The 165,551-nt window shown below is 26.6% G+C and carries 142 protein-coding genes, 1 pseudogene, 2 riboswitches and 1 other annotated feature; of the genes and pseudogenes, 63 read left to right on the top strand and 80 right to left on the bottom strand.

Translation table 11 applies throughout. The features are described 5' to 3' along the window. The first annotated feature begins 100 nt into the window (after window positions 1-100). From I2A75_RS04070 to uraA, 7 genes are all read left to right on the top strand, one after another. Window positions 101-862 (top strand): ATP-binding cassette domain-containing protein, encoded by a 762-nt coding sequence (locus I2A75_RS04070; RefSeq protein WP_195263196.1) that lies wholly within the window; start codon window positions 101-103, stop codon window positions 860-862. Beyond that, complete coding sequence (locus I2A75_RS04065) at window positions 863-1,627, top strand: ABC transporter permease (RefSeq protein ID WP_195263195.1); 765 nt, start codon at window positions 863-865, stop codon at window positions 1,625-1,627. A 92-nt stretch (window positions 1,628-1,719) separates the two neighbouring features. Next, the gene (locus I2A75_RS04060; protein WP_195263194.1) at window positions 1,720-1,875 is read left to right on the top strand and encodes a hypothetical protein; all 156 of its coding nucleotides are present in this window, start codon (window positions 1,720-1,722) and stop codon (window positions 1,873-1,875) included. Between the two features lie 231 nt (window positions 1,876-2,106). Then, on the top strand, window positions 2,107-2,811 hold the full coding sequence (locus I2A75_RS04055) for a response regulator transcription factor (protein ID WP_195263193.1): 705 nt from the start codon (window positions 2,107-2,109) through the stop codon (window positions 2,809-2,811). Between the two features lie 106 nt (window positions 2,812-2,917). Next, a complete protein-coding gene (locus I2A75_RS04050) occupies window positions 2,918-4,231 on the top strand; it encodes a HAMP domain-containing sensor histidine kinase (protein WP_195263192.1) in 1,314 nt (437 codons plus the stop codon). 60 nt (window positions 4,232-4,291) lie between these two features. Continuing rightward, window positions 4,292-5,518: a hypothetical protein gene (locus tag I2A75_RS04045; RefSeq protein ID WP_195263191.1), complete on the top strand. Its 1,227-nt coding sequence runs from the start codon at window positions 4,292-4,294 to the stop codon at window positions 5,516-5,518. 368 nt (window positions 5,519-5,886) lie between these two features. Next, window positions 5,887-7,176, top strand: coding sequence for a uracil permease (uraA, locus tag I2A75_RS04040; protein ID WP_195263190.1), 1,290 nt, complete (start codon window positions 5,887-5,889; stop codon window positions 7,174-7,176). Between the two features lie 327 nt (window positions 7,177-7,503). On the opposite strand, the gene I2A75_RS17935 is transcribed toward uraA, so the two are convergent. Then, window positions 7,504-8,115: a DUF4351 domain-containing protein gene (locus tag I2A75_RS17935; protein WP_347707751.1), complete on the bottom strand. Its 612-nt coding sequence runs from the start codon at window positions 8,113-8,115 to the stop codon at window positions 7,504-7,506. A gap of 591 nt (window positions 8,116-8,706) precedes the next feature. Here I2A75_RS17935 and I2A75_RS18170 point away from each other — a divergent pair. The 11 genes from I2A75_RS18170 to I2A75_RS03980 all read left to right on the top strand — a co-directional run bounded on the left by I2A75_RS18170 (window position 8,707) and on the right by I2A75_RS03980 (window position 26,298). Next, window positions 8,707-9,726 carry a Wadjet anti-phage system protein JetD domain-containing protein gene (locus I2A75_RS18170; RefSeq protein ID WP_347707750.1) on the top strand — a complete coding sequence of 340 codons (1,020 nt, stop codon included), beginning with the start codon at window positions 8,707-8,709 and terminating at the stop codon, window positions 9,724-9,726. Further along, on the top strand, window positions 9,716-11,323 hold the full coding sequence (locus tag I2A75_RS04025) for a hypothetical protein (protein ID WP_195263189.1): 1,608 nt from the start codon (window positions 9,716-9,718) through the stop codon (window positions 11,321-11,323). Before I2A75_RS18170 ends, I2A75_RS04025 begins: the two co-directional genes overlap by 11 nt. A gap of 13 nt (window positions 11,324-11,336) precedes the next feature. Further along, window positions 11,337-12,050: a DUF6063 family protein gene (locus I2A75_RS04020; protein ID WP_195263188.1), complete on the top strand. Its 714-nt coding sequence runs from the start codon at window positions 11,337-11,339 to the stop codon at window positions 12,048-12,050. Further along, window positions 12,043-16,431: a hypothetical protein gene (locus I2A75_RS04015; RefSeq protein ID WP_195263187.1), complete on the top strand. Its 4,389-nt coding sequence runs from the start codon at window positions 12,043-12,045 to the stop codon at window positions 16,429-16,431. Before I2A75_RS04020 ends, I2A75_RS04015 begins: the two co-directional genes overlap by 8 nt. 169 nt (window positions 16,432-16,600) lie before the next feature. After that, window positions 16,601-16,921 (top strand): DUF1904 family protein, encoded by a 321-nt coding sequence (locus I2A75_RS04010; protein ID WP_347707749.1) that lies wholly within the window; start codon window positions 16,601-16,603, stop codon window positions 16,919-16,921. Window positions 16,922-17,055: 134 nt separating this feature from the next. After that, on the top strand, window positions 17,056-19,101 hold the full coding sequence (locus I2A75_RS04005) for a right-handed parallel beta-helix repeat-containing protein (protein WP_195263185.1): 2,046 nt from the start codon (window positions 17,056-17,058) through the stop codon (window positions 19,099-19,101). A 120-nt stretch (window positions 19,102-19,221) separates the two neighbouring features. Beyond that, window positions 19,222-20,637: a family 43 glycosylhydrolase gene (locus tag I2A75_RS04000; RefSeq protein WP_195263184.1), complete on the top strand. Its 1,416-nt coding sequence runs from the start codon at window positions 19,222-19,224 to the stop codon at window positions 20,635-20,637. A 224-nt stretch (window positions 20,638-20,861) separates the two neighbouring features. Beyond that, window positions 20,862-21,170 (top strand): nucleoside triphosphate pyrophosphohydrolase, encoded by a 309-nt coding sequence (locus tag I2A75_RS03995; RefSeq protein WP_195263183.1) that lies wholly within the window; start codon window positions 20,862-20,864, stop codon window positions 21,168-21,170. A gap of 37 nt (window positions 21,171-21,207) precedes the next feature. Beyond that, window positions 21,208-22,113 carry a restriction endonuclease gene (locus I2A75_RS03990; RefSeq protein WP_195263182.1) on the top strand — a complete coding sequence of 302 codons (906 nt, stop codon included), beginning with the start codon at window positions 21,208-21,210 and terminating at the stop codon, window positions 22,111-22,113. A 312-nt stretch (window positions 22,114-22,425) separates the two neighbouring features. Continuing rightward, window positions 22,426-24,873 (top strand): transcriptional repressor LexA, encoded by a 2,448-nt coding sequence (gene lexA / locus I2A75_RS03985; RefSeq protein ID WP_195263181.1) that lies wholly within the window; start codon window positions 22,426-22,428, stop codon window positions 24,871-24,873. Window positions 24,874-25,101: 228 nt separating this feature from the next. Next, on the top strand, window positions 25,102-26,298 hold the full coding sequence (locus I2A75_RS03980) for an HNH endonuclease domain-containing protein (protein ID WP_195263180.1): 1,197 nt from the start codon (window positions 25,102-25,104) through the stop codon (window positions 26,296-26,298). 262 nt (window positions 26,299-26,560) lie between these two features. Here the strand turns inward: I2A75_RS03980 and I2A75_RS03975 are convergent, their stop codons facing one another. After that, the gene (locus I2A75_RS03975; protein WP_195263179.1) at window positions 26,561-27,304 is read right to left on the bottom strand and encodes a phage antirepressor KilAC domain-containing protein; all 744 of its coding nucleotides are present in this window, start codon (window positions 27,302-27,304) and stop codon (window positions 26,561-26,563) included. 316 nt (window positions 27,305-27,620) lie between these two features. On the opposite strand from I2A75_RS03975, the gene I2A75_RS03970 reads away from it, so the two are divergent. The 3 genes from I2A75_RS03970 to I2A75_RS03960 all read left to right on the top strand — a co-directional run bounded on the left by I2A75_RS03970 (window position 27,621) and on the right by I2A75_RS03960 (window position 30,606). Next, complete coding sequence (locus I2A75_RS03970; protein ID WP_195263178.1) at window positions 27,621-27,812, top strand: hypothetical protein; 192 nt, start codon at window positions 27,621-27,623, stop codon at window positions 27,810-27,812. A gap of 266 nt (window positions 27,813-28,078) precedes the next feature. After that, complete coding sequence (locus I2A75_RS03965) at window positions 28,079-28,867, top strand: CsxC family protein (protein WP_195263177.1); 789 nt, start codon at window positions 28,079-28,081, stop codon at window positions 28,865-28,867. Window positions 28,868-29,217: 350 nt separating this feature from the next. Next, window positions 29,218-30,606, top strand: coding sequence for a CsxC family protein (locus I2A75_RS03960; RefSeq protein WP_195263176.1), 1,389 nt, complete (start codon window positions 29,218-29,220; stop codon window positions 30,604-30,606). Window positions 30,607-30,738: 132 nt separating this feature from the next. Here I2A75_RS03960 and I2A75_RS03955 read toward each other — a convergent pair whose 3' ends face one another. After that, a complete protein-coding gene (locus tag I2A75_RS03955) occupies window positions 30,739-31,557 on the bottom strand; it encodes a MerR family transcriptional regulator (protein WP_195263175.1) in 819 nt (272 codons plus the stop codon). Between the two features lie 108 nt (window positions 31,558-31,665). Between I2A75_RS03955 and I2A75_RS03950 the strand changes: the two genes are divergently transcribed. The 4 genes from I2A75_RS03950 to I2A75_RS03935 all read left to right on the top strand — a co-directional run bounded on the left by I2A75_RS03950 (window position 31,666) and on the right by I2A75_RS03935 (window position 38,958). Further along, complete coding sequence (locus I2A75_RS03950; RefSeq protein ID WP_195263174.1) at window positions 31,666-33,393, top strand: ABC transporter ATP-binding protein; 1,728 nt, start codon at window positions 31,666-31,668, stop codon at window positions 33,391-33,393. Window positions 33,394-33,397: 4 nt separating this feature from the next. Further along, window positions 33,398-35,239, top strand: coding sequence for an ABC transporter ATP-binding protein (locus tag I2A75_RS03945; protein WP_195263173.1), 1,842 nt, complete (start codon window positions 33,398-33,400; stop codon window positions 35,237-35,239). 179 nt (window positions 35,240-35,418) lie between these two features. Then, complete coding sequence (locus I2A75_RS03940; RefSeq protein ID WP_195263172.1) at window positions 35,419-36,840, top strand: hypothetical protein; 1,422 nt, start codon at window positions 35,419-35,421, stop codon at window positions 36,838-36,840. Window positions 36,841-37,317: 477 nt separating this feature from the next. After that, complete coding sequence (locus tag I2A75_RS03935) at window positions 37,318-38,958, top strand: peptide ABC transporter substrate-binding protein (protein WP_195263171.1); 1,641 nt, start codon at window positions 37,318-37,320, stop codon at window positions 38,956-38,958. A gap of 190 nt (window positions 38,959-39,148) precedes the next feature. Here the strand turns inward: I2A75_RS03935 and I2A75_RS03930 are convergent, their stop codons facing one another. The 4 genes from I2A75_RS03930 to I2A75_RS03915 all read right to left on the bottom strand — a co-directional run bounded on the left by I2A75_RS03930 (window position 39,149) and on the right by I2A75_RS03915 (window position 40,798). Next, window positions 39,149-39,511: a DUF2085 domain-containing protein gene (locus I2A75_RS03930; protein WP_195263170.1), complete on the bottom strand. Its 363-nt coding sequence runs from the start codon at window positions 39,509-39,511 to the stop codon at window positions 39,149-39,151. A 22-nt stretch (window positions 39,512-39,533) separates the two neighbouring features. Next, window positions 39,534-39,827 carry a zinc ribbon domain-containing protein gene (locus tag I2A75_RS03925; protein WP_195263169.1) on the bottom strand — a complete coding sequence of 98 codons (294 nt, stop codon included), beginning with the start codon at window positions 39,825-39,827 and terminating at the stop codon, window positions 39,534-39,536. Window positions 39,828-40,104: 277 nt separating this feature from the next. After that, window positions 40,105-40,425 (bottom strand): hypothetical protein, encoded by a 321-nt coding sequence (locus I2A75_RS03920; RefSeq protein ID WP_195263168.1) that lies wholly within the window; start codon window positions 40,423-40,425, stop codon window positions 40,105-40,107. A gap of 49 nt (window positions 40,426-40,474) precedes the next feature. Beyond that, window positions 40,475-40,798, bottom strand: coding sequence for a hypothetical protein (locus I2A75_RS03915; RefSeq protein ID WP_243241990.1), 324 nt, complete (start codon window positions 40,796-40,798; stop codon window positions 40,475-40,477). 167 nt (window positions 40,799-40,965) lie between these two features. Between I2A75_RS03915 and I2A75_RS03910 the strand changes: the two genes are divergently transcribed. The 6 genes from I2A75_RS03910 (at window position 40,966) to I2A75_RS03885 (ending at window position 45,527) form a co-directional block, all read left to right on the top strand. Further along, entirely contained in the window at window positions 40,966-41,130 is a 165-nt protein-coding gene (locus I2A75_RS03910) for a hypothetical protein (RefSeq protein WP_195263167.1), read from the top strand. A gap of 151 nt (window positions 41,131-41,281) precedes the next feature. Beyond that, window positions 41,282-41,397: riboswitch (FMN riboswitch) on the top strand. Window positions 41,398-41,613: 216 nt separating this feature from the next. Next, complete coding sequence (gene ribD / locus I2A75_RS03905; RefSeq protein ID WP_195263166.1) at window positions 41,614-42,702, top strand: bifunctional diaminohydroxyphosphoribosylaminopyrimidine deaminase/5-amino-6-(5-phosphoribosylamino)uracil reductase RibD; 1,089 nt, start codon at window positions 41,614-41,616, stop codon at window positions 42,700-42,702. Window positions 42,703-42,706: 4 nt separating this feature from the next. Further along, window positions 42,707-43,372 (top strand): riboflavin synthase, encoded by a 666-nt coding sequence (locus tag I2A75_RS03900; protein WP_195263165.1) that lies wholly within the window; start codon window positions 42,707-42,709, stop codon window positions 43,370-43,372. 12 nt (window positions 43,373-43,384) lie between these two features. Further along, complete coding sequence (locus I2A75_RS03895; protein ID WP_195263164.1) at window positions 43,385-44,581, top strand: bifunctional 3,4-dihydroxy-2-butanone-4-phosphate synthase/GTP cyclohydrolase II; 1,197 nt, start codon at window positions 43,385-43,387, stop codon at window positions 44,579-44,581. A 20-nt stretch (window positions 44,582-44,601) separates the two neighbouring features. Further along, window positions 44,602-45,063: a 6,7-dimethyl-8-ribityllumazine synthase gene (gene ribE, locus I2A75_RS03890; RefSeq protein WP_195263163.1), complete on the top strand. Its 462-nt coding sequence runs from the start codon at window positions 44,602-44,604 to the stop codon at window positions 45,061-45,063. Window positions 45,064-45,152: 89 nt separating this feature from the next. Continuing rightward, the gene (locus I2A75_RS03885) at window positions 45,153-45,527 is read left to right on the top strand and encodes a hypothetical protein (RefSeq protein WP_195263162.1); all 375 of its coding nucleotides are present in this window, start codon (window positions 45,153-45,155) and stop codon (window positions 45,525-45,527) included. 93 nt (window positions 45,528-45,620) lie between these two features. Here I2A75_RS03885 and I2A75_RS03880 read toward each other — a convergent pair whose 3' ends face one another. Then, window positions 45,621-46,406 carry a hypothetical protein gene (locus I2A75_RS03880; protein ID WP_195263161.1) on the bottom strand — a complete coding sequence of 262 codons (786 nt, stop codon included), beginning with the start codon at window positions 46,404-46,406 and terminating at the stop codon, window positions 45,621-45,623. A 234-nt stretch (window positions 46,407-46,640) separates the two neighbouring features. Beyond that, window positions 46,641-46,727: riboswitch (cyclic di-GMP riboswitch) on the bottom strand. Between the two features lie 208 nt (window positions 46,728-46,935). Next, window positions 46,936-47,409: a MarR family winged helix-turn-helix transcriptional regulator gene (locus I2A75_RS03875; protein WP_195263160.1), complete on the bottom strand. Its 474-nt coding sequence runs from the start codon at window positions 47,407-47,409 to the stop codon at window positions 46,936-46,938. A gap of 436 nt (window positions 47,410-47,845) precedes the next feature. On the opposite strand from I2A75_RS03875, the gene I2A75_RS03870 reads away from it, so the two are divergent. From I2A75_RS03870 to I2A75_RS03820, 11 genes are all read left to right on the top strand, one after another. Further along, a complete protein-coding gene (locus tag I2A75_RS03870; protein WP_195263159.1) occupies window positions 47,846-48,358 on the top strand; it encodes an AmiS/UreI family transporter in 513 nt (170 codons plus the stop codon). Window positions 48,359-48,433: 75 nt separating this feature from the next. Further along, window positions 48,434-48,736: an urease subunit gamma gene (locus I2A75_RS03865; protein WP_195263158.1), complete on the top strand. Its 303-nt coding sequence runs from the start codon at window positions 48,434-48,436 to the stop codon at window positions 48,734-48,736. Between the two features lie 17 nt (window positions 48,737-48,753). Further along, entirely contained in the window at window positions 48,754-49,062 is a 309-nt protein-coding gene (locus I2A75_RS03860; protein WP_195263157.1) for an urease subunit beta, read from the top strand. A gap of 15 nt (window positions 49,063-49,077) precedes the next feature. After that, window positions 49,078-50,796 (top strand): urease subunit alpha, encoded by a 1,719-nt coding sequence (ureC, locus tag I2A75_RS03855; RefSeq protein WP_195263156.1) that lies wholly within the window; start codon window positions 49,078-49,080, stop codon window positions 50,794-50,796. A gap of 84 nt (window positions 50,797-50,880) precedes the next feature. Continuing rightward, entirely contained in the window at window positions 50,881-51,336 is a 456-nt protein-coding gene (locus I2A75_RS03850; protein WP_195263155.1) for an urease accessory protein UreE, read from the top strand. Further along, window positions 51,311-52,021: an urease accessory protein UreF gene (locus tag I2A75_RS03845; protein ID WP_195263154.1), complete on the top strand. Its 711-nt coding sequence runs from the start codon at window positions 51,311-51,313 to the stop codon at window positions 52,019-52,021. The genes I2A75_RS03850 and I2A75_RS03845 overlap by 26 nt, the downstream gene beginning before the upstream one ends. A gap of 82 nt (window positions 52,022-52,103) precedes the next feature. Next, a complete protein-coding gene (ureG, locus tag I2A75_RS03840; RefSeq protein ID WP_195263153.1) occupies window positions 52,104-52,715 on the top strand; it encodes an urease accessory protein UreG in 612 nt (203 codons plus the stop codon). Between the two features lie 2 nt (window positions 52,716-52,717). Continuing rightward, window positions 52,718-53,545 carry an urease accessory protein UreD gene (locus I2A75_RS03835; RefSeq protein WP_195263152.1) on the top strand — a complete coding sequence of 276 codons (828 nt, stop codon included), beginning with the start codon at window positions 52,718-52,720 and terminating at the stop codon, window positions 53,543-53,545. A 62-nt stretch (window positions 53,546-53,607) separates the two neighbouring features. After that, entirely contained in the window at window positions 53,608-54,582 is a 975-nt protein-coding gene (gene cbiM, locus I2A75_RS03830) for a cobalt transporter CbiM (protein ID WP_195263151.1), read from the top strand. Between the two features lie 59 nt (window positions 54,583-54,641). Next, complete coding sequence (locus tag I2A75_RS03825) at window positions 54,642-55,436, top strand: energy-coupling factor transporter transmembrane component T (protein WP_195263150.1); 795 nt, start codon at window positions 54,642-54,644, stop codon at window positions 55,434-55,436. 20 nt (window positions 55,437-55,456) lie between these two features. Next, window positions 55,457-56,182 (top strand): ABC transporter ATP-binding protein, encoded by a 726-nt coding sequence (locus I2A75_RS03820; RefSeq protein WP_195263149.1) that lies wholly within the window; start codon window positions 55,457-55,459, stop codon window positions 56,180-56,182. 165 nt (window positions 56,183-56,347) lie between these two features. Here the strand turns inward: I2A75_RS03820 and I2A75_RS03815 are convergent, their stop codons facing one another. Both I2A75_RS03815 and I2A75_RS03810 read right to left on the bottom strand, forming a co-directional pair. Further along, window positions 56,348-56,518, bottom strand: a complete 171-nt coding sequence (locus I2A75_RS03815; protein ID WP_195263148.1) for a hypothetical protein — start codon at window positions 56,516-56,518, stop codon at window positions 56,348-56,350. Window positions 56,519-56,917: 399 nt separating this feature from the next. Further along, entirely contained in the window at window positions 56,918-57,112 is a 195-nt protein-coding gene (locus I2A75_RS03810; protein ID WP_195263147.1) for a YvrJ family protein, read from the bottom strand. 187 nt (window positions 57,113-57,299) lie between these two features. Here I2A75_RS03810 and I2A75_RS03805 point away from each other — a divergent pair, with 187 nt between their 5' ends. Both I2A75_RS03805 and I2A75_RS03800 read left to right on the top strand, forming a co-directional pair. Further along, on the top strand, window positions 57,300-59,882 hold the full coding sequence (locus I2A75_RS03805) for a binary toxin-like calcium binding domain-containing protein (protein ID WP_195263146.1): 2,583 nt from the start codon (window positions 57,300-57,302) through the stop codon (window positions 59,880-59,882). 34 nt (window positions 59,883-59,916) lie between these two features. Next, a complete protein-coding gene (locus I2A75_RS03800) occupies window positions 59,917-60,468 on the top strand; it encodes a sigma-70 family RNA polymerase sigma factor (RefSeq protein WP_195263145.1) in 552 nt (183 codons plus the stop codon). Between the two features lie 331 nt (window positions 60,469-60,799). Here I2A75_RS03800 and I2A75_RS03795 read toward each other — a convergent pair whose 3' ends face one another. Beyond that, entirely contained in the window at window positions 60,800-62,056 is a 1,257-nt protein-coding gene (locus I2A75_RS03795; RefSeq protein ID WP_195263144.1) for a helix-turn-helix domain-containing protein, read from the bottom strand. Window positions 62,057-62,247: 191 nt separating this feature from the next. Between I2A75_RS03795 and I2A75_RS03790 the strand changes: the two genes are divergently transcribed. The 8 genes from I2A75_RS03790 (at window position 62,248) to I2A75_RS03755 (ending at window position 73,105) form a co-directional block, all read left to right on the top strand. Then, a complete protein-coding gene (locus I2A75_RS03790; protein ID WP_195263143.1) occupies window positions 62,248-62,985 on the top strand; it encodes an SDR family oxidoreductase in 738 nt (245 codons plus the stop codon). Between the two features lie 307 nt (window positions 62,986-63,292). Then, a complete protein-coding gene (gene fliB, locus I2A75_RS03785; protein WP_195263142.1) occupies window positions 63,293-64,450 on the top strand; it encodes a flagellin lysine-N-methylase in 1,158 nt (385 codons plus the stop codon). A 217-nt stretch (window positions 64,451-64,667) separates the two neighbouring features. After that, window positions 64,668-65,246, top strand: a complete 579-nt coding sequence (locus tag I2A75_RS03780) for a hypothetical protein (protein ID WP_195263141.1) — start codon at window positions 64,668-64,670, stop codon at window positions 65,244-65,246. Between the two features lie 187 nt (window positions 65,247-65,433). Then, entirely contained in the window at window positions 65,434-68,253 is a 2,820-nt protein-coding gene (gene mutS, locus I2A75_RS03775; RefSeq protein WP_195263140.1) for a DNA mismatch repair protein MutS, read from the top strand. 46 nt (window positions 68,254-68,299) lie between these two features. Continuing rightward, window positions 68,300-70,345: a DNA mismatch repair endonuclease MutL gene (gene mutL / locus I2A75_RS03770; protein ID WP_195263139.1), complete on the top strand. Its 2,046-nt coding sequence runs from the start codon at window positions 68,300-68,302 to the stop codon at window positions 70,343-70,345. An 11-nt stretch (window positions 70,346-70,356) separates the two neighbouring features. Beyond that, window positions 70,357-71,283: a tRNA (adenosine(37)-N6)-dimethylallyltransferase MiaA gene (gene miaA / locus I2A75_RS03765; RefSeq protein ID WP_195263138.1), complete on the top strand. Its 927-nt coding sequence runs from the start codon at window positions 70,357-70,359 to the stop codon at window positions 71,281-71,283. Between the two features lie 42 nt (window positions 71,284-71,325). Further along, window positions 71,326-71,559, top strand: coding sequence for an RNA chaperone Hfq (hfq, locus tag I2A75_RS03760; RefSeq protein ID WP_195263137.1), 234 nt, complete (start codon window positions 71,326-71,328; stop codon window positions 71,557-71,559). Window positions 71,560-71,824: 265 nt separating this feature from the next. Then, window positions 71,825-73,105: a methionine gamma-lyase family protein gene (locus I2A75_RS03755; RefSeq protein ID WP_195263201.1), complete on the top strand. Its 1,281-nt coding sequence runs from the start codon at window positions 71,825-71,827 to the stop codon at window positions 73,103-73,105. 58 nt (window positions 73,106-73,163) lie between these two features. Here the strand turns inward: I2A75_RS03755 and I2A75_RS03750 are convergent, their stop codons facing one another. Next, window positions 73,164-73,937 carry a metalloprotease family protein gene (locus tag I2A75_RS03750; RefSeq protein ID WP_347707748.1) on the bottom strand — a complete coding sequence of 258 codons (774 nt, stop codon included), beginning with the start codon at window positions 73,935-73,937 and terminating at the stop codon, window positions 73,164-73,166. Window positions 73,938-73,993: 56 nt separating this feature from the next. Next, window positions 73,994-74,599, bottom strand: coding sequence for a transcriptional repressor LexA (gene lexA, locus I2A75_RS03745; RefSeq protein WP_195263135.1), 606 nt, complete (start codon window positions 74,597-74,599; stop codon window positions 73,994-73,996). 267 nt (window positions 74,600-74,866) lie between these two features. Here lexA (I2A75_RS03745) and I2A75_RS03740 point away from each other — a divergent pair, with 267 nt between their 5' ends. After that, window positions 74,867-75,250, top strand: coding sequence for a hypothetical protein (locus I2A75_RS03740; RefSeq protein ID WP_195263134.1), 384 nt, complete (start codon window positions 74,867-74,869; stop codon window positions 75,248-75,250). 70 nt (window positions 75,251-75,320) lie between these two features. Here the strand turns inward: I2A75_RS03740 and I2A75_RS03735 are convergent, their stop codons facing one another. The 10 genes from I2A75_RS03735 to I2A75_RS03690 form a co-directional block, all read right to left on the bottom strand. Next, window positions 75,321-76,316 (bottom strand): tyrosine recombinase XerC, encoded by a 996-nt coding sequence (locus I2A75_RS03735; RefSeq protein ID WP_195263200.1) that lies wholly within the window; start codon window positions 76,314-76,316, stop codon window positions 75,321-75,323. A gap of 957 nt (window positions 76,317-77,273) precedes the next feature. Beyond that, complete coding sequence (locus I2A75_RS03730; RefSeq protein WP_195263133.1) at window positions 77,274-78,725, bottom strand: DUF2828 family protein; 1,452 nt, start codon at window positions 78,723-78,725, stop codon at window positions 77,274-77,276. Window positions 78,726-78,984: 259 nt separating this feature from the next. After that, a complete protein-coding gene (locus I2A75_RS03725; protein ID WP_195263132.1) occupies window positions 78,985-79,170 on the bottom strand; it encodes a hypothetical protein in 186 nt (61 codons plus the stop codon). 137 nt (window positions 79,171-79,307) lie between these two features. After that, window positions 79,308-79,916, bottom strand: a complete 609-nt coding sequence (locus I2A75_RS03720) for an acetate uptake transporter (RefSeq protein WP_195263131.1) — start codon at window positions 79,914-79,916, stop codon at window positions 79,308-79,310. 87 nt (window positions 79,917-80,003) lie between these two features. Further along, window positions 80,004-81,131, bottom strand: a complete 1,128-nt coding sequence (locus I2A75_RS03715; protein ID WP_195263130.1) for a DHHW family protein — start codon at window positions 81,129-81,131, stop codon at window positions 80,004-80,006. A gap of 12 nt (window positions 81,132-81,143) precedes the next feature. Beyond that, window positions 81,144-82,514, bottom strand: a complete 1,371-nt coding sequence (locus tag I2A75_RS03710; RefSeq protein ID WP_195263129.1) for an MBOAT family protein — start codon at window positions 82,512-82,514, stop codon at window positions 81,144-81,146. A 62-nt stretch (window positions 82,515-82,576) separates the two neighbouring features. Continuing rightward, window positions 82,577-83,047: a DUF4358 domain-containing protein gene (locus tag I2A75_RS03705; RefSeq protein ID WP_195263128.1), complete on the bottom strand. Its 471-nt coding sequence runs from the start codon at window positions 83,045-83,047 to the stop codon at window positions 82,577-82,579. Window positions 83,048-83,139: 92 nt separating this feature from the next. Further along, window positions 83,140-85,047 carry an ABC-F family ATP-binding cassette domain-containing protein gene (locus I2A75_RS03700; RefSeq protein ID WP_195263127.1) on the bottom strand — a complete coding sequence of 636 codons (1,908 nt, stop codon included), beginning with the start codon at window positions 85,045-85,047 and terminating at the stop codon, window positions 83,140-83,142. Window positions 85,048-85,138: 91 nt separating this feature from the next. Next, a complete protein-coding gene (locus I2A75_RS03695) occupies window positions 85,139-85,639 on the bottom strand; it encodes a QueT transporter family protein (RefSeq protein WP_195263126.1) in 501 nt (166 codons plus the stop codon). A 284-nt stretch (window positions 85,640-85,923) separates the two neighbouring features. Further along, a complete protein-coding gene (locus I2A75_RS03690) occupies window positions 85,924-87,990 on the bottom strand; it encodes a hypothetical protein (RefSeq protein ID WP_195263125.1) in 2,067 nt (688 codons plus the stop codon). A 165-nt stretch (window positions 87,991-88,155) separates the two neighbouring features. Between I2A75_RS03690 and I2A75_RS03685 the strand changes: the two genes are divergently transcribed. Then, window positions 88,156-89,136: an alpha/beta hydrolase gene (locus tag I2A75_RS03685; protein WP_195263124.1), complete on the top strand. Its 981-nt coding sequence runs from the start codon at window positions 88,156-88,158 to the stop codon at window positions 89,134-89,136. A 141-nt stretch (window positions 89,137-89,277) separates the two neighbouring features. On the opposite strand, the gene pyrE is transcribed toward I2A75_RS03685, so the two are convergent. From pyrE to miaB, 11 genes are all read right to left on the bottom strand, one after another. Further along, window positions 89,278-89,961 carry an orotate phosphoribosyltransferase gene (gene pyrE, locus I2A75_RS03680; protein WP_195263123.1) on the bottom strand — a complete coding sequence of 228 codons (684 nt, stop codon included), beginning with the start codon at window positions 89,959-89,961 and terminating at the stop codon, window positions 89,278-89,280. Between the two features lie 290 nt (window positions 89,962-90,251). Beyond that, window positions 90,252-90,686, bottom strand: coding sequence for a hypothetical protein (locus I2A75_RS03675; RefSeq protein ID WP_195263122.1), 435 nt, complete (start codon window positions 90,684-90,686; stop codon window positions 90,252-90,254). Between the two features lie 75 nt (window positions 90,687-90,761). Further along, window positions 90,762-91,736, bottom strand: coding sequence for an aspartate--ammonia ligase (gene asnA / locus I2A75_RS03670; protein ID WP_195263121.1), 975 nt, complete (start codon window positions 91,734-91,736; stop codon window positions 90,762-90,764). 24 nt (window positions 91,737-91,760) lie between these two features. Further along, on the bottom strand, window positions 91,761-93,236 hold the full coding sequence (locus I2A75_RS03665) for a glutamate synthase subunit beta (protein WP_195263120.1): 1,476 nt from the start codon (window positions 93,234-93,236) through the stop codon (window positions 91,761-91,763). Further along, entirely contained in the window at window positions 93,236-97,777 is a 4,542-nt protein-coding gene (gene gltB / locus I2A75_RS03660; RefSeq protein ID WP_195263119.1) for a glutamate synthase large subunit, read from the bottom strand. The genes I2A75_RS03665 and gltB overlap by 1 nt, the downstream gene beginning before the upstream one ends. Window positions 97,778-97,875: 98 nt before the next feature. Next, on the bottom strand, window positions 97,876-98,427 hold the full coding sequence (locus I2A75_RS03655) for an ANTAR domain-containing protein (protein ID WP_195263118.1): 552 nt from the start codon (window positions 98,425-98,427) through the stop codon (window positions 97,876-97,878). Between the two features lie 25 nt (window positions 98,428-98,452). Next, window positions 98,453-99,784: a type I glutamate--ammonia ligase gene (gene glnA, locus I2A75_RS03650; RefSeq protein WP_195263117.1), complete on the bottom strand. Its 1,332-nt coding sequence runs from the start codon at window positions 99,782-99,784 to the stop codon at window positions 98,453-98,455. Window positions 99,785-100,004: 220 nt separating this feature from the next. Next, window positions 100,005-101,171 (bottom strand): aminotransferase class I/II-fold pyridoxal phosphate-dependent enzyme, encoded by a 1,167-nt coding sequence (locus I2A75_RS03645; RefSeq protein WP_195263116.1) that lies wholly within the window; start codon window positions 101,169-101,171, stop codon window positions 100,005-100,007. Next, window positions 101,168-101,650: an Lrp/AsnC family transcriptional regulator gene (locus tag I2A75_RS03640; RefSeq protein ID WP_195263115.1), complete on the bottom strand. Its 483-nt coding sequence runs from the start codon at window positions 101,648-101,650 to the stop codon at window positions 101,168-101,170. Before I2A75_RS03640 ends, I2A75_RS03645 begins: the two co-directional genes overlap by 4 nt. A gap of 43 nt (window positions 101,651-101,693) precedes the next feature. Further along, window positions 101,694-101,950 (bottom strand) — a binding site (T-box leader). An 80-nt stretch (window positions 101,951-102,030) separates the two neighbouring features. Continuing rightward, the gene (locus tag I2A75_RS03635; RefSeq protein ID WP_195263114.1) at window positions 102,031-102,876 is read right to left on the bottom strand and encodes a TerC/Alx family metal homeostasis membrane protein; all 846 of its coding nucleotides are present in this window, start codon (window positions 102,874-102,876) and stop codon (window positions 102,031-102,033) included. Window positions 102,877-102,999: 123 nt separating this feature from the next. After that, entirely contained in the window at window positions 103,000-104,334 is a 1,335-nt protein-coding gene (miaB, locus tag I2A75_RS03630) for a tRNA (N6-isopentenyl adenosine(37)-C2)-methylthiotransferase MiaB (protein ID WP_195263113.1), read from the bottom strand. A 225-nt stretch (window positions 104,335-104,559) separates the two neighbouring features. Between miaB and I2A75_RS03625 the strand changes: the two genes are divergently transcribed. Then, on the top strand, window positions 104,560-105,279 hold the full coding sequence (locus tag I2A75_RS03625) for a ferritin-like domain-containing protein (protein WP_195263112.1): 720 nt from the start codon (window positions 104,560-104,562) through the stop codon (window positions 105,277-105,279). A 92-nt stretch (window positions 105,280-105,371) separates the two neighbouring features. Here the strand turns inward: I2A75_RS03625 and I2A75_RS03620 are convergent, their stop codons facing one another. The 11 genes from I2A75_RS03620 to I2A75_RS03570 form a co-directional block, all read right to left on the bottom strand. Next, window positions 105,372-106,283, bottom strand: coding sequence for a GNAT family N-acetyltransferase (locus I2A75_RS03620; protein WP_195263111.1), 912 nt, complete (start codon window positions 106,281-106,283; stop codon window positions 105,372-105,374). A 129-nt stretch (window positions 106,284-106,412) separates the two neighbouring features. Then, window positions 106,413-108,320, bottom strand: a complete 1,908-nt coding sequence (locus tag I2A75_RS03615; RefSeq protein ID WP_195263110.1) for a bifunctional 4-hydroxy-3-methylbut-2-enyl diphosphate reductase/30S ribosomal protein S1 — start codon at window positions 108,318-108,320, stop codon at window positions 106,413-106,415. A 78-nt stretch (window positions 108,321-108,398) separates the two neighbouring features. Next, window positions 108,399-109,052, bottom strand: a complete 654-nt coding sequence (gene cmk / locus I2A75_RS03610) for a (d)CMP kinase (protein ID WP_195263109.1) — start codon at window positions 109,050-109,052, stop codon at window positions 108,399-108,401. A 78-nt stretch (window positions 109,053-109,130) separates the two neighbouring features. Further along, window positions 109,131-110,351: an NAD(P)/FAD-dependent oxidoreductase gene (locus I2A75_RS03605; protein WP_195263108.1), complete on the bottom strand. Its 1,221-nt coding sequence runs from the start codon at window positions 110,349-110,351 to the stop codon at window positions 109,131-109,133. 125 nt (window positions 110,352-110,476) lie between these two features. Then, complete coding sequence (locus I2A75_RS03600) at window positions 110,477-111,373, bottom strand: MurR/RpiR family transcriptional regulator (protein ID WP_195263107.1); 897 nt, start codon at window positions 111,371-111,373, stop codon at window positions 110,477-110,479. A 149-nt stretch (window positions 111,374-111,522) separates the two neighbouring features. Next, entirely contained in the window at window positions 111,523-112,065 is a 543-nt protein-coding gene (locus I2A75_RS03595; RefSeq protein WP_195263106.1) for a class I SAM-dependent methyltransferase, read from the bottom strand. Between the two features lie 8 nt (window positions 112,066-112,073). Continuing rightward, window positions 112,074-112,802 (bottom strand): pseudouridine synthase, encoded by a 729-nt coding sequence (locus I2A75_RS03590; RefSeq protein WP_195263105.1) that lies wholly within the window; start codon window positions 112,800-112,802, stop codon window positions 112,074-112,076. A 128-nt stretch (window positions 112,803-112,930) separates the two neighbouring features. Further along, window positions 112,931-113,362 (bottom strand): MarR family transcriptional regulator, encoded by a 432-nt coding sequence (locus I2A75_RS03585; protein WP_195263104.1) that lies wholly within the window; start codon window positions 113,360-113,362, stop codon window positions 112,931-112,933. A 105-nt stretch (window positions 113,363-113,467) separates the two neighbouring features. Then, window positions 113,468-113,941: a glutathione peroxidase gene (locus I2A75_RS03580; protein ID WP_195263103.1), complete on the bottom strand. Its 474-nt coding sequence runs from the start codon at window positions 113,939-113,941 to the stop codon at window positions 113,468-113,470. 17 nt (window positions 113,942-113,958) lie between these two features. After that, window positions 113,959-114,504: a glutathione peroxidase gene (locus tag I2A75_RS03575; protein WP_195263102.1), complete on the bottom strand. Its 546-nt coding sequence runs from the start codon at window positions 114,502-114,504 to the stop codon at window positions 113,959-113,961. Between the two features lie 223 nt (window positions 114,505-114,727). After that, the gene (locus I2A75_RS03570; protein WP_195263101.1) at window positions 114,728-115,072 is read right to left on the bottom strand and encodes a helix-turn-helix domain-containing protein; all 345 of its coding nucleotides are present in this window, start codon (window positions 115,070-115,072) and stop codon (window positions 114,728-114,730) included. Between the two features lie 146 nt (window positions 115,073-115,218). Here I2A75_RS03570 and I2A75_RS03565 point away from each other — a divergent pair, with 146 nt between their 5' ends. Further along, window positions 115,219-115,875, top strand: a complete 657-nt coding sequence (locus tag I2A75_RS03565; RefSeq protein WP_195263100.1) for an NAD(P)H-dependent oxidoreductase — start codon at window positions 115,219-115,221, stop codon at window positions 115,873-115,875. Between the two features lie 80 nt (window positions 115,876-115,955). Here the strand turns inward: I2A75_RS03565 and I2A75_RS03560 are convergent, their stop codons facing one another. The 3 genes from I2A75_RS03560 to I2A75_RS03550 all read right to left on the bottom strand — a co-directional run bounded on the left by I2A75_RS03560 (window position 115,956) and on the right by I2A75_RS03550 (window position 121,490). Further along, window positions 115,956-118,295 carry a glycoside hydrolase family 31 protein gene (locus tag I2A75_RS03560; RefSeq protein WP_195263099.1) on the bottom strand — a complete coding sequence of 780 codons (2,340 nt, stop codon included), beginning with the start codon at window positions 118,293-118,295 and terminating at the stop codon, window positions 115,956-115,958. A gap of 865 nt (window positions 118,296-119,160) precedes the next feature. Further along, window positions 119,161-119,514, bottom strand: coding sequence for a PqqD family protein (locus I2A75_RS03555; RefSeq protein ID WP_195263098.1), 354 nt, complete (start codon window positions 119,512-119,514; stop codon window positions 119,161-119,163). Between the two features lie 17 nt (window positions 119,515-119,531). After that, window positions 119,532-121,490 (bottom strand): oligopeptide transporter, OPT family, encoded by a 1,959-nt coding sequence (locus tag I2A75_RS03550; RefSeq protein ID WP_195263097.1) that lies wholly within the window; start codon window positions 121,488-121,490, stop codon window positions 119,532-119,534. 339 nt (window positions 121,491-121,829) lie between these two features. Between I2A75_RS03550 and I2A75_RS03545 the strand changes: the two genes are divergently transcribed. After that, entirely contained in the window at window positions 121,830-123,650 is a 1,821-nt protein-coding gene (locus tag I2A75_RS03545; RefSeq protein WP_195263096.1) for an LTA synthase family protein, read from the top strand. 51 nt (window positions 123,651-123,701) lie between these two features. On the opposite strand, the gene I2A75_RS03540 is transcribed toward I2A75_RS03545, so the two are convergent. Then, on the bottom strand, window positions 123,702-123,860 hold the full coding sequence (locus tag I2A75_RS03540; RefSeq protein WP_195263095.1) for a hypothetical protein: 159 nt from the start codon (window positions 123,858-123,860) through the stop codon (window positions 123,702-123,704). A gap of 1,098 nt (window positions 123,861-124,958) precedes the next feature. Continuing rightward, a pseudogene (locus I2A75_RS03535) lies at window positions 124,959-125,375 on the bottom strand (NAD-dependent malic enzyme); the annotation flags it as partial. Window positions 125,376-125,627: 252 nt separating this feature from the next. Between I2A75_RS03535 and I2A75_RS03530 the strand changes: the two are divergent. Continuing rightward, complete coding sequence (locus I2A75_RS03530; protein ID WP_195263199.1) at window positions 125,628-126,014, top strand: VOC family protein; 387 nt, start codon at window positions 125,628-125,630, stop codon at window positions 126,012-126,014. 538 nt (window positions 126,015-126,552) lie between these two features. On the opposite strand, the gene I2A75_RS03525 is transcribed toward I2A75_RS03530, so the two are convergent. From I2A75_RS03525 to I2A75_RS03435, 19 genes are all read right to left on the bottom strand, one after another. After that, window positions 126,553-127,068, bottom strand: coding sequence for a hypothetical protein (locus I2A75_RS03525; protein WP_195263094.1), 516 nt, complete (start codon window positions 127,066-127,068; stop codon window positions 126,553-126,555). 166 nt (window positions 127,069-127,234) lie between these two features. Further along, window positions 127,235-127,582, bottom strand: a complete 348-nt coding sequence (locus I2A75_RS03520; protein ID WP_195263093.1) for a hypothetical protein — start codon at window positions 127,580-127,582, stop codon at window positions 127,235-127,237. A 332-nt stretch (window positions 127,583-127,914) separates the two neighbouring features. Further along, window positions 127,915-129,420 carry a carboxypeptidase M32 gene (locus I2A75_RS03515; protein WP_195263092.1) on the bottom strand — a complete coding sequence of 502 codons (1,506 nt, stop codon included), beginning with the start codon at window positions 129,418-129,420 and terminating at the stop codon, window positions 127,915-127,917. A 184-nt stretch (window positions 129,421-129,604) separates the two neighbouring features. After that, a complete protein-coding gene (locus I2A75_RS03510) occupies window positions 129,605-130,162 on the bottom strand; it encodes a spore coat protein (protein ID WP_195263091.1) in 558 nt (185 codons plus the stop codon). 21 nt (window positions 130,163-130,183) lie between these two features. Beyond that, window positions 130,184-130,855, bottom strand: coding sequence for a manganese catalase family protein (locus tag I2A75_RS03505; protein WP_195263090.1), 672 nt, complete (start codon window positions 130,853-130,855; stop codon window positions 130,184-130,186). Between the two features lie 293 nt (window positions 130,856-131,148). After that, complete coding sequence (locus I2A75_RS03500; RefSeq protein ID WP_195263089.1) at window positions 131,149-134,403, bottom strand: SNF2 helicase associated domain-containing protein; 3,255 nt, start codon at window positions 134,401-134,403, stop codon at window positions 131,149-131,151. Window positions 134,404-134,687: 284 nt separating this feature from the next. Continuing rightward, on the bottom strand, window positions 134,688-135,170 hold the full coding sequence (locus tag I2A75_RS03495; RefSeq protein ID WP_243241986.1) for a hypothetical protein: 483 nt from the start codon (window positions 135,168-135,170) through the stop codon (window positions 134,688-134,690). Window positions 135,171-135,277: 107 nt separating this feature from the next. Beyond that, complete coding sequence (locus I2A75_RS03490) at window positions 135,278-136,123, bottom strand: class I SAM-dependent methyltransferase (protein ID WP_195263087.1); 846 nt, start codon at window positions 136,121-136,123, stop codon at window positions 135,278-135,280. A 116-nt stretch (window positions 136,124-136,239) separates the two neighbouring features. Beyond that, window positions 136,240-139,449, bottom strand: a complete 3,210-nt coding sequence (locus I2A75_RS03485; RefSeq protein ID WP_243241983.1) for an ABC transporter permease — start codon at window positions 139,447-139,449, stop codon at window positions 136,240-136,242. A 17-nt stretch (window positions 139,450-139,466) separates the two neighbouring features. Continuing rightward, window positions 139,467-140,171, bottom strand: coding sequence for an ABC transporter ATP-binding protein (locus I2A75_RS03480; RefSeq protein ID WP_279325023.1), 705 nt, complete (start codon window positions 140,169-140,171; stop codon window positions 139,467-139,469). A gap of 15 nt (window positions 140,172-140,186) precedes the next feature. Next, the gene (locus I2A75_RS03475; protein ID WP_195263085.1) at window positions 140,187-141,131 is read right to left on the bottom strand and encodes a diacylglycerol kinase family protein; all 945 of its coding nucleotides are present in this window, start codon (window positions 141,129-141,131) and stop codon (window positions 140,187-140,189) included. Between the two features lie 176 nt (window positions 141,132-141,307). After that, on the bottom strand, window positions 141,308-142,549 hold the full coding sequence (locus tag I2A75_RS03470; RefSeq protein ID WP_195263084.1) for a 2-hydroxyacyl-CoA dehydratase: 1,242 nt from the start codon (window positions 142,547-142,549) through the stop codon (window positions 141,308-141,310). Window positions 142,550-142,554: 5 nt separating this feature from the next. Continuing rightward, on the bottom strand, window positions 142,555-145,473 hold the full coding sequence (locus tag I2A75_RS03465) for an acyl-CoA dehydratase activase (protein WP_195263083.1): 2,919 nt from the start codon (window positions 145,471-145,473) through the stop codon (window positions 142,555-142,557). A gap of 78 nt (window positions 145,474-145,551) precedes the next feature. Continuing rightward, window positions 145,552-146,565, bottom strand: coding sequence for a LacI family DNA-binding transcriptional regulator (locus I2A75_RS03460; RefSeq protein WP_195263082.1), 1,014 nt, complete (start codon window positions 146,563-146,565; stop codon window positions 145,552-145,554). A gap of 98 nt (window positions 146,566-146,663) precedes the next feature. Then, complete coding sequence (gene galT, locus I2A75_RS03455; RefSeq protein WP_195263081.1) at window positions 146,664-148,181, bottom strand: UDP-glucose--hexose-1-phosphate uridylyltransferase; 1,518 nt, start codon at window positions 148,179-148,181, stop codon at window positions 146,664-146,666. Between the two features lie 8 nt (window positions 148,182-148,189). Continuing rightward, window positions 148,190-149,176 (bottom strand): UDP-glucose 4-epimerase GalE, encoded by a 987-nt coding sequence (gene galE, locus I2A75_RS03450; protein WP_195263080.1) that lies wholly within the window; start codon window positions 149,174-149,176, stop codon window positions 148,190-148,192. A gap of 12 nt (window positions 149,177-149,188) precedes the next feature. Next, window positions 149,189-150,352 (bottom strand): galactokinase, encoded by a 1,164-nt coding sequence (locus tag I2A75_RS03445; protein ID WP_195263079.1) that lies wholly within the window; start codon window positions 150,350-150,352, stop codon window positions 149,189-149,191. 347 nt (window positions 150,353-150,699) lie between these two features. Next, the gene (locus I2A75_RS03440) at window positions 150,700-152,559 is read right to left on the bottom strand and encodes an ABC transporter ATP-binding protein (protein ID WP_195263078.1); all 1,860 of its coding nucleotides are present in this window, start codon (window positions 152,557-152,559) and stop codon (window positions 150,700-150,702) included. After that, window positions 152,556-154,793, bottom strand: a complete 2,238-nt coding sequence (locus I2A75_RS03435) for an ABC transporter ATP-binding protein (RefSeq protein WP_195263077.1) — start codon at window positions 154,791-154,793, stop codon at window positions 152,556-152,558. The genes I2A75_RS03440 and I2A75_RS03435 overlap by 4 nt, the downstream gene beginning before the upstream one ends. 159 nt (window positions 154,794-154,952) lie before the next feature. Here I2A75_RS03435 and I2A75_RS03430 point away from each other — a divergent pair, with 159 nt between their 5' ends. Continuing rightward, window positions 154,953-155,399 (top strand): MarR family transcriptional regulator, encoded by a 447-nt coding sequence (locus tag I2A75_RS03430; protein WP_195263076.1) that lies wholly within the window; start codon window positions 154,953-154,955, stop codon window positions 155,397-155,399. A 32-nt stretch (window positions 155,400-155,431) separates the two neighbouring features. On the opposite strand, the gene I2A75_RS03425 is transcribed toward I2A75_RS03430, so the two are convergent. The 3 genes from I2A75_RS03425 to I2A75_RS03415 form a co-directional block, all read right to left on the bottom strand. Beyond that, window positions 155,432-155,641: a heavy-metal-associated domain-containing protein gene (locus I2A75_RS03425; protein ID WP_195263075.1), complete on the bottom strand. Its 210-nt coding sequence runs from the start codon at window positions 155,639-155,641 to the stop codon at window positions 155,432-155,434. A gap of 23 nt (window positions 155,642-155,664) precedes the next feature. Then, window positions 155,665-155,931 (bottom strand): metal-sensing transcriptional repressor, encoded by a 267-nt coding sequence (locus I2A75_RS03420; RefSeq protein ID WP_195263197.1) that lies wholly within the window; start codon window positions 155,929-155,931, stop codon window positions 155,665-155,667. A 175-nt stretch (window positions 155,932-156,106) separates the two neighbouring features. Next, window positions 156,107-157,249, bottom strand: coding sequence for a glycosyltransferase family 2 protein (locus I2A75_RS03415; protein ID WP_195263074.1), 1,143 nt, complete (start codon window positions 157,247-157,249; stop codon window positions 156,107-156,109). A gap of 230 nt (window positions 157,250-157,479) precedes the next feature. Between I2A75_RS03415 and I2A75_RS03410 the strand changes: the two genes are divergently transcribed. After that, window positions 157,480-158,766 carry an NCS2 family permease gene (locus tag I2A75_RS03410; RefSeq protein ID WP_195263073.1) on the top strand — a complete coding sequence of 429 codons (1,287 nt, stop codon included), beginning with the start codon at window positions 157,480-157,482 and terminating at the stop codon, window positions 158,764-158,766. A gap of 19 nt (window positions 158,767-158,785) precedes the next feature. Here I2A75_RS03410 and I2A75_RS03405 read toward each other — a convergent pair whose 3' ends face one another. Beyond that, on the bottom strand, window positions 158,786-159,412 hold the full coding sequence (locus I2A75_RS03405) for a CoA pyrophosphatase (RefSeq protein WP_195263072.1): 627 nt from the start codon (window positions 159,410-159,412) through the stop codon (window positions 158,786-158,788). Window positions 159,413-159,570: 158 nt separating this feature from the next. On the opposite strand from I2A75_RS03405, the gene I2A75_RS03400 reads away from it, so the two are divergent. Beyond that, complete coding sequence (locus I2A75_RS03400; protein ID WP_195263071.1) at window positions 159,571-159,789, top strand: hypothetical protein; 219 nt, start codon at window positions 159,571-159,573, stop codon at window positions 159,787-159,789. A 47-nt stretch (window positions 159,790-159,836) separates the two neighbouring features. On the opposite strand, the gene I2A75_RS03395 is transcribed toward I2A75_RS03400, so the two are convergent. The 6 genes from I2A75_RS03395 to I2A75_RS03370 form a co-directional block, all read right to left on the bottom strand. Further along, a complete protein-coding gene (locus I2A75_RS03395; RefSeq protein ID WP_195263070.1) occupies window positions 159,837-160,064 on the bottom strand; it encodes a TIGR04540 family protein in 228 nt (75 codons plus the stop codon). 244 nt (window positions 160,065-160,308) lie between these two features. Next, window positions 160,309-160,854, bottom strand: a complete 546-nt coding sequence (locus I2A75_RS03390) for a hypothetical protein (RefSeq protein ID WP_195263069.1) — start codon at window positions 160,852-160,854, stop codon at window positions 160,309-160,311. A 118-nt stretch (window positions 160,855-160,972) separates the two neighbouring features. Beyond that, entirely contained in the window at window positions 160,973-161,659 is a 687-nt protein-coding gene (locus I2A75_RS03385) for a SprT family zinc-dependent metalloprotease (protein ID WP_195263068.1), read from the bottom strand. A gap of 15 nt (window positions 161,660-161,674) precedes the next feature. Next, window positions 161,675-162,826, bottom strand: a complete 1,152-nt coding sequence (locus I2A75_RS03380) for an MFS transporter (RefSeq protein ID WP_195263067.1) — start codon at window positions 162,824-162,826, stop codon at window positions 161,675-161,677. A 141-nt stretch (window positions 162,827-162,967) separates the two neighbouring features. Beyond that, window positions 162,968-163,348: a desulfoferrodoxin gene (locus tag I2A75_RS03375; protein ID WP_195263066.1), complete on the bottom strand. Its 381-nt coding sequence runs from the start codon at window positions 163,346-163,348 to the stop codon at window positions 162,968-162,970. Between the two features lie 77 nt (window positions 163,349-163,425). Continuing rightward, window positions 163,426-163,833 (bottom strand): reverse transcriptase-like protein, encoded by a 408-nt coding sequence (locus tag I2A75_RS03370; RefSeq protein WP_195263065.1) that lies wholly within the window; start codon window positions 163,831-163,833, stop codon window positions 163,426-163,428. 275 nt (window positions 163,834-164,108) lie between these two features. Between I2A75_RS03370 and I2A75_RS03365 the strand changes: the two genes are divergently transcribed. Both I2A75_RS03365 and I2A75_RS03360 read left to right on the top strand, forming a co-directional pair. Continuing rightward, window positions 164,109-164,972: an LD-carboxypeptidase gene (locus tag I2A75_RS03365; protein WP_195263064.1), complete on the top strand. Its 864-nt coding sequence runs from the start codon at window positions 164,109-164,111 to the stop codon at window positions 164,970-164,972. A 107-nt stretch (window positions 164,973-165,079) separates the two neighbouring features. After that, a complete protein-coding gene (locus I2A75_RS03360; protein WP_195263063.1) occupies window positions 165,080-165,517 on the top strand; it encodes a GatB/YqeY domain-containing protein in 438 nt (145 codons plus the stop codon). Window positions 165,518-165,551 lie beyond the last annotated feature (34 nt).

Below are 165,551 nucleotides of genomic sequence, written 5' to 3'. Positions count from 1 at the left end.
TTTATACAAAAAACTTGCGAAACCTTGATATATAAAGATTTTAAAAGAGAAGTAGTGTAAAAAAACTTTACACTAACATATTGTAGAGGAGGAAATGAAAATGAAAAAAAGTATAATTCAAATTAAAGATATAAAAAAATCTTATAAAAATGTAGAAGTTTTAAAAGGAGTAGATTTTGAAGTAGAAGAGGGAGGTATCTTTGCATTACTAGGTTCAAATGGCGCTGGAAAAACAACTATGATTAAAATCATGGCAACTTTACTTAAAGCAGATGCTGGAAGTGTTGTAATTAATGGTTTTGATATTAAAAAAAATCCAGGAGGCATTAGAGCTTCTATTAGTCTTACTGGGCAGTTTGCTGCCATTGATGAAATTTTGACTGGTCGTGAAAATCTTCAAATGATAGCAAAACTTAGACATCTTAAAAATCCAAATGAAGTAGCAGATGAATTAATTAAGAGATTTGGTATGTCAGAGGCAGCAGATCGCAGAGTTGGTACTTACTCTGGAGGTATGAAAAGAAGAATTGATATTGCAATGAGTTTAGTTGGAAATCCAAAGATTATATTCTTAGATGAGCCAACTACAGGCCTAGATCCAGAAGCACGTTTAGAAGTTTGGAAAATTGTAAAAGAGCTAACAGCTTCAGGAACTACAGTATTTTTAACCACTCAATATTTAGAGGAAGCAGAACAACTTGCAGACAAAATTGCTATTCTTCATGGAGGAAAAATCATTGCTTTAGATACACTTGAAGGATTAAAAAAATTATTTCCACCTGCAAAAGTAGAATATGTTGAAAAACAACCTACATTAGAAGAAATATTCCTAACAATTATCGGTAAAAAGGAGGAGAAATAAATGGAGTCTACAAATAAATATTTTTTCAAAGATATGAGTGTTATGTTTGGGCGTTCTATGCGCCATATTTTTAGAAGTATAGATACAATTATTACAGTTTGTATCACACCAATTGCAATGATGTTATTATTTGTTTATGTATTTGGTGGTGCAATTGAGACAGGTACAGAAAATTATGTTAATTACCTACTGCCAGGTATAATGTTAATGGCTATTGGTAGTGGGATTGCATATGTAGCTTATCGTTTGTTTATAGATAAAGAACGTGGTATCTTTGAACGTTTTCACTCAATGCCTATATCTCGCTCTACAGTGTTATGGGGACATGTATTAACCTCATTAATTTCTAATGGAATTTCTGTAGTAGTAATTATACTTGTTGCATTATTAATGGGCTTCCGTTCTTCAGCAGGAATCTTACAATGGTTAGCTGTATTTGGAATCCTTGGGATATTTACACTTGCTTTAACTTGGATTGCTGTAATTGCAGGACTTGCTGCAAAAACACCAGATGGTGCAGGTGCATTTTCTTACCCAATTATCTTTCTACCATTTATAAGTTCTGCCTTTGTGCCAACAGATACTATGCCTTCAGTAGTACGTGTCTTTGCAGAAAATCAACCTGTAACTCCTATAGTAGAAGCTATTCGTAATTTATTAGCAAATAATCCAGTAGAAAATGATATTTGGATTGCTCTTGCTTGGTGCATTGCAATAACAGTTGTTGCTTATATATTTGCAATGAAAGTCTATAAGAAAATATAAATTATGTATTATAATATAATAAACAGACAATCCTACTAAGAATATAATTGAATTTTATCACATTAATTATGAAGTTATGAGGGGTGAATTATATGAGTGAAAATGATGATAAAAAGAAAAACAATTACTACTTTCCACTTTTTACAGGAATGGGACTTGTATTTGGTATGATCTTTGACAAATTAGCAATAGGGTTAAGTTTAGGTGTTGCTATTGGTCTTGTATTGGATAGTAGAAAGAAAAAATAAGTTTAATTTGAATATGAATAGAAAAGTTAAGTTTTTTGATATTGCACAAATTAAAAACTAAAGTGGACAATCAATTGATATCCTCCTAGCAGACAGATTGAATAATAAAATTGTTCAGTAATGGGAGCAGTTCAAATAATGAGAGCTGTTCAAATATGTCCACTTTTAATAACTAGAAAACTAGTAAAAAAGTTACAAAAAATATATAATTGTAATAAAAGGGGTGATATTTTGAGAGAAAATATATTGATAATTGAAGATGATGAAGATATAAGCCAAATATTAATGTTTTCATTAAATAGAGAAGGATATACAGTTAAGATAAATGATAATGGATTAAGAGTAGAAGATGATATACAAACTTTCAAGCCAGATTTAATACTTTTGGATATTATGTTAGGTGATATAGATGGATTTTCTATTTGCAAAGAAATTACAAATTATAAAATACCTATAATTATGCTCACAGCAAGAATTGATATTACAGATAAAATTCTTGGTCTTGAATTAGGTGCAGATGATTATATTACAAAGCCTTTTGATATTAGGGAAGTAATAACAAGAATTAGAGTAGCTTTAAGAAGAAAAAAAGAAATAGCAAATCAAGAAAAACAAGATAATACTAAAAAAGATATTTCTATCGGCAATATCAGTATTTCTGAATACAGTAGAATTGTAAAATGTAACGATGAAGAAATAAAACTTAAGCCAAAGGAATTTGATCTTTTATTATTTTTAACAAAAAACAAAAATAGAGTTTATTCAAGGGATGAGTTATTAAATTTAGTTTGGGGATATGATTTTATTGGAGATGCAAGGACTATAGATGTACATATAACAAGATTACGTCAAAAGCTAAAAAAAGAAGTTAACATAGAAACCATTTTTGGAGTTGGTTATATGTTAAAGGAAAGCAATGCTAACAATAAGACGTAAATATGGAATATTATTAACCATAATCTTCATTGTATCTATAATTATATCCAATATAATATTAAATAAATTTTTTTATAGAAATTTTAAAGAGTATATTACAAATGATATGGAGAAAAATTATGAGGTTTCATTTAGCAGTTTAAATGATTATTTAGCCATAAATAATATTGATAAAAGTGAAATGACAGCAAGTGATTTAAATGATAATGTAATTAACTTTATTTTAAACAGAGTTTATTGCCAAGGAGCATTATATGATTTAAATGGTAATTTATTATTAAAAGGAACGATTGATGAAAACGAATTAGATTTAAATGTATATGGGATATCAGAAGAAACTCTTAATATAGTTAAAGATAATAAGGCTATTATAGATATTGAAAGAAGGTCTAATAGTATTATTGGAAAAGTAAGTTACTTAGTATATGGTAAGAATAAACAAGCTGTAGGGGTTATGATGTTAGCCAACAACTATGAAAAGGAGTATATAAGAAATCAAAATATCAATAAGTTAGTTAATTATATTTTTACTGGACTTTTCTTGATTATATTAATTTCTATATATTTTTTATCATCAAAGATAGTTAATCCTTTAATACTTCTTAAAAATAAAGTTTCAGAAGTAGGAAAAGGTAGTTATCCTTCCAGAATTGATATCACTTCAAATGATGAAGTGGGAATTTTGGTAGATTCTTTTAATTTAATGAGTGAAAAGTTAAGAAGGAAAGATGAACAAGAAAAAAATATATTTAGAAATATAACTCATGAATTAAAGTCACCAATTACTAGCATTTCAGGATATGCACAAATATTAAGTGAAGATAACTTTCAAGATGAGGAATTTAAAGCTCTCGCTATAAAAAGAATTGTTTTTGAGTGTAAAAGAATGAATGAGTTAGTTGGAACACTTTTAGATATTTCAAAGCAAATAAGTGATTTAGAAGATTACTCCTTTGAAAATGTTGATTTAAAATATATTTTAAATGATATAATTCAAGCTAATTTAATAAGTATAAAGGAAAAATCATTACAAATAATTGATGAAACAAATGATATTAGTATAAAAGGTAATAAACAATATTTATATATATTAGTAAATAACTTAGTAGAAAATGCAATAAAGTATTCAAATAATAATAGTAAAATAGTGATTGAATTAAAAAATCTTAACGAACATACGATTTTTTCAATTTTATCAGAAGGAAAGGTTATTCCAATTGAGAAAAAGGAAAGAATATTTGAGCCCTTTGTTAAAGTTGATGATAGTAGGAAAAACAAAAAAAATTCTCATGGATTAGGCTTATATATTTGCAAAAATATCGCAGAAGCACATAATGCAACAATCGAAGTAGAGATAGATGAAAATAAATCTAAATTCATTGTCAAATTTATAAATTTTAATACTTTGGAAACATCTTAATATTATTCCAATAACAACTAAGTATTATACTAAGAATATAAGGTGATTGGAGGGGTTAATATGAAAAAAAAGTATTTAGCATTATTAATTGTTATAGTAACAACAATGATGCCAGTAGGATGTTCAAAGGAAAGTAGTGAAAATGTAGTACTCGGAACAGAAAAAGTTGTTATTGATGATAACACAAAAGACAAGAAAAATGAAGATTTTCAAATTAAAAAGGTGGCAGAAATAGAACTTCCGGATACTGGAGCTATTTATAGAATGCCTTATGTAAAGGAAAATATTATTCAACTTATTTACCAAAACCAAAATGATGTTATTAGAGAAGTAAGTATTGGTAAGTTAGAAAGTGATAATAAAGTAAATTGGACTTATAAAAATGTTGACGGGAAATTATACGCATCTGATTCTTATAATGGAATTTACTCAAATAAGATAAAAAAGGATAACAAAGTGTACACTATTAATAAGGATGGAGAATTAGAAGAATTAGATGTATATACTAAATTAGTTGAAGAGCAAGGTAACTTAATTTATGATGGTCATGATTCCTATAGAAATGGTACTATAGATGTAGTACTCGTTGGAAGTGAGCAAGATCCCAAATCAGTTTTAATAGATATCCAAAATGAAAATTATTATGTTATTCCAAAGGAATTAAGACATAACGATAAAGATGGAGGATTAAGAGAAATATTAGGAATAGAGGGAGATAGAATTTATGTCAACTATCAGTATTTAGAAGGGTATTATTCAGATGATTTCGACCCAACTGAAGAGCATGATACAAAAAATACTATAGGATATATTGAAAATAATAAATTTACTAAGATATTATCAGATTATGATGGTATTGAAATTGATACTAGAGGAGAAATGCTTTATGAAAATGGTAGAATATTATTTTCAGGTTTAGCAGAAGGTAAAAATGGAATTTGGAATTATGATATAGATAATAAGAAGCTTACAAAAATTGTAGATGTAGAAAGTGGTACATTCTTTGAATTTCATATAAGTGAAAATAAAGATAAAGTTATTATAAGTAGTTTGAAACCTGATTTAGAAAAGGATGAAAAACAAAATAATACTTTAAGTATTGCAAATATAAATGATAAATTAGAAATTACAAACATAACTAATATAGTTACTAATACAGAAGAAAGACATCATAAAATATTTGAAGGTTGGGAAAGTGATGGAAAAACATTTTATATAAGATCAATTGTAGCTGATGAAAATTATAATGCAACTAATAAATTAGAGGTTTATAATATAATAGAATAAAAGTAATTAGATACAAACATCTACAATACTAAATAGTATAATTTTTACTTAAATAAAGTGTTATAAAAAATGTGTAAACTAAATAAAGTCAAATAAGCTCCTTATTGGCAATAATTTATAAAATAGATTATTACCAATAAGGAATTTTTCTATTAAAATATAAAATTGTTTTAGTATTATAGATTGTTTTAAATGCTATAAATTGTTTTAATATATACGTGAAAAATCAAATTATAATATATCTAAGCACATTTAAGAAAAAAAACTTGTATTATAATGAAAAAAGTGTAATATATAATGTAGATTTAATATTCAACAAAAAAATACTTTTAATTTAGTTCAGAGAGACTAAGAAGGGAGATAATAATATGAAAAAAAATTCTGAAAATGAAGTATTAATGGTAGATGTCAACGAAAAAGTTCCAATGGGGAGGGCAATTCCATTAAGCATACAACATCTATTTGCAATGTTTGGTTCATCTGTTTTAGTTCCTATCTTATTTAAAATTGATCCCACAACAGTATTGTTTTTCAACGGAATAGGTACTTTGCTTTATGCAATAATAACAAAGAAAAGTATACCAGCCTATTTAGGATCAAGTTTTGCCTTTTTAGCACCAACATTTTTATTATTTAGTGAAGGGTATAGTTTTCAAACTGTACAAGGAGGCTTTGTAGCTTCAGGACTTGTTTTTTCAATAGTAGCAATTATTGTAGGTTATACAGGGACAGGCTGGATTAATAAATTATTTCCACCAGCAGCAATGGGTGCAATAGTTACAATAATAGGATTAGAACTTGCTAGTACAGCAGCTGATATGGCAGGTTTTCCAGTTGGAGGATCAAACTCACCTGAACTTAATACAACTTGGGTTATAGTATCAATGGTTACTCTTGGAACAGTTATATTAAGTAATGTATTATTAAGAGGTTTCTTAAAGGTAATACCTATTTTAATAGGAGTTGTTGTTGGTTATATAACAGCTTGCTTTATAGGACTTGTAGATTTTAATTCAATAAGTAATGCAGCTTTCTTTACAGTACCACAATTTAGGATAGCTAAATTTGATATGACAGCTATATTAACTATAGTTCCTGCCACTTTTGTAGTAATAGCAGAGCACATAGGACACTTAAAGGTTACTAGTAGCATAGTAGGAAAAGATTTATCAAAAAATCCAGGACTTCATAGATCACTTTTAGGAGATGGATTATCAACTATGATTTCAGGTATGTTTGGATCAGTTCCAACTACTACTTATGGTGAAAACATAGGAGTTATGGCATTAACAAAAGTATACAGTGTATATGTAATATGTGGTGCAGGAATAATATCAATTATATTAGGATTTTCAGGTAAGCTTTCAGCTATTATTAATACAATACCAACTCCAGTAGTAGGTGGCGTTAGTCTATTATTATTTGGATCTATAGCAACATCAGGACTTAGAACTTTTATAGAGGAAAAAGTAGACTTTTCAAAATCAAGAAATTTAATACTTACATCAGTTATATTTATGATAGGATTAAGTGGTATAAAACTAAGCATAGGCGTTATAGAGTTAAAAGGAATGGGACTAGCAGCTGTAGTTGGAATTGCTTTAAACTTAACATTCCTTATATTTGATAAACTAGGAATTATGAATGAAGAACCTTAAATAGATATATTTAGAGAAAATTATATAAATAATAATGAGTTTAGTAAAGCTATGTGAAACTGTGATGGTTGAGCATAGCTTTTTTAGTTAAATTGCTAGCTAAAAATGAATATTATTTTTTACATAGAAAGAATTCTTAAAGATATTTGAACTAATGAAAATATTTAAGAGTGGGTAAGTGATGTTTTTGATAAAATTGCAAGGCAGAGAATAATACAAGTAATAAAATAATTAACAATAAAGCGTGTAAATTATACTTATACGCTTTATTGTTAATTCTAAGAACTAATGTTATGGTTACTTTAATTACATTAAACTTAATATAAATTAAAAATACTTTTTCAAATCCTCAATAGTATCAATATCAAATATATCAGTAGCAATATTTTCTATTATATTTTCAGGTAAAGATTTGATTTTTTCTATATATTCGTCAGGTAAGGACTTAAATTTTTTTGAAAGCAATTTAATCAAAATTTCTGTCTTACCTTGAAGCTTACCTTCAATTTTACCTTCGATTTTACCATCTTCTTTTAATTTTTCTAATCCCTTTGAAATATTAGAAGTCATATTAAGAACCTCCTGTCTATCAGCATTAAATATTTTTTCAATATTATCTTTAAAATTATTTTCTTCTGTATTTATATTAACTAGCCAGTGCTTAAGATGCATTTTTTCTTCTATAGATAAGTTATTAAATCCAATTATAATATCTTTAAGTCGATTATAAAACTCAATTCTATTTATATTTTGATCCAGCAAAAATATAGCAGAAGAAATATTTTGTTTATTGTAAAGTTCTTCTTTTTCATAGCTATTAATATCAATAAATTCATATTTAAAATTTAATATATTATCTCCAAAAACATCACTATTACTTATAACATGCTTTAATTCTTTAGCAGCTGTCCACTTCTTCTTGCCATTATAAAGAACAATAGGAACTATAGAAGGCTATGTCAGATTCTTGTTCTTCATAATCAGATAATATATATGACTTATTAACTAATACAAGATTATCCTTGGTTAATTTATTCCCCCAAGTATTACTAACAAAACTCTGTATTAAGTTTAAAAAGGTCTCTTTGTTAGAAAACAGATCTTTATAACTTTTGTCGTGGATGTTGACCCTATTAATTTCATTCATCGTACACCTCTATTTTATCATCTGATATAGATATTTGAAATAATTCTAGTTATAATTATTGATATAAAGGAGAACAAACATTCTTATAATACATTATTTTTATAAAATATTTAAAATAATATACTATTAAACAATATACTCGTAAATGATATAAACAATAAATAAAAATAATCAAAATTCAAAAATATTAATAAATAAAAAAATTTTATAGAAATAAAATGTAAAATAAATTTAGTTTTTATATATTGTAACAATAAGAAGTTTTTAAAATACAAGTTCCTATGTAGTATTTGTCTTAGCTTTAAGTAAAAGAATTGGATTGGCTAATATACATATGCTAACTTTTTTATGTTATATTATTAATATATCTATAAGATAGGTAGGTGATTAAAATTAAAAAACTTTATAATTACAATAAAATAACTTTAGATGAGTTAGCGAATATATATAAAATAGAAAATTATAGTGAATTAAAAGATATTGTTTTAGAGTTAATTAAAGAGGGAAAAATTAAGATAATAAAGTCTAGTGGAACTAATGGCAAAAAGCCAGCTTTATATAATAAATATACTGTAATAAAAGAAAAAGAAGATAATAGTATTTATTTTGAAGAACTAAATTATACGATAATACCAGAAATTGATACATCTTATTTTAAAAATAATATAGAAAAGTATAAAGAAAATAGAAAGTATATTTTAAAACTAAATGAATTTTTACTAAATAATAAAGAAGATTTAAATAATAGGATTTCACAAAAGGAAAGATCTTTTCAAATCTGGCAGGAGGAAAAGTATTTACAAAACAAAGGTAGAGCACTTCTAAAAAAACTTGATATTAGTATAGATAAATTAAACTTCTATGAAACTAATGAGCCATTAGCATACTATTCAATTGGAAATAATGTACCTCATAATATTCTTATAATAGAGAACATGGATACCTTTTATACCTTTAGAAAGCATCTTATGAATAATTCTAATAATTTTTTTGGTATTAATATTGAAACTGTTATTTATGGCAAAGGTAAAGGAATAGAGAAATCTATAAAGGATTTTGATATTGTTGTAGATGAAAAGGTATCAAATATTAGAAATACAATATATTATCTTGGAGATTTAGATTTTGAAGGAATAATAATATATGAAAACTTAGAACTAGCTGTAAGAGAAAAATATTGTATAAAGCCTTTTGTTGAAGGATATAAAAAGATGATAGATAAAGCATTAGAAAATAATTATGAATTGCAACCTACAAAAGAAAATCAAAATAAGAATATCAAAGATATATTTCTAAATAATTTTGATGATGATAATAAAAAGAAAATTTTAAATATATTAAACAATAACCTATACATACCTCAGGAGATTTTAAATATAGGAGATTTACAAGATGGTATTTGATTACTTAAATAATTTTAACCTTAGAATGAAAAAGATAGGATATTATTCATTACTTTTAAGAAGTAGTGTTATGAAAAACAACTGGCAAAAGTACGGCTTTGATGATTATGATGAAAGAGAAAATTTAATTTTTACAATTTTATTATACATAATGGAGCAATCCTTAAAAGAAGAAATATGTACTTTAGATGATATAGCAATCTTTATAGATGAAATTGATAATTTATATTTTAAGAAAAAGCTTACATATGAAGAAGAGAAAGATTTAGCAGAATTTATAATAAATAGTGTTATATGTAATGATGGAAATGTTAGATATTATAATGGTTTTAATTATGAAAAGGGTAAATACGAAGAAATTAATATCAATTATATTTCGACAAAAATAATTGATTTAGATGGAGTCCGTAGAGTTAATTATTCAGTTACTGAAGAAGGTTATAATATGCTTCTTGGAACTTTAGAAATTGAAGAAAATTTAAAAATAAGTATTCAAGAAATGATATTTAAATTGCATTTAGGTAAAGCAGAATATAATAAGGCGGTCAATGATATAAAGAGTATATTTAATCTTTTTAGAATTAGAGTTCAAAGGATGGAAGAGGATATTCAAAAAATAAAAGATAATCCCTTAAGTTATTCAAATTCAGATTATGAAAAAGTAACAAAGGGTAATTTAGAATTAATGCAAGAAAGTAAAGAAAAGTACAAGTTGCATAAAGAAGTAGTTGAAAGTAGAATTAAAGAATTTTTAGAGAAAGAAATTAATTTAAGAGAATTAACAGATCAAGAAGAAAAGAATCTTGAAAGCTTAAGAACTATAAAGAAATATCTAAGTAAAACAATAGATGAAGATCAGAGAATACTTAAAAAGCATTTTGAGCTTAAAGAAATCTATTCAAAGGAATTAGAAGATATATCTAAGATATCTATAATAAAGAGGTTTAATTTAAATAATGAGGTATATGAAAAAATACTTAATGATATAAACAAACTTAATAACATTGAGGTGTTTTTAAGACCTTTATTTAGAAACAATATAAATAAAACATATAATATAAATAAGGCTCTTTCATATCAATCAGCAATAAGAAAAACAAAAGAAGATAATGATATTGAAATTTTAGGTCTTGATGAAAATGACATTGAAAAAGAAAGAGAAAGAAGAAAGCTTGAAAAATTAGAAAAATATAAAAATGTAATAAGAATAATATTAGAAAAAGCAAATATAAATCAAGAACTTTATTTATCAGATTTAAATAACTTAATAGATTCTAATGAAGATATCAAAAAAATACTTATTCCAACAGTAGAGATATTTAGAGAAGTACTTATTGAATTTTTAAAAATAAGAGAAATAGATATACGCTTAATTTCAGAAGAAAGAAAAAATAGTACCGAAATGGGAGAGTTAGATTTTCAACTTAACAAATCTATTATTGAAGTAATTGAAAATGATAAAAGTTTTTCAAATATAAAGAAAATACATATATCAAAAGCGCTAGATAAAGATGACTTAAAAATAAAATCTGTTGTTAATGAGCTTGGAGAGATTAAGAACTTTGTTTGCTCAGAAGTTTACTTTAAAATAAATTAAAGGAGCATTTTACATGTCATATGAAATAAATAATATAAAGATTGCTAATAAAATATTTTATGAATTGTTAAAAAAGGGTGAAATAAAAGAAGACGAAAATGAAGAGTTATATAGGGCTTATTCAGAAAATGAAGATATAATGAATTTAGTTAAGACCCAAGGTGAAGAATGTGAATGTGATATAGAAAAATATATGGGTGTAATATACTTAATTCCAAAGGAAGAAAATGATTTTTTAGGTTATTCTAAAAAAGATTTAAAATCTGAGCTATGTAAATCAGGAGCTACAGATAAAGATTACTATTTATCTCAATTTGTTATTTTAACTTTATTAGTTCAATTCTACAATTCTAATGGGTATTCAAGCCTTAGCAAAAATTTCATAAAAATAGGTGAGTTTATAAACATACTTGAGTCCAAGCTAAAAGAAGGAGCTTCTAGATCAAAAGAAGAGGAAGATAATGGTGGAATAGCTTTTTCAAATATACTAGAAAAATACCAAGCTTTAAAAGTTACAGAAAAACAATCAGCAGCCAAAACAACTAAAGAAGGATTTATAAGAGGTATATTAGACTTTTTAGATAAACAAGGACTAATTTATTATATTAAAGATGATGATATGATAAAAACCACAAAAAAACTTGATAATTTTATGGATTGGAATTTACTTAATAGAAATAATTACTATAGAGTTTTAAAAGCTTTGGGGGAAGAGGTAAATGAGTAAAATAAATAATTTAAGATTTATAAACGTCAATTATAATAACAATAATATGATTATAGATGATGAAATATTTTATTTAGGTGGGAAAAATACATTATTAAACCTAAGAAATGGTGGAGGAAAATCAGTTTTAGTTCAAATGACTATGGCTCCATTTATGGGAAAAAGAAATAGAAGTATTGGAGATAGATCTTTTGATACATATTTTACAACAACTAATCCCACATACATATTAATTGAATGGCTTTTAGATGATAATGCAGGATATCTTCTTACAGGAATGATGGTAAGAAAAAGACAAATTGCTTCTGATGAAGATTCAAAAGATAAGTTAGAAATAATAAATTTTACACACGAATATAAAACAAAGAATAAATATGATATAAAGAGCTTCCCTTTTATAGAAATTCAAGATAGTAAACGTAAATTAAAAACCTTCACAAGTAGCAAAAATCTTTTTGAAGAATTAAAGAAGAGTGATAAATATAAGTTTAATTATTATGATATGAATACACAAGGGAAAAGATATTTTGATAAGCTTAGAGAATATAAAATAGATAATAAAGAGTGGGAAAACATAATAAGAAAAATAAACTTAAAAGAGTCTGGATTATCAGAACTTTTTAATAGTTCTAAAAATGAAAGTGGTCTTTTAAAGGAATGGTTTATTCCAGCTATCGAAGATAAATTAAATAAAGATGAAGACAGAATAAAGAAATATAATGATTTAATTTATAGTTATATAAAGCAATATAAAGGAAATAAAGATAAATTTGATATAAAGAAAAATATAGAAAGCTTTATAGAGTTATCAAAAGGAATAGAAGATAAGGCAAATAATTATAAAAGTTCTTTAGATTATAAAGAAGATATAGAAAATAACATAGCAAATTTAATAAGAAAACTAGAAGATGAATATAAGATAAATGAAGAAAGCTTAGAATTATTAGATTTAAAAGAAGTAAATTTAAAAGAAGCCTTAGATAGACTTGTTTATGAGGAAATATCAAGAGAAATTTATTTAAAAGAAGAAGAAAAACATGAAAAAGATAAACTGTTAAATGAGAAGAAAGAATATTTAAATGAGGAAGAAGAAAAATTATCTTTATTAAAAAGAAAGAAAAAGATATTAGATTGTGCAAAACTTTATATAGATTATACAGAAGCATCTCAAGAAACTCAAGGTATAGAAAATGAACTTGAAGCTTTAAATAAAACTAATGATGAAAAGAAGCCTAGAATAAATGATTTAGGTTATAGTATAAGACAAATATTAGATGAAGAAGAAAAACATAATGAAGAAGATTTATCAATCTATGAGTATGATAAGGAAAATTTAGAAAAAGAAGAAGAAAACCTTGAAAAGTCTATAAAATTTTTAAATAATGATTTAAATGCTTTAAATTTTAAAGTTGCTGCTTTAGAAGAAAGAATTAAAATCTATAATGAGCATGAGGATAAGTATAATAAAAGCTATAAATTTAATATTAGTAGAAATATTGAAGGATATTATAAGGAAGAAGATTTATTATCTTTTGAGGAAAATATAATAAAAGAAATTGATAAAAACTCTAAGGATATTAAAGGAAATACTCAAAAAATAATAGATACAGAAGATAACATAAAAGCTATAGAAAATGAAAAAGAAACTATTTTAATAAAAGAAAATGAAGTATCTATAAATTTGAAAAATAATAAAGCTTTACTACAAAGCTTAGAAGATAAAATAAAGAAAAGAAAAGATATTATAAAGCTTATAGATTTTAGTGAAAATAAATTATTTAATACAAAAGAAATAATAGAAGCTTTTAATAAAAAGATAGATGAGTTAAAAATACATGAAAAGAATAATACTAAAAAATTAGAAGACTTAAATAAAGAGTTAGAAAGATTAGAAAGCGGAAAAGTATTAGAACTTCCCACTGAAATAGAAAGGGCATTTAATAAAAAAGGAATAAACATTGTATATGGAATGCAGTGGTTAAAAAACAATGGTTATAGCGAAGAAAAAAATAAAAACTTAGTTGAAAAAAATACTTTCATCCCATACTCATTAATAATGGATGATAAGGATATAGAAGTATTAAAAAATGAAAGTTTAGAAGTTTTCACTAATTTCCCTATTCCAATAATAAGGAGAAAATCTTTAGAAGATGAAATAAAATCTAATAAATCTCTTATAGATATTGAAAATATAAGTTTTTATATTGATTTTAATATAGGTCTTTTAGATGAAGTACAATTAAAGGAATTAATAAATAATCTTAAAATAAAAATAGAAAATATAAATAAAACAATTAATAATATTCAAGAAGAAATTAATTTATATACAAAAAAGAAAAATGAAATTGAATATTCCAATTTAGATGAAAATGAATATATAAAACTTAAAGAAAAAATAACTTTAGATGAAGAAGATCATAAAAACATTATATCTAAGAAAAATGAAATTCAAGAAGCTTTAATAAATTTGAAATCCCTTAAAGAAAAGTTAGATAAAAAAATAAATACAGTAAAAAGAGATTTTGAAGTTTTAAATTCAAAATACAATGACTTTATAAATCTTAAAGAAGAATATAACAAATATGTAGAAAATAAAAGAGAAATTGAAGCTTCAAATGAGCTAATAAATCAAAAAATATCTAATATACTGAAGGAAGAAAAAGCTTTAAAAGATATAAAACGCAGCATAAGTGATAAAATCCCTGTGATTCAGAACTTGAAAAATACAATAAAAGAAATTAAAAACGAAAAAATATCTTATGAAGAATATAAAGAGGGAAATAGAATTATTAAAGATAAAGAAGACTTAGTTTCAGAATTTAAGGCTTTAATTAAAAATATAAGTGAAAATGAAAAGAATTTAAAAGAAAGATTGAATATAGTAAAGCAAAGATACAGCAAGATAGAAAATGAACTAACAGAAAAAGCAAAGCATTACAAGATAAACGATAATGAATATATGAATGAAACTTATAGTTTTGAAAAAGAACAAGAGCTAGATAATAATGAAAAGCATAAAGAAATAAAAATAAAAGAAATTTCAAAGGAAATAAGCCAGTTAGAAGGAGATATTAAAGTTTTAAATAACAATATCGAATTACTTTATACAGATTTAAAGAAGAAATTAAATGAAGAAGCTCCTTTAAATAAAAATGAAGTTTTTGAAAGAGACTTTGAATTAGAAAAAGCCAAAATAGCTAATGAAACTAAAAGATTAAAAGAAGATAAAAACATTATTATAAAAAATATAAGAATTTTAGAGCGTAATAAGAGTTCTTTAGCAAGTTATACAAATCTTAAAATTAATAAAGAAATAGATATAAAAATAGATTTTAAAACCTTAGACGAAGATAGAGGAAAGTTAGAAAGAGATTTAAGAAATATAAAAGACGAAATAGATAAAAAAAGTAGAAACTTAACTTCTAAAATAAATGATATAGAAAATATAGAGGAATTTAGAGAAGGAAATATGTTTAAAGATCCTTTAAACACAATGAAAAAATTAGTTGATAATCCTTTAGATTTTCTAGAATACTTAAATATGCTTGTACAATCTTATAACATACAATTACAAAAGCTTAGCACAGATATAGCGATAATTGGAGAAGAAGAAAAGAACTTATTAATAAGCATTCTTGAGTATATTGAAGATATCCATAATAATATAAAGATGATAGACGAAAATTCATCAATACATATAGATGGAAAACGAAGAAAAATGCTAGAAATAATAGCAGATGACTTTGATGAAAATAAAGAATTATATAAAATAAGACTAAAAGACTATATAGAATCAATAAGAGATAGTGGACTTAAAATTTTAGAAGAAAATAAAAATATAGAAGAATTTATAAGCAAGAACATAACAACAATTAAATTATATGATGAAGTTGTAAAGATTGATTCTATAATAATAAAACTATATAAAGTAGAAGAAAATAAACAAATAAAAATAAGCTGGAGTGAAGTTGCTAAAAACTCAGGGGGAGAAGGTTTCCTTTCAGCCTTTGTAATACTTTCTAGTCTTTTATCTTATACAAGAAAAGATGAAAGTGATATATTTAGTAATAATGAAGGTGGAAAAGTATTAATTATGGATAATCCATTTGCTCAAACAAATGCTGTACACCTTTTAAAGCCTCTTATGGATATAGCTAAAAAATCAAATACTCAGTTAATTTGTCTATCAGGATTAGGTGGAGATTCTATATACGGAAGATTTGAAAATATATATGTTTTAAATCTAATAAAATCAAGTTTAAACATAAGCAAATCCTATCTAAAAGGAGAACATAAAAAAGGAGCAGAAGATGCAGAAAAAGAAAGCCTAATAGCAGCGAGATTTGATATAGAAGAAGTAGATCAAGTTAGATTATTCTAAAATTCAATAATTATAGGTGTCTATTAATTTTAGTAGGCACTTTTTTATTTAATTAATATTATGTTTATTAATAAGAAATTTATATTTAATACAACCTTGATTTGTAAATGTTTTCGATATAATATGATATTATTAAAATCTATAGGGATGGAGAGTGTTTAATATGCCAATGTTAAAGTTTAAAGGAATAGAAACAGAAAAGGTCTGTGCAATAAGTAAGAGTTTAATAGATGAATTACAAGAATTAATTGAATGTCCAAGAGATTATTTTAGTCTTTCAGTTGATAAATCTGTATATATAAAAGATGGGGAAATTGTTAAAGGTGAACCAGTAGTAGAAGTTTCATGGTTTGATAGGGGACAAGAAGCTCAGGATAAAGCTGCAAAGATAATAACTAAATACATACATTTATTAGAGTATCCTAATGTAGATGTAATATTCTTTGCATTAGATGAAAATAAGTATTATGAAAATGGGGAGCATTTTTAATAACTTAAATAAATATGTTGCTATTTATTATATTTAATGAAAGGGATAATATAGTACATTATAATATAATACATTGTTTTTTTCCTCTGCTAATATAAAATAAAATTATATAAATTAAATGGGAGGTTAAAAGAATGAATTATCATGTTAAAAAGACAGGTAGTAATTTAAATCCTGGAACAGAGAAGGAACCTTTTTTGACTATTGGTAAGGCAGCTTATGTTGCAAAACCAGGTGATATTATTACTGTGCACGAAGGAATTTATAGAGAATGGGTCAGTCCTAAGAGTGGTGGAACTTCTGCACAGAGAATAACCTATGAGGCAGCTGAAGGTGAAAATGTAATTATTACAGGTGCTGAGGTTGTCACTGAATGGGAAAGATATGGAGACATATGGAAAATTGTTATTGACAACAAGTTTTTTGGTGATTTAAACCCATTTGCTGAAGCTATATTTGGGGATTGGTTATTTACAACAGATAGAGTCTTTCACTTAGGAGATGTTTATCTTGATGGACACTCTATGTATGAAGTAACTTCTATCGATGCAGTACGCAATCCTAAAAAGTTAGAAACATCTTTGGAGCCAGAATTTTCGCTATATACTTGGTATGTTGATGTAGACGATTGTAACACTACCATTTATGCAAACTTCCAAGGAGAAGACCCAAGAAAAGGAAACGTTGAGATAAATGTACGTCGTTTCTGCTTTTGGCCTGAAAATCCAGGACGAAACTACATAACAGTTCGTGGTTTTACAATGAAACAAGCTGCTACTCAGTGGGCACCACCAACTGCTTTACAGGAAGGTCTTATCGGTCCTCACTGGAGTAAGGGCTGGATAATTGAAAATAATATCATTAGTGATTCTCGTTGCAGTGGCATAAGTCTTGGAAAAGAAGAGAGCACTGGTCAAAACGAATGGACTAATATTCACACTAAAATGGGTCATCAGCGAGAACAGGAAGTTATCTTTAGAGCAGTTAACAATGGTTGGAACAAGGACAATATAGGTAGCCATGTTGTTCGTAATAACCTTATATACAATTGTGGACAGGCAGGTATTGTGGGACATCTGGGTTGTGTTTTCAGTCTCATTGAAAACAATCATATCCACCATATAAGACACAAAAGAGAATTTGAAGGTGCAGAGGTTGGAGGAATCAAGCTTCATGCAGCTATTGATACAATTATTAAAAACAATGTAATCCACGACTCATTTAGGGGAGTTTGGCTAGATTGGCAGGCTCAGGGAACTCGTGTTTGTAATAATGTGATGTTTGGAAATGACAGTGAAGATATATTAGTTGAAGTTAGCCATGGACCAACAATGATAGACCATAATATTCTACTTTCTGGTCATGCCTTTAAAACCCTTAGTCATAGCTGTGCCCTTGTTCATAACCTACTTGCAGGAACAATATCTATCGGAAATGAATTGAACAGGCATACACCTTACCACGTTCCACACAGCACCTCTATTGCTGGTATGACTAGATTTACAGGTGGGGACGACCGTTATTATAATAATCTTTTCCTTAGAGAAAAAGATGATAAACGTTCAGATGAGCCTTATCTTGAAGCATTTTTTGGAAATAATATTTTAAGTCCTGAAGAAATAACGCCATTTACTAACCCAGTTTTAACATATCCAGTAGGAACTGCTGTTTATAATAATTGTCCAGGGCCAGATGATATGAAGCCATGGGATAAAATTCAAAGAATGCTTGCATCCAACAGTCAGCCTCCAAAACAGCAAGAAAAGGAAGCTGATAATAACGATGAAGAAGGAAAGCCGGCATATGCAAGCCTTTCAAATCCAGACCCACTTGCAGTTTATATTGAAAACAATGTTTACTTCAATAGAGCACTTGCATACAAAAAGGAAAAGGGTTCAAAGTTATACGAAAATTCAGGAATTGAATATACAATTGACAGGGAAGCAAAAATGGTCATTATTGATGTAACAAACCCTGAAATGCTTATAGAAAATGCTGCGGATATTATCACCACAAATATACTTGGTTACGGATTCCAGACAGAGCAGCTTTTTGAAAAGCCTGATGGAACACCATATTATTTTGATACAGACTTCTTTGGAAATTCACGTGGTAAAGGGGCAGTTCCTGGGCCATTCCAAGTAACAGGCAAGCAAAAATTTGAATTTTCGTTTAAATAAATGTTTATAGATTGCTATAACTATAATTGTACGATTTAGTGTATTTAAAATGATAAAATAACAAATTTATGTATTTTATATATGCCTGACAAATTTATTACACAAAAGGAGATTAAAAAAATGAAAAAGCAAGGCTTTAATCCTTATCTACCATCATGGGAATATATCCCTGATGGAGAACCATATGTTTTTGATAATAGAGTTTATGTATATGGATCTCATGATCGTTTTAACGGATATGCATATTGTTTAAATGATTATGTGTGCTGGTCTGCACCAGTTAATAATCTTGCAGATTGGCGTTATGAAGGTGTTATCTTAAAAGCTACTGATGTAGAAAATAATGAAGATCGTGATAGCTGTTTATATGCTCCGGATGTTGCAGTAGGACCGGACGGTAGATATTATTTATATTATGTTGACAGCAAGCGTTCTATTGTTTCTGTTGCGGTATGTGACACACCAGCAGGTAAATATGAATTTTATGGATATGTTCATTATGCTGATGGTACATACCTTGGAAATAAGAAGGGAGACGAACCTCAATTTGACCCAGGGGTACTTAGAGAGGGAGACAGGACTTATTTATATACTGGCTTTTGCTCAAGAGGTGACAAATCAAGAAGTGGAGCTATGGCCACAGTACTTGGTCCAGATATGATGACAATCATTGAAGATCCAGTAATTATTGTACCAAGTGATTCTTATAGTAAAGGCTCTGGCTTTGAAGGTTTTGAATTTTTCGAAGCTCCTTCAATTAGAAAACATGGAGATACTTATTATTTTATATATTCTTCTATCTCCATGCACGAGTTATGCTATGCTACAAGTAAATATCCAACTAAGGACTTTAAATACGGAGGAGTTATTATAAGTAATAGTGACCTTCATATTAGTTCTTACAAGCCTGCTGAAAAACCAATGTTTTACGGTGGCAATAATCATGGAAGCATAATTGAAATTAATGGACAATGGTATATTTTCTACCATAGACATACTAATGGAACCAATTTTAGCAGACAGGGATGCATGGAGAAAATTGAAATTTTGCCTGATGGAACAATTCAACAGGTAGAAATGACTTCCTGTGGTGCAAATGATGGACCATTAGAGGGACATGGAGAATATCCTGCTTATTTAGCTTGCAATCTATTCTGTAAAGAAGAATCTCTCTATACTGATTTTACAGCTTCATGGATGAATAACCAATTTCCTAAGATAACTCAAGATGGAAAAGATGGTGATGAAGAAATGGGATATATTGCTAATATGAAAGAGTCTGCCACAGCTGGTTTTAAATATTTTAATTGCAGTGGTATCAAAAAAGTTAAGATTAAAGCCCGTGGATATGCTTCAGGAGACTTTGAAGTAAAAACATCCTGGAATGGTCCAGCCCTTGGAAAAATATCCATTGGTTTTTCAAATGTCTGGAAGGAATATTCATCTGATATTATAATTCCAGATGGAATTCAAGCACTATATTTCACATATACAGGTCAGGGCAGTGCAAATCTTGCATCTTTTACTTTGGAATAGGGGGCTAATACTGATAATCTGAGGAATTTAGAAATATATCAAAGGACATATATTCTCTGTTAAGAGTGTGTATGTCTTTTTTATTGTAAATAAATTTAAAACTATATTTATTAATAAAAATACTATGATAAGATATTAAATATAAAATAATGAAAAGGATTAAGAAAAGTTTTAAGAAGAAAACAAGAATACTTATAGAAAATTAATTATAAGAGGTAAAAAGGATGAAAATATACAATAAATTAGTAAGAGATAGAATACCAGAAATAATCATGGAAGATGGTAAAACATGTGAAATAGAAATAGTTAGTGGAATAGAAAAGCAAGAACTTTTAGAAATAAAATTATTAGAAGAAGTAAATGAATACTTAGAAGATAGAAACCTAGAAGAACTTTCAGATGTTATGGAAGTACTATTTGGAATTGCAAATGAACTTGGATATAGTGAAGATGATTTAATAAAGAAAAGAAATCAAAAATTAGAAGAGCGTGGTGGATTTAAAGAGGGGATAGTATTAAAAGGAGTGAAATAAATTAATTACTATTTTCAGAATATACGGAGGTATAAAAATGGGATTACCAAAATACTATGAAATGCACAAGCCTTTTTTAGAATATTTAAAAGATGGCAAATTACATACTTTGAAAGAATTAAAGCAATTTATAAGTAAATATTTCAATTTAACAGAAGAGGAGCTTTTAGATCTACTTCCCAGTGGAAGGCAAACAGTATTTATTAATCGTATCGGATGGGCAAGAACTTATCTAAAGAAAGCTGGTTTAATTGATAGCCCTGCAAGAGCTTCATTTATTATTACTAATGATGGATTAGAAGTTCTTAACGATAATCCAGATGTAATTGATAGTAATTACTTAATGAAATTCGAGAGTTTTAGGGAGTTTCAAGGTGGAGTTATATATACAAAAAATAATAATGGGCCCTCAAATGATATTAATAATACACCAGATGATACTTTTGAAGATTCATTTAGAAAGATTAATAAAAGTTTGGCAGAAGATCTTCTTGCAGAAGTAATAAAACTTTCGCCAACAGCATTTGAACAAATGGTTATTGATTTACTTTCAAAAATGGGATATGGTTCTTTTGAAAATGCTGGAAAGACAACGTCTACTACTGGAGATGAAGGTATTGATGGTATTATAATGGAAGATAAACTTGGATTTAATTTAATTTATATTCAAGCAAAGAAATGGGATTTGAACAGTAAAGTAGGGAGACCAGATGTACAAAGTTTTGTTGGGGCTATATCTGGTAAAGGCGGTAAAGGCCTTTTTGTTACAACTGCAAAATTTTCAAAACAAGCCATTGAGTATGCTAAAAATCAGCATATTATACTAATTGATGGTGAGAAGTTATCAAATTTGATGATTGAGCATAATTTTGGGGTAACAGTAAAAAAGGTATTTGAAATTAAAGCAATTGATACTGATGTGTTTAATGATTATTTAGAGTAACAAGCTTTTTAGTAATATACAATTATTAATGAAGCAAAAAATGATATTAAATAGGGTATCTGATAAATGATTTTAAAATAATTTATGGGATAACCCTTATATATTTCATCTAAAATAGTAACTCTTCATTATTGTATAAAGTGATAAGAGAGAATTACAATAGAAATAAAATTTTAATTTAAATAAAAACATTTTTTATAAGTATTTAATAAAATAGTGAATAAATATAGGAATTTTAAACGAACATTTAAAAATATTACAGAAATAGGTTATAATATATAATATATACTTATTATAAAAGGGGAAAGCATAATGCAGTTAAATATTGAACAAAAAAAGATAATCAATGGTAAACCAAATGGACATGTTCTTGTTAAAGGGGTAGCAGGTTCAGGTAAAACTACTGTAGCTGTTAATAAAATATCTATTCTTTTAGATAATTATTGTAACGATAAAGATGATAGAATACTTATGGTTACATATAATAAATCTTTAGTTAAGTACGTGAAATACATATATGATAATATTCAAAATGAGAAGGAGCTAGAACAATTAACATTTATTGATTCAAATAATGATGATAAGTTAGATATAAAGACCATAGATTCTCTTATGTATAGATATTTTATGATTTATAAGAATAGAGTTAAAAATAAGAATTTAGAAATTGCTAGTCAAGAAGAAGTAAACAATATACTACTTGAATCAATAGCTAGTATTAGCAAAAAATATATAAATGTAAAATTAGTATCACCACAAAACTTATCTTTTATAAGGGAAGAAATAATATGGATAAAATCCTGTGATTATACGGATTTAGAAGTCTATCAAAATATTGATAGATTGGGTAGGATTTCCAAGAAAACATCAGATGCTCCTCAAAAGTTAAGAAAAAATTCGGAACAAAGAGAAGCCATATTTAAAATTTTAGAAATATATAATCAGAAGTTAAAAAGTATAAACAAAATAGATTTTCAAGATATGGCAATAATTGCGCTAAATACAGTAAAGCAAGAAAGAACAGCAAAATATACTCATATTTTAATAGATGAAAGTCAAGATTTAACAAGAATACAATTAGAATTTATTAAGGCATTATATAATGAAAAATCATATTCAAGTATAACTTTTGTAGCAGACGTAGCACAAAGTATCTATCCTCAAGCCTGGCTTACAAAAAATAGATCATTTACATCAATTGGATTTGATATGAAAGGAAAATCAACATCTTTGAGTAAGAACTATAGAACTACAACAGAAATTGCACAAGCTGCTTATAGTCTTATTGAAAACGATGTAGAAATTATAGAAGATGATAACTTTGTTAAGCCGTCTCTTATTGATAAAAAAGGGAGTTATCCTGTATGTAGAATATTTAAAACTAAAAAAGAAGAGGCTGAATATATTGCTACAACTATAAATGAAGATTTAATTAAAGAATATAATTTAAAGGATATTGCTATAATAGCAAGAAAGAAGGAACAACTATTTGAAATTAAATCTTTTCTAGAAAGGTTAAATATCAAATCAACTTTATTTGATACGAAAGATGATTTTGATTTTGAAGAAAACTCAGTTAAATTACTGACAATGCATTCTATTAAAGGATTAGAGTTTAAAGTTGTAATGATAATTGGTTTAAATAATAGGATTATGCCTTTAAATACTATTGCTAATGAAATAGAGGACGAAGATATTATTGAATCAAGAGATAGAAAATTATTATATGTTGGTATGACAAGAGCAACTGAAAAATTGTTTATAACTTCAGATGGAAAGCCTTCAAAATTTATAGGAGAAATAAGTTATAAATATTTAAAGCCTTCTCTAAATACAAGCTTTAGAAGAATTCATAGAATTAATATAGAAGATTATAAATTTAAAGATAAAATATTTGACTTATATTCAGAAGAAGAGAAAGTAAGACAATGGTTAATTAAAGAGTTAATAGATGTATATAAATATAAAGAAGATCTAATAGAGATAGAAAAACCTATTAATATAGGATCTATGCCTGGTTTTGTAGATATTGTAGTAAATATATATAGGAATAAAATTAAAGATTCCTATGTAATGATTGAAGTAAAAAGATGGGGAGTAGGAATCGAAAGAGCTCTTACTCAGCTTAAAAGTTATATGGCTACTTCACAAACAGTTCAATACGGCATTGCTACAGATGGAAATGAAATAATTATAATTAATAAACAAGGTGAAATTATAAGTGATATACCAGAGTTTAATTCATCTATGCTTCCTTCCTCTTTAGTATCTTATGAATACATAAATCTAAAATATAATAATAAGATTGAATTTATAAGCGATTCAAATAATCCAAGTGAAATTTATGTGACTAATGAAAATTCAGAGGAAATAGAAGATGATATAAGAAGTGTGCCAATTTATAATGAAATTGCCGCTGGGCAACCTATATTAATCAATGATGCAATAGAAGGCAACTTTTTTATACCAAATTTATGGACTAAATCATTACAAGATATATTTATACTTAAAATTAGAGGCGATAGTATGATAAATAAAAATATTAATAATGGAGACTATATTCTTATTAATAAGCAATCAACTGCAAACATAGGGGATGTAGTAGCTGTTGATATTGATGGAAATACAACATTAAAAACTTATAAAACAATGGGCGGCAAGATATTACTTATTCCAGAAAACGATAATTATGAACCAATGATTTTAGATGAAGATCAGTTAAGGATAATTGGTGTAGCTATAGGAGTTATAAAAAAATAAAAATATATAATTCTTTTTATAATTTTATCTAAAATTATATTAATCTATAGTAGTTGAATATAACTAAAAAGTTGTATCAAATTAATTCTTATCTGATACAACTTTTTAATTTCTTCACCGAAGGGAATCTTACATATTTTTAATATTATTCCTTATATTTTATATTATAATAATTTATGTAATTAGTAAGTTTTAATATTAAAACAGATTTAAATGGAGATAGAATCGATGTATATAAATAAAGTACCACATGAATTAAATAAACATACTCATATAGAAGAAAAAGGTATTATTTTAAATGACAATGAAATGATTTTATATAATTTACCTAGTTCTAACAATGTAGAAACAAGAATATTTGCTAGGTTATTAGAGGATAGCAGAGTAGTAGCAAGTTACAAAATGTATTGGCTATTAGGAATTTTAGAAGAAGTGAGTTTAGGCAATCTTCAAATATCTTTTAAGAGATTAGTTGCACGAATGATAACAGCAGCATGGTACCCAACCATGCAGTACAAATTATATTTTGGACAATTTGATAATTTAAAAAAGTCTATAGATCATATATCAAGTACTTACAAAGTACTTACTAATATTAATAATAATGAATTATTAGAATTTATTTGTAATCTTGATGATAAGATTTTAAATAAGCAAATGAAGGACTTAACAAATCAAGTTCCTTATATGCTTTTATCTCCTTTTTTTGATGATAAAATAAGAGGAATATCTGGTACAAAAAGAAGTAGCAAGATAACAGAGTTATCTTTAAGTGAGCTAGGTGTTTTATATAAGATAATTAAAGATGATAATTATATAATTATAGATGAAGAATGGGCAAGCTACATGAGAGGAAATTATAAGATAATAAAATCTTGGATATATTATAAACTAAGTTGTTTCTTACAAAAAAGAAATCCCAATGTACCAGCAATTATATTCAAATTAGATCCACCAATAAGCAGAAATTTATCTAAAGCAACAAGAATATGGACAAGTGTTATTGAAAGCAGAAATATAAAAGATGTTTATACAGGAAGAGAGTTTTCACAGCAAAATTATGATGAATTAGGTGTTTTAAGTATAGATCACTTTATTCCTTGGAGCTTTGTAATGCATGATGAAATGTGGAACTTAGTGCCTACTTTTAAAAATATAAATAGTAAGAAAAATGATAAACTTTTAAGATATGAAAATTATATAAATGATTTTTGTAATATACAGTATGCAGCATTTTCTTTTATGTGTGATAATAACAGAAAGAAAGACTTAGAACAGTATGTAGATATTCTAAGATTAGAAAATCCATTAGATTTTTATAAGCATAAAGGAAAAGAAGGTTTTTCAGAAAAACTAAAATTAAGCATAGCTCCAATATATCAAATAGCTTTAAATCAAGGATTTAGTGTTATTGATAAGTTATAGATTATAAGATTAACATAAAGTAAGAATCAATTAATAATACAAGTTAATGCATAATCAATATATATTTTTAATTATTTTATCTCGAAAACAAGTTAATTATTAAAAATTCAAATAAAATATTTGAATTTCTATAAGTTAATTTAATAACACATAATAAATAAAATGAATCTTTATAAAATTACCTGATATCAATATAATACTATATTTAAAGATTAAATAAAAAGTTGTATCAGATTATTCATTCAATCTGATACAACTCCCTCTATTTCTCAATCAAAGGAACAATCCCAAGCTTATCCTTCAACAACTCATATATAAAAACTCGTCCTTTTTCAGTCCAGTGGGTCACTATTATATATTTCCCATCAGAGATATTTAATGTTTTAGAACTTGTATATCCCTGTGGTGCGTATTCTTGATATAAAACCCATTTATCTGAAATTTTATATTGTACTCTTAATGAATTAAGAATTTTATTCATTTTAACTCCAGACATCCCGTAGTCCTTTGCAATAATTGTTATAGGTATTAATAATTTACTATTTAGAACTTTATCGTGATAATTTACCTTTTCTTTAGATTCTTCAAGTTCGAACATTAATTGTTCTCTTTCTTCTTTTAATTCAGTAAGTATCCCTTTAATACTTGTTGAATCCTTTAGTCCCTCTTCTATTACTTTATCTGTAGCATACATTCCTTTAGATCTTATAGTCGGAAGCACTTCATCAAAAACCCAACTTTCGAATTTTTTAGCATAAGGTAATTTAGAATGAATGATAAGTCTAAATAAATCATTTTCTGGTATGAAAATGGCTTCTTGAACTCCTCCTGAAGTTTTTACTTTATGTTTAAATGCATATTTCGTATGTCTCTTTAGTGCTGCTCGTGGATTTGAATAGCCAAGTATTAAAGCACATTGAACAGCCTGAAAATAATCCTTCTCATCAATTTCTAGTAGTCTTATTTCTCCAAAGACATCATTTTTAAATATTTCTAATTTCTCCATTTTATCAAACCTCTCTTTATATAAAATTTATTTTTTTAGGGGAGTCGCGTTACGCGACGTCCTTTAGAAGTATTGTTTTATAGATTAATAGATATGTAGATAAAATTTTATCTACTTATTAAATATGCAGAAGTTAGAAAATTTTAGAGAAACTTATAAATTTATTTTTTTCACTATGTATTATCTCATCAAATCAATTTGTAAGTTATCACAATAAACATATAGTAACTTATTATACATAACGCAGTATAATAAATTAGCAGTCATAAAAATGTACCTATGTTTAATACACCCTATATTTATATGTAGGGTTTTTATGAATTCATTATCAAGAATTCAGTTTAAAGATGATTTGAATTATAAATGTACAAGATATGCTAAAAATGATATAAATTCAATAATAATATCTAATGATACTATAGCCGAAACATCTTATATTATTTCTTCTATTAATGCAAATAGCATAAAAAGTAAGATATTAGAATTTACTTATTTATTTTATAGGTAAAAATAACCTTCTTAATGTCAGTGGCAGCATAAATATAATAGGAGTATTTGTTGCTATATCTCAATTAGTAAAAACTGTCTTTATAATAATTTTACGAATAATATGGTGAAAGAATTAGAAAATCAGAAATTAGGAAAGGTCTTATTTGCTCATTATATAGATATTTTAAAATTAGAAATACGCACCAAAATGTGCATTTTATATATTATATAATATAAGGTTTAACTAACGATATTAACGAGATATAAAATGGAGGAAGTGTTATTATGAATGATAACAAAATAAATACAAATGAAATTGCACCTGAAAATACAGCTGTAGTACAGCACTGTGCGGAAGTTAAAACTCTACAACAATCTTTAACTGAACAAGTTCCTGTAACTCCTGCTGTTATTGCACCAGGACCAGTAGTTGTTAAGGTTCCAGTTGTAATAGCTGAAACTAATATAACAATACCAGTTGAAGCTACTATTAAATTAGATCATCCAGCAATAGAAATTAAGAGAATTAGAAAGAATGTATTTTTAAATCAATCTAGAGTTATTCCATTTTCTCAAGATGGTGCCTTTGGTACTGGAATATTATTTATAGCTGGTTTTATAAGAAAGAATATCGAATATGCAACTAAAACTTGTAATAGACCAGGATCTACTAGTATTTGTGGCGATATAAGACATTGTACAGTTGAAGTACCTTTTAACTTTACAACAAGGATTACTTTCCGTAGACCACCAATATTTATTACAAATTTTGCTCCACTAGAAGTAGAGTTCTTCACAGATAAGAATAAGAGTTGCGATAATTGTGTAGATCCAGTTATTGGACGTAATGTTTGTGATCAAAGCTTTTTCAATGTAGAATTCTTTAATGAGAAACCATTTACTGAATTAGTAAGAGCAGATATTGCTGAAGTTGATATTCACACAGATCCATATAAGGACTGCGATATCCCTACAGAACAACTTTTCACTAAGCTTACAGAAAAAGTTGTAGTTAATCTAACATTGAAAGTATTACAAAATCAACAAGTAAATGTTACAGCATTAGGACTATAAAAACTATATATCTATAAAGTAAATTAAGAAATTAATCCTATAAAATTTAATTTATTCAAGATAAAGGTCATATTTATTAAGCATATTCCTGACAATACTTAATATAAGTTTTGTCAGGAATTTTTTTAGTTATAAGAGGATTATATTAAGAGTAATTAATTTAATCAATTTATTAAAAGAAGAAAAGCTTTTGTTTATTTATGTACAATAAATTAGAAATTTGTATATTATACATTAGATATCTAATTAATTAATTTAAACTGCACATTTTTTTCAAAACAAAGCATTACAAAACAACAATTAAGGATAATTGCATTATAATTATTAATTTCTTAAGTGGAGGAGATATTATGGAAAGGAGATACTATTCAAGGCAAAATTATAATCAACTTAAGATAAGACAATATGAAGAATATATTAAAAAACTGAATAAGTATTATTTATATATGAAAAGGAATTATGAGGATTATATAAAAAAGCAAAATCAGCAATATATTAATACAAAAAAGTACTATGAAGAATATATTAAAATGCAGAAAAAACAGTATTTATATATGCAAAATAATTATGAAGAATATATTAAAAAGCAAAATAGCTATTATTTATATAATAAAAAATATGATGAAGAAAATTATAAAAGAAATAATGATATTGTTGATACTACACAAAATGAATTTTTTGACTTTTTTAAAACTCTTAACATAGAAGATAATAATATAAATGATGATAGAATAAAAAGAAGTATCTCCGAAATTTCAGAAGTTAATAATAAAGAGAATAATTTAGAATATAAAGATGATGATTTATCTACGAATGAGTACTTAGATAATAAAAGTAATAATATTAATACTAATATTACAGATTCACCTAAGGGAAAATTATTAGAAAAAATTTATGATGAATTATGTGAAGAAAATGATAAAAAATTCATAGAAGAAGGTTATAAAGAAGACGATAAAAAATACTCAAATGAAAGTTATGAAAAGTTATTAAAAGTGGATGATAAAAAACTTATAAATGAAAACTATAATAATGTTGTAAAAAATGAGATATCTAAAAAAAATAACATTCAATCAGAAGCTTTATATGCTAATTTACCTGTCCTATTAGCAGAAACAAATATAACAATTTCCGTAGAAGATACTATTTCATTAGATGAAGAAGTTAGTGAAATTAAGCGAATTAAAATGAATGTACTTTTAACTAAATCCAACCTTATTCCATTTCAATCAAATACTCACGATACTAATTCTGGAGTATTATTTGTTACAGGTTTTATAAGAAATAACATTGAATATCTAGCTAAAACTTCTAATGAAGAGAAATCAGAGGGTAGGTTAGAAAATAGCTATGGAAATATAAAATACTGTATAGTTGAAGTACCTTTTAATTTTACTACTAGAATTACTTACATTAGGAAACCAATTTTTACTGAAAAAGCTAATATAAATGATTTTGAATTTTTTAATAATCACCCTAAAGAAGGTGATGTTTACGAAAATTCAATTATTAAATATGATACCTATGAACAAAGTATTGGATTTACAGAAGTATTTAATGAAAAACCTTTTGCTGAACTAATAAAAGCAACATTTATTGATGTTAATATTAATAAAAAACAAAGTTTAGTTAATGATGATAAAGAAGAGCAAGAGTTTACTAAAATTGAAGAAAGAATAATTGTAAATTTAGTTCTAAGAGTGTTACAAAAACAACAGATAAGAGTAGAAATAGAATAGGATTTATCTTAAGCTGTTATTTTAGAAATTCTCTAAGTTCTATAGTTTCCTCCAAAATTTATATAGTATATTACTTCAAAACTACCAGCTATTTATGCAAAAACAGTCGGTAGTTTTGTTTTTACCACAAAACTACCGATCATCACTCTCCACCATTATTTCTATTTTAACGCAGTACTTACTTACATCTTTAGTTGAAAGTTCGTTTAGGGGATATTCCTCATAGGCATCACTACAAATACGCAAATTATTTTCTTTAATAAATTTATATAATTTTTCATAAAGATCATCAGATTCTCCATAAGCGCATCTTCCATAAAAAACTGCATACTTACCTTCAGGCTTATAGGATTTTTCGTCATCTATGACTTTAAAATAATATCGAATTGCATATAAAGGATTTCCTAATTCAATATCTTCTTTACTAACAATAGCACCAAGGGGATAGCCTATGTCAATTCCATTTTCAGCCGCAAAATTATAAAATGAAATAGCAGATTCATCTTGTGAGTCATCTATAGAATCTTTAGAAATTATTGGGCCTAGGAAAATAGGCTCTTTCTTTTTGTACTCAATATTTATGCTATTTTCTTTATACTTAATAGCATCTTCTGCCATATCCACATAAAGTTGCATAACTTCTAATATACGTTTAAGCTTTTTTATTTCAGTTAATATATGTTTTTTTTGTGAACTAAATAAAGTAAACATTTCTTCTGGAGTACGTATATCGATATATCTTTTTATTTCTTCAATTCCAATTCCAATTTCTCTAAGAGAGATTATTAAATATGCTGTAGTTAACTGATTTCTAGTATAGTAGCGATATCCATTTTCACCACGAAATTCTGGTGATAACAATCCTATTTGATCATAGTATCTTAAATTTTCACGTTTAATACCTGTAAGAGCAGAAAATTCTTTAATTTGCATATTAGATTTATCTTTCATAAGTACCTCCAAATTTTAATTATACTATTGACATTAAAGTTACTTTAAGCTTTATAATACCACTGAAATCAAATTTTTGCAAAATTACTTACATAACGGAGGTAAACTATGAAGTATTTAAAACTATTCCTAAAAGAAAGCAAAAGTAAAGTAGGAATAACATTAATTATGCTTTTTGGACAAGTAGTAGGAACATTACTAATTCCATATTTAATAGCAGGAATTGTAGACAATGGAATTTTGAAAGGTGATATGAATGAGATTCTTCATATAGGGGTTCAAATGATAATAGTTCCTTTAATAACAACAATTGCAGCTGTACTTGGAAGTTATTATTCTGCAGATCTTGCTGCAGTTTTTGGATATTACTTAAGAGATAAGATTTTCCGTAAGAGTCAGGAGTTATCTATTCATGAATTTGATACTATTGGAGTTTCGTCTATGATAACACGTACAACTTCAGATATTACTAATTTGCAACAGAACTTTGGGTTAGCTTTGCAGCTTATAGTTCCAGCTCCACTTATTATTGGTACATCTATTATCATGACAGCATACACTAGCTTTTCTTTAGCCTTAATACTTATTTTATCTGTGATAATATTTATTGCTTTTTCTGGATTAGTACTTAAGAAATCAATATTTATTTCTAAAAGGGTTCAATCTAAACTAGATCATATTAATCAAGTAATAAGGGAATCTATTACTGGAATTCGTGTTATTCGTGCATTTGGAAATGAAAAATATGAAGAGGGTAGATCAGGTAAAGCTTTTAAAAGCTATGCTACAGATATGATAAAACTAAATAAGCTATTTGCTATATTAAATCCTATAATATGGCTTATAATTGGTCTTTCAATAGCTATTATAGTTTGGATAGGTGGAATTCTTTCCATGAAGGGTACAATGGAAATTGGACAAATAACTGCTGTTACTGAATATTCTATTATTACATTAAGCTATTTAATAATGGCTACAACAACAAGTGTTACTCTTCCTAAAATGAAATCATGTCTTGATCGTATAGAGGAAGTTTTAGAAATTAATCCAGAGATTCAGGATTCGAATATAGAAAAGCAATGTACAAAAGATAAGCATGCAGTAGTTGAATTTGAAAATGTATCTTTCTTTTATCATGGAGCAGAAGAACCAGTTATAAGCAATTTATCATTTTCATGTAATAAAAGTGAGACAACAGCCATTATTGGAAGTACAGGCTCTGGTAAGAGTACTATTGCTAATCTTATTTTAAGATTACATGACATAGACAAAGGAGAAATCCGTATAAATGGTGTGGATATAAGAAGCCTTTCACAAAATGAATTAAGAGATACTATTGGTTATATTCCTCAAAAAGCATTTTTGTTTAGTGGAACAATTGAGGATAACCTAAAAATGGGATATAAAGAAGCAACTAAAGAAGATATGAAGAAAGCATTAAGTATTTCTCAATCAGAATCTTTTGTTAATAAATTGCCTAAAGGGTTACAATCTGAAGTGTCTCAAGGTGGTTCAAATTTCTCAGGTGGACAAAAACAACGTTTATCTATTGCAAGAGCTCTTATAAGAAAAGTACCAATTTATATTTTTGATGATAGTTTTTCTGCTTTGGATTTAAAAACAGATTCAGCACTTCGTAAATCACTTAAAGAAAACATGACGGATGCAGCTAAGATAATAATTGCTCAAAGGGTGAGTACAATTATGGATGCAGATCAAATACTTGTATTAGATGAAGGGAATCTAGTTGGTATTGGGAAACATGATGAACTAATGAAAAATTGTTCTGTATATCAAGCAATTGCTAAAAGTCAAATGAATATAAAGGAGGCTTGATTTTATGAAGAAGGATAAAAACAAAGAAAAAGATACAATGACATTTAGCGAGGATATTCCTCAAAACACCAAAAAGACTATTAAAAGGCTAATGAGACAATTAAAAACACAAAATAAAAAGCTAATATTTGTAGGAATATCTGCATTGCTTAGCAGTGCAGCTTATGCAATTATTCCACTTATTGTTGGATCAGCTATTAATAATTTAGTGAAAGCAATTCGTAATTTTGATGAATCTGTAAGTGTTTTATCAATGGTAACAGATGCACTAGCTATGCCAGTATTAATGTTAGTACTAGCTTCTATTTTTAGCAGTTTTCTTTCTTATGTTCAGCAATATATAATATCTAGTATTGGTGAAAATTTAACTCTTTCATTACGTAAAGAAATTAGTAAAAAATTAAATAGACTTCCACTAAAATACTTTGATTCACATAAAACAGGAGATATTATGAGCAGGGTAACAAATGATCTTGAAAAAGTATCTCTAGTAATGCAAGTTGGATTTATGCAGTTTATATCTTCTTGTTTTACAATTGTACTTACAATTATTTTAATGCTTATATTAAATTTAAAACTATCTTTATTAATTTTTATAATCCTTGGAATTAGTGCAATTGCAACTAACTATGTATCAAGTTTAAGTCAACGTTATTATGCAGAAAATTATGCTGCTATGGGTGACTTAAGTGGAAAAATTGAAGAAGTGTATTCTGGTAATCGTATTATCAAAGTCTTTAATAAGCAAGAAGATATAATTGAAGAAGTTACTGAGCTTAATAAAAAACAATTTGAGGCAAATAGAAGAGCTCAATTTGTGGATTTTGCTATATACCCAACCATTAGATTTTTAAGTCAGTTAGGTTTTGTAACAACAGCAATTGTAGGTGGAATAATGACACTTAATGGACAAATTTCCTTAGGTGGAATTCAGGCATTTTTACAATACGTAAATCAAGTTTCTGAGCCTGTTACTCAAGCTTCTTATGTTATTATGTCTTTACAATCTGCTATTGCTGGAGCTGAAAGAGTTTTTGAGCTATTAGATGAAGAAGAAGAACTTTCAGATAATAAATTCAATGAGCTTTCATTTAATGAACATCCTATATCTATGGGAAAAGTAGATTTTAAAAATGTAAAATTTGGATATACTGCTGAAAAAACTTTAATAAAAGATTTAAATCTTGAAGTAAAACCAAATGAAATGGTAGCTATTGTTGGACCAACAGGAGGCGGGAAAACTACATTAATTAACTTAATTATGCGCTTTTATGAATTAAATGAAGGAACTATATCAATTGATGGAATTAATATTAAGGATATACCTAGAAATACATTACGTAGACAAATTGGTATGGTACTTCAAGATACATGGCTATTTGAAGGTACAATAGCCGAAAACATTGCATATGGTAGGATGGATGCTACACGTGAAGAAATAATAGCTGCTGCAAAAGCTGCTAGCTGTGACCATTTTATTCGTACATTAGAGCATGGATATGATACAGTAATTTCTAGTGAAACATCAAACGTTTCTCAAGGACAAATGCAGCTTTTAACAATTGCTCGTGCTATGCTGACAAATCCTACAATTATGATATTAGATGAAGCTACTTCAAGTGTAGATACAAGGACAGAAGTAGAAATACAAAAAGCTTTATCAAGACTTATGAAGGATAAAACAAGTTTTGTAATAGCTCATAGATTATCGACTATCCAAAATGCCGATATGATTTTAGTTGTTAAAGATGGTGATATTGTAGAAAGAGGAAATCATGAAAATCTTCTATCACAAAATGGATTCTATGCTTCTCTTTATAATAGTCAATTTGAAGTGGCAAATTAACTATTATCTTTTTAATTATTTGGGACTTTATGAAGTTATTTGGTCTTTTATATAGAGGTATATTAGATATAAAAAGTAGTTTAATATAGAAAGATGTATTTTTTTGACTCTTACTCTGTAACTAAGCAAGCTTAATTATCATAATTTATACTATAGTAATTAATAGAGTGGAGAAATACATGATAAACGTAACTCTAACACCACTACACTACATTTATCTTCTTTTTATAGTAGTTATTATAGTTGCTATGGTAAAAAAGAAAGATATATCTCTAATTTGTATATTAGGTATATTCATTTTAGGGCTTATGGGGACAGATTCACTTTATAAAGCAGCTATGGGTATATTTAATAGTTTTGTTTATGCTACAAAAGAGCTAATGCCGACGATATTTATCATTTCTGTTATAACGGCTATGAGTAGTATTTTAATTGATTCTGGTATAAATGATGAAATGGTTTCCCCATTTAAAGGAGTAATTAAAAATTACTGGATTGCTTATTGGGTCATTGGTATAGTCATGATGATTTTATCTTGGTTCTTTTGGCCATCACCAGCAGTGGCACTTGTAGGTGCTTTATTTTTACCACTTGCTAAGAAAGCAGGACTTCCAGCTATAGGAGTAGCAATGGCTATGAATTTATTTGGACATGGTATTGCTTTATCAAGTGATTATATTATTCAAGCAGCACCAAAGCTTACTGCAGATGCAGCTGGTATCCCTATATCAAGTGTTATGTCAGCTAGTGTTCCTCTTACAATAACAATGGGTGTTGTAACAACTGTTGCTGGATTCTATTTTCTTAGAAAAGATATTAAATCTGGAGCAACAACACTAGAATATAAGGTTGAGGATGAAGTAAGCAATAAAGAAGGAAATAAAGAGAGCAATAAGGAAAGTACAAAGCTGATATCATCTAAGAAATTAAGAAGAGCTTTAGCTTTGTTAATTGTAGTGTTATTTGCTTTAGATATAGTTATAATGATTAAGGCAAACCTTCAAGGAAATGATGCAACAGCTCTTATTGGTGGTACTGCAGTATTTATATTATGCTTAATTTCTGTAATATCATATAGAAAACAATCACTTGAAAAAGTAACAAATGATTTGGTAAAGGGTTTGCAATTTGGTTTTAAAATATTTGGTGTTGTAATACCTGTTGCTGCATTTTTCTATTTAGGCGATTCAGCCTTTAATGAAATTTTTGGTAAGATACTTCCTGAAGCATCACATGGAATAGTAAATGATTTAGGCCTTGCCCTTGCTAATATAGTACCTATAAATTCTGTTGTTTCAGCAAGTACACTTTCAATCGTAGGTGCAATAACAGGGTTAGATGGTTCTGGTTTTTCAGGGATATCTTTAGTTGGGTCAGTTTCACAAATATTCTCAACTGCACTAGGTGGAGGAATAGCAACCCTTACAGCTTTAGGACAATTAACAGGAATATGGGTTGGTGGAGGAACTTTAGTTCCTTGGGCAGTAATACCAGTAGCTGCAATATGTGGAGTAGATCCTTTTGAACTTACTAAAAAAAATTTCAAACCTGTTATAATTGGACTGGTTGTTACTACTTTGGTAGCTATATTCTTAATTTAGATTAAGGCAAATCATGATATTGTAATTAAATAAACTACAATATCATGGTTTTCTTTTTATATGTAAATTTCTAAAGAATATTGGATTAAGAATTATGAAATTGTGTTCATGGGGTATTTTTAATATGTTTTAAATTTAAAAAGGTGATTAATTTTAGCTTATAATTATAAAAAAATATAATGAAATACAGAAAAAAATTGAAATTAAGCATAATTGATAATTTGTATACTGAAATAAGCTTTTTATTAATAAATTAATTATAAAAACTACTTACAATTTAAAAATTTTATATAAATTATTATTTTTTTTGAAAAATACATATTGACATTTTATGTATTAAAGAGTATTATTTGTATAAATAAGAAGAATAAATAAACATTAAATTGTATTTAAATTCTTTTATTTTTAGAAAAGAAATCATTGGGGTTTAATTTATTATTAAATTAAGAAAATAAATATTAAGGGGGATTCAATTTTATGAAGGCAAAGAAATTAAGAAGAATTTGTGCAGTAGCACTAACTTTTGCTCTTGGAATGTCTGTATTTGCAGGATGCCAAAGCAAACAAGAGGATTCAAGAAAATTAATTTATAATTTAGGAGAGGATCCAGAAACGCTTGACCCTACATTAAACACTTCATCAGGAGCAGGTTCAGTAATAGATAATGCTTTTGAAGGTTTAATGAAACTTGATGAAAATGAAAAAGCAGTTCCTGGAGTTGCTGAAAGCTATGAAGTTTCAGACGACAATTTAGTTTATACTTTTAAATTAAGAAAGGATGCTAAATGGTCAGATGGGGAGCCAGTAACAGCAAAGGATTTCGAATATTCTTGGATAAGAGCTATATCTAAGGAAACTGCAGCAGAATACAATTATCAATTATTTTATATAAAGAATGCACAAAAATTTAATGAAGGTACAGCATCTAGAGAAGACGTTGGAATTGAAGTTGTAGACGAGCATACTTTAAAAGTGACTTTAGAAGCACCAACAGCTTACTTCTTAGAACTTACTTCATTTACAACTTATATGCCATTAAGAGAAGATATAGTTACTAGTAATCCAGAAAGTTGGGCACTAGACCCAGAAACTTATGTTTCAAATGGACCTTTCAAATTGACTCAATGGGATATGAAAGATCAATTAATATTTGAAAAGAATGAAAACTACTGGAATAAAAATTCAATAAAGCTTCCAGGAGTAGTTTATAAATTAGTTACTGATCAAAATACTGCTTATGCTTCATTAAAATCTGGAGAATTTGATATGGTTGATACAGTTCCACCAGCAGAAATTGAAAGTGGTCAAGCAGAAGGATTAGTTACAATTCATCCAAACCTTGGAAATTACATGTTAGTATTTAATGTTGGTAAACAATCAACTTTAACTGAAGATGTTAAAAAGGTTTTAAGTAATGCAAAAGTAAGAAAAGCTTTATCTATTGCAATTGATAGAGAAGGTATAGTTAATGAAGTTACAAAGGCAAAACAAACTACGGCATATGCTTTTGTTCCTGAAGGAATCTTAAATGCTAAAGGAGAAGAATTTGCTGATAGAAAGTACTATGATGCAACAAAACCTAATATAGAAGAAGCTAAAAAATTACTAGCTGAAGCTGGATATCCAAATGGAGAAGGAATGCCAACTTTAGAATTTATGTATAATTCAGAAGGATCTCACAATTTAGTAGCACAAGTAATTCAACAAGACTGGGCTAAGATTGGAGTAAATGTAGAGTTAGCAAACCAAGAGTGGAAAGTATTCTTAAATACTAGACAACAAGGTGGATATCAAATTGCAAGACATGGTTGGCTTGGAGATTATGTTGATCCTATGACATTCTTAGATTTATGGGTAACAGGTGGAGGAAACAACGATGCTGGTTATTCAAATCCTAAGTATGATGAATTAGTTAATGCTGCTAAGGTTGAAGCTGATGCAGATAAAAGATGGGATATGATGAAACAAGCAGAAGATATTTTAATGGAGGATATGCCAATAATTCCACTTTACTTCTATAATAAAACAACTGGGGCTAAGCCTGAAGTTAAGGGAGTTAGAGTTTCAATGCTTGGACATGTGTACTTTGATAAGGCATATATAGAGGAATCCAAGTAAAATAATAATTAAAACTAACTATTATTAAACTCAATGATAAGTAATTAAAAAAGTTGTATAAGATTAAGTATTAACATTTAATCTTATGCAACTTTTTTAATTACTCATTTAATCTTTTAATAATACTTATGAATCTTATGTATTTTAAATAATTTAAAATATAAAAGAATAGGTAATCTTTTATTATTTTCTAAATGTTTCTTCCAAAATTATAACCACATTTCCATGTAAAAATTATTGATATTATAAATATATTACTTAAAGCATAGCCAAAAAGTAATCCTGTTAAAACTCTTTTTAAATTGTTACTTTCGTAATGAGTCAATAATTGTATAAAGCCATCTAAAAGCATTGGAATCATTAAAATTAGATTTAAAATTATATTTGGATGATAAAAAGAAAATAGAACTGGCGAACAAATCATGCCAATTAGCTCGCCAGTACATCTAGCACATATAGGAAATTTTTTATTCTTAAAATAAAAAGATCTATCATCTCTACAATGACATCCAAATATAATTGGTAACCATTTAGAGAAAAATTTTTTAATCATTTATTAATAACCATGAAAATTATTAGTAACCATATGGAGCTGAAGCAGCACCTATGATAAAAATTAATAAGTATAATAATATATAAATAGCAACTGAAACTAAAGCACCTATACCAGCAGCTTTAGATGTTTTAGGTTTAGTATCTTTCCAAACTAAAAATAAAATTAAACCTACAATCGGAATACAGCATCCTAATAATCCCCATCCAAATCCACCATTATCTACAACAGTAGGTGTAGGATTTGTTGCCACACCACAATGTATACATACTGCTGCATTATCATCTATTTCCTTTCCACAATTCTTACAGAACATTACTTTTCCCCCTTTTATAATTTTATGTAGTTATAAGCATTTGATTAATATAAATTAGTGATATTGCAAAATTATCACTTGCTTTATAAAGATGATTGCATTTAACAATACATTCTATGCTTAAAATTAAAATAAAATCACTTGAAATGTGTATATTTATTGTGGTTTTATTAGATTTTATTAGATGGTGGAGAATTAGGTTGTGAAATTGCAATTTGATATTGAGAATTAAACGTTTTATTAAAAATCATTTTAACCTTATATACCTAAATTGAATTTAAGATAAAGCTATAGAACCGTCACCAACTACAATTATTTTGTAGCTAGGATCTAGCTGAGGATATAATTTAACCTTAGGTGAACTAGGAATTAGTTTTATTGATTGAACTATAGTATCAGCTTCATCATAAATAATGATATAAGTAATACCTTTCTCTGATACATTTTGAGCATAATTTATCTCATTTAATGGAATCCCAAGGTCATTTGCATTATAAACACCTTCGGTAAGTGTCTTAGAAGGTGCTTGATATACAGCATAAACAGTATTAAAAGATAATGATAAACTAATTAATATCATAAAAATAAATTTTTTCATAAATTAAACCGCCTTTCAGGTAATTTTACATTATTTAAAGTTAAAATTTTTAAGATAAAAATGCTGATCCTTCACCAATTAATATTATCTTATAATTAGGCTTAAGCTTATGTAATTCATATTTAGCAGAATTAGGTTCTATTTTTAGTGCTTGTATTACTGATTGATTTTCATCCACTAATAGAAAATAAATACTTTTATCACTAGAGATGTTTTGTATAGATGATAAATCTCCACCTAAGACTTTAATAATGTTCTCCACTTTATAAACACCTTGATTAAAAATATTAGTTTGTATTTGAGGCTCAGCTTTAACAATGTTAAAGTTTAAGCATAAAAATATTAAAAGAGTATAAATAAATTTTTTCATCATAATAACCACCTTTCATGGTTAGTTTGGCTATAGAATAATTTAAATATACAAATCACAGTCTATTGTTATAAAATTATATAATTATAGTAATATAATAAGGTAATATCAGTTTAATATTGTTTGAAAATAAAATAAATAATGTAAGATTTATTGGTAGGGTGATAAAAATGAAAGAATGTAAGTATTGCAAAAATAAATTAATTGAAAGCTCATTTGAAAATAAAATAGGAATTTTTTGTAGTGAAGATCATTTTATAAGGTATTTAAATAGTTTAAGTGATGAAGAGTACATAAATTTACAAAATAAGTTTTGTGTTTGTAGTGATGACTAGTGAAATATCGAGGCTAAGTACTTTTAAAGCTAATTTAATAGCAACATTATATAAGGTAATGGGGTATAATTTCACATTGAAGTTGAAATTTCTAGAAAATTTACCCTTGACAAATAATAGAATTGATAATAAAATAACAATATAAAATTTAATAAATCTTCAGGGCAGGGTGAAATTCCCTACCGGCGGTAAAGCCCGCGAGCTATTTTAGCATGATTCGGTGAAACTCCGAAGCCGACAGTACAGTCTGGATGGAAGAAGATAATACATTTAAGTGATTTTTATTTATAATTACTTTTATTTGTTATATTGTTAATTTAGCTCTGAAATATCTTTATATTTCAGAGCTTTTTTAATACTATCTTTGATATAAAAATAACAAGTTTTTATTTATATAATTATTTTTATTATTGTATTTTAATGCTCTGAGTTCTAAGTTACTCAGAGCATTTTTGTTTTATAAATAAAAATGGGGGTTAAAAGATGGATAAAAAATATATGCAATTAGCTATTGACTTAGCTAAGAATGGAAAAGGTAAAGTCAATCCTAATCCATTAGTAGGAGCAGTTATTGTAAAGAATGGAAAAGTAATTGGACAAGGATATCATAAAAAGTATGGCGGAAATCATGCTGAAATAGAAGCAATTAACAATTCGACTGAAAGTGTTGAAGGTGCAACTATATATGTAACATTAGAGCCTTGCTATCATTATGGTAAAACTCCACCTTGTGTAGATAAATTAATTTCTTCTAAAATTTCTAGAGTTGTAATAGGTAGTTTAGATGCAAATCCATTAGTTTCTGGAAAGAGCATTGATAAACTAAAACAAGTTGGAATTGAAGTTAATGTTGGAGTATTAGAAGAAGAATGTTTTAGATTGAATGAAGTTTTTATGAAGTATATAAAAACTAAAAAGCCTTATGTTGTTTTAAAATCTGCTGTTTCTTTAGACGGCAAGATAGCAACTAAAACTGGTGAATCTAAGTGGATTACTGGAGAAATTTCAAGATTAAAAGTACATGAATTAAGAAATGAGTTAAGTGCAATTATGGTAGGAATAAATACAGTGCTTCAAGATGATCCAAGTTTAACTTGTAACATTAATAATGGAAGAAATCCTATAAGAATTATAGTTGATAGTAATCTTAGAATTCCATTAGATTCAAAAATATTAAAAAACTCACATAATTATAAAACAATAATAGCAACTACTAAAAATGCAGATTTAAAAAAGAAAAAATTAATAGAAGAACTTGGTGCAGAAGTTTTAATTATAAAATCATTAAATAATAAGGTTGATTTAAATGATTTAATGATAAAACTAGGTGAACTAAAAATAGATGGCATTCTTTTAGAAGGTGGCGGGGAATTAAATTTTTCTGCTTTAAAAGCTGAAATAGTAGATAAAGTAATGATATTTATTGCTCCTAAAATAATAGGTGGTAGAAATTCTAAAACCTCTATTGAGGGGGAAGGAATAAACTTATTGAGTGAATCTTATAAAATCGATAATTTAAAAACTGAAAATTTAGGTGAAGATATATTATTAACTGGATATATAAAGAGGTGATAATTTGTTTACAGGTATAGTCGAGGAAGTTGGAATTATAAAGGAAATTAAAAAAGGACTTAAGTATTGCAAGATAAAGGTACAAGCTAAGAAGGTATTGGAAAATACAAATATAGGAGATAGTATTTCTGTAAATGGTGTTTGTTTAACGGTAATTAGTATGACTACTACTGAGTTTACAGCTGATATTGTCTTAGAATCATTAAAAAGAAGTAATTTAGGAAGTCTTAAAATAGGATCAAAAATTAATTTAGAAAGAGCATTAAGTGCAAATAGTAGATTTGGAGGACATATTGTAAGTGGACATATAGATTGTATAGGTCAAATAACATCTATAGCTAAAGATGAAATGGCTATACTCATAACAATTAAGCCCTCATCGTCTGTTATTAAATATATAGTTGAAAAAGGCTCAATTGCCATCGATGGAATAAGCTTAACGGTAGCATATGTAGATGATGAAAAGTTTTTACTTTCTATAATACCTCATACAAGTAGCGAAACTACTTTAGCTTATAAAAAAGTTGGAGACTTTGTAAATATTGAATGCGACATAGTAGGTAAATATATCGAAAGCTTTATGAAGTTTAATGAAAAAGTTAATGAGAAAGTGATTAAAAAAGAATATAAAATAAATGAAAGTTTCTTAAAGGAAAATGGCTTTATGTAGGAGGGAATTTCAATGTATAAATTTAATTCAATAGAAGAAGCAATTAATGAAATCAAAGAAGGTAAAATGATTATTGTAATTGATGATGAAGGAAGAGAAAATGAGGGCGACCTATTAATGGCAGCAGAAAAGGTTACAGGTGAAGCTATAAACTTTATGGCTACCTATGGAAAAGGCTTAATATGTATGCCAATAAAGAAAGAAACAGCAGATAAGTTAAATATAGGAAGCATGGTAAGCGTAAATACAGATAATCATGAAACAGCCTTCACAGTATCTGTAGATCATATAGACACTACAACTGGTATTTCTGCCTATGAAAGATCTTTAACAATTAAAAAGCTATTAGATGAAAATAGTACACCTATTGATTTTAGAAGACCAGGTCATATGTTTCCGTTAATAGCTAAAGAAAATGGTGTCTTAGAAAGAAGAGGACATACTGAAGCAGCTGTTGATTTAGCAAAATTAGCAGGTTTGAAAGAAGCAGGAGTGATTTGTGAAATCATTAAAGAAGATGGAACCATGGCAAGGACAAATGATTTATTTAAATTTGCTAAGAAACATAATTTAAAGATTATAACTATAGATGATTTAGTTAGCTATAGGCAAAAAGAGGAATTGTTAATTCAAACAGAAGCAGAAATTGAAATGCCAACTAAATATGGAAATTTTAAAATGTATGGATTTACTGAAAAAGTGTCTGGCAAAGAACATGTTGCTTTAGTCCTTGGAGATATTGAAAATGCTGATTCTGTATTAGTTAGAGTACATTCAGAATGTTTAACAGGTGATATATTTGGATCAAAAAGATGCGATTGTGGTGAACAATTAGATTTTGCACTAAAAGCTATAAGAGAAGAAGGTACTGGAATTTTATTATATATGAGACAAGAAGGAAGAGGCATTGGGTTAATAAATAAACTTAAAGCCTATAAACTTCAAGAAGAAGGATATGATACTGTAGAAGCTAATTTAAAACTTGGTTTTCAACCTGATTTAAGAAATTATGATATAGCAGCTTCTATATTAAAATCTTTAAAAGTTTCTAATGTGAAACTTATGACTAATAATCCTGAAAAAGTCAAAGGATTAGAAGGTTATGGAATAAGTGTTTCAGAAAGAGTTCCAGTCATAATTAAAGCTAATAATGTGAATGATTTTTATTTAAAAACTAAAAAGGAAAAAATGAATCACATTTTATATTAATAAATTTTGGAGGTATAAAAATGAAAGTATTTGAAGGAAATTTAGTAGGAAAAGATTTAAAAGTTGGAATAGTAGCAGGAAGATTTAATGATTTTATTGTTTCTAAGTTAGTTGATGGAGCATTAGATGGATTAAAAAGACATGGAGTTAATGAAGAAGATATAGAATTATCTTTAGTACCAGGTGCATTTGAAATACCATTGATAGCAAAGAAAATGGCAAAAAGCAAAAAATATGATGCTATTATATGTTTAGGAGCAGTTATAAAAGGATCAACACCTCATTTTGACTATGTATGTGCTGAAGCTTCAAAAGGAATTGCATCAGTTTCTTTAGATAGTGAAATGCCAGTTATTTTTGGAATTTTAACTACAGACTCAATTGAACAAGCTATTGAAAGAGCAGGAACTAAAGCAGGAAACAAAGGTTACGATGCAGCAGTAACAGCTATTGAAATGGCAAATTTATTAAGAGAAATATAGTATATTAATAAAGGGCAATCTATTGAAAATTATCCTCAATAACATTAAAATTATATTAAGTTAATTTAAATAATTTTAAGGAGGATATTTTGGATAGAAAGTTAATAGAAAAGATAATCGGGAAGAAAAATTACGTTGATTTAAATGATGAAATATATATGCTAAGAGAAATTACAAGTATTATGAGACAAAATATTCAAAATAACTTATCTTTTGCAGATGAGTTTATAAGTGAAATAAATACTAAGGCTTCAAGGGCTAAAGTAATAATAGGTGATATAGTAAAAGGTCTAGAAAATGATTCATTTATTGTAGGATATACTAATAGTAAAAATTATTTACTAAAGTATTTGAAGGATTTTAATATTAATCTAGAAGGAATTATAAAAAATACTAATGCTTTTAATTATGATGAATTAATTAAATATACTAATAGTCTTATAGATCTTATATTACTTTTCTAAAAATATTTATTTAATGACTTATTAGCTAAATGAATTAAATATATTAAAATGAGAAAAACACTAGGTTAATTCCTAGTGTTTTTCTTATTTTATTTATCTTACGATAGGAATTTTTACTATTAGTGGTACTGGTGAAAGAACAGCATTTCTTTCTTGCTCTAATCTAAAAGTAAACTCAGTAGCAGATTCAGGTATATCATTTAAAGCCTTTATAAAGAAAGAAGCATTTGTTAGATTTATGTCACAGAATGTATATGCCATTACAGGAATATTAGCAGTTTGCATTAAGCTTAAACGTACGTTATTACCTATACAATCTGTATTAAATACTGCTCCTCCTATAGCTGTAAGAGGTAATTCAAAACCATTCTTTAATTCGCTTACTGTTACACTTTTTTTACTTGTAATAACTTTTGCTGTAGTAGATGTATTCATATCATAATTTACTGGAATCTTAATTGATGCATCAGTATCTGAAGTTAACACTGAAGAGCTGATTGTAATTTCCCAGTTGTCTAAATATTCGATACCAGCATTAGGTTCAAAGACACCAAGTTCAATCGATTTGCCATCATTACCAAGAAGAAGAGTAGTTTTTACATCATAATTTTGAGTAATAGCTTTTAGAATTTTATTAGGGTCGTTAGTATTAAACTTTGCACCCTCAAGAGTGAGTTTAACCCATTGCTCTCCACCGTCATTTTTTATAAAATTTGTGTAATCAACTGATGCTTGATCTGATTTAAGCGTAACCTTTGATGATATTTGTTGCTCTAAGGAATTTAGATTTTGCGGTAGTGTAGCTGCAAACACTGTTGATGAGTTCACAGCTAGAACTCCTGCAACTAGTAGAGATGTGATGATTTTGTTTTTTTTCATTTTTATTTCCTCCATTTATTTATTGATTTTTAACAGAGAAATGACTAAAAATACAAGTACACCATAAATTAGGTATTGCTTAAGAATTTTTGTCACCTTAATTAAAAATATTTTAAATATTTTATTATAGAGGCTTTTATACAGTAAAACAAAATAGAATATCATTGATATAAAAAAATACCCTCAAAGAGGGCATGTCTATCTTATCAATGACAACAAAAAGTTTACTAACTCTTTGGCAACTGGCAAGTATAGTCTTATAAGACCTTAACCCCTATAGCTTTGCGTCCTTAGATTTCCCTAAGTTTGCCTATTAAATTTTGTATCTGTATTTTTAATATCCAATCCTTCTGTTATTTACATAATATAGCAATTTCAAAATAAATACAAGAATAAAATGAATAGTTAACAAATAGTTAACAAATAGTTAACTGTTTTTAACATTTTTAAATAAAATCAAATTATCAAATTCAAGAAAATAATTAAAGCCATATGTATTGCATATACATATGGCTTTAATTATTTCATATTAGCTTTCACTATTAATTTTATCGCTAACTTTATTAAGCAACTTTTTTAATACAAGAATTTCTTCTTCTTCTAAATCATCCTTAAAAACAGTTTCAAAATGAGGAATTAAATCTTTTAAAATAGTAAAAGTAAATTTTTCCAATTCAATAAGCATCATATCAATCAAAGATTTACCTTTAGGGCTTAGGCTTACTAACCTAACTCTACTATCTGTCTTTGATTTCTCAACAATAATAATATTTTTATTTTCTAAACCTTTAACAATATAATTTGTAGTACTAAGTGGAAAATTAAAAGAAGCAGTAATATCTCCCATATTACATTGACCATATTTATATAAATAATATAATACTAATTTTTCCTCTCTTTTAAGATTTAGATACTTATCCTCAACATTAATAGGAGAATTAAATATACTTTTATATTGTCGCTTTTCATCAAAATATAAATCAAATAAACCTTCTATAAACATAAAATTAGCCTTTCACTTAATAAATTTAATCTTTTATATAATAAATTTAACCAATGATATTATAACATTTATTATGTTTTTTTAAAAGAACATTAGTTGCAAATAAAAATATTTCAATATTTGAAATATTTTTATTTCAAATATTGAAATATTATTTTTTATTTGATATTATATTTACACACCGGTTAAATGTTAAAAAGTATATATATATGAATTTAAAGTAATATAAAACAATATAAGGTAATAGGCATTGATTTCAAATCCTTTCACTTTATTTTATCAAGTATTGAAAGCTATAACTTATTGTATGGTATTAGATCTAAGGTGTTAGATAAATAAATTGAGATTTAGCCGGTGTAGTTGTTAAAGAAAAAAGAAACTAAATTTAAATTAACTAGTTTCAAATAACTTAAAATTTTAATAGGAGTGATGTTAAATGTTGGGAGTGATTTTATTATATGTAGGGATAGTTTTAATAAATAATGGTGTAGCAAGACTATTTAACATAAAGGATAAATCAGTTGCCATTATGAATATTTTTGTAGGATGCCTATCATTGATATGTAATATTATAATTCTTGTTCAGGGGCAATTTGCTGGGAAAATGATAAATTTCTATTTAGCAGGAACAGGACTATTATTTGCTTTTACATATCTTTATGCAGCATTTAATACAATTTTCAAATTAGATACAAAACTTTATGGATGGTATAGCTTATTTGTAGCTATAAATTCTATACCAGCTGGGATTTTATGTTTTATTCAATTTGGTGGAGACTGGAAAATGGGAGTTATTTGGCTATTATGGGGTATATTATGGCTAACTGCTTTTATAGAATGTGGACTTGAAAAAACCTTAGGAAAATTTGTTGGGTATTTAAGTATCTTTGAAGGCATATTTACTGCTTGGATTCCAGGATTATTAATGCTTATCGGTCTATGGAATTAACCTTTACCAAGAGGTCATGATTCTGTTATATATGATTTATTTTAATACATTAAATATTTTAAAGGAGAGATGTATATGTATTTGACAACAAAGGAAAGAGAAAAACTTCTGATTTTTCTTGCAGCAGAGGTAGCAAGAAAAAGAAAAGATAGGGGATTAAAATTAAATCATCCTGAATGTATTGCTTATATAACAAATTCAATACTAGAAGGCGCTCGTGATGGAAAGAGCGTTGATGAATTAATGTCTTATGGAAGAACATTACTTAAGAGAGAAGATGTTATGGATGGAGTATCTGAAATGATAGATATGATTCAAGTCGAAGCTACATTTCTAGATGGAACCAAGTTAGTAACAATTCATAATCCAATTCAATAATAAAGTGGAGGTTAGTTATGATACCAGGAGAATATATATTAGCAAAAGATTCTATAAAATGTAATTCAAAATATGAGCCAATAGAAATAGTTGTAATAAATAAAGGTGATAGAGCAATCCAAGTAGGATCTCATTTTCATTTTTATGAAGTAAATACAAAATTAGAATTTGATAGAGAAAAGGCTTATGGCAAGAGATTAGATATTCCATCAGGAACTGGAGTTCGATTTGAGCCTGGAGATAGAAAAAAAGTTAAATTAATAGATTTTGGTGGAGAAAGAAAAGTATTTGGTTTTGATAATAAAGTTGATGGATATTTAGAATAAAGGAGGCACTAACAAATGAGTTTTAAAATGAGTAGAAAACAATATTCAGATATGTTTGGACCTACAGTTGGAGATAGTATAAGACTTGGTGATACAAACTTATTTGCAAAAATAGAAAAAGACATGACTGTGTATGGAGAAGAAAGTAAATTTGGTGGAGGAAAAACACTTAGAGATGGTATGGGTGTTAGTGCCACTGAGACAAGAAAAGGTAATAAATCAGTGGTAGATACAATAATAACCAGTGTTATAATTATTGACTATACTGGTGTCTACAAAGCCGATATAGGAATAAGAGATGGAAAAATAGTTGCTATAGGTAAAGGTGGAAATCCTGCAATAATGGATTCAGTAGATTTTATTGTTGGAGCAAGTACAGAAGCTATATCAGGTGAAGGTCTTATAGTTACAGCAGGAGCTATTGATACACATATACATATGATTACACCTGGAATAGTCGAAGCAGGATTAGATAATGGTGTAACTACAATTATAGGTGGCGGAACAGGACCAGCAGATGGAACTAACTCAGCTACTACAACACCTGGCTCTTGGCATATTCACAAAATGTTAAAAGCAGCAGAACAATACCCTATTAACATAGGATTATTAGCTAAAGGTATGGGAGCAACAGAAGAAGTTATTGGAGAACAAATTGAAGCTGGAGCTATGGGAATAAAAATACATGAAGATTGGGGTGCAACTGGCTCAGGTATAGACTATACATTAAGAGCAGCTGATAAATACGATGTACAGGTTGCTATTCACACAGATACATTAAATGAAAGTGGATTTGTAGAATATACAATTAATAGATTTGATGGTAGGACAATACATACATTCCATACAGAGGGCGCAGGAGGTGGACATGCTCCTGATATTATAAAGGCAGCAGGTCTAAATAATGTATTACCATCATCAACAAGTCCAACAATTCCATATACTAAAAACACTATTACAGAACATTTAGACATGTTAATGGTTTGTCATCATTTAGATCCAAAAATACCAGAAGATGTAGCATTTGCAGATTCAAGAATAAGAAAACAATCAATTGCAGCAGAAGATGTACTTCAAGATATGGGTGTCATAAGTATAATGAGTTCTGATTGTATGGCTATGGGAAGAATCGGAGAAGTTGTTATGAAAACATGGCAATTAGCTGATAAGATGAAAATTCAGCGCGGTCTATTTGATGGAGATTCAGAATATTCCGATAATAATAGAATTAAGAGGTATATTGCTAAATATACAATAAACCCTGCAATTACTGTTGGAATATCAAATTATATTGGATCAATTGAAGTTGGAAAATATGCTGATTTAGTATTCTGGGAACCAAAGATGTTTGGAGCTAAACCAAAAATGATTATGAAAAGTGGAATGCTTAGTTATGGGGTGATGGGTGATGCAAGTGCAAGTATAATTACTCCAGAACCAAGAATGTTAAGACATTTTTGGGGTGCTGCAGGAAGCGCTAAGAGTGACATCAATATGACATTTGTATCAAAATATGCATATGAAAATGGAATCAAAGAGGAACTTAAGCTAGAAAAGAATGTATTACCAGTGGGCGGAGTTAGAAAATTAACTAAGAAAGATTTAATTTTTAATACAGAGACTCCAGAAATCGATGTAGATCCACAAACATATGACGTTACAATTAATGGAGAAGTTATCAGTTGCGAGCCATCTACAGAATTACCATTAACACAAAGATATTTCTTATATTAATTTTTTTTATTATTCTTCTCTCTTAATGTTTAACTAAAGAGAGAAGAACTTTATTAATTAAAGATAGCAAAGGTGGGAGAAAATATGATTTTTGAAAATATACTTGGAAATATAAATGATTTAGAAAATATAGATGATTTTCATCTGGAAGTTATATATTTAGATAGCGATGATTTGGTTAAGAAAATAATAAGAGTTAGATCGGATCACAATAAAGAATACGGAATAGCCTTAAAAAATACAAATGAACAACTAGAAGATGGATCTATTTTATTTAAAGAAAATAATAATATCATTGTTATAAAAACAAATAATGAAGATGCAATTATTATACAACCGAAAGATATAAATGAAATGGGAGAAATTGCGCATTTACTTGGAAATACACATATACCTATAGATATTAAAAATGGAGAGATAATTCTTAAGTACGATCATGTTATTGAAAAAATTATTAAATACAAAAATATTAAATATTCTATTGAGAGTATTAAACTAGGAAAGGCTTTAAGACATGTCGACTATTCCCATCACCACTAATTTTAATGAGATACTTAAGGTATTACAGGTATGTGATTCTGCATTTCCAGTTGGGTCATTTAATCATTCCTATGGAATGGAAACTTATTTGAGAAACTCTGTAATAAGCAATACAGAGTCCTTTAAAAAATGGCTTGATACATTTTTACTTAATCAATTTGTATATGGAGAAGGTCTATCAGTTAGATTAACTTATAAATATTTAAAAGAAAACAATATAGAGAATATATGGAATTTGGATACAAGTATTACAGTTCAAAATGTAGCTAAAGAAAGCAGAAATGGAGGAAAGCTTGTTGCATATAGAATGAGTGATCTTATATTAGATATTTATGAGATAAATTTATTAAAAGAATATAAACAAAGAATTACGGATAAGAAGTCATACGGAAATCCAGCAATAGTTTTTGCTATTTTAATGAATGAATTTGGTATTTCTGTAAGTGATGCTATTGTTTACTATGGATATAGCATTATTGTTACATTAATACAAAATGCTGTGAGAACTATACCTTTGGGACAAAAAGATGGCCAACTCTTACTGAATAAATCATTTGATATATTGGAAGAAGTTTGTAAAAAAATATTGACTCTAGATGAAGATGATATAGGCGCAAATATTCCAGGACTTGAAATATCACAAATTAATCATGAAAACTTATCATTCAGATTATTTATGTCTTAAGTTATAGGATTAATTTAATTAAAATCTTTTAAAAGGAATATAAAATATAGAAATAAATAGTTTAATTTTGGAGGGAGAAATTATGAAACCAGTTGTAATTGGAGTTGGAGGACCTGTTGGAGCCGGAAAAACTTTATTAATAGAAAGATTAACAAGATTGATGAATGATGATTATAATTTAGCAGTAATAACAAATGATATTTATACAAAAGAAGATGCTAAATTTATGGTTAAAAATTCTGTATTAGATGAAGAAAGGATAATTGGAGTTGAAACTGGCGGATGTCCGCATACTGCTATAAGAGAAGATGCATCAATGAACTTTTCAGCTTTAGATAATCTTAAAAATAAATTTACTGATTTAGATATAATATTTTTAGAAAGTGGTGGCGATAATTTAGCAGCTACTTTTAGCCCAGATTTAGTGAATTTTTCAATATACATAATAGATGTTGCACAGGGGGAAAAAATACCAAGAAAAGCTGGACAAGGAATGATAAAGAGTGATTTATTTATAATAAACAAAATAGATTTAGCTCCTTATGTTGGTGCAAATTTAGAGATAATGAGAGAAGATACATTGGCATTTAGAAATGAAAATACGTTTATTTTTACAAATTTAAAAACGGACTTAGGTGTAAGAGATGTTATGTATTGGATAAAAGCAAATTGTTTATTAGAAGGAATTGAATAGTTATGAATGATTTAGATGGTGAAATAAAAGTAATACTTGAAAAAAAGGATGGAAAAACAATAATTAACGATATATTTCATAAAGGTGTGCTAAAAGTATCGCCTACTATTTATTTGGATAAAGAAAAGATACCTTGTTATTTTTTTATGCATATGGGAGGTGGTTATATAGAAGGTGAATCATGTAGTAATTATATAGAGCTAAAAAAAGGAAGTAGATGTGTAATTACAACTCAAGCACCTACTATTATATACCAAAGCCGAAATGAAAAAATTTGCAAGCAATATTCAATGATAAATTTAGAAGAAGATAGTGTATTAGAATATATACTAGATAATACAATTCTTTTTAAAGATGCTAGATATGAACAAAATACTGAAATACATCTACATAAAAGTTCTTCGCTTATATATGCAGATGGAATTACAGCAGGATGGTCTCCTGATAATAAAAAGTTTCAATATTACATTGCTCATATGAAAAGTAAAATATATATGGATGGTAATCTTATATTTTTAGATAATTTATTATTTGAGCCTAAAAACCAAGACCTTGAAGGGCTTGGTTTTTTAGAGGGATATTCTAATTATGGTACAGCTACTGTTATAGATAGAAGAATAGACGATATTTTCGTTGAAAACTTGAAGGAATACATAGAATCATTTAACTTAGATATAAAGTTTGGTATATCAATGCTAGAGGTAAATGGATTTGTTATAAGAATCATAGGCAATCTTACACAAGATATACAAAAAGCATTATATATATGTATAAATCATGTTCGAAAAAAATTATTTAATTCTTGTGATTTGAATTTACGTAAGTATTAATTGCATAAAGAAATTAATTAATATTTAATACGTTTTACAAAATAAAAAATGGAGGTGGTATTATGCATATACCAGAAAATTATTTAAGCCCAGGGACTTGTACTGTTATGGGAGCTGCTATGATACCAATATGGAAATATTCTATTAGCAAAGTAAAGAGTACAATAGATAAAAAGAAAATGCCTATTTTAGGAGTTTGTGCGGCATTTTCATTTTTAATTATGATGTTTAATATTCCAGCACCTGGAGGAACAAGTGCTCATGCAGTTGGCTCTGTATTAATAGCAATAATTTTAGGACCAGCATCAGCTACGATAGCTGTTAGTGTAGCCTTATTAATACAATCTTTATTTTTTGGTGATGGTGGAATACTTGCCTACGGGGCAAATGCATTTAATATGGCATTTATTATGCCTATTGTAGGGTATTATAGCTATTCATTTTTAAAATCAAAATTTAAAAGTACTAGAGGAGAGTACTTAGCCGTGTTTATTTCAGGTTATTTAGGACTAAATTTAGCAGCTTTATGTGCAGCAATAGAATTTGGAATACAGCCCTTACTATTTAAAAATCATTTAGGACAACCACTGTATTGTCCATATCCTTTAAGCGTATCTGTACCAGCTATGGTATTTATACATCTTTTGATTGGATTACTTGAAGGAGCTGTTACTGTTGGAGTATATGCTTATATAAAAAAAATATCACCATCAATAATTAGCAATAAAGGGAAAGAAAATATCAATTCACTATTGAAATTTTCTATTATTGCTATAATTGTAATGATAATTTTAACACCACTCGGATTAATAACATCAAATACAGCCTGGGGAGAATGGGGAACTGATGAAATAAAAACATTAGTTGGATATATCCCTAGCGGAATGGAGTCAGGTTTTTCCTATAATGCTTTTGCAAGTGACTATGGATTTAGTGGATTAAGACCTATTACAGGATATATACTATCTGCAATAATAGGAATTACAGCAATAATAATAATATTTAAAGTTATAGGAAGTCTTAAGAAAGAAGTATAATTGATAATACTAAAATCATACAAGTACTAATAAAAAAGAGGTGATTTGATATATTAAATATGGAACAAAGAGATTGGTTATTAAAAAAAGATAATTATGAGCCAGTTGAAGATAATGAGAATTTTTTAGATAAGACTATAGTTGGAATTATGACAATGCTTTCTAAAATTAAAAGAGAAAACCCCATAGATGGTTTTATATATAGAATAAATCCAATTGTACAGCTAATATCTATGATAGTGCTAATTTTATTTTTAGCACTATCTAATGATATATTTTTTGTATACTGCATTCTAGCGTATTCATTAATGTATATATGTATTTTAGATGGATATGTAATAAAAAAAATATTATCGATAAGTTTAATACCTCCAATATTTACTTTAATAATATTATTACCATCTATTGTCTTTATGGGCAATTATCAAGCTAGTATGTTATTAGTTTTAAAAATTTTCATAAATGTTTTGCTCATTAATATATTCTCATATACAACAAAGTGGAGTAATATAACTAAATCACTTAAAGTACTTTTTATTCCAGATATAGTTATATTAATATTTGATATAACTATAAAATATATATATGTGTTAGGAAATCTCTCGCTTAAAATGTTATATGCATTAAAACTAAAAACTATTGGAAAAAGTCTTGAAAAAAGAAATTCCTTATTAAGAATTATAGGGAATTTATTTTTAAAATCAAAAACAATGGGAGATCAATTATATTTAGCTATGGAATGCAGAGGCTTTACTGGAGAATATATAGTATATTCAAAATTTAAATTTACATTAGCAGATGCAATATATACATTTATTACTATAATTATGATAGTAATATTTTTTGTAGTATAAGAAAAAAAGGATGAGGTCTTATGATAAAGTTAGAGAATATACAATTTTCATATAAAGATAAAATAGTTCTTGATAATATAAATATCAAGATAAAAGAAGGAGAATCAGTAGCAATAATTGGTCCTAATGGATGTGGAAAATCCACATTATTAAAACTTCTTAATGGGCTTTTAATTCCTAAAGAAGGTAAATATATATTTTGTGGTGATGAAATTACAAATAAAAAATTAAATAATAATATATTTTCAAAAAAATTTCATAAAAAAATTGGCTTTGTTTTTCAAGATTATAATACTCAACTATTTTGCCAAACTGTATATGACGATGTTGCTTTTGGTCCTAGACAAATGGGATTAACCGAAGATGAAATAAGAAATAGAGTAAATGATTGCTTAGAATTGTTAGGAATAAAACACATTGCAGATAGAGTGCCTTATAACTTAAGTGGAGGAGAGAAAAAGAAAGTCGTAATTGCTAGTGTACTTTCGTTAAATCCAGAAGTTCTAGTTCTAGATGAGCCATTAAATGAGATAGACCCTAGAGGAAAGAAATTTTTAAAAGAATTATTAATAAAGCTTAATGAAATTGGAAAAACAATAATATGTTCTACACATGAATTTGAATATATTAATGGAGTGTTTAAAAGAGGCATAGTATTTTCAGAGGATCACTCTATAATTAGAGATGATGATTTTGAAAAAATACTTGAGGATAAAGAATTCTTAGAGAAAAATAATATTATCTAACCATACTTTATCAAAATTTGTATTAATAGTTTAATTCATTTTTATTATTCTAAAAAGTAGGAATTATTGAATAAGATTAGAAAAAGGTAAGTATTGTATTGAACAATACTTACCTTTTTCATAATGAATAATATTCGCTTCTATTAACTAAATCAATAGAAGTATCTAATATACTGTAACAGTTACTTTTTTAGATGGAACTGCTGTATTTTCATCTTCAACTTCAGCCCAAAAAGTATGAACACCTTCTATTATTGAATAAAGTTCAAAAGATTCATTTGCCTCATAAGGATTTCTAAACGTAAGTGGAGTAGTCGCAATCTTTTGTCCATCCATATATAAATTTAAGGTTTTTGCATTGTTTAAAGGTGGAATCGTTATTTCAATACCTATAACCTCTTTGCATCATCTAAATCTTTATCTTTATTTGATGTAATAAAAGCATTAGGTTTATTGTTTTTATTAAAGCTAACCCTTAATATGTCATTGACTTGATATTTAGATGCTTGTCTCCAAATTTCTTCCTCTTTAGCCCATTCTCTATAGTTTTTTAGGATCTTTAATAAAATAACAAATTCAAAGTTAAATTAGAAACATACACATAGGAATATTTAGTATAGGAATCTTTCTAAAAAAATTATTATTTAATTATTTTTTAACTGGTATACTTTATGAGAGAAAGAAAACGCACCCATATTTTAAAAATGGGTGCTTTTTTTACTCGTAAATTTAATTTTAATTTGAAATGTTTTCTTCAGTGCTTTTTATATTTTCTTCTACATGGATTTTATCATTAATAAGATCATTCAAAGATAAAATTGTGTTAGATAATGTAGTTAATTGTTTTTCTACTCTTAATAATAAATAAAAAGTAACTACTATTGGAAATCCTATGTTTTTAATTAAATTAGAAATATTATCAATATCCATATGCATGTCCTCCTTTCTTTTTTAAAATTATAGAGTTCAAATATAAAATATTAGAAATATCAATATTTTTTCACAATTTTAGCATCATAAAAAAATATTTCAAAATTTGAAGAAAAATGAAATTATATAATATTTTATTTATGTAACGTTACTAATAAAAATTAAAAAATAAGGAAGGTGTTTACTTATGAATGAAAATTTGAAAGGACTTACAGGATACTATTTTAAAGATAGCCAATTTAGTGACTTATCAATAATAGCCCCTACAATAGGATCTACATTATTATTCTCAAAAGATTCCCTTAAAGGAATGAAATGTTTAGAAAATGAAATACAATCAATAAGATGGATTGGTTTTATTAAAGCAAATCAAACAGGAAAATATGTAATATCATCAGATAACAAAAATTGCATGATCGAAATAAACGGTAATATGTTAGATAGCACTTCAAGCATTAACTTAACTACTGGAAAGTTTTACAGAATTAGAATAGAACAATTACTTGATACTCCTATAATTCTAAAAGATTACCTTGGAATAAAATTATATTGGAAGATAGATGATAATGATAAAACTTTAATACCTTTAACTAATATGTTTGAGCCAGAATATTCAGATATGAGTGATGAATACAGATTTATTCCTAATGACAATATGTTTAATAGTAGTAGTATTCTGAGTAGAGCTTCTACAGCTATTATAGATTCTGATAATGATGGGATACCAGATTCTCAAGAAATTAATGGCTATACAGCTAAAGACAAAATTATTGTTGATTGGGATGAAAGCTATAGTGAATTAGGTTTAAAAAAATATGTATCTAATCCATATAAAGCAAGAACCGCAAATGATCCATATACTGATAAGGAAAAGGTACTTGGTAATATAGATCCATCAGTTAGTCTTATAGCTAGGGATCCATTGATAGCTGCATATCCTATTATTAGAGTTTCAATGGAGAATTTACTAGTAACAAAGAATTCTACTATCACTGGTGAATCAGGAAGCAGTATGGCAAAGGCTGTAACAACAGGTCAAACACAATCTAATACTGCTGGAACCGAGATTTCAGGAGAAATTGGATTTGAAGGATTCCCTAATTTTAAAATAACTGCTTCTGCAAATTATTCTCATACATGGGAAACAAGTAACTCTGTTGAGGATACAACTGGTACAAGCTTTACTAAAGGATTAAGTATAAATTCTGGTGAAGCTGCTTATATAAATCCAAATGTTAGATATTATAATACTGGAACAGCTCCTGTATATAATCTTAGTCCTAGTATTACATTAACTTTAAATGGAGGTTCTATAGCATCTATTAAGGCTCAACCAAATCAAATTGGTGGATATATTAACCCTGGTCAAAACTATCCAGCTAAAAACTTACCACCATTAGCATTTAATACTATGGATCCATTAAGTACTCAATTAATTGCTATTGATTATGGGCAATTACAAGAAATAGATAAGGGAACTAGCATAGATATATCCGTTCCACAATTTACTGGTAATTTTGCTAAATATGATTCAGATGGAAATATAGTAACTTCAAATAATAGTTGGACTCCTTATTTAGGACAAATGGAATCTTCTACAGCTACAATGATACTTGAAACAAAATATGCTACAAAAGAAGTGAGAATTGCTGCACGTAACTCCAAGGATAGCACAGATAATACACCTGAAATTACTGTATTAGAAGCTTTACAAAAAGCTTTTAATATACAATTAAAAGGAGAAGATATCTATTTTGAAGGAATAACTCTTCCTGCTGGTGCTAAAATATCTATATTTATGGATGATTACACTAAGAATGAAATGGATGAACAATTGAAGACTATGCAAATAAAGAATTTCTTATATTGTAAAATAAGACCTAGAATGAATATTACAATAACTGCTAAAGAAACATCATCATTAATAGCAGAAAATAAAACTTACAGAATTTTATCTTATTTAGATAATAGAAAATGTATGAAAGTAGATACAACTAATGGTGTTAATAAGGTAGTTATAAATGAATTAACTAATGATTCTAATGAAAAATGGACAGTAAAATTTAATCCGTCAACTAACTTATATACAATAAATAATCTGGCTACTAATGCTCCTTTATGTTTTGATTCTGCCTCTGGAGATAACATCCTTAGAAGTAAAAATATAAATAGTATTAATGATAAGTCTTGGAGCTTAGAAGATGCTGGATACAATTCATATTATTTTAAGATTAAATCTAATTTATCGAAAGTAGCAGATTTATCAAATGAAAATACAACAAATAACACACCAATAATGCTTTTTGATAAAAATGGCGGAAGAAATCAAAAATGGGTATTCCAAGAATGGTCACACATGAAAATTAAGGAATGTATCGATGTAACACAAAATTATACTTCTAGTAAAATATCAGATATAAAAGGTATAGTACGCACAGATAATCATGGGAATATACCAAGCTACGTAGTTGGTGATTTTTCTTTCAAAGTTAAAAATGTTGATTCAAGAAAGTACACTGTAAAGCTATTATCACAAACTTTAGCAGTTCCTCCTTACTATATAAAATGTGTTGCAACCTTAGGATCTGTTTCAAAAACAGCAAAGCAAAGTGCAGGAGGATATTGGAACACTAATGTATTTGAATTTGATTTTCCTGTAAATGAAAATGTAAATGAAGATTTACTTATAAATATAACTTCATATATAAATTCTGATTATGTTACTGACCCATATTTTATATATATGTATTCCGTATATGTAGAAGACTAAAAATAAAAAATCTATATATTGGGAGGCGATTGCTTTGAGTAACTATAAAAAAAACATGCTTGAATTAGAAGGAAATGTAATTAGAGCAAAAAATGGGGATATGGATGCAAAAAAATATATAATTGATTTTTTTGAGCCCTTTATAAAAGGTAACTCAAATAAAATATTCATAAAAAATATGGATAAAAATGATATTGAGCAAAGTTTAGAGTTATATTTACTTATTGCAATAGATAAGTATCACGGAAAAAATACATTCTTTTGGTATGCAATTAAAACTATGCAAAATAATATATTTTGTGATTTAAGGAAAAGTAAAAAAGAATTTAACTGTATAGATATAGAAAAAATAAATATTAATGATACTCAAAATATTGATGATAATATAATAAATAAAGAAGACAAAGAAGAGCTAATGAATGGATTAAAAAAGTTGGATGATAGTGAATTTGATTTATTATATAAAATATATTTTGAGAATTATGGATATGATGTTTTATGTAATGAGTATAAAAAATCATATAAAGCATTAACTTCAAAAAAGAATAGAGCAATAAAGAAATTAAAATTATTAGTTTCTTTATAGTATAGTAAATTTTATTAAAGTTATGAGGTCCTAGAGTTAACTAGGATCTCATTCTTATATTGCAATGAAGTCTTATAATTACTTATAATACAAAACATTAGAAATTAAATATTAATAAAGTGCTCTAATTAACAATCTACAACCCTTTATTAATATAACAAATAGAACTATTAATTAGCTGCAATTATCACATCTTTAATAGCTTCTATTGCAATTAATCTTGGTAAAAAAAAACAATTTTCTGCAGTTACTTTAAATAATGTCCTCAAATCTTATATTTTCTTGATTCCCAGTAATCATATTTTTAATATTTATAGTCTTATTTGTCTCTTTAATCTGAATAATATAACGTTTTATATTCCTTAGGTGTTATTCCAACAAATTTTTTAAATGTCTTTGAAAAATGACTTTGGTCAATAAAGCCTAAAGGTGAATAAATATCTACGAGAGATTTTTTACCAGATATAATTAACTTTTTAGATTCTTCAATTCTTTCTTTTTGCATGTAATCACTAATAGATACTCCAACTTCTTTTTTAAATAAATGTGAGAGATAACATGGATTCATAGATGTATAGTCTGCTAATTGAGTAAGTGATATTTTCTCATATAAATGTTCAAAAATATACTTCTGACATTTAAGTATAGCAGAAGAGTAGTTATACATTTTAACTTTGTTTAAATGCTCTGTATAATCTAAAATCATTTTTAAAAATAAATCATTTATATCTTTTATAGTATTAGTATCTTCCACAGCTTCAAAATAAAAATCTGCGAGGGTTAATGATACTTCCCAAACAAGTCCACTTTCTATAGCTGCACGAGATACTATTGATGTATAACTAATAAAAATATTCTTTAGATTTCTTAAAGGGTTTTTAGAGTTTATTCCCATATCACCGTCAAATGTATTGTCTCTAAAAAACTTTATTACTTCTTCTAATTTTCCTTCGGTTATATATTTTAATAATTCTTTTTCAAATTCTTTAGAATGGTGCAATCTACTATTTCTTCTTTTCTTTGAGCTAGAAATGTAAAAAGCTTTGCTATCCTTTAAGCTAATATCAATAAGCATTTCATCTACATTTACTACATTAGTCAAATTTAATTTATCATGATAAATAGAATGATAAAGAAGTAATCCTGCATCTATAAAGCTATTAAAATCCATTATAACAATATTATTATAGTAATTAATTAAGCTTTCTCTGTATTTCATTAAGATATCAAACTTTTTCATAATAGAATTAATGGATTTTTTATCAATTTCAGAAGGAATAGTTGGTCCCATTAAAAGAGTTCCACTAATATTATCACTAGTATTTACTTTAATAATAAAATAATTTTCATAATACATTGTTGATTTAATGTTTATAGGAGTATTTTCATCGTTAATAGTTAAAAAATCACTTAAGAATTGCTTATTATTGTTATATAAAGGGTTAGTGCTATATTTATAAGAATATTTAAATAGAATTGCATCATTTGAATTAAAAAAGAATATTGGTATTTTTAACATTCCAAAAGTTTTTTTACAGACATATTTAATATCATCTAAAGACAAAAAACTACTTTTATTAGAAAACACTTACACCACTCCTAAAAGAAGAATAATCAAGATTTAATAACGTAAATATTATATCATACATAATATTCACAAAGTAAAATAATTTTGATATATTATGTAAAACTGATACAAAATTCCAATAATAATACAATAATAAATTTATAAAAGTATTTAATATTAAAGTATCATCAAATGAAAGGAATGATTAATTTATGGGGAAAAAAGTTGCTCTTATAACAGGCTCATCAAGGGGAATAGGTGCAGCATGTGCTAAGGAATTTGCAGCAGCAGGATATAATGTTATTATTCACTGTAATAGCAATGTAGAACGTGCTAAAGAGGTTGCTGATGCTTGCATAGCATTGGGATCTGAAGTTTTAATATGTCAAGCAGATGTATCTAAATATGATGAATGTGAAAGAATGGTTCAAGAGTCAATAAGTAAATTTGGATTTATTGATGTGCTTGTTAACAATGCAGGAATTGAATTTAATGGTTCAATTATGGATACTTCAATAGAAAAATTTGACCAAGTTATGAAAACTAATGCGTATGGACCTTTTTATATGTCAAAATTAGTAGTTCCATATATGATAGAAGAAAAATCAGGTAGTCTTATTTTTATATCCTCTACAAGTGCTTCAATCGGTGCAATGGGAAGTTCAGCATATGCTTCTTCAAAATCAGCTCTTCTTGGATTAACAAAGACTCTTGCAAGAGATCTAGCTCCTATAGGTATTAATGTAAATGCTATTTCTCCTGGAGCTATAGAAACAGATATGGTATCAGTTCTTCCAGAAGAATTAAAGAATTGGATAAAGGGTAGTGTATATGCAGCAAGACTTGGAAAGCCAGAAGAAATTGGTGCAACAGCTGTATTTTTAGCATCAGAAAAAGCAAATTATTTAACTGGACAAAATATAACAGTTGATGGTATTTTCCGCACATGATTGTAGTATAATTAACAAACTATATATTCTTTAAAGTTAAATCAAGAACATATTAAGGAATAAGATTATATTAACTAGTTTTAATTAAAATGATAAAAGTCTTTAAATTGCTTATTTAAGTAATTTAAAGACTTTTTTTTATATACATTAACAAATAATTTTAAATCCATTGATATATCCTTAAAGAATTTACAAACTTATTAAAGATAAATTCTATTCATAAAATATTAAAGCTTGAAGTCATTATTAATGAGTATTAAAATTAGTTTGTTATAGAAATATAAATACATATGATGTGAGGTTAAAAATGAAAATACGAAAGCCAGATTACTTTGATGAATTTGAATGTATAGCTTCTGAATGTGAAGATACTTGTTGTGCTGGATGGGGAATAGTTATAGATGAAGAAAGTCATAAAAAGTATTTGTCTGTAGATGGTACATTTGGAGATGAATTAAGAAGCAAGATAATTAATGAAGATGAAGAAAATGTTTTTGTCTTAAATGGAGATAGATGTTCTTTTTTAAACGAAAATAATTTATGTGATATATATAATAATTTAGGAGCAGAAAGTCTTTGTTATACATGTAAGCAATATCCTCGTTACTTAGAGGAGTTTGGAAATACTCGTGAAATTGGTATATCCTTATCATGTCCTGAAGCTGCAAGAATAATACTAAGAAAATCTAATAAGGTAGAATTTGAATTAAGTGAAATTGATGAAGAAATCACTAGCTACAATGATATTAATCCAATGCTATATATTAATCTTATGCAATGTAGAAAAATAGTTTTTGATATCATGCAAAATAGAGAAATAGATTTAAAAATAAGATGTGCTTTAGTTCTTATTTTTATTAATGAAGTACAAGAAAAAATAGATTCTAATGATATTCAATCAATTAAGTCAGTTAAAGACAAGTATTTAGATAAGAGTTTTATTGAATCAACTATTAATGATATTAAAGAATATAATGGAAAAACAACTGAAAAATATCTTAATATAAAAGAAGTTATAAAAGTATTTAGAGATTTAAAACATATTAAGCCTAATGATATTTTAGGTTTAGAAGATGCTTTAAGATATTTTTGGCAAAGTAAAGAAGATAAAGATATTTATCTAGATATCAACGAAAAGTTTAATGAATACTACAAAGAAAAAAACTATGAATTTGAACAAATTTTAGTTTACTTTATATTTAGATACTTTATGAAGGCTGTTTTTGACTATGATGCTTTAGCTAAGGTAAAAATAGCATTAATAAGCTATATAATGATAAAAGAACTATGTGTAGTTAGATATTTAGAAAATAAAGAATTTACAAATGCAGATATGGTAGACATAGCTCATACATATTCTAAAGATGTAGAACACTTAGAAGAAAATATTGAAACCTTAGAAGAATTATTTGAAACTAATGATGTATTTAGCATTGAAGAATTATTAGTTATTCTATTAAACTAAGAAAAATATATGAAAATATTCTATATTATTAAAAAGAATAATAATTCTATCTGTTTTTAATTTATAATATTATTTTTCTTTTTATTTTTATCTCTTATATAAAGAATTATACTGATATTAAATTTATTATAATTTTACAGATAATATATTAATTAATTTAATTGCTTTATCTTGGAAATATAGTAAAATATAGATGAGTTAAATAGGGGGTAAATATATGAAACTATTAAAAAAAATATCAATAATAATGATCTTAGTACTATCAGTTACTGCTATTTATGGTTGTAAAAGCAAAGAACCATCTCCATCAGATACAGTAAAAACTTATTTTGATGAAATTAAGGGTGCTGATGAAGCAATGATTTCTACATTATTAAGTACTGTTAAAGAAAATAATACTAATTCTTCTAAAAAGATGGTTACTGAAATACAAAAACTTACTTATACTATAAATTCAGAAGCTATTGAAGGTGAAGATAATGCAACAGTTAATGTTACAGTTAATGGACCAGATATTGCTGCCGTAATTGCAAAAGGAATCCAAGAGGTGTTTACAAGTGCTTTATCACAAGCTTTCTCTGGTACAGAAATGACTGAAGAAGAACAAAATAAATTATATGATGATATTCTTATAAAAGCTTTAGATGAAGTTACATTTACAGATAGAACTGGAGATATAACTTTAGAAAAATCAGAAAATGGTTGGAAAGTTACTAACGAAAATGAAGTTACTAAATTAATCATGAATATAGATCCAACTACATTTGATCCAACCAATATTGAAACTGAAAACTAGAAATTAAATTATAATAAGCTCTTTAGATCATTATATATAAAATGACCTTATCAATTTAAAATTTGATAGGGTCATTTTCCTTTTTAAGTTATTACTTTTTATTGTAGCAACTTTATAGTATAATAGTCATAAAACCTTATGTTTACAAGGTTTGTACTTAAATTTAGGGATGTGAGGTAATAAGAATATGCTAACTCCAATGATGAGACAGTATTTTGAAATAAAAGAAAATTATAAAGATTGTATTTTGTTTTTTAGATTAGGTGACTTTTATGAAATGTTCTTTGACGATGCTAAAATAGCTTCTAGAGAATTAGAACTTGTTTTAACAGGAAGAGATTGTGGTCTTGAGGAAAGAGCTCCAATGTGTGGGATTCCATTTCATGCAGCTTCATCTTACATAGCAAGACTTGTTAATAAAGGATATAAAGTAGCAATTGGAGAACAAGTTGAAGATGTTTCAGCTTCTAAAGGTATTGTTAAAAGAGATGTTATTAAGGTTATAACTCCTGGTACATATATAGAAAACACTGAAGATAGTGAATATAAAAATACATATTTAATGTGTATAGTTGAAGATAATGGCTATTACGGGTTAGCCTCTTCTGATATATCTACTGGAGAATTTAAAGTAACTAGTTTTACAGCAATAAAGGCAAGTTTATTAGACGAGATAACTAAGATATCTCCAAAAGAAATAATTGTAGATATTAATATAAGTGATGAATTATTATCAGAAATTACTTCTATTTCTTCAGCATTAATTACTAAGAGAGATTTAAGTAATAGTATTTGCACTGAAGAAGAGCTTCTAGAACAATTTTCTGAAGTATGTACAGCTAACTTAAATGATTTATCTAAGACTGTATCTAAAGCCTTACTAAAATATATATATGATACTCAAAAGATGACTTTAACTAATATAAATCTTTTAGAGTATTATGACATAATTAATTATATGACTATAGATGGTAACTCAAGAAGAAATTTAGAGCTTACTGAAAACCTAAAAGAAAAATCTAAAAAAGGTAGCTTAATTTGGGTTTTAGATAAGACTGCTACTTCTATGGGAGGAAGAGCAATTAGAAAATGGATTGAAGAGCCTCTTATAATAAAATCTGAAATTCAAAAAAGATTAGAAGGTGTAGAAGAACTATATAATAATGCTTACTTCAATGAAGATTTAAGAAGTTTACTTAAGGAAATTTATGATATAGAAAGAATTGTAGGTAAAATTTCTAATAAAAATGCTAATGCGAAGGATTTAATATCACTTAAGTGCTCATTAGAAAAGCTACCAGGTATAAAGAGTCATTTATCAGAAGCAACTTCTAACTTATTAAAAGAATGGTATAAAGACTTAGATGAACTTACTGATATTAAAGAACTTTTATCTAATGCAATTTTAGATGATCCATCTATTGCTTTAAAGGAAGGTAACATAATTAAGGACGGCTACAATGAAGAGGTAGATAGTTTAAGAACAGCTAAACTTCATGGTAAGGAATGGATTGCAGCTTTAGAAAATAGAGAAAGAGATTTTACAGGAATTAGATCATTAAAGGTTGGATACAACAAGGTATTTGGCTACTATATAGAAATATCAAAGGCTAATTATAGCTCAATTCCTGAAGGTAGATATATAAGAAAGCAAACACTAGCAAATGCTGAAAGGTTTATAACTCAAGAATTAAAAGAAATGGAAGATAAAATCTTAGGTGCAGAAGAAAAGTTAGTAGCTTTAGAATATGACTTATTTATAGAAGTAAGAGAAGCAATAGAAAAGGAAATTGCAAGACTTAAACAAAGTGCTAGAATTATTGGTAACTTAGATGCTTTATCAACATTATCTTTAATAGCTGTAGAAAATGATTATGTTAAACCTAGCATAAATGAAGATGGAGTCATAGAAATAAATGAAGGAAGACATCCAGTTGTAGAAAAAGTTATTGGGAAAGGTGAATTTGTTTCTAATGATACTACATTAAATTCAAATGATAATAGACTTTTACTTATCACTGGTCCTAATATGGCAGGTAAATCTACATATATGAGACAAGTGGCACTTATAACTCTTATGGCTCAAATAGGATCCTTTGTTCCAGCTAAATCTGCTAATATTTCTATATGTGATAAGATATTTACAAGAATAGGTGCTTCTGATGATTTAGCAGGGGGAAAATCTACCTTTATGGTTGAGATGTGGGAAGTATCTAACATCTTAAAGAATGCTACATCTAAAAGCTTAGTTTTATTAGATGAAGTTGGAAGAGGAACATCAACATATGATGGACTTAGTATAGCTTGGTCTGTAATAGAATATATATCAAAAAATAATAACCTTAAGTGTAAAACACTTTTTGCTACCCATTATCATGAATTAACTAAACTAGAAGGTGTAATAGAAGGTGTTAAGAACTATTCTGTTGCTGTAAGTGAAATAGATGATAATATAATCTTCTTAAGAAAGATAGTAGAAGGTGGAGCAGATCAATCTTATGGTATAGAAGTTGCAAAGCTTGCTGGATTACCAACTCAAGTTATTGATAGAGCTAAGGAAATATTATCTTCATTAGAGAATGCTTCAGGAAGTAATTCATTAGATGTTACTTCAATTAAAGAAGTTGCAACTGATAAGTTTGAGAAAAATGAAGTAAATAAAGCTACTAACATTAAAGAAGTTGTAGAAGTTTCAGTTACAGATTCAGATTTAGATTTAGACAATAACTCATTAGATAGTGCTAAAGAAGAATCTAATGAAAGTTATATAGAAATAGAAAGTGAACCTATAAATAATACATTATTAGAAGATACTAATATAAAGAAAGACTCTAAAAAGAAAAAGAATTCTAAAGATGAAATTAACGATTATCAAATAGATTTTACAATGATAGAAAAAGAAAATTTAATTAATTCACTTGCTGATATAGATGTTATGGCATTAACTCCTATGGATGCAATGAATACATTATACAAGTTAATACTTGAAGCTAAGAGGGTTAAGTAATTAATTTGATAAGGTAATTAATAGGGTACGTAATTGAGGTGATTATATGAAAAGAATAAATCTATTAGATGAACATACCTCTAATAAAATAGCAGCTGGAGAAGTGGTTGAACGACCTTCTTCAGTTGTGAAAGAATTAGTAGAAAATTCAATAGATGCAGAAGCAAAAAATATCACCATCGAAATAGAAGAAGGTGGTATTTCTTTAATAAGAATTATAGATGATGGTAATGGAATACACAAAGATGATATTAAAAAGGCTTTTATGCCTCATGCAACATCTAAGATCCAAAATGTAGAGGATATATATTCTATTATGACATTAGGCTTTAGAGGGGAAGCATTGGCATCTATAGCATCTATAGCAAAGGTATTATTAAGAAGTAAAATAGATGGAGAAGACTTTGGTTCTGAAATTTCAATAGAAGGTGGAGAAATACTTTCAAAATCTGAAACAGGAACTAATAAAGGAACAATAATAGAAGTTAGAGATTTATTTTACAATGTCCCTGCTAGAAGAAAGTTTTTAAAATCTACTTCAAGAGAAGGTGCATTAATAAGTGATATAGTTTCAAGGATAGCCTTATCTAATCCAGATGTATCTATAAAGTTCTATAATAACGGTAAGAAGGTATTACATACTTATGGTACTGGCAATCTTAAAGATGTTATTAGAACTGTATATGGAAAATCTATAAGTGAAAACTTAATATACTTTGAAAGTGCAGAAGATGCAATTCATTTATATGGATATATAGGTAAAGAAGAAATAGCTAGAGGATCTAGAAATAATCAAAGTATTTTTGTTAATGGTAGATATATAAAGAATAAAACTATAGTAGCAGCTATAGAAAATGCTTTTAAGTCCTTTGCTACAGTAAATAAATTTCCTTTCTTTGTTTTATTCCTTGAAGTGTATCCAGAGTTTGTAGATGTTAATATACATCCAACAAAGGCTGAAATTAAGTTTAAGGAAGATAGAGGGATATTTAAAAAGGTATTTGATGCAGTTCATAAGGCATTTAAAAATGAAGTTTTTAATGACTTCTATATTCCTGAAGAAGAACAAGAACAAAAAGATGAAGTGCCAGCAGAAGTAGTTGAGGAAATATCTTTTAATATAAATGTTAATGATACTTATTCAAATAACTTGCCTTTATCTCAATATGATGATAGTAATAATAAAAACAATGAAAAAGAAATAAATAATATGCCAGGAGTTTCTTATGAAGATTTAAGAAGAGAAGAGGAACTTTATAATAACCTTAAAAACTTAAAAGAACTTGGTAAATTAGATATTAAATCACGTAATAATGACAGTACAGATTATAGTAATGTCTCTGAATATACGCCTATAAATTATGATTCAAATGCTATAGCATGTGAAGATAAGAAAGAAACTTATAACAATACAATAAATAAGGATATAACAACTAACTATGATACAGTAAATAATAGAGATGTAATAAGTAGCAAAGAAAACTTAAATAATATAGAAAATAGAAGTGCAAAGTTTCCTAATTTAAGAATAATAGGACAGTTTAATAAAACTTATATACTAGCTGAGTATGATGAAGTCTTATATATGATAGATCAGCATGCGGCTCATGAAAAGATTCTTTTTGAAAAGTACTTAAAGAGTATAGAAGAGGGGGATATAGTAGTACAGCAACTACTAGTACCTACTTTAATAGATTTAACTACAGATGATTTTTGTTATTATGAAGAAAATTCACAAGTGTTTACTATTGCAGGATTCACTATTGAAAATTTTGGTGGAAATACTATAGCAATAAAAGAAGTACCTTATTTCTTAGGTAAGCTAGATCCAAGAAATTTATTTATTAATATATTAGATAACATAAAATCATTAGGTAGCGGAAAGACAACAGAAGTAAAGTACAATAGAATTGCAACACTTGCATGTAAAGCTGCTGTTAAGGCTAATGATTATTTAAATCAAATGGAAATGGAAAAACTAATAAATGATTTAAGATATATAGATGATCCATTCCATTGTCCTCATGGTAGACCTATAATTATTAAATTTACAAACTATGAGTTAGATAAAAAATTTAGGAGAATTGTATAAAGGGAGAAATAATGAAAGAAAAAGTTTTAGTTATAGCAGGTCCAACAGCAGTTGGTAAAACAGATTTATCTATAAAATTAGCAAAAGAATTAAATGGAGAAATAGTTTCTACAGATTCAATGCAAATATACAAATACATGGATATAGGATCTGCTAAAATTACTAAAGAAGAAATGCGTGGCGTTACACATCATATGATAGATGTAATAGATCCTAGTATTCCATTTTCTGTAGCTGACTATAAGGAAATGGCACAAAAATGTATAGAAGATATTATATCTAGAGGGAAGCTTCCAATATTAACTGGTGGTACAGGGTTATATATAAATGCATTAACCTGCAATATGAACTTTACAGAAGCAGAAAATGATTTAGATTATAGAAATGAATTAGAAGAGCTTGCAGAAAAACATGGTAATGAATATATCCATAATATGCTTAAAGAAATTGATCCTATAAGTTATAAGGAAATTCATTATAATAATAGAAAAAGAGTAATTAGAGCTTTAGAAGTGTATAAGTTAACTAAAAAGCCTTTTAGCTCATTTAATGCAGGAGACGAGTTTTATAATGGACCATATGATGTTAGTTACTATGTACTTAACATGAATAGAGAAAAGCTATATGATAGGATAAACTTAAGAGTAGATATCATGATGGATAGAGGGTTACTTGATGAATGTATAAAATTAAGAGAAATGGGGTATAATTCATCTGTACAGTCAATGCAGGGGATAGGATATAAAGAGATCTTTTATTATTTAGAAGGTAAAATATCCCTAGATGAAGCTGTAGAAATGATTAAACAGGGTTCAAGAAATTATGCTAAAAGACAATTAACTTGGTTTAGAAGAGACCCAAGAGCTATTTTTTTGGATAAAGATTTATTTAGTGAAGAAGAGATATTTAAAAGAATAGTTGGTGAATTACTACCATAAATTGTATAATAGAATTGTAAGAATTATGCGGAGGTGAATACGGTGAATAAACAACCAAACAACTTACAAGATATATTTTTAAATGGAGCAAGAAAAAATAAAATTTCCGTTATTGTATACTTAACTAATGGATTTCAACTAAAAGGTTATGTAAAAGGATTTGACAGTTTTACAGTAGTTCTTGATAGCGATGGTAAGCAAATGTTAGTTTATAAACACGCAATAACAACTATAACACCAGCAAAACCAATTTTATTTAATAATGATGAAGAGTAGGCTTAATTAGCCTACTTTTTATTTATATAATGACTGTACTTAAATTATATTTTATTTTTATCTTGAATTAAGAAAACTTTATTTACTTATATTTAACCTTATAATTTACTTTTAGTTAATCTTAAACCTTTGTCTTTATTGCAACATATATACTATGAAATTATGCTAAAATATGATAATATTTTATTTATGTTATATAATAGCTTATTTAATTACTTAGAAGGGAGAAATTACATATTATTAAATGATATGTAATAATAAGGTTATGCTAAGAGAAACAGAAGAATTAATGATGAAAAACTTCAATTTTAAGCCTCAAACATTTGAGCTATATAAGAAAGCTTTAAAAGATGTAGAAGAGGTTTTTGAATCTTATGATGAAATAAGAGAATATAATCAACTGAAAGTATTAAAGGCTTTCCAAGATGAGAGGATAAGTGAATCTCATTTTACTAATTCATCTGGTTATGGATATGATGATATAGGTAGAGATTCATTAGATAAAGTTTATGCTAGAATATTTAATACTGAAAGTGCTTTAGTTAGACCTCATTTTGTTAATGGTACACATGCAATAGGTTGTGCTTTAATGGGTAATTTAAGAACAGGAGATACAATGGTATGTATTTCAGGAGCACCTTATGATACATTACATAACATAATAGGAATAAGTGGAAAAGAAAATATAGGTTCACTAAGGGAATATGGAGTTAATTACAAGCAAGTTGACCTAAAAGATGGTAAATTTGATTTAGATAAAATAAAAGAAACTTTAGAATCAGATAAAACTATAAAGCTTGTACATATTCAAAGAAGTACAGGTTACGGATGGAGAAATTCATTCTTAGTTAAAGAGCTTGGTGAAGTAATAAAGTTTGTAAAAAGCATAAGAGAAGATGTAGTTGTTTTTGTTGATAACTGCTATGGCGAATTTATTGATGTTATAGAGCCTACAGACGTTGGAGCTGATTTGATTGCAGGTTCTCTTATAAAGAATATAGGTGGTGGGATTGCACCAACTGGTGGATACATAGCTGGTAAAAAGGAATGTGTAGAGCAAGCAAGCTTTAGATTAACAACTCCTGGAATCGGAGGAGAGTGTGGCTCAACATTTGGAGTTATGAGACAATTATATCAAGGATTATTTTTAGCTCCACATATAGCTATGGAAGCTGTAAAGGGTGCTGTATTTTGTTCAAGAATAATGGAACTTGCAGGCTTTGATGTTCTTCCTAAATATAATGAAAAAAGAAGTGATATTATTCAAGCTATTAAGTTTGGTGATAAAGAAAAGCTTATACAATTCTGTAAGGGGATACAAAAAGGTTCTCCAATAGACTCATTTGTTGAATGTGAACCTTGGGCTATGCCTGGATATAATGATGAAGTTATAATGGCTGCTGGAGCATTTATTCAAGGATCTTCAATTGAATTATCAGCTGATGCACCAATTAGAGAGCCTTACATAGCTTATTTACAAGGTGGTCTTACTTTTGATCATGCTAAGATAGGTATATTAATTTCATTAAATAATATAATTGAATAATCTAAAATTGCTTTATATTTAACAAAAACACTAGCTATGCAATTAGCTAGTGTTTTTGTTATTCATCAGCATTATCAACGTTAAGAATCATTTCTTTAATATAATCAGGATTTTCATTTTTTTCAATCAACTCATCTTCAATCTTGTTTTTATCTATATTTTCTAATAACTGACAACAAAATTCATCTTTGCATTCTACAGCATCATCTTTCTCTAAATCAATTGAAGTTTCGTTTAGTCCTATATTTGAATTAATATATTCGTAAGGAGTAATTATTAAACTTTCTCCAACAGATTCATCTCTAATTAAAACTATTAAAAATACTAAGTCTGGCATAGAAATTATTGCTGAAGCTGAAGCAATAGCATACAAATACATATTAAATTCTAATATATAACTAATTATAGTTGGTGCTAAAGCTAATATTATAAAAGGAACTATTGATGCTATCAACACTCTATCTTTAGATATAGCCTTCTTAGAAGATATTGATATACTCATATTATACGGATTTAAATTTAAATTGATTATATCTTTTTTAAAAGCATTGGGTAATAAGGATGCCTTTATAAGTGCATAAGGAAATTCCATTAAGAAATATAAAACAATGAGTATAAGTAAAAATTTGATTCCTACTTTAATAAAATCATCACCACTAAAAAATAAGCTATATCCAAGCCCAAAGGCATAAACAGATGCTACAATGACTTCAATAAGTAATATTAGGGTAGAAAAGTCCTTTTTTATAATATGACCTTTATTATGTTCATCTATGGAGTCATTATTTTTATTATTACCACTTTTTAAAATAGAAATTTTCAAAGTCTGCACCTCCTTGATTTGTAGTAAAAAATAAGATTCATACAATATTGTATGAATCTTATTTTCTAATATGCTCTAAACAAACCAACTAATTTACCTAAAATAATGCAGTCTTCAACAATAATAGGAGATAGTGCATCATTTTCTGGTTGAAGTCTTATATGATCTTTTTCTTTAAAAAATCTTTTTATAGTGGCATCATTTTCAATTAGTGCTACAACTATATCTCCATTTTTAGCTGTTGGAGCTTTTTCTATAATGGCATAATCTCCATCATGTATTCCTGCATTAATCATACTATTACCTGTTACTTTTAACATAAATAATTCCTCATTATGTTTTATGTAATCCATAGGAATAGGGAATGTGTCTTCTATATTTTCCGTTGCTAAAATAGGTGTTCCTGCTGTAACTCTTCCAACTAAAGGTATATTCAACATTTCCTTCTTTGAATTTGATGTTTCCATGATTTCTAACGCTCTAGGTTTAGTTGGATCTCTTCTTATTAATCCTTTTTTCTCTAATCTTTTTAAATGACCATGAACAGTCGATGTAGATCTTAAATTAACAGCATCACAGATTTCTCTTACTGAAGGCGGATAACCTTTGTTTTCTGTATATATCTTTAAGAACTCATAAATTTCTAATTGTTTATCTTTTACTTCGTTCATTATAACACCTCTCTTTATTTCTATTATTATAGCATAAAAGTATGATAATATCAAACTTATGTTCTCAAAACGAACGTTCTTAAAACTTATGTTCTTATAGCAATTTATAAAATCACTAATGAAATTTAGTAGGATAATTTTATCTATTCCAATTAAATAAATAGTAGAAATTAAAGCATAAAGTATTTTTTTTTATATAATTTGATTATTTAATATTTATTTGGTATAATTAAGTTTAGTTTAACTTTAAACAAAGGTGGTGTATTTATGGATTTCAAGAAATTCACAGAAGACGATTATTGTGACATATATCCTAATAGGATTTGTGATAACTGTGGAGACTGTTTAGAAGAAGAAGGTATAGATGTAAGAGCTATAAAAATTGAAGATATAGCTAAAACAGTTGAAGAAAATGAATTTTTAGAAAATGAATATAAAAAGATGTTAGAAGCTTTAAAAGAAGAAAAGCTATCAACTGAAGAATTTGATGAAGTAGGAGAGTATACTTTAGAAAATGAATCAAGTGATTATGTTGATGCTTTTGATCATATTGAATACATAGATGATTTAGATATATTAGGTGATGATTCACTAGAAGAAGCTACAGAAGAAATCTTCCCTGGAGTTAGAAAGTTAAAAGGGAAGTACTAATTAAATAAAAAAGGTTAAGATGTTTTTTCTCTTAACCTTTTTTATTTATATATATTATTTTTTAAACATTTTACAATTTTGATAATGGATTTGAATTTACAGCATCTCTTAAAATCTCTTCATCAACGTGAGTGTATATTTGTGTAGTAGATATATTTTCATGACCTAATATACTTTGCAAACTTCTTATATCAACATTACCATGCTTGTACATCAAAGTAGCAGCAGTATGCCTCAATTTATGTGGCGTATATTTTGCATTACTTAATCCTGAATTAAATATATGCTTCTTTACTAACAATTCAACCGTTCTTTTATTAATAGGTTTAAAACGGGAGGAGAGTAGTAAATATTCTTTATCCTCAAGTGTACATTTTGAAGTATCTCTAACAGATAGATAATTATCAATAGCTTTTAAGCAAGCTTCATTTAAATAAACCGTTCTTTCTTTATCTCCCTTACCGATTATAGTTAAAGTATCACCTTTAATTTTATCTAATTTAATACTGCAAAGTTCTGATAAACGCATTCCACAATTTAAAAACAAAGTTAAAATACAATAATCTCTATAATAATTCTTATTATCTTTATCTAAAGAGCTTAATAAATTAACACTTTCATCTAAAGTTAAATAAACTGGATGCCTTTTATTTATCTTTGGTGATTCTAATTCAAGAGTAGGATTATCATCAATAATTTTTGCTTTTCCATTAAGAAACTTAAAATAAGATTTAAGTGAAGCAACTTTTCTTGCTCTTGCATAATTTCCATTATCTCTTTGTTTTTCTGCAAATGATAGGAAAGCATACAAATCTGTTAATTTAATTTTTCTAACAAATGAATTATCTATATCTCTAATATCTATTTCAGAAAACTCCAATGAATCATCAGTAACAAGTCCTTTGTATACTTTTAAAAATTTAAAGAATAAAGTTAAATCTAATTCATAACCTTTAATAGTATTCGGAGATTTCCCCTTAATTGTTTCTAAGTAATTTAAAAAATCAGTAACCGATTCTGGCAAATTTTTAATTTGAACTTGTTCAATACCATATTTATTTCTGATTGGATTTATATTTGAATTTAAATTTTCAACAGAATTCAATTCTAAATCCACCTTAGTATTTTTCTTAGTAATTTTTTGAGCTTTTTTAATAGTACGATTTATTCCAAGTTCTTTAAGCCAAATTTGAACATTTCTAATTCCTGTATCATAAATTTGTGCAATTTGAGAAGTTGATAACTTATTTATTTCAGCAAGTTTAAATAGATCTTCAATTATAAATTCATATCCTCGCTGAACACCTAAATCATGATAATTACTATAAACTGCATCAAGTTTTTTCTTATCCTTATTAGATAATTCGATATTTAAAAGTCTTTTTACGTCGTCAGTATAAGAAAAATCTTTATATTTGTATGTTTTCGTTCGTCCTGTAGACATTTTTTCACCCCCGAAATCTCTCTAAAGCCTTGATTTTATTATATCACAGAGATTTTCGCATTACAATAGTACGAAATATAATAAATGTATATTTAGCGAAATAAAATTTAAGGTTTTTTATAATAATTTGGTATATTTTGGTGATTTATATTCTTCATTTTCTATATTAATTAGTATTAATTTGATTATAAACATCTTTATTTATAAAACCTTATTATTTTCAAATGTAACAAATTTTATAATTTAAATTGTCTTTATATCATATAAATATATAAATTTAAGAGCTTTTGAAATTTATTTTTTATACAGCTTAATTTATATAGATTCATAATTAATATAAATTTGTTATTTCTATAATTATATTTTTTTAGTTTCATTACTTTTATAGCTTAATTCATTAAAGGTATTTCAAAATAATGTTATTTATAATGATTTATATAATTATATTCATATTATATATAACATATGCTTTTAAATTTCAATTTCTTAAATCAATCATAAAAATCTACTTTACATAATAAACATATTAAACATTATGTAAAGTTATATTTCATTAAACAATGCTTAGCATTGTTTAATTTAAATAATTAAATCTTTATATTCAATATTATTAAATTTATCTATAATAATATTACTATTACTTATCTCTTTGCTTTCAAGTAAATACTTCCATATAGAATTGTTATATCCATTAATAATCGTAATACTATCTTTATATTTTATCGAAAACTTTGGAGATAAATTATTTAAATTCCAAAGCTTTATTCTAGGAATTTTAAATCCTGAATTTCCCCACTTTTCATTCATCTCATTAATATCTATAAAGTCAATATCTTCAGATTTATTATATATAAACATTATAGATTTGGGAATTGCTTCAGATTTTAAATTCTTTTTTATACTAGTAAATAATAATAAGTCTAACGCAGAATTTAAATCGATATTATAATTAACTTTGTTTTTAGAAATTATTTGGATATCTTCTATATAATTCGATCCTGTTAATTTATTAAATTTAGAATTTTTCTTAAAGGACATATAATAGTTTTTGAAGCTGTTTGAATTCATTTTATTATATAAAAGGATCGTTGCAATTAATACATCAAAGTATTTATTTTGATCTTTTGTAAACTCTCCTTCAATTCCATTAACTATCAAAGTATCTTCAAAAGAATTTAAATTCCTTATATTTATATCTATTAAATATTCTAAATTCTTAATATACATATCTTCTATACTGTTTATATTATAATTATTTAAATCATTTCTAATAATTGAAATCATCTTCTCAATGGATTCAAATATAAAGGTATTTTTATTATTTTCCATTTTAAACTTCTCATAATTCACTCTATCATTTCTTAAAAATGCTTTTTTATACTTCTTTATATTTAGTTTTGTAAGATTCTTATAATTTATTTTAGAATACTCTCTCCTACTTATATTAGTTTCTACTATATCTATCTTTTTTCTTAAACTAGATAACAACCGTCTATATTCCTTAGGCGAATACCCAAGCAATCTTCTTGTTTTATTACCAAGCCTTTTAGATTCTTTAGAAGAAGTATTTTCTGACTTTAACCATTTAGCTAATGTAGATGGTTTATTAGAGTTAAGATCTATTTGTAATTGATTCTTAAATAAATCTATAACATCATCTTCAAGCTTCGTATCAAATAAAGAATATAAATCATCCCATCTACCATACTTAGGAATTAGAGATAAGTTATCTTTTATATACTTTGGATGCTCGTTTGCTAGATATCTTAAAATAACCCTAAATATTCTTCTCTCCCCTAATCCATTTATTTTATCTCTAATAAAGAATAATAACTTAATGCTGCAAGCAGTTCCTGAGTAAAAAATTCTTCTGAAATTTTCTATTATTTCTCCTTCAGAAGCATTTCTAAAATATGCTATATTATCTATAAACTCTTCTATTGCATTTATATTAACTATTTCTTCTTCTTCCATATCTATTTCAGAGACTTTATATAATTCTTCTCGTATTTTACTTAAAACACTAGACATCTTTTTCCTCCTAAAAATTAATACAAGACACGTTTATATAATGATTATATCATACATTGCATATGCATAATATTAATTAGCTGTTAGTGTCTTTTCAAGATACATATTTTATTATGCTGTTAGTATCTTTTCATTATTATAATATTGTAAACACTATAAATTTAGAACTAATTTTAATAAAAATACAACTTATATAAATTTGATATAATGTATAATTCAAATTTCTAGATAAATAAAAAAAGTGCTGTTATAGCACCTTTTATGACTCAATAATTTTATTTATCAAATTATTTACAATCAACTCCGATTTAGAGCTTCCTTTTTTATTGAAACATCTAACTTGCTTATAATCAATACCATTTAAATTTAAATCTATTATATCTATTCTCTCTCCTTCATATACAACTGGATCCTTTTTACCTTTTAAAAATATAGATACTTTCATAAAATTTCTCCTTATATCAAATAAACTAACTATTGTATGTGGAATAAAATTATACTAAATCTCGATAAAACAAAAAAATATAGTGTTAATCATATTTTAATACAATAACACTATATTTATAATATCACATTTATTCTTTATTTAAAAATATTAAATGGCTTACCTATTGGTAAAAATACCTTACCAAAATGCTTGTTTAGTACAGCTGCACCACTTCCATAGAATGAAAAAATTGCAATTCCAAGTTCTGAATACGCAGCTAAACTATGAGCAAAATGTGGTACAATTCCAAATGAATTTAACATTAATCCTATGAATAGAAAATCAATTAAAACAAAAATTATAAATAATACCTTATTAGTTTCCATTGCTCCAATAGTCATAAATAATGTAAATATTAAATATGCTAAAAAGGCAAATCCTAATTGTTTTGTATCAGCTGCAGATGCAAGCTTTTCTCCAAATACTCCATTTTGTATTAGCCATGTCATACCCATTGCATACCAAAAGAACGCGTATGCTCCAAAAGCTGTAGCTCCAAACGTATTGTTGTGTTTAAAATCATTTATAGACGCTAATAATTGAGCTGTAGCTCCTAAGAAGATAGCCCAAGGTAATACTAGAGATACCCCATCTGTAAGTCCTAGTTTTTGTGATGATGCAACTAATGTTATAACAGCTAGTCCAAATAATCCTAATGCTGATGGATCAGCAACTAAAATTTTTACTTCTTTTGTTCCTTCCATAATTTCCTCCTATTTTTATATAAATCAACCTTTAAAAGAGTATCAAATATTTATAGCATTGTCAATAAAGTTGTGTTATTAAATGTATTAATATTTAATTTTAGATATATTTACGTCTTCAACAAGATTTATAAAATTATACATTATTAATATATCATCAAATTTATTACTTTCAAAAAACTCATTAAAGCTACCAATAAAACTTCTTAAATCAACAACATATACTTCTTTATAATTATTAACTATATATTGAATAAAAGAATTAGCAAATGAATCTTTCAACACTAATATTTTATTATTATTATTATAAATATCATTGTTTTGAATTATTGTTAATCCATTATTCCCCCTTAAAAAAGCTGAATATTTATCGCTACTGCTCCACCTTGAGTCATCATTTATATTATCAACAGGCACTCCATCTATAGATACACTTAAATTGGGTAAATCATAATAAGTTATTACATCACTTTCTGCGTTAAAGTTTTTACTTTTAGAAAAGTAAGTTCCATAAAAATTATCAACTTCATTCTTATTAAAATGACTCATATCAACTAAAGTTAAATTATTATTTTTAACAAATTCACTATATGCTAAATATGCTCCAAATGAGGTCCAATGGTGATCTGTTTTATAATATATATACTTATCTTTATTCTCCTTCAAGCTATCCATTATTGATATTATATTTATATTATTATAATTATTTAAATAATTATATATATCTTTTATATACGTTTCTTGATCTACTAACTCTACTCCATAAGGCAAATAATCCTTATATATAGTATATGAACTTGGAATAATCATAAAATTCACCTTATCTTTAGGTGTTTTGTTTATAAAAGATAAAAGAAATTCAATATTTTTAGTTAAACTTTTTTCATCTATTTTCTGATATTTTTCAAACAAAAAATTATTTTCCCCGTAAATTATATTATTATTCTCTATCTTACCTAATAGAAACTCACTTCTAGATTTTAAATCTATCCACTTATCCCTAAAAACAAATTGGTCATTAATGTATCTTTCATAATCTTTAGTAAATCTTCCTTTAAGAAAATCGTCAAAATAGAATACAGGCTTTTGAGCTAAGGATCTATTTTCAAAGTTGGAAAAGTCTTTATCTCTATTGATTATATCTAATATTGTAATAATTATAATTATCATTAAGACAAATATACTTATTGGATACTTTACTATCTTTTTAATCATACTCTCCTCCTACTAAAACCTAAAATACAAAAAGGGATTGTAACTACTATCTACTAAATATGCTACAGACATTATAAAAAGCAATACAATAATTATTGATTTAATCACCTTATTCAGCTTACTATATATTTTTAGTACTATTGGAGTTGAAAAAATAATGCATAATATAATAACTATAAAATAGTTTCTAGTATAGTAAATCCAATCACTTCTAAAATCCATAGCAAACATCTTTTTTATATAAATACTTAAAGTTGTAATATCACTTATAGCAAATAAACACCATCCTATTATTAAAAAGAATATGGTATATAAATGCGAGAAAATTACATATTTTTTTAGAACTTTTTCTAAAAATATTTTCTCTATATAAAGTAATACAAAGAAATATAATCCCCACAAAATAAATGTATATTCAGCACCATGCCAGAATCCAGTTAAAAACCAGACTATCAATAAATTAAAAAATACCCTTCTTTTCTTCACTCTATTTCCTCCTAAAGGAATATATACATATTCTTTAAACCAGGAACCTAAAGTTATATGCCACCTTCTCCAAAATTCAGTTATACTCCTAGATATGTATGGAAAATTAAAATTATTCGGGAAGTTAAACCCTATCATTTTTCCAAGGCCTATAGCCATTGATGAATATCCACTAAAGTCAAAATATATCTGAAATGAAAAAGATATTATACCAATCCAAGCTAGAGGTGTTGATATATTAACTAATTCCTTACTAGATATTTCAGACCAAAGCATACCTATATTATTAGCTATTAATACCTTTTTTGATAATCCTATTATAAATTCCTCTAATCCTAACTCAAAATTACTCATAGTTATAGAACGATTTTTTATTTCTTTGTTTATATCACTATATTTTACTATTGGACCTGCTATTAGCTGTGGAAACAAAGAAACGAAAGCTCCAAAATCTATTAGATTTCTTTCAGCTTCAACCTTTCCTTTATACACATCAATAGTATAAGATAACGTCTGAAAGGTATAAAAACTTATTCCTAGTGGTAATGCTAAGTTAATTTTTCTTATTGAAGAATTAAACAATAAATTTATATTTTCTATAAAGAAATTTGAATATTTAAAATAAATTAAAATCCCTATATTAAATACTATAGATATTAATAATAGAACTTTGCATTTACTTCTATTTTTAAAATTCTTTTGAATTAATAATGATATTGTATAATCAACAATAATTGATGAAACCATTATAGGAAAGTACTTAGGCTCTCCAAATGAATAAAAAAATAAACTAAATATAAGTATACAAAGATTCTTATATTTATATGGAGTTATATAATATACTCCTACAAATATAGGTAAAAATCTAAATATAAAAATTAGACTACTGAAAACCATACTAAATCCTTTCTAAAAAAGCTAGATAAGAAAATTTTCTCATCTAGCTTTTGATTTTAATCTTATTTAAAACATTCATTTACAGCTTTCTCCGCTGCTTTAATATCCTCATTAACTAATAATATAACATAGTTACCTTTTACAGTAAGTATAGCTTTTTCTAACTTTTCTTTTTGATCTGGTAAATATGCATTATTTTTTTCTGTATCAAGTACATCTTGTAAAATAGCTTTAACGGATTCAACCTTTCCTTCTTTAGCCTTTACAACAGCTGCTACATCCGCAGAGTTAATAACCATTGCTTTAATAATACCATAATCTTCAACATCATCTAAGTTTAATTTAGCTATATCAGTAGCCATTTGTTCATCGAATTCTTGAGGCATTTGCAGAGGTGCTTCTTCTCCAACCTTTGCTACTACATCTTTAGCAGTTAATCCTTCTTTTAATTCTACATTAGCACTTTTACTACCACAACCAACTAAAACAAAAGATACTAATAAAACACTTAAACTTTTAATAAGTTTCTTCATAGTTTTTCTCCTTTTCACATTATATTTGTGAGTCTTGTTACACAAATATTATACTATAATAATGCAAAATGAGAAAGCTATTGCTTCTAAATTTATCTGTTTTTATATTCTTCAATTTTATTAGCAATATCTTCTAAATATTCTAATCTCTCATATTTAAATAAAAGTTCCTCTTCTATAGATTCCTTTTCTTTCATAAGTTCATTTAGAGCTCCATAATTCGAAGCATTTTTTGCCATTTTATCTTCTATCACAGTAAGTTCATTTTCTAAAGAATCTATAACAGAATAAATTTCTTCAAATTCCTTTTGTTCTTTAAAAGTAAATTTAGGTTTAGAAGAAACATTTTTATTTTCTTTTTGATTAGACTTCTTTTCCTTTACTTCAGTTTGAGATTTCTCAGGCTTTATCTCATATTCCTTATGTATTAAATAATCACTATAATTACCTACATATTGTTTAACTATTCCATTACCTTCATATGAAAAGATTTTATTACATAATCTATCTAAGAAATATCTATCATGTGATACTATAATTACTACCCCTAAGAACTCATCTAAAAAGTCTTCTAATATCTTAAGAGTTTCAATATCTAAATCATTTGTAGGCTCATCTAGAATAAGTACATTGGGAGATTCCATTAACACTCTTAGTAAATGTAACCTTCTTCTTTCTCCACCTGATAGTTTTTCAATTGGAGTATATTGAAGCGTACCATCAAAAAGGAATCTTTCAGCTAATTGAGATGCTGTTATATTGTACCCATCTTCAGTTGGTATATTTTCCCCACCTTCTTTTATATAATCTATAGCTCTTTGATTTAAATCCATATGAGTATTATCTTGTGAGAAAGCGCCTATACTTACAGTATCTCCAATTTCTATCTCTCCACTATCAGGTCTTAACGCACCAATTATCATATTTATTAAAGTAGTTTTTCCAGCACCATTTTTTCCTATTACACCTATTCTATCGTTTTTAGAAAAAATATAATTAAAATCTTTAATTAGAACTTTATTATCAAATGCTTTAGATATATTATTTATTTCTATTATCTTTTTACCTAATCTCCTTCCTATAAAAGGCATTTCTATATCAGTATTTACTGTTATATATTCAGTATTAACTAATTCATCAAATCTTTGGAGTCTTGCTTTTTGTTTAGTAGTCCTAGCCTTCGCACCTCTTCTTACCCATTTTAACTCTTTTAAAATAAGCTTTTGTCTTTTTTCTTCTTTAGCCGCTTCCACTTGTAATCTTTCAGCTTTTTTCTCTAGAAAGTCACTATAATTTCCATCATATAAATAAAGGTTTCCTCTATCTAGTTCTAGTATCTTATTTGTTACCCTATCTAAGAAGTACCTATCATGAGTAATCATTATTAAAGCGCCTTTTCTTGAATTTAAGTACTCCTCTAACCACTCTATTGACTCAGAATCAAGATGGTTAGTAGGCTCATCTAATACTAGTAGCTCACAAGGGGTTATTAATGAAGAAGCTAAAAATACTCTTTTTCTTTGACCTCCAGATAACTCTGACATTTTTTTATTAAAATCACTTATTCCAAGTTTAGTCAAAATAGTTTTAGCATCACTTTCTAAATCCCATAAATTCATAGTATCTATTTTACTTTGAAGTGCTATTAATTTATCATTAAGAGATACATCACTATTAACCTTTTCTAGTAACTCTTCATACTCCATTAAAAGTTTCATTTCAGGAGTATCTCCTCTAAATATCTGTTCTAATATAGTAGAATTATCATCATATTTTGTATCTTGTGCTAAATATTCTATTCTTATATTTTTCCCTTTTACTATCTTCCCATCAAAGAATTCATCTCTTCCTGTTAATATTTTAAGTAATGTTGATTTTCCTGCTCCATTTAAACCTATTAAACCAATTTTATCTCCATCATTTATATTCAATGTTACGTTGTTTAATAAGATCTTTTCACTATAAGTCTTAGTTATATTTTCTAATGTAATTAAATTCATACATATCTCCTTAACTATTTATCTATTAGTATATAACTATTGTAAATAAAAAAGTAAGCTTAGACAACTATAAAGTATCTAAGCTTATCATTTATTGTAGAGCTATTTTGCCCTTATATTTATTTTCTATTAATTTAAATACTGGTATACCTACTACAGTAACAACTACAAACTCACCAATTCCAACTTGTAGCATAGTTATTACCATTGGTAATTCAGAAACAACACTTATCATCCACCCTACTATAATACCATTAAAAATAGTTGGCCATAATGAACCGATAATTAAACTTAAGTTTTTCGATTTAATATATTTAGCTGTAAGTGATATTGCAGATACACTTAAAAATGTTGCTAGTGTTCCAAATACTATATCCATAATACCTAATCCACCTAGTATATTTGCTAGAAGACATCCGAAAGTTAATCCACCTATGTAAAAAGGATCTATAAACGCTAATAAGACTAAAATCTCTGATAATCTAAATTGTATTGGTCCATAGCTTATAGGTGCCAACACGATTGTAAGTGCTGCATAAATTGCTGCAACTAATGCTGCTTTGACTAATTTTTTAGTTACGTTTTCTCTCAATGTAATCTCCTCCAAAATATTATTTATACACTACTAAAAAAATAATAAAAAAAGTGCCTAAAATAGACACCTCCAAAATAAAAACATACGAAATAAAATTACGATAATAATAGATGTAAAAATAAAATAGAGAGCTCACATAAATGAACCCTCTACGAATAAAATCACACTTAATATAAATTGCAATTAATAACCGTAGTTTTGTTTATAGACAGGAGGCTTCCGAACTGTCTTATTTAATTTTCTATAATATTATATTGTATAAACTTTATGAAGTCAATATTTTATTTCATTTGTAAAAATTCCTCTAATTTAGATAACTCTTTTGACTTATTTATCCACCAATCTCTACTCCATACTCTATATAATTTGATATTTTTATCCTTTAGTACTTTATTTAAATAGAGATCTTTTAATTTATAAGTTGAATCAATATTTATAATTTCAGAGTCTATTTCTAATGCCGCAATTGTATTTAGATTATTATCTTTTATTAATAATTTGATATCAAATTTATCTATGCATACATTCTTTTCGCTTATATATCCTAATCCTTCTAAGTATTTTTGTATTTCATTAATAATAATATTTTCACTTGAATTTTCAGAGATTAATAATTCATTTATATTTGATATATCTAAATTCGTATAACTTTTAAGATTTATAGAATCATCTATTTTATCTTCACAGAATATTATAATATTTTCACTTAATTTTTTTATTATTTCTAATGTTTGATTATCTAGTTTGTTCTTTTCACTTATATAAATTACTTTATTAAATCTTATATTGTTTTCACCTATATTCTTTAATTGTAACTCATCTACTTTGGAAATTATACATGGAAATAAACCTTCAATCATTTCTTTATTTGAAAAATCAAATTTCTCAATATTATTTTTTACCATTTGAAGTCTTTCTCTTAATTTATTGTCCCATTTATAATTTATAGATTTAGGTATTAAACTATTTCTAATTGTTATATCTTTATTTAACTCATTTAATATTTTTTCAAAATCATTATATTTATCTAAAGTATCAGCGGATTTCAATTCCTCTTCTTCAATTTCCAAATATAATTTTAATTTAGGGATATTTATAATAATATCCTCCATATACTTTTTGTCTTCAGTATTATTATAAGCATAGCTTAATAATTCAATTTCAATTTCACTTAGAGCATTTATTAGATTTAACAGACTTCTCATCTCATAAGATAAATTAAATATCTTTCTATATAGTAATAAATCATCCTTTAAATCTTCGCCCTTGATAAGATCAGTCAATAAGCTATTAAATTCTTTCTTATTTAATATATCCTTCAAAAAGCTTAATTTATTGATATATGAATTCATATTATTTAAATTATCTTCATACTCTCTTGTGATATCAGCTTCAATGCTAGAGTATTTATTTATATTATTTTCATAATCTATATTATCTTTTCTTTTAGTAAATAAACTTAATAACTTATTTTTCTTTTGATGATTTAATAAATTATAATTATATTTTAAGTTAACTATATTAACTAAGTTCTTCAAATCTTCACTTTGCATCTTAGGGTTTACAGAGAAAGTTTCTATAAAGTCATCTGTATATTGAGTGTACTTTAAAGGCACTTTGAAATTCGCATCTTTATTTAACTCATCAATTTTATAAATTGCTAAATTTAACATTTCATAATTAATTGGTTCTTTAATGATTTTAAATTTATTATTATCGATAAATCTTCTATATTTTATATATTTTTTTATTATATCAGAATTAATAATTTTATTAACACAACTAGTTATTTCAAAGTAACTATATTTTTCAAAAGGCTTCTTTATTCTATATATACTATAATATTTATATAAGGAATCATACTTGCTTAATTTCTTTTTAGTTGTCTTGTATTTTTCTATTAGCGATAATGATTTATTCTTTTCTAATGTAAAGAACTTAATTAAATCTACTAATTGGTTACTCTTTTTATCAATACTTCTAGACAACACTTCTACTTTACTTATAATTGTTTTCCCAGTAGTTTCTGGTAAACTTAACAATTGTTCTTTTAAATTATTTTCAAAGTCAGTTGAACTATTTAAATAAATAGCTTTTTTATCTAAATCTTTTATAAATTTTGTATCTGTAATTTTATTAATATAATCATCGTATAAAATTAATACTTGTTCTTCATTAAATGAAAGCTTATATAAAATTCCTTGAAAAATATTTATTAGGTATTCTTCACTACAATTGTTAATTATTAAATCTTTATCATCCTTCAAATATTCTATAATACTTTCAAATATATAATCAAAGCTTAATGTATTTAAAATATCTTCTTCTTTAACTAAATCACTTACCATTTATTAAATCCGCTGCTAATGTAAAGCAACTCCCCCCTGTTTTAATTTAAGTTAATAGTACTAATACAATATATTCATAAAAATGATAATTTATAACTAAATTTAAATTATTATTTTCATTTATTGTCTATAATACTAATAGCTTAAAAATAAGGAGTTGATCTTTTGAAGAAAATATATAAATTAATAGTATTATTTGTAGTATCATTTATGACAACATCCCTAATTATTGCTTTTTACTTCAAAGGTGCAATTTTAATAACATTTGATATTATTAAAGATTTAAAAGATTCAAATAAAAGTGTAGCAACCTTAAGTGAATTAACTGATTATTATTGTTCTACCTCCATGGATGTAAGAGGATTAAAATATAAAGAAAGTTTATCTGAGGATGTGTTTTTAGACATATATAAATCTAATATTACTAATAAGCCTTCTCCTGTTATTATATACGTACATGGCGGTAGTTGGATATATGGCGATAATGGAATTCCAATAGGATTAGACCCTATAATAAATGCATTCAATAAAAGAGGATTTAGTATAATAAGTGTATCCTATGAATTATTAAAGGAAGATACCCCTATCTCAAACCCTGTAAGTGATGTAAAAGATGCCATAAGATGGGTGTATAAAAACAAGGATGAATATAATTTTGACACTAATGACATTGGACTTCTTGGAATATCATCTGGGGCACATTTATCCTTACTATCTGCTTATACAAGTGATGATGAATTCATTGGAGATAAAGATTTAGCAAGTTATCCATCTAAAGTTAATTATCTAATTGATATATTTGGTCCTACAGAATTATCTACATTAGATTTTTCGGTGGCTGATGAAGAATTTAAGGATGAAATAGAAAGGTTAAAGGAAAAATCATTTTTAGGTGATATATATAGCCCAATCAATTATGTGGATGAGTCATCTCCAAGCACTTTAATAATACATAGCAAAAATGATGAATTAGTTCCATATACAAATTCTGTAGATTTATATAATAAGCTCAAAAATCAAGATGTTAATACAAAGCTACTTAGCTTAAATTCTGGTGGCCATAATTTTTATGGTTTTGAAAATAAAGAAATAGTAGCTCTAATTTTTGAAGTTTTTAAATTTCTTACAGAAAATACTTCATTATAAAAGGCCAGCGTGTTATGCTAGCCTTTTTTTATCTTATTAAATTATAAATACAAATTATATATTCATAAAAGTATTTCATAATCTTTCTCATTCATTTGACATACTAATGTCTCTATATAATACTTTAATTTTAACACTTTATTAATTATTATAAGAAACTCCATATTTATTATAATAGTCTTCAATAGAATTTTTCATAGCATCATCTATATATACTTTACCGTTTACTTCTCTATTATATAAGTAACTCACAACTTCTTTCATCGTAACTATAGGATATGTAGTTATTCCAAAAACTTCTTTAATTTCTTCTTGTGCAGATTTTTCTGATTTCCCTTTTTCCATTCTATCTACTGATATAATAAGACCCTTTATATCAACATCTCCTTGAGATTTTAAAATAGGAGTAGTTTCATATATTGATGTCCCTGCAGTCATAACATCTTCAACAATAACAACTCTTTTTCCATCACTTAAAGATCCACCTAATAGAATTCCACCTTCACCATGATCCTTTACTTCTTTTCTATTAGAGCAATACTCAACATTTATATTATATAATTCACTTAAAGAAATTGCTGTGGTTACTGTAAGTGGGATTCCTTTATATGCAGGTCCAAATAAAACATCAAAATTCTCTCCAAAATGCTTATTTATAGCTTTTGCATAAAATTCACCAAGCTTTTTTAATTGTTTCCCAGTAATATAATTACCTGTGTTAATAAAAAACGGTGTCTTTCTTCCACTTTTAGTAACAAATTCTCCAAATTTTAATACATTACTTTCAACCATAAATTCAATAAACTCTTCTTTATATTTTTCCATAATAACCATTCCTTCCAATACAGATATTAAACTTATAATTTTTAAAAATATACGTTTTTATAATTTTATCATCTTTTTATACATAATCCTAATATTTTTTTATAAAAAATTGTATATATTTAAATTTACTTGCTTTGTAATTACTAAAAATCAAATCATTTTAAATATGCTTCTTGATTCTTAAGAAATAAACTTAAGCCTTTATCAATAAAGTAACATGACTATTACTTTACAAAAATAAGAAAAGCATTAAATTTATCTTTAATGCTTTTCCACTTTGTGAATATCTTTTATTTTACGCCCTTGGCTTCTTTATTTAATTCATATAATCTCTGTCTTTCTGGTAGCGTAAGTTCAGTTGAACCTTCTCTTTTTTCAATAAGTTTTTGTAACTCTTGAAATTTTGCATCACCTAATTTAACTTTTATTACTTCTGCTTTCATGTTTTTTAATTCATTTCTTTCAGTAGTAGTTAACATATCACCATTATTTACTTTTTCTCTTAATTCATTTACTTTTTCTTTTTGTGATGCACTAAGATAACCTTCATTTTCTGGAGTCCAAAAGTCATCAAATTTTTCTTTACCTAAATCAACTATAGCATCGCTAGATACTCTAAAAGCATTTGATTTATTCTTTACGTCATCAGCTTGTACGTATTTCAAATTTGAGAAATTCATTACAGTAGCTGTTAAAATAAAAAACATAGCAAATTTTTTAATCATCTTTTGTACCTCCTTTTCAGATATTCACATTATTAGTATGTGAAAAATCTAAAATTTTAAATGAAGAAATTTTTACTATAATAAGTCTATTTCACTTTTTCTGCAAAAATCTTTATTTTTTTCATCCCAAATAGAACATTGAACTTCTCCTATATGACGTTTATTTAAAAAGAACATACATATACGAGATTGACCTATTCCTCCACCTATTGTATAAGGCAACTCTTTTTGCAAAATTCCTTTATGAAATTGCAATTTTTTTCTATCTTCACAATTACTTTTAATTAATTGACTTTCTAAAGCCTCTTCATCAACTCTTATTCCCATAGATGAAAGTTCATATGCCATATTTAAAACAGGATACCATACTAAAATATCTCCATTTAAAGTCCAATCATCATAATCTGGGCTTCTTCCATCATGCTTTATTCCAGAATTCAATAAATCCCCAATTTCCATTAAAAAAACTGCACCTTTATCCTTACAAATTTCATTTTCTCTTTCTTTCGGAGATAACTCTGGGTATAAATCTTCTAATTCTTGGGTTGTTATAAAATAGATATCTTCCGGTAGTTGAAAAGACATAGTTTGTAAATTCTCATTCACATATTTTTCTGTTTCTTTAAAAACATTATATATATCTTTTACAGTTTTCTTTAAGTATTCTTTATTCCTATCTGCTTTAAGAATTATTTTTTCCCAGTCCCATTGATCTACATAAATTGAATGAAGATTATCTAATTCTTCATCTCTTCTAATTGCATTCATATCGGTATATAATCCTGAATACGGCTGAAAGCCATACCTCTTTAAACTAAGTCTTTTCCACTTTGCTAAAGAATGTACTACTTCAACTTCCTTTTTATCTGCAAGCATATCAAAGGAAACAGGTCTTTCTATACCATTTAAATTGTCATTGATCCCTGTATTTGCTTCAACAAATAAAGGAGCTGAAACTCTAGTTAAGTTTAATTTATCTGATAGAGTCTTTTCAAAAAAATCTTTAATTGCTTTTATTTGGATTTCTGTTTTGATTAATGAATTTGTCATATAAATGCCCCCTATTTATAATAATTATTCTTTCAAATCTAAATACCCATTAACTGCGATTGCTGCTTCTATGCCTTCTCTTATTGCCCAAACTACCAAAGATTGACCTCTTCTAGCATCCCCACAAGTAAATACTTTTTCTTTATTAGTTATAAAACTTCCATAGTCAGCTTTAATATTTCCCCTATTATCTGATTTCAAATTAAAGCCTCTTATTATATACTCTTCTGTTCCCACAAAACCCATTGCTAGTAATACAATATCTACATCAATCAGTTCTTCACTATTAGGTATTTCTTTAAAAGTAGTTTTACCCGTTTCATCTTTTATCCATTCAACTTTTATTGTAATAGCTGATTTAACATTACCTTCTTCATCACCTATAAATTCTTTTACACTAGTACAATATCTTCTAGGATCTTTTCCAAATAACTCTATAGATTCTTCTTGACCATAATCAACTTTAAGTGTTTTACTCCACTCTGGCCATGGATTATTACTCTGTCTATCTTTAGGAAGAGGATTAGTTATTTCTAATTGTATTACTGATTTACAACCTTGTCTTATAGCAGTAGCAACACAATCTGTTCCTGTATCGCCACCACCAATTATTAAAACATTTTTATTTTTACAAGAAATAAAATTGTCAGTATTTTTTTTATTTAATAAGCTTCTAGTATTTTCTTTTAAATAATTAACTGCAAATTCTATACCTTTAAAGTTTCTTCCAGGTACATTTAAATCTCTTGGCTTTGTAGCTCCAGTTGCTAAAACTACAGCATCGTAGTCTTTCAATACCTTTTCTATTAATTGACTATCTTTGCATATATCTGTGTTAGTAAAGAAATTAATCCCCTCATCTTTTAAGATAGCAACTCTCCTATTTACAACTTCTTTATCTAACTTCATATTAGGTATGCCATACATTAACAATCCACCAACTCTATCTTCTCTTTCGTATACATCTACGTAGTATCCTAATTTATTTAAAAGGTAACTACATGCAAGTCCTGATGGGCCTGATCCAATAACAGCAACTTTTTTGTTATTTCTATATTTAGGTTCTATTGCTTTAATTTTACCTTCTTTAAATGCTTTATCAATTATATATCTTTCATTTTCCTTTATACTTACAGCAGGAGAATTTATAGAAACAGTACAAGCTGATTCACATGGAGCTGGACAGACTCTTCCTGTAAACTCAGGAAATGGGTTTGTTTTTAATAGCCTTTGTAATGCTAAATCCCAGTTTTCTTTATATATTAAATCATTAAATTCTGGTATTAAGTTATTTAGAGGACATCCTGATGCCATTCCATTTATAAGGAGTCCTGATTGACAAAAAGGTATACCACAATCCATACATCTAGCACCTTGTTTTATTTGCTCACTTTCTGAAAGTAAGTTATGAAATTCTTTATAATGAGTTGTTCTTTCTTTTACAGAATCATTTATACCTACTTTTCTTTCAAACTCTAAAAATCCAGTTGGTTTTCCCATTATATTGCACTCCTTTCATAAAAGGCTGCTAATACAGCATCTTCATGATTTAATCCTTCTGCTTTCTTTTCATCTATTAAAGTAATAATCTTTTTGTAGTCATTTGGAACTACTTTTAAGAATTTATTACTTTCAATACTCCAATTTAATAATAATTGCGTTCCAAGATTAGAATCAGTAGCTTCAACATGTTCTTCTATTAAAGATTTTACTTTATCAATATCTGAATCATCTAATTTTTCAATTTCAACCATTTCTTTATTTAAATTGCTATTAAAATTGTTGTTTTTATTATATATATAAGCAATTCCACCACTCATTCCAGCTGCAAAGTTAATTCCACACTCCCCAAGTAGAACAACCGTTCCACCAGTCATATATTCACAACCATGAGCTCCAACACCTTCTACAACTGCTATAGCCCCAGAATTTCTAACACAAAATCTTTCTCCAGCAACTCCATTTATAAATGCTTTTCCTGAAGTAGCACCATATAATGCTACATTACCTATAATTATATTTTCTTCAGGCTTTATATTGCAGTCCTTAGGATTTTTTACTACTATCTTTCCACCTGATAAGCCTTTACCTAAATAATCATTACAATCGCCATTAACTTTAATTGTTATTCCTTTAGGTATAAAAGCACCAATACTTTGTCCACCTGCTCCAGTACAGTTTAGTATTACGGAATCATCTTTTAAAGTATTGTATCCATACTTCCTTGTAATTTCTGAACCAAGCAATGTTCCAAGTGTTCTATCAGTATTCATTATATCTATATCAAGATTTAAAGTATTTTCTCCATTGAAGTATTTCTCTATCATAGGAATTAATAGACTTCTATCTAAAGTTTTAGCAAGTTTTATTTTATGATTTTTATTGAATTTATTTTTTAAGCTCAGGAACTTCTTATCCTGAACAAAGATAGATGATAAATTTACTTTGCTCCTTTTATAGCCTTTGATATTTTCTTTTTGTTTTAATCTATCAAATCTACCTATCATTTCTTCAACAGTTCTAAAGCCCAATTTTGCCATATACTCTCTTAATTCTTCTGCAATAAAATACATAAAATTAATTACATATTCAGGTTTACCCTTGAATCTATTTCTAAGTTCTTTATTTTGAGTAGCAATACCTACAGGACAACTATCCAAATTACAAACTCTCATCATAACACAACCTAAAGAAATTAATGGAGCAGTGGCAAAGCCAAATTCTTCTGCACCTAATAATGCAGCTATAGCTACATCTCTTCCTGTCATAAGCTTACCATCAGTTTCTAATCTAACTCTATCTCTTAAACCATTTAAAATTAATGTTTGATGAGTTTCTGCAAGTCCTAATTCCCAAGGTAATCCTGCATTTTGAATTGAAGTCTTAGGTGAAGCACCAGTACCTCCATCATGTCCAGAAATTAATATCACATTTGCACCAGCTTTTGCAACTCCAGTTGCTACTGTACCAACTCCAGCCTCTGCAACAAGCTTTACAGATATGTCTGCTCTATCATTAGCTTGTTTTAAATCATATATAAGTTGAGCTAAGTCTTCAATTGAATATATATCATGATGTGGAGGAGGCGATATAAGGCCAACACCTGTAGTAGCTCCTCTAGTTTTAGCTATCCAAGGATATACTTTGTTACCTGGTAGTTGTCCACCTTCTCCAGGTTTTGCCCCTTGAGCCATCTTAATTTGTAATTCATTTGCATTAATTAAATATTCAGAAGTAACTCCAAATCTACCTGATGCAATTTGTTTTATTGAGGATTTTCTTGAATCACCATTTGTATCTTGTGTAAATCTATCACTATCTTCTCCACCTTCCCCAGTATTAGATTTTCCACCTATCCTATTCATTGCTATGGCTAAAGCTTCATGAGCTTCCTTAGAAATAGACCCATATGACATAGCTCCAGTTTTAAACCTCTTCACAATTGATTCTATAGACTCTACTTCGTCTATAGGTATTGGATTACTTAAAAATTTAAAATCCATTAAATTTCTTAATGTAAAAAATCTTTCATCACTATTTACTAGATTTGAATATTCTTTGAATGTTTCATAACTACCTGTCTTTGTAGCTTGTTGCAATTTATGAATAGTTAGTGGATTATATAAGTGTTCTTCTTTTCCAGAACGTAATTTATCTCTTCCTTTCGAATCCAAAACAAAGTCGAAATTCACATTACTTTTCCTAAATGCATTTTTATGCCTTATTAAAACTTCTTCTTGTATTTCCTTTAATGATATTCCTTCAATTCTACTAACAGTATTAGTAAAATATTTATTTATGACTTCACTGTTAATTCCAACAGCTTCAAAGATTTGTGCTCCTCTATAAGATTGAATAGTTGAAATACCCATTTTAGATATAATCTTAACTAATCCTTTTAGTATAGCTTTATTATATTTTTTAACTGATATCTCATAATCTTCTTTTAATAAATTGTCATCTTCTAATTGTCTTATAGATTCATAAGCTAAATAAGGATTTATTGCAGATGCTCCAAATGATATGAGTGTTGCAAAATGATGTATTTCTCTCGGTTCAGCACTTTCAATTACAATATCTATTTTGCTTCTTAAACCTTTTTTAATAAGATAATTATGAACTGAAGAAAGAGCTAGTAACGAAGGAATTGGTATTAGCTTATTATTTAATCCTCTATCACTTAAAATTAAAATATTATAATCTTCATAACAAGCTTTTTCTACTTCCAAAGATAAGTTGTCTAGTGCTTTTTCTAAATCGTACTCTCCATTTTCCTTACCATATAAAATACTTATTGTTTTTGTTTTAAAATCTTTATTGTCTATATTTATTATTTTTAACAAATCTTCATTTGATAATATTGGAGATGATAATTTAATTTGTTTACAGTTATCTTCTGAATCTTCTAGTATATTTCCTTGTGAGCCTATATATACTGTAGTAGAAGTAATAACTTCTTCTCTTATAGCATCTATTGGAGGATTTGTTACTTGAGCAAATAACTGTTTAAAATAATTAAACAGCAATTGTGGTGAGTTTGATAAAACTGCAAGTGGTGTATCTATCCCCATTGAGCTTAAGGGTTCTTGTCCATTTTCACTCATGGGTAATATAGTATTTTTTAAGTCATCATAACTATAATCAAAAGCTTTCATTAAAACATGCCTATCATCCTTTGAAATTACAGTAGTATTATCTTGATAAACTTTAATTTTATCAAGAGTAATTATATTATTTTCTATCCAATTTAAATAAGGTAATCTTAAATAATACTTTTCTTTAAGTTCTGAATCATTTAAAAGTTTTCTATTTTTAGTATCAACTAAAAGCATTTTCCCTGGTGTTAATCTACCTTTAGAAATTATTTCTTCATTTTTTATATCAAGTGCACCAACTTCTGAAGAAAGTACTAACCTATTATCTTTAGTTATATAATATCTAGCAGGCCTTAATCCATTTCTATCTAAAGTTGCTCCCATTACATCTCCATCAGTAAATACTATAGCTGCTGGCCCATCCCATGGCTCCATCAAAGTTGCATTATATTCAAAAAATGCTCTTTCTTCTTTAGAAATAGATTGATTTTTATCCCATGGTTCTGGAATTAACATCATTATAGCCTCTTCAATACTTCTTCCATTCATAATCAAAAATTCTAAGGTATTATCGAGTATAGCTGAATCTGATCCTTCTGCATTTATAATAGGTAGAACTTTATTTAAGTTTTCTTTGAGCACTTTTGATTTTAAATTACCTTCCCTAGCAAGTAAGCTATTGATATTTCCTCTAAGAGTATTAATTTCTCCATTATGAATTATATATCTATTAGGATGTGCTCTTTTCCAACTAGGAACAGTATTAGTACTATATCTTGAGTGAACCATTACAATTGAAGATTCAACTTTTGCACTAGATAAATCTTTATAAAAGTTTTTAAGTTGTCCAGCTAAAAGTAATCCCTTATAAACAATTGTTTTACATGAAAGAGATGAAATATAAGCATTTTCAGTTACTAATTCTTTTTCAAATCTTCTTCTTAATATATATAATTTTCTTTCAAATTCTTTAACATCTTTAATATAATAAGGTCTCTCTATTATAACTTGTTTAATACATGGCATTGATGAAATTGCAAAATCTCCAAGCTCTGCTGGATTTACTGGAACTTCTCTCCATGCTAATATTTTAAGACTTTCTTCATTGCAAAGTTTTTCAAATATATTTATACAATTTACTTTGTCAAATTCATCTACTGGTAAAAAGAACATTCCAACTGCATATTCTTCTTCATCTGGCAGTATAACTCCGAGTCTCTGGACTTCCTCTTTGAAAAATCTGTGAGGAATTTGAAATAATATGCCTGATCCATCTCCAGTTTTACCGTCAGCTCCTGTTCCACCTCTATGTTCTAAGTTAATTAAAATATTTAAAGCATCTTCTACTGCCGTATGAGTCTTTTTACCATCAATATTTACTACTGCACCTATTCCACATGCATCATGCTCAAAAGAGCTTCTATATAAACCTATATCATTATGCATTTTTATCCTCCTTTCATTCTTTCCTAGTATTTAAATATAGTTTTATGGAGCTGTCATAGACAGCTCCTATTATTGTGAATCAGCAAATAAAATTTTGTCTATTTTCCTAATAAAATTTTATTTGAAAAGTCGATCATTTTTAGTCCTAGGTCCATGCTATTTTTTTGAATATACCTAAAAGCTTCATTTTCAGTCATACCTTTTTGTTGCATAAGTATACCTTTTGCTTTTTCTATAACTTTTCGCTCATTTATTTTTGTTTCTAACACATTTACCTTCTCTTTTAACTTCTTAACTCTTCGTTCACTTTGATAAATCATATCTAATGAAGTTATTAAAATTGAATTGTTTATAGGGCTAGATATGCAAAATATATCAGTTTCTTCTTGAACAAAAGATTTATATGGCTCATTTACTACTGCAAGAAAACTACATTCTTCACCGATATTATTGTAAATTTCAATTAATGTCATATCTTTAAATTTATAGCCACTAATAACTATAGATGGTGAGAGTTGCCTTATAGCACGTATAAGTTCATTTCCATAAGTACATAATGCTAAAACATTATAACTACTTCCCATTAAAATAGTCTTTATCTTTTGTCCTATTTCCTCATTACTTACAGCTACTATTACATCTATTGCCATCTACATTGCTCCCTTACAAGTAAATTTAATATTGTTTCAAATAGTTATCTAGCTCCCATTTATGAACTTTACTTCTATAATCATCCCATTCATTCTTTTTAGCTTTTATATAATTATTAAATGTGTGATCACCCAAAGTTTCTTTTACTAATTCACTTTCTTCCATATACTTAATTGCTTCTTCTAAGCTTCCTGGTAAGCTATCAATTCCATCTAGGTCTCTTTCTTCTAAAGTCATTTTGAATATATTTTTCTCTACTCTTTCAGGTGGAACTAAATTATTCTTTATACCGTCAAGTCCAGCAGCTAAAAGGCAAGCTAGTACTAAATAAGGATTGGCACTTGGATCTGGACATCTAAGCTCAATTCTAGTTCCATTTCCTCTTGAAGCAGGAACTCTTATTAAAGGACTTCTATTCTTTGCTGACCAAGCAATATAAACAGGAGCTTCATATCCAGGAACTAATCTTTTATATGAATTTACTAATGGATTAGTTATTGCAGATATACCTTTAATGTTCTTTATTAATCCTGCTATAAAACTATATGCTGTTTTACTTAATCCTAATTCATCATTTTCATCAACAAAAGCATTTTTCCCATCTTTATTTAATGACATATTAACATGCATTCCTGATCCATTTATTCCAAAGAAAGGTTTTGGCATAAAGGTAGCATGTACACCGTGCCTTTGAGCAATTGTTTTTACCACTAACTTAAATGTCATGATATTATCTGCAGTTGCTAATGCATCTTCGTATTTAAAATCTATTTCATTTTGACCAGCTGCAACTTCATGATGGGATGCTTCTATTTCAAATCCCATATCTTCTAAAACTAAGCTTATATCTCTTCTAACATTTTCACCTGAATCTAAAGGACTCAAATCGAAATATCCTGCATCATCTTGAGTTTTTAATTTTGGATTTCCATATTCATCAGTATCTAATAAGAAAAATTCACACTCAGGTCCAACATTCATAGAATATCCTAAATCAGCAGCTTCTTTTAAAACCTTCTTTAATATATTTCTTGGGTCTCCTTCAAATGGTGTTCCGTCCGGTCTATATACATCGCATATTAATCTTGCAACTTTACCTTGTTGTGGTCTCCATGGAAAAATTACAAAACTATCTAAGTTTGGTCTTAAATACATATCTGATTCTTCTATTCTAACAAATCCAGATATAGAAGATCCATCAAACATAATTTCATTATTTAAAGCTTTTTCTAATTGCCTATCAGTAATTGCTACATTTTTAAGAGACCCAAATATATCAGTAAATTGCAATCTTATAAATTTAACCCCATTTTCTTCTACTAATTTTTTTATATCCTCTTTAGAATATTTTGCCATAAAGCATTCCCCCTTAAAATCTTTTATAAAAAAAAGCGCACAATAGAAAGACTTCTGTAAGACTTCTATTGAACGCCATTGTTCAAAGTTATTTTTTACCATTATATTATTATTTTTTTAATTTTGCAACTATTTTTATGAAAATTATTTGGATTTTTTTAATTTTTCATAATAATCATTCATTATCTATATAATTTCTTTAACATTATAGTAAAATATGTTATGAAATTCTTTGAACAAAACTCTTTATTCTTTTCACTGCTTCTATTAAATCTTCAGTTGAAGAGGCGTAACATGCTCTGATAAAACCTTCTCCACATTCGCCAAAAGCATTACCTGGTACAGCAAGAACCTTTTCTTCCATCAATAGCTTTTCACAAAATTCATCTGAGCTCATTCCAGTTGACTTAATACAAGGAAAGACATATAAAGCTCCCATTGGTTCAAAACATTCCAGTCCCATTTTCCTAAATCCTTCAACAAGGATTCGTCTTCTTCTATTATATTCTCTAGCCATTTCTCTTACACTATCATCACCGTTTTTTAGAGCTTCAATTGCAGCATATTGTGCAGTTGTTGGAGAACACATTATTGCATATTGATGTATCTTTTTTAAAGCTTCAATTAATACTTTATGCCCACAAACATATCCTAATCTCCATCCAGTCATTGCATAAGCTTTTGAGAATCCATTTATAACTAAAGTTTTATCTCTTACTTCACTAAAACTAGCAATTGAAAAATGATCTTTATCATAAGATAATTCGGCATAAATTTCATCAGATAAAATTATAATATCCTTGTCCTTTAAAACATCAACAATTTCTTTTAACTCTTCTTTTGTCATAATAGCGCCAGTTGGATTATTAGGAAATGGAATTATTACAACCTTTGTTTTAGGAGTAATAGCATCTTCTAAAAGCTTAGCTGTAAGTTTAAATTCATCTTCTGCCCTTAAGTTTATTATTTTAGGAGTAGCTCCACAAAATGTTGCACATCCTTTATAAGCAACAAAGCTAGGCTCTGGAATTATAACTTCATCTCCTGGCCCAACAAGAGCTCTCAATGCTAAATCTATTCCTTCACTTCCACCAACTGTTACTAATATCTCATCTGTTGCATTATATTTTAAATTAAATCTTCTATTTAAATACTTTGATATTTCTTCTCTTAACTCAACAAACCCAGAATTAGATGAGTAATGAGTTTGTCCTTTTTCTAATGAATAAATTCCTGCTTCTATAACATTCCAAGGAGTAACAAAATCAGGTTCACCTACTCCTAATGATATAACATCATCCATTTCATTTATTAAATCAAAATATTTTCTTATGCCTGAGGGAGGCATATTCCTAACATTATCTAATATCATATTTTCTAAAATCATATAAAAATAGCCTCCCTATCTTCTGTTTTTCTTTCTTTGAATATAGTTCCATGATCTTTATATTTTTTTAATACAAAGTGTGTAGCAGTACCTGTTACATATTCTTGAACTGCAAGTTTTTCTGAAACAAATAAAGCCACTTCTTTCATTGTTTTACCTTCTACAATTACAGTTAAATCAAAACCACCTGAAGACATTAAGTAACAAGCCTTAACTTGTTTAAATTTATATATTCTTTCTGCTACTTTATCAAATCCCACACCTCTTTGTGGAGTAATTTTTACTTCAATTAAAGCTGTTACTGTTTCCTTACCTGTATTTTCCCAATTGATAAGAGTTGTGTATCCTGCAATTATGTTTTTTTCTTCATAATCCATTATAACTTTTCTAACTTCTTCAACAGTTTTACCAGTCATTAAAGCAATTTCTTCATCACTGTACCTACTATTTTTTTCTAAGACTTCTAAAATTTCATCCATTTTAACTACCTCCATATAAAAAAATAAACCCTCCATCCCTAAAACAAGGGACGAAGGATATAGCTTCCGCGGTACCACCCTAATAAGTAAAATTTAATTTACTCACTCAACTTGAATATATAAAATATTCAATTCTCTATAACGTGAGAACAACGTCAATACCTAATTAAGAATTTGTATTCTTATTTTTCAATACGAGATTCAAAGGCTGCTTCATTTAACATATCATACTAAACTTTCACCATTCTTTAGCTCTCTTTAATGCTTAGTTAAACTACTCTTCCTTATCATTATCTTTCTTATATGTTTTTTATTATTATAATAATAAAAGTAAAAAAATTCAATACATTTTATCATTCAATACTATATAATTTTATTAATTACCTAATTCTCAAACTTTTATTTTCATTATCATTAGAAAAAATAAGTGAAAATAAAATACTACATAATAGAATTATTAATATTATTAAAATTGATATAGATACAGATATCTCTATATTAAAATATAAAACTAGCAATTTTATTCCAGTAAACATTAATATAAGAGCTACCCCATATTTCATAAATTTAAACATACTATTTAATCTATTAAGTATATAATACATACTTCTCAAACATATTATAGCAAAAATATTAGATGTATAAACTATAAATGGATCTTGAGTTATCGAAAAAATAGCTGGTATCGAATCTAAAGCAAATAATACATCTGAACTTTCTATTATTATTAAAATTATAAATAAAGGAGTTGCATAAAGCTTTCTATTTATTCTTATAAAGAAATTATGACCTGCTAATTTATCATGTACAGGCATAATTTTTTTAAATATCTTAATAACTGGATTTTTATTAAAATCTATATTATTATCATCATGAAATATCATTTTAAGACCGCTAAACATTAAAATTATTCCAAATATATATACTATAAAATGAAATTTATTTATAATTCCTATACCAAGTAATATAAAAATGAGCCTCAATATCATTGCCCCAATTATTCCATACTTTAGTACTCTTTCTTGATACTCTAATGAGATGTTAAAAGTCGAAAAGACCATTAAAAATAGAAATAAATTATCTAAGCTAAGAGACATTTCTATTATATAGCCACCTAAAAACTCTATAGCAGGTTTAGCTCCCATTGAAAAATATATGTATATATTAAATAGTATGGCTAGTCCAATCCAAAATATTAAATTGAAAAAAGATTTTTTTACCCTCATATAATCTCCACTTTCTAAATCATTATTCTTGGTATTATATGAAAATAAATTTAAATTTATTTCAATAAAATAAAAAAGAAGTTATGTGCAAATACATAACTTCTTTGACATTAATATTTCTAATTATTCAACTTCTCCAATAAGAGAAAATGGTTGTGCTCTAACTATCTTAACATTTACTAAATCTCCAGCCTTAACATTTTCACCTGAGAAGTTAACTAACTTTCCATTTCTTGTTCTTCCAGTTAACTTAGTTTCATCATTCTTACTAGGGCCTTCAACTAATACCTCTACTGTTTTCCCTTCATAAACCTTATTACTCTTTATAACACCTTCATTAACAACTTTAATAAGTCTATCAAATCTATTATGTTTATCAGCATCTGGTACTTGATTTAACATCATATCAGCAGGTGTATTATTTCTTCTTGAATATATAAATGTAAACGCTGAATCATATCCAACTCTTTCAACTAAATCTAATGTATCTAAGAAATCTTCTTCTGTTTCTCCTGGGAAACCAACGATAATATCAGTTGTTAATGATACATCAGGTATTTCTCTCTTTATCATATCTACTAATTCTAAATAGTATTCTTTAGTATAATGTCTATTCATCTTCTTAAGAATTCTATCAGAACCACTTTGCACTGGTAAGTGAATTTGTTCACATAACTTATCACATTCTTTTATTGCTAAAATAACATCTTTATTTAAATCCTTAGGATGAGATGTCATAAATCTAACTCTTTCTAATCCATCAACTTCATTAATTTTTCTTAAAAGCTTAGCAAAGTCTATGTCTTCTTCTAGCCCTTTTCCGTAAGAATTAACATTTTGGCCTAAAAGAGTTATTTCTTTATATCCTTTTGATACTAAATCTTTTATTTCTTTTATTATATCTTCAGATTTTCTACTTCTTTCTCTTCCTCTAACATATGGAACTACACAATAAGTGCAGAAATTGTTACAACCATACATTATAGTAACAAATGCTTTTACATCACTTTCTCTATCTATTGGAAGGCCTTCCACTATTTCAGATTCTTTATTGAATATTTCTTTAACTTGAACACCTTCTGTTCTAACTCTGTTTAAATATTCTGGGAATTTATATGCATTATGTGTCCCGAATATTATGTTAACATGAGGGAACTTTTGAAGTATTTTATCTGCCATTCCTTCTTGTTGCATCATACAACCACATACTGCAACTATTAAATCTGGATTTTTCTTTTTTAAGTGCTTTAATTCTCCTAAATTACCAAAAACCTTATTCTCTGCATTTTCTCTTACGCAGCAAGTATTATATATTATTATGCCAGCTTCCTCTATTGATTCAGTTTTAGTGTATCCTACACTTTTAAGCATACCTGATAGCTTTTCCGAATCTTCTTCATTCATTTGGCATCCCCATGTCTCTATGTAATATTTTAATTCTTTAATTTCTTCTTTCATAAGTATTCTCCTTTTTAGAAATATATTTTCCCCAATAACATTATAATAAATATTTAATTATTTTTAAATAGCTAAATATTTATTATTATTAAATATTTATTCACTATATTTTAATTTATTTTTTAATAATAATTTTAAAAATAATAAGCATTAAGTATATCCATTTTATCTCATATTAATATAATATATAAAACATATTTAATCGTAGGAGGATTATTAATATTTATGGATGAATTACAAAATAATCAAAAACCTCATCCGCAATTATCTTTAGCTCTTGATGAAATAAGAAAAGCTGTTCAAGGCGAAAGAGAAGATGAGTTGTTTTATGACTTTTTAATTAGTTTAGCTCCTACAAAAGAAGAGAAAGAAATAATTGAGTCAATTAGAAATGATGAACGTAAGCATAATCAACTTTTTAGAAAAATTTATAAAGACTTTACTGGTAATGAAATTAATACGATGAATGAAGAAAACTTAAAAAAACCATCATCTTTTATAGATGGAATAAGAACAGCTTTGTTTGGTGAATTAAAAGCTGTAGATAAATATAAAGCAATTAGAAGAGCACTTCCAATTGGAGCATATAAAGATATGTTATTTGATATTATTATGGATGAATTAAAACATGCTTCAAAATATAACTATTTATTTTCATTAAATAATACTAATAAGTCATCAAAAAGTAGGGATTCTCTTCAACAGGATACATCTAAATTTACTCCAGACGACTGGGTTAAATATATTACCCCATTAGTTGATCGTGCTTTAATGGAATCAAAAGAAGGTATAAATCCTGAACATTTATATCAAGAATTTATCTTATCAGGTGTACTTGTTGGTTTGGGAAAAGCGCCTGAAGAAGCTATTAATCAAGTTGAAAAATGGGAAAAAACAGGAGAGTCTACACTATTAGCTAAGAGTAAAATGTCAAGATTTTATTAATTAATTTATTAATAGTATATTATGAATCTTTAAGACAAAAATAAAAACTGGATTATTAGCTTATATAATGATCCAGTTTTTATTTATTGATATCATTCTCTTTCCCAAATAACTATTTTATATTTTTCCTTAAATCCTATCCATTTATATAAATTTATAGCATTTATGTTATTACAATCTACTCTAATAGCTAAATCTTTAATCCCTGACTTTTTAGCATATAAGATTATTTCATGCAATAATAATTTTCCTAAACCAATCCCTCTAAAGTCATTAACTATACCAAAATTAACTATTGTAAACATTTCTCTATTAAATATTATTTGACCATACCCAATATATGAGTTATTAATCATTCCAAATATACATAAGTCTTTTAGAAAATAGTCTTGTGTCATATCGTTATATATATCTTCTACAGTTAATGGTCTTCTATTCCATTCGCCAAATATTTCATTTTGAATATTACACCTTAGCTCCTCATCTTTTCCTACTAGTAATTTTCTTGTGGAAAATAAGGTGCTAGAATTAATATTCTTCTTCCAGTTTAATTTCTTGGTCATTTTATTATAGACTTCATAAATTCTCTCAGTATTATTATAGTCCTCTATATTCATTTCCATTAATGAAGTATATTTAAATTTTTTAAACCCTAATTTTTCTAAAATAACTGAGTTTTCTATATTATCTATTGCTTCATAAGAAAGTGTATTATTATCAAAATAAGATAATGTAGATTTGTTTATTAGATTTATATAATTTGAATCTATATATAATGCCCAAATTCTAATATATTTATCTATTGGTGTTTCGTACCATATATATCCGATATCAGTATTATTCAATTTTATAATTCTCATAAATTTTCTATATAAAAATTTTATTAAGAAATTTTGATTATTATAGCACTTAAAGAAATCTTTATCATAATTTTCATGTTGCATACTTTTAGAATAAAGTCCTTTAAAAGATTCCATATTATTTAATGTCAATTTCTCTAACATTATTGTAAACCCCTTTTATTCTCTATATAAATTAGTATACTTCTTCCATAATATTCTGGTCAAGATAATAAATATTAAAATCTAAAAGACACACATAAAATTATATGTGTGTCTTAATATATATATTACTTATTCAGCATCCTTTATACTTAATGCTATTTTTTTATTTTCTGCGTCTACTGAAAGAATTATTGCTTTTACTTCGTCTCCAATTTTTAAAACATCTCCAGGATTATTGATTCTATCATGAGTTATTTTAGAAATATGAACTAATCCATCTACTCCTGGTTCTAATTCAACAAAAGCACCAAAATCACTAATTCTTACTACTTTTCCTAGAACTGCAGAACCTTCTGGATATTTTTCTTCTATATTGCTCCATGGTTCTGGAGTTAATGCTTTTATGCTAAGAGAAAGTCTATTATTTTCTCTATCTGCTTCTATTATCTTAACATCAACTATTTGTCCTTTTTTAAGAACACTTTCTGCTGACTTTACATGACTCCATGATATTTGAGATAAATGTATTAATCCATCTACTCCATTTATATCTGCAAATGCTCCAAAGTTTGTAAATCTCTTAATTTCAGCTTTTACAACATCACCAACATTTATATTTTCCCATGCAGCATCTTCTTTTACCTTTTTCTCTTCTTCTAATATAACTCTTCTTGATGCAACTATCTTTGAAGGATTTTCTAATGAAAAGTCTATTAGTCTTACTTCTAATTCTTGGCCTATTAAATTACTTCTATCGTTTGAAAATCTTATATCAACTTGAGATGCTGGTATAAATATTCTAACACCATTATAATATCCTATTACACCTTTTTCTTTTGCGTCTTTTATTACAACTGAAAATACTTCTTTATTATTAAATAAGTTCTCAAGTTCACTTAATGTAGCTTTCTTTTCATATTCTAATCTTGAAAGTACCACATTACCATCTTCATTTTTAAGCTTTATAACCTTTGCTGTTATTTCATCTCCAACTTTTACTGAAGAAAGATATGATTCTAAATTTGCTTCAGAAGTAAGTTCTTTAAATGGAATAACTCCATCTGATTTATATCCAATAAGAGAAATAACTAGTTCTTCTCTTCCAATGGATAAAATTTCACCTTTTATTTCGTCTCCAATTCTAAATCTTCTATCCATTTCTTCCATTAGCTTTAATTGATCTTCCATATTAATCTTTCCCTCCATAATATCAATTACTTCTTTTATTATCCAGTCAGGAGTAGATGCACCAGCAGTAACCCCAACAACTTTACCCTTATTTTCTTCTATAAACTCTTTAGTAAGTTCTTTAGCATTTTCAACATGAATTGTATTTGGACAATTAGATTTTGCTATTTGATAAAGTTTAGTCGTATTAGAACTATTTCTTCCTCCAATTACAATCATAGTATCTACATTTTGAGATAATTCATTAGCACTTTTTTGTCTTACTTCTGTAGCAGAACAAATTGTGTTAAATGCTAATAATTCCTTAGAATTAGAAGATAAATTGTTTAATGTTTTTTTCCATGTTTCTTCCTTTTCAGTAGTTTGTGATACAACACAAATCTTTTTAGGAAGTTCTTCTTCGAAACTACCATCTTTTGTTATTATAGCACTATCATTACACCATCCATTTATTCCAATAACCTCTGGATGCTTGTCATCGCCTAATATAACAATATTATATCCTAAATCTGAATATTTATTAACCTTCTTATGAATATTAGTTACATATGGACATGTTGCGTTTACTACTACTAGACCTTTTTCTTCTAAAGTATTTACAACTTGTTTTGTTACTCCATGAGATCTAATTACTATTACATCTCCCTTTTCTAACTTGTCAATTTCACTAAAGTCAATTGAATATATATCATTTTTTTCTAAATATCTAACTACATCATTATTATGTATTAATGGCCCTAATGTATATATCTTTTTATCATATTGTTTTTTTACTTTAAGTGCTTCTTCTACGGCTCTTTGTACTCCAAAGCAAAATCCAGCACTTTCAGCTAATACCACTTTACTCATATTAATTCTCCTAAGTTTAATTACATATTATATTTTAAGTATATTATAATTTTAAATGTTTAGACTATAATATTTTTATTAAATATTATTTTTTATATTTACGCATATTTTTTCTGTTACTTCTGAAATTGATAATCCTGTTGTATCAATTTCAATAGCATCATCTGCTTTTCTTAAAGGATCAACTTCTCTATTACTATCTATATAATCTCTTTTTATTATATCTTCAAGTATATTTGAGTAATCAACAGTTAAACCTCTATCTTTTAATTCTTTATATCTTCTTTCTGCTCTAGCTTCTGGTGTTGCAGTTAAAAAGAATTTAAATTTAGAATCTTTTAGTACCACTGTACCAATATCTCTTCCATCCATTATAACATCAAATTTATTTGACATATCTCTTTGTAATTTAACTAATCTTGATCTTACCTCTTGGATAGACGCATATTTAGATACTATTGCACTTATTTCTGGCATTGTTATTTGTTCTTGAACATTAACTCCATTTAAAATCAAATCATCATTTTCAAATTTCATTTCAAGTGTATCAATTAAATCACATAAACCTTCAATATCTGTATCTTTTATATTATTTTCTCTTGCAACTAAAGCTACAGCTCTATACATCGCTCCTGTATTTATGTACATTAAGTTAAATTCTTTGGCAACTAATTTAGCGATTGTACTTTTTCCAGCTCCTGCTGGTCCATCTATAGCAACTGATATTCTCAAAATAATATTCCACCTTTCGTATTTGAAAAACATTTTCATATAAATTATATTATTATTATCTATTTTTAACAAGTAATTTTATATATTGCTTCCAGCTAAAAATCCTGTTGATAATGCAATTTGAACATTATATCCTCCAGTAAAAGCATCAACATCTATAACTTCCCCTGCAAATGATAAATTAGATATTATCTTAGATCTCATAGTAGAAGGATCAATTTCCAAAGTATCTACTCCACCCGATGTTACTATTGCTTCTTCTATGGGTCTGAGCCCCTTTATTTTCAATTTGATTTCCTTTATTAAATTCACAAGATTTCTTCTTTCTTCTTTTGTTATTTCATTTACTTTCTTATTTTCTGGTATTTTAGAAAGTCCAATAATAATTGGTATAAGTTTTTTAGGAAGTAATTCATCTAGCGAATTTCTAAAATCTTTATTAATAAATTTTTTAAAATCCTTTTGAATCCTCTTATCTAGCTCTTCATTTGATAAAGCAGGCTTTAAATCTAAATTAATATTGTAATTACCTTGATTTTTTATGTATCTTGATCCTTTAAGAACAAGAGGTCCTGATACTCCGTAGCTTGTAAATAGCATTTCTCCTTGATCTTTATATAAAGGTTTTTTTACATTTTCATCAAAAATTGATATTTCTATATTTTTAAGAGTTAATCCTGTTAACTCCTTAACCCAGCCATTTGTTAACTCTATTGGAACCAATGATGGTTTTAATTCTGTTATATTATGGCCTAGCTTTCTTGAAAATCTTAATCCGTCTCCTTTAGAACCTGTTAATGGATAAGAAACGCCACCTGTTGCAATAATAAAATAATCAGCTTTTATAAAATACTCATCATTTACTTTTACAGATACTATTTTACCTTCTTTTAAAATTATATCAGTGACTTTACTATTCAATTTTACTTCAACATTATTTTTAAGAAGTTCATTTGATAAACCTTTTATTATATCAGATGATTTATCTGAAAATGGAAAAACGCGACCTCCACGTTCTGCCTTTAATTTTATTCCTTGAGATTCAAAAAAATTAATTGTATCTTCATTTGTATATGTATATAATGCACTATATAAAAAATGAGGATTACCTGGTATATAATCAAAGAATTCTGATATATCCTTAATATTTGTAACATTACATCTTCCTTTACCTGTAATGAATAACTTTTTACCCAACTTTTCGTTACCTTCTAATAAGATAACATTATTATTTTTAGATGCTGTTATAGCTGCCATCATTCCTGCTGGTCCTGCTCCTATAACTATTACTTTTTTCATTATAATCCTCCTAATGCATTATTTTGTCATAATAAATATATCATCTTAACATCTTTAATTCAATATAACAAGTAATTAAAAAGTGCTAAGAAATGTTTAATAAACATAACTTAACACTTTTATTATTAATCGTCTCCAACATTTCTATTGTTATAAGAATATACATTATAATCCTTCCAAATTAACTCAAGGTTGTTAAATGTATCTGTAATACTTTGCTTTTCCCTCATACCTACAGCGATTATTAATGCATTAATTACAGATAAAGGTGCTACAAGTGAATCAACAAATGATGCCATATTACTTTGAGCTATTAATGCATAATCAGCTTTAGAAGCTAATGGAGATAAAAGACTATCTGTAATTGCTACAACATCCGCCCCTCTATCTTGTGCAAATGCAAGCGCATCTATAGTTCTAGAAGCATATCTAGGAAAACCTATTCCTATTACCAAGTCTCCTTCTTCCACATTAATCATTTGTTCAAATATATCAGAAATTCCATAGCCCACTGTCTTAACATTTTGCAAAATAATATTTAAGTAAAAACCTAAAAACTCAGCTAAAGCTGTTGAACTTCTAAGCCCTATAATATATATTCTCTTAGCTTCAAATATCTTATTAACAACTTCTTCAAATGTGTTATAATTTATCTTTTCAAGAGTTGCTCTTATATTTTCCATATCTGCTTTAAGTACGCCTTTAAGAGCATATCCCTCACTAACATAATCATTAGAAAGTTCCAATCTTTGAACTGTTGTCAGTTTATTCTTTATTAATTCTTGTAATGCTTTTTGAAGCTTAGGATAGCCAGAAAAACCTAATTCATTAGCAAATCTAACTACTGTTGACTCTGAAACCCCAACAGAGACCCCTAATTTTGCTGCAGTCATAAATGCAGCCTTATCATAATTTTTTAAGATATATTCTGCAATTAACTTTTGGCCTTTACTTAACCTTGGGAACCTCGCTTGTATTAATCGCATCAAATCTTTTGAGTTTTCATTAAGATTATTATCCATCTGTATCCCTTCTTTTCGTTAAACTTAACAACTTTTACTTATAAATTTATATTTATATATTATCATTTTTTGAATAATTCATCAATAATTATTTCATTTTATTATATATTCATTATAAAAACTTATAACAAATTGTAAAGTTGTCAATTTTATTTTTTCTCTATAACTACAAGTAAAGGCGAGATATTTTCTCTGTTTAGGTATGATTGAACCATAACTCCAAACTTATTTTTAGGTAAATTTTTTAAATACTCTAAAATGCAAGTTTCTTCTATTTTACCTTCATAATGACCTCTATATATACATATAGTCATTATTCCACCATTATTTAAAATATTAAGACCTTCTTTAATACTCTCTAAGGAAGTATTATGCAACGTAGTAATTTCTTTGTCTCCTCCTGGTAAAAATCCTAAGTTATACATTATGCAATCAACATTTTCATCAATGTATTTTTTTAATAAGTGATGAGAATCATTTATAATTTCTACATTCTCAATTTCTTTTAATTTATAGTTATCACAAGCTTGCTTTTGGATATCAAATGAATAAACTTTTTCGAATATGCTAGATAAAAAATCTGTATCATGTCCGTTGCCTAATGTTGCATCTATAGCTACTCTTTTACTTAATACAAAATCTTTTATTATGTAATGTGATAAATCACTAATATTTCCTACGTATCTGTACATATTTCCCCCTATAATGAATTTATATAATTTAATTCTTCTTTAGTTAAATTTCTCCACTCACCTCTTTTTAAATAACCTAATTTTATATCTCCAATAGCTATTCTTTTTAGTGTTATAACTTCATGACCTAATGCTGAACACATTTTTCTTATTTGTCTATTTTTCCCTTCATGAATAATAATTTCAACTAAAGAATTAATTGTATTAGTTTTTTTATCTTTTTCCGTGTCAATTAGTCTAATTTTTGCATCAGCGGTTATGTATCCACCTATATCAATTCCATTTTCAAACTTTTTAATTTCATCATCAGAAAACATACCTTTGCATAAGGCAATATATTTCTTTTCAACTTCAACTCTTGGATGTATTATTTTATTATATATATCACCATCATTAGTTAATAAAATTAATCCTGAACTATCATAATCTAATCTTCCGATAGGATATATTCTTTCATTAACTTTTACTAAATCTAATATAGTTTTTCTACCTTTTTCATCTTTTACAGAAGTAATATACCCTTCAGGCTTATTTAACATTATGTATAGTTTATTTTCTTCAGGAAGTATTCGTTTCCCATTATAAAGTACTTTATCTTTAGAAGGATCAATTTTTACTCCTAACTCATTTATAATCTTATCATTTATTTTTACCTTACCACTTAATATGATTTCTTCACATTTTCTTCTTGATGCTACACCGCATCTTGCCATATATTTTTGTAATCTTTCTTCCATTATTAATCACTCCGTTTTTTTAATAAACACCTAATATAGTACTCTAGTATAAAGTTTTATGCAATAAATTTGTTTATATATAAAAATAGAGTATATTTAATTAAAAACTAAACATACTCTATTTAAAATTATTCTAAACTTTTAAGTAATTCATCTAGATTTTTTTTTAAATCAATAGCTTTTTCCTTTGAAATATTAATATTACACATCATCTTACTTGGAATATCTTTTGCTTTTTCTTGAAGACTAGAACCTTTTTCAGTTAATTCAGCTATTACAACCCTATCATCATTTTCATCTCTATATCTAGTTATAAGCTCCATTCCTTCCAACTTTTTTAGTAATGGTGTTAAGGTTCCAGAATCTAAATGTAGCCTATTACCAAGATGTTTTACAGTTGCTTTTCTTTCTTCCCACAATACAAGCATAACTATATATTGAGTATATGTAAGATTAAATTCATCTAATATTGGTTTATACAGTTTTATTATCTCCCGTGATACAGCATAAAGAGAAAAGCATATTTGATTATCTAACTTTAGATTATTATAATCATTCATTGTTATTCACCTACAATATAAATATCAAATTCAATTTTATTAAATTAAATTGATTTTACATTTTTAAAGCTTTTATGTCAATATCTATTATATAGATGTTTTATTTTATAATATCTTTTCTATATCATTTTTTATTTTTAAAGGAGATGTTGTTGGTGAATATCTTTTTATAACATTCCCCTCTTTATCAATTAGAAATTTAGTAAAATTCCATTTAATATCTTTTGTTAAGAGTCCCTTTTCTTGTTCTTTTAAATATTTATATATAGGATGAGTATTGCTTCCATTCACATCTACTTTTTCAAACATGTTAAATGTAACTCCATAATTTAGTTGACAAAAGTTTTTAACTTCTTCATTATCTCCAGGTTCTTGATTTAAGAATTGATTACATGGAAAACCTAGTATTTCTACTCCTAAACCTTTATAATCTTTATAAATTTCTTCAAGATCTTTTAATTGAGGGGTAAAGCCACATTTACTTGCTGTGTTAACTACTAAAACTATTTTCCCCTTATAATCGCTCATATTTATTTCTTTTCCATCTATATTTTTTGCAGAATAATCATAAAAACTCATGAATTTATCTCCTTTAATTATAGTAATTTTCTTATATCTTCAATCATATCAAGAGGATCTACTGTTGGTTCAAATCTTCCTACAACATTACCTTCTGTATCTATAAGGAATTTTGTAAAATTCCACTTTATTGAATCATCAATTAAATATTCTGGGAATTTTTCATTTAATATACTATTTAATAATTTTCCATTAGGTTTAGTTAAATCAAACCCTTTAAAAGACTCTTTTTCACATAAAAATTTAAATATTGGATGTGCAGAAAGTCCTCTTACATCTATCTTTTCAAATAATTTAAAGGTTACCCCATAGTTTATTTCACAAAAACTTTTAACTTCTTTATTATTTCCAGGTTCTTGTTCTAAGAATTGATTACAAGGGAATCCTAAGATTTCTAATCCTTTTTCATTAAATTCTTTGTGTAATTTTTCTAAATCTGCATATTGAGGAGTAAAGCCACATTTACTTGCAGTATTAACTACTAAAACTACTTTGCCTTTATATTCACTCATGTTTATTTCTTTTCCATCAATATCTTTAGCATTAAAATCGTAAAAATTCATTTATTATTCCTCCATTTATTTCATATTGCTTAAAATTTAATTTTATACAATTAATATTTTTGTATTTATATTATCTCTTTTTATTTTAAAAGTCAACTGTATCCATAATAAAAAATATTTTAATATATTTTATTAGATAGTATATATAGTAAAACTCTAATAAAGTATAGTTTTTAAAAAATTGTATAAAATAAAAATAATGTATATCATCGATGGATATACATTATTTTTTATTACTTTCACTATTAACCTTATTTCCCCACTCTTCTAATGAATGTATTATTGGACAAATAGATTTTCCAATATCTGTTAAAGAGTATTCTACATGTGGAGGTATTTCGTTAAATTGCTTTCTTTCTACTATTTTATATTCACCAAGCTCACGAAGGCACCTTGTTAGCATTAAACTAGATATACCATCTATATTTTTTTCTAACTGGTTAAAACGTATGCTTTCATTTTTCCAAATTTCTATCATTATTTTTAGCTTCCACTTGCCTGATAATATATCTAAAGCATATTTAACAACTTCTTCATTTATTTCCTTTTTCCCAATATAATTACTCATATTTATCCTCCATTACTTACTTTTTTGTAACTAACTAAAGAAAATTTGCCTACTTGTTTTCATATATCTTATTCACTATACTAGTTTATATATTATGATTTAAATTGTAAAGTTTATAACAATTAATTTATAAAGGAGAGTTTAATATGAACAATACTGAAATTTTAAATGCTTTAAATAATAGATTTGCTTGTAAAGAATTTGATAAAAACAAAAAAATTAAGGATGAGGACTTAAATTTAATTCTTGAAAGTGGTAGATTATCTCCAAGTTCAATTGGTATTGAACCTTGGAAATTCTTAGTTATATCTAATGAAGAACTTAAAAACGAATTAGCTACTGTTGCTTTAGGTGGAAAAAAGCAAATTCCTTCTTGTAGCCATTTAGTAATACTTTTAAATAGAACTGCAAATGATTTGAAAGCAGATTCTGAATATTTAACTAAGTTATTTAATGAAGATAAACATTTACCAAAAGAAGTTGCAGATATAATGTTAAAGATGATAAAAGATGTAAATGATAATAGATTTAAAAATAATGAAAAAGAAATAAACCATTATTCTAGAGAACAAGCATATATTGCACTTGGTACAATGTTAACTACTTCAGCTTTAATTGGAGTTGACTCTTGTACTATAGGTGGATATGATGCTGAAGCTGTTACTAAAATATTAAATGGTAGAAATCTTATGGATTCAAATCACTTTAACATTTCATGTATGTTAGCATTAGGATATAGAAACGAAAATCCTACAGCAAAAACTAGAAGAGCTTTTGAAGATGTAGTTGAGTTCGTTAAATAATAGAATATCTATCATATATAAATAAAAAAATACTTAAATAAATGCTAGTAGATATTTCTAAGTCTACTAGCATTTAGTTCTTATATATTCATTTCTACAAAATTATTATTTAAACTAACTTCTTTACCATTTAATGTTACTTTCTTATTTAATTTTAAACTATTAATTATAAACTTAACTTTAGAATACTTATTAACATAATTATTCTTCTTTATTATAAATTTTATATCTATGCTTTCATTGTTAGATACAATTATTTCATACTCATTATATATTCCATTTCTATAGTCAAAACTTTCCCCATCATCATTATAATTAATATATTTAAACTCATTTTTATCCTCATTTAAATATATATTTAAAATTAACTTATTACTTTCTTTTTCACCAACATAATTTTGTTCTATACTCATTGGAATAATTGAATTTACTTTTATAAATATAGGGCAAATATTCAAAGGAGATTCTTTTATTATATACTGCCCTCCATTATAATTTTCACCAGTCCAAAAATCTATCCATGTACTTCCTTTTGGTAAGTAGACAAGTTTTTGTCTCATACCTTGTTCAACTACTGGGGATACTAAAATACTATCTCCACAAAGGAATTCGTCATTTACTTCATAAGTATTTTTATCACTTTGATATTCAAATAGAAGAGGTCTAATAATTGGTTCCCCAGTATCTTCACACTTCCACATTAAATCATATAGATAAGGAAGCAACTTATAACGAAGATTTATATACTTCTTATTAATTGCCTCTGTTTCTTTATCAAATGCCCATGGTTCTTGATCTCTAGTTCCCATTGCTGAATGATTTCTAAATAATGGTGTAAATGCTCCTATTTGTACCCATCTACTTAATAACTCACCAGTACAATCATGTCCAAAGCCACCAACATCTGTTCCACAAAAACTCATTCCACTTAAACCTAAATTCATTAACATAGGAATAGACATTCTTAAATGTTCCCATGTACTTTGATTATCTCCAGTCCAAATAGTTGAGTATTTTTGAGTACCAGCATAACATGCTCTTGTAACTACAAAAGGTCTCTTATTTGTAGTTTCTTTTATTCCTTCATAAGTAGCTTTACTCATCATGTGTCCATATATATTATGTATTTCTTTATGAGTAACTTCTAATCCATCTTCATTAAAAACAACATCTTCTGGTAATGGTCCATTAAAACTAGCTGGTTCATTCATATCATTCCATATTCCTGAAACACCTAGATCCATCATAATTTTTTGATTTTTTGCCCACCATTTTCTAACATCTGTACTCATAAAGTTTGGATAAACTGAATCGCCTGGCCAAACTTTATTTTTATATACTATTCCATCTTTGTCTTTTGCAAAATAGTCATTTTTCATTCCTTCATCATATATATTATACTTTTTATCTATTTTTACACCAGGATCTATAATTGTAACAACTTTGAATCCCATATTCTTAAGTTCATTCGTAAATTCCTTTGGATTTTCAAATTTTTTATTGTCCCAAGTAAATACCCTAAAGCCATCCATATAATCTATATCTAAATAAATAGTATCACAAGGAATGCCTTTATCTCTAAAAGCTTTTGCTATTTCTAATGCTCTTTCTTTTGGAGCATATGACCATCTACATTGTTGATATCCTAATGTCCATAATTGTGGAAGCGGAGTCTTTCCTGTAAGTTTTGTATATTCATTTACTACGTTTCTCACTTCTGGTCCATACATGAAGTAATAATCTAAGTTACCTTCTACAGCGCCAAAATAATAGTATTCTAAATTTTCTTTTCCCATATCAAAGTGACTTTCAAAATGATTGTCAAAGAATATTCCAAATGCATCCTTATCTTTTATTGATATTAGGAATGGTATTGATTTATATAATTGCTCAAACGTTTCTCCATGAGGACTTGGATCATCAGTATTCCAATTTTTATAATGATACCCTTTCTTATTTAAAGATCCTGTTCTTTCTCCTAAGCCGTAGAAATACATATCATCTTCCATTGTCTTTGCTACATAAACCTTAAGATCTTGATGTCCATTTAAACTATGTCCTTCTTCAGCTGCAAGTTCAAGATTATTTCCTCTTCTTTTAAATGGACTTCTTTCACCTCTGTAATCCCTACATAAAACCTTTTCATTTTTATCATAAATATCTATCTTAAAATCATCGTTAACAACAATTTTTAATTTTTCTGTTACTATATTTAAAGTATCTTTAATTTTTTCTACTGAAAAGCTAGAACTTTCTAAATTTAAATTTTCAACGGCCTTAGAATTTCTTTCTTTTCTATAAAATGGAACAAAAAAATTAACAACTCCATCATTAATAATTGTTATAATAGCTTCATTTTTTTCATACTTTAATATAATTTCTTTATTATTCACTTCATAATCTAGTAGTTTACCCAACATTATATCACCCTCTATTCTAAATAATTATATTTTCTATAGTATATATGTTTCAATTAATAGTTTACATAATTAAATCTAACTGTATTTTTTAGTTAATATTCTTATTTAAAGTAAAATAACAAAATTGAATTCATATATAATATTTAATTTTTCTACCTACAATCATATTATAAATTAAATTACTAGTTATTTCTTGTATAATAACATCAAAAAGTATAACAAAATTGCTATTTTTATATAATTGTTACTTTGCACATTTTATAGATATTAATTTTGTCTGTTTTTTCTTGTTTTCTATTGAGATAATAGAAAAAGTCTTAAGGTATCTATTATCCTTAAGACTTTTTAGATTTATTTAAATAAATCTTTTAAAACTTCTTTTATATTTTTATTTACTTTAATAATTTTTTCATTGTTATTTATGTTTTCTAACCCCTTCCTATATCTATTATACAAATAATCAATATAGTTTAAATTTTCATTTATAGCAGAACAAAATATAAAAACTATCAAAGGTGTTAACTTAGGGACTTTCCATAATAAAACTCCTTATAATTAATGATAGTATATTATATTTAATTGTTAATGCTATTGTTATAAAATAATTTATAAAACCTTCATTAATCCTTTAATTTAAACGCCTATAGCCTCCATCCATAATGAATGCCTTATCATTTTATCAGTTGCAGTTAATTCTTATTCTACTCTATTTAATCATTTAAGCATGACTCATTTTTATAATGTAAAAGCCTATAATAAATACTTGTCTATTATGAATTTCTTTATGCCTATTACTTTTAGACCATGGTAGCAATGGAAATATAATTTAAAAAAGCTAGAAGTATTTAACTCTAGCTTTTTTAAATTATATGCTTTTCTTAAAATTTATCCAGTTTCTTTTATTCAAATAGCGAATAAATAAAATTAATCTTTCATTAATAGGTTCACACTTTTGTCCAAATTTTTCTTTCATTTTTTCAATTATTTGAAGAATATTTTTATTTCCATCAATTAATCTCCAGACTTCGCTTCCTAATTCATCTAATTCTATATCGGTAATAGCTGGCTTTTTAAATAGCTTTCTAGCTATTCTTTCTGCTAATTTATCATGATGAAATATTAAATATACTCTATTGTTTTTTTCTTCAAAAGTTTTATGGTTTTTTACTGGTATATAAAGTAAGAAGTTTTCTTGTTTTTTACTTTTATTATTAAACATTATTATTCTCCAATAATTTAATTAGCTTTACTTTCCTTTTTCTTATTACTTATAATATATCTATATATTAAATAAATTAGAATTAAAAACATAACTAATGCAAACTCTTTACTTTCAGCTAATGCAGGTAAGAACTTAGGTCCTATACCAACAACTTCATTAAGTCCAAAGCCTGTTAATGCTGCTACTAAAATACCAATTAAAGCATCCCCTGCAACTAGACCTGAAGATATTAATATACCTTTTTCAACTTTTTCTTTCTTTACTTCTTCATCATGTTTAAATTTCTTATCTACTATAACTCTAACTATACCACCAGCTAAAATTCCAATACTTAAATTTATCGGTAAGTATATTCCTAATGCAACTGGTAATACAGGTAGTCCTAATATTTCAATTGCAATACCTATTGCAGCTCCTACTAAAACTAAAGTCCATGGTAATTGTGCATCCATAACACCTTGAACAACCATTGACATAAGAGTTGCTTGTGGTGCTTGAAGACCAGTTTCCCCTCCAATACCATAAATATTGATTAATAACAACATTGCAGCACCTCCTGCAACTGCTGAAACTATTAATCCAACAATTAAACCAAGTTCAATATTTTTAGGAGTTCCTCCTAATATAAATGTAGTTTTTAAAGCTTGAGAAGTTCCCCCTGCAACAGCAGTTGCAACACAAGCTATAGCTCCAGCAAGTAAAGCCATTATCATACCTCTATTACCAACAACTCCTATAGCTTTTAAAATTCCAGTTATAAACAATAAAGTTGCTATTGTCATACCAGATACTGGATTGTTAGATGCTCCAATAATTCCGCATATTCTTGCAGATACAACAGAAAATAAAAATGAAAATAATACTGCTAATAAAGCTCCTACCGGATGAATTCCTGTAATCGGTAACAACCAAGATAATAAAAATACTAATGCTGCTCCGCCAATTACCCAAGTCATTGGCAAGTCTTTGTCAGTTCTTTTTACATTTTCTCCTGAAGATTTCATACCTGAGAAAGCAGCTTTCATGGATCTAAATATTATAGGAATTGATTTTCCAAGGCTTATAAATCCTCCTGCTGCAACAGCTCCAGCACCAATATATCTTATATACTCACCTCTAATAGCGCTAGCAGTCATTTCTGCAATTGGAACAGTTGCTGGGAAAACTGCTGCCGCAGCTCCAGAACCAAAGAATTTAATTAATGGTATAAGTCCGAAATAAGCTATTGCACCACCTGCAAACATATAAAGTGCAGCTTCTGTTCCAACTATAAAACCTACTCCTAGGAGAGAAGCTAAAGCATCAACACCAACCATACTTTGAAATATAGATTTACCGTTTTGTGATATATTAATCATCCATGTTGGGCTTTCAGACCATAATAATAGTCCACCTGACAAAAATTTATATATCCCACCACCAGCTAAACCAGTTATAACACTTTTAAGGCCAGTCCCACCTACAGTTGAATTAACAAGAACTTCAGATGCAGCCATGCTTTCTGGAAAGGCTAACTTTCCATGTTCTTCAACCATAAGATATTTTCTTAAAGGAATAACAAACAAAATACCTAAAATTCCACCTAAAATTGTTATTGTAACTATTTGTAAAAGAGAAATATCTCCATTCCATATTACAATGGCAGGTAATGTGAATACAATACCACCTGCTAGAGATTCTCCTATACCAGCTATTCCTGCTACCATATTAGATTCCAAAATACTTTTTCGTCCAAATAAATATAGTAGAGCTGTTCCAAGTATCGAAGTAGGGATTATAGCTGCAATAGTCATACCTACCTTTAATGCTAAATATACATTGGCTGCTGCAAATACTGCAGCAAAGAAACATCCAACTAATATAGATGCTATAGTTAATTCTGGTAACGCATCCTTAACTGAAACATAAGGACTGTAATTTTCCCCGTTTATTCCACCATAAGCTTCATGAGAAAGCTTATTTTTTTGAGACATAATGATTCCTCCCTAAATTAAATAATTGTAAGTTTTATAAATCATCGTATATCTTATAGCAACATTTTTATATATTTTCCGTCAAATATTCTATTTACATTTCTTTTTTTTAACTCTACTAACAATCACCTCATTGTATAACTATTACATTTCTTATATAACTTTAAATTTATCCTCCCTTCAAGTATAATTATACATTTATTGTTAAAAAGTGTAAACATAATACTTGTTTAAAGTTAATTATTACTTTTCTTTGACATAATAATTTTTATATGGCGTTAATTCTATATTTAAGATAAAATAAATTGAGTAGAAATAGTTTATTTCGGAGGAAAGTATATGAAAGATAAAATTAAAAAAATAGCATTAAATAATTGGCTATTTATACTTATGGTATTTATAATTCAAGTAAAATCTATGCTTTTATTATCAATGCTTAGAACTACAAATTCATCTAGTATAAATTTTGCCACTATGTATTTTGGAGTTCCTGCTATAGGAGCACATTTACTTATAATAACACTAATATTGAGTATTATGTTCTTATTTAAATATAAAGGTAAAATGTGGACAGCATTAATAATTGATGTAATCATTACATTATTATTTATTGCAGATATATGGTACTACAGAAATAATGGAACATTCTTATCAATTAGACATTTAATTCATCCAGAAATATTTAATCCTATTGGAAAGAGTTTAATAAACTTTAGGGCTGTAGATTTATTATTTGTTGTTGATTTTATAGCTTTCTTTATATTATTTAAATTTGACAAATTAAGAAAGTATAATGATAGTTCAAGACTATCATTAAGAATCGTGAAAACTGCTATAGTATTTTCATTAAGTGCATTAATCATTTTTATTTCTCACTATATAATTGATATAAAAGGTAAAATACCCGGACAATCATTTTTAAGATTATCTTGGGCTCCTTTTCAAACATTTAGTGATATGAGTCCTTTAGGATATCATGGATTCGACTTAAAATACTTTATGGGAAGAAATAAAGAGTTATCAAATTCAGATATTAATGATGTACAAACTTGGTTTGATAATAATAAAGAAGATCTTCCAGATAATGAATATTTCGGGATGCTTAAGGATAAAAACTTAATTGCTATTCAAGTTGAGTCCTTAGAAAACTTTGTTATAAATCAAAAGGTTTATGGACAAGAAATTACACCTACTTTAAATAAATTACTTTCAGAAAGCTTATATTTTGATAATATTTATGAGCAAAATAATTCTGGAACTAGTTCTGATTGCGATTTGATGGTTAATACATCCGTTTTCCCTATTAGAGAAACTAGTACATTCCCAACATATCCTTGGACAAAGTATAATAGTTTACAAAATATACTAAACAACGAGGGATATACAACAATTTCAACTCATGCAGAATTACCTGGAAGTTGGAACTGGGCTGAGCCTCATAAATCTTTTGGCGCAGATAAACTTTGGGATATAAATGAGTTTAATGTTGACGAAGTTATTGGACCTGGGTTATCTGATGAATCATACTTAAAACAAATTGCAGATAAGATAAAATCAGAAAATCAACCATTTTATACTTTCATTGCTACTTTAACAAGTCATGGGCCATTTGAAATGCCAGAAGATAAAAAGTTATTAGATCTACCTAAAGAATTGGACGATAATATGTTAGGTGGATATTTCCAAAGTGTAAGATATGCAGATGAAGCAATAAAACTATTTATTGATGAACTTGAAAAGAATGGGCAATTAGATAATACAGTTATAATGATATATGGAGATCATGGTGGTGTTCATAAATTCTATGAAGAAGAAATTAAAGATGCTCCATTAAATGAAGATTGGTGGCAAGAAAATGATAAGAAAATACCTTTTATAATTTATAATAAAGATATAAAAGCTAACACTATTTCAAAAGCAGGTGGACAAGTTGACTTCTTACCTACAATTTCTTATCTTTTAGGTGTTGAAAGGTCTAAATTTGATAATACATCTATGGGTAGGGTTTTAGTTAATACAGATAGAAATGCAACTATATTAAATAATGGAGATATTATGGGTACTCCAAAAGATGCATATGAAGAAAAACATTTAAAAGATGTGTTTAAAATTGCAGATAATATCATTGAAGGTAATTACTTTGATGTAATAAGTAAATAAAATTAGTATAATTAAGATACTGCCGATATTTTAATAACCGGCAGTATTTTTTTATTTCGCAACTGAAATCTTATAATCACCTTTATTAGTCTTTATCATAAAGATAGTATTTCTTATGATTTTTATAAATCTAATAACTTCTTTATAATTTATAACTTTAAACTTACTATTTTCAACAAAGTCATTTTCAAATTTGTAATTAAAAATCATAATTTTTTCCCTTAACAATTTCTAAATATATTACATATTTATCAATCTATGATATAATGTATATTACTTACTAATTATACATTATTTTGTTATAGAAGGTGATTATTATTAGGAAAATTTATATTTTATCTATACTTAATGTTTTATCTTTTTTTATAACTAAAAGAGTAATTTACATTTATCTTATCAATTTATTGTATATTCCATTTTTACATGATGACTTTTTAGTGAATATAAATAAATACTCCTTATCAAAAGTCAAATCATTTAAAGAAATTCTAGTTTCATATTTTAAACATTTTAAACTTAATCCTATCGAACTAGAAATTGTATTTGAAAATTCTCTAGGATTTTCACTATTAATTGAGTTTATAAAAAATTTAATTAATAATAATATAAAAGAATATGCTTTTACAACAGTATTTTTAACTATAGCTTTATTTTTAATATATTATGCAAATAGAAATATTAAAAAATTTTTTATTACATCTTAATATGTTCTAGTAATTAATGTATTATGAAAATTTATAATACTATATAAAAACTATAGTTTTTGTATTCACGTATAGGAGGATTAATATTGTACAATTTAATTCATATTCTAAAATTAATTTTATTAGTATTATTCTTATTATTCGAATTTTTTGCTTTTAAAAAGTACAAATCATTAAAATATAAGTTATTTCCACTAATAGTAACTATAATCTTAAGTTTATCTATAATTCTCTTTGCATCTTTTTTTAAGTTTACAAGTTATTTTTTATTATTTCCTTTGTTATTTTTTGAATTATGTTTAAAAGGAATTATGCTAGTCCTTGTGCTTGAAATTGTTATAATGCTTTTAAAGCATAAATTAAGTTTGAAAAAATTTATACTTTTGGTTTTAATTTTTGTTATACTTATAATAATATATTTCATATGGCAAAAAGCCTTTTAATTATTTATTGATATTATAGAAGATATTAATTTAATAGAAATTTTATATTGATATTTTTATTGATTTTATAAGAATATTATCAAGTTAAAAACCTATGTTAAGTTACTTAGAATGGGTTTTCTATAAAGTAATTAAAAATTTTAGTGTTTACGTACTATTTAGAAACAACGTGGTGCACTTATATCTTCTAAATTTATTGCTCCAAAACTACCTTCTATTAGTTTTATAGTATTTACTAATACATCAACATCATTATTGTTAATACAAATAGGAAAAGCATCTACACCAGCAAATTCTTTAAATAATACACATTTTCCTTCCATAACAGGCATTGCAGCTAAAGATCCAATATTACCTAGTCCTAATACAGCACTTCCATCAGTAATTACACCAACTAAATTAGATCTTCTCGTGTATTTATATGAAGCATCTTTATCCTTTTCAATTTCTAGACACGGATATGATACACCTGGGGTATATGCAATTGTTAAATCTTCATTATTTTTTACAGGACACCTACTTATAACTTCTATTTTTCCTTTCCACATTTCGTGTGCTTGCAAACTTTTTTCTTTCATAAAATATCCACTCCTTCCTATGTATAATAGATTTTTTTTATGTTTCATTCAATAGAATTGTCTTATTTAAGACCTAAGTAATTTTTAAATTAATCTTGTTATTAATTACGCTTATAGAAATTAATAACATTTTTTATAAATTTTCATTTTTTAATTTACATTTTTTACTATTTATGTATAATTATCTTATGTAGTAATAAACTTAGACTCTCTTTACATTATATAGAGACTTTAAGATTGGAGGGTATAATGATAAAAACAAAACTTAATCTAATTACAATTTGGACAAATAATGTAAACTTAATGAAGGATTTTTATAATAGTGCTCTTGGATTTACTATTAAAAGTGATCTTGGAAATTATGTAGAATTTGAAAATGAAGGAGTTAAATTTGCTCTTTGCTCACGTGAAGTTATGTACGATTACAATAATGAATATAAGGATAAAGCTTGTGGTCAATCTTTTGAGTTGTCTTTTTCATGTAAAACTCCTGATGAAGTAGATGAGACTTTTAATAAATTAATTTCTAAAGGGGCAACTCCAATTCATAAACCTAAAACAATGGCTTTAAATCAAAGAACTGCGCTATTTGCAGATCCTGATGGAAATATACATGAACTCTTTTCGGAAATAAAGTAACTGTTCAAAAGATATGTACTATATTAGCAATATTAATTATGATTTAAGTATTTTAATCTATATTGATACTACATAAATTGCTAGTATATATTATGCTAGAGGCTCAACCTCTAGCTTTTTTACTCATATTTTATTTTAATTCAGTAAATACGCCTTCCTTAAAATAGATATTATTAAAATATATAAAGTAACTTTTAATATGTTATTCCATTAATGCAATATCCGTTAATTTATTAGATTTTATACTAACTTTAAAAATTTGGTAATTTTCTAATAGATTTTCATTTCTCCATCTCATCATACTTAAATTCAATAATAGATACTGTTGTTCTAAATTCTATATGTTTTAAATTGCTATATAATACTTACTTTAGGATATTATTCAATAAATCCTATCGTTAATTACAATATTTTCCAGGAAATAATTTTATTTAATGCATTTATATTTATAAAGTTCATCAATAATTCAATTGCAATTAATTTTTTCCATATCATAATTATGTTAATAAAATAAAAAGAATTTACATTAAATCTTACTTTAACATAAATTCTTTTTTATGGCATTTAAGAATTTGTTTTTTTCACAATCGTTGGAAAATGATTTTATAGGTACTATTGCGAAAATATTAAAATTTTCCTCAAATATTAGAATTCTTTTTTTGTAAATTATTACATTTGATATATCTTGAAAACTTAATTCAGATTTATTATCATTTTTAAACATAACAATTTTATCATTTTTTATCTTTAATACTCTTTTACTATATAAATATTCATTAGTTATATAATTTTTTTCTAATTTATGCTTTAATTCAACTTTAATGATAATAGGTACAAAAGTTAACCATAATATACTTAAAATTATTGCAAAAATCGAAAATATATATAAATTTTCATAGTTATAATTAAAATACCACAAGAAAGCAGGTAATATTATTAATATATATCCATATTTGAAAAAATAATTTTTTAACCTTCTATCCTTTAACTTCATATTTAGATAAAAATTCAACTCTATTAAATCCTCTACTGTATTTTTGTATTTTACTTCCACATAATCACCTAATTAATAATTTTTTTCATTTGCATATATAATTATATCAATTTATTCTAAATTAATCTATGCCAATATATTACAATTAGGGTGTTTATCCTAAGAGTGTTTTAATTCAGCAATTTATGGTCTATTACTTTAAAATTTTATTGTATTCCTAATAAATTCAATTTATCCTTTTAATTATTTCTAAACCATATTTATTTAGTAAATCTATATCTATATCAGTATAAAACTCAAGAAGTTGACTTAATACTATGTTAGATTCAGTTTTATAGCTAAGCACTCTTCCTTTTGATTCGCTCCTAAAATCACTCCATGTCCAAAGATGTGCAGTCCCATTAATTGCTTTAAGCTCGTATATATATTTGTTAGACTTTAGAATATATTCTAATAATGATACTCTTATATTATTTCTATCTGAAATAAACTCTTGAGGATAAGAATTTATAATTTTTTTTGTTTCTTCATCTAAATTTGAATATTTAATATATAACTCTTTAAATTTTCCCATTGAAATACTCCATTTTTAATTCTATTTATAATGTTATAGTATATATTATACCATCTTATTTATGAAATTAACTTTATTCTAATATGTTTCTATTAATTATTACTTAGCTTAATATTACTTTTTCTTATAACTTATAAAATATAAATTCATTTAAAAAGGGGATATATAAAAACATCTTTAAGTAAGTAAAATCAATGGTTTAAAAGGGGCTCGCGAAACGCGAGCCCCTTTATAAAAATAAGATATTAACTTTTTTAAGACAATAAAGCTTACTTTAAATTGAATGAATTTTATATTAAATAGAATTCTAAGGCTGCTCCTTAATTAAAATATTATCTTACATCATATATTCTATAATACTTATTTTTTAAATAATCTATAAAATATTTTGAATTAAGTTCTTCTCCAGTTATATTCTTTATAAGTTCTTCAGGAGTATATAATGAACCATGTACATGAACTTTTTCTTTTAACCAATTAAATATTTCAGTAAAATTACCATTTTTAACTTCTTCCATTATATTTGGATTTTCTTCTAAAAGTTTATGGAACATTTGAGCTCCGTATAAATTTCCTAATGCATAACTTGGAAAATATCCAAAAGACCCATCTGACCAATGCATATCTTGAAGTATTCCTTCACTATCATTTTTAGGTTCAATTCCTAAATATTCCTTATATTTTTTATTCCATAACTCTTTAAGGTCATCTACGCCTATTCTTCCATTAATTAATTCTTTTTCTATTTCATATCTTATTATAATATGAAGTCCATATGTTAATTCATCTGCTTCAGTTCTAATTAATGAAGGTTCAACATAATTCATAGCTTCATAAAACTCATCTAAAGTAACATTTTTAAAATCTTCAAAATATTCTTTAGCTATAGGTAACAAATATGAACAAAACTCCTTACTTCTACCTAATATATTTTCGTAAAATCTTGATTGCGATTCATGTATTGCCATAGAAGCTCCAGATTGAAGTCCAGTAGATTCTAGGTCATCACTTATATTTTGTTCATAAATACCATGACCACCTTCATGAATAGTACTAAATAAAGCTGATGCAAATTCATCTTCATGATAATTAGTAGTCAATCTTACATCTCTATTTCCAAAGTTTGTTGTAAACGGATGAACACTTTCGTCTAATCTACCAGCTTTTAAATCAAATCCCAATTTATTTAAAATATATAATGATAGATCTTTTTGTTTATTTGTATCAAATTTACCATATAAAAAATCACGATTTATCTTTTTATTGCTAGCTTTAATACTGTTTAATACCTCTATTATTCCATCTCTTAGTTCAGCAAATATTTTATCTAATTTTTCAGTAGTTAATCCTAATTCATATTTATCTAAAAGGGTGTCATACTTATCATGCTTAAATCCCCAATAATTAATAAATTCTTTTTGAAACTCAACAACTTTCTCTAAATGAGGTTTGAATATTTCAAAATTATTAGCATCTTTAGCTTTTTCCCAAGCTAATTCTGAATTGCTGCAGATACCAACATAAGCTACATATCTATCTTGAGGTATTTTTTTAGTTTCATTATAATTTCTTTCAAGCTCTTCTAGCATTCTAACTTCAGTATGATTCATTTCATTTTTATATTGTGATAAATCCTTTATAAATTCCTCTACTTTAGGACTAGTAATCATATTAAAGCTTTCCCCTGACAAATACTCTAAAACTTTTGATCTAGACTCTCCTGCCTTAATTGGCATGTTAGTTCTCATATCCCAGTAAACTAAATTCATTGCTTGTACTAATTTTTCATATTTACTTAAATAATCTTTAAGTTCTTCAACTTTTTCCTTTAATGGCATATTACTTCCTCCTTTTATAAATTTTACTTATATATAAATATATCATATATTTATCATCAAAATAAGTATATTTAAAATTTATAACTAAAATCAAAATACTCTATATATAAGCGAAACTTTATTATTTATGTAATAAAAAAGAATATGACTTGAAGCCATATTCTTTTTATATTGATCAATTAATCTATTGCTGATTGGTAACTTCATTATAAGTATTACCTATTTTGGTTATTTCATCTTGTGGCGCTGGACATAGTGGATAATAACCTTTTTTCACCATCCATTGCCATACTTCATAAGCATGATTACAACTCATAGTAAATGCATCTTTTAAAAATTCTCTTAAATCTGGATTACTTGCTTCCATAGCACTCCATGCATATTCTCTACCTGCTCTTTTTAATGTTAAAAGATATGATGTTGCAATTTCTCTATCATTTAATGTTGTAGCATTTGTATTAGGAGTTGTAGGTTGAGTCATATTTACTGGCGCCTTCGTAAAGTCTTGTAGAGTTTTCTTCAATGCTGGTACATTTAATTTTTGTGTAGGTGTAGTTGAATTTTTAACATATTCCACCTTTATATTATAATCTTGAATATGGACTGGTAAATGAGTTTCTAATATACTCTTAAGTTCTGGATCTTGAACCATATTCTTAAATAATCCCATAGATGTTATTGAATTGACACAGCTCATTATTAATTCACTTAATTGATTTAATTCGTTTGAAGCTAATTGCATGATAATTCTCCTTTATATTATTTATTTTCTTGGATCATTAAAAGAAGGTGCTGTTGGATCTGGTGCTTTATGTTCTGGTCCTGGAGTTGATAAATCAAAATAAAGCTTAGAATCTTCAGTAACACCAAAATCTCTATTTGATCCAGTTCCTTGAACTTTGTTAAGTGCTTCTCTAAATAAAGCATTATGAGCTTCTTCTCTATTTAATAGAAAATCAATAGTTGCCCTTACTTCTTTATCTTCAATTTGACGATACAAGTATTCATATACAACTTTAGCTCTTTGCTCAGATGCAATATTGGAAAGTAAATCCGCAACTAAATCTCCTGTACATGATACATAATCAGAAGTCCATGAATATCCAGACGAATTAATTAATAATGGTGATAATCCACCTAAAACATGCCCTTGAATTTCCCCCGAAACTACCTTCTTATAATCTACATCATGACCATTTAATAAATTAATAGTTGTTGCTACCATTTCCATATGACTTAATTCTTCTGCAGCAATATCAAGGAATAAGTCTTTTATCTCTTGATCTTTTATTCTAAAACTTTGTGAGATGTATTGCATTGCTGCTTTTAATTCCCCATTAGCTCCTCCTAACTGCTCTTGTAATAATACAGCGTATTGAGGATTAGGTCTTTCTACTTTTACTTCATGTAATAATGATTTTTCATGTTTAAACATATTTATCCCTCCGAAAATTACTTCAATACTATGTTTCCCAATTTTAATATGGATATTCTATTAAATTAGCCTGTACTAAATGTTTTGTAAATTTAATATCAATATAATAACTCATAAAAAAAAGAACATGCTATAGCAGCATATTCTTAGAAACTCTTTATAAACTTCTCTAATAATAAATCTCTTAATAACTCTAAAATGTATATTTTCACTTTGCTTGTCATTTTATTATTAACTAACATAAAATAATTTTTCTTGTTATATTATTTATTATAAATAAATTGATTTAACAATTAATTAATTGAGAAAAGACTTAATATATCTTCCTCGCTTAATGTATTTATGCTTGACATATCATTCTCATTGTCAATTATCTTTTCTATTAGTTTTCTCTTTTCATCCTGAAGATCAATTATTTTTTCTTCTATTGAATTCTTTGCAATTAACTTAATTACTTCTACTATGTTAGTTTGACCAAATCTATGAGCCCTATCAGTAGCTTGATCTTCAACAGCAGGATTCCACCAAGGATCAAAGTGTATTACTATATCTGATGATGTTAAGTTTAATCCAGTTCCCCCCGCTTTTAAACTTATTAAAAACACAGAATTTACTCCTTCATTAAACTCATTTACAAGTTCTAACCTCTTTTCTGATGGTATTGATCCATCTAAATAACTATATAAAATCTTCTCTGAACTTAATTTATTAGCAATATTTTTTAAAACTGAAGTAAATTGTGAAAATACTAATATTTTATGTCCTTCCTCTATACCTTGCTGTAGAATTTCAATAAGAGCATCTACTTTACCACTGGTACCTACATAATCATTTATCAATACAGATGGATCAAGGCATAGCTGTCTTAATTTAGTTATATAAGATAAGATTTCTATTTTACTCGTTTTTATATCATCATCCTTAATTTTCTTTTCAATTAAGCTCTTAGCATGATCTGCATAAATAGAATATACTTTTTCCTGTTCTTCCGACATAGATACTAGTAATTTCTTTTCTATCTTTTGAGGTAGCTCTTTTATTACATCCTTTTTATATCTTCTTAATATAAAAGGCTTAATAAGTTTATTTAACTCTTCTAAAACTTCTTCTGATTCATTTAACTTCTTATGATACCTTACGCTAAATCTTTTTTCATCAAAAAGATAGCCAGGCATTATAAAGTCAAAAATTGACCATAATTCCATCAATGAATTTTCAACTGGAGTACCAGTTAAAGCAAATTTTCTATATGCCTTTATTTTTTTTACAGATATTGAGTTTTGAGAATTACTGTTTTTAATAAATTGTGCTTCATCTATAAAACAATACTCAAATTGTATTTTTTCATATTCATCTAAATCTCTTTTTATTAAATTATAAGTAGTAATTATTACATCATATTTTTCAATATTATTTAAAATTTTAACTCTTTCATCTTTAGGACCATTTACAACTGCATATTTAATAGTTGGCGCAAATTTTTCTATTTCACTACTCCAATTATAAATTAATGATGTTGGTGCAACAATTAATGTTTTCGATGGTAAGCTTGATAATATAAATGTTATTGCTTGAATTGTTTTTCCTAGCCCCATCTCATCGCCTAAAATTCCACCAAAGCCTAAGTAATCCATAGTTTTAAGCCAATTATAACCTTCTTTTTGATAAGATCTAAGCTCTGCAAGTAACTCCAATGGTTCTTTAAATGTTAGCTTATTTACATCTCTTATTTTCTTTTGAATTTGTGATAATTCCTTTTTCCCTTTTATATATCTAATATTATTTTCCTTAATAAAATTATCTATATATAAAGCTTTATTTTTACTAAATAAAATGCTATCATTTTCTATATCATTTTCTAAAGATAATACATCTAGTAAATTTAAAAAGTTTTTAAGTTCTATTTCTTCTAAATCTAAAAACTCACCATTTTTAAGTTTAAAATACTTAAGATTATCTCTAAGTGCTAATATTATATCTTTAACTTCATTTTCTGGTATATTGTCAATTTTAAATTTTAATTCAAAATAATCAAATTTACCGCTTTGTATATTACCTATTATATTTTTACTGTTGATTTGTTTTATCATTTTAAAGTTTTGTGAATAAAAAACTTCTCCAACATTTTGAAGCTTTTCAATATCATATTTAAAGAATTTAAATAAATAATCATCCCCAAGTAATAAATAAAATTTATCTCCTGAAGCTTCAAAACCAAGGGATCTTATAAAGGACATAACTTCTCTTTCTTTATTTAAATCTCTATATATAATTTTATTTTTATATTCATGAAATATATTGAATTCATGTTCTCCATATTTAACTTTTAGAATTAATGTTACATCCTTATTAACCTTATCAAAATAAAACTTAAATTCAACATTTTCTTTTACAATTTTGTTTTTTATAGGCTTATTAATACTTACATCATTAGATAGTGTATAAAGTTTAGGTAATAACTTGGATAAAATTCTTATTTCCTCATCCTTATCTAATGAAATTGATCTTGTATTATTGAATATGTTTAAATATGCTGATATATCATAACAATACTCTATTCTTGGTAAGTAAATGCTACTTCCATATAAAAATACAGTTCCCTTTTTATCAACCTTTTCTGGTATTCCATCTTCTAAAGCTAATAAATATTCTTTTTCAAATTCCTTTAAAGATATTTTTATATCTGGTTTATTAAAAATAATTTCAGTTTCTACAGGCTTATAAAAAAAACCTTCATTTAAATAAACTCTGTTCTTTGAAACAGTTTCAAAAAATTCTCTTATCAAAAAATCAGGAAGTATTAACATCTTTCCATCTATATATTTATCTTGCCTTCTCATAAAATTTGATGAAACTGATTCTATATCTTTCACTTTTTCAATAAAATCTATTATTTTCTTTTCCTTTATACCTAGCCTTTGATATCTTAGGTCAAAATTAAAGTCTTTGCCATATTTAATTGGTAGCTTATTATAATATGAAGTTAAAAATTGGTTTATATCTTTAACAACATATAATCTATTTGAGGATAATCCTTTTAATCCTATTTTAAATTCTGCTGCTAATTTATTCTTTAGACCTTGTTTGTTTATATAAACTTCTATTTTAATCTCATCTTTGTTTTCTTCTTCTAAAAGCAAATCTAATATATTATCTTTTTTATTTTTAAAAATAATCTTATTTAAAACTGAATCGTTAAATTTAGCTTTAACTTCTTCAATATCATCTAATTCATTTAAAAATTTATAAAAGCTTGCAAATAGATGTTTACAACAATAATTATGTTTACGCAATTCATTTCTTTCAAAGTCATCACAGCTACAAAAAGTTGATATTACATTTTTAGTATTTATATCTATTTCCATTTTAGAGTTGTACTCATTAAAAAAATTTTCCGATATAATCTTAGAATCTATATAAACCAAATCATCATCACATTTTACTTCAAAATTAGAAATTAAATCATTTTCTAAAATTCTCTTTCCACCTAAATTATTTTTACCTGATGTATCTTTATTAAATTTTTCTAATAAAACTTGTTTAATCATAATTCTCACCTTATATAATAACGAAATAGTGAAAGATTGAAAAAGTGAAAAGTGAAAATATTAAGGATATGATTCAACTATATTGAATTATGAAAAATTAATAAGAAATTTCAAAGATTTCCTATTAAAAGTACTTTTCACTTTTATATTTCAGATTTTGCATAGCAAAACCACCTCAATTTTTTCATTCTTTAATTTTTTCATTCCTTCATCTTATACATTGCTTTGCAAAATATAAACTAACTTTAATTATAACAAAAAGAAGTGGCTTTTGCCACTTCTCATTATGCATTCATCCATAACTCCTTTAATTTACATTTCCTATCTTCAAAATCATAGGAAGGGCTATATTTAACTCTTTTTTTTATAATATAATCTTTAATTGAGTTCCTTAAATCATTTTCAACTAAAGTTGTGGCAATGATTTTATTATTAGAATCTACAAAACATATAGGTATTGTATCTTGAAATACTAACATTTGAAGATGTTCTTTATCTAAGTCGGAATTCTTATTATATATACGTCCATAAATAAACTTATTACTTCCAGCAAATCTAAATAGTATTACAAGCACTACTTGTCCATTTATTTTTATAGAATTAGCTTTCATTTCAACAATAGATTTTTCTTGTATATATTTTAAATTAATGTTTTCTTCCTTTAAGTAAAAACTAGAGTATATCTTATTATCCTCAAATTTCGTAATATAATTACCTATATATCCACACTCTAGTAGATCTAAATTTCCAGTGTAGTACAAAACCATTCCCCTCCTAAGAATACAAATTAATCATTAATTAATTATACTACTCTTATAGCATAGTATTAAAGGAGTATATAATGGGAATACTACCATTAATACTTAATCTAATGTTATTTATTTTCAGATTCTTTATCTTTTATATTAAGCTCATTATTTTTTTTAGTTTTTCTAACCTCTTTAGGCTTTTCGCCATAAAAGAAAAGCTTTAATAGCATAACTGAAGAATAACTTAAATTAAAGAAGTTATTATATTCCTCTAAGATTTTTGATAATTTTGAATCACTTACCATACTGCTATTTATTTTATATCTAAAATTGTCTTTTCCTAAAATATCACTATGATTTATTATAGCTTCAATATCGTAATTTATAAATCCTAATGATTTTAAAAGAGTTATAAGTACTCTTCCAATTTCTCTATTACCATTTAAACTAGATTGAAACTTTGATAAATTATCATTTAATGCTTTAATTAAATTATTTTTAGGATATGTTAGCCCCCATAGTTCACTATCAATATCAATTATAATTAATTTCCCTCCGGGTTTAAGAATCCTATATATTTCTTTTAGTGCCGAAATTGGATTATTAAGATGTTGAAAAACAAATCTAGCAATAACACATTCATAATAATTATCTGGTATAGAAGTATTTGTAATATCATCAATTACGAAGTTAACTCTATTACCATATTCTTTACTAAGATTACTATAAGCAAATTCAAGAAGTTTTTCATCATTATCTAATGCAGTAACTTCACATTTACTAAAATTATCTAATAATATCTTTGTAAAAAAACCTGGCCCACTTCCGACTTCTAAAATATCACTATCTTCTTTTACTCCTAATAATTTTAACATCCTCATTTCTTTTTCGAAACCCAAATATGCCTGCTTTTCTAACCTTTCCATCTCTCTTTTAAAACCAATTTTCTCATAAATTTCACTATATGACATAAACATTTCTCCTAAGATTTATATACATAATATAGTATATACCTTGCAATAAAAATGGTTCTTTTATATAAGTCAATAAAAATAAGATAGAAGAGTGTTCTTCTATCTTGTTTTTATTAATCAACTGATTTTAATGATTCTATCATTTCTACTTTTTTTAATTTATAATACATAACAATATTAACAAGTACTGCAAATATTATTGTAAGTAATGCTGAAATTAAGAAGCTTAATAAATCAATATTCCTTCCAAACATAATATTATCCATTTCTACTGTAACCATTATGAATCTATGTAGGAATATTCCTAAAAATTCACCGAAAACAATACCAAATAAAGTCAATATTATATTTTCTCGATAAATATATGCAGATACTTCATTATCATAAAAGCCTAATACTTTTATTGTGGCAATTTCTCTCATTCTCTCACTTATATTTACATTAGTTAGATTATAAAGAACAACGAAAGCTAATGCTCCTGCAGATACTATCATTACTAAAACAACATAATTTAAGCTTTTAATCGTATTGTCAAAATTATCTTTTATACCAGCATTAAATGATACGCTTTTAACTATAGGTTTCTCCATAATTGTCTTTGAAAACTTATCTTCATCTTCTATTATAGAGGTATTAACTAAAATAGAATTATAATTACTGTTAATATCAAATTTTTCTTTATAATATTTAGAAGACATATATACATAATTAAATGTATAATTTTCTGCAATCCCAGAAACGTTCATTAAAATTTCTCTATTATTAACTTTAATTTTTACTTCATCACCAAGTTTAACATTTGCTTTCTTTGCAGCTTTTTCTGATAATATAACTCCATCGTTTTTTAACTTAATCTCTTCTTTAGATAATCTGTTTTTTAGGTTTATAAACTGATCAAATTTATCTAAGGACTCAGGAACTATTATATAAATATCTTTATCTCCGTCATCAGTAACTATTTTAGCACTTTCTGATTGTACCATTAGTAGTTTATCTACCTCTTTCAAACTACTTATATCTGAAAAAATATCTTGTTTTTCTAAATCACTTGCATCTTTATCTATATTTATAGTTAAGTTATATTTAAATATATCTCCATATTGCTTATCAACTATAGTCTTTATTGAATCTTTTATTCCAAAGCCAGTGACAATTAAAGCTGTACATCCAGCAATACCAAAAACAGTCATAAAGAATCTCTTCTTATATCTAAATATATTTCTTACTGTTACTTTACCGATAAAGCTTAATTTACTCCAAATGAAATTAACTCTTTCAACTAGTATTCTTTTCCCATTCTTAGGAGCTTTAGGCCTCATAAGAGCTGACGGAGTTTCTGATAACTCTTTGTAGCATGCAAAGAATGAAGATAAAGTAGTTACTAAGATAGCTATTACAGTTATAGAAATTGCTATTGGTATATTAAATTCTAATTCAACTTTAGGTAAAGTGTACATAATACCATAGGCATCAAAAACTACTATTGGAAATACAGTTAATCCTATTGCAAGTCCTACTATACTACCTAAAAAACTAGCTAAGAAAGAATATATTAGATACTTTGATACAATTTTAGATTTTGAATATCCTAAAGCTTTTAAAGTTCCTATATTTATTCTTTGTTCATCTACCATTCTAGTCATTGTTGTTAAACATATTAAAGCAGCAACTAAAAAGAAGAATACTGGAAATATCCTAGCTAATTTATCTATACTATCAGCATTATTTTTATAATCTACATATGAATAATGACTATTTCTGTCTAATATATACCAACTAGGTTCTTCAATACTTTTTACATCATTTTCTGCCTTTTTAATTTTTGCTTCAGCAGAAGCAATTTCTCTTTCAAAGGTTTCTTTAGATTTTTCGTACTCCTCTTTTCCTTTTTGTAGTTCATTTTTTCCATTTTCTAATTGTAGCTTTGAACTTTCAAATTGATTAACTGCTTCATTTTTAGAAACTTCTAATTGGATTTTCTTTTCATTTAAAAGTTTTTCACCATTTATTAATTCATTTTCTTTATTTGTAATTTCACTTTCTGCTAATCTTAACTTTTCTTCTCCACTTTGAATTTCATTACTGATATATTCTATACCCTTAACTAATTCATCCATGCTTCTAGTTAAAACTTCTAGTTGAATATTTAGCTTATTTTTTTCTTCTTCTGAAATATTAGGAACTTTTAAAGCTAATTTTACTTTAGTAATTTCTTCATTTAGGCTTGTTTTAGTATCATTCAATGTTAAAAGAGTGCTTTTAGCAATATCCATTTGTTTTTCTGCATTTAACTTTTCAGCTTGAAAAGCATTTTTTGCAGATTCTAAGGCAACTTTACCATCGCTTATTGTATATTCTGACAAAGAAATTTGATTTTCAGCTTTCATAATTGAAACATTAAATTCATTTTCTTTTTTTGCTAGTTCACTTTCCCCATCCTTTAAAGCAATTTCTGACTCTTCTAGTTTTTTCTTAGCCTTATCTAATTCTTCTTTACCTTTAATTTTTTGATTCTCTAGTTCCTCTTTACCTTCAATTATTTTCTTATTTGCTTCACTAACTATTTCATTATATCTAATGCTAGCTCTATCCTCACCTAGCTCTTCTAAGGGATATCTTACATTGTCAATTAAATTAAAATATTTATCTGAATATGAATTTAACTTTTTAGCACCATCTACTGTTACATATGCCTCAGTATATGCTGGTATTTTAAAATTTTCTTGTGGAATAACAATAAAACTAGATATTTTCCCTGATCCTATACTCGATGTACCTTTTTCAAAGGATAAATAATAAGGAGTTTGTACTTTACCTACAACTTCATATTCAACAATTTCTAATTTATCACTTAATAATTCACTTGTCCCAGATTCAAGCTTTATTTTACTTCCTATAGATAATTTTAAAGATTCTAACTTTCCAGCTTCTAAAACACATTCATTTGGGTTTTCCGGAAGCTTTCCTTCAATTAATTTATATTTATTTACATAGCTATCACTATTTAAAGGTATTCCCATAACTTTTAATACATTTTCTGAAGAATCTATAGTAGTTATAGCATCTAATGAATAAGTAGGAAATACATCTAAAACACCATTAACTTTACTTAACTCAGCTATATCATCATCTGTAAATCCTAAAGTAGAGTATAAAGTTAAATCCATAAAATTATAATCATCATAATACTTGTCTGCTGTTCTTTTCATATCAACAGGAGATACTTTTATACCTGAAAAGAAAGCAACTCCTAATGCTATTATTGCAAATATAGAAAAAAATCTTCCTTTTGACTTTTTAATGTCTCCAATAACATCTTTCATAAAAGCATTTTTAAACATTACCATTCAATCCTTTCCACTGGAATAGGATTTTCGTTTAATGTAATACTTTCAATCATTCCATTTTTTACTTTTATAACCTTATCTCCCATAGGAGTTAACGCAAGATTATGTGTTATTATAACAACTGTCATATTATATTTTCTACAAGTATCTTGTAACAATTTTAATATTGCTTTTCCAGTATTATAATCTAAAGCACCAGTTGGCTCATCACACAAAAGTAATTTTGGATTTTTAGCTAAAGCTCTTGCTATAGCAACACGTTGCTGCTCTCCACCTGAAAGTTGAGCTGGAAAATTATCTTTTCGATTTTCTAGTCCAACTGCATTTAAAATATCCGAAGGATTTAAAGGATTTTTGCAAATTTGAGTAGCAAGTTCAACATTTTCTAAAGCTGTGAGATTTTGTACTAAGTTGTAAAACTGAAATACAAACCCAATATCGTAACGCCTGTATGTGATAAGTTCTTTTTCAGAATATTCACTCACTTTATTATTATCTACTATAATATCTCCGGAAGTTGCAGTATCCATACCACCTAAAATATTTAGAATAGTACTTTTACCTGCTCCACTTGCACCTGCTACTATTACAAATTCACCTTTTTCAATATTAAATGATACTCCGCTTAATGCATCAATATTTACTTCACCCATTTTATATGTTTTTTTAACGTCTTTAAATTCTATAAAGCTCCTCAAAAATATCCCTCACTTTTATATCAAATTTATTTCCGCATCTATTTCTTTATTTGGTATAAGAAATTTAATTACTTTACTTTCAAGAGAAATACTTAAATTGTCATTAGTAAAAATTTCTCCATCAACACATATTGTAAACTTTTCTTTAGATTTTATATTTACACTTTTACATTTTTTATAAATAACATATTCCTTTAATTCATCACTTTCAAGATGTTTTCCTTCTTTGTAAAGTTTTATTAATTTTACTAACTTTAATCTTGAAACTTTTTTAATAATACATAAATCTATCAAACCATCATTAACTTCTGCTAATGGAGCTCCCATATAACCGCCTCCATAAGATTTTCCATTGGCAACGGCACACAATAAAAAATCACCATGAATTGATTCGGATCCATCTATCATTATATCAAATGTATTATACATCTTGTGAAATAATGAATAAAATACTGAAAGTGTATAGGCGCCTTGTCCACTTATAAGCGGAAATCTTTTGAATTTAACCATATTTTCTGCAACTTTTGCATCAAAACCTATATTACATAAATTCACAGAATAAAGTCCATTTACCTTTAATAAGTCAACTTCTTTAATATTTGACTCTATATGCATATTTATATCATAAAAATTTATTTCAGATTCAAAATTCCTTACAAAATCATTGCCTGTCCCATATGGAATAACTGAAACACTTACATTTTCATAACCAATAATTCCGTTAATTACTTCATTTAAAGTTCCATCTCCTCCACAAGCATAAAACTTTAAGTTTCCTTCTTCACTTTCACATATTTTCTTTGCATAATTAGTAGCATCATTTTTACCTTTTGTTATATAAATTGTATATTCTTCAGATGAATCTTTAAATATTTCATTTATATCATTACTTATTTTTTCTGAAACATTAACTTTACCTGCTTCAGGATTTATCACAAAAAAGTGTTTATTTTTAGTCATCTTTTTTCCCCTCTACCATACTAATGGTTATTCATAAATTATTCAAAATAAGTATACTATATAAATTTATTTTTATCATCATTTTTTGTATAATCTACATCATTATATATGCAAAATAAAAGCTATATCTATTATAATAACTTATAGATATAGCTTATTTGTAAATAGTTTTTAAATTATAAGTAAACATTTAGCTTTGCATTTGATAGCATTAATTTAATTCTATTTTCCTGATTTATTTGCGATTGTGATGGGTCATAGTCTATAACAACTATATTAGCATCAGGATTCTTATCTAGTATTTTTCTAATAGCTCCTCTTCCTACTATATGATTAGGCAAACAACCAAAAGGTTCAGCACAAATTATATTTTTAGCACCTGTATTTATAAGTTCTAGCATATTCGCAACTAATAACCATCCTTCACCCATTTTTACTCCATAACCTATATAACCATCCGCCATTTTTCTAACTTCATCAAAATCTGTAGGTGCTTCAAATTTTGAATAGTTTTCTATATTTTTATTTATTTTTCTTTGAAGGCTTAAAATTAATTTATAAGCTACCTTAGCTAATTTAGATTTTATAAATCCTCTTTTATATAACTTATAATCTATTATTGTATTTAAAATACAGTAATTAACAAAATCCATAAGTCCAGATTGTACGACTTCTGCGTCTTCTTTGATTAAGAATTCTTCTAAATGGTTATTTCCCATCCTTGAGTATTTCATATATATTTCTCCAACAATTCCTACTTTTATTTTTTCTTTCTTATTTATACTAATTTTATCAAAAGTTTTTATTATTACTTTTGAAATTTTAGAAATACTCATATATTTTATCCCTGAAAATTTTTCATTTAAATAATTTATCATTTCTTCTAAGGTTTTATCTGTTTCTCCATGATTAATTTCATAAGGCTTAACTTTATTATATAAACACATTATTAAATCACCATATAATACTGCATAAACAGCTTTCAAAATAACTGATGGGCTTAATTTTAATCCTGGATGTTTTTCAATTCCTGTCAAACTTAAACCAATAGCTGGTACATTACCAAAACCACTATTTTCTAAAGCTTTTCTAATTAAATGGATATAATTAGAAGCCCTGCATCCTCCCCCTGTTTGCGACATAAGTAAAGCAGTTTTGTTTATATCATATTTGCCACTTTGTAAAGCTGAAATAAATTGTCCAATTACTATCATGGCTGGATAACATATATCGTTATTTGAATATTTAAGACCTGAATCTATTATTTTAGATACATCATCTTCTAAAAACTCTATATCAAAACCATAATCTTTTAAAATTTTATCTAATATTCTAAAATGAATTGGTAGCATATTGGGTGCTAAAATTTTATAATTTTCCTTCATTTCTTTTGTAAAAACTTTATATTCATAATTCATTGTTCTCACCTACTTTTAATTGCTTCAACCATACTTCTTATTCTAATTTTTGCTGCGCCTAAATTACTAGTTTCATCTATTTTTAATTGAGTGTATAATTTACCATTACTTTCCAAAACTCTTTTAGTTTCATCAGCAGTTATTGCATCTGTTCCACATCCAAATGAAACTAATTGAACTAATTGCATATCGTCATTATTTGCTACGAACTTTGCTGCATTAAATAATCTCGCTTGATATGTCCATTGATTTAACATTTTTACTTCTCTATTATTTTTGTCAATTGGTATAGAATCTTCAGTTAATATTACTAATCCTAAAGAATTCATCATTTTATCTATTCCATGATTTATTTCTTTGTCTACGTGATATGGTCTTCCAGCTAAAACGACAATTAATAAATTATTGTCTCTAGCATATTTAATTGCAGACTTTCCTTTTTCTAAAATATCTAATTTATATTGTTCATATTCTTCAATTGCTCTTTCATAAGCTACTTTTACTTTCCTTTTGGTTATCCATGGATATAAATCCTTTAAAGAATTATATAAATTATCAACTGTACTTTTACTTGAATTTAAATCTAAATAAGGACTTATATAATTAAAATCTTTTAATTTAGAAATATTATTTTTTAAAACTTCTGGATAATATGCTACAACTGGGCAATTAAAACAGTTATCTGATATTCCCTCATCAAAATTATATGTCATGCAAGGGTAAAAAATATTTTTTATACCTTTACTTATAATACTTTCAACATGTCCATGACTAAGTTTTGCGGGATAACATGCTGTATCTGATGGAATAGTATGTTGTCCTTTTAAATAAAGTCTTTTTGATGAGGCATCTGATAAAACTACTTTAATGTCTAATTCATTAAAAAACCTTACAAAGAAAGGTAAATTTTCATACATATTTAAAACCATTGGAATCCCGATAGTATCTTTTGACCCATTATTATTAGCATATTTCATAATCTTATTGTTTTTATATTCATAAATATTGGGGATATTATTATCATTATATTTTCCAGTTGGTTTTGAACATCTGTTTCCTGATATATATTTTTTACCACCAGTAAATGTATTTATAGTTAAATTACATTTATTCGTACATAGTCCACACTTTGCAGCTTTAGATTCATGATTAAAATTTTTAATACTGTCTTTATCTATAATTTTAGATTTTTCAAGATTTTGACTTTTAGCATATAAAGCAGCTCCATATGCTCCCATTAATCCAGAAATATTAGATCTTATTACATTTTGACCTAACTCAAGCTCTAAACTCCTTAAAATAGCATCATTACATAAAGTTCCACCTTGAACTATAACATTCTTTCCTATGTTTTTAGTCCTAATAACTTTATATAATGCATTTTTAACAACACTCATTGAAAGTCCTGCCGAAACATCCTCAATAGTTGCTCCATCTCTCTGAGCTTGCTTTACAGAGGAATTCATAAAAACAGTACATCTAGATCCTAAATCTGCTGGATGCTTTGCAAATAATCCAAGTTTTGAAAAACTTTCAACATCATATCCCATTGCTTTTGCAAAGGTTTCTATAAAAGATCCACATCCAGAAGAACAAGCTTCATTTAAAATTATACTTTTTATTGATTTGTTTTCTATTTCAAAACATTTTATATCTTGTCCACCAATATCAAGTATAAAATCTACTTCTGGATCAAATCTACTTGCAGCTATATAGTGTGCTAGTGTTTCAACTATTCCAAAATCTATTCCAAAGCCTTTTTTTATCAATTCTTCTCCATAACCAGTAACGGAACTTCCTTTTATATTTATTTTATCTACAAAGTTGTCATAAATATAACCTAACTGCTCTTTTATTACTTTAACTGGATTTCCTTCATTATGAGCATAGTAATTATATAAAATATTATCATTTTTATCTATGAGAACAAGTTTAGTAGTAGTACTTCCTGCATCTATCCCTAAGTATACATCACCTTTAAAGTTATTTATATCTCTATCTAATACTTTGGCCTTATTATGTCTTTCTATAAATTTCTTATACTCTTCATTACTAGAAAATAAAGGTTTAATATCCCTTTTCATATCTATATTTATATTATTAGAATATGATAGCTTTGAAATTAACTTTTCATATGTATATGTTTTATCTTCACTATCTGCAAATAAGGCAGCTCCTCTTGCCACAAAAACTTCTGCATCATCAGGCACTATTGCTTCTTCATCCTTCAAGTTTAAATTTTTTATAAACCTTTCTCTAAGTCCTTTATAAAAATATAATGGACCGCCTAAAAATAATATATTCCCCTTTATTTCTCTACCTTGAGCAAGCCCCCCAATTGTTTGATTTACTACTGCTTCATAAATACTTGCAGCAATATCTGCCTTACTTGCTCCTTGATTTAATAAAGGCTGAACATCCGATTTTGCAAACACTCCACATCTTGATGCAATTGGATATATGTTATTATATTGCAAACTAATTTTATCTAATTCTTCAACTGTTATCCCCATTAAACTTGCCATTTGGTCTATAAAAGCACCTGTTCCACCTGCACAGCTTGAATTCATTCTTTCTTCTAGACCATTAGTCAAATAAATTATTTTTGCATCTTCTCCACCTAATTCAATGACAACATCAATATTATTAAATAATTTTTTTACACCAATGGTTGTTGCGAAAACTTCTTGAACAAAAGAAATATTTGTATCTTTAGCAACACCATATCCAGATGAACCTGTTATAGAAACTTTTATCACATTATTCACTAATAAGCTCTTTATTAATTTTATTTCTTCTAATATAGTTTCTCTTACTTTTGTAAGGTGCCTCTTATAAGTCTTATAAATTACATTATCATTTTCATCTAATAATACTAATTTTACTGTAGTTGAACCTGCATCTATTCCAAGTCTATATATCACTTAAATCCCCCCCACCTCTTTTTAGCTATTAATACAAACAAGCCCTATAAGTAGTATATTACTTATAGGGCAAAAAAATTATTTTAATTTACAACTATCTCTAATAATTAATTTAACTGGTAATACAATTTTTTTGCTTAGGCTTCTTTCATCTTTTATTCTTTCAAGTAAAGTATTTAAAGCAGTTTCTCCCATAAAATCTGTAAATACCTTTACAGTTGTTAATGAAGGAGATAAGTACTGAGCTGTAGCAATATCATCAAATCCAACTATACTTATATCATCTGGAATCTTATATCCATTTTCTTGTATAGCTTTATAAGCTCCTATAGCCATAGGATCACTTGCAATAAAAAAAGCTGATGGAATATTTCCTAATTTCAAGGCTTTTCTCATAAGATTATATCCATCCTCTGGTGTAAAATCACCTTTAAATATCCAATCATCATTTAGATTATCGATTTCATTCATAAAATCTTTATATGTTGCTTCTCTATAATTTACAAGTTCTACACCATTATTATCATTATGTGGAATAACCTTAGCCCCTATATAGCCAATATCTTTATGACCCAAACTGTACAAATATTCTAATGCTTTTCTAACTCCATATTTTAAGTCTACAACTATTGAATCAAACTCCCATTCATCAGGAGATGAATCTATAAATACTATATTTTGAGATAATTCACTAAGCTTTTTAATTTCATCATCTTGGAATATTCCTATAGCAATTATTCCATCTAACCCCTTATACTTTGAAGCATCATCGTTTAATATTTTAGTATAATATAAAGATTTAAAATCTATATTTTCTTCAACACATTTTTTTTCTATAGCCATTCTAATAGATAGAAAATAAGGATCATTTAATTCTTTAACTTCATTAAAAGAGCATATTATCCCAATGGTATGACTTTTAAGTTTACTTTTTCTTTCTTTTATTGTAACATAATTCATTTCTTCTGCTATGCTTAAAACTCTTTTCCTAGTATCTTCAGAAACGTTTAGGGTTTTATCTAAATTTAAAATACGAGAAACTGTCGAAATAGAAACTCCAGCAGCACTTGCAATATCTTTTATCGTCGCCATTTATAACCACCTCGATTACCTTTATATAACTCTATAAATTATTAATAACAATTAAAGATGAGGCAAACTAAATTAATATTGCCTCACCTTATATTTTATTAATTAATTGCTTCTTTTAAGCTATTTATATATCTTTGCATAGCTTCTTTTCCATCTTCATTCCATTTAAATACTCCACAATGCTCTAGGACTTTAGAAAATACCTTTCCAACTTCTTTTTCTATAATGGAATCAACATTTTCTTTATTTATAAATGAATTGCTATTTTTTATTTCTTCATACCAATTTAAATGAATTTTCATTTCTTCATTACTATAAATATCATCAGTTCCATTAACTAAAGATAATTTTATGATTTCTAATTCATCCTTTAACCTAGCCGGAAGAACTGCAAGCCCTAAAACTTCAATTAAACCTATATTTTCTTTCTTAATATTATGAAGTTCTTTATGAGGATGGAAAATTCCATCTGGATACTCTTCACTAGTTCTATTATTTCTAAGCACTAAATCTAAAACATAAAACTCATCATCTCTTCTAGCTATAGGTGTAATTGTATTATGAGGAACTTCATTTGTATGAGAATATACATCAACAATAGAATCGCTATAATTTCTCCAGTGAGATAAAATTCTATTTGCTAGATCACTTAATTCCAATCTATTCCTTCCTTTTAATCTTAATACAGTTAAAGGCCATTTAACAATAGATAAATCAATATTTTCGTAATTATTTAAATTGAATTTAAATATATCTTCTGCTCTATCCATTGCAAATTCATAATTTCCACCTTGGTAATGATCATGTGTAAGAATAGAACCTCCAACTATAGGTAAATCTGCATTAGACCCTATAAAATAATGTGGGAATTTTTCTATAAACTCTAATAACCTATTAAAAGTATCTTTTGTAATTTTCATCGGTATATGATCACCTGCAAAAACAATGCAATGCTCATTATAATATGCATAAGGTGAATACTGTAAATACCAATTTTCATTATTTAAATCCACTGGTACTATTCTTATATTTTGCCTTGCAGGATGATTTACCCTACCTCTATATCCTTCATTTTCCTTGCATAATAAGCACTTAGGATATTTAGATGGTGGTAAATTTTTTGCTGCTGCAATTGCCTTAGGATCTTTTTCAGGTTTTGACAAATTTATAGTTATATCTAAATCTCCATATTCTGTACTAGATTTCCATACTAAATTTTGTGCTATTCTATCTGTTCTAACATAATCACATGCCTTACTTATACTATATAAGTAAGATGTAGCACTTTCTTTTGAAACTTTATAACGATTATAAAACTCACGTATAACCTCGGAAGGCCTTGGCATTAAAATCCCCATAATTTTAGTATCTAACAAATCTCTATATATAGGGGAGTTAGATTCTAATATTCCTTTATTAAATGCATAATCTAATATATTTCTTAGTATATCAGTTGGAGTATTTAAATTTTCATCCTCTATTTCAAAATCTTCATATTCATCGAGATTTAAAACATCTAATAAACTATTTCTTACAAATATTTCGTCATCTTTATTAAAAAGCTCATGCTTCAATCCATATTGAATAAGCCTTTTGATTTCCCTATAAATATTCATATCGTCACCTACTTATTAAAACCTGTTGGATTATTTTTATGCCAATTCCAAGCAGAAGCAATAATATCTTCAACACTCTTAAATTCTGGACTCCATTTTAAAGTATTTCTTGCTTTTTCAGCTGAAGCTATTAATCTAGCTGGATCCCCTGCTCTTCTTTCACAAATCTTTGCTGGTATTTCATGTCCAGTAACCCTTCTGGCAGCTTCTATCATTTCTTTAACAGAAAATCCACTTCCATTCCCTAAATTAAATATATCACTTGAATTTCCGTTTCTTAGATAATCTACAGCTAGAATATGAGCATTAGCTAAATCTATTACATGAATATAATCTCTAATACAAGTACCATCTTCTGTATCATAATCATCTCCAAAAATAGATATAAATTCTCTCTTACCTAAAGGAACTTGTAATATTAAAGGAATCAAATGAGTTTCAGGACTATGGTCTTCTCCTATGCTTCCACTTACATGTGCTCCAGCTACATTAAAGTATCTAAGTGAGACATATTTAACGCCATGTGCTATGTCTGCCCATTTCATCATTTTTTCCATAGCAAGCTTTGTTTCTCCATATGCATTAGTTGGTTCAGTTCTATCTGTTTCAACTATAGGCATTTTTGTAGCTTCACCATAAGTTGCAGCTGTAGAAGAAAATACAATTTTCTTAACATTGTTAGCAATCATAACCTTTAATAAAACTTCTGTTCCATGAACATTATTATTGTAGTATTTTAAAGGATTTGTCATGCTTTCTCCAACTAAGGAATTAGCTGCAAAATGAATTACTTCTGTTATATCATTTTCTTTAAACACCTTATCAAGATCTTCTTCATTTCTTATATCAACATTGTAGAATTTAGCTTTCGGATTTACTGCTTCTATATGACCAGTTTCTAAATTATCTACAACTATTACTTCTTCGCCCTTATCTATTAACTGATAAACAGTATGACTCCCTATATAACCTGCTCCACCACAAACTAATATCATTTTTTATACCTCCTAAATTTCTCTAGTTCCATCACCTATATTTGCTATATAGAAACTAGCTTCGTATCCTATTTTATCTTTATATCCTTGCCCTACTTTTTCTATAAAATCTTCTACCTTATCTTTTTTTACTAATGCAACTGTACATCCACCAAATCCTGCACCAGTCATCCTAGCTCCTATTGTTGCTTCATGATTCCATGCTAGTTCAACTAGTGTATCTAATTCAATCCCTGTAACTTCATAATCATCTCTTAAAGAAATATGAGATTCATTCATAAGTTTACCAAAAGTTCTTAAATCATTTTTTGCTAAGGCATCTTTAGCCATTAATGTTCTTTGATTTTCATATACTGCATGTTTAGCTCTTTTGACTCTTATTTTACTATCTATTAAGTTTTTATTATTTTCAAAATCCTCTATAGATAATTCACCTAATGAATTTATATTTAATTTTGTTTTTAATTCTTCTAAAGCTTTTTCACATTCACTTCTACGTTCATTATATTTAGAATCTGCTAGCCCTCTTCTTTTATTTGTATTGGCAATAACTAATATTTCATTCTTTAATTCGACAGGACAATAATTATATTTTAGCGTGTTACAATCTAAAAGTATAGCATTATTTTCCTTTCCCATTCCAATTGCAAATTGATCCATTATACCACAATTAACACCAACAAATTTATTTTCTGCTTCTTGAGAAAACTTTACTAAATCTACCATATCTATATTTAAATCAAATAGGTTGTCCATCATCACTGCTATTAAAAGTTCTAAAGATGCTGAAGAAGATAGTCCGGCTCCATTTGGAATATTACCATAAATAGCCACATCAAATCCTTTATTTATATCGTATCCATGTTTTTTCATTACATCGATTACACCTTTAGGATAATTAACCCAATCATGAGACTTTTCAAAACTAATATTATCTAAATCAAATTCAACTATACCTATATTTTCAAAGTTGCTTGAATACATTCTTACTTTTTTGTCATTTCTTAAACTTATAACTCCATAAGTTCCAAAGCTTAATGCACATGGAAATACATTTCCACCATTATAATCAGTGTGCTCTCCAATTAAATTTACTCTACCAGGTGAAAAAAACGTTTTGCAATTTTCCTTTTCTCCAAATACCTTTTTAAAAGTATCATTAATTTCGTTTCTCATAACAACTCTCCCAATCAAAAATTTAATTTATTTTTACAATATAATAATATCACGCTAAGTAAAATTTATCAATAAATATTTTATTTTTTACTAATAATTTTACCGATAATTTTACTAATAATTTTGTTTGTTTTACTAAAGATAAATATATTATTTTTAATTAGTCCTCAACTTTGCTTATGGTTAATATTTGATTAGATAGATTCACTTAATAACAATAAGTAGAATGCGTATATATAACCTTATCTAAGTACTTTTTAAAGCTTTTTGGAACCACAGTTCGAACCTGTGGTATTCTAAATACAATAAAAAAGAGTATCACTAAAATATAGTAATACTCTTTAAATTTATGATATTTCTGCGGTTTCAAATTGGCTATTGTATAATGAAGCATAAAAACCTTTTTTACTTAAAAGTTCATTATGGGTACCTTGCTCTACAATATCTCCATCTTTCATTACTAAAATTAAGTCTGCATCTTTTATTGTAGATAATCTATGGGCAATTATAAAGCTAGTTCTATTCTTCATCAAGTTATCCATAGCTTTTTGGATAAGTACTTCAGTTCTTGTGTCAACTGAACTAGTTGCTTCATCTAATATTAATATCTTAGGATCTGCTAAAATTGCACGTGCAATTGTTAATAATTGTTTTTGTCCTTGAGAAACATTACTTGCATCTTCATTTAATTCCATATTATATCCATCTGGTAATGTCTTAACAAAATGATGAACATGTGCTGCTTTTGCTGCTTGTATTACTTCTTCATCAGTTGCATTTAATTTACCATATCTTATATTTTCCATTATGCTTCCGTTAAATAACCATGTATCTTGTAGTACCATTCCGAAAACTTTTCTTAAGTCACTTCTCTTAAAGTCATTTATATTATGATTATCAAGTAAAATTTCACCACTATTTAATTCATAGAATCTCATTAATAATTTTACAATTGTAGTTTTTCCTGCACCAGTAGGACCTACAATAGCAACTCTTTGTCCTGGTTTTATTTTGCTAGAGAAATCATTTATTATTATTTTGTCTTCATTATAACCAAAGTGAACATCTTTAAATACAACTTCACCTTCAATATCATCAATACCTACTGGATTATTAATATCTTCAACTTCTTCTTCTTCTTCTAAGAATTCAAAAACTCTTTCAGCTGCAGCTGCAGTAGATTGAAGTACATTTGCAATTTGAGCCGTTTGAGCTATTGGTTGTGTAAAAGTTCTTATATATTGAACAAAAGAAAGAATATCTCCAACTTCAATTGATTTTTTAATAGCAAGATATCCTCCTAATATAGATACCATAACATAGCCTATATTACCTATAAATGTCATTATAGGCATCATCATTCCTGATAAAAATTGAGATTTCCATGCTGAGTTATATAAAGTATTGTTTAATTTATCAAATTCCTCTACAGCAGCCTTTTCTCCGTTAAAAGCTTTCATTATATTATGGCCACTATATATTTCTTCTACATGCCCATTAACATGACCTAAGAAAGCTTGTTGCTCTTTAAAGTATTTTTGTGATTTTTTAACTACTAAAGCTATTAATATACCTGATAGCGGTATTATTAATATTGCTGCTAAAGTCATAGTTACACTTATTGATAACATCATTATAAGTACACCTATTAATGTTGTTATAGATGTTATCATTTGTGACATACTTTGATTTAAAGTATGACTTACTGTATCGACATCATTTGTAACTCTTGATAAAACTTCACCATGAGTCATTTTATCAAAGTATTTAAGTGGCATGCGATTTATTTTTTCTGATATTTCTTTTCTAAGATTATATGAAACCTTTTGAGAAACCCCAGACATTACGAAACCTTGGATAAATGAAAATACTGCACTTACCACATATAACACTGCTAACAGCACTAGTATATTGCCTATATAAGTAAAATCTATCGCAGCTCCTACTTCTCCTGATACTTTGCTTACTAAACCTTCAAATAATTTAGTAGTAGCTTTTCCTAATATTTTAGGCCCAATTATTGAAAAGGCAGCGCTACCTATTGCAAATATTAATACTATAATAATTGAAATTCTATATGGCTTTAAATATTTTAATAGTTTACTAACGGTTCCTTTAAAATCCTTAGCCTTTCCGCCACCACCGTGCATTCCACCCATAGGACCACCGAAACCACCATGTCTTTTATTTCTTACATTATTACTCATGACATAAGTTCCTCCTTTGAAAGTTGTGATAAGGCTATTTGCTTATAAACTTCGCAGCTTTCTAAAAGCTCTTTGTGAGTTCCAATTCCTACAACTCTTCCTTCATCTAAAACTACAATTTGATTTGCATCTTTTATTGTACTTATTCTTTGTGCGACAATTATCATAGTTGCATTTTTAATATTTTTCTTAATTGATCTTCTAAGTGCAGCATCTGTCTTAAAATCTAAAGCAGAAAAACTATCATCAAATATATATACTTCTGGCTTCTTAACTAAAGCTCTTGCTATAGATAATCTTTGCTTTTGTCCACCAGATACATTTGTACCACCTTGAGAAATTTCAGTATCATATTTATCTGGCTTATTATCAATAAATTCTAATGCTTGTGCAATTTCTGCAGCTTTCTCTAAATCTTCAGCAGTTGCATTTGGGGAACCATATTTTAAATTACTTTCTATAGTTCCTGAGAAAAGTACTCCTTTTTGTGGGATGTATCCAATCTTATCCCTTAATGATTTCTGATTTACATCTCTTATATCAACTCCATCAATAGTGATTTCACCTTGAGATACATCGTAAAATCTTGGTATTAGATTTATTAAAGTAGATTTACCACTACCAGTACTTCCTATAATAGCCGTAGTTTCACCAGGTTTTGCAGTAAAACTAATATTCTCTAAAACATAATCTTCTGCACCAGGGTATTTAAAGCTTACATTCTTATATTCTACATATCCCTTTTTAGAATCTAAAAACTTTGTACTATTTTCTTTATCTTTTATAGTTAAATCTGTGTATAGCACTTCACTAATACGTTGAGCTGATACTGAAGCACGAGGTAACATTATTGAAACCATTGAAATCATTAAGAATGACATAATTATTTGCATTGCATATTGCATAAATGCCATCATATCTCCTACTTGCATTGTACCTAAATCTACTTGATGAGATCCAACCCATACAATCAAAAGTGTTAATCCATTCATTATAAGCATCATAGTTGGCATCATAGTTTGCATTAATCTATTAACAAATAAATTTGTCTTAGTTAAATCCTTATTAGCATTATCAAACTTGTTTTCTTCATGCTTTTGAGTGCTAAATGCTCTAATAACTAACATACCTGTTAGATGTTCTCTAGTAACTAAGTTTAGTTTATCAACTAACTTTTGAACTACTTTAAACTTAGGCATAGCAAATCCAAATAATATACTTACAAGTAATGAAATTAGAATTACACCTACAGCTATAATCCAAGTCATATTTGTATCTGTTCTTAATACCTTTAATACACCGCCAATACCAAGTATAGGTGCATAGAAAACTATTCTAAATAGCATAACCATAAGCATTTGAATTTGTTGTATATCATTTGTACTACGTGTAATTAAAGAAGCAGTTGAAAATTTATCAAATTCAGTATTTGAAAAACTTGTAACCTTTTTAAATACATCACTTCTTAATGATCTGCTTAATCCTGCTGCTATTCTTGCAGATATAAGCCCTACAATAACTGCAGCTGCCATGCTAATTAATGCTATTCCAAGCATTTTTAATCCAGAAATAATAATAAAGTTTGTTTGTAATTTATCTGTATTTATTCCTATTTCAGAATACTCATTTTTAACATATGAAACAGATGCTTGTTCTATCATACTCTCTGGCATTTCTTCAAATTTTTCATTTATTGAATCAATTAAACTATTTAATTGTTCTTTTGGAATGTTCTTAAGAATTAAAAATGGATCTGTATCAGCTGGTACAGGCATATTACTTGGCATATTTCCTAACATGCTAGTATCAAAATTTTCATTTTCAATTCCATATACAATAAGTTCTGGTTTAGAAAAAATGCTATTCAATCTAGATATAGTATCTTTATTTTTTGAATTAAGTTCATATAAAGGTTCTTCATCTATCTTTGAATACTTTTTTAAATATTTATCAAACTCATCCTTTGAAAGAGTATCTTTATTTAATAATGTATAATTATCTTGTATAAATTTAAAATCATCCTCCCCTATAAATAGTGAAAGCTTATCCATTTCACTTTTACGTATTATAGTCGGTACCGAATTTTCTATACCACCTTGCTGAATACCAATATTTACTATGTTAGACATATAATCTGGTAATGATAATTCACTAACAGCTTGAACAAATAATAATATTAGTACAGCAATGATAGAACCGATAAATGGCTTTAAGTACTTTGTCAGTTTCATCATTTTATTTATCTCCTTTCAAATTCTATTTTCATTTTTAAGTTGTTATAAATATATATTAATTATATTTTCATAACTATTATATGTCAATAACAATTATGGTTGTATAATAAAAAAAAATAGTTTATAATTAATTTGTTACAAATACTTAGGAGGGACTATATGAATAATAATGAACTAAAAGATATATCTGATAATTTACTTAATCTATTATTCCAAATACATAATAGATTATTCAATCCAAGCGAAATGGTTAAAGGAGTATCTATTCCTCCCTCTCATATGAAAGTAATATTTTATCTTTCACGAAAGAAATCGATGTCAGTATCTGATGTAGCAAAATGTTTAGATATATCTAAACCAAATATGACTCCGATAATAGATAAATTAATTAATGAGGGTTTTGTTTATAGATATACAGATCCAAATGACAGAAGAAAAATAAATATAGAGTTAACTGAAAAGGCACATTTATTTTTAAAAAATAAAGAACTTGAAATTAAAAATAGTTTATTAACAAAAATATCAACTTTGGATGATGAAGACTTACATAAGTTGAATATTACAATAAAAGATATGTATGATATATTAATTAAACTAAAAAAATGAGCAGTAAATATTACTTGCTCATTTTTTAGTTTCTATAACTTTTCTATTGATATTACATCATAGCCTGCTTCATCTATTGCTGCTATTAAGGCATTGTCTTCAATTTCAGTATTAACTAAAGCATTTTTACCTTCTAAATTAACTTCTAAAACCTCAACCCCACTCATTTCTTCTAATGCTTCTTTTACATGTGCAACGCAATGTCCACAACTCATACCTTCAATGTTTATTTTCTTTTTCATATTTAAACCTCCATTTTAATAATTTATCTAGTTATAACTTTATCTAATATTTTCATTATTTCCTCTATTTTTTCATCACCATTACCACTTATACATGCATCTTTAACACAATGTGATAAATGATTCTCAAGTATTATAAGATTAGCTTTTTTTAATAAAGATTGAGCTGCAAAAATCTGATTGGAAATATCAATACAATATCTATCCTCTTCAATCATCTTTATTATACCTTCAATTTGTCCTTTAGCAGTTTTTAACGATTGTAATGATTTTTTTCTTTCCTCGTTCATCATATACCTCCCCCACCCTCTAGGGGTGTATTATAGTTAAATTATAATATTTATAATTTATTTGTCAATATATTTATTCATACGAATAGTATGACTCTTTAAATATATATTATATTCATGTAAATTAAGTAAAAAAATATGCCATCGGTAATTCGACAGCATAATATTATACTATTTAAAAAAATCTATACCTTCGATCAATCAATTTATAATCAAGCTCTGGAATAGTTTTTCCTAGTTCATCAAACTTAGATTTTAAAAACTTTCTATTGTAGTCTACTTTTTCTACATTTCCGCCATATAAAGCCGTTAATTCATTATAATAATAAGCAGCATCATAATCACCTAAGATAGAATAACAAACACATAGTTGAATACTTGGTATCCAAGTATAATAATCTTTATTATCTATTCCAAGGTTATCTTTTTCATGAATACACCCCATTGCAACTTTATACCAAAAAATTGCTTGCTTAATTTGCTTTTTACTTAAAAATATTTCTGCAAGCCTGCAACAAATATCTGCTCTAGGTACATCAAATTCAAAAGACTTTAAAATTATTTCTATCTTCTTTTCTGGCTTATTTGTATTAGTATAACATTGAATTAAATTAGCTATAGCAGTTTTTATATCTTCCACCCAACCTAAATTGGTATCTAAAAATTCTTCATATTTTTTAGTAGCTTCTTCATAAAGACCATTATAATATAGTTCATTAGCATAATAAAACATATCTCTTATACTAAATTCTTCGCCTTCTTCTTCCATCTTTTTGAATATAGTTAAATTTCTATTTCCACTAGGTTTAACTTTTCCATGATTTACAGATATTTCACTATTTAAGCTAATTCCTCCTACTTCTAAATATTCGTGTATTCTTCCTATCCATTTAAAACCTTTAGATCTTTTCACTAGTCTATTTCTCTTCAAGGAATAAGTTGTATTGCCATTTGAATCTCTACTTAAAGAATACTCCATAACTACAGTATCAACATTTCTATCTAAAGTTTCTTTTAGTATTTTGAATTTTTTTATATTATCTTCATCTAAATAATCGTCTGCATCAAGCCAAAAAACATATTCTTTAGTAGCTTTACTAAATGCATAGTTTCTTGCTTTTGCAAAATCATCTACCCATTTAAAATTATATATTTTGCTGTTAAAGCTTTTGGCTATTTCTATTGTTTTATCCGTAGAGCCAGTATCTACGATAATCATTTCATCCACTATATCTTTTACTGAAGATAAGCATCTAGCTAATGTCTTTTCTTCATCTTTTACTATCATACATAAGCTTATAGTAATTCTATTGGTCAAAGTTATCCCCCTTTGCACTATTAATATCTTCTATATACTATGTTTTTACGAATAACTTTGCTGTAATTTTACAAAAATATATTTGAGTATATTTTTTTGTCATTATATATATATAATTTGACTTTAATTTATTTCTACTCTTTAATTTTTTAAATTTAATGATATAATTATTTAGACATCAATAGGTGCGGGCGGGTGAGGGATAAAGAAAAGAGGTTTTTACAGAAAGGATGGACAAATTATTTAAACTTAAGGAACACAAAACAAATTTCAAAACCGAGCTAGTAGCTGGTTTAACTTCTTTTTTTGCTGCAGTATATATTATTGTAGTTAATGCTAGTATTTTAAGTGATGGAGGTATATCACAGGAACCACTTATAATAGCAACAGTACTTGCTTCATTTGTAGGATGCTTACTAGTATCTTTTATGAGTAATACTCCACTTATAATTATGCCAGGTATGGGAATTAATGCTTTATTTACTTATACAATTGTACTAAGTATGGGATTATCATTTAATCAAGCATTAGCAAGTGTTGTTATGGCTGGTATATTATTTTTAATTGTTGCTACTACACCCCTAGCTAAAATACTAGATACATCTATACCTAATTCATTAAAGGAATCAATTACTATAGGAATAGGATTGTTTATTACATTTTTAGGTTTTCAAAAAGGAGGTCTAATTATTTCTGATCCATCTACAATGGTTAGAATTGGATCACTTTCAGATCCAAAAGTTATATTTTTTATAGCGATGTTTTTATTAACCGTAGTATTATTTGCTAAAAATATTCCAGGTGGATTTTTAATAAGTATAGTTGTTGGTACAATAGCTGCAATTTTATTAAATCTTGTTGATACTACAGGATTAAAATTTTCATTACCTAATTTTAATGAATATAAAGGAATTCTATTTAATATAGATTTAAGTGCATTTTTCACTATTCCTTTTTGGATTTCAACTTTTTCATTAACTTTAGTTTTAATTTTTGAAAATATAGGTTTATTACATGGACAAATAAATGGACTTTTACAAGCTCCTGAAAAGCAAAATAAGGCTTTAAATGCTATAGCAATATCAACAATAGCATGTGGCTTATTTGGAACAAGTCCTTCTGTTTCTACAGTTGAAGGGACAGCAGGAATAGCAGCCGGTGGAAAAACTGGTTTAACATCATTAATTTCAGGATTACTACTTCTGATTTCATTATTATTCATTCCATTTATAAGCTTAATTCCTAATGAAGTAATTGCTCCAATTTTAATTATTATAGGGAGTTTAATGATTAAAGGAATAGTTCATATAGATTTTAATGATATTTCAGAAGCAATTCCATCATTTTTAATTATTGTTTTAATACCACTTACATTTAGTATAGTAGATGGTATTGCATTTGGATTTATCTCATATACAATGATGAAACTTATAACAAAGAAAAAAGATCAACTTTCAATTGTAATGTATATAATTTCATTTGTATTTATAGTATATTTTATACTACATAGTATTTAAATATAAGGCTAGGAATTCCCTAGCCTTTAATTATATATTTATTAAAATCATTCAAGAAGTCTTCTAATATTAATGCAGTAATGCCCCAAATAACATAATTTTGATATTCATAAAATAATGATCTATATATTCCTTCTTTAAACTTATAATTCTTGCCTCCATTTATTAAATCATATGGAAAATCATCACATCTATTAACTATAATTTTACTATTCTTGACTCTAGGTTCATTGTTTAATAGATAATCTAATGGTACTAAAAATATATGATCTACTTCATCTTTATTAATATTTACATGATCAAAGTTTTTAATATATCCTACAAATGGATGTATTAATAAACTGTAGTGAGTAACAAGTATATTAAGTGGAGCTATTATTTCAAAATCTTCATTTGATAGCCCTAATTCCTCACATACTTCTCTAATAACGGCTTCCTTTTCATTTTCTTTTAAGTCTATTTTTCCTCCTGGCAAAGAAATATCTCCCGGTTGACTTCTCATATGCTTAGCTCTAACTTCAAAAACTATATTTAATTTATCTTCTATTTCTACAAATAAAATTGCAACAGAAGCTCTTTTCATTTTTTCCCATCCATTTATATATGGAATATTATTATGAAATTTTTTAATAACATCATTTAGCATCTTTCTACTCCCTTTATTTCTACATTAATATAATATAATCTAAAACCAAATTTTATATAATTAAATTTTTATATTTTTAATTGAAAACATTTAGATAATTTGAACATTTATTACATTTATTGTATAATATTGTTATTATTACACAGGGGCGTGATTTTATGAAAATAAATAACTGCTATGAAGCAGCATTAAGAATGTTTGAGCTTTCTGAAGAATTAAGTATATTATTAGATCAAAATCAAAAAGCAAATACATCTAGAGAAAAAGAAATCTTATCTAGTAAGATTGATAGAGCTGAAATAGAATTTTTAACTTTAAAACATTCTTTAGACAAAATACCATACGAAGAAAAAAAATTATCTATTTTTAATTTATAAAAATTTATTCAATAAAGCCTCCATAGAATTTCTATGGAGGCAATTTTTTATCCTTTAATTATTTTATCAATAATTTCTACTCTTTCATCACCTAAATATGGATATAGCTTTAATGATATCTTACCATCTTTATAAACTCTATCTCCATTTGCATCAACTATTTTCTTGATTTTATTCTCTAAATCATCATAACTTAATAAATATTCTAAGTAATTGTCTACTAAATCTTTTAAGCAAGTTGCTAATTCTTTTGGATTTCTATATACGGCTCTCATGTTTATCTCCTTAATACTTTTCTAAAGTTTTATAAGCTAATTATAAATACTACAAGAGTTTTTTTCTAGTATTATTTTAAAAAAAATTTCACATTTTATACATATTGCTAAAAAAACTATTTCTAGCCCTATGTAAATTATAATAAATAACCTTTTTTTATTGTAACTTTTTAAAGCTATTTAAATAATCTCAAGCTAATTCTTAAAATTTTTAACAAGTTCAATTTTTCATATAAAACCAATTTCAATTAAAAATGTTTATTTCTGAACTTTTTTCTCCCTTAGTTTCATAAACTTTAACTTTTCCATCATTAGAAATCCATGAAATTGCCTCTTCAGTAAATTCACTTTCAGTTTTAATTGGAACTATTAAATACTCCCCTTCTTTTATGCTGTCAGATATTTTTTCATAATTAATATCTCTTTGGTCCTTTATATAATCACTAGAATTCAATCCTTTGGATGCATTTATTTTATGAATCCTTATATCCTTAGCTTCTGATTTTGTAGTCATTATATAAATCGAATCTCCTTCTCTATCTACTGCAACTGCTAATGCCCCCTCTGAACTTAAATCTTCTTCTACTTTTTTTATTAAATCCTCAATATTTACACTTTTTTCCTTAAACGAAGCTTTTAAAATTACAGTATCATCATTATCATTAACAGTTCTTTGTTTATCTTCGCTTTTATCAGAGATATTAGATTCAGCTTTATTATAAATTTTTTTGTTACTACAAGAGTAAAATGTTGAAATAACTAAAAGCAATAAAATTATAATCTTTTTCATATATTTTCTCCTAAGTCTAAAAAATTTTATATAATTAGTATTCCAAATTTTTTATAAAAAACTTAGTCATATTTAAATTGTTAAATTTTCAATCAAATAATTTAAGTTAAAAATGGAGCTATGTTAAATTCATTAACATAGCTCCATTTTCCTTTAACCAATCCTTACTTTCTTTATAGTTAGGATAGTAAGACTCAACTAATTTCCAAAATTCTTTCGAATGGTTCATTTGCTTTATATGGCATAATTCATGAATAATTATATAATCCATAACAAATTGCGGCATAAGAACAAGTCTCCAATTTAATCTTATTTCTCTTTTCGAATTACAACTTCCCCAAAGACTTTTCTGATTTTTAATAATGATCTTACTAGGTTTTATATAAATATTATTAGAAATATCCATTACCCTTTTTCCAACAATATCTATTGATAATTTCTTATACCAGCTTATTAATAATTCATTAATATACTCCCTACTTAAGTCTTTACTATTTATAGTTATATTAATATTATCCTTAAAAATATTATTTTCATCAGATTTATTTATTATTAAATTATAATATTTTCCCTGAAAGATAACTTTATTATCAATATAATCTTTTTTCTTTATCTTATCAAGAGACTTTAATATCCAATCACCTTTTTTAATGATTAAGTCATCAATATAGTTATTATCTATTCCACTTGGTGCAAATACTTTTATTTCTCCACTATTTTCTATTTTTATAGAGATATTTTTCTTCTTTTTAAATATTAATAAATACTCAATAGCTTGATTATTAAAAATAACTTTTCTCTTCATAATAACATAAATATTTTACTTTATAGACTTCTTTGAATTTGGTAAAAAGCTAAAGAAAATCACTACTGACAACATTAGTAATATAAATCCTAATATATACATTCCAGAATATCCAAACCTTCCTTGAATTAAGCTATAAATAGAAGGATATATAAAATTAGAACCTCCAGTACTTAATACAGACAATACTGCAAATGAAGTAGCAACTAAATGCTCATCCAATATCTCTCTTAAATATTTAAATAAGAAGCTTAAATATAATCCATACATTATTCCATGAAGTTGATCTCCTAAGACTACAAGAAAAACACTTCCACTTGATAATAATAATACTTTAATTGCAGCTATTGATAAAGCAATAGTAAGACACTTTTTACTATTAGCATTACTTAAATATTTACCAATTATCATAAATGCAAAGAATTCAATTACAACCCTAAAACTTATTGATGCACTATATATTTCATTTGCTTTATTAACATCACCAACTATGTCTACTAAGTAAGAAGAATAAGCAAAGTCTAAGCCCATATAGCTCCCCATGCCTAAAAATACTACTATTATAAGAAATATAATATTCTTGTCTTTAAATAAATCTGCTATTGTTGCGTTATTTTGTTTTTCGTTTATTTCTATATCATCCTTAAACTTTAGAAGTATGACTAACATCATTGCACTAACCATAAGTAGTGCTAAAATATGTAATATTCTATATCCAAAATTATTTATTACAATACCTGCAATAAACACTATACATGCATATCCTATAGAACCCCATTTTCTTATATCAGAAAATTCATATCCATTTCTTATTGATAATTCTTCAATGTATACTTCAAATATTCCTGCTACTGATCCAAGTAAAGAACCATATATAGGTGCAAATATTATAGATAAGTTCTCATTTATAAACATAAGTCCTACTATAGATATAAAAACGCTAATTAAATAAATTAATATAAATCTATTTTTATTTTTTACTTTAGAAAACCTATTTGATAATATAGGTTGTGCAACTAAAGTAAATAATGCCCCTATCGATACCACTCGTCCAACTTCTCCTAATGATAAACCAATTTCTTGATTTAAATAAGGAAAATAAAAAGTTGTTAATATACTAAAAACTCCAAATGTCAAAAAAGTAGTCATATTATAATACTTCTTCATTCGTACTACCTCCATTTCATTATTACTACCTGTAAATTCTATCATTTGTACATACCAATGTAAATAATAAGCATTTAATTAACAACTAAATAAAATGCTATCTTATAAATCCAAGATAGCATTTTTACTATTTATTATTTACTATTTAGTACTCCATAATCCATGTAAGTTACAGTATTCTCTAACTCTATCTACATTACCACTTACTTTAAATGTAGTTTGTGGTTTTTCACCTGGATTTAATTCTTTTCTTAAAACTTCTCCATCTTTAGTTATAACTTCTACCCATTGAATAAAATGCTCGTCCACCATTGGATGTTCAACTTCTCCAACTTTAACTAAAAGTTCTCCATTTTTTTCTACAGCTACAGGTATATGCTTTTCTACAGCAGCATCAACAGTGTTTTCATTTAATAATGTCATTGGTTTGCCGCAACATACTAAAGTTCCCATTGCTTCATTTAAAACTTCAACCATTGATCCACAAATTCCACATTTATATACTTGTAATTTCTTTACCATAAAATTCACCCCTTATTTAATATATAATTTAATATATATATATTTTACTATACTTTCCCAATTTTTCAAAAGCGTTCTTATAACTCTAAAGCGTCTTCTGCTAAGGTTCTTACGTAATTATAATCATTAACTTCAAAATACTCATAATATATACTAATTTTCAAATTTTTCATCAGATTGTTTAATCTATTTACTAAAATTTCCGTTCCAGGACTCACATCAAGCTTTCTACCATTTAGATATTCTACAAGCATTAAATTTGAAACATACACTATAATACTGGTAGCATTATTAAACTTTGATATTTCATCTATACCTTGCAATATAGCATAGATTTGCGCCTCTGAGCAAGTTCCTACCCCTACATTTCTTGAAAATGAAGTTTCTTCTCCATGATCACTTAAAATTACACCACCAATTCCAATATCACTTTGAAAATTTCTAGTATTTTTACATTTACCATTTACATAAAGTCTATACTTCATATATCCTCCACTTATAAACTTATACACTATAAAAATATTCTAAATTTAAGTTTATTATTCTCTTATTGATATACATAATATAGAAATTTAAAAATTAAATATTATATTAATATACATTTTATATATCTCATTGTTTTATATTACTTTATAAAAATAAATAACTACTTTAATCCCAACATATTATTTGTATGAATAAATAGTATAAGTAAATTAATTGCTTTTTTTACTTTTATTTTTTATACTAAATAATAAATAATTAATATTCTGGAGGATTTATGAAAAGTTTATTAAATAAAAATGATACAATTGGACTAATATCATGCTCAAATGGTTTAGATATAAATATGATTGAGAAAATAGACGAATTAATTTCTATATTATCATCTATGCAAATTAATGTTATAAAATCTAAATCATTATTTAAAGATAAATTCGGAATTACTTATGATGCTAAGATTAGAGCAAAAGAGCTTATGAATTTATATATTAATGAAGATATCAAAATTATATTTGATTTATCTGGTGGCGACTTATGTAACGAAATTCTTGATTATTTAGATTATGATATTATTTCAAAATCTAAGAAACCTTTCTTTGGATATAGCGATTTAACTGTAGTTTTAAATGCATTATTAAAACAATCAAATACTGTTAATTATAACTACCAATTAAGAAATCTTATAAGGGAGAATTCTATAAAGCAAATAAATAATTTTAAAAATAGCATTTTAGAAGGAATTCCTGATTTATTTAACTTTAATTATAAATGGATTCAAGGAAGTTCTATGTCTGGAACTGTTATCGGAGGTAATATTAGATGCTTTTTAAAGTTAGCTGGAACAAAGTTCATGCCAGATTTTAAAAATAAAATACTTTTTCTTGAAGCATTAAGCGGAGATGTTAATAAAATATCAACCTTTCTAACTCAATACAAACAAATTGGAGCTTTTAATAATATAAGTGGAATTTTATTAGGTACATTTACCGAATTAGAAAAAGATCCATCATCACCTAAAATCGAAGATATAATTATAAAAATAATTGATAATCCTAATATTCCTATTGCTAAAACAGATGAATTAGGTCATGGTTCAAATTCTAAGTGTATAGGTATAGGAAAGGATTTATACATAGATTAAGGTTTACTTATACTTAGATTTCTTGCAATAATATTCCTTAAAGTATATAATTTTAACAAGGATAAACAATATTGTTTATTATAAGTATTCTAGTGAGGTGAAATGATATGTTAAAAGAAGAACTAAAAAAGAACGAAATAGCTGCTATGAAAGCTAGAGATAAAGCTACTGTTAATGTTTTAAGACTAGTTAATTCAGAAATTAAAGCTTTTGAAGTTAATGAAAGAAAAGATATTTCAGATGAAGATGTTATAAAAATTATAGAAAAGCAAATTAAACAACTTAAAGAAGCTCTTCAATATGCTATTCAATTAAATGACAATGACAAGATTGAAGAAGGAAATTTTGCAATTAATTTATTAACTCCATATCTTCCAGCACAATTAACTGAAGAAGAAGTTGAAGCTATGCTTAAAGAAATAATTACAAATGGTAATTATGGTCCTAAAGATATGGGAAAAATAATGAAGGAAATAATGCCAAAAGTAAATGGTAAGTTTGATAGATCAAAAATTAATCCTATGGTAAAAAATATATTAGGTTAAAAAAAACCTCTCTTAATGAGAGGTTTCTTTTTAT

It is taken from the genome of Clostridium sp. 1001275B_160808_H3 (assembly GCF_015550425.1).
Classification (GTDB): domain Bacteria; phylum Bacillota; class Clostridia; order Clostridiales; family Clostridiaceae; genus Clostridium.
This window is presented reverse-complemented; position numbering and strand designations above follow the sequence as displayed.

What these genes read in the sequence shown, in the direction of transcription:
- I2A75_RS03410 (WP_195263073.1), top strand. Translation starts at nt 157,480, where the DNA reads ATGGACAAATTATTTAAACTTAAGGAACACAAAACAAATTTCAAAACC.
- I2A75_RS04070 (WP_195263196.1), top strand. Translation starts at nt 101, where the DNA reads ATGAAAAAAAGTATAATTCAAATTAAAGATATAAAAAAATCTTATAAA.
- I2A75_RS04065 (WP_195263195.1), top strand. Translation starts at nt 863, where the DNA reads ATGGAGTCTACAAATAAATATTTTTTCAAAGATATGAGTGTTATGTTT.
- I2A75_RS03915 (WP_243241990.1), bottom strand. Translation starts at nt 40,798, where the DNA reads ATGATGAAAAAATTTATTTATACTCTTTTAATATTTTTATGCTTAAAC.
- I2A75_RS03365 (WP_195263064.1), top strand. Translation starts at nt 164,109, where the DNA reads ATGAAAAGTTTATTAAATAAAAATGATACAATTGGACTAATATCATGC.
- fliB (WP_195263142.1), top strand. Translation starts at nt 63,293, where the DNA reads ATGAAAATACGAAAGCCAGATTACTTTGATGAATTTGAATGTATAGCT.
- glnA (WP_195263117.1), bottom strand. Translation starts at nt 99,784, where the DNA reads ATGGCAAAATATTCTAAAGAGGATATAAAAAAATTAGTAGAAGAAAAT.
- I2A75_RS03780 (WP_195263141.1), top strand. Translation starts at nt 64,668, where the DNA reads ATGAAACTATTAAAAAAAATATCAATAATAATGATCTTAGTACTATCA.
- I2A75_RS03960 (WP_195263176.1), top strand. Translation starts at nt 29,218, where the DNA reads ATGGAAAGGAGATACTATTCAAGGCAAAATTATAATCAACTTAAGATA.
- I2A75_RS03860 (WP_195263157.1), top strand. Translation starts at nt 48,754, where the DNA reads ATGATACCAGGAGAATATATATTAGCAAAAGATTCTATAAAATGTAAT.
- I2A75_RS03575 (WP_195263102.1), bottom strand. Translation starts at nt 114,504, where the DNA reads ATGAATTTTTACGATTTTAATGCTAAAGATATTGATGGAAAAGAAATA.
- I2A75_RS03970 (WP_195263178.1), top strand. Translation starts at nt 27,621, where the DNA reads ATGAATTCATTATCAAGAATTCAGTTTAAAGATGATTTGAATTATAAA.
- I2A75_RS04005 (WP_195263185.1), top strand. Translation starts at nt 17,056, where the DNA reads ATGAATTATCATGTTAAAAAGACAGGTAGTAATTTAAATCCTGGAACA.
- I2A75_RS03565 (WP_195263100.1), top strand. Translation starts at nt 115,219, where the DNA reads ATGAACAATACTGAAATTTTAAATGCTTTAAATAATAGATTTGCTTGT.
- I2A75_RS03930 (WP_195263170.1), bottom strand. Translation starts at nt 39,511, where the DNA reads ATGATTAAAAAATTTTTCTCTAAATGGTTACCAATTATATTTGGATGT.
- cbiM (WP_195263151.1), top strand. Translation starts at nt 53,608, where the DNA reads ATGCATATACCAGAAAATTATTTAAGCCCAGGGACTTGTACTGTTATG.
- I2A75_RS03995 (WP_195263183.1), top strand. Translation starts at nt 20,862, where the DNA reads ATGAAAATATACAATAAATTAGTAAGAGATAGAATACCAGAAATAATC.
- I2A75_RS03580 (WP_195263103.1), bottom strand. Translation starts at nt 113,941, where the DNA reads ATGAGTTTTTATGATTATTCTGCAAAAAATATAGATGGAAAAGAAATA.
- I2A75_RS03600 (WP_195263107.1), bottom strand. Translation starts at nt 111,373, where the DNA reads ATGGATAATAATCTTAATGAAAACTCAAAAGATTTGATGCGATTAATA.
- I2A75_RS03955 (WP_195263175.1), bottom strand. Translation starts at nt 31,557, where the DNA reads ATGAAAGATAAATCTAATATGCAAATTAAAGAATTTTCTGCTCTTACA.
- I2A75_RS03920 (WP_195263168.1), bottom strand. Translation starts at nt 40,425, where the DNA reads ATGAAAAAATTTATTTTTATGATATTAATTAGTTTATCATTATCTTTT.
- I2A75_RS03375 (WP_195263066.1), bottom strand. Translation starts at nt 163,348, where the DNA reads ATGGTAAAGAAATTACAAGTATATAAATGTGGAATTTGTGGATCAATG.
- I2A75_RS04010 (WP_347707749.1), top strand. Translation starts at nt 16,601, where the DNA reads ATGTTAAAGTTTAAAGGAATAGAAACAGAAAAGGTCTGTGCAATAAGT.
- I2A75_RS03490 (WP_195263087.1), bottom strand. Translation starts at nt 136,123, where the DNA reads ATGTCATATAGTGAAATTTATGAGAAAATTGGTTTTAAAAGAGAGATG.
- I2A75_RS03755 (WP_195263201.1), top strand. Translation starts at nt 71,825, where the DNA reads ATGCTAAGAGAAACAGAAGAATTAATGATGAAAAACTTCAATTTTAAG.
- asnA (WP_195263121.1), bottom strand. Translation starts at nt 91,736, where the DNA reads ATGACAAATTCATTAATCAAAACAGAAATCCAAATAAAAGCAATTAAA.
- I2A75_RS03965 (WP_195263177.1), top strand. Translation starts at nt 28,079, where the DNA reads ATGAATGATAACAAAATAAATACAAATGAAATTGCACCTGAAAATACA.
- lexA (WP_195263135.1), bottom strand. Translation starts at nt 74,599, where the DNA reads ATGAACGAAGTAAAAGATAAACAATTAGAAATTTATGAGTTCTTAAAG.
- I2A75_RS03945 (WP_195263173.1), top strand. Translation starts at nt 33,398, where the DNA reads ATGAAGAAGGATAAAAACAAAGAAAAAGATACAATGACATTTAGCGAG.
- I2A75_RS03875 (WP_195263160.1), bottom strand. Translation starts at nt 47,409, where the DNA reads ATGTTTATAGAAGGTTTATTTGATTTATATTTTGATGAAAAGCGACAA.
- I2A75_RS03595 (WP_195263106.1), bottom strand. Translation starts at nt 112,065, where the DNA reads ATGTACAGATACGTAGGAAATATTAGTGATTTATCACATTACATAATA.
- I2A75_RS04025 (WP_195263189.1), top strand. Translation starts at nt 9,716, where the DNA reads ATGGTATTTGATTACTTAAATAATTTTAACCTTAGAATGAAAAAGATA.
- ribD (WP_195263166.1), top strand. Translation starts at nt 41,614, where the DNA reads ATGGATAAAAAATATATGCAATTAGCTATTGACTTAGCTAAGAATGGA.
- I2A75_RS03980 (WP_195263180.1), top strand. Translation starts at nt 25,102, where the DNA reads ATGTATATAAATAAAGTACCACATGAATTAAATAAACATACTCATATA.
- I2A75_RS03975 (WP_195263179.1), bottom strand. Translation starts at nt 27,304, where the DNA reads ATGGAGAAATTAGAAATATTTAAAAATGATGTCTTTGGAGAAATAAGA.
- I2A75_RS03520 (WP_195263093.1), bottom strand. Translation starts at nt 127,582, where the DNA reads ATGGGAAAATTTAAAGAGTTATATATTAAATATTCAAATTTAGATGAA.
- I2A75_RS03385 (WP_195263068.1), bottom strand. Translation starts at nt 161,659, where the DNA reads ATGAAGAGAAAAGTTATTTTTAATAATCAAGCTATTGAGTATTTATTA.
- I2A75_RS03880 (WP_195263161.1), bottom strand. Translation starts at nt 46,406, where the DNA reads ATGAAAAAAAACAAAATCATCACATCTCTACTAGTTGCAGGAGTTCTA.
- I2A75_RS03390 (WP_195263069.1), bottom strand. Translation starts at nt 160,854, where the DNA reads ATGAAAAAGATTATAATTTTATTGCTTTTAGTTATTTCAACATTTTAC.
- I2A75_RS03370 (WP_195263065.1), bottom strand. Translation starts at nt 163,833, where the DNA reads ATGAAGTATAGACTTTATGTAAATGGTAAATGTAAAAATACTAGAAAT.
- I2A75_RS03820 (WP_195263149.1), top strand. Translation starts at nt 55,457, where the DNA reads ATGATAAAGTTAGAGAATATACAATTTTCATATAAAGATAAAATAGTT.
- I2A75_RS03475 (WP_195263085.1), bottom strand. Translation starts at nt 141,131, where the DNA reads ATGACTAAAAATAAACACTTTTTTGTGATAAATCCTGAAGCAGGTAAA.
- I2A75_RS03420 (WP_195263197.1), bottom strand. Translation starts at nt 155,931, where the DNA reads ATGAACGAGGAAAGAAAAAAATCATTACAATCGTTAAAAACTGCTAAA.
- I2A75_RS03805 (WP_195263146.1), top strand. Translation starts at nt 57,300, where the DNA reads ATGAATGAAAATTTGAAAGGACTTACAGGATACTATTTTAAAGATAGC.
- I2A75_RS03430 (WP_195263076.1), top strand. Translation starts at nt 154,953, where the DNA reads ATGAATAATAATGAACTAAAAGATATATCTGATAATTTACTTAATCTA.
- I2A75_RS03545 (WP_195263096.1), top strand. Translation starts at nt 121,830, where the DNA reads ATGAAAGATAAAATTAAAAAAATAGCATTAAATAATTGGCTATTTATA.
- I2A75_RS03400 (WP_195263071.1), top strand. Translation starts at nt 159,571, where the DNA reads ATGAAAATAAATAACTGCTATGAAGCAGCATTAAGAATGTTTGAGCTT.
- I2A75_RS03435 (WP_195263077.1), bottom strand. Translation starts at nt 154,793, where the DNA reads ATGATGAAACTGACAAAGTACTTAAAGCCATTTATCGGTTCTATCATT.
- I2A75_RS03440 (WP_195263078.1), bottom strand. Translation starts at nt 152,559, where the DNA reads ATGAGTAATAATGTAAGAAATAAAAGACATGGTGGTTTCGGTGGTCCT.
- I2A75_RS03570 (WP_195263101.1), bottom strand. Translation starts at nt 115,072, where the DNA reads ATGAGTAATTATATTGGGAAAAAGGAAATAAATGAAGAAGTTGTTAAA.
- I2A75_RS03485 (WP_243241983.1), bottom strand. Translation starts at nt 139,449, where the DNA reads ATGAAAGATGTTATTGGAGACATTAAAAAGTCAAAAGGAAGATTTTTT.
- uraA (WP_195263190.1), top strand. Translation starts at nt 5,887, where the DNA reads ATGAAAAAAAATTCTGAAAATGAAGTATTAATGGTAGATGTCAACGAA.
- I2A75_RS03935 (WP_195263171.1), top strand. Translation starts at nt 37,318, where the DNA reads ATGAAGGCAAAGAAATTAAGAAGAATTTGTGCAGTAGCACTAACTTTT.
- I2A75_RS03950 (WP_195263174.1), top strand. Translation starts at nt 31,666, where the DNA reads ATGAAGTATTTAAAACTATTCCTAAAAGAAAGCAAAAGTAAAGTAGGA.
- I2A75_RS04020 (WP_195263188.1), top strand. Translation starts at nt 11,337, where the DNA reads ATGTCATATGAAATAAATAATATAAAGATTGCTAATAAAATATTTTAT.
- I2A75_RS03445 (WP_195263079.1), bottom strand. Translation starts at nt 150,352, where the DNA reads ATGAGAAACGAAATTAATGATACTTTTAAAAAGGTATTTGGAGAAAAG.
- I2A75_RS03425 (WP_195263075.1), bottom strand. Translation starts at nt 155,641, where the DNA reads ATGAAAAAGAAAATAAACATTGAAGGTATGAGTTGTGGACATTGCGTT.
- I2A75_RS03590 (WP_195263105.1), bottom strand. Translation starts at nt 112,802, where the DNA reads ATGGAAGAAAGATTACAAAAATATATGGCAAGATGCGGTGTAGCATCA.
- ribE (WP_195263163.1), top strand. Translation starts at nt 44,602, where the DNA reads ATGAAAGTATTTGAAGGAAATTTAGTAGGAAAAGATTTAAAAGTTGGA.
- I2A75_RS03605 (WP_195263108.1), bottom strand. Translation starts at nt 110,351, where the DNA reads ATGAAAAAAGTAATAGTTATAGGAGCAGGACCAGCAGGAATGATGGCA.
- I2A75_RS04015 (WP_195263187.1), top strand. Translation starts at nt 12,043, where the DNA reads ATGAGTAAAATAAATAATTTAAGATTTATAAACGTCAATTATAATAAC.
- I2A75_RS03865 (WP_195263158.1), top strand. Translation starts at nt 48,434, where the DNA reads ATGTATTTGACAACAAAGGAAAGAGAAAAACTTCTGATTTTTCTTGCA.
- I2A75_RS03730 (WP_195263133.1), bottom strand. Translation starts at nt 78,725, where the DNA reads ATGTCTAGTGTTTTAAGTAAAATACGAGAAGAATTATATAAAGTCTCT.
- ureG (WP_195263153.1), top strand. Translation starts at nt 52,104, where the DNA reads ATGAAACCAGTTGTAATTGGAGTTGGAGGACCTGTTGGAGCCGGAAAA.
- I2A75_RS03495 (WP_243241986.1), bottom strand. Translation starts at nt 135,170, where the DNA reads ATGGTTTTGTACTACACTGGAAATTTAGATCTACTAGAGTGTGGATAT.
- I2A75_RS03715 (WP_195263130.1), bottom strand. Translation starts at nt 81,131, where the DNA reads ATGATTAAAAAGATAGTAAAGTATCCAATAAGTATATTTGTCTTAATG.
- I2A75_RS03990 (WP_195263182.1), top strand. Translation starts at nt 21,208, where the DNA reads ATGGGATTACCAAAATACTATGAAATGCACAAGCCTTTTTTAGAATAT.
- I2A75_RS03675 (WP_195263122.1), bottom strand. Translation starts at nt 90,686, where the DNA reads ATGATTAAAAAATTTGCTATGTTTTTTATTTTAACAGCTACTGTAATG.
- I2A75_RS03870 (WP_195263159.1), top strand. Translation starts at nt 47,846, where the DNA reads ATGTTGGGAGTGATTTTATTATATGTAGGGATAGTTTTAATAAATAAT.
- I2A75_RS03555 (WP_195263098.1), bottom strand. Translation starts at nt 119,514, where the DNA reads ATGTTTAATAATAAAAGTAAAAAACAAGAAAACTTCTTACTTTATATA.
- I2A75_RS03690 (WP_195263125.1), bottom strand. Translation starts at nt 87,990, where the DNA reads ATGGTAAGTGATTTAGTTAAAGAAGAAGATATTTTAAATACATTAAGC.
- I2A75_RS03460 (WP_195263082.1), bottom strand. Translation starts at nt 146,565, where the DNA reads ATGGCGACGATAAAAGATATTGCAAGTGCTGCTGGAGTTTCTATTTCG.
- I2A75_RS03515 (WP_195263092.1), bottom strand. Translation starts at nt 129,420, where the DNA reads ATGCCATTAAAGGAAAAAGTTGAAGAACTTAAAGATTATTTAAGTAAA.
- I2A75_RS03720 (WP_195263131.1), bottom strand. Translation starts at nt 79,916, where the DNA reads ATGGAAGGAACAAAAGAAGTAAAAATTTTAGTTGCTGATCCATCAGCA.
- ureC (WP_195263156.1), top strand. Translation starts at nt 49,078, where the DNA reads ATGAGTTTTAAAATGAGTAGAAAACAATATTCAGATATGTTTGGACCT.
- mutL (WP_195263139.1), top strand. Translation starts at nt 68,300, where the DNA reads ATGAAAAGAATAAATCTATTAGATGAACATACCTCTAATAAAATAGCA.
- I2A75_RS03835 (WP_195263152.1), top strand. Translation starts at nt 52,718, where the DNA reads ATGAATGATTTAGATGGTGAAATAAAAGTAATACTTGAAAAAAAGGAT.
- I2A75_RS04050 (WP_195263192.1), top strand. Translation starts at nt 2,918, where the DNA reads ATGGAGAAAAATTATGAGGTTTCATTTAGCAGTTTAAATGATTATTTA.
- I2A75_RS03505 (WP_195263090.1), bottom strand. Translation starts at nt 130,855, where the DNA reads ATGTTTAAACATGAAAAATCATTATTACATGAAGTAAAAGTAGAAAGA.
- miaB (WP_195263113.1), bottom strand. Translation starts at nt 104,334, where the DNA reads ATGAAAGAAGAAATTAAAGAATTAAAATATTACATAGAGACATGGGGA.
- I2A75_RS03825 (WP_195263150.1), top strand. Translation starts at nt 54,642, where the DNA reads ATGGAACAAAGAGATTGGTTATTAAAAAAAGATAATTATGAGCCAGTT.
- I2A75_RS03380 (WP_195263067.1), bottom strand. Translation starts at nt 162,826, where the DNA reads ATGAAGAAGTATTATAATATGACTACTTTTTTGACATTTGGAGTTTTT.
- I2A75_RS03635 (WP_195263114.1), bottom strand. Translation starts at nt 102,876, where the DNA reads ATGAGGGTAAAAAAATCTTTTTTCAATTTAATATTTTGGATTGGACTA.
- I2A75_RS03550 (WP_195263097.1), bottom strand. Translation starts at nt 121,490, where the DNA reads ATGTCTCAAAAAAATAAGCTTTCTCATGAAGCTTATGGTGGAATAAAC.
- I2A75_RS03910 (WP_195263167.1), top strand. Translation starts at nt 40,966, where the DNA reads ATGAAAGAATGTAAGTATTGCAAAAATAAATTAATTGAAAGCTCATTT.
- I2A75_RS03810 (WP_195263147.1), bottom strand. Translation starts at nt 57,112, where the DNA reads ATGGATATTGATAATATTTCTAATTTAATTAAAAACATAGGATTTCCA.
- I2A75_RS03620 (WP_195263111.1), bottom strand. Translation starts at nt 106,283, where the DNA reads ATGTTAGAGAAATTGACATTAAATAATATGGAATCTTTTAAAGGACTT.
- lexA (WP_195263181.1), top strand. Translation starts at nt 22,426, where the DNA reads ATGCAGTTAAATATTGAACAAAAAAAGATAATCAATGGTAAACCAAAT.
- I2A75_RS03640 (WP_195263115.1), bottom strand. Translation starts at nt 101,650, where the DNA reads ATGGATGAAATTTTAGAAGTCTTAGAAAAAAATAGTAGGTACAGTGAT.
- I2A75_RS03725 (WP_195263132.1), bottom strand. Translation starts at nt 79,170, where the DNA reads ATGAAAGTATCTATATTTTTAAAAGGTAAAAAGGATCCAGTTGTATAT.
- I2A75_RS03625 (WP_195263112.1), top strand. Translation starts at nt 104,560, where the DNA reads ATGGATGAATTACAAAATAATCAAAAACCTCATCCGCAATTATCTTTA.
- I2A75_RS03705 (WP_195263128.1), bottom strand. Translation starts at nt 83,047, where the DNA reads ATGAAGAAACTTATTAAAAGTTTAAGTGTTTTATTAGTATCTTTTGTT.
- gltB (WP_195263119.1), bottom strand. Translation starts at nt 97,777, where the DNA reads ATGCATAATGATATAGGTTTATATAGAAGCTCTTTTGAGCATGATGCA.
- galE (WP_195263080.1), bottom strand. Translation starts at nt 149,176, where the DNA reads ATGATATTAGTTTGTGGTGGAGCAGGTTATATAGGGAGTCATACTGTT.
- I2A75_RS03585 (WP_195263104.1), bottom strand. Translation starts at nt 113,362, where the DNA reads ATGAATGATTATAATAATCTAAAGTTAGATAATCAAATATGCTTTTCT.
- I2A75_RS03500 (WP_195263089.1), bottom strand. Translation starts at nt 134,403, where the DNA reads ATGATTAAACAAGTTTTATTAGAAAAATTTAATAAAGATACATCAGGT.
- I2A75_RS03655 (WP_195263118.1), bottom strand. Translation starts at nt 98,427, where the DNA reads ATGGCAATAGATGTAATAGTAGCTGTAAGTAATGAGGAAATAGGACAA.
- I2A75_RS03395 (WP_195263070.1), bottom strand. Translation starts at nt 160,064, where the DNA reads ATGAGAGCCGTATATAGAAATCCAAAAGAATTAGCAACTTGCTTAAAA.
- I2A75_RS03845 (WP_195263154.1), top strand. Translation starts at nt 51,311, where the DNA reads ATGTCGACTATTCCCATCACCACTAATTTTAATGAGATACTTAAGGTA.
- I2A75_RS03940 (WP_195263172.1), top strand. Translation starts at nt 35,419, where the DNA reads ATGATAAACGTAACTCTAACACCACTACACTACATTTATCTTCTTTTT.
- I2A75_RS03615 (WP_195263110.1), bottom strand. Translation starts at nt 108,320, where the DNA reads ATGAGTAAAGTGGTATTAGCTGAAAGTGCTGGATTTTGCTTTGGAGTA.
- I2A75_RS03790 (WP_195263143.1), top strand. Translation starts at nt 62,248, where the DNA reads ATGGGGAAAAAAGTTGCTCTTATAACAGGCTCATCAAGGGGAATAGGT.
- I2A75_RS04045 (WP_195263191.1), top strand. Translation starts at nt 4,292, where the DNA reads ATGAAAAAAAAGTATTTAGCATTATTAATTGTTATAGTAACAACAATG.
- I2A75_RS03700 (WP_195263127.1), bottom strand. Translation starts at nt 85,047, where the DNA reads ATGAATTTAATTACATTAGAAAATATAACTAAGACTTATAGTGAAAAG.
- I2A75_RS04060 (WP_195263194.1), top strand. Translation starts at nt 1,720, where the DNA reads ATGAGTGAAAATGATGATAAAAAGAAAAACAATTACTACTTTCCACTT.
- I2A75_RS03405 (WP_195263072.1), bottom strand. Translation starts at nt 159,412, where the DNA reads ATGCTAAATGATGTTATTAAAAAATTTCATAATAATATTCCATATATA.
- I2A75_RS03645 (WP_195263116.1), bottom strand. Translation starts at nt 101,171, where the DNA reads ATGATTTTAGAAAATATGATATTAGATAATGTTAGGAATATGCCTCCC.
- I2A75_RS03925 (WP_195263169.1), bottom strand. Translation starts at nt 39,827, where the DNA reads ATGTTCTGTAAGAATTGTGGAAAGGAAATAGATGATAATGCAGCAGTA.
- mutS (WP_195263140.1), top strand. Translation starts at nt 65,434, where the DNA reads ATGCTAACTCCAATGATGAGACAGTATTTTGAAATAAAAGAAAATTAT.
- galT (WP_195263081.1), bottom strand. Translation starts at nt 148,181, where the DNA reads ATGAATATTTATAGGGAAATCAAAAGGCTTATTCAATATGGATTGAAG.
- I2A75_RS04000 (WP_195263184.1), top strand. Translation starts at nt 19,222, where the DNA reads ATGAAAAAGCAAGGCTTTAATCCTTATCTACCATCATGGGAATATATC.
- I2A75_RS03740 (WP_195263134.1), top strand. Translation starts at nt 74,867, where the DNA reads ATGGATTTCAAGAAATTCACAGAAGACGATTATTGTGACATATATCCT.
- I2A75_RS03470 (WP_195263084.1), bottom strand. Translation starts at nt 142,549, where the DNA reads ATGAATTATGAATATAAAGTTTTTACAAAAGAAATGAAGGAAAATTAT.
- miaA (WP_195263138.1), top strand. Translation starts at nt 70,357, where the DNA reads ATGAAAGAAAAAGTTTTAGTTATAGCAGGTCCAACAGCAGTTGGTAAA.
- I2A75_RS03895 (WP_195263164.1), top strand. Translation starts at nt 43,385, where the DNA reads ATGTATAAATTTAATTCAATAGAAGAAGCAATTAATGAAATCAAAGAA.
- I2A75_RS03850 (WP_195263155.1), top strand. Translation starts at nt 50,881, where the DNA reads ATGATTTTTGAAAATATACTTGGAAATATAAATGATTTAGAAAATATA.
- I2A75_RS03710 (WP_195263129.1), bottom strand. Translation starts at nt 82,514, where the DNA reads ATGGTTTTCAGTAGTCTAATTTTTATATTTAGATTTTTACCTATATTT.
- I2A75_RS03665 (WP_195263120.1), bottom strand. Translation starts at nt 93,236, where the DNA reads ATGGGAAAACCAACTGGATTTTTAGAGTTTGAAAGAAAAGTAGGTATA.
- I2A75_RS03560 (WP_195263099.1), bottom strand. Translation starts at nt 118,295, where the DNA reads ATGTTGGGTAAACTACTAGATTATGAAGTGAATAATAAAGAAATTATA.
- I2A75_RS03510 (WP_195263091.1), bottom strand. Translation starts at nt 130,162, where the DNA reads ATGCAATTAGCTTCAAACGAATTAAATCAATTAAGTGAATTAATAATG.
- pyrE (WP_195263123.1), bottom strand. Translation starts at nt 89,961, where the DNA reads ATGGAAAAATATAAAGAAGAGTTTATTGAATTTATGGTTGAAAGTAAT.
- I2A75_RS03815 (WP_195263148.1), bottom strand. Translation starts at nt 56,518, where the DNA reads ATGGATGGACAAAAGATTGCGACTACTCCACTTACGTTTAGAAATCCT.
- I2A75_RS03360 (WP_195263063.1), top strand. Translation starts at nt 165,080, where the DNA reads ATGTTAAAAGAAGAACTAAAAAAGAACGAAATAGCTGCTATGAAAGCT.
- I2A75_RS03540 (WP_195263095.1), bottom strand. Translation starts at nt 123,860, where the DNA reads ATGATTTTTAATTACAAATTTGAAAATGACTTTGTTGAAAATAGTAAG.